A 168,730-nucleotide genomic window follows, 5' to 3' on the forward strand; every position below is an offset into this window, starting at 1 on the left:
CTCATGCCCTGCTTGTGGAGAACGTACTGTTACTTATCTTGGCGATGCTTCTGAGAGTAAAGTGATAGAACGGCTTCACGTCATGCTGCCATGGGACAATGGCAGTTAGCATTAGCGCTCAGTGAGGTCAGGGTATAAAAATAGATCAGATCATAAAGTCTGAGGGAAGCGCTTGCCTCTCTGGTCAAATCACGCTACAAAAGGGTACATTATGAACCAACATAGCGGCGATCAAAGACGATCTGAAGCGGCATAGTCCAAACAGACTCTGATGTTTAGCGAATTATTTAACAGGGACGTCCCACCATGAAAAAAGCAAATCCCCTATATAGACAACGCAGCCGTTCAACAGTGGGTTATAGCCGCAGCTACGCTGCCGTATAACCCTTAATTGTTAGATTTATTTTTCATATTAAAAAGGAGAATTTTATTATGTTTGAAATTGGGAAAAGATATGCCATTAGAATACTAGAGAATGGTACTGAAGAGGCAATTACTTATTTAATAATTGATGCTGTTGATGGCCCTCTTATCAAGTCTGGTAAAACAATCATAAATACTCACTCTAATGCTTTTATTAGTGCAACACTTCAGGGCTAAAAAATCTAACAATGAACTTAACCCGACCGCGCTAACGCGCGGCTGGTTAGCTTAAACGTTATATGCTGATATCACCTTCAACCGGTTGAACCTTCGAAACCACTCTATTAATTTTTTCTTATCGGGGAAAAAATGAAAAACAACACACATGAATTTATAAAAATTGTTAAGCAAGCAATGAAAAATAATGAGCAGTATTTCTCATGTTTGGAAAAAATTAAGATAGAAAACGAGAAGGAGTTGGAACAAAAAATCTTGAATGATTTAAATATTCATCAAGAAGGTCTAAATTTTAATTTAAATGAGATTTTAAAAAGCCACGTAAAGGATTTTGTTCTTAGTGGAGAAGATCATTTACCTATGAGTACAAATGTATTGAAGGATATTTCCACTCAGTTAGAGGTTGATTATTTATTAAAAAATATTTCAAAGGAAGTTGCGTACAGTTACTATTCAATTTCACATGCTCTAATATATTATGGAATTTATAGAGGTAACTCTATTTCATCTTTTGAGAATACTGAATTCTGGCTAAAGTTAGTTAAAATGCTTTATCTTTTAAATATGATAAACACTAAACAATATCACATTTTCTTAGACGGTAATTGCCCTAGTCACCCGGATTTCAATCAACTGAAGAAGTTAATTGAAGCAAAAAAAACATTGAGAAAAAATTGGGGGAAGTAATAGAAGTTGTTGATGGATCAGTTTTATTCCAGAAGGGGCAGGAAGAAAGAATAGTAAAAAAAATCGAAAATAAACTATCAAAATTGCATTTGTTTAACTTCATAAGGTTCATATTTGATTTTTATCAGGATAATAAGAAAAAGCATAATGTTGAGCATACCATTCCTTACAAATATATTATTAACCTTCTAATTAAGAATATAAGTACCTCTAAACATAAGAACAACGACAGCAAAAAAATAATAAGTTCTACAGAGTTATTGAACTCATTTATATCTTTATACCAGCTAAAAGAAGACAAATTTGAGAGTATGAATGTTTCCGAGCATTCATTGGTTGACCATTTAAAAAAACAGGTTCTTTATTCAAACTTCTACCCGCTATATTCTGTGAAAACCAATACATTAATTGAGTATATAAAGAATATTATAAAACCAAGTGTTGATGAAACTAAGTTTTTAAAAGTTTTTGGTTTTACTGCAAATGAATTAATAGATTTTTTTGAGTTATTAGATATACAAACTGACGACATAGTAAGCTTCGAAAAGGAGAACGTTTATAAATCTGACCAAAAAATATTAGAGCTGTTTGCTATTGATGCCGAAAACATCAATAAAAATTATTCATCACTATCAAATCTACAAAATAGCACCAACCTATTCTCTATGAATCCAGTTGTTAAATATAAGAGCAAATTTTGGATCATAGGGTTCAAATACTTTAAGATGAATTTTTACAATGCGCTTGTGGATAAGATCAGAAAAGGGTTACATAAAGATATAAATCGAGAGATAGGCTCCAATGTCGATGTGTTTGTTGAAGATGTTTTTGAAAGAATAAAAAATAAGCATGGTTATGAGATCTTTTCCGGCAATTATAAGCCGCCAAAAAAAGAAAACCCAGAAAGTGATTTGATTTTAAGTACAAAAGATGAAATTATTCTCATAGAAAATAAAAACAAATATCTAACCAATCTTTCTTTTTCTGGTTCAGATTCTAATATTTTGAAAGATTTCGTTCTTTCTTTTGCTCTCTCTCAGAAGCAGCTTTTTAAACATCAGAGAAATTTAACAAGATACAAAACAATAAAATTCACACAAGATCAGCGCGAACTTAGATATGAAAATCAGAATATTGTAAAGCTATCTGTTTCAACAAATAATTGGCTTAACATAATGAATAATAATACTAAACAAGTAATTTTATCCTTGATTAAATTACGGTTTAATATTGAAGAAAGTGAGACCTATGATAATAAAGCTGACTTTGTCAAAGCTAATAAATGCCTCGATGAGCTTTGTGGCATCATTAATGAGTTAAATGAAAGTGGCAATGTTAATATGAATATTGCTTTAAATCAAACTTTATTTCTGCCTTTGGAGCTCATTGTCGACAAATATACAGATGATAATTTTATTAATTGCTTGAAGTCTTTGGTTGGTATGAAAATGAATACAGATAACATTATGAATATTTATGATTATTCTATGTTTATAACCTCTCGGAAATCACCTTCATCTACAAGCACATAACAAGGCAATTAAACGGAACTAAAACAGTGGTTTACGTTTCGCTTCGCTCCACATTATAACCCACTATTTTAGTCCGCTTATTACGGCGTTATATTGTCTAAGAGAGCTGCATAGGATGAAAGAAAAGAATTCCGATTTCACTGAAATTGCCAAAATGTTAACTTGGATCAATCCAGAGATTAATGTTTTGGATAATGAATACAGGTCTGAGCATAATGCGCTTGTGCAAGTTATTGAACAGGTTCTTCATAACGAAAATGTTAGAAAATCGCTCCTATTGCCAGAATTAAGAAAAAATACAGATACCTTGGGTGTTTTTTCAGATTATGGCGGTGAGTCAGCAGAGAGTAAGTACCTTACATACTCTTTTCTCGTATGTGATATACATGCAGCCAAGCATTTCACCGAAATAGGAATGAATGAGATAAGAAAAAAAATTCGCTCGGTACAAAAGAGATTGCATTTAAAGATCTCAGACATGGCCCTACAAAACGCAACCTTAAAGGATATTTAGATCTGTTAGACAAGTCAGTTCCAAGTTTCTTATATAGTGTCGTAATTGAAAAAAATAAGTACCGTTTTTGACCGCCCAGATAAGAAGATACCAAAGCATATTATTAAAACAATAGAAAGTTATGGATTTGGAAAGTGGAAACCCGCTATTGCTGAGAAAATGCTGAGAGTGGTTCATATATTGGGTTATCTCATAGGCCTATTTAGTAAAAATGGCCAAAATTTTTTTGGATGACAGATTTGGATGACAGATAATGATGCTATAGCGCCCAATCAAGAAGGCATATGAATATGCTTAGCTTGCTATCTAATAGTCTTGAGTTGTATACAAAGAATAAATTTAAGGTTTTTGGTGGGGCTGTCCCTTTTGAAGAAAAGGATACCAGTATGCTTGATTTACTTAGTTCAACTGACTTAGTAGCAGGGGCAATTGAGCACTATCTAACGCGAAAAGATAAATTAGAGGACTTCACCATTAAGGAAGAGGCCGATGTAATTCTTCAATGGTTGGCACATGATGGAATAGCTTTAAAGAAACGAACAACCATAATTAGACCTGATGGAGAAGGAATCATTGGAGCAAACTTGGCCTTTGAGTTAAAAGATCAACCTAAAGACGTGACAATTATTCCAATACCAATGTAAAAATATAACAAGCACAGGCAAGTCGACGGCTTTTTAGTTCGGCTTTGCCTTCACTACAAAAAAGCCTCGCGTGCTGCGGGCGTTATGACAATAGAACTCGAATTCAGCTCAAGTGATTTAGGAACAGTCGATATGGAAGAAAATCAAGAAGCGTTAATAATTGCGGAAAAGTATCTCACTGAGATGCTAAACGCAGATCAAAACGGAGATTATGCTTCTTTCATGAAACGTTATGAAGCTGTTGATCCAGGTTTTAGCGAAGATGTCTTTATCAAAGACGTAGAGGCGATGAAAGATGAGTTAGGGGCCTATAAAGAAAGGGTATATCTTGGCTCGTTGAATTGTTCGGGTAAAGGTCGCCCACAGAGATCTCTAAGGTTTGTATGGCGTGGAATTTATGAAAAGAATGAGGCTCTTATCGTCTTGGGTATACACCAAAATGCCGGTGTCTGGTACGTTAATGAGAATCATATTTCTTAGTCGTGTGGTTGTGCAGCGGCCATAACAAACAGTTCCAGCGGACATGTAGGCTTCCGTGGTTTTTGTGTCCATTCCGCACCGCTGCATTCTACACAAAAACCACTCCAGCCCATATGCTCGCCGAGTCGGGCGTTAGCTTGAAAAGGAGGTCAAAAGAAATGAGTATTATCACTGCAAGCATCAATGACTCGGAAGAGATAGCAAAAATCGTAGCAATCTCAAACAGAGATGTTGCTGAAAAGTTTAATCTAAATCGACAAAATAACCCCAAACATCCATCGTTCTACGATAAAGAATGGGTTTTGTCAGATTTTGAAAGAGGAGAAGAGTATTTTCTATACAAGGAGAATGGATTAGCTTTAGGCTGCGTTGCTTTCGAGCAACCCAATTCTCATATTGGGTATTTAAATAGGCTCTCAGTATTGCCAAACAATCGTAAGAAAGGCATTGGTGAAAAATTGGTATCTCATACCCTTGATTACGCAAAATATAAAGGTATTGAAGAAGTTAGTATTGGTATTATTGCTAAACACGAAGTTTTGAAAAACTGCTATATTCGTCTTGGTTTCATTGAAAATGGGTTGAAGGAATTTCCGCATTTACCATTCGATGTTTTATTTATGAAAGACAATCTAGCTTAACATATGCAAAGTAAAGAAATTAATTTGATTGTTTTAATTGAGGTGTAACCCGGGAAGGCTGAAGAGCAAATCAATTTATTCAAAAAACTTCAGCCATTAGTCTTAAATGAAAAAGGCTGCATGGAGTATAATCTTAGCACACTTGCCGGTAGCGACGTTGAGTTCGTAATAACAGAGTGCTGGACGTCCTCTGGAGATTTAGCAGCACATGACTTATCGCCACACATGCAAGAAGCAGATTCAATAACCCCCACATTTAGGGCAAAACCTGAAACCGCTCTTCAATTAGATGAAGTTTGAAAATTTACAAGCTAACAAAGGGCTCCACGGAATCCGCTCGCTGCGCTTGCTCTCCTGTGAGCCCGAGCGTTAACTGGATTGAAGACGAGGTAGGTACGATGAAAAAAATTGCAGTCATTGGTTCCGGCGGTTCTGGCAAATCCACATTCTCGGCTTTATTAGGTAAAGAATTGAACTTGCCTGTTCATCACCTCGATCAGCTATATTGGAAACCAAATTGGGTTAAAACTCCAAAAAAAGACTGGATAAAAATTCAAGAGAGCATCTGTGATAGCGAGTGTTGGATTATCGATGGTAATTATCAGAGTACACTTGATATAAGAATTGAAGCTTGTGATACAGTAATATTCTTGGATGTAAACCGCTATACCTGTATCTATCGAGCGCTAAAGAGAATATTTTTAAGTACTAAGCCTCAATATCTAGCCGACGGTTGTGATGAGAGGTTTAATATCGACTTTATCAAGTTTCTATGGGAATATCCGGGAAGTTCAAAACCTGTAATCATGGATAAACTCAATGCGCTTAAAAGTAAAAAGCGTGTAATTATCGCAAAATCGGGAAAGCAAGCGCTCCGCCTTTGCAAATCCAGTTAACACGATGCTCAAGTTCGTTCGCTACGCTCACTGGGACCCTCGCAGCTGTGCTACTACCAAGCTCAACATGACACTCATCTTAGAAAGTGACTCCCCGCTCACTTTTGGCTGAACCACAAAAATAAGCCTGTTCCGATTAGAGCGGGCTTATTTACACTCTTTTAGACTCTAGATTTATATGCTTTATGCGGTTTATTGAATACGAGAAATGAGTAGTTCTGACCAGTTTAGATCATATGTGTTGAGAGGTGAGTTTGGTTTACTAGGCGAGCAGCTGTTTCGTTTTGCTTATCTTTGGCCATCGCTTATAGCCTGCATTCTGGTAGTAGCTTGATAGGATCAGTTCTGTACCAATGGCTGCGTGGGTGTGTTGTTCAAATTCGATGGCGATGATAATCCAGTTTCGGATGGGATATTAAGGCGCTGTAAAATGGGTGCAAACGAGAGATCTATGCTGTCTCATCGAGTAAGGCTTGGGACTTAAAACGACCTTCCCAACAATTTGTCAGAAACTAATTGGAACCGCGGAGCGGGCCCAAAAGGTAAAAGATAGGACGCTTTTTACTGAACGACCAGTGCAATCATCTTCTTGGTTTGTCTGGTGAGCGGTATTTTCATTTCAGCTGCCCCAAAAGTCCTACCTCATTCTGTTGTAAGAGTGTCTATTTTTGAATGGGCGGTTACTCGGTTGCGCCCTTGGTGCTTCGAGAAGTAGAGAGCTTTGTCCGCTTGAGCGAGTAATTGATCTAAGGTTGCGCTTCCTTGTGAGTTTACAGTTATCCCCATGCTAGCCGTAAAACGAACAATTGACTGTTCGTGGGTCAGCTCGATGTGGCTGATTTCTTGTCTGAGATGTTCGGCTATCTTCATTGCGTCATCTTCTTCTGTATTCGGTAAAATCACGGCAAACTCTTCTCCACCTAAACGCCCCATAATGTCGATTGAGGGACGGTTGCTTTTCAGAACCTCTGCAAAGGTGATCAAAGCCTGATCACCTAAAGCATGACCATAGGTGTCATTGAGTGCCTTAAAATTATCGAGATCAATCATAATCAAGCTAATGGGATAGTGCTGTGTTTCGGCTTGATTGAGCAGCTGCCTTCCTGTGTTAAAAAATGCGCGACGATTCCGCAGCTTGGTAAGTGGATCGCTATAGGCTAGTCGCTCTGCACTTTCCTTAGCTCGCTCAAGATCGCGAGTTCTAACTTTAACCTTTTCATCGAGCTCTTGGTTTAGTTTTAGCAATTCGATTTGGTTCATATTGACCCGCTGAATCAGTTGGTTATAACTGTCTTTCAAGATGAGTAATTCATTTTCATCTGTCCAGCTAATATCTAAATCTATCGGGTTTGGTGATTGCGGATCTTGCTGATGAATTTTAAAAGTAAATTCTTTTAGTGGTTTACCAAGGTACTTATTAATGAAGAAATAAATAATTACCCAAAGCATACAAGTCTTGATAATGGAGTTAACCAAAATAAGTATGAAGCCATACTTCAATCGCTCAAAAACCAGTCGGTCACTTGAATAAAGTGTTACTGTGCCGAGTGGAATTTTTTGATCAAATGCTGGCCCTTGATAATAAATAGGAAACTCGTGATCGAAGAGTGACTGAGAGCCTAGCCCTGTATGTGTTTGCTTGGTCGATAGACCGTCAGAGTTGTAGTACTCAACTTGACGTTGTTCGTTTAACACGGCACCGATTTGAAAATCCATTTTTTGGTCAAGCGAACTAACTTTGACGCCAACCACGATGGGTAGGTTGTACATCCCCTGTATAATTGATTGCATTAACTCTTGGTTATAGGTCCAAACGGAGTCGGAGATCCCTTTGCCAAAGGTAGATGGTAGGGTTTGGATTTCATTATAAAATTCTGTTCTAGTGTTTTCGTACTCTTTGTAAAGCTGTATGACAGTAACTAGGACAGCTACCAAAAAATAAACGCCGAAGATCATCAACAGTAGGTGCAGGGCAATAGAGCGATGGTAATGCTTAAGCAACGGTTGCATGCAACAAGCCTTAGTTGTCAAAGAACAGGTTACTCGGCTTTCCAATCTTTAATGCCATACTGCTCTAGTAATTTCTGAAGACGTCCATCTTCTCGCATTTTCAGGGTTTCCTCGGACACTATTTTGGCGTATTCAGAGGAGTTAGGGTTTTTGGGTGAGAAGCTGGTGAAGACATCAATCGTCACATCAGTTGTTCCAGAAACCTTTATTTGATCGGCCAAGGCCATTTGTTGCGCTTTATATTGTAAGACGATTTTGTCTTCAATCACTGCGGTTAGACGACCATTGATAAGCATTTCAAGCAATCGTTCTAAAGGCTTTTCACCCGTGATAGCCAGAACATTTTTAGGGTTTTGGTTTAAATATTCCATTACAGTTGGGTCAACGTAGTCATATCCTTTAATGACGCCAATGAGCTGTGCCTGCTTAAGTGACTCTTTGCCGTTGTAGTACCAGTTCGAATCTTGAAGGCTGAAGAACGTGCTGTTGCTCTTACCTAAAGCAAAGTCAGGGTAGATAAAGTCAGGGGCTTCTTCTCGGTAGCAGGCCATCGTTCCGTCAAGTTTACCCTCTCGAACCAATTGCAGCCCGCGCGAGTAGGATACCTCCACAAACTCGATCGTGTGTCCTTTTGCGCCCAAAGTTTCAACGAGTAAGTCTCCAAGGTAGCCTACTTTACCTTGGTTTTGGCTAGCGATGCAGTCGTAAGGACACCATTCGTCGGTGGCGATTCTTAGCGTGTCTGAAACGGCGGGTGTAGAAAACATAGCAGAAAAACCGACTAATAGAGTACTCATAGTAAGAGATTTGCTTGCTTGATTTAAGCGTTTATTTTTCGAAGGCATGATTATCTTCCTATGCGATTGCCCCTTAACTTTACATTAGTTTTACTGCAATATCTGCAAAGAATATTCTTCACTAATCTGCATACAGAAAATACTTACACAAATGCGTCTGCTATGGACGTCATGCCATAGGGCAAGATTTTTCAAAGGGAGCAAGATGGGTGATAAAGTAAAGACGGCCTTGAAATGGATCAAAGGACTTTTGGATAGCGAGGGAGTTGAGTATCAAATTGTTGGTGGATTAGCGGCAACGATTCATGGGGGCAGTCGTGAAGTCGCAGACATCGACCTCTATATCCACAATTCAGATGCAAGCAAGGTCTTGGCTCGCGTATCGCAGTTCGTATCTAAGCCGTTGAGTCATTATGCTGAGTATGGTTGGGATCTAGAGTATTTCCAATTAGTTTACCAAGATCAAAAAATCGAAATCGGTTTATCTCAAAATACGAAGATACAATCGGCTCTAGATGGCTTGTGGTATGAGCTTAGAATCGATTTTTCGGAGTCAGTTGTAAAGCTATATCAATGTATTGAGGTACCAGTTATTCCTGTACATCGTCTAGTCGAGTATAAGCGAATATTGGGTAGGGAAGTCGACCTAATTGACATACAAGAACTAACGTCGAGTTCAGTGCTCTAGCAATGTAGTGATACGTTGGATATCACATATAGTGCGTGACTTTGCTCGCGCAGCCCATTCAAACCACTGTAGCGGTGCTTTTCGACCATCGCATCGAGCTCGGTTGAGCGCTCAATGTGTTTGTGGTCTAGCCACTCAGAAAGATGCTGTGGGAAGTTTTTTACGTCTTGATACTGGTTTTCAACCTGTTGAATCTGCTCTTGGTGTGTCTGCCATAATTGAGTGATTTGTTCGGCCAATGCCACGCTAGCCCCATCCGCATTGACTGTAGGTGCTCGACCCGCGGCAGCGTTGTCGAGTAGCTGGTCCAGATCTGCGTTGTTGTCACGTCCTACATGCTCATCTAATGCATCGGATAAATTTTTAAAATTCGCTAAATAGTCCGCGCCAGTCTGGCGTTTTTCTAAGGTCATTTATGCCAAGTAGTTTGCCGCTTGTTGCCCGACAGCGCCATCCTCCATCATGGCCTACAATCTGTGTTGACTCGACATCGATCAGGGCTGCGAACAGCGACCCTTAGAGAGGGCTTTAGGATGGGCTAGGGGCGGCAGGAGGCGATGAAAGCTCACTATCAAGTGGTGAGCTTTCATCGTGATGGGTAAGTGCCTATTTGGTATGTAAACAGGCTTTGTTGATGTGCTGTGATTCTCTGGGTTTTACGTAATGAACCAGTAGGTACACAGCGCTGATACCAATCGCACTGAGCCAGACGTAGCTACCCGTTGCTGAGATCATGGCAAAGAAGCCGCAGCTCATCATCAAGATTCGACCAAACACAGAGACTTTGTGTTTGGCAAAGCCTGACACCCCAATCGCCCAAACCGCCGTTGAGAAGATAAGTCCAAGCCCTGCAATGGCGATGCTGCTATAGCTGCCTACGAACAACAGTGCATCATCCGAAATAAAGGCAAACGGAATTAAAAAGGCGACCGCACAAATTTTGAAGGCTTCAAAACTGGTTTTCATCGAGTCAGTACCAGCGACACCTGCCGCGGCAAAGGAGGCGAGTGAAACCGGTGGGGTGACCATGGACAAGACACAGAAATACATGACAAAAAAGTGTGCTTGCAGTTCAGTGATGCCCAATTCTTTCAAAGCGGGCACGTATAACACCGCACCGATGATATACGCCGCCACAGTGGGGAGTCCCATGCCCATGATAATGCACCCAATTACGATCAGTATCAGCGAAAAGACCATCGAACCGTCTCCCACATTGATCAATCCTGACGCGAATTTAAGCGCTAGATTCGACTGGATAGCAATGGACACGATGATACCAATGGCCATGATGGGAGCCGCAATTTTAGCCGCTTGAACCCCTGAATCTAGCACCATCAAGGGAATGTTCTTTAAGTCGTAACGTGTGTTTGGATGCAGGAAAGGCGCTACGAAACAGGTTACCGTTGACCAAAAAACCGCAATCTGTGCTGAGAATCCCATTACCAATCCGCACACTAATACGATTGGGGGTAACAGCATATGCAGGCGCGGCAGAATAGGGTCGATCTGCTGGATATCCTCATCATTGAGGGTGCCGCAGTGATTTTTTTTGGCGTCCAAACCCGCGAAAAAGAACAACGAAAGATAAAATGCCAGTGCCGGAAAAATACCAGCCAATGCAATGTTCGTGTACGACGTAGCCAGCATCTCTGCCATTACAAAGGCCGCAATACCCATAATAGGGGGCATCAGTTGCCCACCAGTGGAGGCAATGGCTTCATACGCCGCTGCGCGCTCAGGTTGAATGCCGGTGCGTTTCATGAGTGGAATCGTGAACACGCCAGTTGAGGTCACGTTGGCGACCGCACTGCCTGAAATGGTTCCCATAAGGCTTGAGCCAATAATCGCGACTTTGGCTCCGCCGCCTGTGGATTTGCCGACAAGTTTAACGGCCAAATCGATGAATAACTGACCACCTCCTACAGCACTGTAGACCACGCCAAAGACAATGAAGTAGAAGATGAAGTTGGTGGAAGTCGCGGTGGTAACGCCCAATATGCCACTGGTGGTCATGCCTAAGATTTCGGACCACTCATCCCAGCCGATTTGACTGAACCCCATGTCACCACTGAGTTGGTAGCCGAAAATACCGTAGACCAGAAAAGCCGCAATCACGAACAATAAAATATAACCCACGGTGCGGCGTACTGCTTCGAGCAAGACAAAAACGAGTATGGAACATACCACTACGTCATATAGCTCGATCGGGGAGACGTTTTCAATACGATTTGATAAACGATCCGCTTCTAAGAAGTAATAGGCACCAACGATTGCGACCATCGCAAAGAGTGCCATCGAGATAATGGCATTGAGTGTGGGGGAAGCCTGTTTTTTTGAGAAGGGCGTGGCGAAGCAAATAATGGCTAAGCTGAGCACCAAATGCGTGGCACGCTCAACCAATGGCAGCTCCGGATTAAACAAAATCCAGTACTGGAATGCCACTAAGGCCAGTGACAACCAAGCACAGGGATTCAGACACAATCTGTACAGATTATTCTTCATAAAATGGCACCAAATATTTATATTTATTGTTTGGTAATAAGAACGTTACTGGCGATCAACTCATGGCAGTAAACCTATTTCCTTGTAGTAACGAATAGCCCCTGGATGAAGCGCAATACCATTGTTTTCAGGTAACGCCGCACCTTCTCGTTTGAAGGCTTTCCAAGCCTTAAAGTCCTCGCTTAGGCGATCCATGTTTTCGACCACCAGTTTGGTGATTTCATAGGCGTCTTCATCGCTCAGGCTAGCGTTGGCAATTAAGTGTGTACCAAAATCGCCGCCAATATTCTCACCTGTTTGCGAGTCGAACCATTTGCCATAGGTGCCTTTTGTTAGACCTATTGAAGTAAATGCGGCAATGGCTTTATCTGACATGTCTAAAAATTCCACATCCCCCGTCAGGCTGATTTCGGTGATGGTAGGGTGACCTCGCAACACGGTGTCAAAATACAAGTCGACACGCTTGTCGCGTAACAGCCCTGACATCTGAGAAGAATCCACTTGAATAATGCTACCGCCTTGGGCTTCGATGGTTTGTTTGTCTAGGTTGTACAGGGCAAGAATCGTTTCTACGACAGGTGGGATGTTGGAGCCGGCAGGTTTCATCATGATATTGATCGGCTTGCCTGAGCTTAAGATGTCATCCAATGTCTCAAAGCCGTTTTCGTCCATGTATTCTTTACGGGCGATGGCGCCAATATAAACAGGGTTTAAGCCGCCCACAAGAGAGCGTATGTTGGTGGCTTTATGGCCGTTGTACAGCAGCATGCCTTCGACCGCCCACTGGGATGTCGCCACGTTAGATATGCCGATTTGAGCCTTGTTGGCGTTTACCACCATCGGGTTGGCGACGCCGCCCCCGCGAGCAAGAATTTCAATGTCTAACTCAGAGTCACTCTCTTTAACCATTTTCTGGATGGCGGCCGCGCCGACGTACCATCCAGAGCCTACAGGCATGGAGCCTAAACGCAACGTCTCGGCCATGGCCGAGAAAGAAAGACTGCTTAAAAGCATGGCAGACAGAAATAGAGAAAACGTATTATTTATTTTTATCATTGGGTTCTCCTAATCTTCTAGGGCAGAGAGTCCGCCCTAGAAGTTTTACAAATTGTTGAACACTCTAGCGATTGATACGTAGCTCCGCCATTAAATGATACCTGCCGCCCGTAAGGCTTCTTGGATCTCAACCTCGGCACCTTCGGCCAAAGGCAATAGCGGTGAGCGTACCGTTGCATGCTCTAGAATGCCTCGTGCGACGAGGGCGTGTTTCAACGCAACCGTGCCTTCCATGTGCGAACCACGGTGATAAACGTTTTTAGTGACTGGCAACAGCTTATCATGAATGGCTCTGGCACTTGGATAGTCTTGTGCTTTACCTGCTTTGATTAACTCGACTAAAAGTTCAGGGGCCACGTTGCCGTAACCCACCAACAAGCCATCGACATCAAACATCGTGTGAAGTAGGTATTCGTCGTGACAGCTTAAGATTTGCAAATCAGGGTGTTCAGCGCGAATAACAGGGATTTCAGTGTCCCAGCGCTTCATATTACGTACGCCATTTTTCATCGCAAACACGCCCGGTTGACCGGCGATTTCCAGTTGCGTTTCTAGGTCGTAGGTACATTTGGTGACATCAGGATATTGAAATAGGATCAATGGCAATCCACTTTCTTCGTAACAGGTGCGATATTTATCTTGTGGTGCGCCTTTTTGGTAACCGAAGCGTAGCCAGCCATGAGAGGGGTACATTAAGCCTGCTTTAGCACCGGCTTCGATGGCATTGCGACACTCGGCAGCCGCGACTTCAGTGCCTTCTCGAGTGATGCCTGCGATGATGGGAATGTCATCGTTTACCGATTCAACAAACGCTTCGATGACTTTCATCTGCTCTTTTTCAGATAGGAAAGTGCCTTCACCTGCGTGGCCAAGAACGGTCAAACTTTTAACGCCGTCAATACTTTTGAGCCAAGCGCCTAAACGCTGGATGGCGTTGTAATCGACGGAGCCGTCACGGTTGAAAGGGGTAACAGGTGCTGGGTTAAGTCCGCGAAGATCAATATCAATTTTGCTCATTCTGAATACCTATCATTATTTTGGATTTATTTTTTTGGGGTTGTTCAAAGAACACACAGAAAGAGTAGGACTTGTTTTGATATGTTAATACTGTAAATATAGTATTTCTGATATGCATTTATTGTATGGGTGGCGATGTGAATTATCTAACGTGGAAAACATTTATAGATGTCTGCGAATTGGGCAGCCTAAGTAAAGTGGCAGCGATGTGGGGAACCAGCCAACCTCAAATCAGCCGTCAAATAAAAGCCATCGAGGAAGAATTTAACTGCCAACTCTTTGTTCGCACAGGAAGGGGAGTTGAGTTAACCGACATGGGGCGACGCTTAGAACCTGAGATTCGGCGCTGGCTACAGCATACAGAGCAACTTGAAAACAATATTCGAAACAGTAGCGGTCTTCCTATTGGTAAGGTGAAGTTGGCGGTTCTGCCTTCTACTGCAGCCCCGTGGTTAAGCGAAGTGTATCGGTTGTCCAAAGAGCGCTATCCAGACATCCAATTGGAAGTTAGGGAAGCGCAAGGCAATCAGTTAGAAAGCTGGTTAGAGGAGGGGCGTGTCGATTTAGCCTTACTTTTTAGACATTCAGAGGACAATAGAAGCGGCGATCTGTACTTAAGAGACACAGCGACCTTTCTTGTCGGCCCGCCAAACAGCCTGATTACAGCGAATCCCACGATTGAGTTCAGTCAATTAGATGGGCTGCCATTAACCATGTTCTGTCGCCCAAGCAGTTGGCGTGACCGGCTTGATGTGTTGGCACGGCGTTATGATGTGACATTAAACGTAGTGTTAGAGGCTGACTCGCTGTCGTTACAAACACACGCCGTGAAATCGAATGATTGCTATGCCTTGCTAGGGGCGTATGCCAGCGAAGCGGCTAAGAAATCCCTAGGATTGTCTATGTCCCGTATTATCGCGCCAGGTATAAAACGCTATTTAGCCTTGGCGATGTCCCCCCATGGCCAAATGACGCTGGCGATTAAAAAGATACGAGAATTGGTGAAAGAAGTGGCTGACCAATGTCCGCCGGGGTTCGAGTAACCCAGCCGTAGGCCTGCTTAGACGGTAAAATGATCAAAACTCTGTAACATCCTATTCAGTTCAGATCATTTAATCACAGAGACGAGTGTAGTGATTAAGTAAAACTGGTCACGATTTTATAGTTTTCCAGTGTTGTTCGTCCTCCAGATTTATAGGCCTCTAGCGACAGGCTTGTCGAAGTCGGCCATCCAGTTCCAATGGCAGTAATAGCGTGCTGAATTGATGCTGGCTGGCGTATTGGCAGAGGTTTGAGCGTGATTGATACTCTGCATGAAATACGGCTTTGTTTTGCTGGATAAAGGGCCGCAGTGCGTCGCACTCTTGGTATTCGAGGCATTGTTCGTTGACGGCAAAGTCGAAGTCGTTGGCTAGCTGGGGAATTAAGCCGAGGCTGTTTTTCAAACCGATAGAGAGGTTTAAAATGTGAGCGCTCTGAGCCAAGAAGCGGTTAAACTTGATCTGATCTTGCGAGTTGAGATTAAAGCCCGAAGTATTTTGATACGCATCGACATTATCCGGCTCGACACCATCACAGCCTTTTTCCGCGGCCAGTTTGAGTCGATTTTGCATCACACGCCAGACTGATTTATCACGAATGTCCAGCCAACGTTCCCCCGGCCAATCATCTAATGGATTGCCCACAGCCGTTTTGCTGATTTTGCTAATGTCATCGCGCCAGTCTTCGACAGAACCTGCTGAAAAGTAGCAGATAACTTTACGACCTTGTTGCTGCAAGGTATGGATTTGATCGGTAGAGATATCAAAAAGGTCGATATCGTAAACCTCCACCTCATAGGCGGTGTTTAGCGTGCCTTGTAATTGCCATTGCCATGTCGTACCTGCAGAAGGCTGATACCAAGTTTCAGCCCAAGCGTTGCCGGTACCGATGGCTAGCATCCAGCCAAATGAATATTTAAGGCTGTGAAACCGGCTCAACATACGCCTATGTCCTCCAAAGTGTTACCGTTGATAAGCTGTGCATGAAACCCAAAAAGTCACTAATACTCTAACGCCATATTGGCCATTTTCAGGGTGTTCTCAAACGACTTACAACCTGCGATAAATAAGCCGTTGTGACAGAACATGGCGTCGTCAAGTCCGGTGACGTCTTGCAGTTCTTTGCCTGATAGCCCAGCCCACGGAGCAGGAAGCTTTTTACGGTCTTCAAACGAGCCGAGTTCGACGGGTACGGTTTGGATGCGCCACTCTCCGGTTTGCGCAGGGTAGAGCATAAATAGCGCATCTTGGGATAATTTCAGTACCGTGGTTTTCCAAGGAGTGAATTGCTCTAGCACGATAACTCTTGGGTCATCAGCTTTTTCTATGGCCTCGGCAACAATGCTTTTGGCGTTGACGCCACCTTGGGCTGCGGCGATAAATCGTGTTAAAACGCGCGATGCAAAGGTAACGGCTTCTTCAAAACAGTCATCAAAATTGTTGTCTTCTTCCCAGGTTGGGTTAAACATGGAGATGGTTTGACTCAGGCTGACGCCAGTGAGTGGGCCATCGACGTGCCCGCAGTCGATAGCGTCGATAGCAGAGACCAAGTTCTTATCCACTGAGTCTGCAACTTCTTGATCGCCAGAGCACAGTTTTAGGCCGTATTTTTGCCACATCAAGCCAAAGGATGAAAAGGGAATGCCGTTTTCTCGTGCACCTGCGCCGCCTCGTTGGTGATGATCGAAGCGGCCTGTGTCTGCATCGTATACACCGCCAACATCTAATACGAGATCGGCTTGGGCGATCACGTCTAGGTCTCGTGTCCTTATGATCTTTGCCGAAGTGAAAAGTTGTTTAAGGGCTGCTACAGCAAATACGTCGTCGGCGTGAAAGTTTCCGTTGTGTGTCGCTATCACTTGAATTTTGTCGGTCATTTTATCATCTCTTTTATTGATCTCATTTCACTTCACAGCACGGTTGTACTAAACATCCGAATTTTACGGGGTTTTGTGGGGAGGTGACACCGTTCATTTTGTTGAATCAAAGCGTAGCTTAGGTAAAACCCAGTGAAAGTGCTGATTTGAACTATTGGCGTAGGAGTCTTGTTAGGGTACGATGCGCCGAATGTTATGCACTTAGCTAAAAAGATATAGCTAAAGTTGCCTGCAAGTTGTGTTTTGCTATTGATTCGCGGCAAAACGCAAAATCAGTCGCTGTTTAGGGACGTTATGTTCTATACACTTGCTGAGCTAAAATACCGACCCTATTTGAACTTTACGACATGAGATTTATAAATGACCGCATTTGATACAAGAGTGGAAGAACTGATTGCTAAGCATCCGCATTTAACCAAAGATGAAGCCATCAAAATCGTAACCGAGAAAAATAAGCGCAAAAAACAGAAGAGAAACGAAAGATCAAATAAAGGCAATGTTAACAAGGACTAAAAACGAGCAATATGCTCTGGTCTTTGATAAAGGTGTCTGCCCCATTAGCGAAGTAAGTGTTTTACTTTGTCCCTCAGTATTGGCAACACCTCCTCTTCAAACCATGGGTTTTGTTTTAGCCAACGGTTATTCCTTGGGCTTGGGTGAGGTAGAGCGATCTTGCCTTGCTCCAGCCAGTAGGCCCAGCGCTTCACTTGTTCGGTGACCTTATCTGATTGAGTCAGATAGTATGCTTGGGCATGACTCCCAAGAACAATCGTCAACTCTATTTTATTCAATTCACCTAGCAGTATTTCGTGCCATGTGGCAGCGCATTCTGGTCTGGGGGGTAAGTCACCCGATTTGCGACCTTTGGACGGGCCACTTTTAAAAAAGGTGTTGCCGGGGAAGCAAAACCCCATCGGGACGATGGCGAGTTGTGTAGGATCATAAAAATCGCTTTTGTTCAGCCCTAGCCATTGGCGTAGACGATCGCCGCTGGCATCATCGAACGGGCGACCCGCATCGTGGGCTTTTTGCCCAGGTGCTTGTCCGGCAATTAACACTTTGGCGTCGGGGTGTATCTGAAGAATAGGCTTGGGTTCCAAGGGGAGCACATTGGCACATTGCCGACAATTCAGAATGTTTTGATGTAATTGAGAAAAAGATTCCTTATCCATAGCCTTACTCCACAAACAGCTTGGTTAAAACAGTGCATTAAGAGGTAATTGTACCGATAAGGCAGGCGCCACTCTATCTTTGTATCTGGAATGACTTCCTAAGGTTTTCATTTTAGTCTGTGAGGTCGGCATCAGTTTTGGGGGCACAAGCGCGAGTGGTTCGCCATAATGTGCGTGAACCCAAATTTCATCGGACGCTCAGAATCAACAAGCCTTAATCATCAAACAGGCCACTCATGGTTTATTAAATTCACAATGGTTTAATTATCAATTCCAACCCAATGGCCGTTATGGAAGCAAGGTTTGTTTGTTTTAATGGGACAGCAAGCCTACGCACCAGGCGCACTAGAAACAGTTAATACTTGGATAAGAGAATACGGGGCTAGGTGAAAAATTAGACAAATAGTTTCTTGCTTGAATTGTCTTTTTTGCATTTACGTGCTTGTTCGATTTGCTTAGGTAAATGAGCCGCTGTTACCACGTTTTGCCCTAACTTTTACAAGTCGGATGCAGCTTTCTTCCAGAGGTACTGGCAGGCACATGTACTAGGACCTGAAACTATCTACTTTGCTGCAGCATTTGTGTTCTTGATAAGTGCCAATTTTGTTTACATAAAAACACTCACTAAGTCGCTGCTCCATTGATCTACATCTTAACTTTCGATTGCTTTTTAGTTAATACGTTTAAGGGAATCATGTGATTTATCCAATCGTAACCAATCCTTACTCAATGTTACTAATCTGTATTGAAAATACAGGGTTCGAAATATCAAATTAGGTATATATTAGAGATATCTTTTTAAGTGCTTTTAAATTAGCAATCTAAGGAAATATCATGAAGAAATATTATCATTTAGCACTAGGTATCAACGTTTTATCTATAGTTGTAGCCTTACTGCTAGGGTTAGAAAGCACAAATGGACTTTTTTTAGCTGTAGCGATGGCTGGTTTGCTGGTTTGTTTGGTAAAGATAGAGCGCTCTACGAAAGAGCAATTCTATTACTATGAGCAAATTCTTGATTCGATCCCTAATCCACTCTCTGTTACAGATCTAGATATGAAGTGGACGTTTGTCAACCGAGCGGCTACCGATCCCTTAGGAGTAAAGCGTCAGGACGTTTTGGGCAAGCACTGTTCAAATTGGGGAGCGAACATTTGTAATACTGATGGTTGTGGTGTCAACTGTTTAAGGAAAGGTAAGCAAACGACGTTCTTTCATCAGTGGGATAAGGATTTTCGTGTCGACACGTATTACATCAAAGACTTAAGTGGTAAAGAGATTGGTCATGTTGAATACGTTCAGGAGGTCTCAGAAAAAGTAGCTTTGAAATCTGTGTACAACGATGTCGATGCTATAAGTTATAGTCTAACTACGGGTGCAAATGAGCTGAATGTAGCTAGTCATGCATTGACCGTAGGATCAAATCAGCAAGCAGCTTCCATTACTCAGATTAGTAGTGCTCTCAATGATATTCTGACTCAGGCCAATGACAACGCCAAGCGAGCATCTGGGGCGAGTACTGTCTCTTCTGAGGCGCAGCAAGCGGCTACTATTGCCTCTGATGAGATCAAAGAGCTTGAGCAAGCAATGCTGGAAATTAATCGATCAAGTGAAGCGATAAGTGACATTATTAATGTCATAGACGATATTGCATCTCAAACCAATTTGCTTGCACTCAATGCCTCTATTGAAGCCGCACGAGCGGGGGAAATGGGGCGAGGTTTTGCCGTGGTTGCTGATGAAGTAAGATCTCTTGCTGAGCGAAGCACAAAAGCAGCGAGCGAATCGGCGCAGTATATTCAGTCTTCCGTAGAGAATGTTGAAAAGGGAAATGCAATATCACAAAGGTGTGTGATGGCATTAGGTGAGATCGTTAAACGTGTATCCACAATCTCTAGTACCATCAATGAAATAGACTGCGCGTCGCAAAGTCAGGCTGCAGGATTGAGTCAAGTTAATCAGGGCATGCTAGACATTGATGAGGTGATTCACTCGACGGCCGCGTCAGCAGAAGAGACGTCGCTGTCTGCCACTGAGTTAAGTGAGCTATCTGTGAAGCTTCAAGAGCAGCTCGAAAATATGAGAAAAATTGATGGGCTCATTGAAGATACTAACAAGAAAGACCTTCAACTAATTGAAGTTAAAAATGTGTCGTAACAAAAAATAAAATTTAACGCTCAGAGGTCTTGGTCCTCAATCTATTGTGATAGAGAACAGCTGATATCAAAGATAGAGTAAGATGAAAAATTAAACAGACCTTTCATCTTACTCAAAGAATTAGTTATCTTTATTTATTGGCAACGTTTTAGCGACTTTGCCAATGCTTAAACCTTGCACCAAAATAGAGAACACCACCACGGCATAGGTAAGCGTAAGCAAAATATCCCTCTCAGTTCCTGCTGGTAGTTGAAGTACTAACGCAACGGAGATGCCGCCACGTAGGCCTCCCCAAGTTAAGACTTTCCAAGCACCACTGGGCAGATTGAGCTGTTTTTTAAACGTTGTTGTCGTAAGGCCCACGACGGTTAATCGAGCGGCCAATGCTACGCAGATGGTTAAACCCGCAGCGAGAGATAAGTTACCTGAGTACGTTATCATGACGATTTCTAAGCCAATGAGTACAAACAGCGCTGCGTTTAAAATTTCGTCGACCAGCTCCCAAAATAAATCGACGTAATGACGAGTGGTATCGCTCATTGCCCATGTGCGTCCATGGTTACCGACCATCAATCCTACCATTACCATTGCTAATGGACCTGAAAGATGCCAATGACTTGCAAGTGTGTAACCACCTATGACGCCAGCGAGTGTCAGCAATACTTCCTCTTGATAGCTGTCGATGCTCTTCAGTAGGAAGTTTAAAATAGCGCCTAAGGTCAGTCCGAATAGAATGCCCCCGCCTGCTTCCACGCTTAAAGTGTGAAGAACATACTCAGCGTTAGGGATATCACCACTCGTTAAGATCCCTAAAAGCAGAACAAACACCACAACGCCAATGCCATCATTAAAAAGTGATTCGCCAGCGATGACGGTTTCAATGCTTTTAGGTGCACCAGCAGATTCTAATATTCCCATAACGGCAATCGGGTCTGTTGGAGATATCAGTGCGCCAAATAACAAGCACCAAATAAAAGGTAGCTTAAGGTCTAAAACAGGTAGCAAGTAATACAGAGCCGCGGCGATCATCGCGGTTGACAATAAAGTACCGATAAAAGCCAGAATGCCAATCGGAAGTTTATAGCGTCTCAAGTCTTTTACGTTAACATGAAGGGCGCCAGCAAACAGAAGCATCGAAAGCATGCCGTCGAGTAGTATTTCTGTAAAGTCAAGTTGATCAAGGAAGCTGACTTCATAATTTATAAGCTGATCAAAGCCTAAAACTCCCATGAGTATTGCGACAATAGAAATGACAATAGAGATAACCATGACGCCTATCGTTGTTGGCAAGCCAATAAAGCGATGGTTTACGTAGGCCAGTAACGCCGTAATTGATAAAAATATAGCGCTTACTTCCAGTACGCTTAGGCTAGACGCTGATTCCATGTCTGATTTCTCGTTGTGTAGGTTTAAGGAGTGACTGTACACGTCGTCAAACCCATATGATGCGCTTAGAGTTTGATTGTTACGTAGAGTACCCACATGTTACCTATTTAATGATTATTTAGCATCGTGAATTGATGAACATCGTTACCACAAAAAATCCATGATCTAGCACAGTGAACACGCGAAGTAAGTGGGCAATTAATGCTAGACTGCGCGGCATATTGACGCTGGGGCCCCATCATGGAAATCAAAGTAAATTTTTTAGACAATCTTCGTCTAGAAGCCAAGTTCGACGACTTTACTGTCGTGGCCGATCAACCTATTCGCTACAAAGGGGATGGCTCCGCGCCTAGCCCATTTGATTACTTCTTGGCATCTTCTGCGCTGTGCGCTGCGTATTTCGTTAAGGTTTACTGTAAGGCACGTGATATTCCAACGGAAGATATTCGCTTATCGCAAAATAATATTGTCGATCCTGAAGACCGATACAACCAGATTTTCCAGATTCAGGTTGAGTTGCCGGAACACATTAGTGATAAAGATCGCCAAGGTATTCTGCGCTCGATTGACCGTTGTACGGTAAAGAAAGTCGTTCAAACTGGCCCTGAGTTTAAGATTGAAACCGTTGAAGACCTTGATGCCGGGGCTTCTCTGATGTCGATGGCGCAACCGGAAGTGGGACATAAAACGGCGATCTTAGGGAAAGACTTGCCGCTAGAAGATACCATCGCGAATATGTCCAACGTATTGTCTCAGCTGGGGATGAAGATTGAGGTCGCCTCTTGGCGTAATATCGTACCAGGCGTTTGGTCATTACATTTGCGCGAAGCGGCGTCGCATATGTGTTTTACCAATGGTAAAGGGGCCAGCAAAGAAAGCGCGTTATGCTCTGCATTGGGTGAGTTCATTGAGCGTGCCAGCTGTAACTTTTTTTATAACGATCAATATTTCGGCGAAGACATTGCTAATGCTGAGTTTGTGCATTATCCCTCGGAAAAATGGTTCCCATTGACAGAAGACGATTCATTACCACAAGGGCTGATGGATGACTACTGTCTGGACATATTTGACCCTGAACAAGAGTTGCAAGGCTCCCATTTGATTGATACCAACTCTGGTAATATCGAGCGCGGTATTTGTGCGATTCCGTATGTGCGTCAATCTGACCAAGAGACAGTTTACTTCCCATCAAATCTAATTGAGAACTTGTTCTTAAGTAACGGAATGAGTGCAGGCAACACCTTGCCTGAGGCAATGGTGCAATGTTTGTCTGAGATCTTCGAACGCGCGGTGAAGAAAGACATCATCGAGCAGGAGATTGTGTTACCGGATGTGCCCATGTCAGTGTTGGAGCACTATCCGAACATCTTGGCTGGCATTCAGAGCCTTGAAGAAAATGGTTTCCCAATCGTGGTGAAAGACGCATCGCTTGGTGGAAAGTTTCCTGTTGCTTGTGTCACATTGATGAACCCGCGCACGGGTGGCGTGTTTGCCTCGTTTGGTGCGCATCCAAGCTTCGAAGTGGCGCTTGAGCGCAGCTTAACAGAGTTACTGCAAGGCCGAAGTTTTGAAGGATTGAATGATGTGCCTGCGCCGACGTTCAATTCCTTTGCAGTCTCTGAACCGAATAATTTTGTTGAGCATTTTATCGATTCGACGGGTGTTATCTCGTGGAAATTCTTCAGCGCCAAAGCTGATTATGAATTCTGTGAATGGGATTTCTCAGGAACCACTGAACAAGAATGCGACCGTTTGATGGCCATTTTGAAAGATCTTGGCAAAGAAGTGTACATGGCCGTGTTCGATGATTTAGGGGCCAACGTTGTGCGTATTTTGGTGCCCGATTACTCGGAAGTGTACCCAGCCGATGATCTGATTTGGGATAATACGAATAAGGCACTGTTGTTCCGTGAGGACATTCTTAATATCCACTCACTTGATGATGAGGCTCTGGGTGAGTTGCTGGAGCGCCTTGAAGAAAGCGAGATAGATCATTACACCGACATTCGTACCTTGATTGGTGTTGAGTTTGATGAAAACACACCGTGGGGGCAATTGGATGTTGGTGAGCTTAAGCTGTTGCTGTTTTTGTCGCTACAAATGCATGAGCAAGCCAAAGATCAAGTGCAGGAGTTCTTAAGTTACAACACGAATACTGTGGAGCGGGGCTTATTTTACCAGGCCATCAACACTGTGCTTGAGATCATCCTTGATGACGAGCTTGAGCTTGACGATTACCTACTGAATTTATCTCGTATGTTTGGCAAAGAGGTCATGGAGAGCGTGGTCGGCTCGGTCGAGGGTACGGTGAAATTCTACGGTCTTACACCCACCAATATGAAGCTTGAAGGCCTTGATCGTCATTTGAAGTTGATCGACAACTATAAAAAACTACATGCTTATCGTGCTCGAGGGGTATAGGAAGGTCTTAGTCTTAGGAAATATGGTGCGTTATTATTTTTGTTTTTCCTAACTGAGAATCTTTTTCAATAAAAATGATTAATGTTGATGTACCGCATAGATACGTGATTTTAGCGTCAGTGGCTCTTCGTTAAGGTAGTCATTGACGTTTTAAAGTCGTATTTTTCTACGCAACTCAATGCTGTACTTTCAGAAGGTAGTACTTTCAGAGGGTAGTTAACTGACAAGACATGCGCTACTGCGTGTCTTGTTGCTGACAATAATTAGTGACAAGACAAGGAAGAAAAATGGAAGCGGGTCAATTTAAAATCGCGGTAATTGGTGCGGGTAATGCTGGTTTAGAGCTGCTAGACCGACTGTTTACAGCGGAATTTGTCGAGATTTTAGGTGTGGCGGATACTAACATGCAGGCACCGGGAATGTTGTTGGCGAAGGAACATAATATTCCAGTGACAACGGACATGTATGATCTACTCGTAGACAGTGCGCAGATCGATATTCTTATTGATGTAACAGGCATAAAATCCGTTCGTGATGCCTTACGCACGCACATGCAGGAAAGCGGTAATCATCATACTGTGATCATGCATGAGCGAATTTCGGCATTATTAATATCACTTTTCAATGGGCACCCTGTTGAAACGAAAGCCAGCGATGATTTTTATTAAGTTATCATGCTTTTCAATGGTGTTGGGGGATTAGATTCCCCCGTAACCCCTCCGCTTTGAGCTTCTTACAACAACGCTTAATGTGATGACAAAAATTTGCCTTTTTCTTTGCTAAATGGTGAAATTTTGAGTCATTAAAAATAGGCGTTATGGTGTAAGGAGGGTCCATGAACCATTCGCAATGGCTGGAACAAGAGTTTCCCGCGTTACTTTCTGAGTCCAATGCAGTTATCCAAGAGCTGATCGATCAAGCGAAGGAAAGAACGCGAAGACCTCGATACTTTCTGAACGGTATTATTATTCTGGTTTTAATCAATGCTTTGTTTGTGTGGATATTGCCCACCGTTGTGGTAGCTCCTTATGAGTCTTGGGGGGAGTGGGCTTTGGTGATTGTGATTGTCTTGGCGGCTAATATCATCAATCAAAAATTAGAAAATCGTCTGATTAGGTCTAAATTGAAAACGCTAGTGAATGAGCGTGGGCTGAAGACATCGTAATCTTTACAGCGAGTATGGTTTGTTGTTCTGCCAATCGTCTGCAATACTGAAGGTACACTCACCAACCAATTGGTTTAGAACATAGGGTTCTGACCTAGGAGGGGTTGAAATGTACACTAAAATAATGGTGCCTGTAGATTTAGGGCATGTCGATCGATTAGAAAAAGCACTCAAAACGGCGGCTGATATGGCAAATCTTTATGATGTGCCAGTATGTTATGTAGGAGTCTCCAGTTCTGTGCCAAGTAACATAGCGCATGGCTCTGCTGAGTTTACATCTATGATGACATCGTTTGGTCAAGAACAAGCTCAAAAATACAGTTTATCCAATGTGACAGCAGCAGCCTATATTTGCCCTGATCCAACAGTAGATTTAGATGATGTGTTGATAAAAGCTGCTGTTGAAAATAATGCGGATTTGATTGTTATGGCATCTCATGTGCCGGGCCTTGCGGATCATATATTTGCTTCTAATGCAGGTTATGTTGCATCTTATTCAAAAATTTCAGTACTAGTGGTGCGTTAATATTTAATTTATCAGTCCTGCTTTTAAAAAGATCAAATGCTTTAGAGGAGTTGGGCGTTGTTAGCTGGGGCTAAGTGTTCAGCAGCGCAAAAGTGATATGTAATTTTAGTAGTTAAAGTTACTTCGATTCTGAGTTCACTTTTATTCTAAGCTTCGTCCCAGCTTTGGTTGCCATCATTACGAATCAGATAGTACTCCGATGATGGCGCCATCCTCGATTTTCTTTGCTGGGTCCTTGATCAGCTCTAACAGCATACTTACTGCTGATGCCCCCAATTCGTATGTGTCGTGGTGAACGCATGGGATCGGTCTTCCAAAAGCATTAGAATAAGGAATATCATCAATGCTCATGATATGTGCTTGATCAATACCTAGTTTTGCCTCCTGTAAAGCTTCCATTGCACCTATAGTAATCAAGATATTTAAACCAAAAATAGCTTCTGGTCGTTGCCCGCTTTTGATGCATTCTAGCATTGCGTTTTTTGATTTTTCTTTCTGGTAGTCGCCGTATTTAATTGTTAAGGAAATCGGTAGGGTGCAATCTTCTAGTGCTTTTTGAATGCCGTTAATACGATCAATTGTGATACAAGATTCTTTGGGGCCTGCTAATACAAGGATATTCTGGAACCCTTTTGAAAGTAATGACTTCATGGCTTTATAGCCACTGTTAAAATTGTCCAGATAGACACCTGGAAAGCTTGAACATGAGATTTTCCGGTCAATTTGTACAACTGGAATTTGCGTGAGTTCGAGTTTATGTAAGTAAGCTGGCGTGTAGTCATCTGCATCGGATACAGCGGATAAAATAATGCCAGAAGCTTGATACCCCATCAGTGTTTCAATAGCTTTTCGCTCTAGCTCTTCGGAGCCATCTGTATCAAATAACATCAGAGAATAATTGTGAGATTTCGCGATACGATTGATGGCTTTAAATGTATGAGCGTAAAAAGGGTTGTCAATACTGGCAGTGACCAGTCCTATGATACGACTCTCTTGGCTTTTTAGGTTACGCGCAATGGCATTAGGGACGTAGTGGAGCTCATGTGCAGCTGCCAATATTTTCTTAAGCGTTTCTTGCTTCACTTTTTCCGGAGTGTTCAGTGCGCGAGAGACGGTTATGGTAGTCATGCCAACTTTCCGGGCTACATCTGTAATGGTGGCTTTTTTTTTGTGTGTCGACATAATTAATATTCTATATTGTTGAGGCGAAAAAACTGTGTTAAGTTTTAAAAAGTTAACGATAACATTGCGGTAAAAGTTGAGCAATTGAATCATTCGTCTTACTTATGAAGTATGTCCATAATAAGATTTTGAGGATTTTGTCCTTTTTTTTGAAGTGCAATGTTAACGATAACATTGAAAAACCCTTACTCTAAAAATAATTAAAGGTGACCTATCAATGTCTACTTCAAAAAAAACTATGTGTTCTATCGCTGCAGGTGTCGGTTTGGCCGTTGCGTCCATGTCTAGCGCCTATGCGGCAGATACACTTAAGATCGGTATGTCTTTTCAAGAATTAAATAACGAATATTTCGTCGTGATGAAAGAAGCCTTGGAAGAAGCCGCTGATTCGATTGGGGCTGAAGTTATCATTACCGACGCCCACCATGATGTCTCGAAGCAAATCAACGATGTTGAAGATATGATTCAACGTGGTGTAGATATTATTTTGTTGAACCCTACGGATTCGGTCAGTATTGAATCAGCCGTGCTTACCGCTCACGAAGCTGGTGTTGTGACGGTCGCCGTTGATGCACAAGCACAAGGTCCATTGGACTCCTTTGTTGGCTCTAAAAACTATGATGCCGGTTATATGGCGTGCCAATATTTGGGTAAGAATCTTAATGGTAAAGGTGATGTCGCGATTCTGGATGGTATTCCTGTGGTACCGATCTTGGAACGTGTGCGTGGTTGTAAAGATGCCATTGCGGAATTTCCAGGTATGAAAATTGTCGCTGTACAAAATGGTAAACAAGAGCGCAGCCTGTCTATGACCGTGACCGAAAACATGTTGCAAGCAAACCCTAACTTAGCAGGACTGTTCAGTGTTAACGATACTGGTGCTCTAGGCGCACTTACCGCAATTGAATCAAATGGTTCCGATGTCAAGCTGGTGAGTGTTGATGGTAATCCAGAAGCTGTTAAAACAATCGCTGATGGCAACGAACATTTTATTGCAACCTCCGCACAATACCCACGTGACCAAGTTCGCCTCGGCTTAGGCATAGCTTTGGCTAAGCTGTGGGGTTCAAATGTACCTAAAACGGTACCTGTAGACGTCGATTTGATCGACCGCGAAAACGCAGCAGATTTCCACTGGTAATCTCTCTTAGCCCTCTTCAGTGAAGCATACTGAGGAGGGCGCTTTCGTAATTTGTTTATAGGTACAGTGTTATGAATAGTAGCCTTCTTAAGCTTGAGCAAATATCTAAGAACTTTCCTGGCGTTAAAGCCTTATCAGATATGAGTTTGTCATTAGATTCTGGCGAGATTTTAGCCTTGCTAGGCGAAAATGGTGCAGGCAAATCAACACTGATGAAAGTTCTGTGTGGTATTTACCAGCCGGATTCGGGGCATATCTACATTGATGGTAAGCCGATGGTCTTTGCTAACTATCACAATGCCATTGAGGCAGGGATCGGCATCATTTTTCAAGAATTTAGCCTAATTCCTTATCTTAACTCTGTGGAAAATATCTTTCTAGGTCGTGAAGTCACTAATAGGTTGGGGCTCATGCGGACGGCAGAGATGAGAAAAGAAGCAGAAGCGCTGTTTGAGCGTTTAGGTGTTTCTATCGACTTAGACAAACCTGTGGCACATTTGAGTGTGGCAGAGCAGCAGTTTGTCGAAATCGCGAAGGCATTGGCGTTGGATGCTCGTATCTTAGTATTGGACGAGCCGACTGCCACACTTACGCCCAGTGAAGCAGAGCATTTATTTAAGATCATGCGAGAGCTGAAATCACAAGGTGTTGGCATGATCTTTATTTCCCACCACATGGAAGAGATCTTCGCCATTTGTGATCGCATTGTCGTGCTGCGGGATGGACAACCTATTGGTGAAGCAGATACACAAAAAACCAGTGTAGACGAATTAGTCGAGATGATGGTTGGCCGAAAAGTTGAGAGCAGTTTTCCCGCAAAAAATGATCATAAAGAGGATCATGAAATTGTCATTCATGCGAAAGCTATTCAACTTGAAAAAGACACACCCATCAATCAGTTCGAGTTACGTAAAGGTGAAATTCTTGGTTTTGCCGGCCTTGTAGGGTCCGGACGAACTGAGCTTGCAATGGGATTAATTGGCGCTACGCCAGTACATCATAAAGAGATAGAAATGCACGGCGTCGCCGTGAAACTGGACAGTCCGGCTGCTTCACTCTTAGCGGGGATTGGTATTTTACCCGAAAGCCGCAAAACGGAGGGATTGATCTTACCTTTCTCTATCCGCGAGAACATTAGTATCAACAACTTGGCTAAACACACCTCTAAAATTGGTTGGATTGATCAAAGAGATGAAGCAGACAACATCACTGCATTGATCGAAAAAGTTCGTGTAAAAGCCCCAGGGGCAGAGTCAATCGTTGGCAACCTCAGTGGGGGTAATCAACAAAAAGTGGTGATTGCTCGCTGGTTAAATCATGACTGTCGAGTGTTGATCTTTGATGAGCCGACACGGGGGATAGATGTTGGTGCTAAAGCGGAAATCTATCGTTTGATGCGCGGTCTGACGGAAATGGGTGTTTCGATCATTATGATTTCGTCCGAACTGCCTGAAGTTGTGGGTATCAGCGATCGTGTTGCTGTTTTTAAACAGGGCGAGATCGTGCAAACCTTATCCGGTGCTGACGTTAATTCGAATGAGATTATGCGTTATGCAACAGGAGGCGCCAGCCATGAATAATACCTTGCAAAATACTAACAAGACTCAAGGAAAACATTCCATGAATACGCAGCTAGCTCGGTGGCGACAGTCGCCTATCTTTTACCCCTTGTTGGGTTTCATTGTCATTTTTATTGCTATGGCATTTGTGAATGATAATTTTTTAACCACGAACAACCTCAGTAACGTGGCTCGACAAGTATCAATTAACGCCATCATCGCTGTAGGCATGACCTGTGCCATTTTGACTGGCGGCATCGATCTATCAGTCGGTGCGGTCATGGCATTGTCAGGCACCGTCGCGGCGGGCTTAATGATGATGGGCTTGCCGCCTGAGTTGGCCATTCTAGGTTGCTTAATTGTTGGCGGTCTATTTGGTGCTGGCAATGGTGCGTTTGTAGCGTATGCCAAAATGCCTCCCATCATTGTCACATTAGCCACTATGGGGATTGCGCGAGGCTTAGCGCTAATTTATACCGGTGGTTATCCTATTTCGGGGTTACCCAAAGACTTTTCTTTTCTTGGTCGTGGCGAATTTATGGGCATTCAATCGCCCATTATTGTCATGATAATTGTCTATATCATTGCCTTTGTGATTCTAAATAAGACACCTATTGGGCGTTATATCTATGCCATTGGTGGTAATGAAGAGGCAACCCGTTTAAGCGGTGTTCGTGTTAAGCGCTACAAAATGCTGGTGTATACCCTATCTGGTGTGACGGCCGCCATTGCCGGCATTGTACTGACGTCACGTTTAATGAGCGGTCAACCCAACATGGGTGTTGGCTTTGAACTGGATGCGATTGCTGCAGTAGTCTTGGGCGGCACCGCTATTGCCGGCGGACGTGGAGCGATTATTGGCACTTTAATCGGTGCCATGATGCTAGGCGTTCTGAATAATGGCCTCAATTTAATGGGTGTTTCACCGTACGTGCAAAACGTGATTAAGGGCGGCATCATTCTGTTGGCCATCTACATTAGCAGATCGCGCGACAGCAAATAACCCCCATAAGACACAAGGTATTGTGCAGCGTCACAACCCCCCTTGTGCAGATGTTAATTAATTACGAGGTGTAGCGAATGGAGCACGTTATTGGCGTTGATATTGGTACCCAGAGTACCAAAGCGCTGTTGGTGTCCAAAGATGGCCGTATTGTTGCGCAGGCGTCGCACAGCTATCAGGTTGACCAACCAAAACAAATGTGGGCTGAGCAGTGGCCCGATGTTTGGATGGACGCAGTTAAGCATACGATCAAAGGCGTATTAGCGAAAGCCAATGTGCAAGCAAGCGACATAAAAGCACTTTGTGTAAGCAGCTTATACGGTGGCTCAGGAATTCCTGTGGATCAGCATATAAAACCGCTCTATCCATGCTTGATTTGGATGGACCGCCGTGCAGATAAAGAGGTGCAGTTTGTGCGTGAATCGCTTGATTTAGAGCAGTTGCAGACAATCACTGGTAATGGCGTTGATAGTTATCACGGCTTTACAAAAATGCTCTGGCTTAAACACAATTGCCCAGATGTCTGGAATAAAACGCATCTTTTCCTGCCACCAAACAGTTACATTCAATATTTGCTGACTGGAGAGATCGCCGTTGACCATAGCTCTGCCGGTAACATTGGTGGCGTCTATGACATGCAGCAGCGCACTTGGTCAGCGACGCTATTAGAGCAATTAGGCATACCTGAACGTATGATGCCGCCGCGGTTAGTGGCGTCAAATGAAGTTGTGGGTGGCATGCTCGAGTCGATGGCGTTGGAACTTGGCCTAGTACCGGGTACACCGGTGGTAGCTGGTGGCGTTGATGCGGCGGTGGCAACGTTGGCCGCGGGGGTTACTGAACCTGGTAATCATGTAGCGATGATCGGCACCAGTATGTGTTGGGGCTTTATCAATACGGATGTAGACGCCAAAAATGGTCTCGTCAGTATGCCTTATGTGACCAATGCAGAATCGTATAACTATATGTTTGGCGGCGCCATAACGGCGGGCGCCTCGATCAGTTGGTTTCGTGAGCAGTTTTGCCAGGAAGAAAAACAAGCCGCGGATCTTTTGGATGGCGTGGATGTTCATGAATTGCTTGAACTACAAGCCGCAAAAACGGCCGCCGGTGCGAATGGGGTTTTGTTCTTGCCGTATTTAATGGGCGAACGCAGTCCTATTTGGGACAGCAATGCTACAGGTACATTCGTCGGCTTATCTTTGTATCACAAAAAGGCGCATCTATATCGTGCCGTATTAGAAGGCGTCACATTTGCTTTGCGCCACAATATTGAGTGTGGGCAGCGTGCAGCAAAACATTTAGACGATCGTTTAATCGTCGTGGGCGGCGCAGCGCATTCTAGTCTTTGGATGCAAATCATTGCAGATATTACCAACTTTGAGATCTACACCATCGAGCAAGAAGTCGAAGCCCCATTAGGCGCGGCATTTCTTGCGGCGGACGCGATCGGTTTGATTGATGACGCCGGTAAGATTAAAGACTGGTGCCAATTAAGACATCGTGCTACTCCGAATCACGACAATCGTGAGCGCTACGATGAAACCTTCGCAGTCTATAAACAACTGTATCTTGACATGAAAGACAGCATGCATCGCTTAAAGCATATCGCTAATCGCGAATAATGCTTGACGTTTTAAGGTGTGGGACATGATTAAGCAAGATAGTTTTATGAGGTAACAACATGATGTATCTAGGTGTGGATTGCGGTACGCAAAGTACCAAGGTCGTCGTATTTGATACGCAAAAAGCAGCCGTGATTGCGCAAGGAGAATCGCCTCATGAGTTAATTGGAGGAGGTAATGGCCGTCAAGAGCAGCACCCAAAATGGTGGATTCAGGCGTTTCGCGAGGCCTTTCAAAACGCCTTATCTGGAGGCGAATTTCAGGCAACGGATATCGATGCTGTCGGCGTCTCGGGCCAACAGCATGGCTTGGTGGTGCTAGATGATGCAGGGGACGTGATTCGTCCAGCGAAGCTTTGGTGTGATACCGAAACGGCTGAACAAAATGCTGAAATCGTTGCTACATTGGGTGGCACAAAGGGTTGCATCGACACATTGGGGTTGGCGGTAGCGACCGGCTATACCGCCTCTAAGTTGCTCTGGCTCAAGCAAAATGAACCGGATAACTTTGCTCAGGTTGCGCATATTTTGTTGCCCCATGATTACCTGAATTATTGGTTAACCGGTGAATACGTTATGGAGTACGGTGATGCATCGGGAACTGGTTTGCTGAACATTCGGCAACGTTGCTGGTCCGATGCCGCACTTGCCACGATTGATGATCCTGATCGACTTCGAGTCATGCTGCCAACTCTGATTGAAGCACAGCAAGCGGTGGGGACAGTGCGCTCAGAAGTTAGTCTGGAATTGGGCTTGCGTGACGATGTATTGGTGTCCAGTGGTGGCGGTGACAATATGATGGGGGCCATTGGTACGGGGAATATTGAGCAAGGAGTGGTAACCGCCAGTTTAGGAACGTCCGGTACGCTTTATGCCTATAGCGATCAAGCGCCTGATATCAAGCATCCTTTAATTGCGCCATTTTGCTCGTCGTCTAATGGTTGGCTGCTACTAATCTGCACCATGAATCTGACAGGCGCGGTGAATCACTATCGTGATTTATTCGGCTGGAATCTGACGCAGATGCAGCAAGCGGTTGAGCGTTCGCCCATTGGTGCGCAAGGGTTAACTTTGTTGCCATTTTTGAATGGTGAACGCGTCCCAGCGTTACCCAATAGTAGTGCCAGTTTACTGGGGATGAACGCTGATAATTTAACCCCTGACAATATTATGCGCTCAGCTTTGGAAGGCGTCACCTTTGGTTTGCGTTTAGGGATGGATCTGTTGCGCGGGTCAGGCATTGATAGTCAGCAGTTACGCTTAATTGGCGGTGGTGCAAACAGTTCGCTCTGGCGCCAGATGATGGCCGATGTGATGAACTGTCCAGTGGTCTGTCCGACGTCAACGGAATCTGCTGCGTTAGGCGCGGCGATCCAAGCACATTGGTGTCACTTGAATCAACAAGGGCAATTTACCTCACTTAAAGCATTGTGCGAGCGCTTTTCAACACTGAATACTGATCAAGCCGTGTCGCCGAATCCTGACAATGTGGCGCGTTATGAACAAGCCTATCAGCGTTACCGTCAACAGTTGCTGGCGCTGTATCCAGAAAGTATCTGAGGAGAGTTTAAATGTTTGAAGACTTAAAAGGAAAAGCCATTGTGGTGACTGGAGCCAGTAGCGGCATTGGTTGGTTTACGGTTGAACAATTATGTTTGGTCGGAGCGGAGGTAACCGCAGTGGCGCGCAACGCGCAAAAACTGAGTGAGCTCCGTGACTTAACTGGTTGCCATGTGATTGCCGCAGACTTAGCTGACATGGCAGGTATTGAAAAAGTCGATGCTGAACTTGATCGAGTGGATGGGTTGGTTAACTGTGCAGGGTTAGCCATATTAGAGTCGTGTGTGGATGTCACGGACAGCGCATTTGATCAGCAAATGGCAATCAATGCGCGTGCAACGGCCATGATGAGTAAATTAGTCGCCCGTCGTATGATCGCGCAACAACAAGGGGGGGCGATCGTTAACGTTTCCAGTCAAGCTTCATTGGCGTCCTTAACAGACCACTTGAGTTACAGTGCTTCTAAAGGGGCAATGGATGCAATGACACGCGTGATGTGTGCCGAATGGGGCCCTCATAACATTCGCGTTAACAGCGTCAATCCGACTGTTACATTAACGCCGATGGCAAAAGTTGGATGGAGCGATCCACAAAAAGCAGCAGCGATGACAAGTCGCATCCCGTTAGGCCGCTTTGCTGAACCTTTAGAAGTAGTGCAGCCAATTATGTTTTTGCTAGGCAGTGCTGCAAGCATGATTTCCGGTGTCGCACTGCCAATTGATGGTGGTTTCGTTGCGGGGTAGCGCGTTCTAGAGTCCCTTGAATCTATTTTTTTATGACAATATGTTAACGATAACACATTGTCATGCTTGACAGCTGCTGCGTTAAAAGCAGCGTATTAATAAGAAAATCTCAGCGAATGAGAGTCAAAATTAGGAGTTTAGTATGTCTTTAAAATTGGAAGGTAAAGTCGCCGCTGTTACTGGTGGCGCATCAGGTATCGGTTTAGCGTCGGCAAAAGAGATGATTGCCGCGGGTGCTCGCGTTGTCTTAGTGGATCGCGATCAAGCAGCGTTGGACAAGGTGTGCGCTGAATTGGGCGAACAGGCTATCCCATTGGTCCTTGATCTTCTGAATCCTGAGAGTTGTAACCAGCTATTGTCCGGCATTCTAGATAAAGCAGGTCAATTGGATATTTTGTATGCCAATGCTGGCAGCTACATTGGCGGCGACTTGATTGACACAACGCCAGACGCCATCGACCGTATGTTGAATTTGAATGTAAATTCGGTGATGAAAAATGTCCACAATGTTCTACCGTATATGATCGAGCGCGGTTGTGGTGATATTGTTGTAACAGGTTCTGTTGCGGGCCATTATCCTGTGCCGTGGGAACCGATTTATGCGTCCTCTAAATGGGCGATCAACTGCTTTGTACAGACCACTCGTCGCCAAGTAAAAGACCATGGTATTCGTATGGCATCGGTTTCTCCTGGCCCAGTGGCGAGTGCTTTACTAGCAGATTGGCCCGAAGAGAACCTGAAAAAAGCGAAAGAGAGTGGCAGCATTATTGAGCCCGAAGAAGTGGCTGATGCGGTTATGTTTATCCTAACACGACCACGTAACGTCACTATTCGAGATATGATTATCTTACCGTCTGCGTTTGATATGTAAGGTTGATTTAAGGGGGGACTACTGAGTAGCTCACCCCCTTTTAAGAAATTAATATCTCCCTCCGCACTTTAACTTTGCGCCAAAAGCGAGTAAAAACATTCGTTTAATTAATATAATGGATGCCATAAATTACGGCATTCCCCTCTAGATCTGCAAAAGACTATAGAAAGGCGACTAAAGAATGAGTCAGACATGCAAGGAAGTAGAGCGTAGCCTGGTGGGTAAAGGTGTGCTGTTGTGTTTGGCTGCTATGCTGGTTTTCGCTTCTCAAGACGCCGTCACAAAGATGTTGGTTCAGGAAATGTCTGTCGCGCAAGTTGTGCTCGTTCGCTACTGGGTATTTGCTCTGTTTGCGATTATATGGGTGACACGTAGCAGCACGATTCGTCATGCATTACGCTCTGTACGTCCTAAGTTGCAAGTGTTCCGTTCGTTATTGTCGATTGCCGAGATTGCGATTTTTAATTTAGCGCTACGCTATCTTGGTTTGGCGGAGTCCCATGCTCTGATGGCAGTGTTCCCATTGATGGCAATTGCCTTGGCGGCTCCGATTTTAGGTGAGCGCGTTAGCCGTAATTGTTGGTTGGCAGTTATGGCGGGGTTTGTCGGCACACTGATTATCCTACGACCAGGATTAGAAGTGTTTAAAATCGAATCACTGATACCTTTGTCGGCAGCGCTGTGTTTTGCTGGCTATCATGTTGTTACTCGACAGGTCAGTTCGGCGGGCGATGGTTTCAATACCAATGTATTGTATATGGCGCTGGTCGGCTGTGTTTGTGCCACGCTTTTTGGTATCACAGCTTGGCGTGAGCCAAGCATGCAAGAGTGGTTCTTATTGGGCGTGATTTCAGTGATGAGTGTTGCGGCACAATTATTATTAGTGAAGGCACTTGAGTATGCACCTGCTTCCATTCTGCAACCCTTCAATTACAGTCTGTTGGTGTTCGCTACAATTATTGGCTATTTAGTGTTTAATGAATTTCCGGACAGCTTGACCCTTGTGGGTGCCAGTATTGTTATTGTTAGTGGTCTGTATGTGATCTATTCACAACGAGCGAGTTGATTCTTTCGCTTAATCAAACTTGTGCATTTTTGATCCATTCAACGGTTCATATTTGCACAGTTTAAACTTTTTATTAAAATGTGTGCGTAAGCGTGCATATGTGCAAAGACACGAGGTGATGCTTTACATCACCCTTTCGTTGTTACAGCGTACTCTGTACTGACTTTTCCGTAGAATATTTCCTATCGTTTACATCATACATAGGGAAAGTACATGACACATCTATTTGGACAGGCGCTGAAGTTTGGCTCGATTGGCTTAATGTTGTTGGTGTCAGGCATATTGGGAGCCTCTTCAACCCATTAAGTCTCTATGACGTCAGACAATAATGATCACCATTGATTCTGATGGTCTGATTGTACTACTCGCTACTTGAACATTTTAAAGGAGGGAGCATGCAAAAATTAATCGCCGCTGCTGCATCAGCCGTTATTTTATCTGGTTGTAGTCCGACAGAAGACGTGAGCAAAGAAACGTTTAAATACGCAATCAATAACCAGATGTCACAAGACTGCCTAATGTTGAATACTCGGGACTTTGATTTCCCTGTGAGCGTTGATGTTCCTCAAACGGAGCGTGAAAAGTTAATTTCAATAAACAGTGATAGAATCGCTCAATATGATGCATTGGTAGAAGCAGGTCTACTGAGTGTCGAAAGTAACACGAAGACCATCCAATCTGCTTTTGAAGATGAATCGAGCACAATTACCTTGAATGTATATTCCCTTACAGATTTGGGGCAGAAGTCTTTTAAAGAAATACCGTCAAATAGCAATATGGCCGGTGACATTAAAGGGTTATGTGCGGCATCTTACCATGTGGGTAAAGTATTAGAGTTCTCTGAGCCAACGCAGTCTATGGGCGAAACCATTTCCCATGTACGTTACACCTTGTTGCCGACGGGTATTCAAGACTGGGCTCGAAATGACAGTGTTCAAAATGCTTTTCCAACGATGGCAAGTCTTCTTAATACTGAGCGTCGCCAAAGCGCAACCTTAGTTTCAAAAGAGGATGGCTGGGTTTTTCAAGACGACATTAAGTAATCAGGTCAATTCATTTAATGACTGTTTATTAGGGCCTTTCTATGAGTTGGGAGGTCCTAATGAAGCACACTGAGCATTGCTGTTAACGTCTTTTAAATGGTTCATCATTTTCATTTTTTCAGGACAGGTGATCGCGGGAAAATCTTTCTCAGTCTCCGGTATTAAAGAATACTTACGAAGCGCATTGCAAGGTCAAATTCCCCTGCTTGAAACAGCTTATCAGCCAAGTCTGGCATTTCATTTCGCATCTGGATCAAGATTTTTACTAACTCAGCTAATGAACTTGTTGCCGATGTATTCACTGGTTTAGTTGGCAAACCATTGCCTGTTGTTGAGCTAATTACAGATGTTATTGGCTAGTAAGTCCTTCTATTTGCATAAATCACCTGTTGTTTTTGATATTGATTCGAGGAAAGGGCGTGCCTACTCATGTTTAGTAAAGAGTGTTGTTGTCCTGGTGTCATACTTAAGCCTTTATTTCATGTGTGCTTGCGAATTAACAGCCAATTACTGCACAGTCGTATTAAGAGAACATATTTCTTGGTTAATCAATAACTTGTGCATTGCCTACTGCATTCACTTTACATAGCCTTTGCTTTCCTTTAATACAAATTGACGCTGTGATCGTCATAATAGAAGTCACTTAAAGCACATTCAAAGAGGTACGAAACATGACTATTTCAGCGAAGAAAGCAGGTAAGTTAGGTGTGGTTGGATTAGCCGTTGCGATGGCAGCCTCCGTGGCGACAACGTCCTTTGCCGGAGATACAATGCACAATGACAAGCAGGCAGCACCGCATGCCGTTCAGCCTTACTCTGAGCAAATGGTGCAGCGTATGTCTGCTCAGCTTAAATTTGACGAAGAGACCAAAGCAGACGTGTCAGAATTGTTCGCAGAAGCGCGCGAAGAGCACCAAGAGTTGTTAGATGATATGCGCGCTTTCAGCAGCCCCGTTAAAATGTTGAGCCCTAAAGACGATGGCTATGTTGACCAAATTGAAGAGCTTGCAGAGAAACGCAGTGAATTGATGGTACGCATGGACGTACAGCAAGCCGAGATCCGTCATGAGTTCTACGAACTGTTGACTGATGAGCAAATTGCGTTGCTAGAAGCTAAGAAGCAAGCAGGTAGCTAGTCGGTTTGTAATGCGGAGTGTTCTGCTAGACAAAAAATAGCCGCATTTTGTAATGCGGCTATTTTAGTTGTCATTAGCGTTTCTTACCGCCTTTATTGTTTCCACCTTTGCCTTTCGCTTTGCTTTGAGGCTTTGGCTTATAGGCTTTTTTCTCAGGCTCGGTACGTAGCGCCAAAAATAGGTCTGTCACCAATTGCGGGATTTGATCGATGCAAGACTGAGTCAGTTTTTCGCTTTCACGAATTTGCTGAACTTCTTCGTCTTCAAATAATCCGGATGCCACCATAAAGGGTAATAAAAGCTCGGCAATCTCTTCTTCTTTATCGGTTTCAAACCAATGACGTTCAGTGAAAAATACACCTTCCATGAAGCCTGATGCCCACTCTTCCAGCTCACTTAACTCATCTGGGTTGGAGCTAACTTCGATTTCACAAGGCACTAGGAAGTCATCTTCTGACTCTAATTCTTTTTGAATGTCCCCAAAAAGACGAGTAAATAAATTCTCAATGTGCTTTTGTTCTTTATCAGAGGTAAAATTAGGCGTTTCCTCGAATACAATAGGTAACCATTGGGACGCAGCAGGTGCTTCAGTACTGATCGAAAGTGCTGTTAAAAAGCCATGTGCCATAACAAAGTTTTGGCAATCTTCGTGAACAGAGTCTGAGTCCAAAAAGTTTTCTAGTTCTTCAAGTTCTAGATCATCAAGAGGTTGGTGTTGCATTTAGGTTTTCCTATTATTCAATCGCAACACAGTTTAAACACATCAGTTGTAAAAAACCATGAGCAAGCCAGTCAAAATCGATACAGTTGTTGCCATTAACCCTGTGCAGACAGCATTAAAGCGCTTAGGGTTCGATGATTTCATTGGGTCGCAGCAAATCTGTGTCGAATCCCTGATGCGTGGGCAAGATGTTTTAGCCTTGTTGCCAACAGGGGCGGGTAAATCCGCCATTTATCAAGTCGCGTCATTGGCTCGGACTGGGGTCGGTTTGGTTATCAGCCCATTGATTGCCATTATGCAGCAACAAGTGGTCAGTCTTCAGACGCTTGGAGTTAGGGCGGAATTTTTAAACTCTACTCAAAATGGTGCTGAACAAAACGACTTGTACTGGCGCTTGCGACATAATGATGTGGAGATTTTGTATATGTCTCCTGAAAAATTGTTACAGGCCAGCGTCCTTGGATTGTTGGAAGATATTGATGTGTCATGCATCGCTATTGATGAAGCGCATTGTGTGATGCGCTGGGGCAGCCAGTTCCGCCCAGAATATGCTCAGTTAGGTTGCCTAAAAGAAAAGTTTCCTGAAGTACCTGTCATTGCGTTAACGGGGACGCTATTGCCAGAAAATCAGCAACAAGTTCAAGTAGCGCTTGGTCTTTTTGAGCCTAATGTGGTTCGAGAAAGTGTGAATCGCCCCAATATACGGTTACAGGTATCGCAAAAACGTCGTGCAAAACAGCAGCTCTTATCCTTTTTAATGAAAGATGGCATGGCCCAGCCAGGAATTGTTTATTGTCGATCGCGCTCGAAAACTGAGGAGCTGTCAAAATGGCTTACATCCCATGGTATTCAAGCGACTTGCTACCACGCCAACTTATCATCGTGTGAGCGTGACTTTGCTCATCAGCGTTTCGCCCAAGGTAAAGTGCAAGTTCTGGTGGCGACAACGGCTTATGGAATGGGGATCGATTTAGATCACGTAAGATTTGTTGTGCATATGGATTTACCTCTGTCAATTGAGAACTATGCCCAAGAAATTGGTCGAGCGGGACGCGATGGCAAGCCCGCGCAAGCACTTCTTTTTTATGGTCTGCAAGACATTATGCAGACATGGGAATTTGTTCAGCAAGAAGGGTTAGAGCCTGAATTCTGGCGTTTGATGAGCTGTCTGGAACACCCTCAGTGTCGAAGAGCCTCGCTGCTGTCCGCGTTTGACGAAATGGCAGAAAGCGAGTGTGGCAATTGTGATCGATGTACGAACAAAGGTAAGCAACACAACGTCACGGTCGCTGCGCAGAAGTTTTTGAGTTTAGTGCATTTTACTCGCGGCGGAGTACCCTTTGCCTCACTTGTAAATACCCTATTAGGTAAAAGTATTAAGAGTGTGACCAATTTTGGTCTTGAAAAGCATGGATTATTTGGAGCAGGGAAATCACTGGATGAATTACAGTGGAAGGCGGTGGTGCGTCAGCTGTTAGCAAAAGGCTTCTTGACTCAGCGAAGTGTGAGGCCATTTTCTGTGATGTTGACAGAAAAAAGTCGTTTGGTATTGCGTTCGGAAGAACAAATTATTGTTTCATCTGATTGGTTTTATCCTGCATTAAAAGATACGGATTTGGAAATGCTTAGCCAAGGAGCTTGGAGCGAGCTAATGCAATGGAGTGTGGCAAACCGAGTATCGGAATATTTGTCAGAAACTCAATTGCATAAAGTGTTTGAATCGCAGCCGAGCTCTTTAGCGTCTATGAGTCGAATCACGGGATTAAGTAAAAATCGCCTAACCGAGTTAAATGCCCATACTTTGTTCGTAGAGGGGCAGTATGAGTAGTGTTGTCAGTCACAAAAATGTTGAGAGAATCGAGAACAAAATCAGTGACTGTCTTAATAGAGCAGAACGCTATTTCAAAATTGGCCTTCAGCGTCCCAGTTTTAATTTTAAGCAGCGAGGTCGAACCGCTGGCACGGCATATTTACAACGCAATGAGATGCGCTTTAATACCTATATGCTGCAACAGGACCCAGATAAATTCATTGACCACGTAGTGCCACATGAGTTGGCGCACATTGTGGTCTATCAGGTGTTTGGTTCAAAAGTTCGTCCTCACGGGAAAGAATGGATTGCTGTGATGGAGCATTTGTTTGATGTTGAAGCCAGCCGCACCCATGACTTTGATGTACCCAAGCCACGTAATCTATTCCTCTATCAATGTGCCTGCCAAGTGCATGAGTTTACCGCTCATCGTCATGGTCGTGCAGTGAAAGGCACGCAGTATGTCTGTCGTTATTGTCGAAAAAATTTGAATTTTCTAAAAAAGAAGTAAACCTATTTATCCATTCGACGATAGGGTGCTTCAACAAAGTGGTTGTAGTAAGATACCGCCATCTGTTTTATGGTAATTAAGAATGAACGCTGAGATCGATCGAAAAGAAAAGCTTGAGCTAAATAAACTGCAAAAACGACTTCGTCGAATGACTGGACAAGCCATTGCGGACTTCAACATGATTGAAGATGGCGATAAAGTAATGGTGTGTTTGTCAGGCGGCAAAGACTCTTACACAATGTTAGATATCCTTTGCAACCTGAAAAAGAGTGCGCCAATCCATTTTGACATTGTAGCCGTCAACTTGGATCAGAAACAGCCGGGATTTCCAGAGCATATTCTGCCTGCTTACCTTGCCGATTTGGGTGTGGACTATCATATTCTTGAAAAAGATACTTACAGTATCGTTAAGGAATTGGTGCCTGAAGGTAAAACGACTTGTGGCTTATGTTCTCGTTTGCGCCGCGGCTCTTTGTATGGTTTTGCTGAAGAAATTGGCGCAACGAAAATTGCGTTAGGCCATCACCGTGACGATATTCTTGAAACCCTGTTTTTGAATATGTTTTTTGGTGGCAAGCTTAAGGCAATGCCGCCAAAACTGTTGAGTGATGATGGCAAGCATGTGGTGATTCGTCCACTTGCTTACTGCAAAGAGTCCGATATTGAACAGTATTCTTTACGCAAGGCTTTCCCGATCATTCCTTGCAATCTGTGCGGGTCTCAGGAAAATCTACAACGTCAAGTTGTGAAAGAAATGCTTCAAGGATGGGAGAAACAATACCCTGGTCGTCTTGATACTATGTTCTCAGCTGTTCAGAATGTTGTACCGTCGCATTTGGCCGATACTGAACTGTTTGACTTCAAAAGTTTGACGCAATCCGAAGATGCATTGAAACGCTTAAATATTATTGAGCTTTAAAAAAGGAAGCAGTATGTCGATGAAGAAACTTTTACCAATCGTATTAGGGGCCGCTATTTCAATGACAGCCCATGCGAGTGATACAGTAGAAGGCAGCCTTTCTAATGATGCTGTTAAAGTAGATATGAGCCTAGACCAAGGTAAATACTTCTTTGATGCAGGTGGTATGTATCACACTGATGATGGCAAATATGGCTACATTGGTGCGCACATCGAAGATATCGATACTGCAAAAGATTACCCAGTTCAAATCGGCTTAGGTATGCGCTTAATGGCGATTGATACTGAGTACGACGTTGATAATGCGGGTATGGCGATTGCGCTAGGTGGTTTCTACCGTTACACCTTTCCTAAAGCAAACCGCTTTAGCGTATTAGGCTCGTTATATTACTCACCGAAAGTATTATCGTTCCAAAATATTGACAGCATGTACCAAGCTGAAATCCGTGGGGAATATCGTACGTTGCGTAATGCTCGTGTATTTCTACGTTACGGCTTAACTAGCGTAGATCTAGAGAGCTATCGTGATGATGTGGACATGAATAAAGGTGTTGCGATCGGTGTTTCTGCTACGTTTTAGTAGTAACTGCTATACCGAATATAAAGCAATGATAAAAAGGTGGCTGATGCCACCTTTTTTATTAATCAAAAGAAGAGTTATTCACCTTCAAAAGCACACAATGCAAACACTGGAATGTCCATTTCTTGGATTTTCGCGCTGCCTCCAAGGTCTGGTAAGTCAATGATCGCAGCCACTTCTTTAATGTTAGCGCCTTGCTGTTTTAACAAGCTCATAGCGGCAACAAGCGTGCCGCCTGTCGCGATCAAGTCGTCGAACAATAGAACTTGTGCACCCGCTTCAACAGCACCTTCTTGAATTTCTAATTCTGCGCTGCCGTATTCCAAATCGTAGCTTTGCGAGATTGTTTTGCCTGGTAACTTACCCTTTTTACGAACAAGTACTAGAGGTTTACGTAATTCGTAAGCTAATACGGATGCGATCAAGAAGCCACGAGCATCGATACAGGCTATGTGAGTAATATCACTATCAATGTAGCGGTGTACATAAGCATCAACCACCATACGCATTCCTTTTGGATTGCTGAAAATTGGTGTGATATCACGAAAGCTGATGCCCGGCTTTGGCCAGTCTTCAATAGTACGAATTAGAGACTTAAAGTAAAAGTCGTCAAAGAGCATAGATAAACCTTAACTAACTGGTTAAATTAAACGTGCTCAATGGTAGCACATTCTCCCGCGGCCCCGACAAGTTTCTCCATTTCAGGAAGATTGACGATGGAAATTTCTTTGCCATCAACATCAATCAAACCGTTCTTTTGGAAACGTGTCATAACGCGACTAACTGTCTCAACCGCTAAGCCTAAGTAGTTACCAATTTCACCACGAGACATCGATAAACGGAAGGAAGTTGCTGAGTATCCACGCTTTTTAAAACGGTGTGACAGGTTTAACAGGAACGAGGCTACTTTTTCATCTGCATTTTTCTTGCCTAACAGCACCATCATCTGCTGATCGTCACAAATTTTACGGCTCATTAAGCGGAAAAGTTGATGTTTTAAAGATGGGATCTGTGAAGACAGCTGTTCAAGGTGCGAAAAAGGAATTTCACAGACTGTCGTTGTTTCAAGCGCTTTGGCTGAAATAGGGTAGTGATTATCATCGATACCACTAAGGCCAACAAGTTCACTTGGACAGTAGAACCCCGTGATCTGTTCTTCGCCAGAGTTAGTGATATTAAATGTTTTTAGTGTGCCTGTACGAACTGCAAATACGGAGTTGAATTCTTCACCTTGATGAAACAGCAACTCGCCTTTCTTCAATGGTCGTTTTCGCTCGATGATTTGGTCTAGACGATTCACGTCTTCGTCCGCTAATGCAATTGGCAAACATAATGCGCTTAAGCTGCAATTCTGACATTGTGATGTCAGTTTACTGCTAAAACGATTGTTTGAGTTAGAAATTGCCATGTTAACTCTCCCTGAGCTCGATCGGGTAATTTATATAACTTTAGAAAAATTTGACTGGGTTGTGAGGTATTTATCGAACGCCATGCACACGCAGCGTACGAGTAATCGACCTACTTCCGTTATTTTTATATGTACTTGATTATTTTCATGATAGACGGTTATGACACCATCTTCCTCTAGATTCTTTAGGGAATCCAGTTCTGCTTCAAAATATTCGAGAAATCTAATACTAAAGGCTAATTCAATGTCTTGGCTATTTAATTCGTTATGACATAGCAGTTGCATGATAGCAGCGTGACGAATGCGATCATCTAAACTGCTGATATAGCCTTTCATAATCGCTAATTGGCCGTTTTCGATGCTATTTTGGTAGAGCGAAAGGTCGGTATGATTTTGGAAATAGGCTTCCCCAACCTGACTGATAGCAGAGACTCCAAAAGCCAATAAGTCTGTTTCAGCATGGGTGGTGTACCCTTGAAAATTGCGTTGTAGATGACCTTCTTGTTGTGCTTTTGTTAATGTGTCATCGGGCTTGGCAAAATGATCCATACCAATATAAACATAGCCAGCGCGCGTGAGTTTATCAATGCTTAACTTTAGCAGTGCCAGCTTTTGGTCGGGTGAAGGTAAGTCTTCATCCAATATTCGTCGCTGCGGTGCGAAGCGCTGCGGTAAATGGGCATAGTTAAACACAGAAATTCGATCTGGAGACAGTTCAATGACCTTATCTAAGGTATCTTTAAAACCTTCTAAGGTCTGTTTGGGTAAGCCGTAAATTAAATCGAAGTTTACTGAGCGGTAGCCTAGCTCACGCACATCTGCTAATACATCGTTCACAAGCTCTAACGGTTGAATTCGATGAATGGCTTTTTGAACGTCATGATTAAAATCTTGAATGCCTAAGCTCACTCGGTTGAAACCTAGGGTCTTAAGTAGTTCAAGTTTGGATCGATCTACTTCACGTGGGTCTATTTCAATGCTGAAATCTTGTGTGCCATCCGTGACTAAATTGAAGTAATCTCCAATCATAGAGAATAAGTGCTTAAGGTTCTCTTCACTTAAGAAAGTTGGCGTACCGCCACCGAAATGCAGTTGTGTCACGGGGCGTGACTGATTGAGCATGAGCGCTCGTAAGCGCATTTCTTCGCCTAATAATTCAACATATTCAGTGCCTTTGTCGTATTGCTTGGTAACGATTTTATTACAGGCGCAGTAATAGCAAAGATGAGCGCAAAAAGGAACGTGAAAATATAAACTCAGTGGCGCACTCGAGGGCTCAAGCATCTTACCAATCAATTCCATCTTGCTGATATCAGTGCTGAACTGAGGTGCAGTAGGGTATGACGTGTATCGCGGCCCTGCAAGGTTGTATTTTTGGATAAGTCTGGAGTCCCAAAGCATAAGGTTTTTCCTATTAAAATTGCTAATAGGAAGTTTACCTGCATCTTTATTTTGCTTGATGACTTAGATCAATTATTGAGTTCATACAATATTAGAAAGTAGGTTTTTTATGGAGGGAATTGTATATAGACCATAGCCAATCAAACTGACGCCAAATATCCAAGCAAGATGGTAATGGCTCCATACTTTTTTTAATTGTTGACTGAACATCGCAGCAAGCAGCATCGCAGGTAATGTACCCATTGAAAAACCGAGCATAGCCATCAGAGATAGCTCGATTGAACCTAATGATGATGCCCATAAAACTGTTGAGTACACAAGCCCACAAGGTAACCATCCCCATACCATGCCAGCCCCAACAGCTTGCCCAAGGGTTTGGATGGGTAAAAATGATTTGGCAAACGGTTGGACGTATTTCCAAATGTAACGTCCCAATGACTCAATCCGAAGAATAAATTTCGACAGACCGCAGATGTACAGCCCCATTAGAACCAACAAAATGCCCGCGAATGTTCGTAGCGGTGTCATCAATTCTGAGTAGATCGATGCAAAGCCAAGATTGATAGCCGACGCGAGTATTAATGTTAAAATGCAGTAAGATAAAATGCGGCCAAAGTTATAGGCAACAATGGTTTGAAAAGCGGTTTTATTGCCAATCGATAGCATAGAGGCTAAGCCACCACACATCCCTAAACAGTGACCCGCTCCAGCTAACCCGATGAGCAATGCGCTAATAAAAATCGACATCACGCTTTTTTGTCCGTGTCATCGTCTTCAAATAAAATACGCTCACCTTCTCGATTTAAGTCGTCAAATTGGTCCCCTTTAACGGCCCAAATAAATATGATGATGGCAATGACAACAAATATGCCCGCTATTGGGATAAGTAAAAATAGACTTTCCATGAATACATCCTATGCATTTGTGAGTCGAGTGGCGTTCACCACAACCAGTAGCGAGCTTAACGCCATACCAATGGCCGCAACCCAAGGGGGTATTAATCCAGCAATGGCTAAAGGTAGCAGTGTTGCATTATATGATGCCGCCCAAAGTAAGTTTTGTTTGATTACTTTTCGACAACGCTTGGCTGAGTTAATGGCTGTAATAATGGTTGATAAATGCTCATTCAACAAAATAGCATCGGAGTGGATCTTGGCTAAATCCGTACTTGCACCCATTGCTAGGGATGTTGTGGCACCAGCAAGTGCAGGTACATCGTTTAAACCATCGCCTACCATCAAAATATTATGATTGGATTGCTCTTTAATCCATTGCCATTTTTCATCTGGTAAACAGTTGGTTTTAAAGTCATCAAACCATTCAGGGTTGAGAACCCCTTTTGCTGATTCCAGTGTGTCACCCGTTAATAGGCTAATTCTAATACCTTGTTGTCTGAGTGCTTTGATCGTAGATTCAGCTTCAGGGCGTAACACGTCACAAAGCGTTATTTCTGCTATGACGTGTTGAGTATTAGCAAGGTAAAGGCTAAGTTCTGCAGCATTCGACTCGACTTTTTTAGGAATGGCTAAACCAATGCTGTGCATAAGGGATGAGTTACCAAAGTAAAAGGTGTCTTGTTCCAATACGCCTTGAACCCCTAAGCTGGAAAGGTTTTTAATCTGGACTACGTTAGCGGGTATAAAGTTACTAAAAGCATTCGCCAGTGGGTGTTTAGAGTGTTGCTCCAGTCCACTGATAATACTTAACACATAGTCCTTGGTCAGAGACAAATCAAAGCATTTAACCCGGGTGATTGAAAAATCACCCTGAGTTAACGTTCCTGTTTTATCGAACACAATGTGGTTCGTCTTGGCTAACGCTTCAATTACATGTCCACGTGTGATTAAAAAGCCATTGCGTTTTAATGTATTGGTGATCGTCGTTAATGCTACGGGGGTCGCTAAAGATAAAGCGCATGGGCAAGTCACTACTAAGACGCTGACCATAATCCAATAGGCTTCACTTTCACCCATATAACTCCAGAAAGCGTAGGTTAGTGAAGCCGTGATCAGTACTGCGATAACAAAATAATGGGCGACTTTATCAGCTACGATTGCAACTTTTGGTTTTTCACCCAGAGCGCGTTCCGTAATTCTAGAAATCGCTGCTGCGTGCGTGTTTTGGCCAATATTTTCGACGCGCACTTCTATTAGTTGTTCAACGTTGACGGTTTGAGCTTTGAGGCAATCGCCTTGTTTTTTTATAATAGGGGTGTATTCACCGGTTAGGCTTGATTCATCAATACTGGTCATATCGCTCAGTAGGACTCCATCGACAGGGAGGATCTGCCCAGGCTCAATAATAACCGTATCGCCAGTTTTCAACTGTTGCTGAGGAATGGTCTTTAGTTCGTTGTCTAATCTTATCTTGACTGCCGTAAGGGGCTCTTGTTGGTGTGCACCGCTATGATAGGATCGGGCTACGGTTTCTAGAAAACGTCCTAAAAGTAAGAAAAAGATAAACATGGTAACCGAATCAAAATAGACATGCCCAGATTGTGTATAAAGTGCTAACACACTGGATCCATAAGCGAGGAGAACACCTAAAGATACGGGCAAGTCCATTGTGAAGTGACGGTTTTTCAAATCACGCGCAGCGCCCCTATAAAACGGCCAGCCAGCATAAATCACAACAGGGGTAGCGAAGAGGAAGCTTATCCAACGTAGCATTTGGCGATAGATGTCCTCCATTCCTTGTAAGTCACCTGCGTACATAGCGATGGCACTCATCATGACTTGCATCATGCCAACACCAGCGATTCCCAGACGAATGATCGCTTGCTTTTTATCTCTATGAAGTTGTTGGTGTTGCTCGCCGGGTAAGTAAGGTGTCGCGGCGTAACCGATGAACTGCAGTTCTTTTGCGATGGTTTTAACAGACGTCAGCGATGGGTCCCATGTTATGGTAGCGATTGAACTACTGAGATTTACATGAACATTTTTAATGCCGATTTGATGGCCTAAATGTTTTTCTATTAACCAAGCGCAAGCAGAACAAGTGATGCCCGTTAACGCGACTTGAATGAGGTGTTCGTTGGCCGTCTGGTGAACATATTGGTTGTAGAGCTGTTTATCATCTAGCAACTCAAAGATCGGCGTATTATCTTCTGTAAGTCGACTACCTGCAGTATTTTCTCTACGTTCGTAGTAAAGAGACAGGTCGGCACCACAAATATGCTCTGCAATGGCTTGGCAACCATAGCAACAAAACTCGTGGCGGTTATTTTGAAGATGGCTGGCGATATCGACACCAGCAGGTATCGGATCGCCACAATGGAAACAACGGTTAGTCATAGATTAAAGTTCAAACTGCTGTGAACATCGCTGTTAATGCGTCCGTTTAATTGCCAGCCATTGGCTGACTCCAAATAAACATTCCAAATACCACTAAGAGGCTTTTCGAGCTGAGCTCGGTACTCGTTTTCACCCACTTGGTTTAGCTCTAGATTAAAGTCTTTTTTTGACACGGCTGCATGAGCAAATAGCACAGACAAGTTGTGTGCGGTAGCATTTTTAGTCGTCAGGAACACTTCACCGGTTAGGTTGTCCAAACGTAAATTCGCTTCGATGCCTAAATCTCTCGCCGCTTCACGCTTTGTAATAACCTGATTAATCGCAAGCCCATCTTTATAATAATCATCTTTTACAAGATCACTTGAGGAGTGCAGCGCGGCATATACTTGTACTACTGCAACTAAAACCGAAGAAAGCGGCACGCTGATTATAAACCATGGCCAAAATTGCTTATACCAGACCGGAGCTTCTGATGTTGACATAAAGGTACTCCAATAATGAAATGTTATAAGCGGTGATATTATCACCGCTTATAGTTAATTATTTTGATACAGGACCAATAAACCGACTTTCAGTCACTTTTTCTATTGGATAATCTGGATCTTGTGATATCACTTTAAAGTAAATGGTATTACGCTGTTGCGAAATCGCAGTCGGAGGCACTTGAATGGAAAAAGGTACGGATCGAACCTCACCCGCATTGACCGTTACTTTTTGACGACCGATCATATCCATATTTTCAAGCCCACTGACAGACAGTAAAAATACGTGAGCTGTTTGATCCATGTTGATGACTTTGACCGTGTAGATGTTCTCTATCATGCCGCTTGGTGTTTCATTGAAAAGACGATTTCGATCGCGGATCACGTCAAGTCCTAATGCTTCACGGTCGCTGGCAAAATAAAAGAATGCAGTGAAAACAACCAACATGCTCATCGCGTAGCCAATGACTTTAGGGCGCAACATATGCGTGGTTTTTCCTTCCAAACGTCGCTCTGTGGTATAACTTACCAAGCCCCGTTCGTAGCCCATTTTATCCATGATGGAGTCGCACGCATCGACGCATAGGGCACAACCAATGCACTGATATTGCAAACCATCACGAATATCAATGCCCGCAGGACACACATGAACACATAGGCTACAGTCAATACAATCACCTAGGCCTTGAGCCTTATGGTCTGCTGAGCGTTTGCGTGCACCGCGTTGCTCTCCGCGATTATAATCGTATGAAATTACCATGGTATCTGGATCAAACATTACGGCTTGGAAGCGAGCGTAAGGGCACATGTAAGTACAAACCTGCTCACGTAGCCAACCAGCAAATAAGTAGGTTGCGCCCGTGAAAAATGCCACCCAGAAGTAGGCCCATGGGTGCGCTTGGTAGGTAAATAAGTCAATAAGTAACTCGCGGATGGGGGTGAAGTACCCGACAAAAGTCAGTCCGGTTAACCAGCCAAATATGAACCATAAGCTGTGCTTGTTAAATTTCTTGAGAAACTTGCGTTTGGACATCGGTTCTTTATCAAGCTTCATTCGCGCGTTGCGAGAGCCTTCAGTCTTTTCTTCAATCCACATAAACACCATGGTCCAAACTGTCTGTGGGCAGGTATAGCCGCACCATACTCGACCAAATAGGGTGGTTACAAAAAATAAACCAAAGGCACAAATAATTAATATCCAAGCCAATAGAAAAAAATCTTGAGGAAAAAAGGTAATGCCAAAGATGTGAAACTGTCGTGCTGGCAAATCAAATAAAACACCTTGTCGATCATTCCAGTTAATCCAAGGTGTTAGAAAGTAACCAAGCATTAAGATCCACAGGGCACGGGTACGAATCTTTTGAAAAAAACCTGAAATCGCACGTGTATAAATTTTTTTGCGTTTCTCATACAAGTCGAATTCAACAGTTTCAGGCTCGACATTTTGAACAGGTATTTTCTCACTCATGCTGCTTTCCTTAACGATCAACAGGCTGTTTAAGTACTGACTAATATTACAATTTTTAATGAAAAAAGGGTGTGCCTTTCGGTCACACCCTTTTGATACACATCAGAGGTTTAATGATTTACTGATTTGATAAGCTGTAAACGTAACCTGCAACAACGTGTGCTTTGTCTTTACCTAGAATTCCTTCCCAAGCCGGCATTTGACCATTACGTCCATTGCGGATGGTTTGCATGACTTGTTGTGGGCTGCCGCCGTAAAGCCAGATGTTATCGGTAAGGTTAGGGGCACCAAATAAGTGATTGCCTTTACCTTCCGCACCGTGACACGCTAAACAGTTAGTCGTGTAGAGTTGCTGACCTTTTTGTGCCGCTTTTACGTCAGTCTCATTACCACTTAGGCTTAGAACGTATTGAGATACGTTATGTACGCCTTCTTCCCCTAACATGGGACCCCAGGCAGGCATAGCAGCTATTCGACCATTCAAGATGGTTTGTGAAATTGCTGCTGCGTCACCGCCATATAGCCAATCATCATCCGTTAGGTTAGGGAAACCGTAGCTACCCGTAGCTGCAGATCCGTGACATTGCGCACAGTTATTGGCAAACAAGCGCTGGCCAATGCGCATGGCTTGATCATTCTGCGCCAACTCTTCAATCGGCGTTTGCGAGAATTGAGCGAACATTGGACCAAATTCTGCTTCTGCTTTAGCGACTTCGCGCTCGTAGGAGGATTCCTGTGTCCAGCCCAATAAGCCTTTGTAGTTGCCTAGACCTGGATACAGAGCTAAGTAAGCTAAAGCAAAGACTACTGTCATGACGAACATCCAGTACCACCAGCGTGGCAAAGGATTATCGTACTCTTCAATGCCATCGAATTCATGGCCCATTGTTTGTTCAGTCTCAGAGTTGAATCGTTGACCTTTACGTACAACACTCAATAAGATGAAACTGCCGAATATGGAACCTAGCGAGATCACAATGATCCAGCCGCTCCAAAAAGAAGTTAATTCATTCATTTTGTATTCTTCTCCACGGATGGCTCGCGTTGAACGTTGCTTGCCTCATCTTCTTCATCAGCAAAGGGAAGGTTAGCGGCTTCATCAAAGCCTTTCTTGCGCCCCCGACTGAATGTCCAAAAAAAGATACCTATGAACGCAATGAATGCGATCGGTGTTGCAAGTGCTCTTAGCGTATTAATGTCCATGATTAGCCCTATCGTTCGATCACTGTGCCAAGCTGTTGCAAGTATGCAACCAAGGCATCGATTTCACGTTTGCCACGTACCTCAGTTTTAGCTGATGCGATTTGATCATCAGTATAAGGTACGCCAACCATGCGCAATGCTGACATTTTGTTGGCGGTGTCATTGCCATCAATTTTGTTTTCAAATAACCAAGGGAAGCCAGGCATATTTGACTCAGGCACTACGTCGCGAGGGTTGTACAAGTGAGCACGGTGCCACTCATCGCTGTAACGCTGCCCAACACGAGCAAGGTCAGGTCCGGTACGTTTAGAGCCCCATAGGAATGGATGATCGTAAACTGACTCGCCCGCAACACTGTAAGGGCCGTAGCGTTCTGTTTCAGCACGAAATGGACGAATCATTTGAGAGTGACAGCTTAAGCATCCTTCTCGTTGATAAATGTCGCGTCCTTCTAACTCAAGCGCAGAAAGAGGCTTTAAGTTCTCTACTGGTTGAGTGGTTTGTTTCATAAAGAATAGAGGGATGATTTCAACCAAGGCGCCGAAGCTGATTGCTACGACAATTAGGATGATCATGAGCCCCATATTTTTTTCAATAACTTCATGGCGCATGTGTAAACCCCTATGCTGTTTGAGTATCGGCTTCGAAGCTTTCAGCTTCTTTACCGTTCGCTTGACGGACTGTCATGTAAGTGTTGTAAGACATGATCAACATACCCAACAAGAACACCACACCACCTATAACACGAACAAACCAGCCAGGATAACTCGCATCAACAGCTTCTACGAACGTGTATGTCAATGAACCATCGTCATTGAATGCACGCCACATTAAGCCTTGCATAATCCCGTTTACCCACATAGAAGCGATATAAAGTACAGTGCCAATAGTCGCTAACCAGAAGTGAACATTGATTAGACGCGTTGAGTACATTGCGCCAGCTTTCAGCCCTAGAACAACCGGTAGCATGTGGTAAACCGCACCAATACTTACCATTGCTACCCAGCCTAGTGCGCCTGCGTGTACGTGGCCAATAGTCCAGTCTGTATAGTGAGATAAGGCGTTTACCGTCTTAATTGACATCATTGGCCCTTCAAAGGTAGACATACCGTAGAAAGACAGTGATACAACCAAGAAGCGTAGAATGGGATCATGACGAAGTTTGTGCCATGCGCCAGATAGCGTCATAACGCCATTAATCATGCCGCCCCAAGATGGTGCTAATAGAATCAGCGACATAACCATACCTAAACTTTGCGTCCAGTTTGGTAGAGCCGTGTAATGTAAATGGTGAGGTCCGGCCCAAATGTATAGAGAGATCAGTGCCCAAAAGTGGACAATAGATAAACGATACGAGAATACCGGACGTCCAGCCTGTTTAGGAACAAAGTAGTACATCATGCCTAGGAATCCAGCCGTTAGGAAGAAGCCCACCGCGTTGTGACCGTACCACCATTGAACCATTGCATCGGCTGCACCAGAGTAAACTGAGTAAGATTTAAATGCACTGACAGGGATAACGGCACTGTTTCCAAGATGTAATACTGCAACGGTAATGATGAAAGCACCAAAGAACCAGTTTGCAACATAAATGTGTTTCATTTTGCGTTTAGCAATCGTACCGAAGAAGTTGATAGCAAAGGCTACCCAAACTAAGGTAATTAAAATGTCGATTGGCCATTCTAGCTCTGCGTACTCTTTAGTTTGAGTGTAGCCAAGCGGTAATGTAATGGCAGCGGCAACGATGATGATTTGCCAGCCCCAGAAGGTAAATCCTGACAAAACGTCAGAGAAGAGTCTGGCTTGTGTGGTACGCTGTACAACATAGTACGCCGTAGCAAACAAGGCAGAACCACCAAATCCAAAGATGACTGCGTTAGTGTGAAGTGGGCGTAAACGTCCAAAATGTAGGTAAGGTATGTTAGCAAGTAAATCTGGCCAGACTAATTGTGACGCAATTAATACGCCGACGGCCATGCCTACTACGCCCCATACCACCGTCATGATGGTGAATGCGCGCACCACTCGATAGTTGTATGTTGGGTGATCAAAAGCTGTGCTCATAGTTTCTTCCACAAACCACGTTGAGTGATAGACCTTGTTAAAGATAATACTGTTATTATTAAAGAGATGGACTGAAGTGCTTCGAACGAATTGTGCGTAGCAGTCGGACCTTCCTTCTAATTCCAACAGCGGTAAACTAGCAGAATTGATTCTAAGTCCTTTCACATTTTAAATAACAGGAGCACCGAATGCTTTGTGGGTATTCCTTGTCACAGAGCAACGTTTTTAACCAATATGATAAAAGTTTACCTCTTACACGGCGCGGGTGCTGGGCATCAGAGTGATTTTCTACAAAACTTTAAACAACGTTTTGAGGATGAAGTTGGCTTGCAGGTGAATCCAGTAACACTTGATTATATGGTGCAAATTGAGACAACAGGGAAAATGCGTCCACCGCCGCGTATTCCTAAGTTGGTTGAAGAAGTGCAGCAGAAAATTGACCCGGAAACACCAATTGTTTTGATTGGTAAGTCAATGGGATGTCGGATCATTGCTGAGCTTTGTGCCAGCCATAATGTTCAAGCATGTATTGCATTGGGGTTTCCTTTTTACCCAGCTAAGAAAACAGATAAACATCGATTAGGGCATTTTGAGCAAACTGGCGGCGTGCCTTATTACATTTTGCAAGGGACAAGGGATAGTTTAGGCAACCATGAATGGGTAACGGAGCAAAATTTGCCAGAAAATGTTCATGTTAATTGGATAGAGGGAGCAGATCACGATTTTCGCGTTTTAAAACGCTATAATCTGTCCGAGCAAGAGGTTATGCAAAATCTGATCGCTCATTGCGCGGTCATTTTACATGACTATGATATCCGTCGTTAGTATAGAGGTCATTCGTGGACACCGTAGATCACAATCAAGTATTAGATACCCAAGGGTTATATTGCCCAGAACCTGTCATGATGTTACATGGTGTGGTGCGTAAGATGGCGGCCGGAGAGGTGGTTAAGATTATTGCAACGGATCCTTCCACTGAGCGCGATATACCTAAGTTTTGCACCTTCCTTGGACACCCACTATTAAAGCAAGCACAAGATGGTGAGCTTTATTATTATTGGGTGCAAAAGAAAAAGGCCAGCGATTAGGCTGGCCTTTTAAAACTTACAATCTAAGCAACTCGTATTCTTTTGCTGTCAGCATACTCGTGCTCAAGGATCTCATTTAGTTTAGCAAAGCTAGTAGATGTCGATACATCGATGCTCAACTTTAATTGACGAACAATGTCGTTTGCTGAAACCAGTCCGCGTATGCTCATAGTTTCTTCATCTACAACCAACAAGTGCTGATGAGCGTTGTTTTTTTGGCTTAGAATGAGTGATTCAATATCACTTCCAGCTAGTGACTTTAATGAGACAGCAAGCAAATCTTCTTTAGCGCGCATTAGGTCAATTGCCAGTAGCTCATCACGCACATAACCTTCTGCAATGCGCTTAATAAAAGCTTCTTCTGATAGATCTTCTAAGCTCACCACGCCCAAAAAGTTATTTTGAGAATCCACTACGATTTTCATTCGTACGTGCTCTTTCTTCATGATCTCAACAAGTACGTCGGCACGTACATTTGGTTCGATCAAACGAGGGCTAGAGGTTTTAAAGTCCGTTAGGACGCGAAGAGCGGGCGTGTAAAGACCGATGTTCTCTTCAACTACAGGCCAAGTTAAATCGCGGATGTCAGCAGTCGTTACGTATGTAAGTGTTTTCATGATAGTCACCATTAAGCTTAATTAATTATTCAGTTTGTATTTTAAATAGTAAATAAATTAAGCAGCGTAGGGTGGGCCACGACATGATAGCGCGTAGGCAACATTGGTTACGTTCGTTTGCGCAAAAAAGCAGAATGACTGTGTTTGAGCGTCGCTTATTTTGATTCGTGCTGCAGGCAGCAGCGTGTGATCTAAATCTGGTGAAACCTCTGTGGGGGGCAATTCGAAGGGCGCTTCCAAAAGGCCATTTTTAACAAAGCCACGATCTTCATTATTATCAAGCGCCTTAGCACTGATGCTAAAAAGCACAAGCAGCGGTATGAGTAATAAAATGCGTGTCATGGGAACGCTCCGTAGAAGTAATAAATTCAGCATAGCCTGAAAGACAGAACTTTGACAACGATCAATTTTAAGTTTGCGTTTTTAGTCAAATTTATTTCACTATCCGTATTAATCTCTGCTAATAAGAAACATAACGTCATGAATGTTGTGAAAATGTCTGAAACAAACGATTGTTTTTGCTGAAAGTTCGATATAATTCAGTTTTATTACTGCTTCAACTAGAAGGTTGCCGTTAGCGTTATGGACATAGATCCGTTTGCTCAATTATTGATTCCAGTTAATGTAATGACACTTGTCGTATTTCTCGGATGTTGGTGGGGATATGCATGCTATGCACTGTATCATTCTAAACGTCGAACATGTCTAGTGAGTGTGTTGCACCAATTCCGCCTCGCTTGGATGTCTCGCCTCCTACGTCGCGATAACCGGATTGCGGATGCGTCGGTTATGGCGAACTTGGAGCGTAGTAGCTTATTTTTTGCATCCAGCAGTTTATTGATTATTGCCGGCTTGTTTACGGCGTTTAATTACTCTGAGCAAGCATTGAGCATCATCAACGATTTCCATTTCCTAACACCAACAACTCAAACTGAGTGGGAATTGAAGATCATTGTGTTGGTCGTTATTTTCGTTTATGCGTTTTTTACATTCACTTGGTCCGTACGGCAATACAATTTTTGCTCAGTATTAGTGGGCAGTGCGCCTCTTGCAACGGAACGAGGTATCGAAGAAAGTGAACGAGAGCTTTACGCAATGCATATGGCAAGAGTCTGTAGCCTGGCTGCAAATCAATTTAACTATGGATTGCGCGCTTACTACTTTGCTATGGCATTTTCTGCTTGGTTTTTGGGCCCATATTTTTGCATGGCTTCAAGCGTTATGGTTGTTGCTGTGTTATATCGTCGCGAATTTCGTTCAAAAACGTTTAAAACACTAAGTCGTGGACTGGTTATTAAATCCCATGCTTCCTAATTTTCCAAAACAAGTCACTGAAAGTAATTCACCTGTTAATCGAACAGTGAAGGTGGATGACCAACTTTATAACTACATTATTAATCATTCTGTTAATGAGCCGGCTGTGCTTAAGGACCTGCGTCGTGAAACTGCCCAATACCATATGGCACGTATGGCGTTATCTCCAGAAGTGGGTCAGTTCTTAGGTTTGTTGATTACGATGCAGGCACCTAAACGAGTCTTAGAGATAGGTGTATTCACTGGATACAGTACCATCTCCATGGGTCTTAAGTTATCTAAAGATGCGCAGCTCTTAGCGTTAGATAAAAAGCAAATGTGGTTGGACATCGCCAATAAATATATCGATCAAGCAGGACTATCTTCGCAAGTTGAAACTCGATGTTGTGATGCAAAAACCACAATGCTTCAATTGCAGGAAGAGCAACCAGGGACGTTTGACTTTATTTTTATTGATGCAGATAAAGCCAATTTACTCTCCTATTACAACATGGGTAAAGCGCTTTTGCGTCAAGGTGGTTGTATGGTCATCGATAATACCTTGTGGTGGGGAAATGTTGCCGATGAATCTTTCGATGACAAAGACACACGTATCGTTAGGGCTCTCAATGATCGTGTTCACCAAGACCCTGAAGTGACAGCCAGCTTGCTTCCAATAGGCGATGGATTGACGATCATTCATAAGTCTTAACTTTTTACGCTTGAATTTTTTTTCTGTGCCTCCATATCCTTTAACATCATAAAGTTATGCGCTAATGCGCGTTGTTGTAACAAAGGAGCATGGAGAAACATGACAACTGAAACTCAAAAAGAAACCTTAGGATTCCAGACTGAAGTAAAACAATTGCTTCATTTAATGATCCACTCTTTGTACTCAAACAAAGAAATCTTTCTACGTGAGTTGATCTCAAACGCGTCGGATGCAGTGGACAAATTGCGTTTTGAATCGGTATCTAACGCAGATCTATTGTCTGACGATCCTAACCTACGTGTTCGTATTGGTTTCGATAAAGATGCGGGTACGATCACGATCGATGATAACGGTATTGGCATGAGCCGTGATGAAGCGATCTCAAACCTTGGTACCATCGCGAAGTCAGGCACAGCTCAATTCCTAGATCAACTTAGCGGTGATCAGAAGAAAGATAGCCAATTAATTGGTCAATTCGGTGTGGGTTTCTACTCAGCGTTTATTGTTGCAGATAAAGTAACTGTAGAAACACGTCGTGCAGGTCATGAAGAAGCGATTCGTTGGGAGTCAGAAGGCACTGGCGAGTTCACCATTGAGGCAATCGATAAAGCAACTCGCGGAACAAGCATCACGCTTCATTTAAAAGACGATGCGCAAGAATTTGCTGATAACTGGCGTCTACGATCCTTAGTGTCTAAGTATTCGGATCATATTTCTATTCCGGTTGAAATGCTAAAAGTGGCGACACCAGAATACGACGAAGAGGGCAATGTTAAGCCTGCAGATGAGAATGCTGAGCCTACTTGGGAGGCGGTTAATTCTGCTAAAGCCCTTTGGACTCGTCCACGTAACGAAGTGTCGGACGAAGAGTACCAAGAATTCTACAAGCATGTTTCTCATGATTACCAAGACGCTTTGAAATGGTCTCATAACAAAGTTGAAGGCAAATTAGAGTACACAAGCTTATTGTACATCCCTGCTAAAGCGCCACAGGATTTGTGGAACCGCGACATGCTGCGTGGTCTTAAGCTTTACGTTCAGCGTGTGTTCATTATGGACGACGCGGAAGCCTTCTTGCCTCCTTACATGCGTTTTGTTAAGGGTGTTGTGGATTCAAACGATCTGTCTCTTAATGTTTCTCGTGAGATTCTACAAAACGACAATGCGGTCGACTCAATGCGTTCTGCGTTGACGAAACGTGTGCTGGATATGTTGTCTAAAATGGCGAAGAACGATCCAGATACTTACCAGTCTTTCTGGGATGAATTTGGTAATGTGCTGAAAGAAGGTCCAGCTGACGACTTTGGAAACAAAGATAAAATTGCTGAACTGCTTCGCTTTAGTTCGACGCATACTGACAATGCTGCGCAAACAGAGTCGCTGAAAGGCTATGTAGAGCGCATGGCGGAAGATCAAGACAAGATTTACTACATTTACGCTGAAAACCATAATACAGCTAAAAATAGCCCTCATTTAGAAGTGCTTCGTAAGAAAGGTTACGAAGTGCTGTTATTGAGTGATCGCATTGATGAGTGGATGATGTCGTCTCTACGTGAGTTTGACGGTAAGACATTCCAAGATGTGACCAAAGGCAAGTTAGACATTGAAGTAGAAGAGTCTGAAGAACAGAAAAAAGAGAAAGAGCAAAAAGCTGAGCAAATGAAGCCGCTGCTTGATCGTATGAAATCTGTTTTGGAAGGCAAAGTAACGTCTGTTAACAGTACTGACCGTTTGACGAACTCTCCAGCGTGTTTGGTGGTAGGTGAGTTTGACATGGGTCTACAAATGCGTCGTTTACTTGAACAGGCGGGTCAACAACTGCCTGAATCTAAGCCATCATTGGAAATCAACCCTGATCATCCAATTGTTCAGAAAATGGATGCGGAATCAGATGAAGAGCGCTTTGCGGATATGGCTTGGTTATTGTACGAACAAGCAACCCTTGCAGAGGGTGGTCAACTAGACGACCCTGCAACGTTTGTAACACGTATGAATAAGTTGATTGTTCAAATGTCGAACTAATCAAAATTAGAGCCCAAGCATTGCTTGGGCTTTTTTGTATCTGTCGCATGACAAGGAGGTCTTATGCGTCTATGTTTATCGGCTGCGCTATGCTGCCTAATCGGTAATTCTATTGCTCAACCTGTCCAGCTGGCGACGGTTTATGATGGTGAGCATGTTGAATCTTATCTTGTCAGTGAAAAGCTTGATGGTATACGTGCTATCTGGGATGGTCATCAATTGACGACACGACAAGGCAATCTAATAATGGCTCCTCATTGGTTTATTAATGGCTGGCCTGAGCTATGGATGGATGGTGAATTGTGGTCAGGTCGTCAAGGCTTCAATGCAGTTCAAAAGACCGTATTAGATCAGGTGCCAAACGAATCACAATGGAGACAGATTCGTTATATGGTTTTTGATGCGCCAAATGTCGAACATACCTTTGCCGAACGCTATAAAATCTATTTAGATGCTATCGAGTCTACTCAGAATGAATATTTGCAGCCTGTGACGCAGCATTCCATTACGACTTCTGATGAATTGTATCGTCTGTTGGATGAAGTTGTGTATCAAGGAGGAGAGGGTTTAATGCTCCACCGTAAAGATGCTTCTTTTAAAGATGGTCGAAGTGATGCCTTACTTAAGTTGAAGCCTTATAAAGATGCTGAGGCGAGGGTGGTTGCTCATGTTCCTGGAAAGGGAAAATATTCAGGCAAAATGGGGGCCATAGTAGTTGAGTTAGCCAATGGCCGGCAATTTAGAGTTGGTTCGGGCTTTAATGATCAAGAGCGTTCTGAGCCGCCCGCAATTGGCGATTACATTACCTTTCGCTACCAAGGCTTAACTTCAACCGGACTGCCTAGGTTTGCTAGTTTTATTAGAGTTCGTAGAGGGCCATTTGAATTTAGAGATCCTGATTGATGACCTTTTTAGGGGCTTCCCAGAGCCTTACGTGTCGATTATAGGGGATGAGTTCATCACATGAGCTTGGTGTGGCGTGGTGGCTCAAAGCGGATTTATGTGATCGCTTGAGCCACCTGAATGGGCCGTTAGACAAATAACTCGCTCATCTAGCTAAACGCAGAATAAATCATGTAATTTCTGAATTAACTCTTTCACCCTAGAATCAGCAATAGAGTAGAAAATAGTTTGCGAGTCCCTGCGTGTGCTTACCAGTCCGTCTTTCCTGAGTACGGCTAAGTGCTGTGATAAAGCCGATTGGCTGAGCAAGACTTTTTCATTTAGAGAGCCTACCGAAAGCTCTCCCTGTAAAAGGTTGCAAAGGATAATAAGTCTGTTCTCGTTGCTCAATGCTTTTAGAAAGCCAGAGGCTTCACTAGCGCGTTCGAGCATTTCTGTGATGGTGAGTTCTGATTTAGGCATAGGTGTTATATATCGTTATTAGTATAATTAAGAATGAATATCAGTGTTATAACAAAGATTGCTGGGAAAACAAGTAATCCACAACTCTTGTGGATAAGGCTGGGGGTATGAGGCGTAAAAGCAACCACGACAAATGCATACCCTCTGTCTAGCCTGGTTGGTTAAAAAACCATCATCTAGAGTTCAAACTCAGCCCAGATCGGGGCGTGGTCAGACGGTTTATCTAACGCTCGAATCTCGTAATCAATCCCTGTTGATATTAGACGCTCCATAAGTGGCCCTGTGGCAAGCACGCCATCAATTCTTAGGCCTCGTTTAGGGGTGTCATCAAAGCCTTTTGAGCGATAGTCAAACCAGCTAAAGCGTTCGTTAGAGGTTGGATGTTGGAAGCGATAGGTGTCAGTTAGTCCCCATGCTAACAAGCGATCAAACCACTCTCTTTCTTCTGGAAGGAAACTACACTTGCCCGTTCTTAACCAGCGTTTTGCATTTTGGTCACCAATGCCTATGTCTAAATCCAAATGGGAGATATTGAAGTCACCCATAATGACAATTTGAGCTTCTTTAGGTTGGTCAGAAAGGTAGTCCATAAGGTCTTGATAGAATTTACGTTTCGCAGGAAACTTTGTCTCATGATCACGATTTTCACCCTGCGGAAAATAGCCGTTTATAACCTTCAAAGGGCCATTTTCGGTATCGAACGTAGCAATAATCATGCGACGTTGGGCGTCTTCGTCGTCACCAGGAAATCCGTACTCTACTTCGAGAGCTGGGTTTTTGCTGAAGATGGCTACGCCATAATGTGACTTTTGACCGAAATAGTAGGCATGATAGCCCACTGATTCTGGAATCTCATGAGGGAAGGCGTCATCATGCACCTTAATCTCTTGCAGGCCGATGATATCTGGTTGCCGTGCTTCAACAAGCGCTGAGATCTGATGTGGACGCGCTCTTAAACCGTTGATGTTGAAGGATACTACTTTCATAGAGCTAATGATTCCTGACCTAATTCTCAATATTACAAATACTTACAGATTAAAGTCTTATTGACAATAATAACTAGCCAGAATTTAAAAAATAATCATTTACATTAGTAGAGTTGAAATAACCAAGTCACAACCCAATTGATTGTAGATATTTACATTTAAAAGGACTCTCGTTATGAGCTATCAATATGATTTATTCGTGATCGGAGCAGGTTCTGGTGGCGTGCGTGCCAGCCGTGTTGCTGCTTCAAAAGGATTTAAAGTGGGTGTTGCAGAGTCTCAAGCGCTAGGGGGAACCTGTGTCAACATTGGCTGCGTACCGAAGAAGCTGTTTGTTTACGGTTCCGAATACAGTCATATTGCAAGTCAGGCAAAGGGGTATGGTTGGACGTTTTCTGAGCCAAGTTTTGATTGGGCAACGTTAAGGGACAATAAATCTAAAGAGATTGAGCGTTTGAATGGCATCTATAAAAATCTGCTTGAAAACCCAGGCGTTACCATTCATCAAGGCTATGGTGAGCTAGTAGATGCTCATACTGTTAAAGTAGGTGATGAGATCATTACAGCCGAACGTATTCTAATCGCCGTTGGTGCTCAGCCATTTGTTCCAGAATTCCCCGGCAATGAGCATGTACTGGTCTCCGACGATATGTTCTTTCTAGAAGAACTGCCGAAATCGATTCTAGTCGTAGGTGGTGGTTATATCGCCGTTGAGTTTGCTGGTATTTGTAACGGTTTGGGCGTCGAAACGACGTTGATGTACCGCGGTGATAAGTTATTGCGCGGTTTTGATGAAGACGTACGCGATTTTGCAAGTAACGAATACGGTCGTTCCGGTGTCAATGTTCAACTAAACAGCGATGTTGCGAAAATTGAATTACAAGGTAAGCAAAAACGTGTGATGCTAAAAGATGGCCGTGAGTTGGTGTTCGATGAAGTGCTTTATGCGACAGGCCGTGTACCTAACACTGATAAGTTGAATGTGGCGTCAGCAGGCATTGAAACGACTAAAAATGGTGCGATTGTGGTGAATGATCGTTATCAAAGTACAGCAGATTCTGTTTATGCCATCGGTGACGTAACAGATCGTGTTCAATTAACTCCTGTGGCAATTAAAGAAGCGATGGCGTTGATTGGCTATTGGTTCGATGAAATTGAACCAAACTTTGATTACGATAATATTCCGACCGCTGTTTTCTCGCAGCCACCAATCGGTACCGTAGGACTGAGTGAACAAGAAGCGGATCGACGTGGTTTAGATATAGATGTTTATCAAACAGATTTTCGCGCCATGAAGCATACGTTATCGGGTGCACAAGAGCGCAGTTTTATGAAGTTGATTGTTGATAGATCAACTGACAAGGTTATCGGTGCTCATATGATTGGTGACTATGCCGGTGAGATTATTCAAGGCCTTGGTATTGCGATTAAAGCAGGCGCGACAAAAGCACATTTTGATTCGACGGTGGGTGTTCATCCAACCAGTGCTGAAGAATTTGTTACGTTTTCAGCAGGCTCGCTTAAAAAGCGATGAAAAAATGTTTTAAGCCGTTTAGCGCTTAGTTAAACGGCTTATTTTATTGGAGTGTATAAATGAACGAATGGTTAGAGTCGCTTCAGCCACAAGCTGTATGGCGACAGTTTCGTCTGATGTGTGATACCCCGCGCCCGTCTTTTCACGAAGAAACGCTACGTAGCTATTTATTTGAATGGTCTCAGAGTTTAGGGTTGAGAGCCAGTATTGATGCGGCCGGCAATTTATTAATTTGTAAGCCTGCCACGACAGGTATGGAAGCTTGTGAGACCGTTGTGCTACAGGGGCATCTAGATATGGTGGCTCAAAAAGAAGCGACCTCTAATCATTGCTTTGAAAATGACCCAATTGAAACGTATGAGCAAGACGGTTGGGTGCATGCAAAAGGTACGACTCTTGGGGCGGACAATGGCATCGGCGTCGCGGCTATTTTGGCCGTTTTAGAAAGTAACGATATTCCCCATGGCCCCATTGAGGCACTGTTCACGATTGAAGAAGAAACCAGTCTACGTGGTGCATCTCAACTTCCTGAAGGCATTCTTAAGGGTACCCGACTGCTAAACCTTGACTCAGAAGATCGTGGTGATGTTTACATCGGTTGCGCCGGTGGTGTTGATATCAATGTGTCCAAACGTTTCCTGTTAGAGCATGAACCGGAATTTGATAGGGCCTTCTTGATTACTATCACAGGGCTAAAAGGTGGGCATTCAGGCCTAGACATCAATAAAGGTCTAGCCAATGCAAATGTGCTGATGGCGCGATTACTGAATGACTTAAATGATGCAATGGATTTTCGTTTGTCTTCAATAGTGGGTGGTACACTGCGAAATGCCATTGCACGAGATGCCAATGCTACTGTGTTAATGAACGCCTCTGAAATCGGTAAATTTGAAGAATGGCTTACTGAGCAAGCCAAACTCTATCAGCAAGAATATGTAGATACAGATCCAAACTTATCCATTTCAGTTTCTACTTCTGATGTAACTGAACACCTTTCTAAAAGTAATCAGACGAGTGTGATACAAGCTTTATTATCGGCACCGCATGGTGTTCGTCGCATGTCACCTTCTATTGCTAATGTGGTGGAAACCTCCTGCAACTTGGGCGTTATTAGAATCTTGGTCAATCAGGCTGATATTGAATTGTCTGTTTGTCTATTAGTACGTTCTTCAGTGGACAGTCAAACTGAATACTTAGCGAAGATAGCTAAAGCGCCATTTCAATTAATTGGCTGTGAGGTGTTGTTAGAGAATGGCTATCCTGGCTGGAAGCCTGAGCCACACTCTAATTTACTGACACATTTCCATCGTGTACATGAACAGGTAATGGGCTTTGAGCCTAATGTGAAAGTGATTCACGCAGGGCTTGAATGCGGTATCATCGGCGCAAAATACCCAGCAATGGAGATGGTATCGTTTGGGCCGAATATACGCGGTGCGCATTCACCCTCTGAACGCCTCCAAATCGATTCCGTAGCAGAGTTTTGGAACATCCTTAAAACACTGCTTAAAGACACGCCGAAAGCCGTTTGATTATGTCAAAAGTTTGTGCTGTTACCCTTGATGGGACAACGTATGAAATTGAGTCTGGCGAGAATTTACTGGCTGGCTTGACCTCTAACGGGGTCATTGTTCCGCACAGTTGTTTAGCTGGAGCGTGCCGAAGTTGTTGTTTATATGAGGCGACAACCACTACTCCTTTGTTAGCGTGTCAGCAGAGAGTTACGGAGGATCTATCCCTAATGACACAAGCACATCATGTATATGATGTTGTCCTAGAACACGTAACCGTGAGCGAGTTGACACAGCGGTGGGCTGTGGTGACGGGTCACACAAAAATGGCGCTACCGTTAGGCGCAGACATTCGTTGGCAATGTGGCGGACAAGAGGGGCGCAGTACCTGCTGTTCACCCGATGGCACGACACTTGATTTCTACTTCCCTACTCATCTTTGTAATCAAATAGACACCTTGAAGCTAGTGAATAAGCCTCAGCGAGCATTGTTGGACCCAAATGCCACGTTTCTCTTACTGTACGGCGCTAAGAATGAACCCATGGCGAGGCATTTTGCAGAAGCGCTTACGGCTAGTAATTTGGGCACCAAAATCGAGTTGGCGTTAATAGATTTGTCGAAGTCTGATGCCAGCTTATCCTTCAAACGGTTTGACATGGCGGTCGTAATGGCCGATGAGTCCATATCCCTGCATGCCTTAGAGACTTGGCTAACGAACAGTCGTTGTCGAGTGAATGAATTTACCTATCTAATAAACCACTCCTAATGAAAATACTGCACACATCCGATTGGCACCTTGGTCAGAGTTTTATGGGCAAAAGCCGTCTCGAAGAGCATCGTTTATTTGTTTCTTGGCTTGCGAATATTGTTGAACAACATCACATCAAAGCCGTGATTTTGGCGGGAGACGTATTTGACACATCAACTCCGCCCAGTTATGCCCGAGAGCTCTATCATGAATGTGTTCTAAAACTGAATGCCTTAAATTGCCAGTTTATTGTGGTTGCAGGCAACCACGATTCGGTCAGTGTATTAAACGAAAGTAAAAGTCTTTTGAGAACGCTCGATACCTATGTCGTGACGCAACCAGAGTGGGCAGCACTGGATAATGCTGTCATTCCATTGCGGGATGAGCAAAACACACTACAGGCGATGGTATGTGCCGTTCCATTTCTTCGCGCAAGAGACATGGTGCGTTACGAAGCAGGGCAGGCAGGGGATGAGAAACAACAGCTACTTTCCCATCAAATACAGCACTATTACCGAACTTTATTTTCAGAGGCGAAGCGATTATCTGGCGATGTGCCCATCATTGGTACGGGGCATTTCACCGTGTTAGGCGGACAGAAAACAGAGTCAGTGCGCGATATTTATGTGGGTACGTTAGAGGCTTTCCCGCCAAGCATGTTGCCTGAGTTTGATTATTTGGCGCTGGGTCATATTCATAAGCCAATGTCAGTGGGAGGCAATCACTGCTGGCGCTATTCTGGTTCGCCGATGCCAATGAGTTTTGATGAAGCCAGCAGTCAAAAATCCGTTTGTGTGTTTGATACTGAGACCCGTGATGTTGAACGTATTGATGTGCCGGCGTTTCGTGAACTCAGAAGCATGAAAGGAAGTCGTGATCAACTGATCTATGAAATTGAGCAACTACCATGTAGCGAGCATTTGACCGTATGGCTTGAGATTACTGTTACAGAAGATATTAATCTAGGTCCTTTTCAGGAACAGCTAAGACAGATAACCGAGCATAAGAAGATTGATGTCGTCAAAGTGCGCCGAGAAAAGAGGCTCGTCGATTTGGTCGATGGCTTGGCTGAAACCGCTACGTTAGAGGATGTAACCCCGGTGGAAGTATTTGACAAGTTATTGCTTGAGAAGGACGTATCAGAAGAGCGAAGTGTGGAGCTTAGAGGCTTATTCCAGCAAATCATTATGGACGATGAGGAGCCTAACTCATGAAAATCTGCTCACTACGTTTTGAAAATTTGAATTCTTTGAAGGGTAAGTGGTTTATAGATTTTGAATCTGCACCCTTAGCAGATGCTGGCATTTTTGCTATCACTGGCCCTACGGGGGCAGGGAAGTCCACGTTATTAGATGCGATTTGTTTGGCGCTCTATCATCAGACGCCCCGTATTAATGTATCCCAATCTGCTAATGATGTAATGACTCGACACACTGCCCATTGCGCTTCTGAAGTAGTGTTTGAAGTGAAAGGTAAGCGATACACCGCGTCATGGGAGCAAAAACGTGCTCGTAATAAAGCCGATGGCAAGCTGCAACCGATTAAATGCAGTTTGTCGCAAGCTGACGGTAAAATCATTGCCGATAAAATTGCCTTAAAACTTGACGGCGTCGCTGAATTAACTGGACTGGATTTTCCACGTTTTACTCGCTCGATGATGCTTGCTCAAGGCGGATTCGCGGCGTTTTTGAATGCCAAAACGGACGATCGAGCTGAGTTATTAGAAGAACTGACTGGAACGGAAGTATACGCGGACATTTCACGACGAATATTTGAAGCCCATCGTGAGAAAAAAGCTCATATCCAGCAACTTGAGGCCGTTCAAGCGAGCCACAAGTTACTGTCTATTGAAGAGTGGCAAGTGTTGCAAGACGAGCATGACGTTGCTAAGAAAAACGTTGATCAAACGAAACAGTCGCTAAATGCGCTGCATCGAGTGCTCGCATGGCACCAATCAGCTCAAGAGCTGACAGAGAAAAAATCAAAACTCAATGATGAGCTTGTTCAGGCTCAAACAAATTGGACTGAGCTTGCGCCGTCTTTTAATTTGCTTGAGCAAGCGTATCTGGCACAACAAATAGAGCCCAAACACGCACATCTACAGCAGCTTAAAGTTGAGCTAGAGCAAAGTAAAAGTCTAGAAAGAAACTTAAAAACAGAGTTATTAGAAAGCCAGCAGTCTTATGATGACACTCAAGCCCGTTTTAATGATGCTTCTCACACACTTTCTGAACATCAGGCCGCATTTGCAAAATTTGAACTGGCCGCTGAGAAGACTTGGTCGCCAAAAGAACACGAATGTAATCGACAGGCTCAAGCGTTGCAAACGCATCAAGATAATCAACGAGCGCTGTTACAACAGTTGGATGCTTTAGAACAGGATATTTCGAATCAGAACTCTACGGTAACCCAACTTCAGAATGAAAAACTGAGCTTAATGGAGTCGCTAAATGTTTGGAAAGATGGCGCGAAAGCCTCAGAACTAATAGAAAAGTGGCGTCTGCAAGATGATCAGATAAGCCAAAATAAACAGCAGTTTATAAATAAACAAACACAACTGACTTCACTGCAGTCTGTCAAAACAGATATTGAGCAGAAATTAGCGTCTGCTGAGCAACAGCTAAGTCTAACTCAAAAGCATCAGTCAGGGCTGAATCATCATTTACAGACGGTCGAGTCCGATCTTGCGTCTTTGTTGAATACTTATGACGCAGCAAGTTTGGCGCACAAAATTGACAGTCTTGAAGTATATGTAGAGCAAAAGCGAACGCTTCAAACCACTTTGAGTCGATTGGCTGAATCAAGACAAGAACTGGAGCGGTTAAACTGTGCTCAGCAAACGTTAAGTGACGAGTTGACCCAAAACACCGAGCAAGTTAAGCAAGCGCTGTCCAATATCAAACGAATCGAAGCGCAAATAGCCGACCTTGAGCAGCGGATTTTTTTGCAACAACGTGTTGCTGTATTGGAGCGTGAGCGTCAATTGCTTATCGAGGGGGAGGCCTGCCCTCTTTGTGGAAGTGACAGTCATGATTTGGTGGCGGTAGAAGCTTTTACTATCGATGACACGCTCACCAAGCGGTTATCTGAATACCAAGCTGAGCGTTTGCAAAGCGTTAATGACATAAAGCCTATTGAGCAAGAGGGTGCGAAGTTATTAGGTAAACTTGAATCAATAGAGGCGCAGCGTTCGATCATTAGAGATCAAATTATTGGCTATGAAATAGCGGCAGCAGAAGATGCGTCAGTTTCCTTGCAAGCGCTAGAAACGAACATTGAAAAGGCCAGTGAAGAGCTAAAGATCCTAAAGCAAACCCAGAGGCGATCTCAGGCATTAGAGCAAGAGCGTCATAACCTATTGAAGCAAAAGCAGGATGTTGATCAACAGCTCGCTAATCAGTCAATGCTTCAGAAGCAATGGTTGCATGAACGAGACAGTAAAAAAATCGCTATTGATCAACTAAATCATGCGCTTGCTACCTTAGAAATAGACACAAAAGAACAGTTGCAAAACTTATCAGAAAGTGTCGTTGAATTGGCGAATGATGCTTCTTGGTGTGAGCAATATTCGACTAATTTAGTGGCCATTACCGAGGCGGTTCAGCAATGGCAGAGCGCTTCTCAAAAAATAGCTCAGCTTGATAAGTCCTTAGAGGCTTGCTTATGGCAAAAAGATCAAACCCAAAAAACAATTAGCCAAGTTAGCCATCAGAAAGAAGTACTAACAGATGACATTGCGGCATTGGTGCAAACCGTTGAGCGACTTGGAAATGAGCTGGCAGAAGGGTTACAAGGAAAGTCTGTTCAAGCCTTACGTACTGAGTATCTAAGCCAGCTGGATGCCTTACAATCGACAAAAGACCTGTACGCAAGCCAGTTGTCTACACAGTCTATTCAGCATACACAGCTCACCACAAAGTTAACCAATGTATCGGAAATGCTCGATCAGCTTAATCAGAAGACAAAAGCGGCGGAGCAAGATTGGTTAGAGTGCCTTGAAAGCGTTGGCTTTATATCATCAGACGCTTGGAAGAGTGCGTCTATCGACGCGACTGAGGTCAAACGAATAGAGCAAATGCGTGATGATGCGCAAAATACAATTCAACGACTTAATGCACTGGTTGAGCAAGTTAATCATGATTTAGCAGAACACGAAGCCGTGTTTGCAACGTTACCGGTATTGTCTGAACAGCAGGACTTGCATGCATTAGAGCAAAGGTTTGAAACGCTTAAAGATGAGTACGATGAGCAAATGGTTCAGTTAGGGCAAATTGCTGAGCGTGTTCATTCAGAAAGTGTTAAACGTAAAAATAACCAGTCCATGTTGAAAGATATTGCAGATCAAAAACATGAATTTATTTTGTTGGACGATTTGAATGCTTTAATTGGGTCTTCTGACGGGGCTAAATTTCGACGTTATGCGCAAAGTGTGACGTTAGATCATCTCGTGTGGTTAGCGAATCGACACCTGAATACCTTGCATGGCCGCTATCAATTACAGCGTCAGCGTAATGAGGGGTTGCAGCTTGAAGTCATTGATCAGTGGCAGGGTGATATTACGCGAGACACAAAAACATTATCTGGTGGAGAGTCTTTCTTGGTGAGTCTGGCGTTGGCGGTGTCTCTGTCTGAACTTGTGTCTCACAAAACCTCGATTGATTCATTATTTTTAGATGAAGGGTTCGGCACGTTAGACAGCGAAACCTTAGATATCGCTCTAGATGCGCTAGATCGCTTAAACAGTTCCGGTAAGACAATTGGTGTGATTAGTCATGTTGAAGCTCTCAAAGAACGCATTTCGGTACAAATTCAAGTGAACAAGCAAGCAGGACTGGGTGTGTCAGGTCTTGAACCGCTCTATAAAGGGTAAAGTTGCTATTAATATTCATTAGTGAGTTGTCCCCAGAAATGATGGCAAAACCTTGTAAATAAGTTGTAAAAGTTTAATAAATACAATGGGTTACTAGTTTGGTTTAATTTGCGCACAAGTGTTATATTAGGGCACAATATGTAAACTTAAGTTATTTGTTTGCACGGAATTGCTTCATTTCTACTTGTATATTGTTAAAATAGAATATTGCAAAATTCGCTTATTTTATAAGCGTTACCGCACTGATTTAATTAAGGAAATTCTTTAGATGTCAGATAATGACTTTCGCCTCAAAGGGAGTGTTGTGACCACTGTTGTATTAGAGGTCAAAACACCCAATCTAGAGCAGATCAAATTGGGGCTGAAGGAAAAGATTGCTCAAGTTCCTCAGTTTTTTAATCAAGCACCTCTTATTATCGACATCAATCAATGCTCTGAGCCTGTTTCATTGGATCTTTTTCAAACACTTGTCGCGGGCTGTCGTGAATTGGGACTGGCTGTAATTGGCTGGAGGACGTCAGAAGGTGAGATTCCAAGCTGGCGCTTCGATTGCGAGTTGCCGTTATTGCCTAATGCAAACAGTCGACAGATTAATATTAAGAGTGAAACGCCTGCGCCTGCGAAAGATCCGCATGTGGTCATTAAAACGGTGGTTGAAGAGCGTGAGGTATCGCAGCCTACCAAGCTTATTACGAAGCCTGTTCGCTCGGGGCAGCAAGTGTATGCGCCAGGCGATTTAGTGGTCGTGTCTCAAGTGAGTGCTGGTGCGGAAGTGTTAGCAGAAGGCAATATTCATATTTATGGCGCCTTAAGAGGTCGCGCTTTGGCTGGAGTGAAAGGTGATACTTCGGCTCGTATTTTTTGTAAAAACATGGAAGCAGAGCTGGTCGCGATTGCAGGCAACTTTATGTTGAGCGACGCTCTGCAAAAAATCATTTGGAAAGACGCCGCGCAAGTGCTATTAGTGGATGAAGCATTAGAAATCGCCTCACTATAGGTTATGGCAAAGGCTATCAGAATTTGTTTCTCGGGGGATATATAGTTGGCTAAAATTATCGTCGTAACCTCAGGTAAAGGTGGGGTTGGTAAAACTACATCTAGCGCTGCAATCGGTACTGGATTGGCGCTGAAAGGACATAAAACGGTTATTATCGACTTCGATGTGGGTCTACGTAATTTAGACCTTATTATGGGTTGTGAACGTCGAGTTGTGTACGATTTTGTGAATGTTATTAATAAAGAAGCAACACTTTCACAAGCTTTGATTAAAGATAAGCGCACTAAGGATTTGTTTCTTCTTCCGGCATCACAAACACGTGATAAAGATGCATTGACAACTGAAGGTGTAGAGGCGGTTTTAAATGAGCTGTCTAAGGATTTTGAATACATTGTTTGTGATTCGCCTGCCGGTATAGAGAAAGGCGCACAAATGGCGTTGTATTTTGCAGATGTCGCAATAGTGACAACCAACCCTGAAGTCTCTTCAGTGCGCGACTCTGATCGCATTTTAGGTATTCTGCAGAGCAAGAGTCGCCGTGCCGAGCAAGGTTTGCCGCCCATTGAAGAGCATCTTCTAGTGACGCGCTATAACCCTGATCGCGTTTCAGAAGGTGAAATGTTAAGTGTTGCCGACGTTGAAGAGATTTTGGCAATTCCATTGTTGGGTGTTATTCCTGAGTCGGAAGCGGTGCTTAAGGCATCTAACCAAGGCACACCAGTTATTTTAGATGGTCAAGCTGAAGCGGGTCAGGCTTATTCTGATGCGGTTGACCGTTTGCTGGGTGAAGAGCGTCCGTTGCGTTTTACGGATGTTCAAAAGAAAGGATTCTTTAAGCGTTTACTAGGAGGCTAGCGTGGGGATTTTTGATTACTTTAAAAGTAAAAGCGAACCAAGCTCTGCGTCAGTAGCTAAGGATCGTTTGCAAATTATTGTGGCACATGAGCGTAGTCGTCGCACTCAGCCAGACTACTTGGAGCAGATGCAGCAAGAGATTATTGCTGTTATCCGTAAGTATGTGCAGGTTGATAATGAGCATGTCCAGATTCAGTTAGAAGATACGGACGATTGTTCAGTGTTGGAATTAAACGTTACTTTACCTGAAAAGAACGATTAATCTTTCTTTTATTAAGTGACTGATGTCTCTGTGACATCAGTCACTTAGAATACTGTTAGTTTTCATTCTCATTCATTTACCTCTTATCTAATCAAGTTGTATCATGTGACCATCCGAAAAAATGGTAGTGATATGAAACATACGATCTCGTCTATTTTGTTGCTAGGTGCCTTGTCGGTATCTGGTTGCAGTCAAAAGTCTGAAGAGTTGGCGATTGAAACATCTTCTGCTGATTTGATCTCTGATTTGCCTGTGGCGCTGAATCACCCGAAGGCGCAGCTAGGCAGTCAATTATTTTTTGATGTGAATCTATCTAAGTACCGAAATCAGTCTTGCGCTAGTTGTCATGATATTGGTCGTGCTTTTGCTGACAGTCGCCAAACAGTGGATTTGGGGGCGGTTTCTTTAGGGAGTGATGACGTTTCTCATGGGGAGCGTAATGCACCTACAGCGAGCTACGCAGCGCTGACACCTGCGTTTCATCGAATGAAAGACGGGGAGTTTCGTGGTGGTATGTTTATGGATGGCCGTGCTAACTCGCTTGCGCATCAGGCAGCAGGGCCTTTTGTGAACCCCATGGAAATGCAGATGGAAAATGAAGGTGCCGTCGTTGATAGGGTGCTTGAAAATCCTACGTATAAGTCATTATTTAAAAAGCTGTATGGCAATGATCTTTTTGAGCAAAAAGAACGGGCCTTTAGTGCGATCACGGATGCTATTGCTCATTTTGAGCAAACTGAGCTTTTTATGCCATTTGATTCAAAATATGATCGCGTCTTGCGGGGTGAGGCAGCATTCACCCAGGAAGAGGAGTTGGGGCGTACTTTATTCTTTTCTCAACAGTTTACTAATTGTAATTCATGCCATCAGTTAAATGGCTCTCCTTTCAATAAGCGTGAAACCTTTACCAACTATGAATATCGAAATATTGGTGTACCAGCTAATTCAGCGTTGAATCTTCAGTCACTTGATGAAGGGTTATTTGATAATCCGCAGGTAAGTGACCCTAAGGAGCGTGGTAAGTTTAAAGTGCCTACTTTACGTAATGTGGCGATTACTGGTCCCTATATGCACAATGGTGTATTCAAGGATCTTAAGACAGTCATTTTGTTTTACGACCACTATAACAACCCAATGAGAAAGGTGAATCCTGAAACTGGAGTGCCTTGGGCTGAGCCAGAGGTGTTTGAAAATATTGACCATAATACGTTGCAGATAGGGCCGCCGCTTGATGAGCGTCGTGTCGATGCGTTGGTGGCCTTTTTAAAGACGCTGACTGATAAACGATACGAGTACTTATTGGAAAGTAAATAATCCATTGTTTTGATGTTTTTAGCAGCCAGCCTCCACATTGTTTCCAAGTGGAATGCTGGCTTTGTTGTCTTTGATTTATTACATTCTTAAAGTTGATGTAAAACTTTTAAAGGAATGTATATACATGAAATACAGTAAGTTAGGTCGTACTGATATCGATGTGTCCCATGTTTGCCTTGGTACAATGACTTGGGGTAAACAAAATACTCAGCAAGATGCCGACCAGCAAATTGAGTTTGCCTTGGATCAAGGTATTAACTTTTGGGATACAGCGGAAATGTATGCCGTTCCCCCTACGCCTGATACCTATGGTAAGACCGAGTCTATTATTGGTGATTGGTTTTCACGTCATGAATCGCGTCGTGATGAAGTTGTACTGGCGACTAAGATTGCTGGTAACGGTTTATCATGGGTGCGTGATGGTGGCGATGTAACTGGTGAAGCGATTGTGCAATCTGTTGATAATTCACTTGCTCGATTAAAAACAGATTATATCGATCTTTACCAAATTCACTGGCCAAATCGTACCTCCCCGCATTTTGCAAAACATTGGCCTGGGCGCTTAAATTTTTCTGATGTTGATACTCAGCAGCAGTCTGCTGAGATGTTAGAGATACTGCAAGCGTTAGATGAGTGCGTTAAAGCGGGTAAGATTCGTCATTTTGGTCTTTCTAACGAAACCCCATGGGGGGTCAGCGAATACCTACGTTTAAGTGAAAAGCATAGTTTGCCTCGCGTGGCATCGATCCAAAATGAGTTCAGTTTGTTGCACGCGAAAGATTGGCCGTATCTGATTGAAGGCTGTGTTCGCGAAGATGTGGCGTATTTGCCATGGTCGCCATTAGCTGCAGGAGCGTTGTCTGGTAAATACATTGATGGTGCGCGTCCGCAAGGTAGTCGTTGGAGTTATGCGCAGCGAAATGGCTTATTCAGGGATACAGAGGCGTCTAACCTGGCAATTAAAGCTTACAAAGATATTGCTGAGCGTAATGGTCTGACTGCCTCTCAGTTAGCGTTAGCGTGGGTAGATCAAGTGGATGGAGTAACCTCTACCATTATTGGTGCAACGACCATGGATCAGTTGAAAGAGGACATAAAGGCTTTTGAGGTTGCTTTGAGTGAGCAGGTGATATCGGAAGTGGCTGAGGTCTTTAAGCAGTATCCTGCTCCTTACTAGTAGGTATGAGTTACTGGATATATGATGTGAAATTTGAGCATAAAAAAACCCGGCATATGCCGGGTTTTTTGTGTCTTAAAAAAAGGAATTACTTCTCTTCTTTTTTAGCTTTCGCTTTTTCGATCACAGTTTCAGCAACGTTCGCAGGACATGGAGCGTAATGAGCGAATTCCATAGAGAATTGGCCACGACCAGATGTCATTGTACGAAGAGAACCGATGTAGCCAAACATTTCAGACAGAGGTACGTCTGCTTTAATGCGTACGCCAGTTAGACCTGCTTCTTGGTCTTTGATCATGCCGCGGCGACGGTTAAGGTCACCGATTACATCACCAACGTGATCTTCTGGAGTGAACACGTCAACTTTCATGATTGGCTCAAGAAGTTGCGCGCCTGCTTTCGGGATAGATTGGCGGAATGCGCCTTTCGCTGCGATCTCGAATGCTACAGCAGATGAGTCTACTGCGTGGTAGCCACCGTCGAAAAGTTCAACTTCTACGTCAAGAACAGGGAAGCCCGCAAGGACACCTTGATCCATCATAGATTTGAAGCCTTTCTCAACTGCAGGCCAGAATTCTTTCGGTACGTTACCACCCACAACAGATGATGTGAATGTGAAGCCAGAGTTTGGCTCACCTGGTTTGATGCGGTAATCGATCTTACCGAACTGACCAGAACCACCAGACTGTTTCTTGTGCGTGTAGCTGTCTTCAACTTCACGAGTGATCGTTTCACGGTAGGCAACTTGAGGTTGACCAACGATTAGATCTACACCGTATGTACGCTTAAGAATGTCTACCTTAATGTCTAGGTGAAGCTCACCCATACCTTTAAGGATTGTTTCACCAGAGTCTTCGTCTGTTTCAACTTGGAAAGATGGATCTTCTGCAACCATTTTACCGATTGCGATACCCATTTTCTCGTTGCCGCCTTTATCTTTAGGCTGAACAGCGATAGAGATTACTGGTTCAGGGAAAATCATCGCTTCAAGTGTACATTCATGTTTAGGATCACAAAGAGTGTGACCTGTTTGAACGTTCTTCATACCGATGATGGCAATGATATCACCAGCTTGCGCTGAAGTGATCTCGTTACGATCGTCCGCTTGCATCTCAACCATGCGGCCAACGCGCTCAGTTTTACCTGTTGCAGAGTTAAGGATCGTGTCGCCTTTGTTTAGTTTACCTGAGTAAAGACGAACGAAGGTAAGAGCGCCGAAACGGTCGTCCATGATCTTAAACGCAAGTGCGCGTAAAGGTTCATCAACAGAAACAATAGCGTATTTGCCAGTTGATTCGCCAGTTTCTTTGTCAGTTAATTCTTGTGGGTCAACTTCCGTTGGTGAAGGAAGGTAATCTACTACTGCATCAAGAACGTTTTGCATGCCTTTGTTTTTAAACGCAGAACCACAGTACGTTGGGAAGAACGCAAGGTCGCGAGTACCTTTACGGATACAGCGCTTGATTTCATCGATCGATGGAACGTCACCGTCTTCTAGGTAAGCCATCATTAGATCTTCGTCTTGCTCTAGAGCTGTCTCGATCAATGCTTCATGATATTCTTCAACTTTGTCTACCATATCAGCTGGAACATCAGTGATTTCGTAGTTCTCTGGAAGACCACTGTCGTCCCAGATGTAAGCTTTCTTAGTTAGAACGTCTACAACACCTGCGAATTCATCTTCTTCACCGATAGGAAGTGTCATAACAAGAGGGTTAGCAGCTAGAACGTTTTTAACTTGATCTACAACGCGGTAGAAGTTAGCGCCTAGACGGTCTAGTTTGTTAACAAAGATTACACGAGCAACTTCAGACTCGTTAGCGTAGCGCCAGTTTGTTTCTGATTGTGGCTCAACACCACCAGAACCACAGAATACACCAATACCACCATCAAGTACTTTCAAAGAACGGTATACTTCAACTGTGAAGTCTACGTGTCCAGGAGTATCGATAACGTTTAGGCGGTGGTTTTTCCACTCACAAGTAACAGCAGCAGACTGGATAGTAATACCGCGCTCTGCTTCTTGTTCCATGAAGTCTGTAGTTGATTCGCCGTCGTGAACTTCACCAGTCTTGTGGATTTTACCAGTAAGCTTAAGGATACGTTCTGTGGTGGTAGTTTTACCCGCGTCTACGTGGGCAAAGATACCGATGTTTCTGTAAAGTGATAAGTCAGCCATTACATTACTCTAAAAAGTGTCGGATGAATTTTTCGCATAGTTAGTATACAAGACCTTTCAGCGAAGTAGTCAGGTATTCGCGCGTATTCTATTATACTTTGATAGCGCAATAAAAGAGGCATGCTGACTACCACCGATATTTATTTGATTATTTTGGTCTAATCACGCCTTAATCGATCAGATATAGCGATAGGATTAGGGTAGCTCAAGATTACTACATAGGTTGATAGGGCAAAGGTCAAAATCGCTGTAGCTTGAATGACATGACTGGCTTCTACACCTATTAAGCCTAGTGATGCGGCTAAATAAGCAATGAGTAGTGAGAATTCACTTACCTGTCCTAGGCGAAAGCCGACCTCCCAGCTAGTAGATTTGTCTTCTTTTAAGCCTTTTAATAAAAAGCGAAAAACAACGGGCTTGATAATCATTGACAGCATCGCTAGAGCGAGCGCTGGCCAAATGACAAGTCCGAGTAGATCTAGGTTGAAACTCGCACCAATGGAAAAGAAGAAAAGGATAAGGAAGAAGTCTCTTAGTGGTTTTAAATTGGTGGCGATGTATTGGGAAATAGGCGAGGTGGCCAACGCAACACCGGCAACAAAAGCGCCCATTTCGGCGGATAAGCCAAGTAATTCGGCTGCGGTGGCCATTGATAAGCACCAGCCGATTGAGAGTAAAAAGATGTACTCATGAAAGCGGTCGAATCGTGTAATAAGGGGCAGTAATACGTATTTGACTAGTAAAAAAGCACCGCCAATTAAAGTAGGTAGGCCTATTATAGGTTTAAGGTATTGCATGTAGCTATTCGATGCATCTGAAGAGCTGCCTATGGCAACTAAAGCAAGCAAGGCTGCGATGGCGATAATGTCTTGCAGCAAAAGTAAGCCTACAACTAATTCACCGGTGTGTTTATGGTGCAATACCGTAGTAGGAAGTAATTTGATACAAACGATGGTGCTGGAAAACATCATTGCAAGCCCGATGATGAGCGATTCCATTTGAGTGTATTGAAATACGATGGCTGTGAAATACCCAAAGGCGGCAAAAGTGATGGATGAAATGATAGCGACCCAAGATGCTTTCTTAAGCATGTTAAAAAGGTGGCTCGGTTTCATATCAAGACCAAGTAAAAATAGTAGGAAGATGATGCCGATGTGAGACATACCTTCAAGCAATTTGGGGTGGTCCACTAGTTGAAGGGCGGAAGGGCCAAATAATGCACCGAGTGCAATGTAGGCCAGAATAAGAGGTTGCTTAGTATAAAGGGCAATGGAGGCGACCACCGCGGCGCCCCCAAAGATGAGAAAGAAAGAGTGTACAATGTTCACATCCATGTTTTTCCCTCATGCAGTTGTCTACCAAGAGCTAGATGATACCTTCTTTTTACGCGTCATTGGAAATAGTAAGCCTAAAATGCCACCGGCAATCAATGTCCCCGCACCGATTAGGAACCAGCGTTGTTCAATCGAATTGCTAAGCTCTTCGTTTTGCATCGTAAGCGTGTCGACTTGTTGCTGCAGCGATTTGATCTTGTAATCAGACTCCTGATTGGCTGACACGATCTCTTTAGCTTGTTGCGCTAAGACGGACACATCCATCAGTTGCTGTTCAAGTGCTTGCTTTTGAGAGGTGAGTGATTCTACCGAGGAAATCAATTCGCTGTTTGTATCTTTGGTCTCTTGTAACACGTCCTGAGCGTCTACCTTTGCTTCTTTCGCTTGGGTGAGCTGATTTTGAAGATAAACAAGTTGGTCTCGGCTTACACGGTCTTCGCTGATGAAGTAATTTGGAAGCCAGCCTTCATTGCCATCAGGTGTGCGAACTTTTACGTAGTCATTACGACGTTGTAAGACGGTAAGAGGGGTGCCGCTCTTTATACCGCGTTCTGTGGCGCGAGTGTCATTGCTTAGTCCTTCGCGGATGGCAACGAATTGAATATCAGAAACATAAACCGTTTCTGCTTGCGCTGAAAGTATAACGCTAAAGGAAGCCGTTAATCCGAACAGTATTTGTTTTAGCACGTGAAGACCCTTTTACAATCAATTACTTGTAACGAGACAATAACGCTACTAGCACTTAAGCGCAATATCTTGCGGGTCGACATAGCAAAGGTATTGCGTCAACAATGTGTAAAACAAAAAAAGCGCAACCGAAGTTGCGCTTTTTTAGACTGGTCATACTGTGGGTTTATGCTGCAAAGTTAGCTGCTGCGAATTCCCAGTTTGCAAGTGCCCAGAAGCCTTTAAGGTAATCAGGGCGAACGTTGCGGTAGTCAATGTAGTAAGCGTGTTCCCAAAGGTCAACTGTAATCAAAGCAGTTTGACCAGCAGTCATTGGCGTACCAGCATTGCTAGTGTTAACGATTTCTAGTGAACCGTCAGCGTTTTTCACCAACCAAGTCCAGCTAGAGCCGAAGTTATTTACGGCTTTGTCGTTGAATGCTTCTTGGAACGCTGCGAAAGAGCCCCATTTAGCATTGATTGCATCAGCTAGAGCGCCCGTAGGCTCGCCGCCGCCGTTTGGCGTTAGGCTATTCCAGAAGAAAGTATGGTTCCAGATTTGTGCCGCATTGTTAAATACTGGGCCAGCTGGAGCTGAAGAGATGATCTCTTCTAGAGATTTGCCTTCGTACTCAGAACCAGGAACAAGACCATTTAGCTTAGTTACGTAAGTGTTGTGGTGTTTGCCATGGTGAAACTCAAGTGTCTCTTGGGACATATGTGGTTCAAGAGCATCTTTAGCGTAAGGTAGAGCTGGTAGTTCAAAAGCCATTTCTTTTCTCCTTGCTTTATTGTAATGAAAAGTGCTTGTGATCAAGCAGTTAATGGTGCTTATATAGTAGCATCGAACATTTGAATATTATATTCATTCTGTTTGTATGGTTATTTATTCCCAAAGTTTTCATAGTTGTACAAAGATTGACGGCTGACCATAGTTATGCGCAAAGATGATGATGTAGAAATCCCAAGTCTAACACTCGATCAAGATGAAATTAGTGATCGGGGCACAAGTAGTTCGCAAGTGCCTAGAACAGGCAAGCAACGCCTAAACCCTCCACCAGCAAGGCCTACAGGATCTCCTGGTGCCGCTGGATATGCGCCAGCTAAGAAAACCAGTCTAGCGTTTGTGTATTTTCTTCTTCTGTTGATTGTAGGTGGTGCAGGAGCAGGTGGCTACTGGTTATGGATGGAAAATCAGGCGTTGCGTGACGAGTTACTTGGCGCTCGTAGTCAAATTCAAGACTTAGACAGTCAATTGGTGGCGGCCGATGTATCGACAAATGCCCTAGGTCAAACAGTTGAAGAAACATTGAAGACTCACGATAGTGAAATTCGAAAGCTTTGGGCTGTTGCGTATGATCGAAACCGGACTGGTATTGCGAATAATGATCAGCAAATTGAAGTGTTACAAGAAAAGCTGTCAGAATTGAGAGAGGTTGTTTCAACTCAGGGTAAGCGTTTCGCTGTTCAAGCGGATGCGTTTAATGATATTGAAAACGGCTACAATACGATGGTTAATACAGTCGCTAAGATTGAAGAGGCTCAGAAGCATCAGATAGAAGAGGCGAGTACTCTTGCTGGCGATCTCAATGCTAAAGTGGAGCAACAAGGGTCAACGATTGGTTCGCAACGAGACCGTATTGCAGATTTAGACCGTCAACTGTCTGAATTAAAACGGTCGTTGAGTGGCTTGGATTCTAAGGTGTCTCAGCAGTCAGAAGGTATTGATGCGTTATCAAGTGCTGCCAGTCAGCCATCTGTGCCAAGTAATCTGTCTTCTAGGCTCCAAAGCACGGAAGAAGCTATTCGCTCAATAGATCAGTTTCGCCCTCAGGTGTTACGTGAGATCAATAACTTAAAGTCACAAGTGCGTCAAATGTCGCTGGAGTTGAGCTTGAAGAATGGTTGATTCGTTTCATAGTTTTTTTGCAGATTGATTTACATCAAAGAATGGCCGACTTGTTCGGTCATTTTTGTTTTTACGCTTCGGGATAGAGGGCTGTTTTCGCTAGAATTCGCGCCATCTTAATTTCTGTATAAAGTTTTATTATGACTGAATTGCTTTCCCCTGCTGGTACTCTTAAGAATATGCGGTATGCCTATGCCTATGGTGCTGACGCAGTCTATGCTGGCCAGCCTCGTTACAGTCTGCGTGTCCGAAATAATGATTTTACAATGGCAAATCTTGCACAAGGCATAGAGGAAGCTCATGGCCAAGGTAAGAAATTGTATGTTGCGACAAATATTGCCCCGCATAACGCTAAGATTAAGACTTTTATAAAAGATATGGAGCCTGTGGTTGAAATGGGTCCAGATGCTTTGATCATGTCTGATCCTGGTTTGATGATGTTGATTAAAGAGAAATGGCCGGATATGCCAATTCACTTATCAGTGCAGGCTAATGCAGTAAACTGGGCAACGGTTAAATTTTGGCATAATTTCGGGTTGGAGCGCGTCATTCTATCTCGTGAGCTTTCTTTAGATGAAGTGGGTGAAATTCGTCAAAGGGTGCCAGAGATGGAGATCGAGACATTTGTTCACGGTTCTTTATGTATCGCGTATTCTGGGCGTTGTTTGTTGTCTGGTTACTTTAATCGTCGCGATCCAAACCAAGGGACTTGTACGAATTCTTGTCGCTGGCAATATGATATGAAATCGGCGGTGCAAGATGAAAATGGTGATATTGTGCCAGCGGATGGTAGTCACCTTAAAGGTGTGCAAAGTTTTGATCCAAATGGCTTCGTAGCGCCAACGCTTGGGGAGGGGAAGCCGTTCGATGACGTGGTATTGCTTCGTGAGCAGGGGCGTGAGGGTGAGTTCATGCCAGCTTTTGAAGATGAGCATGGCACCTACATTATGAACAGTCGTGATTTACGTGCCATTCAGCATGTGGAAAAGCTAATTGAGTTGGGGGTTCATTCTTTAAAAATTGAAGGGCGCACCAAATCTCACTTTTATGCAGCACGAACCGCACAGCTTTATCGTAAAGCCATTGACGATGCGACGCATGGTCAACCTTTCGATATGTCATTGATGGACAAACTTGAAGGATTGGCTAACCGTGGATATACCGAAGGATTTTATCGCCGTCATGTGCATGATCAGTACCAGAATTATCAACATGGTAATTCCAGTTCAGATCGCCAGCAGTTTGTGGGTGAAATGCTTGACTGGAATGATGGGTGGTTGACGATTGAGGTCAAAAATCGCTTTAAAATAGGCGATTCTATTGAGCTGATTACGCCTAAAGGAAGTATGCTTTACAATATTGAGGTGATGGAAAACCTCAAGGGTGAAGCAGTGGTTGTTGCGCCGGGCTCAGGGCATAAAGTGCGTATACCGCTGCCATATCAGCCAGAACAATTGGAGCTTGGTTTGATTATGAGAAACTTACCAAACGGACAGTGAAAATTGTTGCCTGGATAAGGTATCAATTAAAAGGCTCATTATGAGCCTTTTTTAATATCTATATGCCATGAAAATCTATTTGGGTTGGTTTTTATAACTTTCTGGCATGTTATAGTTAACTAAATGCCGAAGACTTTACAAATTTGAGACGAGATACTATGACAGTGACAGAGGCAAGACTGACACACCTTAAACAGCTTGAAGCTGAGAGTATTCACATTATTCGAGAAGTGGCCGCAGAGTTTGATAACCCGGTCATGTTGTACTCTGTAGGTAAAGATTCAGCGGTTATGCTGCATCTTGCAATGAAAGCGTTTTACCCAGGAAAACCACCATTTCCACTGCTACATGTAGATACAGGTTGGAAATTCAAGGAAATGATCTCGTTCCGTGACGAAATGGTCGCGAAGCTTGGTTTGGATCTGTTGGTCCATCAAAACCCTGACGGTATCGCTCAGGGTATTGGACCATTTTCCCATGGCAGCGCAGTACATACTGATGTGATGAAGACGCAAGGTTTAAAGCAAGCGCTTGATCAATATGGTTTCGATGCGGCTTTCGGTGGCGCGCGTCGTGACGAAGAAAAATCTCGTGCGAAAGAGCGTGTTTATTCTTTCCGAGATAAACAGCACCGCTGGGATCCTAAAAATCAGCGTCCAGAATTGTGGAATATCTACAATGGTAAAGTAAATAAAGGTGAAAGCATCCGTGTATTCCCTTTGTCTAACTGGACGGAACTGGATATCTGGCAGTATATCTACCTAGAGAGCATTCCAATTGTTCCTCTTTACTTCTCTGCGAAGCGTCCTGTCGTTGAGCGTGATGGCGTGCAAATCATGGTTGATGATGAGCGTATGCCGCTTAAAGAAGGCGAAGTGCCAGAAATGAAATCAGTGCGTTTCCGTACGCTAGGTTGTTATCCGCTTACAGGTGCGGTGGAATCTGAGGCGGATACGTTGCCAGAGATCATTCAAGAGATGCTATTGACGACGAGTTCTGAGCGTCAAGGCCGTGTCATCGACCACGATTCAACGGGTTCGATGGAAGAGAAGAAGAAGCAAGGTTATTTCTAAGGGTAGGAGTTGTAAATGTCTCATCAATCAGAATTGATCAGTCAAGATATCCTTGGCTACTTAAAGCAGCATGAAGAGAAAGACCTGCTTCGCTTGCTTACCTGCGGTAACGTAGATGATGGTAAAAGTACATTAATTGGTCGTTTGTTGCATGATTCTAAGCTGATCTATGAAGATCACTTGGATGCGGTGAAGCGCGACAGCAAAAAATCTGGCACGCAAGGCGAGGAAGTTGACTTGGCGTTGCTAGTCGACGGTCTACAAGCAGAACGTGAACAAGGTATTACCATTGATGTGGCATACCGTTACTTCTCAACGGAGAAGCGTAAGTTCATCATCGCAGATACCCCAGGGCATGAACAGTACACGCGTAACATGGCAACGGGCGCATCATCTTGTGACCTTGCTATTATTTTGATCGACGCGCGCTACGGTGTACAAACGCAAACACGTCGCCATAGTTTTATTGCTTCTTTATTGGGTATTAAGCATGTTGTGGTTGCTGTAAATAAAATGGACTTGGTGGATTTTTCTGAAGAAAAATACAACGAAATACGCGCGGATTACTTACAATTCATTGAGCAATTAGGTAACCGCAAACCTGAAGATGTGTACTTCGTGCCAATGTCTGCTTTGCAAGGCGATAACGTTGTTAACGCATCGGAGAAAACACCTTGGTATCAGGGTGGTCCTTTGATGCAGATTCTTGAGTCGGTTCAGATTAATCGTGATGTTAAAAGCGATGCTTTCCGCTTCCCTGTGCAATATGTTAACCGTCCGAATCTAGATTTTCGTGGCTTTGCTGGAACGATTGCTGCGGGCCTTGTTAAGCCTGGCGATGAAATTGTGGCTTTGCCATCAGGTAAGAAGTCAAAAGTTGCAGAGATTGTAACGTATGACGGTAATCTTGATGTGGCTAAGAAAGGTCAAGCGGTTACATTAACGCTTGAAGATGAGATCGATGTCAGCCGTGGCGATATGATTGTTCATCCTGGTCATGAGCCAGAAATTAGCTCTAACCTTCGAGCATCTGTTGTTTGGATGGCTGAGCAACCGCTAGTGCCAGGCAAGCTGTATAACTTCAAGCTGGGAACTCAAACGGTTCCAGGTAAAGTGCATCATATAAATCACCGTGTTGATGTGAATACTCTTGAGCACATTGAAGTTGATCAAGTTGAACTAAATGTTATTGCTGATTGTGTGATTAGCTTTGACGCGCCAGTTGCTTTTGATGATTATCAGAATAGCCCGCTGACGGGGGCTTTGATCATTATTGATCGTCTATCAAACGTGACCGTTGGTGCGGGCATGGTTGAAGAAACCATTGGTGATCTGGATCAAGATACCTTGGTAACTGCTGAAGAGCGTGCAGCTCGCCTTGGTCAGAAGCCAGCGGTTGTTGCTTTAGCGGAAGGAGCAAGTGTTGATGTCCAGCTGTTAGAGCGGGGATTGCTTCGTCGCGGTGTGGTATCCATTGCAAAGCTAAATGCTAGTCATGCAGAAGTGGAACTGTTGAAGCAGACGGGTGTTGTTGTGATTGTTGCGGACGCGTCAGTTGCTGATATCCAGTTGTCAGCGGGGTCAGTCGATGATCTTGTTGAGCAAGTTTTATCGGTTGTAAGCCTGTAAAAGTTTACTAAATCGTGTATAAAAGCCACTGTTTTTACAGTGGCTTTTTTGTGCGTGGTTGTTATGTCTTTAGATCGTCTTTTTGAACAGTTGCTTCTTTATATTGTTGGACGAGTGGCGATTGCCGCCGAAGCGGTTAATCAGGCAAAGGAAGCGGCCACTAGTGTAGAAAGTGTTGCAGAAACTAAGTGGGATACATTTGGTCTGGAGAACTCCTATTTAGCACATGGACAAGCGGTGCGCTTGGCAGAGTGTGAAGCGGATTTGGCGTATTTTCGTAAGTTTAGTTTTTCTAATTCAGAAGTGATCGAGTTGGGCTCTGTATTGTTGCTTTCGCGCTCGGATGGCTGGCAACGGATTGTGATCATTGCTGAACATTCTGGCGGTGGTGAGTTTGAATTGGATGACGAAAAAGCTTTAATTGTTACGCCCTCTACGCCGCTTGGTAAGTCATTGTTGTTAAAAGAAGAGGGCGATGAAATTCTTATGAAAAGTCGAGGTGTCGAAATTGATGCTGAGATTGCGCAAATTTTTATGGGTCAAGTTTAGAAATTTGAGTCATCCCCTAGAGTGTGTTGGGCGCTTGGCATATAATGCTGGGCCTTAAATGATTAATATCTCCCTGTTGCCAGCATTTGACTGCATTTGAATTGAACTGCGGCGGGGTGAAATAACGGTATGTTCTCGTAATGTCGAGACAGTAATAGGATAGAAATTATGCGCAGCCATTATTGCGGCGAATTAACAGCAAAAAACATTTCAGAAGTCGTGACTCTTTGTGGATGGGTTCACCGTCGCCGAGATCACGGTGGTGTTATTTTCTTGGACCTACGTGACCGTGAAGGCGTGACTCAGGTTGTATTTGATCCAGATCGCGCGGAAAGCTTTGCGCTAGCAGACAGCTGCCGTAGTGAATTCGTGGTTCAAGTTAAGGGTCTGGTTCGTGCTCGTCCTGAAGGTACTGTTAACCCAAACATGAACACGGGCGAAATTGAAATCCTTGGTCATGAAATCGAAATTTTGAACCGCGCCGCGACGCCTCCTTTCCAATTGGATGAGCATCAGGCTGTAGGTGAAGATATTCGTCTGAAAAACCGTTTCTTGGATTTGCGTCGTCCTGAAATTCAACAAAAGCTTCGTCTTCGTTCAAAAGTAACATCGATTTTGCGTAGCTACTTGGATGACAATGGCTTCCTAGACATTGAAACACCGATTCTTACACGTGCAACGCCAGAAGGTGCGCGTGATTACTTGGTCCCAAGCCGTACTCATCAAGGTAGCTTCTTTGCATTGCCTCAGTCACCACAGCTATTTAAGCAGTTATTAATGGTGTCTGGTTTTGATCGTTATTATCAAATTGCTAAATGTTTTCGTGATGAAGATTTGCGTGCTGACCGTCAACCAGAATTTACTCAGATTGACTTAGAAACCTCTTTCCTAGGTCAAGAAGAGATTATGTCTCTGACGGAAGGTATGATCTCAAATCTGTTTAAAGAAGTGAAAGATGTTGATTTGGGGGCATTCCCACGTATGCCTTTCTCTGAGGCTATGGAGAAATACGGTTCTGATAAACCAGATCTGCGTATTCCGCTTACGATTGAAACTGTATCTGACTTGATGACAGAAGTAGACTTTAAGGTTTTCTCTGGTCCAGCGAAAGATGCAAATGGCCGCGTTGCTGCACTTAAAGTACCAGGTGGTAATTCTCTGACGCGTAAGCAAATCGATGAGTACACTAAGTTCGTAGGTATCTACGGCGCGAAAGGTCTTGCTTACATCAAGGTTAATAACAAAGCGGATCTTGAAGAGGGTCTGCAGTCTCCAATCGTTAAGTTTTTGCCAGTTGAAGTACGTCAAGCGTTGCTTGATCGTGTTGAGGCACAAGATGGCGATTTGATTTTCTTTGGTGCTGATCAAACAAGTGTTGTCAATGAAGCGCTGGGTGCGCTTCGCTGTAAACTTGGTGCGGATCTTGATCTTTACACGTGTGAGTGGGCGCCTCTTTGGGTAGTTGACTTCCCAATGTTTGAGCAAACATCAGATGGTGGTATTACTGCCATTCACCATCCGTTTACAGCGCCTTCTTGCTCTCCAGAAGATCTGAAAGCGAATCCATTGACGGCATTGTCTCAAGCCTACGATATGGTACTTAATGGTACTGAGTTGGGTGGTGGTTCGATTCGTATTCACCAGTCTGAGATGCAAGAAACGGTATTTGGGCTATTGAATATCTCAGCTGAAGAGCAAGAAGAAAAATTCGGCTTCTTGTTGGATGCACTGAAATTCGGTGCGCCACCGCACGGTGGTCTTGCGTTCGGTCTTGACCGTCTAGTGATGTTGATGACGGGTTCTGCGTCGATTCGTGATGTTATTGCTTTCCCTAAAACTCAAAGTGCTACGTGTCTATTGACTCAAGCACCGGGTGAAGTGAGCGAGAAGCAGCTTAAAGAATTGAGTATTCGTGTGCGTAAGCCTGTTACCGAGTAATAGGTTAAGCGTTAATGAATACATGAAAAGGGCCATTTGTATGGCCCTTTTTTATTGCCTTGCATTGTTTGCTTTATGCTGTTGAAATATACAGTATTTTACGTGGATGATCATCCAAGGGAATCAGTTTGGCGCGTATATTAGCAATTGACCCAGGCTCACGAATCACAGGCTTTGGGGTGGTAGATATTATCAATGGTAAAGTGAATTATGTCAGCAGTGGCTGCATTAAGTTGCCAGATGAAAACCTAGCCGTTCGACTAAAGAGAATATTTGAATGTGTTAGTGAAGTGATTGAAGAGTTTAAGCCTAATGAATTTGCGATTGAAGAGGTGTTTTTAGCAAAAAATGCCAACTCTGCATTAAAGCTTGGGCAAGCTCGTGGTGCTGCCATTGTGGCTGCTGGTATGGCTAATTTGCCAGTCTATGAATATGCTGCGAGGCGTGTGAAGCAGTCTGTTGTAGGGAATGGTAATGCTGATAAAGCGCAGGTTCAATCAATGGTACAGTTGTTGCTAAAATTAGAGGCAACGCCTCAGGCTGATGCGGCGGATGCCTTAGCCATCGGGTTGTGCCATGCCAATACGCGTACCTCGGATGGACTGGAGTATGGTGTTGGTAAGCGCGCAGGGCGCTCTTCTAAGCGCTGGCAAATATCTGATTTGAAGGTGAAGTGATGATAGGTCGTATTGTAGGAACTTTAATTGAAAAAACACCGCCAGAGTTGCTGGTGGATGTAGGTGGTGTGGGCTATGAAATTATGGCGTCAATGAGTACCATTTATGAATTACCTCAGGTTGGGCAGAGCGTGATACTGCACACGCATTTTCAAGTCAAAGAAGATGCACAGTCTTTGTACGGTTTCGCTACAAAAGATGAGAGGGCTCTATTTAGAATATTGATCAAGGTAAATGGTATTGGCCCTAAAATGGCATTGTCAGTCTTATCGAGTATGAATCCACCCGAACTAATTACAGCAGTACAAGAGTCGCAGATTGACTCGTTAACAAAAGTTCCTGGTGTTGGTAAGCGCACTGCGGAACGTTTGGTGGTTGAGTTACGAGATAAACTTGGAACGGCTGCTAAGCAAGATTTGTTTACTGAGCGTTCTGTGGTGACGCAGGTGCAAGCCGATCCGCGCCAAGAAGCAGAAGCAGCCTTGATATCATTGGGATATAAGCCTCAAGAAGCCGCACGTATGATTGCTAAATTGCCAAAAGACGAGTCAAACAGTGAGTTACTGATTAAGGCTGCCTTAAAGAGTATGTTGAAATAACTATGATAGAACACGACCGTATTATTTCGCCGCAGCTAAAAGGCAATGATGGACAAGTGGATCGTGCAATTCGTCCACAAAGTCTTGCTGAGTATATTGGCCAGCCTGTGGTTAAAGAGCAAATGGATATCTTTATGCAGGCAGCTCGTCAGCGCGGTGAGCCTTTGGATCATTCTTTGATTTTTGGTCCGCCGGGATTAGGAAAGACGACATTGGCTAATATCATTGCTAATGAAATGGGGGCGGAAATTAAAACCACCTCGGGTCCGGTGCTTGAGCGCGCAGGGGATTTGGCGGCTTTATTGACCAACTTAGAAGAGGGGGATGTGCTCTTCATTGATGAGATTCACCGTTTGAGTCCTGCGATTGAAGAGGTGCTTTATCCTGCAATGGAGGACTACCAAATTGATATCATGATTGGAGAAGGTCCTGCTGCACGCTCCATCAAAATTGACATCCCTCCCTTTACTTTGGTTGGTGCAACGACCCGTGCGGGCTTGTTGACATCACCTTTACGCGATCGTTTCGGAATCGTGCAACGATTGGAGTTTTATGATGTCGAATCTCTGACTACAATCGTTAAACGTTCTGCATCTAAGCTTGGTGTAGACTTGGATGGCCCAGGGTGTTTCGAGGTGGCGCGAAGATCTCGGGGTACACCGCGTATTGCAAACCGCTTACTGCGTCGTGTGCGCGATGTGGCTCAAGTGGGAGGCGATCTAATTGTCGGTCAAAAAGTTGCCCAACGTGCTCTGGATATGTTAAGTGTAGACAGTCAAGGTTTTGATCATTTGGATCGACGTATGTTGTTGACCATGATAGAAAAGTTTGATGGTCGTCCAGTTGGCTTAGACAGCATCGCTGCCGCGGTTGGGGAAGACAAAGATACGATTGAAGATGTGATTGAGCCATTTTTAATTCAGCAAGGTTTTGTGATTCGTACGCCAAGGGGGCGACAAGTGACAAAGCGTGCTTATGAGCATTTTGATTATCAATTACCTCAAGACTTTGAATAGAGGAAAACAGACAGATGTCCATTTGGGGCTTAATTTTAAACGCTAGTTTTGTAGTTCAATTAGTAATGCTGACGTTATTGCTGGCATCCGTGTTTTCATGGATTGTCATTTTTCAGCGTAAAAGAATCCTTGGTCGTGCTACAAAAGTGCGCCGGAATTTTGAAGATCAATTTTGGTCTGGAATCGACCTAAGTAATTTATATCGCCAGTTAACCGTTGAAGGTCGCAAGGTTGAAGGAATGGAGAACATTTTCGCGGCTGGCATCAAAGAGTTTACTCGATTGCGTCAAAATGGAACAGTCGAAGCGGATGCTATTATAGAGGGAGTCGATCGTGCTATGCGTGTTGCGCTCTATCGTGAGGAAGAGAAACTAGATCAACATTTATCATTCTTGGCGACGGTTGGGTCAATTAGCCCTTATGTTGGTTTGTTTGGGACGGTATGGGGCATCATGCATGCTTTTATTGGTTTGTCTGAGGTACAGCAAGCGACCATAGCGACCGTTGCGCCTGGTATTGCTGAGGCACTGATTGCGACAGCTATAGGTTTGGCGGCCGCGATACCAGCGGTTGTGGCTTACAATAAATTTTCTTCCACAGCTGACTCGTTGGCATCTAGCTACGAGAATTTTGCGAATGAGTTTAGCAGTGTGCTTTACCGTAAAGTACATGTCCGTGAAGGGAGCTAATCATGCTATCAAGACGCCGTACAAAGCGACGCAAGCCGGTAGCTGAAATTAATGTTGTGCCCTATATTGATGTAATGTTGGTGCTGTTAGTTATTTTTATGATTACTGCACCAATGTTGACTCAAGGGGTGGATGTTGAGCTACCCAATGCAAATGCTGCTCCGATTGAGAACGATGAATCCGATGTGCTTGTGGCATCGGTAGATAAAGACGGAAATTACTTTATTGATATCGGTGGTGAGCAAAGTGCCATTTCTTTGGCTGACCTGAAAGATCGTGTGAGTAAAGTGCTGGCACAAAATCCCCGCTTACCTATTCTGGTGCGTGGTGATAGAAATGTGCCTTATGGTGAAGTGGTTGGTCTGATGGTTGCATTGCAAGGCGCAGGTGCTCCAAATGTTGGCCTGGTTACGGAGCCTGAGTAAGCGATGAAGTTTACTGATAAGGAAAGCTATTCATTACCTGTTGTTTTTGCTGTTAGCTTGCATGTTGCCGTTATTGCGGGTGGGATACTGGTTGCGGGATTGACTGAAAATACGCCAGAGCCACCCAAGCGTCCCCCTATTGTTAATGCGACCATCGTTGATGTCTCAGATACGATTATTGGTAAGCGCGAAGCAGACAAGCGGCGCGCGGCCCAAGCAGCAGAGCAGGCCGAACGAGATGCTCAAAAAAAGGCGCAAGAACAAGCACAAAAAAAAGCTGAACGACAAGCGTTAGAGCAGCAGCGTCGTGAAGCAGAAGCTACTCGCAAAAAGCAAGAGGCGGTGCGTAAAAAAGCCGAAGCTGAGCGCCAAGCTTTGATTGAAAAGCAGAAAGCGGCAGATGAAAAAGCGCGTCAGAAAAAGTTAGCTGAGCAGAAAAAAGCGGCAGACGAAAAAGCACGTAAAGAGCAAGCGGAACGTAAGAAGCGTGAAGCAGAGGAAAAGGCACGTAAAGAGGCTGAACGTAAGCGACAGCAAGAACGCGAAAAAGAAAAAGCAGCGGAAGCAGAGCGTAAACGTAAGGCACAAGAGCAAGCCGAGCGCCGTAAGCGTGCCGAAGAGGCTGTTCAGAGGGCGGTCGCAGAGGAAGAGAGTCGTCGACAAGCCGCAGAAGCGGGTAAGATGGTTCAGTCTATCAGTGGTTTGATAAACAAACGCGTGACGGATGCTTGGATCCGTCCGCCAAGTGCACGCAATGGTATGAAGACAACATTGCGCATTAACTTTTTACCGAATGGTGAAGTGTCTAATGTGCAGGTGTTAAAGGGGAGTGGTGATGCTATTTTTGATAAACGTGCCATGGATGCAGTTTACAAAGTAGGTCGTATCGAGGAGTTGTCAGAGATTGAGTCTTATATCTTTGAACGTAATTTTAGACAAGTCGATTTGTTGTTTAACCCACAAGATTTGAGAAACTGATGAGAAAAAATATTCTATTTGCCCTTTTTGTGGCATGTATAACGATGGCGTTACCCGTTAGGGCTCAGTTGGTCATTGAAATTACCAGTGGTGCGGATCAATTGTTGCCAATTGCGGTTGTTCCATTTGGCTATTCTGGAACCTCACCATTACCAGAAGATGTGGCTGGAATTGTTGAGTCTGATCTACAGCGTAGTGGCGTGTTTGAAGCTATTCCGCGTGAAAATATGCTGAGCTTGCCTAATTCGTCAAAAAATGTATTTTATCGCGATTGGCGTTTACTGAAAGCAGACTATGTATTGGTTGGCGGTGTTGAGAATAACGGTAATGGTACCTACCGTATTTCATATGAGCTTTTGAATGTGTTGACACAAAGTCGCGTTGGTAAGCGTGAAGCGTTGGATGTCAAGCCGAGTAACTTTAGGGATGCAGCGCATTTTATTAGTGACAAGATTTACGAACAACTAACAGGGATTCGTGGTGCCTTCAGTACACGTATTCTTTATGTTACCTCAGAAGGTGATCGTGCGGCCCCTACTTATAAACTACAAGTAGCGGATGCGGATGGGCATCGACCACAAGTGATTGTGAGCTCTAAAGAGCCTATCTTGTCGCCTTCTTGGAGTCGTGATGGTCGTAATATTGCCTATGTTATGTTTCGTAACCGTAGACCTAGTATATTCATTCAAGAACTTGCTAGTGGTAAACAACAGCAATTGACTCAATTCCGCGGACTAAATGGTGCGCCAGCTTGGTCACCAGACGGTAAGAAATTAGCGTTAGTGTTGTCTAAAGATAATAACCCAGAAATTTATACATTGGATATTGCAACGCGTCGACTTGAGCGCATGACAAATCATTATTCAATTGATACTGAACCGACTTGGGAGCCGGATGGGCAAGGTATTATCTTTACTTCTGACCGTGGTGGTAACCCGCAAATCTATCGCTTAGATGTTCGCACAAAAAATGTCGAGCGGGTGACGTTTGAAGGTAATTCAAATACACGTGCTCGTATGACACCAGATGGACGTTACTTAGTGACAGTTCAGAAGAACGATGGTAATTATCATGTTGCCTTGCAGGATATGAATACGGGGCGAGTACAGATACTGACAGAAACCTATTTGGATGAGTCGCCAAGTATAGCGCCAAACGGCAGTATGGTGATGTATGCCACCTCTGATCGTGGAAAGGGCATCTTGTCGGTAGTTTCAGTTGATGGTCTTGTTAAATATAGGCTACCATCAGCTCAAGGAGATGTGCGCGAACCTGCTTGGTCTCCCTACTTTAAATAATAAAGCACTTTTAAGGAGCTAATAATGAGTGTAACAAAACTAGGTAAGTTTGCAGTGATTGGTTTGTCTGCAGCTTGGTTGGCCGGTTGTAGTACTACCGCGTCTGATTCAGACACTTCTTCTATGGCGAGTGAAGGTTCTGAAGCAAGCACTTCTGACTCAACCTATGCGGCTGGCGAAGATGGCTCGCTATCAAGTGTTATTATGGATGATCAGGCTGATGCGCAACAAAATGCTGATCTTCTTGCTGGCGTAGCAACTGTTTTCTACTTCGATTTCGATAAATCTATCGTTCGTCCAGAAGCTCGTGAAGCGCTTGCTAAACACGCTCAGTTTTTAATGGATAACCCTGATGCGCGTATCGTTCTTGAAGGTCATGCTGATGAGCGTGGTACTCGTGAATACAATATGGCACTTGGTGAACGTCGTGCTAAAGCGATCATGCGTTACTTAACTATCCAAGGTGTTGCGGCTGCACAAATCGAAACGGTTAGTTTTGGTGAAGAAGTGCCTGTTGCATTTGGTCACGATGCTTCTTCTTGGCAGCTTAATCGTCGTGTAGAGGTTCGCTACGAGTAATGAAAACTCGCTTTAAAATGAGCTCCCTTGCATTGGTGCTGACATTGTCAGCACCAATTGCTATGGCCAACTCTGCAAATGGTATTTCTGCGAATGTTGCGGCAGATCTTCTTTATCAATTAGAAATGTTACAGCAAGAAGTTTCCCAATTACGTGGTCAAGTTGAGCAACAAAACTACGAATTAAGTAAGCTTAAGTCCTTATCAAAAGAGCGTTATATTGACCTTGATAAGCGTTTATCAACGTTGTCTACTCAAGCTGCCCCAGCTGTGCTCAATAACTCTGCACAAACCGCTGTTGCTTCAAATAATCCTGTATCGAGTCAGCAAACAGATGGTAATAGTAATTCCTCTGCCAAGAGTTTGGCTGCGGCGCCTGTAAAGCTTGAAGAACCAAGTGCTGACGCTAAGGCTGCCTATAATTCTGCGTATGCATTAGTCCGAGAGCGTAATTTTGAGGGTGCTCAAACGTCGTTACGTGCGTTTGCTGAGAAGTACCCCAACAATACGCTGACGGGTAACGCTCATTATTGGTTAGGTGAGCTCGCGCTAGTGTTGGGTAATCAGGGTGAGGCATTGGTCCAATTTAAAATCGTTCAAGATTCCTTTTCGGGTCATTCAAAAGTACCAGATGCTATTTATAAACTTGGTATAGTAAATGATCAGCTTGGTAACAAGACGCTGGCCAAAGACAGTTTGAATCGTGTTATCACGAATTTCCCAGATTCGAATGCAGCAGCATTAGCAGCTAATTATTTGAATGATATGAAATAATTTCTTGCAATCCCCAGTGATCACTGTAGTATACGCGGCCGTTGGGTCGTTAGCTCAGTTGGTAGAGCAGTTGACTTTTAATCAATTGGTCACTGGTTCGAATCCAGTACGACCCACCATCACACTCCAACAATGCCCATTTCCAAGGGGTTAATCAATGTCTGAATTAATCGATAAAGCCGCGTTACGCGATACAGTTCAGAAATATCTGTCTGAAGCTGAAGAATCGCTTAAAAAGCCCGTCATTGATAATCAAGCTTTGCGTGATGAAATCAAAACGCTCTTGAAAGAAAAAGATGCTGCTTTAGTTGCGCACTATTATACCGAAGATGCTATTCAAGAACTTGCCGAAGAAACGGGTGGTGTCATTGCGGATTCATTAGAAATGGCTCGTTTTGGCGCAGAACATCCAGCTAAAACACTGGTAGTTGCTGGTGTTAAGTTTATGGGTGAAACGGCGAAAATCTTAAGTCCAGAAAAAACTATTTTGATGCCTACTTTAGAGGCAACATGTTCTCTGGATATAGGTTGCCCAGAAGATGAATTTAACAAGTTCTGTGATCAACATCCTGATCGTACCGTTGTTGTTTATGCTAACACTTCTGCTGCAGTAAAAGCGCGTGCGGATTGGGTGGTTACTTCTGCTATTGCCTTAGATGTTGTGCAGTATTTGAGTGATAATGGCGAAAAGATCATTTGGGCGCCAGATCAGCATTTAGGTCATTATGTTCAGTCTCAAACGGGCGCCGATGTGTTGTTATGGGACGGTGCGTGTATTGTTCATGAAGAGTTTAAAGCGAAAGGTATTCTTGACCTTAAAGCTATTTATCCTGATGCAGCGATCTTGGTTCATCCTGAATCGCCTTCGTCAGTGGTGGAGATTGCCGATGTTGTTGGTTCAACGTCGCAGCTACTAAAAGCAACTAAAGAAATGTCTAACGACACCTTTATCGTGGCAACTGACCGTGGCATCTTCTACAAGATGAAGCAGGCATCACCTGATAAGCGTTTCGTTGAAGCGCCTACGGCAGGCTCTGGAGCGACATGTCGCAGTTGTGCACATTGTCCGTGGATGGCTTTAAATTCATTAGAGTTACTGCGTAATGCGCTTCGCGACGGTACTGATGAAATCTTTGTGGATGAGGCTGTTCGAGTGAAGGCATTAAAGCCGCTACAGCGTATGCTTGATTTCAAAAAGGGCTGAGTGCAGTCGCTAATTATACTTAAAAGCAGCCAATCGGCTGCTTTTTTATGCCTTCTAATCAAGTCCTTCGCGCTTCTGTGCTTCTAGTATTCGTTCAAGATGTAATTTCACCGTTTCCATTTGTTGCTTTTTTGTACCAGAAGATTGTCTTATAGAGCGGTTTATGAGATTCATGGCGGGAAGCTCTTTGCCATATTGGAATTCGAGTAATGCGTGGTTAAAAAGTGCGTAGGGTGAATTATTATGTTGCTGGGCGACGGCGATATTGTGTCGGTATACCATACGGTTCTGATAATTCAGTTGTGAATCACTCGCTTGCAGGTAATCAGGGTCTCTATCTAACTGCCCAGCTAAATATTGAAACGTAAGGTCTTCTGGAGCAAATGAGAGTCGATTGTGAACAATTGATTGTGCCTCTTCTGTTTTGTCGACGGTAAGATAAGTGATGGCTTTTAGGTAGTCAGTAAATTCATTTCGAGTTTTAATACGGCGTAAGTTTTCTAAAGCTGAATCGTTATAGTGTAACAAAACTTGAGAGAGTGTTAAGGCATAATAATATTCATCGTCAGCGTTTATGTTTCTGCGTAAAAAGCTCTGATATCCTGTGCTTTCTAAGGCTGCTCGATAAGCCAGTAGGGTGGCTCTAAAAAATTGAAACGATGGCGATGATGGTTGAAACAATATTGATTGTTGGCCTTGTCCAGTCAAGCTATCACTTAGGCGGCTTTGAGGTAATGGGTGGGTCGAAAGGAATTCAATTCGATTTGAGCCCATAGACTCTTTCATTAAACCAGCTAATAGTTCATTCATACCACTTGTTGGTAAGCCGCTTTGCTGTAAAAGCTCGCGACCTCGTCGATCCGCTTCCTGTTCGTGAGAACGCGAATATTTCAGCATATTTTCTTGTTGGTTAGCTAGGCCGCCAAGCCAAAGAGCAGAGGTTGTTTCGCTGTCACCGGTAGTCGCTGCCGCGGCACCTGCAAGCAACAGTAGCAATGACTTCGCTTGTTCATTACGTTGATTTTCAAGTGAGCGCTGGTAGTGATGTAGCTCTAGATGAGATATTTCGTGGGCGAGCAGTCCCATGAACATGTTTTCGTTGTTGATTAACCTTAGAATGTCGGAGTAAATGAAAAGGTGACTGCCTGGTATAACAAAGGCATTCATTTGGCGGCTATTGAGTAGTGCGAGCTCAATTGTTTTATCGTTTAAGCCGGTGTTTGGAACCAAGTCAGCGATGGCTTGACGAAGGTAATTGTAAGCAGGAGGGAATTCTATGAGCCCTCTGCTGCCATTGATTTTTCGAAACCAATACTGCCCTAGTACATAGCTTGGATTGGATAGGCTTCTCTCATTGTCGTAGCGGGCTAGATCGGGTAGATCAGCAGAGCTGGCCAAAGCATGATGTGCAGATATCGCAATACTAATTGATATAAGTAGCTTGCTGATTTGTAAAAAAAAATGTCTCATAGTGACCTGAGTTTAAAAGCGAGAAGAAAGATGCTTGATACACAGCAGTATGACGTAATCGTAGATGCAAAAGAAGATCGTTGTCCAATGCCTTTACTAAAACTTAAAATGGCCTTGGCGAAAATGTTGGTCAATCAAACAGTATGTGTTTTTGCAAGTGATAAAGGCTCTCTCAAAGATATTCCGCATTTTCTTTCTCTCGTAGGGCTGCCCTTAGTCGAACAAGGTGAGAGTGGTGGTACCTATTACTTTGTAACCTGTAAGCAAGAGTCGCAACTATGATTCGGATCCTTGATAACCTTATGACCCGCTATCTCAGTAATGAGGAAGTGGTGATTTTTATTCTTTTGCTGATCTCAACATTGCTGGTTGTGGCATTTTGGGGTGGGATCTTAGCGCCTGTTTTTATTGCTGTTGTGTTCGCCTTTCTTTTACAGGGGCTTATTGGTCGCTGTAAGCGCATGGGGTTGGGCCATAATATTTCTGTGACGCTAGTTTTTTTAGGTTTTCTTGCGGTGTGCGGCACATTCATTGGTGTTATGGTGCCTATTATTTGGCGACAGGCGGTTCGTTTTATTAACGACCTACCTCGCATGTTTGGAGACTTGCAAGACTTTGTGCAGAGCTTAGCTCAGGAGCACTCGAGCTATGTCAGTCAAGCTTCAGTGGATGAGGCAGTGAGTCTTGTCGCGGCTGAAGCGGCTACACTTGGTCAATGGTTGTTGTCATATTCTTTGACTAGCATTCCGTCGTTGTTTTCACTGATGTTGTACTTAGTGTTGGTACCACTGGTTATGTTTTTTGTGTTGAAAGATCAATCCAAAATAGTGGCTTATATGACGTCATGGTTACCAAAAGAACGGCAAATGATGCAGAGTATTTGTCATGAAATGAATGACCAGATTGCCAACTACATTCGTGGCAAAGTGATTGAAATGCTCGTGGTAGGTGTGGTGACCTTTGTTGTGTTTTGGTTCTTTGATTTACGCTACTCAGCGTTGTTGGCTTTGCTGGTTGGCTTATCGGTACTGATTCCCTACATTGGCGCTGCTGCTGTCACTGTGCCAGTAGTTTTGGTGGCCTTTTATCAATTCGGTGCATCTAATGAATTCTGGTATGTGTTTGCTGCTTACTTTGTTGTTCAAGCTTTAGATGGCAACGTTTTAGTGCCTTTGCTGTTTTCAGAGGCGGTTAACTTGCATCCATTGGCGATTATTATCGCTGTGTTATTTTTTGGTGGTATCTGGGGGTTTTGGGGCGTGTTCTTTGCTATTCCGCTGGCCACACTTGTCAAAGCGATTATTAATGCTTGGCCAAGAGTTCATGGTGACAAATTGATTGCACCATCAGGGCAATCTTAGAGGTTTGTTAAGTATAAAAAAACCGAGCCTGTGAATAGCTGGCTCGGTTTTTTTGCTTTGTGGAAGGCTAAATAATTTGAGCTGCGTGCTCTTTTGTTTTTACTTTTTCGATGATGTTTTCAAGGTTACCGTTTTCATCAATGATGAACGTTGTGCGGACGGTTCCCATAAACTCTTTGCCCATGAATTTTTTTAGTTTCCATGTATCGTATAACGCATGAACAGATTTATCTTCATCAGAGATAAGCGTAAAGGGTAGCTCATTTTTAGCGATAAAGTTTTGATGGCGTTTTTCAGTGTCTGGACTAATGCCTAATACGACGTAGCCGGCATCGGTTAATTCTTTATGATTGTCACGTAGATTACAGGCTTGTGCTGTACAGCCTGGTGTGGAGTCTTTTGGATAGAAATAAAGCACTACTTTTTTGCCGCGGTAGTCACTCAGTTTAACTGGGTTGCCGTCTTGATCTTTTGACGTAAAGTCTGGTGCTGGTTGACCTAGTGTTAAGCTCATTTTCTGCTCCATAAGTGCGTGTTGGTTGTCATTGAATACGTATAGAAATGACAAATTGGATGTCAAGTGTACTCGATATCCTTGTTAGGCTAAATATTGCCTTTAAGTTGTGTTGTATAGGGGATACGTGAGCGGTAGACTATGCACGCTTAATTCAATGTGGAGATGTATGAATGATTACTGGAAGCTTAGTTGCGCTTATCACACCAATGACACTGGATGGTAATATCGATAAGCAAAAGCTAGATGAGCTCGTAGAGTACCATATCGCCGCGGGTACACACGGCATTGTTGCGGTTGGTACAACCGGTGAATCTGCCACATTAACCTACGATGAACACGCTAATGTTATCCGCCAAGTGGTTGAAAAGGTTAACGGTCGTGTGCCTGTTATTGCTGGTACGGGGGCCAACTCAACTCATGAAGCGATTGATCTTACCCAACGAGCAAAAGAAGCGGGTGCTGATGCATGTTTGCTAGTTGTGCCTTATTATAACCGACCAACGCAAGAAGGCATGTTCCAGCATTTTAAAGCCATTGCAGAAGCGGTTGATATTCCTCAGATTTTGTACAATGTGCCGGGCCGGACCGTTGCTGATATGTCCAATGAGACTGCTTTACGCCTTGCTAATATCTCGAATATTGTAGGCATAAAGGATGCAACAGGCGATCTAGAGCGTGGTAAGCAGTTAATTGAAAGTGCGCCAGAAGGCTTTGCTGTTTACTCTGGTGACGACCCAACCGCAGTTGGGTTAATGTTGTTAGGTGGTAAAGGTAATATTTCGGTCACTGCAAACGTTGCGCCTACGCAAGTTGCTAAGGCCGCTGAACTGGCCATTGCCGGTGATGCTGAGCAGGCTCATAAAGTTGATAGTGGGATCAGTGCCTTGCACAGCGCTTTGTTTGTTGAACCTAACCCGATTCCGGTTAAATGGGCCGCAGCACAGCTTGGTTTCTGCGAGTTGAGTATTCGACTACCATTGACAGAGCTGTCTTCTCAATACCATGATGCTGTTAATGAAGCGCTTATCGCTTCGGGTATTAAGGATAATTAATAATGAGCAAACAGATCAAAAAGCTGACAATGGCGGGAAGCTTAGCTTCCGTTGTGCTGTTGTCTGGTTGTTCTAGTATTGTTACTGATCACGGTTTGGATTACCAAGATGCGCGCAGCAGTGAGGTAGAGTTGCAATTACCTCCGGGTCGTCATGACGTGACTGATAAGCTGATTATTCCAAATGAAGATCGTATTGCAAATTTAGAAGCGACGGGTGAATTCGAAGCGCCAAGAGCACCTAAGCCCTATTTGCCAATGGCTTATGTGCCGATGGTCTTAGGTCAGTATGATGTTACGTTTGAAATCCCAACGAACCTTGCGCAATCTAAACAGTTACTCAGTAATTACTTCACCTCCTTTAGTGGCGAAGCCGTTGTGTTTGATCAAGTGAGTGATACTGAGTTAGTTAGTGCGCCTATTCAATTTAAACAGCCAGGTACCTGGGCCAAGTTGTGGAACAGTATTACGCGTCTTGAGCCTAATAAATATCGTTTAACGATTGATTTTGTACCAGGTCAAAATACAACTACGGCCAAAATTAGCTTGATTGAAATTTCCAATGAAGGTGAGTCCTTGGTGGATCTTACTTTAGATGAAGTTAGTGCAGGTCAAATGGTTGATGCTTGGTCGCATATCTCGAAAGACTTAACTAGAGAAACGGCATTACTATCTAAGCAAGGCCAAAAGCCTGTTCTGAAGTCGCGAATCTGGACGAATCAAGATGGTAAGTTGGCGCTTTATTTAGGTAAAGAAGCGGACTTAGCTTCCCTCAATAATTATATTCGCAACACATCAGGGGTTCACATTACTCGTGAAACACCGCCTGAATTATCGCTTGTTCCTCAAGATAAACTTGCGCAAGTAGGTGATATTGTAGATTTCAAGGTGCCACTAGGGCCAATTGCTAAGAGTGAAGAAGTCGTTCTATTTAAAGTGCGTCGCCGTAATTTGGATGATGTAAATTGGACTGAGCGAAGCTACCCTTACGATTTAAAGCGCCAACAGGAAGGCTACTTTTTAACGATAGATGCAGCGGCGACGGAAAACCCAACGCTAACGTCTTATCGAATCCTTTCGCTGTTAGCGAAGTAACTAATCCCCTCACAGTATTTATTGGAGATTCTCCACATGGAAAAACGACAAGAGCTATATGCAGGTAAAGCAAAATCGGTATTTCGCACCGATGATCCTGATAAAATGGTTCTAGTATTCCGTAACGATACATCTGCGTTCGACGGTAAAAAAGTAGAGCAGCTTGATCGTAAAGGCATGGTAAATAATAAATTTAATGCCTTTATTATGAGTAAACTAGAAGAAGCGGGTATCCCAACGCATTTTGAAGCGCTATTGAGCGACACAGAGTGCTTAGTGAAATGCCTAGATATGATGCCTATCGAGTGCGTTGTGCGAAATGTTGCCGCTGGCAGCTTGTGCCGACGTTTAGGTGTTGCAGAGGGACAAGAGCTAACGCCACCGACATTTGAATTGTTCTTAAAGAACGATGAGCTTGGTGACCCAATGATCAATGAATCTCATGTTGAATCGTTTGGTTGGGCGAAACCTGAACACCTAACAAAGGCAAAAGAGCTGACATACAAAGTAAATGACGTGCTTAAAGCACTTTTTGCTGAAGGCGGTATGATCCTAGTTGATTACAAGCTTGAGTTCGGTTTGTTTAACGGTGAAGTTGTGTTGGGTGATGAGTTCTCGCCAGACGGTTGTCGTTTGTGGGATGCTGAAACGAAAGAAAAGCTAGACAAAGATCGCTTTCGTCAAGGTCTTGGCGGCGTGATTGAAGCCTATGAAGATGTTGGGCGTCGTATTGGCATCGACTTTGATGCGTAATACTCGCTGATTACAAGAAGGGGCTTTATGCCCCTTCTTTGTTATGGACTATCATTAAATGAATTTATTGCCTATCAAAATTGGTTTGCGCTATGCGCGAGCAAAGCGTGCCAATCATTTTATCTCTTTTATCAGTTTTTCTTCCATTGCTGGAATTGCCTTGGGTGTTGCCGTGTTGATAACGGTACTGTCGGTCATGAATGGTTTTGATCGAGAGTTAAGGCAAAGAATTCTAGGGATGGTGCCTCATGCTACGGTGTGGGGAAATCCTACCTTAGTTGATTGGCAAACAATGGCAGATGAAGTCTCAATGATGCCAGGTGTTAAAGCGGTCGCGCCGCACATTCAAGCTCAAGTGATGTTTCAGTCTAATCGTGGTGTACACGGTGCTTTGTTGAATGGCATTGATCCTGCACAAGAGGCGAATGTTTCCATATTGCCTAATCATATGACGGCAGGCAACTTAAGCGACCTTAAGTCAGGTGAATTCGGTATTGTGCTTGGCGAGCAGCTTGCACGTATATTGGGTGTTCGTCTAGGTGACAAAGTGACCGCTTTAATGCCAAAGGCTAATGTATCGATTGCGGGTATTACGCCTACGTTGAAACGCTTTACGTTAGTTGGCACATTTAAAGTAGGCGCTGAACTTGATTCAAGTTTGGCCTATATTAATATCCAAGATGCAGCGCGTTTAAAGCGCTACGACTCTGAAGCTGTTGAAGCTTTGCGTATTTCATTTGACGATTTATTCGAGGCCCCTAGTAAAATTTGGGACATCGCTGCATTGATTCCAGGGCAGAACAAAGTTAGTGACTGGACTCGTACGCATGGTAATTTGTTTCAAGCGATTAAAATGGAAAAGACTATGATCGGCTTGTTGCTTCTTCTCATCGTAGCGGTCGCCGCTTTCAATATTGTTTCTACTTTGGTAATGGTGGTGACAGATAAACGTACAGATATTGCCATTCTTAGAACCATGGGGTTGACCTCAGGTCAGGTTATGTGGGTATTTGTGGTTCAGGGTATATTTATTGGCTTTTTGGGCACCTTAATCGGATTGGCATTAGGTGTCACAGCCGCTTTGAATGTTAGTGATGTCATTGCATGGTTAGAAAGGGCTTTGGGTACACAGTTCTTAAGTGGCGATGTGTATTTTATTAATTATTTGCCTTCGCAGCTTGAGTGGACGGATGTTCAGTACATCGTCACCTCGGCCTTTAGTATGACAGTTCTAGCGACGCTTTACCCAGCATGGCGAGCATCAAAAGTGGATCCTGCGGAGGCGTTGCGTTATGAGTAATGTAGTATTAAGTAGTCAGTCTTTAGGTAAGCAGTACCGTGATGGGAAGCGTGATGTCCAAGTGTTCGAAGACATTAACTTTGAGCTTAAAAAAGGTGAAGCGGTTGCTATTGTTGGCAGTTCAGGTTCTGGTAAAACGACATTGTTGAACCTTTTAGCTGGGTTAGACAAGGCCACAACTGGTGCTGTGGAAATTGAAGGGCAGGCGTGGGATGCGCTAAAGGATGCAAAACGTTCAAAGCTTAGAAATGAAAAACTGGGATTTGTCTATCAGTTTCATCACCTGTTACCTGAGTTTAGTGCGGTTGAAAACGTTATGATGCCGTTGCTGATCGCTGGGGAGAAGAGTGCAAAGGCGAAATCTATTGCCGCCCAGCTATTGTCCGATGTTGGTTTGTCTGAGCGTCTTGATCATCGACCGGCCCAGCTCTCTGGTGGTGAACGTCAGCGTGTGGCCATCGCTCGTGCGCTTGCTCATGATCCTACCTGTGTGCTGATGGATGAGCCGACAGGTAACTTAGATGAAACAACCTCTAAAGAAATTCAGGAGTTGATTGTTCGCTTGAAGCAAGAGAAGAACATGGCTTTTTTGATCGTTACTCATGATGAGAAAATGCTTTCTTGGATGGATCGTGCCTATCGGTTGAGTAGTAAAACGCTACAATTGATTTGATGGCTTAGTTAGAAGAAAGGCATTGAGAGATCAATGCCTTTCTTCTTTGGGTTTACGGCGTCGATTTTTCCAGCGTTTAATAACATGTAGGCGCCATAGTAGTAAGATTGAGACATAGGCAACGCCACCTGCAACAAACCCCGCCACAGCAGACCCTACATATAAGGGTATCCAAATGTGCTCAATTTGGCTCCATATCCACTCGACTGACATTTGAAATTCAGAGTCGATGCCATTACCAACTATCCATGTACCAATTAAATAGTTCACATAGAATACAACAGGCATTGTGATAGGGTTTGTAACCCAAACCAAGGCTATCGATAGTGGGATGTTGGCACGCAATGGGATGGCAAATAGCGCCGATACAACCATTTGAAATGGCATAGGGATAGCAGCCCAAAATATTCCATTCCAGAATGCTTTGGCGACAGAGCGGCGTGATAGATGCCAAAGATCGGCTTCATAAATTTGTGCCCCTAAAATCCCTAATGCTTTACTTTGTTTTAGCTTTTCAGGATGCGGGACAAGTTTCTTAAGGTAACGCTTTGGCATAATGACTACTTAGGCTAGACATGGACAAGGAGGTCCTATGCTGCTTTTAAATATTTGCGTGCTGGTGGGCGCAGTGCTCACGCCTCCATCGCTCCGGTGGATGTATTCTACTCATATCGTCATCTTATGTCTCTATCAAATCCATCGTAAAGACTGGTGGGGGTTGATATTTGTCTCTATTTCCATAGTTTGCCTGATTAGCAGTAATCCATGGAAAGATTGGGGAGTTCCGGAAAAAGCGGATCAATATTATTGGGATGTCACGAAACAGTGTTTATCAGCACCTTCATCTTCTACAAAATATTGGGTATACGTCAAATCTAAGTCGGGCGCGTACATGTCTCGCAGCTGCGAGGTGAGTGATGCTGCCCAAGTATTGCTCCCTGTAAAGCCTTACTTTGCCGAATTATTTGGAAGTTACCCTGCACATAGAGCGTTCATAAAGGGTGCCGATCTGATGATTTACCTCGATCACGATATAAATCAGCCGGATGCATCAAGTGCGCTGGATCAATATCCGAGTTGGCGTTTTGCCTACTCGATTATCCGAGGCGACAGAAGTACATGGGATGAGCGGGACCGCTGGCTGATCAACTATCTCGGTTTAACGCACCTTTTTGTCGTGTCTGGTTTACACATAGGTTTCGTGTGTATGTTGGTGGTATGGGGATGCCGAGTTATTTGGTGTCGTCTTAGCGCTGCTCGAATAATGTTTTATCAACGGGCTCGTTTAGAGTTTGTGGCGGTTGTCCCTTTGTGTGTATGTTACGCATTGTGGAGTGGTGCTGGAGAGCCAGCTATTCGCGCTTGTTTAATGGCGGTAATATTTTTTGCATTACGAGCAAAGGCACAACACGTTTCTTTATTTCCAGTGCTGCTGTTTAGTGCTTGGCTAATGCTATTGTTTTGGCCTGGGCGCGCTTTGGACCCTTCATTTTGGCTTTCTTTCTCTTTTGTGGCGCTTATCTCTCTTTTGATAAAGCGCTTAGAGCGATGCGGCCGATTATTATTAATGCAGTGTTTTCTATCCCTCTTTGCTCTGCTGTTGACATTGGGTTGGCAGCAAAGTCTGAGTGGACTAACGGTTTTAGCGAACATTGTTATGGTGCCGTTTGTCGCTGTGATTTGGTTTCCTGTCTCGTTGTTATCTTATGCTTTGAATGAATGGCTATCATGGACGTGGTTATATGGGGCGTTAGATAGTGGTCTAGTTTGGTTTTTTGACGCGACGGAGCCCTATCTTTATGGCGATATATTTGTATTACCAAGAGACGATACTTCAACTTGGGTAAAGTTAAGTCTCCTTACTGTCGCCGCTTTCGCCGTATACTGGTTCCCACTGCGGCGGGGTATTCTTGTGCTCGGTTTATTAAGTATTACAGCTATATCAATCCCGCAGAAAGTCCAGTGGCGTTATTTATGGCAAAAGGATCACTATGGTGTCAGTCAGTATCGTAATCAGGGTCATGGCGTGGTGTCATATGATAGTCAAGTTTTGGTTAGATTAGGTGGGGTTGGCATGGCGATTAATTTACCAAAAGCTCATATCGCGCATCAGGCGCTTAAAGAAAATTGGCAGTTAGCGATTACCAATAAAGGATCGGTTGTGTCGGATGTGCTGCATAAAATGAACGTTTCAACCATTGATATGAAAGAAGACGAGACATTACGTTTCTATTTAGATCATGGTGCATGGAGAGTAGAATCCTCTACTTGCTATCATTTATTAAATGTTGTGAAAACAGTTGCTTGCGAGCATGCAGAATTGCTAGAGAGTGTGTTAAATTATTCGCAAATTGATACAGGAGGTCTCGGTGTTAGAGCTTTTTAAATCCGGCGGCGCATTTATGTGGCCGTTATTGTTATGTTCTATTCTTACGCTTGCCATTGTTCTAGAGCGATTTTGGACGCTGCGTAATAACCGAGTTGCCCCACGCTCGCTATTATCGGATGTTTTAGCTCGCTTACGTGAAGATCGAATGACGCTAGACTACATTCGCTCTATGCAGGCTAAATCTGGCTTAAGCTTTATTTTTGCTTCTGGATTGCTTAACTCGAAGCATGGTCGTCGAGCTATGAAAGAGAGCATTCAGGAAGCGGCTAATCATGTAATTCATGAACTTGAGCGCTTTATGAGTACATTAGGCACGATCGCGGTGATTTCTCCCCTGATTGGCTTATTGGGTACCGTAGTAGGTATGATCAAAGTCTTTAATGTATTAATGGAGCAGGGTGCAGGTAATACTCAGCTTTTGGCTGGTGGAATTTCCGAGGCGCTTTTAACTACCGCGGCGGGTTTGGCGGTCGCGATACCTGCATTGGTCTTCCATCGCTACTTTGCACGTCGCATCGATGAATTGGTTGTCAACATGGAGCAGCAGTCGACTAAGCTTATTGATGTTCTTAACGCTGATGGCAAAGAGTAGCAGGGGAACACTTTGAAATTTCGCCGACAAAAGATTGAAGATGTCCACATCAATTTAACGCCTCTAATTGACGTTGTATTTCTGTTACTTATCTTTTTTATGGTCAGTACGACCTTTAAACAAACGACTGATTTAACCATTGATTTACCAACCGCGTCGAATGGCGCACCTTCTGTTATTTCACAAAATCCAGTAGAAGTTACCATTACGCGAGATGGTCAATTTGTCATCAATGGCCAGACGTTGATTAATGAGCGAACGGATACCTTAGTGCAAGGGTTGAAAGAGTCGTTCCAAGATAATTTTGAGCGTCCTTTGATTATTACCGCAGATGCCAATGCTTCTTATGAGATGGTCATGCGAGTGTATGATGCCGCGGCTCAGCTTGGCATTACAAAGCTTGCTCATACTGCGCAAAAAGAGACGGGGTTGTGAGTCTAGAGCAGTCCCTATCGCGCTCTTGGTATGGTTCATATGGCTGGACATGGGCGTTAGCGCCTTTGCTGTTGCTGACGGTGCCCGTGGTTAAGTGCAAGCGTCAAAATTATCTTTCTCATCGATTATCAAGCAGTTACCAGTCCGCTTTGCCTGTTATTATTGTCGGCAATATTACGGTCGGGGGAACGGGGAAGTCGCCTATGGTGATTGCCTTGGCTGACTGGCTCAAGCGACAAGGATACTCACCAGGTATCGTAACGCGAGGGCATAAACGATCGTCAGATGAGGTAATGCTTGTCAGTCACTCTTCAAGAGCTGCAGACGTTGGTGATGAACCGCTAATGTTGTTTCGTCGAGCGGGTTGCCCTGTGGCGGTTTCTGCTAAGCGAGTTCAAGCCATTCAAGCGTTAGAGCAGCTTGAGTATGTGGATGTTATCATCAGTGATGATGGCTTACAGCATTATGCTATGGATCGAGATATCGAAATAGTGATGGTGGATGCCAAAAGAGGGTTGGGTAATAATATGTTACTTCCCGTTGGTCCCCTAAGAGAGCCGGCCTCTCGTTTGAATCACGCCGATTATATTTTTACGATTGGCGATCAACCAAAGCTGGATATTCTGCCGCACTATTATTATGGCAAACTGGCTTTAAATAGACTCGTACATGTCAAAGATAAAGATCGCACAAGAGCCTTGACTGACTTAGAAAGTCGCTCTTGGACGGTTGTTGCAGGGATTGGTAACCCCGCACGTTTTTTGGATAGCTTAGTGAGTTACGGCTTACCACATAATTCGCCAAGTCACTTTTTTTCAGATCATCATCATTTTCTCCATAGCGATTTGGCGGCTTTTAAAACTATCATCATGACTGAGAAAGATGCGGTAAAAGTTGAAGGCTTTGCCAGCTCAGAGGATGATTGGTGGTATGTCGCTGCAGAGCTTGAATTACCGCTCGAATTGACGCGTCAATTAGATGAGCAAATCAAACAAGTCATTAAACAGAAGAAATAGCATTATGAACAAAGCACTTTTAGAGATTTTAGTTTGTCCAGTAACTAAGGCACCATTAACACTGAATGAAGAAGGCACTGAGCTGATTAGTAAAGTGGGCGGTATGGCTTATCCAGTTCGTGATGGGATTCCAGTGTTGCTTGAAAGTGAAGCGCGTACTTTGAGCGCAGATGAGCGTTTAGACGAAAAATAATTGCAATGATGAAAGTACTTACGGTTTGTTTAGGCAATATTTGCCGCTCGCCTGCTGCACAGGGCATTTTGGAGTATCTAGCTAAGGAAAGAGGGCTTGATCTTCATGTTGAGTCTGCTGGCACAGCGGCTTTTCACATCGGTAAGCTGCCGGATGCTCGTTCAATTAAAACACTGAAATCTGTTGGTGTAGATATAACCCAGCAACGCGCACGACAAGTTTGTGTCGAGGATTTTCATGAGTTTGATTGGATTGTTGCGATGGATAGTGAAAACTTAGCCAATCTAAAACATATTCGCCCCTTAAGCAGTAAGGCGAGTGTGGTTATGTTTGGTTGCTATCGTGATGGCGTTGATTTCGGTGAAGTGGCTGATCCTTATTATGGTGGTGATGCGGGTTTTGAGGCGATGAAAGTCCAGCTATTTTCTATTGCGGATGATTTTTTGGCACATGCTTATGAATGAGCACAAGCTCCCGGTTTGGCCAGAATGGATCTCTCACAAGACTTCTCTGCAATCTTTCAATACCTTCGGCTTCGACTATCAAGCTGAGTTCTTGGCGGTTGTAGAAAGCATAGAACAGCTTATTGCATCGGTAAAGTGGGCTAAGTGCCATGATTTGCCCGTTACGGTAATAGGGGGAGGCAGTAATTTACTCATTAAAGGTGATGTCGCTGGTCTAGTGATCGTTAATCAACTTAGTGGTATCGCCGTTCATTATTCCGACGATGATTGCTCTGAGGTAACTTTTTCAGCGGGTGAAAATTGGCATAATTGTGTTGCTTGGTCGGTTGATCAAGGTCTTGGTGGTATTGAGAATTTGGCGCTTATTCCGGGTACTGCAGGCGCTGCACCTGTTCAGAACATCGGTGCTTATGGTGTTGAAGTGAAAGATACTCTCCAGCGTGTTACTGCTCTAGATTTAGAGACATTAGAGTTGGTTGAAATTGAAGCGAATCAATGCGGTTTTGCATATCGTGAATCTAAATTTAAGCATGAGTGGAAGTCTAAGTACATCATTACGTCTATGACGGTTAGACTGAGTGCGACGCCAACGTTAGTGCTTGAGTATGGTGGCTTATTGCAAGCTATGCCTTCGTCTCCGACCATTAGGGATGTGTTTGAGACAGTTTGCCATGTGCGTAGAGAGAAGCTCCCTGATCCTGCTGAGGTAGCGAATTCAGGTAGTTTTTTCAAAAATCCCGTGGTCAGTGATGTTGTTTATCAGTCTATTCGAACTCAGTATCCTGAGGTCGTTGCGTTTGTGCAAGGTAAACAATGGAAGCTTGCTGCAGGGTGGCTTAATGATCGGGCAGGATGGAAGGGATACCAAGAAAATGGTGTGGGTGTGTACCCAAAGCAAGCGTTAGTGTTGGTTAATTACACTTGTCAAAAAGCAGATGCCTTGTTGGCTTTAGAAGCAAAGATCAAAGCATCAGTGTACAAGACGTTTGGCGTTGAGTTGGAACGTGAGCCTGTTCTCTTAGGAGGATCGGTGTGACCATCAAAATTGGTGTGATGGATTCTGGAGCGGGCGGACTAACCATTCTTCAGTCCATCCATGCCGCCATTCCTCAAGCGAATCTTATTTATTTTGCAGACCAAGCGAATGCGCCTTACGGTCAGCAAACACCGCTCTTCATTACGCGGCGACTCATAGAGATAGCAGATTATTTTATTGCTCAAGGGTGTCAAATGATGGTGATCGCTTGTAACACGGCCACAGTGGCCGGCATTACAGAGCTTAGGCAGTCTATTTCTATTCCAGTTGTAGGTGTGGAGCCTGCTGTAAAGCCAGCATGCAGTTCCAGTGTATGCAAGCGCATCACAGTGCTTGCCACGCAAGGGACGAGTATCAGTAAGCGGTTAAATGATTTAATTGATACTTGGCGCTTTGATACAGATGTTGAGGTATTGGCTAGCGCCAGCTTGGCCACCTTAATAGATAGTATGCCTACTAGTTTGAGTGAATTAAAAGAAGAGGTTGCTCGTATTGCGGAGCAGGTCCTTAGTAATAAGTCTGATACCTTAGTTTTGGCTTGTACTCACTACCCATTAGTGAAAAATCTGTTTGATGAAGTGTTGCCATTAGTGTCGATTGTGGAGCCGAGTCGAGGTGTGACGGCTCAAGTGCAAAGGCTCATTGCCATTCATGATGTGCCCATTGGTGCAGAGTGTAGGAGTGAAGTAAGTGTTTTGACCAATGGCTCAGCACAACTTAAAGCGTCTTTGTCTTATTGGGTTGATCCTTTAATGGCCCAAGTTACTTATATTCATATCTGACGTTGGCAATGTGCCATTGCTTTTTAAAGGCCAAGCTTGTTAGTTAATGATCGTGATAAACAAAAAAACGCCAGCTAATTATCATTAGCTGGCGTTTTTTTAGGTTGCTAAAAAGTGCTTACTCAGAAGCGCTTTCTGTTTCACCTTGACTAGCGTTTGTCGATTCTTCACGAGCTAATCGAGGGTCATTTTTCACTCGACCACTACGACGTTGACGACGCTGTTGTGCAGCTTGGTCACGCTTATCTTGAAGCTCTTGCTTAGCTTTTTCTTGTTGTTCAAGAAGTGCTTTAGGTAATTGAACGTCAGTCTTCTTCTCTTCGGTCGCAGGTTTGGCCGCTTTACGACCTCGAATTGCGCGAGGTTGGCGCATTTTTCGGCCAGTATCTGTCGGGTTAGAAGAGTCGGTCTTGACTGTTTCATCAGCTAGTGTTGAATCATTAGCATCAGGGTGATTTTCTTCTGATTTAATAGGCTCAATTGATTCAGTTGGTTCTTCAGTTGCGGCAGGCGTCACTGGAGCGGATTCAGGGACGACTGTTTTAGCTTCTGATTTGCTATCTTGCTCTGTTTTTTCAGCTATTACTGATGCTTGTTCTGATGTTGTGTCTTCTTTCGACACAGTTTCAGCAGACACATTGTCGGCTTCAGAAATGTCGGCTTCAGAAACTTCATTAGCTGTATCGGCTTGGGCAACCTCTGCAGTCTGTTCAGACGCTGTTTTGGCGCTTTCGACCCTATTCATGTCAGCTTTTACTGTCATTTTAGGTTTAGGCGCTTCTTCCTGTTTCTCTGCGTCTTTCTCAATAGGTGTTGTTACAGTGCTCTCAGACTCGGCTGTTTCAGGCTCAATTTTAGATTCAGCTGTAACTGATTCAGACTCAACTGTAACTGATTCAGGCTCAACTTTAGGTTGCGTATCTTTAGGCTGCGCATCTTCTGTTGCGGCTGTCGCTTGTGATGCATCTTGTTGAGAGGCTTCCAGTGTATTCTGCTTTGGCTGTTCAGTCGCTGTAGAGGACTCAATAGCGTTAGTAGGTGACTCGGAGTTCTCAGTTTTTGCCGCAGCGGCGATAGCTTGGGTATCAGTTGCTTGTTCGCTGTTGCTCTGATTGTCATCCTGCTTGTTGTTGCGGCGCGAGCGACGAGAGCGACGAGGTTTGCGTTCAGCTTTAGCGTCAGAACCTTCGGCATTATCAGCAGCAGCTTGATCGGCAACCGCTTGGGCTTCTTTGGCATCCGATTCTACTTGAGCTTGCTGTTCTTGAGCCAACTCAATTTCATCTTTAAGCTTACCGTTACGGCGCTTATTGTCATTCGGCTCGCGTTTACGTTCCTGGATCTCAGGCTCTGGGCGACGAGGTTTTAACTTGCTAGGAGCGTCTTTTTGCTCTTGCTTGTTATTAGGCTTGTCCTGTTTGCTTTGAGCTTGATCGCGTTTAGGGCGGTTAGGCGTTTCTTTGCTTGAATCCTTATTGGACTCTTTATTTGTATTGTTGCTATTTGATTCTTTATTGATAGGTTGCTGTGACTTTGCTTCAGCTTGAGCGCGACGCGATTGTCGTGTCGACTTAGGCTTCTGTTGATCATCAGTTTGCTGATCGGTTGTTTCCTTTTCGTGCTTACGAGCAGGACGACGATTGCGTTGACGATCACGCGGTGGTTTGCGTTCTTCAGATGAAGGTTTAGCGGTTGCGGTAGGTTTAACAGCTTCTTTCTTAGGCTCTTCTTTTGCTACGCTTTCTTCGGTGCTGCCAAATAGGGCGTTTAAGATGCGTTTGAACAACCCCGGTTTTTTTGTTTCTGCTTTCACTGTTGGAGTGGCTTCAACAGGTGTTGGCGCTGGCGCTGGCGAAGCTGGCGCGATGCTGGTTACCGCAGCCTGAGGTCGAGCCTGCTCATTGGCTTGACGTGGTTCGTATGGCGGTTGTTCCGGCGTATCAACTAGGTCATAGCTACTATCATCCTGCTCCATAACGGCGTTGTCGTCACGAATACGCTCAACGTGGAAATGAGGTGTTTCCATATGAGGGTTGGGAACAAGAATAATATGTACTTGGTTACGTTTTTCGATCTTAGCAATATTGGTACGTTTCTCATTTAAAAGGAACGTTGCGACAGATACAGGAAGGATGGCGCGAATTTGAGCGGTGCGCTCTTTGGCACATTCTTCTTCGATTAAGCGAAGTACGGACAATGCTAGAGACTCTACGTCACGAATAAAGCCTTGGCCATTACAGCGGGGACAAACGATACCACTGGTTTCACCAAGTGACGGGCGTAAGCGCTGGCGTGACATTTCCAATAGGCCAAAGCGTGAAATACGGCCAATTTGTACGCGTGCACGATCGGCTTCTAGAGCCGCTTTCATGCGGTTTTCTACTTCTTTTTGGTTGCGAACCGGTGTCATGTCAATGAAATCGATAACGACAAGTCCACCAATGTCTCGAAGGCGCAATTGACGAGCAATTTCGTCTGCCGCTTCAAGGTTGGTTTGAAGGGCTGTTTCTTCAATGTCGCCGCCTTTTGTTGCGCGGGCGGAGTTGATGTCGATTGAAACCAGTGCTTCGGTTGGGTCAATAACAATCGAGCCACCAGAAGGAAGGCGTACTTCACGTTGGAATGCCGTCTCGATCTGAGTTTCAATTTGGAAGCGATTAAACAGAGGCGTTGGCTCGTTGTATAGCTTTATACGACTCTTGAAGTGCGGCATAACCTGCATAACAAAATTCATCGCGTCTTGGTAGACGTTCTTTTCGTCGATCAAAACTTCGCCAATGTCATCACGTAGGTAATCACGAATAGCGCGTATGACGATGTTACTTTCTTGATAAATCAAGAAAGGCGCAGGTCGATCTGCAGCCGCTTTAGTGATCGAGTCCCAAAGCGTTTGTAGATAGTCTAAATCCCATTGAAGTTCTTCCGTGGAGCGGCCAACACCTGCAGTGCGAACAATTAATCCGCCATTGTCAGGTACATTAAGACCAGACATCGCTTCTTTAAGCTGTGTACGGTCATCACCGTCAATACGACGAGAAATACCACCCGCACGAGGGTTATTTGGCATAAGTACCAAATAACGACCGGCCAAGCTGACAAAAGTCGTCAGTGCGGCACCTTTGTTGCCACGCTCCTCTTTATCAACTTGAACAATCACTTCTTGGCCTTCAGTCAAAACATCTTTGATGTTAATGCGGCCATCTGAGTTCGATTTTTTAGAAAAGTAGGTTTTAGAAATTTCTTTTAGAGGAAGGAAGCCGTGTCGCTCGGCACCGTAATCAACAAAAGCAGCTTCAAGGCTAGGCTCTATTCGAGTAATTTTGCCCTTATAAATGTTTGCTTTTTTCTGCTCGCGAGATCCTGATTCAATATCTAGATCGTACAGGCGTTGCCCATCTACTAACGCAACGCGCAACTCTTCTTGTTGAGTTGCGTTTATTAACATTCTAATCATTAACTGTGACTCTTTTTAATGATCAGAGAATTCTAAGTTCATGAAATGTAACGATTTTATGAATTCGTTTTAACGGCTCAGTCACAATTTATAGGCGCGCCACAATGCCTTCATGTAAGGATGGCGTCGCTCTTTTCTGTGTTGCTGTAATGCGTGTTTCAACTATCGGTCAACATGAAAGGTGCTGATCTAAAAAACGGATTCAATGGTAAACTGTTACACCTATGAACCGATTCACTGATTCATGAGGTTTATTATATAAAAATTAACTTTTTGCCCAGAGGTAAGAAATGACCAAAGTGTCGCTTTGGTTATGGCTTCTCATTCGTTACAATTGATTCTTCGAGGCTTTCTGTTGCCTCTTACCCTCTGCGGATTTGAATATAACAGTAAAATCTAAGTGCTTCAATTACATAGGAAACCATTCTTTTGTCAGCAAGTGAAAATAATGGCGCTTCAGAGCGTCCACAGGTGCGTTTTGTTACTATTGACGAGAATAATCATGGTCAACGTATCGATAACTTCTTAGTAACTTTTCTGAAAGGGGTGCCTAAGGGGAAGATATATAATTTACTGCGCAAAGGTGAGATCCGTGTCAATAAGAAGCGCATCAAGCCTGATTTCAAACTTAGCAGTGAAGACATCATCCGCATTGCGCCAATTTTTGTGGCAGAACCTAGTGATAAACCTGTTGTTGCAGAAGGTCTTAAAAAAGAGATTGAAAGCCGTATCGTTTATGAGGATAAAGGGCTAATTGTTGTGAACAAGCCTTCCGGATTGGCGGTTCATGGCGGCAGTGGGCTGAGCTTTGGTCTGGTTGAAGTTATTCGTCAAATGCGACCACAGGAAAAGTTTATTGAGCTTGTTCATCGACTGGATCGTGATACGTCCGGCTTAATTATGATTGCGAAAAAGCGCAGCGTGTTAAAAACATTACATTCGGCCCTCCGAGAAAAGGAGGGGGTTCAAAAAACTTACCATGCGTTAGTTTTTGGTGCTTGGCCTAAACGAAAGCTACAGGTAAACGCCCCCCTTCTTAAAAATGAGCTTAAATCGGGCGAGCGTGTCGTGAAAGTGCATACGGATGGCAAAGAATCGCTAACTCGCTTTAAGGTATTGCGTAACTTTGAAGGATATACCTTTATAGAGTGTGAGCCTGTGACAGGTCGTACACATCAGATTCGTGTTCATGCGCAATTTGCTGGGTATTCGATTGTGGGCGATGATAAGTACTCGCCAAATGAAGCTAATATACTGGCTAAATCGTTAGGTTTTAAACGATTATGTTTGCATGCAGCCCGTCTTGATATTGATTATGAGGGCATTAAGTTAACGCTTGAGGCGCCTATTGAAGATGCTTGGAAGGATGCGATGGCGGGTTTGCCAACTAAGTATTAAAGTTGTGTTGCTTTTGAGTGTACAAGAAAGGGTTTAAAGGGGCATGTGCCCCTTTTTTATGGAATCATAATGGAGGCTTCGCCAGTCACCACTTTTTTCCCGTCGACAAAACAAATGGTTTCAATGATGGCGCGGCGGCGACGTTCATTGAGTTCTTTCACGGTAACCGTTGTTGTGACCGTGGCTCCAATAAATACTGGGGCACGAAATTTTAATGATTGCTCAAGGTAAATGCAGCCAGGTCCAGGTAGTTTTGTGCCAATAGCGGCTGAGATAAAGCCAGCTGTTAGCATGCCGTGTGCGATCGGTTTTTCAAAACTGGTTGTGGCGGCATAGTCTGCATCCAAATGGACTGGGTTCGTATCACCAGTAACTTGAGCAAATGCTTGAACGTCTTGTTCTGTCACTATTTTTTCAATGGTTTCGCTTAGACCAACAGTTAGATCTTCAAATGAGTAGCTCACTTTTAAGTCCTTATTACTATAAATGTCGCTATGGTACACTTGAAAGAATCTTTACTTAAGCTTTCTACCTTATAAATTCAATTTTCTAAATAAAAAAACGATAAATATGGTGGGGCAGTGGTGGTTATACTGTGTATTTATATGGAGCGTTAAATGGCGTGGAATGAAGAAGACGATGTAAATAAAAAGCCGCAAGAGTCGATCGTTGATCAGGCTCAAGGCAAGCAGTCAACTGAGACAAAACTGGTTGATGCTCTTAAAGAGGTCTTGGGCGCGCAGGTTGTTGAGCGTCGTAGACAGCGACGCTGGAAAATATTTTTCCGCTTTGTGTATCTATTTGTTTTTATTGGTGTTGTTGTCAGTATTTGGGTGACTTCTGATATGGAGGACGTAAATGCTGGAGATAGTGTGGCCATCTTGCGTATGCAAGGTACGATAGGCGCACAAAGTGAAGTGGACGCAAACGAGTATGTTCCATTGCTTGATGAGATTTACGCCAACAGTTCAACTAAAGCTGTGCTTATTGAAATGAACAGTCCTGGTGGCAGTCCAGTGCATTCTGGCATCTTATATGATGCTATTATGCACTATCGAACCTTGTATCCAGCTATACCTGTTGTCGTTGCAGTTGAAGATTTGGCTGCGTCAGGCGGTTATTATATTGCTTCAGCAGCCGATGAGATTGTTGTCGATAAAGCCAGTCTGGTTGGCTCAATAGGTGTTGTTTCAGGGGGCTTTGAGGCCAGTGAGCTGATTGAGAAGCTTGGAGTGAAGCGTCGCTTGTTTACCGCTGGAGAGAATAAAGCCTTTATGGATCCGTTTTCTCCTATGAGTGATGCGGCAGTCCAAAGTTGGCAAAGTGTGTTAGATGAAACGCATAAACAGTTTATAAACGCTGTGAAAGAAGGGCGTGGTGATCGTCTTGCTGATGAGCCAAATTTATTTACTGGGATGGTGTTCACCGGTACTCAGGCGGTTGAGCTTGGCTTAGCCGATCGTTTTGGATACGCACAGCAATTATTGAATACGCAATTTTCAGACTTAACGCCAACCTATTACACACCTTATAAAGAACCATGGGAAAAAGTGGCTAAGCAATTAGGGGTTGAGTTTTCTACTGGCGTTACAAGCTGGCTTTACGGTCTGCGCTAAATTGAATCGTTAATTTAGTATGTTTTTAGAAGCAGGTTCATCCTAGATGTACCTGCTTTTTTTGTTCACGCTAATGGGTTTAATCCGACGGCTCGTAAACTGTTGCATGTTTCGATTAGAGGTAGGCCTTCAAGCGATGTGGGATCGTATCCTTCCATTTGTTTAAATAAGGCCACACCTAATGATTCGCATTTGAAACTACCTGCACAGTCTAATGGAGAGTCTATCTCTATGTAGCGCTGTATTTCACGTTCAGTCAGCTCTCGAAAAGTCACAGAGTAGGTTGAAAGGCTATAACGGTCGAGCTGGTTGTGGGTGTTGACGACATACAGTCCAGTGAGGAATTCGATCTTTTGTCCACTAAAACGCTTCAGTTGTTTGATGGCATTATCACGAGTATGGGGCTTGCCAATAATCTCGCCATTAAAAGTGGCGCATTGATCTGATGTGATAAGAATACAGTTGTTGTCTAAGGTGTTTTTTAAAGCAAGCGCTTTTGCTTTGGTGATTCGCTCAATGTATTGTTCGGGTGTTTCGTTCTCTAATTGGCCTTCATCAATGTTAGGTGAGCGAGTGGTAAAGGTTAATCCTAATCGATTGAGTAGGTTTTGACGGTATTTGGATGACGAGCCAAGGATCAATTTTTGTATCATAAAGGTCATCTAGTCTCTTGATTTGTCGAAAAAATAGGTAAATCACTTATTGAGGCGAAATAATACGTAAAAAATGTCATTTATGCCTCAGTATTCTTTGACAAGGGTGGGACTTGGCAATATTATTCCCGCCATGTTGAATGACACATTACCCAAATACTTTGACCCTCGTAAATACGCTTTTAATGAAGTGAGTATTGAAGGGCGTTTATCACTCAGTCAATTTCCGGAGTTGAGCGCTGAACTAGCGTCAAATGAAGGGGATGCGTTTATTCATCTAGACTTTAGAGTGGATGAAGATAGGCGCTACATAGCGACTGGTTCAATTAAAGCAACCGTTCAAGTTGAGTGTCAACGATGCTTGGAAGGTGCTCCAGTTGAGCTGGAGGTTAATCTTAGTTTGGCCTTTGTTTATGATGAAGACCATGCAAAGAATATACCTAGTGACTATGATCCCGTTGTCATGACCGATGGTGAGGTCGTTATCGCTGAAATGGTGGAGCAAGAGTTACTTCTTGCCTTGCCAATTGTTGCCTATCACCAAGAAAGTGGTTGCAACCCAGTAGCTCTAAAGTATGCATCGTCTACCGATGACGCACCGGATGACGAAATTAAACCGAATCCATTTAGTATATTGGCTGAATTAAAAGCTAAGAAAAATTAGGAGCTCCAAAAATGGCAGTACAAAAAAGTAAAGTGACTCGTTCACGTCGCGGCCAGCGCCGTTCACACGATGCACTATCTAACCCAACTCTATCTGTTGAACAGACAACTGGTGAACTACACCGTCGTCACCACGTTTCTGCAGACGGTTTTTACCGTGGTCGTCAAGTAATCACCCCTAAAGGTGAGTAATTAGATACCCAATGATTAGGGTAGCTATTGACGCTATGGGCGGGGACTTAGGTCCCCGCATTGCATTTCAAGCAACAGAAAATATTGTTGCCGCCTTTGCTGATGTCGAGGCGCATTTCTACTATGATCGTCGGGAATTTGCTTTTCCTGAAGATTCGCCTTCATCTCGAATTATTCCTGTTGCTTGCCATGATTCCGTATCTTGTATGGAAACTGTAGATCGTTCTTTATTTAAGCGAAAAGAGTCGACTATTTATCGCTCTTTAGTAGATATGTCAGAAGCGAAAACAGATGTGGTCGTAACATTTGGTAATACAGCGGCGATGGTCGCATTAGCACGTCACATTGTCGGATTGTTAATGCCAAAGTTATACCCAGCTTTAATTCGAGAAATGCGACCTAACCCATTACGTTGTTTAGTAGACTTAGGTGCAAATGTTCATTGTCCTGCAGAGATGTTGAATGGGTTTGCTTTGCTTGGTGCATCTTATGTTGAGGCGCGAAGTGACAGTGTGGCGAATGTTGCATTACTAAATGTCGGAGTAGAAACCAGTAAGGGTAGTTCGGTCATTAAAGAATGCTATAAGCGACTTAGTGAGCAGAGTTGGCCTAAGTTTTCAGGATTCGCTGAAGGTTTCGAACTGTTTTCAGGTGAAAAAAATGTCATCGTATGTGATGGCATGGTTGGTAATGCAGTGCTTAAGGCCTCTGAAGGCTTGTTTGTATTTTTGCTATCGCAACTGCCAAAGCATTCAGTCGATACGTCAGCCATTGAACGTTTGATTCAAGCAGAAAGTCGCCATGGTGCCTGTCTTGTTGGTATCAAAGGTAATTTAGTTAAAGGTCATGGTCGTTCTGATTTGGGGGCCATGGTTGGTGCGATTGAGTATGGTATTGATATAGCTCGCACGAATTTATATAAAAAAATTGAAGCAAAGTTAACTCAACAGGGGGTGTTATGAATCCTTCATTAGCATTTGTGTTTCCTGGTCAAGGTTCACAGCAGCAAGGTATGCTGTCTGACTTGGCGGAGAAATACGACATTATAAAGGCTACTTTTGACGAAGCATCGGATGTGCTTGGTTACGACTTGTGGGATTTGGTTCAGAATGATGCTGAATCTTTGGGTCAAACAGATAAAACTCAGCCTGCTCTTTTGACGAGTAGTGTTGCATTGTGGCGACTTTGGCAGCAGCAAGGTGGTGAACAACCTGCTTACGTTGCTGGCCACAGTTTAGGTGAGTACTCGGCGCTTGTCTGTGCTGGCGTTATCGCATTCAAAGATGCGGTGGAGCTCGTTAAATTGCGTGGTGAGTACATGCAACAAGCTGTACCTGCTGGAACAGGCGCAATGGCTGCAATCATTGGTTTGTCTGATGATCAGGTTGTCGCAGCGTGTGAGTCTGTTTCAGAGGGTGTGGTGAGTGCTGTCAATTTCAACTCGCCAGGTCAAGTAGTGATTGCAGGTGAAAAAGCCGCGGTTGAGATCGCGATGGCGAATGCTAAAGAAGCAGGCGCTAAGCGGGCGTTACCTCTTCCTGTGAGTGTCCCATCACATTGTCAGTTAATGGTGCCAGCTGGTGAGAAGCTTGCTGAGCGTCTAAATGCCATCGAATTTAAAGAGCCAGCCATCAAGCTGGTTCAGAATGTGTCTGCCGAAGCAGTGTCAGATGCGGCACAGATCAAAGCAAATCTTGTATCGCAGCTTAGTGAACCCGTTTTATGGACACAATCTATTGCCTTGTTAAACGAGCTTGGTGTAGAAAAGACTATTGAATGCGGACCGGGAAAAGTTTTGACGGGTCTAAACAAACGAATTGTTAAAGGTTTAGATGCATTAGCAATTGGAGACGTGGCAAGCTTTGATGCTGCGACAGGAAATTAAAAAAAACTGGAGATATTTTGATGAGCAAAATTGCGCTAGTAACTGGTGCGACGCGAGGTATTGGTAAAGCCATCGCTCAAGCGCTAGTCGCTAATGGTGTCACTGTAGTAGGTACCGCAACAAGTGAAGCGGGTGCTAACAGCATTAGTGAATACTTAGGCGATAATGGTAAGGGTCTCGTGTTGGATGTTTCCAGCGATGAATCAGTTGAGACTGTTATCAAGCAAATCAATGAAGAATTTGGTGCGCCGACGGTTTTGGTTAATAACGCAGGCATAACACGTGATAACCTTATGATGCGTATGAAGATGGATGAGTGGGATCAAGTGATCAACACGAACCTAACGTCTGTATTTCGCGTAACTAAGGCCTGCCTTCGCGGCATGACGAAAGCAAAATTTGGTCGCATCGTGACAATTAGTTCTGTTGTTGGCTCAATGGGTAATGCTGGACAAGCAAACTATTCTGCAGCAAAAGCGGGGCTTGAAGGCTTTAGTCGCTCTTTAGCGGCAGAGATCGGCTCCCGTGGCATTACTGTAAACTGTGTTGCGCCAGGCTTTATTGCTACAGATATGACAAAGGATTTGCCTGAAGATCATAAGGCAACTTTGGTCTCCAAAGTGCCAGCGGCACGACTAGGCGAGCCAGAAGAAATTGCAGCAGCTGTCGCTTTTTTAGCGTCTGATTCTGCGGGTTACATTACCGGTGAAACCCTACATGTCAATGGCGGCATGTACATGGCGTAATTTGAGTTGAATTTTGTAATGAATTCAACGAAAATACGTCTCCGGTTCATGATGAGAATCACGCCCAGTATGGGTGTCACAAATTTATAAATATGCTCAAAGTGAGCTATTGACCAGTAGAGTAGGAACTTCTAATGAGTAGCATTGAAGAACGCGTAAAAAAAATCGTTTGCGAACAACTAGGTGTTAAAGAGGAAGAAGTGGTTGCATCTGCATCTTTCGTAGACGACTTGGGTGCTGATTCCCTAGACACAGTTGAGCTTGTTATGGCTCTAGAAGAGGAATTCGATACTGAGATTCCTGACGAAGAAGCTGAAAAAATCACCACTGTACAAGCAGCAATTGACTACATCAACGCTAACTTGTAATTCTCTGGTGTACTGAGTTTCCGAAAAGCCGCTTGTATTGTATGTACAGCGGCTTTTCTTATTCTTACCCCTGTATTAAAGGGAGTTTTTCGGAGGAATCATATGTCTCGTCGTCGGGTCGTAATCACCGGTATGGGAATGGTGAGTCCCCTTGGCAATAACGTAAAAGATACTTGGGACAATATTATTGAAGGCAAAAGCGGTGTATCAGATATTGAACACTTTGATGCCTCTCAGTTCTCAACGCGTTTTGCTGCTCAAGTAAAAGACTTCGATGCATCGCAATATATGAGCGTTAAAGAAGCTCGTAAAATGGACGTTTTTATTCAATATGGCATTGCTGCCTCCGTCCAAGCGATAGAAGATGCTGGTTTATCTCCTGATTGCGTTGATTACAAACGCATTGGGTGTGCTATTGGTTCAGGCATTGGTGGCCTACCAATGATCGAAAAAAATGTAGAATTATTGAATGCATCGGGTCCTAAGCGTATTTCACCATTTTTTGTTCCTGGTGCGATTATCAACATGATCTCTGGTCATGTGGCGATTAGGTTTGGCTTTAAAGGGCCGAACATCTCCATTGTAACTGCCTGCACTACCGGTACTCATAATATTGGTATGGCGGGTCGCATGATTACTTATGGCGATGCGGATGTCATGATTGCAGGTGGTGCCGAAATGGCAATAACGCCACTTGGTATCGGTGGGTTTGGCGCAGCACGTGCATTATCAACACGAAATGATGATCCAAAAACCGCTAGCCGTCCTTGGGACAAAGATCGTGATGGCTTTGTAATGGGTGATGGGGCAGGTATTCTTGTATTAGAAGAATATGAGCATGCCGTTGCTCGTGGTGCTAAGATATACGCTGAGCTTGCTGGCTTTGGTATGAGTGATGACGCATTCCATATGACGGCTCCTCCTGAACAAGGAGAAGGGGCGTTGTCTGCAATGGTCGCTGCTCTTAATGATGCAGGTGCGCAAGCACATGAAATTGATTACATCAATGCTCACGGAACATCGACGCCGATCGGTGATTTGGCTGAAACGGAAGCGGTAAAATCGCTTATGGGGGCAGATGCTTCCGATGTGGCGATTAGTTCCACAAAGTCAATGACAGGGCATTTGTTGGGTGCAGCGGGTGCAGTAGAGTCAATTTTTTCTGTGCTGGCAATCCGTGATCAGTTGGCACCGCCAACGATTAACTTGTCAGAGCCTAGTGAGGGTTGCGACTTGAACTATGTTTCAATGACGGCTCAAAAGCGAAAAGTAGACCTTGTACTTAACAACTCTTTTGGGTTTGGTGGTACAAATGGAACCTTAGTGTTTCGAAAAGTATAAAAAAAGCGGCATTAGCCGCTTTTTTTATAAACTTAACCGTTTATTGCAAGGTTGCCCCTTGAGGCGCAGGCTGGTTAGCCTCTATCATTTCAGCTATATCCACGCTGTTTCCTGCTTGCTCTGCCTCGTAGAGTTGTTCGTCAATATCTTGGTACAAGGCAAGTTCTTCATCTCCAAGAAAGTGTAAGCATTCACCGCCAATAAAATAGAGAAGTTCTCTATGCATTAGTGGTACTAAATTAGGGTAGCAACGTATGAAGCGGCTGATCAAATCTTGCGCTTCAAATAAAAAGTTTGCGTTTTTCTGTTCTCCTTCACGGATAAGATTGTCCCACTTATGCATGAAGTCCAGCTCTTCCTCGGCCAATTCAGAGCGGTCGAAGGGATCATGCTCTTGGATACGTTGATGTAGAGTTTGAAGGCGGCTAATAATAAATTGAATTCTAGAACTCACGTATGCGAAACCTGTTTTGGTGGGTTTGAAGGTGTATTAATTTAAGAAGGTTATTATGGCATATGCTATTGAAATAAAGGACCTCAAAAAGCGTTACGGTAACGGGTTTGAGGCGCTGAAAGGGGTTGATCTGACCGTAGAGCAAGGCGATTTCTTTGCATTGTTAGGCCCAAATGGCGCCGGTAAGTCGACAACGATCGGTATATTGTGCTCTTTGGTTAATAAATCATCGGGACAAGTCAGTATTTTTGGTGTTGATGTCGATAAAGATTTTGCTGGAGCAAAGCGCTATTTAGGTGTTGTCCCGCAAGAGTTTAATTTCAATGTTTTTGAAACTGTTTTCAACGTTGTTGTTACCCAAGCAGGATTTTACGGTATTCCTGTAGAGCTTGCCAAAGAGCGAGCGGAAAAATATCTGAAAAAGCTCGATTTATGGGATAAAAAAGACACGCAGTCGCGCATGTTGTCGGGTGGTATGAAGCGACGTCTAATGATTGCTCGAGCGTTGATCCATGAACCAAAGATATTGATTTTAGATGAGCCAACAGCGGGCGTGGATATTGAGTTGCGCCGTTCCATGTGGGAGTTCATCAAAGAATTAAACGAACAGGGTACGACTATTATTCTAACGACTCACTACTTGGAAGAAGCTGAGCAGTTATGTCGCAATATTGCCATTATTAACAGTGGTGAGATTGTTGAAAATACCAGTGTTAAGGCGTTATTAAAAACGATTAGTAGCGAAACTTTTATTCTAGATTTAGCTGAAAGTATTGATTCAGTTGAGCTACCTGATTATGACATTAGGCTGGTAGGAGATGGCTCAACTATCGAAGTCGCGGTGGATAAGGGGCAAAACTTAAATGATGTGTTTGAATACCTTAGCGCTAAACAGATAAACGTTTTAAGCATGCGCAATAAGTCAAATCGACTCGAAGAACTATTTGTCAAACTGATCAAAGGAAGTAACTAGCATGTCTTCAGGTGAGATCTGGATTGCATTTTACACAATCTTGCGTCGAGAAATTCGTCGCTTTATGCGAATTTGGCCACAAACGCTTCTGCCTCCAGCGATTACCATGACGCTCTATTTTGCTATCTTTGGTAACTTGATTGGTAGCAGAATTGGTGAGATGGGTGGTTTTAGTTATATGCAGTTTATTGTTCCTGGCTTAATTATGATGTCGGTGATTACAAACTCGTACTCTAATGTTGCCTCGTCTTTTTTCTCCGCAAAATTTCAACATAGTGTTCAAGAGCTACTGGTCTCTCCGACGCCTAATTGGGTCATTTTATTAGGGTATGTTTTGGGGGGCGTGGCGCGCGGGTTATTCGTCGGGGCTGTTGTAACCGTACTGTCGTTGTTTTTTACTCACATGCAGTTACATAATTTATTGCTAACCATACTGATCGTATTCTTAACGTCGGTTATGTTTGCTTTAGGCGGGTTTGTAAACGCATTATTTGCTCGTAATTTTGATGATGTCTCAATTGTGCCTACTTTTATTTTAACGCCGCTTACGTATTTGGGTGGTGTGTTTTACTCAATCAGCCTGTTGCCTGATTTTTGGCAGGGGGTTTCGATGCTTAACCCAGTGCTATACATGGTTAATGCTTTCCGCTATGGCATTTTGGGTGTATCAGATATTGACGTGACGTGGGCGTTGGTTATCATCGCTGCCTTTATTATCGGCCTATTTTATATTGGACTCTCTCTGCTGAATCGCGGCAGAGGCATTAGAAATTGAGGTGTTGTACATGGGTTTTTTGCCCCTAGGACAGAAAACGGATTATGTTTCTGAATACGATCCAGGATTATTGTTTCCAATTGCTCGCGTAGATAAATGGCGTGACATGGGGATCGAATCCGAGCGTTTACCCTTCCATGGAGAGGATATTTGGAACGCATATGAGTTATCTTGGCTAAATAAAAAGGGGAAGCCAATTGTGGCGATGGCGGAATTTCGTTTGCCTTGTTCATCGCCAAATATTATTGAATCTAAGTCTTTCAAGTTATACCTGAACTCGTTGAATCAAATGCGTTATGACGATGCCTTTGAGGTTCAGCAGATACTCGAAGATGATTTGTCTAAAGTGGCGGGTGCACCCGTAGGCGTGATTATCCGAGACGTTGATGCTATGGAGTCTTTGGTAGTGTTAACGCCTGATTACTGCATTGATGATCTTGATGTTGAGGTGACGGAATACCACCCCAATGCCTCGTTACTGGTCAATAAGTTGGGTGGCGAGAAAGTTGAAGAACGTTTAGTAAGTCACTTGCTTAAATCTAACTGTCCTGTAACGAATCAGCCTGATTGGGGTTCTGTTTTCATTGATTATCGTGGCAAACAAATTGATCATGCAGCGTTGCTTAAGTATGTTGCCTCATTTCGTGAGCACACGGATTTTCACGAGCAATGTGTTGAGCGAATCTTCATTGATATCATGACTCAATGTAAGCCTGATAGCCTTGTGGTATACGCGCGTTACGTACGCCGAGGAGGTTTAGATATCAATCCATACCGTTCAACTGAATCGATAGTGCTCGGAAACGACAGATTATCTCGTCAGTGATATGAATGGCATATTGCGCTGTAAAAAATCAGCGCAATGTGCCTAAATATTTCTTCTCTAGGTCGGAGTAGGCTAACTGCAAGCGATCCATCTCTAAGCTCTTCTTGTTGTACTCCTTTCGTAAAGTTTTTTCATTTGAACTTGAGATTTCATTCATTAGGTTGTCTTTCATTTGTTGAATTTGACTAATTAAATCTCGATTCTCTTCCCTTAGAGCACCGAGTTCCGCTAGTTGATTTGGTATGTTGTTTGATCCTAGATGGCTTTGTGCTTCCTGCACGCGTTGTTCAACGTCTATTCTTAATGAAGCATTTTCCGCCTCCGCACGCTCAAGTTCTTGAGCGAGGAGTTGAACGCAGGTCTCTGACTCTTTGAGTACTTGCTCAAGTTTACGTGCTTCTAGTTCTTGAGCTTCAAAGGTATTAGTGTCGTTATCCTCTTTGAATAACACAAAATCACCGAGTAGAGATTCTAGGGCATCACGTTTGTTTGAGTTAATGCTCTGAAACTCTGTGTAGGCAGAGCCTTCTATCTCACTTAATTTTCTATCAATTTCTTGCAGTAATCGGTCTTTCTCAGAAATATTTTCTTTAAGAGTCGTAATAGATAAGTTAGCACTGTCTAGCTCGGATTGAAGTTGACCGATCAAGGAGTTTGACTCTGATGAAATACGCTCCATTCTTTCGAGCGCCATTTTCTGTACTTGTTCTTTTTTATCTTCTTGATCGTCAGAGGTATCATTTAATTGCGCCTGCAGATTTTCAATGATGGCTTGCTGACGCTTGGATAAGCGCTCTAGTTTGTGTAGATGCTTTGTAGACTGATGCTGAGGGGCGTCACTTTGGATGTTATCTGTATTCCCTGTGTAATATTGATCATCGTAGTCGAAGTGTTGTTCGAGCTTTGAGACTTGATCATGTTGTTTCTTTAGCTCTAGTTGCAAACGCTGCAGTTCAGTGTGCTTCACGCCCAGTTTTTTTAACTTTTGCTCAGATCTCTCGATACTTTTATGAAGCTCTTGATGCAGCTCTTTTTGGTTAGCGAGTAGAATTTCCTTTGAGATTAAAAGCTCACTTGCTTGATTAAATTCTTCATCAATGTCTTTTAAGGATTGAGTTAACGAATTTTTGTTTATCTTTTTGTGTTTGATTTGTTCAAGGCTACTGATGATGCTGGCCATGAAGCGAATCAGTATCGGCTTAGGTTCGTTGCTTTGATCATTTAATAAAATAGCGCGTTCAGCCTTGAGGAGTGTTCCCCAGACTTTAAAGCGTGTTACCGTGTCGAGATCATCGGACGAACGTAAATCTTTAAGAGTGTCGGCGGCGATATTGGCCTGTCGCTCGAGCTCTTGAGCAAAGGCCTTAAAAGGAAGCTCTTGCTCAAGGTTTTGAGCCTTACTTCCACTAAGATTTTGAGACGAGCTGGCATCGAGCTCTGGGGATTCGTTGTCCCGCTCTTGGTCTAGTTTTTTACGTAATGCGATCGATCGCCAGATGAACCATAGCGATGCAACTGTCATAATGGTGGCTGCTTCTAATAGAAGCCAGAGAATCCATTTTTCCATAATGCCTGCCTCATAAATGAGAGTCGTTTAGATTTACATATCAAAACACATTCGTTATGTTTAGGTATATTTATGATCTTAACGGAAATTTTATAGTTATGAGTAAAGATTTTTTGCATTTCATGCGTGATCGTGTATCCAACAATCAGCTTACTGAGCCTGCACCTAGTCATGACGAGTGGTGGGATATTTTGGATGCTGCCAGTCGTGCTGCCGACCACGGAAATTTGAAACCTTGGCGTTTTAAAATATATGAAGGCGACGCTCGTCGTAAAGTAGGGGAAGTGTACTGGCGCCATGCTAAGTCTGAGGTAGAGCAATTATCAGACGACAAGGCTGATGTGTTTATCAAAAAGGCCTTCCGTGCTCCCGCTATTTTGCTTGTCTATGCGGATATTGTTGATCATCCAAAGGTTCCTGAGTTTGAGCAACTAATGGCCGTAGCGGCTTCATCTCAGCAAGTGTTGTTAGGAGTTGAGGCTTTGGGTTACGCAGGTATATGGCGAACGGGTCCGGCTGTTTTTACCGATGATGCAAAAGAACAACTTGGTTTGGAAGCAAATCAACAAGTAGTAGGCCTGATTTATGTGGGCACACCGAGTGTCCAAGCGAAGCGTGTTGAAGATACAGGCGTCTCTGAAAGAATTGTCTTTGTAAGTGAATAAAAGCTTGCAATTCAATAACTTCAAACTTATCATACGCGCCATAAATCACAACAAGTGAATTGAAAAGTTTAGGTGAGCTGTCCGAGTGGCCGAAGGAGCACGCCTGGAAAGCGTGTATGTCGAAAGGCATCAAGAGTTCGAATCTCTTGCTCACCGCCATCATCTCAGAAAAGACGTCCAAGGACGTCTTTTTTTGTGCCTAAAATTCCATAAAATCAATGAATTATGTTCAATAGCGTCCATATTGAACGATTACGTCCAAGAAAAAAGTGTAGTGCAAAAAAGTATGGCTAATCTTTCATCTAATTAGAGTCATACACTTTTCGATTAAACGTAATATGCCTATCTCAAATCTCAAATCTCAAATCTCAAATCTCAAATCTCAAAATCAGTATTTTCAACATTAATAGCTTTTAAGTTATTGTAATTAAAGAGAAAATTTGGTTTGTGTATGACAGCATTTTTCGTGATTTTCCTCGTTAAATCAGTCATAGACTAAGGAACATGCGATTAAGTCGGTAACATGAGATAATTTCGTCGACTTAAGACAACTACGACGCCTAACGATCCTGAACCAGCTTTCCTTCGCCGACACCGAATTTACCAGCAAACGCCGCAAAACTCGCAAAGAACTCTTCCTTGCTCGAATGGATGAATTGATTCCTTGGTAGCAGCTTGAAGCCCAAATTGAGCCCTTCTATCCAAAAGTAGGCAACGGACGTCGCCCTTATCCTTTGTCTACCATGCTACGCATTCACTTTATGCAGAACTGGTACAACATGCCATGGAGGACGCTCTTTATGAGATGGCCTCTATGCGGCTGTTTGCTCGGTTATTCTGATACCTGATCACACAACTATTATGAATTTTAGGCACTTACTGGAGAAGCATAAACTTGGACAAAAACTATTTAAAGAAGTCCATAAATGGCTATCAGACTCAGGTATTTACTTCAAAGAAGGCACCATCGTTGATGCGACTATTATTGAGGCGGTTAGCTCGACCAAAAATAAAGCCAAGTCACGTGACCCAGAAATGCATCAAACCAAGAATGGAAATCAATGGTTCTTTGGGTTGAAGGCACATATTGGAGTCGATGCTAAACGTGGCTTGGTGCACAGTTTTACCACCACTTCTGCTAATGAGCACGACCTAAACCAAATCCATGAACTGATGCATGGCGATGAGACGTTTGTCTCTGCCGACTCAGGCTACCGTGGCGTGGAAAAACGTGAGGAAACCAAAGATAAGAAGTTGGACTGGTTGATTGCGGAGATGCCAAGCAAGGTTCGAGAATGGAAGAAGCATCCCCGCATTAATAAAAAGCCTATCAATACTGAGTGTATAAAAGCCAGTATCAGAGCAAAAGTAGAGCACCCGTTTCGAATACTCAAGTGTCAGTTTGGTTTCCGTAAAGCGGTCTATAAAGGGTTATCAAAAAATGATAATAAGCTCGCGGTGTTGTTTGCACTGGGAAACATACTGCGAGTGGATCAGATGATAAGGTCTGCACGGGGTTAAACCGTCTTGATAACGGTAGTTGGAGCTTTAAAGCCTCCAACTAGGGAACAAGACACGCTAAAAAATGAGATTTTGAGCAAATTCAAAGGCAAATCAAGTCAGCAAGCGACTTAGTACTAATTAGCTAACTTATTCGCATATTCCCTAGATAACAAGCATTGCACCATAATAGGGCTATTTATATTATTCAGTTAGTTATGCTGAATTTTCGTTCAACATGAACGCAAAAACTTGAGTCTCTAGTGCAAATCCATTTGATCCTCTTACAATAATCTAGCGTACCATATTAGCATGTTTATAAACTCGTTAGTTCGGTGATGAAGAAGATGATGATGAAGACGTTGAAAGCACAACATCGCGTCGCTCGGCGGTGCTTCTCTACAGGCCCCGTTTCAGCGGCTTATGAACTCAAGTTGGACGCGGGGGAGGTGCGACGAGATGACGCGCAAGTCGCTCTAGCGGCAAAATTCGATGCCCTGCACGAGTCTCTTGCATGGCTCCCACCAGTACGTGTGTGCACCGAAGATCCGACAGAGAGCAGTTGTACAAGCAGCGGTCCAGTGTTACTGGCGCGGCCCCTGGCATTGACCCAGTCCTTTCTTCGAAAGAAGTTTCATTTGTGGTTTTTTGGTCCACCACCGCGAGGCATGTACATTTATGGAATAACCGGGGTCGGCAAGAGCTTTCTAATGGATCTCTTTTACGCGTCGGTTACTGATGATGATTCTTGCTATAATAATGACAGCCACAAACACACAAAGATTACCAAACGCCGCGTCCACTTTCATGAATTCATGCTAGACGTCCATCATCGAATCTTTGAATACAAACAGCAGCACCCACGAGGTGATGCGATTCCCATTATTGCGCAACAATTGGCACAAGAAGCTCAACTCCTCTGTTTAGATGAATTTCAAGTGACAGACATTGCCGATGCCATGATTTTGAAGCGACTATTTTCACTATTACTTGATTGCAATGTCGTGGTGGTGGCGACCTCGAATAGATCACCCGATGCTTTGTATGAGGGAGGCATTAACCGATCCCTTTTTTTGCCATTCATCGATATGTTAAAACACACGTCCGACATTATTTCCATGGAGGATTCCCGCAAGGATTATCGACTCGAAAATCGAGCGGATGGTCAATCCTATTTTTGGTCAAACAAGGATGTTCATGGCGATAATAATAGTAATAACATGTATGCGCAGTTGGAGGAAATATTTGGTGGCACTGCATCCGGAACTGAGGCCGAGATCATTCCCGTCCTCTTTGGTCGCACCGTCCAGGTAGCTCGATTGAATGACCGGTGCGCTTGGTTTGACTTTTCCGAGTTGTGCTGCCAACCGCTCGGGGCGGCCGATTATAATTCCCTCTGCGACCGATTTCCGGTCCTCATCATTGACCGCGTCCCCCAACTGGACGCCAAACACCTCAACGAAGCGCGACGATTCGTGACACTCATTGACGCGTGTTATGAATCTCGCACCCGCTTGGTGCTGGCGGCACAAGTCCCACTTGACGAATTGTTTGTCGATTTTGAAGCGCAAGTCGAAAGCAGTGATGGAGATGAAGAATTGTTTGTCAATGAGAAGGGGGGAAACTCGAGTTCTTTTGCGACGACCATGATTCGCACCAAAGAGGGGAAATATGTCGAGTGGTCAGCGACGGGTCGAGTTGGTGTGTCACTAGCACAATTTTCGGCTGCAAGTGATCTCGCCTTTTCCTTTCGACGAGCCGCATCTCGGTTGGAAGAAATGGGTGGAAAGGAATGGGGGCGGCAATGACGAAGTGTCTTTACCGTGCAAAAAACTAAAATGAGTGACACCTTTGGTGCGCTGTGAGCTCATAATCGCAGCTTCCCTATCCAAAGTGGATTTGCTATTTTTCGTTTAAAGGGCATTCAGATACCAATTTTCCATCAGCAGTCTTCTTTCTTGATCTAGTCAAAAGAGAGCACGAGCTTAACCAAGCAAAAAACAGCTTCTAGAGAGGAGATGAGTTGTTCATAAATGGGTTGGCTGTGAATTTTGCAAGATGTTCCCTTATTACCAACTTATCACTCCTTAATTGAGAGTGAGGTGTGCTTCGGAGTTGAAGTCGCAGCTATACTGCTCCGTATGATTTTGTGGCTGAAAAAATTATTTTTCTGATTACAAATTTGTAACGTCTTTTTATATTGAATTTCTTTAATATAGGTAAGTACACTTGAGTGGATAAAAGATATCATGGTAAAGCAAACAAGCTACTGTATTGCGTTGCAGTCAATCTGTGACGAAAATCTAAGGCATGTTGCCGATGAGCTTTTGTATCGTTCTTCAGGATCCGCTCAGAGTGCGGAAATTGAAGATGATTTAGTCGCGACATCAAGAGCCTGTAATGTAGCTTTTTACGAAACTGGTATTGAAAGCTTGTGCGGTGAAAGAAAACTTTTTTTTAATGCTCCGCGCGAATGGCTACTTAATCCTGATTTATTGCCACCCAATCCGGATAGGGTGGTCATAGAAGTCTTAGAGAATGTTAAAGTAGACTCCGGTTTGCTGATTTCGCTAAAAAAAATTAAAGAGCTTGGTTATACCATCGCGCTAGACGACTTTGTCCTGACACCTAAAACCCGTCCGATGCTACCCTTTGTAGATATCATTAAACTAGATGTGTTAGAAAGCCCGCCAAGTCAGTCTGAAATTGATCTGTATCTTTTGAACGGGATAACCCTATTGGCTGAAAAAGTAGAAACAATGGAGTTGTTTGAGCGGTACAAACACCTTGGATGCACGTTGTTTCAAGGTTATTTTTTTTCGAGGCCTGAAGTAAAAAGTGCGTTATCTGTACATCGAAGCAGTAATCTAAATGCCCGAATGAATATCCTCAAAGAGCTTTACAGAGATGATGTAGATTTGGGGAAAGTAGAGCAACAACTTCTGTATGAGCCACAAATTGTTGTGCGTTTGTTAAAAATGATCAACTCAGCTCATTATAAAAGAGTGAATACGATCACGAGTATACAGCATGCGATGGCGGTAGTTGGACTGGAAAAACTCAGAACATTGGTGACAACATTAGTAATAGCCAATGATGACCCCTGTAAAATGTTACTTTTGCCTAAGGTTTTGACGCGAGCCGCCATGTGTCAAAAGCTTGCGCAATATAAGTTCAATACCAATCCAGATGAGGCATTTATTATGGGGCTACTTTCCATGGCTGATCTGATGCTTAATCAAGACATCGATGTTCTCTGTGAGCAACTCCCTATTAGCGACACTATCAAAGAGGCATTATTAAGTCATAGTGGAAAGCAGGGCACTCTTTTGTTGTTAGCAATGAAGTTTGAAAAAGCTGAGTTGTTGGGAGCTAGTGATTCTACTATTGATGCTCTTAATAAGTTTTATTTGGAGAGCCGAAGCTGGGCAACCGATGCATTACATGGGCTTGATTGTGTTTCTTAGCGTAATTATAGAAAAACCGCTATTTTTATTATAAGTAGCGGTTTTTTTGGTTTGTGAAAATTGCTTTATAAGCTAAAAAGTTTGTTTATGTCTTTGTAAACAGCAGGGCGTCCATTGTCGCTTATTGAGGCGATGATGAAGATAGCATGAGCACTCAGCTGGGTTGTTTCACCAATATAAATAGACTGAGTAAATTTGGTTTTAAATTTACTGATGGGTTCACAGTGGCTTTCTACTCTAGCGATCATGCCGCTTTTTAACGGTCGCTTGTAGTCGACTTCGGCACGCATGACGACTAAATGGATACCATCTTTAGTTATGTCGGCAAAGTTTAGGCCTTTGTCTTTGATAAAGGTGTGACGAGCGTGTTCTAGATAGTTTTGATAGACCGCGTTATTGACGATGCCTTGCATGTCACATTCGTAATCGCGCACTTCGATAAGAGTGGTGTGTGGCAAGTTGTCCGTGTTCATATATCTTCCCAAATTAACGACTGGCGGTTCGGTTTCGACCTTGACGCTTTGCATTATCCAGATACCCACTTGCTCGAGCAATAAGATTGGCGGGGGTTTCTTGTCCGATAACGGTTGCAACGCCAACAGATACACAAATTTTATCAATAATGCCCTCGCCAGAACGGCTCTTTAATCGTTGCTTGTTAAGGTGCGTGCGGAGTATTTCAGCGTACTCAATAGCATAGTCAAGCGTGGCCTCATGAAGAACGATGGCAAATGTACCGCCATTCAGTCGAGCGATTGTCGCATTTTCAAGTTTCTTACTGTGTAATATTCGACTGATGTGACAGATAAGCGCTGTACCGGCGCGTCGACCGTTTTTGTGATTAATTTGTTTTAGGTAATCAATGTCGAGTATTAAAAGTGAGAGGTCATCTTCAGATGAGGGGATCAATGAATACAGCTGACGCTCCAATCCCTTTTGGTTAAGCAACTGTGTTAAAGGATCTAGATCAACATTGTTTTTCATCTCATCTAATTCTGCTTTTAGCTGCAACACTTCTTCATTTACTTTGTGTAAAGATGTTGAGAAGTACTCGGCTTCTTCTAGTGCTTTCTTGGTGCCTTGGTCGAGGTAGCGAACGACTTTCTCAAGATGTTGCTGTCGGTCGGCGCGAGACAATACGCGGCGGCTCTTTTCGATGACTGAACCAAGCTCTTGGAGGCTTTCTGTCATTGTGTAAGTGCTGGTTGATACCGAGTTGACCAGCTCTTCAAGTCGATCTTTATGATCGCTGTTATAGCGCGCCTCTTCTGCAACAAGAAATTGATGAAACAGTTCTTTTGAGATAAAGCTGGGTAGACTGCCTAAGCGACCAATAGTGGAGTCCATCAGTTGGTTGAGCTTGGGCGAGGTTTGCCGCACGTATTCATACCAAATACCATAGTTATATGGTGTTGGTGCGATGTCCATTTTTCGCATCAGCGGGACTGCTTTATACAATAGAGCATTGGCCTGACGTGGACTGTCGGGGTGCATTCAAACCTCTTTTAGTGAATTACTATTCAGATAAATTTAACAATATAACATTCAAAATCAAAACAAAAATCCTTGATTTTCAGGGCTTTTTTCAAAATATTCGTAAGAGATGTTTACATTAAAGCGTTTTTGTAACGGAATGTAAATTAGCTGCCAGCGATTTTTGCTTTGATGTTTTGGCTGTCTAAATAGGCTTTAATCTTCTCTCGTTGGTCACCTTGAATCTCGATAACACCTTCTTTGACAGAGCCACCTACGCCACAGTGGTTTTTGAGTTTTTTGCCCAGCGCTTTCAGCTCTTCGGCATTCAGCGCCAGCTCTTTAATCAATGTTACGCCTTTGCCTTTACGACCTTTGGTTTCGAGCTGAATTTTAACGTTGCCAGAGCCAAGAACTTTTGAGCTGTCATGACACTGGCAGTCGTCTAAATTGTGTTCACATTCAGGGCATATTCGACCTTGGTCAGTTGAGTAAACAAGTTTATTTTTCATAGTGTGACTCTAATTGCAGGTTTGTTGTCTGAGTGATTCAATCAATTGTTGCATATCATCTGGAACAGGAGCCTCAATTGACATGCGCATTTGAGTGGTTGGGTGCGTAAAGCTTAATTGCTTGGCGTGTAGCATCAATCGTAAGTCTTCAAACCAATGGCCGCGCATGGCTTGATTGTGGTGACGGCAGCCATAGCGAGTGTCTCCCAGTAGTGGGTGAAACACATGTTTAAAATGACGACGAATTTGATGGGTGCGACCATGTTCTGGTTGAACGCTGACTAGACTTAAGCGCATTTGATTGTAGCGGCTTACTGGCACTGGAATTTCAAAGGTTTCTAACGTCTGAAAGTGACTGACGGCTTCTTTTTCAGTGCCTTCGATTTTAAAGCGAGAGCGGCCTTTTTCTTCGTTAAGCTTTGCAAGAGGATAATCGATCGTGCCTTGATCTGCTGTGTGGCCACGGACAATGGCAAGGTAATGTTTCCCTGTTGTACGCGCCATAAACTGCTCACCGAGTTTACGTGCAACGGTTTCATTTAATGCCATCACCAAAACACCGGAAGTAGCGCGATCAAGGCGATGTACTGGGAAGACCCAACGACCTAATTGTTCGTTGAGTCGTTGAACAACGGCATCTTGCTCATGTTTTGCTAAGTCCGTGCGGTGGACAAGTAATCCACTGGGTTTGTTTACGACGACTAAGTCGTCATCAATATGAAGGATCTCTAAGGTCATGAAGTCTGTTGCTTGATAAAAGTATCCATATTATCACAAGCGATCTGTAGTAAGCGTGAAATTGCAGATTCACTCGCCCAAGCAACATGTGGCGTGAGTATGAAGTTAGGTAAATCGGTAATGGTCTGTAAAACATGATCTTGCGGCATGGGTTCAGTTGTAGCGACATCAAATCCAGCACCCGCAATTTTGCCTTGCTTCAATGCATTAACCAACGCATGCTCATCGACTAGTCCGCCTCGACCATTATTAATTAACAGAACGCTTGGCTTCATAAGCTTGAAAGCATCTTCATCAATCATATGATGTGTTTGCTCTGTAAGAGGGCAATGTAAGCTGATGATATCAGCGGCTTCCATAGCCTCATCAAATGCTATATAGCCGTCGCGAATGGTGACCGCATGCTTATGTTCTGCAAATATAACCTGCATGCCAAATGCGGTAGCAATTGCTTCAACCTGCTTTCCCAGTGTGCCTTTACCAATGATGCATAAAGTACTGTTGGCCAAGTCGGTGATTGGGTAATCCATAAAACAGAAGAACTCAGACTGGCCCCAACGCCCTTGCTTAATCGCCTCACGGTAGCGAGTAAGGTTGCGTCTTAGCTCCAGAATCATAGCAAAAGTATGCTCTGGTACACTGACAGTGGAATACCCCGTCACGTTTTGGACGGCAATACCAAGCTCTTTGCAAGCGTCTAGATCGACGTTGTTCATTCCCGTAGCCATAACTTGTACAAGTTTCAGATTTGAGGCTTGCTCTAAGAAAGAGCGGGTTAGAACGGCCTTGTTAGTCATAACAATATCGGCCGATTGAATGCGTTCAAGCGTATTCGTATTGTTTGAATTGTGAAAAAATTGTGTTTCTTTTACACCCTCTGGCACTGGAATAAATACCTCTTCTGGGAAAGATCCGCGATCCAAAAATACAGCTTTCATCGTAACTCCTTTTAATCGTTCAACATGGGCAGTAAAGCAGGCGCAACATTATCAAGTACAACGGGCTGTCCGGCGGCGTTAGGGTGCAATCCATCATTCTGCATCAGCGCTTTATCAAGTGCCACATTTTCAAGCATAAAAGGCACGTACTGGGTGTTGTATTGATCTGATAAGTCTTTGTATATATTAAAAAATTGATCGGTGTAAGTACGTCCGTAATTGCTCGGTAAACGATTGCCTAACAGCAGGATTTCAGCATTAGCTTGTTGTGCTTGCTCAATCATTTTTGCGAGATTTTGTTGCACTTGGTTTAGCGGGTATCCGCGCAAACCATCGTTGGCACCTAGTTCAATAACGACCCAGCTTGGATTGTGGGTATCCAGCAGCTTTGAGAATCGTGCTAAACCACCTTGAGTGGTTTCTCCGCTGACAGAGGCATTGACCACTTGGATATCTGGGTGACTACTTTTTAATTGTTGACTGAGTAAACTAACCCAACCCTGCTGTTGTCTGAGGTTATAGGCAGCACTTAAGCTGTCACCAAACACTAACAGCGTTTTAGCTTGCACCGTTGTGGTAAGCAGTGAACAAACACACAGTAACGCAACACATAATTTTGAAAACATAGGCAACCTATTTATGCAAGACACGGAAACATTGTCGGCTTTGACAATAGAAAAGCTTAACCATTCCGTCACAACAAGCAATGGTGAATTGGACATACTCAAAGGAATTAATCTTGATATCAAGGACGGTGAGTCAGTTGCAATCGTTGGTGCATCGGGTTCAGGTAAGTCTACCTTGCTGGGATTAATGGCCGGTTTGGATCAACACACGCAAGGTACTATTAAGTTATATGGCGAAGCGCTAGAAACTTTGGATGAAGAAGGTAGGGCTATTTTACGAGGCAAATACGTGGGCTTTATTTTTCAGTCATTCCATTTATTACCAAGCTTAACGGCGTTGGAGAATGTGATGTTACCTAATGAACTGAAAGGCAACGGTAAAGCGGATGACCGCGCTCGTGAGCTGTTAGAAAAAGTCGGCTTATCTCATCGAATCACTCATTATCCAAGACAGTTATCCGGTGGTGAGCAACAGCGTGTTGCCATTGCTCGTGCGTTTGCTTCGGCTCCTAAAATATTATTTGCCGATGAGCCGACGGGGAACTTAGACAGTAAAAATGGCACGTTAGTAGAGGATCTATTGTTTGAGTTAAATCGTCAACAAGGCACTACATTGGTTGTGGTAACACATGATCCAGAATTAGCGCAACGCTGTGATCGTCGTATCGAAATTCATGACGGCGAGCTTAAGGAGTCCTAATGTTTGCTTGGCGGTTACTGCTTAGGGAATTTAAAACCGGCGATATTCTGACACTATTGATCGCTTTAGTTTTATCTGTTGCGACGGTGACAGGTATTGGTTTATTCGTGGATCGATTACAGCAATCTTTCGAAGTGCAATCTGCCAATTTGCTGGGGGCTGATCGAAGTGTCCGTAGAGATGAGCCGATACCACAGAAGTGGATAGAAGAAGCGAAACTGGCAGGACTAGAAACAGCTCAAACGGCTTCCTTCTCCTCCATGGTGTTTGGTGGAGATGGGCTGCAGTTGGCTCAAGTGACCGCGGTAGCCGAGAATTACCCACTACGTGGTGAGTTTTTAGTTGATGATGCATTGTTTGGTGTGGGAAAAGCGGTAAAAGAAGCCCCCAAGGCCGGAAAAATTTGGTTGTCATCACGCTTAGCCAGTTTGCTGGATGTTAAATTAGGGGATTCCGTTCGAGTAGGAGAGGCGCCATTAACGGTAACTCGTTTTCTAGTAAGAGATCCTGGCAGCGCTACGTCAGCGTTCTCGATTGCTCCCAGAGCCATTATTAACCGATCGGATTTAGCCTCAACACAAGTGATTATTCCAGGCGCGCGTGTCCGTTATGCTTTTCTTTACGCTGGGGATGCTGAAGCATTGGAGCAATTTGATGCGGCACTTTCATCTACGTTAGGCGAGGGCGAGCGCATTCGCACACCAATTGAGCGTGGTGAACGAATTGGTAATACGGTCACCCGAGCTGAGTCTTTTCTACTGCTAGCGGGAACGTTGGCGGTTGTAATGTCAGGTGTGGCTATGGCGCTGGCATCTGCACGTTATGTGAAACGTCACTTAACGCAATTTGCAGTTATGAAAACCATGGGGGCTACGCCGAAGCGACTTGTTCGTATCATGGTGTTTCAAGTGTCAATGATTACGCTGCTTGGGATTATGTTGGGTTCTGGGTTAGGGCTTCTGATACAGGGGTTGATCGCGGATTTGTTGTCATCGTTGATGAACAGCTCACTGCCATCGCCCAGCTTGAATAAACTGTGGCTTGGCGCTGCGACTGCGATCATTTCGGTTTTGGCGTTTTGCGCACCTTTGTTGGCGCGCCTAGTCAATGTGCCGCCATTACGCGTATTGCAGCCCAATGCTGGGTTACAGGTGAGCTCGACGTCGTTGTTTGTCTTTGGTCTAGTGGGCATGTACGGCTTAATGGTGATTTATGCCGGTGGTTGGCGGTTGCCAAGTATCGTGATGATCGGTTTAGCTGTGGTGACGGGATTAGTGTTTTTAGTCGGCTGGGGGTTGTTTGCAATCAGCCGAAAATTATCCAAACAATCGACTACTGGCTGGCAACTAGGGTTGGCCGCATTACATCGACGTCTTGTGTCAAACTTGTTTCAGCTCCTCGTTTTTACGTTAATCATCATGCTCAGCCTTGTGTTGGTGGGTGTACAAAGTAATTTGATTCAAGATTGGCAGGCACAAGTCCCTGAAAATACCCCAAACCATTATCTATTTAATGTTCAAGAAGCACAGTTGAAGGGGATCAAGAGTTATACCCAAGACAATAATATTACCGCGTCAGATTGGTTTCCCATGGTTCGAGGTCGAGTGATTGAGATAAATGGTGAGGCCGTAGACGTGTTATTCCCAGATCGCCGCAACGAACCTGAGATTGTGGAGCGGGAGCTAAACTTAACGTGGGCTGATCAAATCGGTGAAGGCTCAACATTGGTCGATGGGGACTTCAGCGCTGCAGGCGTGTCTATTGAACAAGAGGCGGCTATCGAAGCGAATGTGGGGTTGGGGGATGAGCTGACCATTAATGTTGGGGGGATAGATTATACTTTGCCCATTACCTCGATACGAACGGTCGACTGGCAAAGTATGCAACCCAATTTTTATTTGATCTTACCTCAGTCGGTGCTCTCGGATTATCAAGCCAATTATGTCAGCAGTGTCTTTTTAGACGACACCAGCGCCGCAGGGTTTTATCGCTTTATGGCAAATTACCCAACCGTTTCTATGTTGAATATTGGTGAGTTATTAAAGCAGGTGCAGGACATTATTGCGCAATTGGCAAATGCATTAAAAATCGTACTGACCTTTATTTTAGGGGCTGGCGCGTTAGTGTTGATTGCAAGCGTTCGTTCAACGCTTGATGAGCGGCTGGAAGAAGGGGCGTTGTTGCGAACGTTAGGTGCTACTAAAAAGATCGTTCGACAGGCTTTATTGATCGAATTTGGCGCCTTAGGCTTGTTTGCTGGATTAATTGGCGCGGCGGGTGCAGAGCTTGCTTTAGTGGGGTTACAGCACTTTGTGTTTGAAATGGAAGTGACCTTTCATCCGTTATTGTGGGTAGTTGGCCCACTAGCTGGCTGGGGGATTGTCACAATTATTGGTGTATTTGCGAGTCGAGCTGTGCTAAAAGTGCCGCCCATTCGTTTATTGAGATCCATCTAAGTACCCATAACCATGTTTGAATCACAGCAAGGATACATCGTCAGTCGTCACAGTCAGGATGAAAAAGGTCGTTTAGACATTCATTACTATGTGAAGACTGACGAAGGCACGGTCAAAGTGGCCATCGCCAACCCTGAAACATTGTTTTTCACCAATGCACCTTTGGAGGCTCTGGCTACCGATGTGCCTGGTATTCAATCTGAAGAGACGCAGCTGAAATCTTTTTCCCATGATACGGTCAATGTTGTTCGCTGTCAGAGCTTGTTGCTGCAGCAGCAAATGGTTGCGTTGGTAAAAAAACAGGGCTATTTGGTCTACGAAGAAGACATTAAGCCAGAAGATCGCTACTTAATGGAGCGACATATTCGGGGCCAAGTTGCTTTTGTTGGTGTGCCCGATGCTTCTGGAGCCACTTATACTCAAGCAAAATTGAAAGCCGGAGACTACCAACCTGATTGGCGGGTATGGTCTTTAGACATCGAGACGTCTGTGTCGCGCAATGAATTATTATCTATAGGTGTCACCAGTGGTGATCGTAAGGTCGTACTCGTTGTCACCACTGAACTGGCTCAAATAGAAAACGTTTATACGTTTACAGATGAACGTAAGTTATTGATGGCGTTTATTAAGTTTGTACGTAAGCATGCACCAGATATTATTATTGGCTGGAATGTCATTGGCTTTGATTTAATGTTTCTGGATCAGCGTTTTCGAGCGCTTGGCGTTAAGCCAACATTGGGCGTACAAGGTGAGCCTTGGCGCGTACGTGAAGCAAAAGAAAGCGGCAAAGTGTTTGCGTCCATTGCTGGTCGCGTAGTGTTAGATGGTATTACCATGCTCAAGGTGGGTGGGTACCACTTTAATTCGTACAGCCTGAACAACGTCAGTAATGAACTACTGGATGAAAGTAAGCTAATTACGGGTGGTGATCGCTGGCAAGAGATCGAACGATTACATCGCGAAGAGTTGGCCAACTTTGCTGCGTATAACCTACAAGATTGTGTATTGGTTGAGCGTATCTTTGCAAAATTAAAGTTGATCGAATTACAGCAGACACGAGTGGATTTGACGGGGATTCCAATGTCACAACCCGGTGGCTCTGTTGCATCATTTGAGAATTTGTATTTACCACGACTGCATCGTTCTGGGTGGGTTGGACCTGCTTGGAGTGAGGACAAGTTTGTCCCAAGCCCTGGCGGCTTTGTGATGAATTCTGTGCCTGGTTTATACAAAAACGTGTTGGTATTCGACTTTAAGAGTCTATACCCGAGTATAATTCGTACATTCTTTGTTGATCCATTAGCCCGAGTTGTAGCGCAAGCTTTGGCGCAAGATGAAGGTCTTGTCCCTGGCTATCGTGGGGCATCGTTTCAGCGACAATTTGCTATCTTGCCGGAGTTAGTGGCTGAGCTTGCTCAATCACGTGAAACCGCAAAACGGGATGGCAATGATATTTTAAGTTACGCGATCAAAATCATCATGAACTCATTTTATGGTGTGCTTGGCTCGTCAGTGTGTCGCTTTTACCATGCCGAGTTAGCCAGTTCAATTACGATGCGCGGCCATGAATTACTGGGTCGTAGCAAGCAATGGATGGAAGAGCGTGGTGCGAAAGTGATTTACGGTGATACTGATTCGCTGTTCATTACGTTGTCTGATGCTTTATCTGAAGAGCAGGCATGGCAAGCAGGGAAAGATTTGTGTGGCGTTGTCAACCAATGCTTAAGCGAATGGTGTGGCGAGTATGCCGATATTGACTCACATCTAGAGCTAGAGTTTGAAACGCTTTATACCCGTTTTTATATGCCAACTATTCGTGGTCAAGAAGAAGGGTCAAAAAAACGCTACGCAGGCCTCACCAATGGCGAGCTGGTATTCAAAGGTCTGGAAGCCGCCCGAAGTGATTGGACCCCGTTAGCAAAACGTTTTCAAGTCGAGCTCTTTGAGCATGTATTCTTTGATAAAGATATGGATCGCTATGTGGCGGATTTTGTCAGTGATCTACTGGCGGGTAAGTTCGATCATGAGTTGATCTATTCCAAACAATTGACACGTCCATTGGCAAAGTACACCAAAACCCAGCCGCCTCACGTACGTGCAGCAAAAATGGCGGATGAAATTCGACATAAGCAAGGGTTGCCACCGGAATACGAGCGCGGACGTAAAAGGGTGCAATATATTTACAGTTTGGCTGGTGTTGTTCCGTATTTAAGTGATGAAGACTTAAGCAGCTTAGATTATCAACATTATATTGATAAACAAATTTTGCCTATTGCAGAAGGCGTTTTTCATATGCTTAATTTGAATGTTGTTGATATACTGACACCGCAGTTTAATTTGCTATAAGCGGATGGCCTTATAATAGAGTACATCTGTTGCTGAATTCTTTAATTCAGCAACAGATGTTGCTTTTGTGATGCGACACAACTTTTATGGATTGATAGTTGAGATAAACATGGCGTTAGCACCCAAAAGAGTTTTAACCCAAGATCGTTTACGCAGTGCCGTTCAGGAGCTGTTATTGGAAACCGATTGGAGTGAGATTACGGTACAGCATGTCGCCGCTTCAGCGGGCGTTAGTATTGGTACGTTTTATAATTATTATGATAGTAAAGACGACGCCTTAGCCGATGTACGAGCTTGTTTGTCTCTTATGATTATTAAAGATATAAACAGTCTGATATTCACACAAACTAGCATCGAATGCCGCATATCCTTATTGATCAAATATTTTGTCAATATTCTTAATGCTAAGCCTGAATGGGCGAGTTATTTCTTTAAAGCGGATGGTTTTTCTGAACGCTTAGAAGGGGGGCTGGTATCGCTATTAGAGCCTATGGTTTTAGAAGGCTCAATGTCTCATAGGCGCCACAATAATCCTAAGCTGACAGCATCGTTTATTGAAAATGGTGTATTTCCTCTGCTTAAAGAATATCATGCGTCGCACAAAATGTTGCCGGAGCAAGAAGCAACGCAGATTGTGGTGCTGGCATTGTCCTCCATGGGTATTTCCGGTGATGAATTATTGCATGCGGGCAATCTTGTTTGTCCTGTCACTCCCTTGGCATCTTTACCGCAATCCATTTTAGAATTAGAGAAAACACAAGCGGGTTATGTCTAACATTGTATTATACGGCACTTTAGGGTGTCATTTATGTGAAGAAGCAGAGATATGGCTACGTCATTTCTTTGGTGATGTTGGTCTAACGCATATTGATATTGCTGACGACGAACAGTTAGTTAATCAATACGGCTTGCGTATTCCTGTGCTTTCAAATGGAGTAATCGAAGCAGATTGGCCGTTTAACGAGGCTAAAGTTGATAAAGTGCTGTCGACACACTCAACGAGTCCGGTCATTCCTGCAAACGATCCCAAATCTGCGGACATTTCAGTCCGCAAACCTCGGCGTATCTTCTTGGTGGGCTCTTCGAAGTAATCAAATTAACGGGTGTTGGAAAAACAACGCGTGAGTATTACGGTTGGCAGCGTTGATCACATCTACCAGTGAAACATGTTTAACATCAGCCACCCCTTGAGCGATGTATTGCAAAAATTTCGGGTGATTTCGTTTCGGCCGAGGCCGAATATTACGTGGTAATAAATACGGCGCATCGGTCTCAAGCATGACTCTGTCTAATGGAAGATATTTGACAGCTTCGACAAGCGCTTGGTTGCGACGCTCGTCTAACAGCCAGCCTGTAATACCCACATACAATCCAAGATCAAGATATGTTCTTAGTTGATCCTTATCTCCAGTAAAACAATGGATCACCCCTTGTCTGGGTAAGTGAGCTTGAGCAAGCCGTTGGGTTAGCTCCGCAAATGCGTCCCGCTCATGTAAATAGACAGGTTTATTGGCTTGGCTGGCAATAGTAAGCTGCGCCTCGAACGCATAGATTTGTTCGTTGGGGGTCGAGTAGTTACGATTAAAATCGAGTCCCATTTCACCTACAGCGATGGCTTTTGAATCAGTTTTGAAGGTTTCTAATAAAACTTTAGTGTGGCTATCTTGCCAAGTCGAGGCGTGGTGTGGGTGGCAGCCAAATGTATAGTGCATGTCAGGATAAGGCGAACAGGTTGTGACTAACTTTTGAGCTTCTTCTAAGTTCGAAGCGATACAAATAATACCCTCGACCTCAGCTTGTTGGTATTGCTCTCGAAAAGCGTTTAGGTCTTTAAGGTAAGATGAGTGATCTAAGTTAACGCCAATGTCTAGCATACTATCTCCAAGTTGATCTTTGGTAACATTTTACCAGCCTATGGTGAGCGAACAGAATCCTTTGTCGTAGTTGTGTATCAAAATTGTATGAATTTCTTTGTAGATCATGACTTAACAGTTTTATACTGCAAAAAATTACTGTTATGTTAGGCATAATTAACTATCATTATTAAAGTTGTACCTTGAGTATAAAACTTACGTTTCGGAGTATGTTATGGCGGGAATGTTAGATGCAGTAGACCAGAGAACACAGCTGGTTGGTGAAAACCGACTGGAGTTGTTGATGTTTCGTCTGGGGGGCATGCAGCTATTTGCTATCAACGTATTTAAAGTGCAGGAAGTGGTTCAGCTGCCTCGTCTGAATTTAATGCCGCACCGTCATCCATCTGTAGCAGGCGTGACCCATTTTCGTGGCCGTACTGTACCTGTCATCGATTTGTCTGAATCGATTGGGCTTCGTCCGATTGATAAAGATAAACCCTGTAATCTCATCGTGACAGAGTATAACAACACAGTTCAAGGATTCATGGTTGGTGAAGTGGATCGTATTATTAACATGAACTGGAGTGAAATTCTCCCACCACCCGATGGCACGGGCCGTACGCATTATCTAACTGCGATTACACGTGTGAATGACCGCCTAGTAGAAATCATAGACGTAGAGAAAGTGCTTGCGGAAATATCGCCATACGACACTCGTGTGTCGGATGAAGTCATTGACAAAGATTTATTGAACTTAGCCGATGGTCTCGAAGTTTTGGTGGTAGACGACTCATCTGTTGGTTTAGCTCAGTGTCGTTCAACCCTAGATCATTTAGGGATCGCAGTGCATACAGCCACAGATGGTAAACGAGGTTTGGATCTGCTTAAAAAATGGGCCGCTGAGGGGGAAGATGTTCCCAACAAGCTGCTCATGATGATTACCGATGCAGAGATGCCGGAGATGGATGGCTATCGTCTGACTCGAGAAATTCGTGAAGATCCTCGCTTGAAGGATCTATACATTGTGTTGCATACCTCTTTGAGTGGTAGCTTTAACAAAGCTATGGTTCAAAAAGTAGGGTGTGATGATTTTTTATCTAAATTCCAGCCAGATAAATTAGCGACCGTGATTCAAGATCGAATCCGTAGCGTTATGGAAGCGGAATAATTTGCCCCATTAAAACACCCTGATTGATCAGGGTGTTTCTCCTTATGCTGTTATCTATATATATTGTTCTATCTTCGCTGTGTGCTGTAATCGTAAATAAACGATTACGCTTAGACCCATTTATTATTATCATCCCGTGCAGTTTGCTCGCTTTAGACGACGTCACAACCTTACTTTCGCTGTTTGTGAGTTTGATGCCTTTCGCTCTTACTTACGCAGGATATTGTGTCTTTAAAGAGCGGCAAAGTCTAAATATAGAGTCCGTTACCCGTTTAGGGGCAGGATTGTCACTTGGGAGCTTTGTCGGGGTTCAGCTAGTCTTTTTATTGCCATGGGGTTTTGTCGGACTGCTGAGTTTATTAGGCTTAACAACACTGGTAAATTTTATAGGGTGGCGCTGGCCAAAGCTGGATTTGCAGAGAATTCCTCAACGACTGTCAATCATTGTTGGGCTGCTTATCGGTCTCCCTCAATGGCTCGGATTAAGCTCAGGAATGTCAATTTTATCGGGGTTAAATCAATATACTAACTCTGCGAATCGTTGTGCATTATGGTGTTTTTCTCTCATTGGCGCATTGGTAGGAATACTGGCTCTACCGGCTGGAATGATGTTTGATTACCTGTCGCCACTTATCGCTTTAGCTGGGTTGGTAGGTCTTTTATTAGGACTGCTACTGTCACAACGTATTCATGTTAGTCAATTTGAATCCAAAGTACTGGATTGGATCGTATTGGCGATGTGTCTAAGTGTCTGGGCACACTTGATTTTTAAGCACATTATCTTTTCTACGTAACGGAATGACTATGAATCAGAAAAAAAGTTTAATCGGTGTGTTACTTATTAATTTAGGAACACCGGAAGCACCCACTCCTAAAGCTGTGCGAAAATACTTGAAGGAGTTTCTCTCTGATCCACGAGTTGTTGATGTGAATCCTTTGATTTGGAAGCCTATTTTAAACGGTGTTATTTTGAATATTCGTCCTAGAAAGGTAGCCAAAGTGTACCAAGAAGTATGGATGGATGAAGGCTCACCGTTACTGGTGTTAGGCCAGAGATTAACCAAGAAACTGGATGAAAAATTAAATGCCGATGGACAGCGTTTTGTAACCACCATGGCTATGACGTATGGTGAACCCAGCGTCGAGGCAGCAGCTAAAGTGTTTCGGCAACATCATGTCGAACGCATTGTGGTATTGCCAATGTATCCTCAGTTCTCGCGTTCAACCACTGCGGCGGCTTATGATAGGTTGATGTCATCCCTAAAGCGTTGTCCGCATTGGCCAGCACTCAATCTGTTGCAAGATTATGCGGATCATCCGCAATATATCGACGCGCTTGCCGCAAGTATTGAAAAACAATGGGCCGTTCAAGGCAGCAAGCGACATTTGATGTTTTCGTATCATGGCATACCAAAACGTTATGTGACAGAAGGCGATCCTTACCAATCTCGTTGTGAAGCAACTACACAAGCTGTGGTGGCAAAACTTGGCTTAAATGAGTCAGAGTATACACATGCCTATCAATCACGATTTGGTCGAGAAGAGTGGTTAAAGCCTTATGCTGATGAAACCATTCGTGCGATGCCTAAGAAGGGGATTAAGTCTTTGAATATGATCAGTCCAGCATTTGCTATTGATTGTATTGAAACGCTTGAAGAAATAGACATGCAATTACGAGACGAGTTTATGGACGCTGGTGGAGAGGCGTTTGACTACATTGCTGCACTTAATGACAGCAAAGATCATGTTAGTCTTTATGAAACGCTTGTACTTGAGAACACTCAACACTGGATGAATTGATTTGCAAAAACCTATTATTACCACCATAGCCTTTGATGCCGACGATACGCTTTGGCGCAATGAAGATGTATTTCTGAGCACCCAGCAGACCTTTGTTCAAATGCTTGAGCCGTATCACTCTCGAGAGTACATACTTGAGCGTCTTAATGAAGTTCAGATTGAGAATTTATCGAACTTTGGCTATGGCATTAAGGGTTTTACACTTTCTATGATTGAAACCGCGATCGTGCTGACAGAAGGCCGTATCACTGGTTACGAAATCCATGAGATTATTCAGTTGGCGAAGCAAATGCTGGCAGCGCCGATTGAGCTGCTGCCAGGCGTAGAGGCATTATTGAAATCACTAAAAGGTAAATGCCAGCTTATGGTGATTACCAAAGGCGATTTGCTTGATCAAGAAGGTAAGCTGGCTCGGTCTGAATTAAGTGATTACTTTGATTGGTATGAAGTCGTTAGTAATAAAAATACACCGACGTATCAAAAATTGTTTGAAAGTCTGCAAGTCGAGCCAAGTGAACTGTTAATGATCGGAAATTCAATGCGGTCGGATATCCTGCCTGTGATGGAGGCAGGGGCACATGCATTGCATGTACCTTATCATACTACATGGAGTCATGAGCAGGTTAGCGAAGCGGAATTAGCGCAGTACCCTGATATATCAGCAGTGTCTTCCGCAGAGCAAGTAGAGGACTGGATTCGTAAGCATTTTACGTTGATTGGTGAGGTGGATTCATGAAGGTTTTTAAATGTATGCCGGCTATAGCCGTCATCTTTGCAGTTTTTGTCTTGCCAGTGCAGGCGAATGAGACTGTTGATAGTATTCGCGACACGGCCAGTAAAGTGGTCGAGAAAACACGTGAAGTAGCAGGTAATGTGGCAGATCGTACTCGCGAAGTGGCAGGCGATGCGGCAACTCGCTCTAAAGAAGTAGGCAAAGACGTTGGTGAACAAAGCGCTAAAGTATGGGATAAAGTAAAAGAGGCGGGTAGTGCGACGGCAGAAGCTGCCCGCGATGGCGCAAATAAGGCGAAAGACTATATCAATTCAAATGCTTGTGATAGCAAAGATAAATTGAACTGCGTTGAGGAATAACTCAATTTGAGTCGGGATACACCAAAACCTACACATCATTCTCCTAAGCCCATAACAGATGCTTGGGAACAAGAGTTCTTGTCACAAGATGGCTCTGGCTACATTGGTGCGCCAAGTAAGCGTTATCGATGTCCAAAGTGCCAAGGTGTATTGTTGCTTAAAAGTGGTAAAAATGGTGCGTTTTGGGGGTGTGAGAATTTTCCCAGTTGCGATTACACCGCTAATAACGATGAAGGGCGTCCTGTACGTGCCAAAAAATTCTTTTGTCCATTATGCAACGGACAACTGCGTAAGAAGTCGCATGGTGAAAACGTATTTTGGGGGTGCAGTAATTACCCAGAGTGCAAGTTGACGTTAGATGATTTAAATGGTGAACCTTCATCGTCCAAAAAATATCCGTGTCGTGCTTGTGGCCACTACCTTGTCCGTAAAAAGGGTGCAAAAGGGTATTTTTGGGGGTGCATTAAATACCCAGAGTGCAAGCACACACTTCAAGATGACAAAGGTCTTCCCGTACCCAGAAAGCTTCGTCCAAATAGTACCGATTAAAGCCTCATTTAATTGAGGCTTTTTAATGCATCATCAAGCTGCGCGTACTCAAACTCGAAATGTTGATCCAACAGGGCTTTTGGCACAACATGTTGACCTTGTGTTAACAAAGAGCTCATATCTCCAAAGATAGTTTCAAGAACAAAAGCAGGGGTTGTAAACGGCGTAGGTCTCTTTAGAGCGTTACCGTAACTTTTAGCAAACTCTGCTTGAGTGACACTGTGTGGCGCGACTAAGTTATATTTACCCTCGTAGCGGTCGTCCTCCATGGCAGATAAAATAAAGCGGCATACATCATGAATATGAACCCATGGGAAATATTGCTTACCGGAAGCGATTTTACCGCCCATTCCAAATTTGTAAGCCCATTTCATTTTCGCTAAAGCACCACCATCACCTAATACAACGCCCAAACGGAAAATGGCTGTTCGTACACCCGCTTCCGCAAATCGTTCTGCTTCTTTTTCCCAAGCGGCACATAAATTATGCGTAAAACCAGAGTTGGGAGCAGTGTCTTCCGTAAATGTCTTATATTGATCGAAGCCATAATAGCCGACAGCCGAAGCATTCAATAGGACGTTAGGCTTATGTTTCAGTTTATCAAACAGTTTATGGGTAAGTTGTACACGGCTATCAAATAGCTCCTTTTGGCGTGCTGGTGTCCAGCGTTTATCGGCAATGCCAGCTCCAGCTAAATTAACGACGACATCGAAAAAATGTTCGCCTAAGTCATCTAAATGTAAAGTTTGAACGTAACTGGGTATGGCGTTTTGATGCTTATGGACCAGTGCGAAGGTTTGATGGCCTGCAGCGGTGAGCATTGGGTACAAATTGCTCGCAACAAAGCCGTTAGCGCCCGTGACTAAAACTTTCATATCTGGCTCCTAAAAGTGAAGGTTTTTTAAGTTTACGCCATATTTTGAAAAATAGATCAATTAGATACGTGTTTTAATTCCTTTAAGGTTGGGTAATCCCTTCTTTTTAAAGGGGTAAATCGCTAAAATGTCCTCATGTAAAGAAAGGTAAAACCATGCAACTAGAGCAATATGACCATATTATTTTATTGGCCCACGGCAGTAGCGATCCGCGTTGGAAAATACCTTTTGAGCAGTTATTGGCAAGGGTCACTGGTGTCGTATCAGAAGATAAGGTAACTTTGGCTTATATGGAATTGTGCAAACCATCGATCGAGGATGTGTTGGCTATACTTCCACCAGAAACGGCAAACATCGCTGTATTCCCTTTGTTTTTTGCTCAGGGTCGTCATCTACGTGTTGATGTGCCAAAACAACTAGAAGAATTGAATACCGAGCAACGTACTTTGACGCTCCTTAATCCTATTGGTGATGATCCCGAAGTGGTGAGTGCCATGGAAAAAGCGATAACTTCCAAGCTGACCGATGACTAAATTTAGGGTGGGTCAGCTTTAATATAATGAATGGATTGGTTCTGAATGCTATTCACCCATTTGCCCGATGAGATATTCCAAGCTTTATCGGGCTCCAACAAAACGCTAATAGAAGCCGTTTTATTTGATCTATCCGATGTCTTTTATGACCACGCGGAAGATCCGATAAAAGACAAATCAGCCATAATTGAAGCGATAGAAGACTCGCTTCACAAGATCGATACACTCGCTTGGCATGATGATCACAAGGATGGCTTCGATTCCCCCAAAACAATACACGAATACGCTTTACGCATTTATCATCGTTTAGTACACACAGGTTGGTTGATCGAAGAGCAAGAGCTGTATCGCGTAAGTGTATTGATGTCTCCGCAAGTTTCCATGCTGTTGCGCTCGTTGGTTGAAATCAGTCGACACGGTAAACGTAACTATGGTGCGACCGTACTGAGTATCTTAAGCAACCTTGAGTCCGTGGCCAATCATCCGCAGGAACGAGGGGTCACGCTCAGTCAAACCGCTGAGGCATCGCGTGATTTCTCTGCGCATTTGAACCAAATTCTATTAGGTATTCGCAGTTTACAACGCGACTTGTTTGCTAAGCGTGACCCAAAAGAAATCGTGGCAGGCTTTTTTGACCTGTTTGTCGAAGGTATCTTGATCGCCGATTATAAAACGATCAAAACCAGCAATAACCCATTTCGTTTTCGTCGCCAGATTTTGGAGCTCACACAAGGCTTTTTAGCCGAGCCAACATTAATGGGCAATATTGCGCAATGTTACGCTGACCAACAGTTAATTTCAGTAGATCAAGCGCTCGCCGCCGTTGAGAAAGATTGTCGCGATATCATCCAAACATTTACGACGATTGAACAGCGCTTAGAACGCATCGACGAATACCGGTATCGCCTTGAAAAACGTGCTGCAGATACCGCGCGATACATGGATTCTTCTCGTCCAGGCTTAGCAAACAAAGTCGCTGGTATCATTACGGATGTAGCAAAATTCGAAACCTTACCTGTTTTGAAAAATGTAGTGGGTGTCAAAGTGGTTGGCGTCGAGTCAAGTGCGCAACCAGCCAAGCGCCGAGAAGCGCCACCACCACGTGTCATTACGCAAGCGGAAGTGTCGCAATCGGCGATTGCCTTTCGCGATCGTCAGCGTCGCTTCCATGAGGCTCGCCAAGTCAGTGTCGCCAAATTACAAAGCTATTTAGACCGTCAGTTATCTGAACAGCCCACCATGCATATTTTGGACTTTACCATCGATTCTGTTGAAGATTTTGTCTGCTTTGACCATTTACGTTACATCGGCTCATTAGGTGTGAATGCTAAGCGTATTGAAAAAACCTTTGATGTCATTTTTACAGACCAATATATCAATGTTCACGAGTTCGTAGAATGTCGAGAATTTAATGTAGTACGCAGGAGCAAATCGAATGCTTAGAGAATTAAAACGGGTCGTAGAAGAGTCCGGTAAAGACCCACAAGAGTTTCAGCAGACTGCGAACTATTTACTTGCTAACCAATTTGTCAGTGCTTTCAAACATGGTCAACGTCGCCATTTTTTATTAGTCGAGATGTACCAGCAATACTTTAGTAACCTGTTTGATGCCTTAGGTATGAAGCTATACGTGAACGAAAATGAACGTTTAGCTGGCTTATTGCCGATAGAGCGTGAAGCGTTTGTTCGTTTGAAAACGGACGAAACACTTTTCTTATTGGTTCTACGTCAAATCTACGAAGAAAAAGTAGAAAATTTTGAAATTGATAACGGTTTTGTAGCCACTAACAGCGTGGCCATTCTTGAACGCTATGTGCAATTGGTGAAACGTGAAATTCCCACGGAAACACGCTTTAAAGACATTTTAACGTTGTTTAGTAAGCATGGTTTGATTATCCGAGGCAAAGCGTTCGAAGAGGATGCAAAAAACATCATGGTTAACATCACGCCAGTGGTGCGCTTGGTGGTAACGGAAGCTTACTTACGTCAACTTGAATCCTTCAATGGTACCGATCCAGAAGAAGATGAAGTCGTTGACGAGCAAGTTGAACAGAGCCCAGAAGCACAATAGGAAATGGCATGAAAAAGTTAAATCGAATTGTTCTTATAAACTGGTACCTATTGGGCGCGGAAGAAATCAATATTCGGGGTAATACGGCGATTATTGGTCCTACGGGTTCTGGTAAATCGTCATTACTCGACGCCATTCAGACAGTGTTAACAGGAGCCAGTAAACGTCATCTGAACTACAACGCCAGTGCCAACGACGGTAAAGCATCAGGACGAAGTATTCGCTCCTACATTTTAGGTATGATCGATTCTGGTCAGGCGAGCGACAAAGTCAATGGCGCACAAACACGTCAAGATGCGATTTCTTACCTAGCATTGGTATTCGAGGATTCGAATACAGGCAAAGAGTCGACCGTTGGCCTGTGTTTAACGGCTTCTTTAGCGAGCCCAGAGGAAGACGTATTAGGACGTTTTGTCTTGTCCAACTACGGTGTTCGTCGTGAAGATTTCATCGATGTGATGGGAGAAAAACAATACAAATCTAAGTCTTGGCCTGAAGTGCGCGAAGCAATGAAGAAAGTGTGTTTAGACCCCTACATTAAGTCTGGTAGCGCTTCTGCGACACAATACATGAATCGCTATTTAGAAGAGCTAAGCCCAAGCGCTGAGCAACTGATCACGCTGGACTCTTTTCTTAAAAACTTTAAAAATGCCCTTAAATTTGTACCGATTGCATCTCCTACGCGGTTTGTTCAAGACTTCGTACTTGCAGAGCAGCCTCTACAAGTGGGCGCGTATCAGAAGTCTTTGCTGGAATATCGCCAACTAGAAGCAAAAACTCAAGAAGTAGCGAAACGAATTGATGATCTGCAAGCCATTCAAGTTGAGTGTGACAAGAAGCATCAACAAGAACAAACTGTCGTTAATTATCAGTGGATCGCCACAGAAGCCCGTTTCGATCAGCTCGGTAGCAAGCAAGATGAGATCCAAGATCAATACGAAAACTTCAAAGAACGTGAAGAGGAAATTGACGAAGAGATTGTCGCGCAAGCGAACCTTGTTAAACAGTTGCAAGGGCAGTTAGTTCGTCTAGAGCAGCAATACGAACACTCTGATGTTGGCCTGAAACTGCAGCAGCTTGAGCAGAGCAAAAAGCTGCTGACTCTTGAGGGTCAACAAGACCGTAAAACAGTGATTCAGGCGCATCAAGTGTTACAGCTGCTTGGCGCGTTGCAAGTGTTTGAAGATGTCTTGCCGAAAGACATTTGCGCAATGATTAGCGAAGCGCAATCGTTAGCTAATAGCATTGATGCAGACGGTAACATTGTTGGTAATATCAAAGCCGTTAGTAAATTATTGGGGCGAATCAATGATGCGTTTGATGAAGGTAAAAGTGCTGTTTTCCAGCAGCGTACCCAGTTAAACCGCAACATCTTAAATCTAAAAGATGAATGTCGCCAGCTGGAAGCGGATGTTAAGTCTTTGAAAGGCGGATCGAGTCCACTATCTCCCAACGTCAAACGCTTAATTGATTTACTTGACCAAGCTAATATTAAAGCGACGCCACTGAGTCACTTAGCAGAGGTTACAGATCACAAATGGCAAGATGCCATTGAAGGTTATTTAGGTGGGCAGCGCGAAGCGTTGATCGTTGAACCGGATGATGCTGAAGAAGCGATTCGTATTTTCCGAGCGCACCGTCGTCAATTGATGGGTTGTCGTGTGATCGACACGACACAAACCCGTCTGTGGTTGAACCGTGGTGATAACAATTCGGTTCTACGCTATATTCGTTGTAATAATGATCATGCTCAAGCGTATTTAAATCGTCGTCTTGGTGGTATCAAGCCTGTCAATACAGAGCGTGAACTGTTACGTGAAGACAGCGCTATGACAGCCGATGGTATGTTGAAGTTGTCAGGCACGATCTCGACCATTCGATTCCAACCACATATGATGGTGGGGATTAATACCGATGGCATGCGTCAATCGCGTGAAGCTCAGCTGCAACAGCTCAGCGGCGAGTTGATGGACTACATGAAAACTGACCAGCGTTTAGAAAAAGCGGATTCTATGCTGGGGCGCGTAATGGCCTCCAATCAGTTTGATGCGGAATCACTGCAAGACGCGGGGGCCTCCAATACGCGTGTTGCGCAAGACCTGGCAGACGTTGAAGCGCAAATTGCCGCTTTACAGCAACGTGATGACACGGATTTACAAGAGCGTATCGATGCCTTGAAAGCACGTATTGCCTCAATCGAATTAGAGCGTAAAAAACTGGACCGTGAGCGTCAGCAAATCGCTGAGCAGTACGGCTCATTGAATACTCAGAAAACACAGCTTGCCGAAGCTTTGTCGGCATTAGATGAAGAGCGTACAAGAATTACCTCAAACGCTTTATTCAATGCCGAGTTCGCCAGCGAGCGTTATGAGTTGCTAGAATCGAGTATGGTAAACGGTGCTGCGATTTATAAAGAAGCGCTGAGTCGTGCCGAGAAAGCCACTGAAAAAGTCAAAATATTCGATCAAAAAGTCCGTAAAGAAGTGGCCGATCATTACGCGAAATACCACAACAGCAGTATGGACGATGATATTCAATTGGATTACTTAGAGTCCAAATTTGAAGAGTTTGAACATTACGTCACACATCAGATTACGGTGCTGAGTGAAACTGAGCTTGCGAAGTATGCGAAGCGTGCTGAACTTGCCCGTCGTGAAGCAGAAGAAACGTTCCGCAGTGATTATGTGTCTAAACTAAAAGATTCATTGGACCAAGTGGCGCTGATTATCAAAGAGCTTAACAGCAGCTTGAAACGCCGCCCGTTTAACCAAGAAGTATATCAATTCCGCTTTTACCCAAACGGCGATATGAAAGATATCTTAGATTTGGTGGCCAAGTTCAGTTCAATGGATCAAGCTAATGTAGGCGGGCTATTTGACCCGGAACAAACAGGGGACCCAGAGCACGCTAGAGCGATTGCTGTGATTCAAGAGCTGATCACCGATGAGGAAAAGCAAAAAGACCTTGCTGATTACCGTAAGTTTTATAACTTTGAAGTCGATATTTTGGACACAGAAGGCAATAAGAAAACGACTTTATCTCAACGAATCCAAACCGGTTCGGGTGGTGAGCACCAAATTCCGTTCTATTTGGCAATTGCGGCCGCTTTATCGACCACTTACCGTCTCCATGAAACCATGGATGGCGACATAGTTGGTGGATTCTCGCTGGCCATGTTTGATGAAGCCTTCAACAAGATTGATATGGCGAAAACATCGACCTGTATGGGCTTCATGCGTGACATCGGCCTACAGGTGATTGCAGCCGCACCGGATGATAAGCGCGCGGTGATGGCGGCCAATATGGACACTATTATCAGCGTTTGGCGTGAAGGTGGCGCGGTATCGATTGATGTCGCTTACCCTCAACAACGTGGTCAGGCCTTGCTAAGTGGTGACCATGAGTTAGATAATGCAAACAAAGACGAATTAACGGAAGCTGAATAAGCGACTCGTGGAGGAAGTATGAGTAGTATTGAGAATGAAATTCGAGAAACCATCCAGCGAGCGTTTAATGTTGATCACATTGAGCTGGAAAACGAAAGCTACAAACATAATGTGCCGCAAGGCAGCGAATCTCATTTTAAGATGACACTTGTGAGCAATGCGTTTACTGATAAACGAGCGGTACAGCGTCACCAGCTTGTGTACGGCGCATTAACTGATCAAATGCAGAAAATACACGCATTAGCGCTACACTTATATACAGATGAAGAATGGGAAGCTCGCCGCTTTGAATCCCCACAGTCACCAGATTGTATGGGAGGCGGCCATTAAGCGGGATCGCGAAGGTCAGAATATATGAGTATTACTGTTACCGAATATAAGAACAAAGGAATGGTCGAAATATCTGTTGTAGGTAGCTTTGACTTCTCTTTATTCAACGATTTTAAAGAGGCTTACGAACAGTTTGTGGACAGTCGCTATAAACACTTCACGATCGATATTGAGAGTGTTGAGTATTTAGACAGTGCCGCATTGGGGATGTTGCTTAGTATGAAGGCTTCGTTAGGCGAAAACGTCGATATTAAAATCGCAGGGGCAAACGGCTTTATTCGCAATATCCTGATGATCTCTCGTTTCGATAAGCGGTTCACGATTGTGTGATATCCAGTAAGCTCCGGCAGGTAGTTGTTGGAGCTTACTCCCATGTAACACCTATCAAGCTGTTTCAATAAATTTACGCATGTAAATTTATTGAAAATCTCAAACTTACCTCTTTTGCAATTTACTTAGCCTTTTGTATAGTAGCGCCCCTCTAAGGAGCGTTTAGAAAAGGATTTCATACATTGTTTTCGTAGAGCCGTAGTTTACGGTGTCTCGAGGTATTCCCGCCCCAAACCTTGCCTTTTGCTCCTTGAGATTCTTTTAACGTCTATAGAATCAATGAAGGATTGTCATGCTTGAGCACACTCTGTTAAGTATTTTACGTTTTTGCTTATATTTCGGCTCAGCGCTGGTAGCGCTTGTCATTTTTAAGTCAGTCTATACTCTGATTACACCCCAAGATGAGTGGAAGCTTATTAAAGAGCAACGCAACGTAGCCGCCGCTATTGGGCTGGGTGGTAGTGTTGTTGGCTTTTCATTGGCCTTAGCCAGTGCCATTAGTAATTCAGTTTCATTGTGGGATTGCATCACTTGGGCATTTGTTGCGCTGTTGGCACAAACATTCGCTTTTGCCATCGTGCGTTTTATTTACATGCCGAAAATAGTCCAGCGTTTAGAGGAAGGTGAAGTCAGCGCAGGAGTGGTACTAGCGTCGGTGAGCATTGCGGTAGGAGTCCTTAACGCCGCCTGCATGACGTACTAAGGAAGGTAATATGAAACGCACCAAAAAAATTAATACGTCACGTTTTCTGAAACGCTCTAATTTACGTCGTGCACCGCTCGTGCTGTTTGCAGGCGCTTTTATCTACAGCACCTTTTTTAACGAAGAAGAGGTGACGTACGTAGAAAACGTTGATGACTGTATGGCAGATACGTCTCTAAGTCAGCAAGACTGTGAGATGGCGTATAAGAATGCCCTTGCCGAGTCGGAAAAAACAGCTCCGAAATTTGATACTCAAGCTCGCTGTGAACAAGATTTTCGTGAAGATGGTTGTTATGAAAGTGACAACGGTACTTTTATTCCTATGATGAGTGGCTTTATGATTGGCTCGGCTTTAAATCGCTACGATCGAAATCGCTATTATCATCCAGCATATTCATACTTATCATCCTATGGAACTCAAAAAGTGATGTCTGATGGTACACCATTGAATAGAGCAGGAGGTTCTCGTTATACAGTGCCTAGGGGAACAACTGAAACGTCGAAGCCGCGCTCTACCTCAACCATCTCGCGCGGAGGGTTTGGGCAAATCGCTTCACGAAATGCGTCCTATAGCTCAAGTCGTTCGAGCTGGGGAGGGTAAGATGTTTCGTATTCCTATCAAAGAACGAGACGATTGGAAAATGTTAGCCGAAGAGTACGGTTTTCATTTTCATACCATGCATGGTGAACGCTATTGGGATGAGTCTGCTTATTATCAATTTACCTTAGCGCAAATTGAACATGATTTAGAAGCGCCCAGTGAAGATATTCATCAGATGTGCTTACATGTAGTGGATAAAGTAATAAAAGACGAAAATTTGATGCAGCGCTTTGGTCTGCCTGCTAAACATTGGGATTTCATTGCCCAGTCATGGCAGGCAAAAGCCCCAAGTCTTTATTCGCGACTAGATTTTGCCTACGATGGAAAAAGTCCTGCGAAGCTTTATGAAAACAACGCAGATACCCCCACGAGTCTTTACGAAACGGGCTTCTGGCAATGGCTATGGTTAGAGCAAAATGTAAACCAAGGCCGTTTAAGCATTGATTGCGATCAATTCAACAGTCTTCAAGAAAAGTTAATCGCTAGACTGAGGCAAATTCTTCAAATTGAACAAACTAAGCGAGCAGGGCAGACACTGCATTTCGCCTGCTGTAAAGGCTCTATTGAAGATCGCGGCACTGTTCAATACTTAGAAGACTGTGCCGCCGAAGCTGGCATCGCCACAGAGTTTGTCTATGTTGAAGACATTGGCCGCGACCTTGCAGGTCAACTAACCGATAGTAAGAACCAAGTTATCACTTGGATATTTAAACTGTATCCATGGGAGTTTATGCTCAACGAGAGCTTTGGTGACTTGCTCGGACGTCACCCGGTGAGCTTTATTGAGCCGCCTTGGAAAAGTCTGCTCTCTAACAAAGCCTTGTTGCCCATGCTATGGCGCGAATTCCCAGATCACCCCAATTTACTGCCAGCTTACTTCGGAGATGAAATACACAATGTTACCAGCGAAAGTACTTGGGTGAAGAAGCCCCTTTTTTCTCGAGAAGGTGCTAATGTTTCGATTATACAGTCTGGAAATACCGTGGTAGAAACCGATGGTCCATACGGCCAAGAAGGCCATATATACCAGCAAGCTCACATGCTACCGAAATTCGATAACAGCTACACCCTGATTGGAAGCTGGCTTGTTAACGACCAAGCCGCGGGGATATCGGTCCGCGAAGACAGCAGTCCGATCACTCAAGATATGAGTCGCTATTTGCCGCATGTCATCCGTGGTTGAAAGTTGCTTTGTTGTTTAAGTCATAATTTTGAACTGAAAAGGTTCAATTTTTGCGTGTGATGCTTTATGGTGCACGCTTCAAAAAATGATGGTGTATCTTCATGGCTTCAAGTACGACTCCGACGCTGTTCCAGCGTTATATGAATAGTAGCTTAGTATTGCTGATTATTTTGGGTATTGTATGCGGTGTGGCCTTGGCGTCCGTTTCGCCAAGTGCAGGTCAGACAGCTGGTATCTTAGGGGCTTTTTTTGTTAAAGCGCTAAAAGGTATCGCACCCATTCTTGTTTTTCTCTTGGTGGTAGCATCGATTGCAAATCACAAAAAGAACCAACAAACCTTTATTAAACCGGTGTTGGTGCTTTACGCAGCAGGTACCTTAATTGCAGCCTTAACAGCGGTCGTTTTCAGTTTTGCATTCCCAACACAACTAAGTTTGGTGTCTGCGGAGCTCGGTCGAGCTGCGCCACAAGGCATTGGTGAAGTGCTTGGCGCTTTGGCGTTTAATATGGTTGATAACCCCGTCAATGCTTTGGCGACGGGTAACTTTATTGGCATTTTGGCGTGGGCCATTGTAATTGGTATTGGCTTACGTCAGTCGTCTGATACAACCAAAGTGCTGCTACAGAATATTGCTGACAGTATCACGACGGTGGTTGGCTTTGTTATTCGCTTAGCCCCGTTTGGTATTTTCGGCTTAGTGGCGAATACCGTCGCGACTACAGGCTTTGATGCCTTGCTTGGTTATTCACACCTATTGATGGTATTGATTGGTGCGATGTTATTCATCGCCTTAGTGACAAACCCATTATTGGTATTTCTTGCGACGCGAAAAAATCCCTACCCATTGGTGTTTAAATGTCTAAAAGAGAGCGGCATAACGGCGTTCTTTACACGTAGCTCCGCGGCGAACATTCCAGTGAATATGTCTTTATGTGAGCGCTTAGAATTAGACGAAGACACGTATTCGGTATCCATTCCCTTGGGCGCAACTATTAATATGGCGGGTGCAGCGATCACGATCACTGTTCTAACATTAGCTGCGGTGAATACCTTAGGTATCCCTGTTGATTTCGGCACGGCTTTGTTACTAAGCATCATTGCCGCTGTGTCGGCTGGCGGTAGCTCTGGTGTAGCGGGTGGTTCGCTATTACTGATTCCGTTGGCTTGTAGCTTGTTTAGCATACCGAATGATGTCGCCATGCAAGTGGTTGCGGTTGGTTTTATCATTGGTGTACTACAAGATTCTGCTGAGACAGCGCTAAACAGCTCTACCGATGTATTGTTTACGGCAGCGGCGTGTCATAAAGCTTAATCACAACAGAAATATCTGGTGTTTCCAAAAAGCGAGCTTCGGCTCGCTTTTTTTGATCTGATTAGGCAGGTTTAAATCACGCGCTGGAAAAAAGCGCAATTTTGTCCAATCGAAGGAAGGTAGCAGTCGCTATAATCACTGTATTGAATAAGAACAGAGGCTGTGATTGAAGATGTCTGAAGACAACCGATTCAAATTCATTAACAGTGATGGTGTCGATCATCTGATGTTACTGCACGCATCAATGACAGACTTTGCGTACAGTACCCACGCCCATGAAGAGTATTCCATCGGGGTGACTTTATCGGGCCGCCAAGATTTTTACGCTCATGGAGCGTTTCATCACAGTCACCCAGGACAAATAATGGTGTTTAATCCTGGTGATGCCCATGATGGAGAATCGGGGGCTGATGCGGTACTGACCTATACTATGTTGTATGTTCATCCTGATCAGTTGATGCCTTCCCTTGAGGCACTTAATGTAACATCACCGGAGCTGTTTCGTATTCAAGATGCTGTCTTTAATGATCCTTTGGTAAAGCAGCAAATTATGCGTCTAGCGCAATTAATTGAATTGAATCATGCCACCGTTAGTGAATATGAGTCACTGCTATTCGAGCTGACAGAACAGTTGGTACGCTACCAATCAAAGCAGTCTTTGCTGCCGGAGACACGCCGCCAACGGCTGCTAGATCAAGCGAAAGATTACTTGCAAGAGCATTACAAAAAAGAAGTCTCACTTGATGACCTTTGCCAAGTTGCTTGTATGTCAAAGTACCACTTTCTTCGCAGCTTTAAAGCCTACACCGGCATGACGCCACACCAGTATTGGCTGAATGTACGCATTCATCGCGGCAAGCAGGCGTTACGCGCTGGCGTATCTGTTATGAACGTTGTAGATCAACTGGGATTCAATGACTTAAGCCATTTTAACCGCCGCTTTAAACCGGTGTTTGGTATGACGCCGCGACAATATCAGCGCTTACTGCTAGCGCGCTAAATTTCAATCAAACCTAGCGTTTTTTTATCCATTGAGTGACCGTTGGAGGCTGCTTTATGCTCGAAATATTCCTGTTTGCACTGGCGATGATGTACAGTCCAGGCCCGGTTAATATGCTTTCTCTGTTTGCTGGTATTACAAACAGTAATTGGCGTGTACTGAGGTTTTGTGCGGGAGTTGGTGTGGCCATGACAATGTTATTTGTCATTACTGGTTATTTAGGCAGCTCGATTATGACGCCCACCTTACAAGGCGTCGCTGCATTAGGTGGTAGCGCTTACATTGCTTACTTAGCAATTAAAATCTTTATGGCGAGCTTTAATAAGCACCAGGCGATTCAAGAAGGCCAGCGTAATTTCTCTTTTATCTCTGGCTTTGTAATGCAATTAACCAACCCAAAAGCCATGATTGCGGTGTTACCCATTGTCACCATTCAGTTTCCAAATGCGCACATTGAAGGCATTTCCATCTTGATGATGTCGATAATATTGGGGGCAATGGCCGGCGGTGCACCGACCAGCTACTTTATTGCAGGTAATAAGTTAAAGCATGCCGTGCTTAACCCCAAAATTCTAAGCACTGTAAAGCGATCAATGGCGGCCTTATTGTTGTTAGTCTCTGGTCAGTTTGTTTATGAAGCGACTCAACTCCTTGGGTAGTTGTAGCAAAGAAGAGGCTTAGTTTATGTCCTATTGCCATATCCGATATCTTGTATCGGATATGGCAAATCGATATGGTCTAGACTTAATTTTTAGCTTTGTAATAAAAGTCAAAGCTGATGCTTTGTAAGTCAAGATTGTCGCTATGCTTTTCACCGCTCAGGTGGCTGAACTCTATACGATAACGCATGTCTTTGTTCTCACCTTGAATGCCCATGTCATTGCGCTCTGTGTCTTCGGTACTTGCCGTAAACAATTGGTAAGCAAATGCTTTTAAATCCAAGCTAACAGGCTCCATATCGGCTACAGTAACAATTAGGTTTGGTGCATTGAATTCAACGTTAAAAGTCTCTTCATTATCAAATGTTAACTCATATTTATCAAAAGCTTGCTTATCCGAAAACTTGTGCAGGTAATTGTTTTCAATTAAGCGATCATAGCCAGCGATATCCTTATAGTTATAACTTTTCGAGTTGAATCTAAATTGATTTTCATCGACGAATTCTTCGAATGAGTAGACAAATTCAAATCCCATTTCTTCGGTTAAATCGTATTGGTCACACTGAAACTCAGTATCTTCTTTTGATGGTGTAAACCAGATTTCAATCAGCTCATCTCGTTTCGTTTGGCACATATAGGCAAGGATAGAGCTGATATTTTTTCGCGCTTCAAAGCTTGGCTCACTCTTTGGAATGACTACTTTATCATTAATTAAAATGTTGTTTTCTACTAGTAGTGTTTCCAACCTTGCCTTTTGGCTCTGTCCTGAAACAGACACAGCACTCCATGGGCCAACCGTTGCAACTAACATTAATATTGCCAGCGACATAGGTACAGCTCGTAAAGGTAGACGCTTGAGTGTTCCTGCAAGGGCCAAATACGCAAACCATATGGCAGAAATTGCCAGCATATAACGGGACTCGGTGACACCGTATGCACCGACTCGCTCCCAAATCGCATAGAAATGAAACGCGACAGGCACAATCATGGCGGGAAATAGGATTCGATAAAATAAGCGTAATTGGGGTGAGCTTTCGTCACGTAAAGGATGCGCCAATAGATAAGTAATGATTCCCGCGCCAATAAAGCCGCTAATCATATAAGCCAAATGCCCATTCGGCACTTCGCCTGTCACAAGGATCTTAATAAAGTACGCGTACAGAACACCAAGGTAGAGAAATACCATCGGCGCGGAAATCCAGTTGACAATAAACTTCAATCCAGCAGGGGCGTTGCAATCTTCCTTGTTAAAAGTAAAACGCTCTGGCACCCAACTTAGAGCGTACAAAGGTCCCAAAATTAAACACGCAAACGCCCAAATGTCGCTATATACTTCCTCCACTATGTTTACATCAAACAGTACATACACTGCCCATAAAGCGGTACAGAGACCACCGGCGAAGAGCAGTAAAGCCACATAAGACACCACCACCCCAAACCACATGCTGCCGTTAAAAAACCAAACCGAAAGATCATCTCCAGCTTTTATATAAGGGGCAAACATCAGCACAAGCAAAAGTGCTGGCACCAAATAGTAAAAATGCATCCACCATAGAGTCGGTAACCAGGTTAATGCAATAACCCCAACCGCACACAGTATGGATATACTGTATTCTTTGGTGCGGCTTAAGCCTTGGCTTTGCGCCGTTAAACGAGTGATCCCGAACATAAGGTAGCAGCTACCAAGAAAAACGAATAATCGCTGAATAAATTCGTCTTCAATGTCCACCACGTTATGGATCAATAGAATGCACATCACAAACAGCGACAATGCAGATAGCACAGATAAGGGAAAACGCTTCACAGTCCCCATCAAATCATCGAGTGGGAATAGTTTGTTTATTAATTTCAAAGTGGTAAATCCTTTTAATTACTGAGGCCCTTAAAACAGGCTTTGTTAGCCTGTCATAAAGAAAGAAGTGAAGGGGAGAGTTGGGTGTGATGTTTTGTCACACTATCAACGTCTAACTAATTTTAAGTGGTTTTAGCGTTTGTAAACGTAATGCTTCTGTAAGCTGATTGAAAAGTCTAAGTGATGGTCATCGAATTCATTGGTTTGACGGTGCCTCAGTAGCGCGGAATATTGTTACACAAAAAAAGCCTGATTTTCGTTATCATTAGGTCATGTCTGAACTGAATCTTGTACAAAAGACATTTGAACATCTATTAATGACAAATTAGGACGATCATGTATACACCTGCCAGTATGGAGTTGACTGAGTCAGTTGCCATCGCCAAGTTTATAAAACAATTTGGCTTTGGATTGATTGTGTCGCCGACGCTAGAAGTTACACATTTACCTTTGATTTTCAAACCAGAAGAGGGCGAATTAGGTTGTTTATACGGGCACTTTGCAAAAGCCAATGGACATTGGCAACAAGTGGACGGTCAGCGTGTATTAGTCGTCTTTAGTGGCCCGCACTCGTATATTTCACCTTCTTGGTATCAAACCAACCCCGCTGTACCGACATGGAACTATGCTGCAGTCCATTGTTACGGTGTGGTCGAGCTTCTCAGTGAACAAGAAACTTCTGATTCAATGGATGAACTTGTTTCAAAATACGAACCAGAGCTTCTCAGCAATGACCAACTTATGCCAAGAGAATATAAAGCACGTCTTACAAAAGCTGTTGTGGGATTTCGAATTGTGCTCGACGACATACAAGCTAAAGAAAAACTCGGCCAGCATAGAAAACCGGCTGATCAGATAGGCGTTTATCAAGCATTGCTAGAAACTGATTCATTGGAAGCTCAACAGCTCGCGAACTACATGCAAAGTCGACAGTTGGGAATAGGGGAATGACTACAGCAGTAGTCGCGATTCGTTTTTATGCATACAATGTGATCAAACTATAAAAAGGACTTTCTATGAAATATTTCGTAAAAACGCTGCTTATTGTAGGTTTATTCTCGATGCCATTAGCCTACGCACAAATGCTCGTCACTCCAGCGCCTGATCAACAAGTGCTACTACAAAGTGATAATCCAAAGCTCGAAGCCAATAAAAAACTCGTCTACGGCTTCTGGCATGAAGTTTTCGAAGGTGGCCATCTTGATAAAGCCGACCAATATCTTAGTGAGGACTACATCCAACACAACCCTAACGTCCCAACGGGGCGTGATGGCTTTGTGAACTTCTTTGCCCAATATAGCCAACCTAAACCGATTCGAGATGAGATTTCTGGCCCATTGGTCTCTATTGTCGCGGAACGCGATATGGTAATCCTAAGCTTTGCCCGCGACTTGGATTGATATGTTTCGGATTGAGAATGGGGAAATTGCAGAGCATTGGGATCCGGCTTTTAAAAAATAACGTAATTATTAGGTAGAATTAATGCCAAACGTAAACTTAGATGCTCTTATTGCAAGAGAAGATTTTGAAGTTATCGATAGTGTTAGTAGAGCTTCATCATTTAACCAGAATGTTAGTGTAAAAGATCTTGAGAAAGGTGAGTTTTTTTATGCTGGTCTACGAAAGCCTGACTTTCAGCGTGAAACGTCTGATTGGACAGATGATCAGCTATGTGAGTTCATTCAAAGTTTTATTGATGGTGATTTAATACCTGCTGTTATTTTATGGAATTCGGGGCCATATAATTTTGTTATAGATGGTGCGCACAGATTGGGAGCCTTAGTTGCTTGGATTAATGATGATTATGGTGATGGCGAGATATCTAAGAAGTTTTTTAATGATGAAATTGATGATGAACAAAAAGATATTGCTAATCTGACGCGTGAGAAAATTAAGTCGACAGTTAAGCCATATAGTGACTACAAAAAAGCTATAGCTGATAGTGATAGTACAAATAGAGAAATACTTGAAAGGGCTCTTAGCTTAGGTAGGACTTCAATTCAGTTACAATGGGTAACTGGTGGTGCTGATAAGGCAGAGCATTCTTTTTTTAAGATTAACCAGAAAGCATCCAAAATTAATGAAACAGAAATTGAGCTTCTTAAATCTAGAAGAAAATCATTTGCGATTGCTTCACGGGCAATAATACGAGCTGGAACAGGACACAAGCACTGGTCTCAATTTTCAACTGAGATCATTAAGCAAATTGAGGAAATATCTAAAGAAGTTCATGCACTAATATTTCAACCTAAAGTATCAGGCCCTATCCACACGTTAGACGTCCCTCTGATTAAGAAACATAATTCACCACAAACAAATAGTTTTATCTTTGATTTAGTCAAGAAATGTAATGATTTAAATGTGAAAGCAAGTAATATGCCAGATGATGAAGATGGAGTTCTCACCGTCAATTATCTTAAGAATGTGCGTTTATTTCTTCGAAGGTTGAACTCGCCTCATGCGTCATCATTAGGCCTTCACCCATTAGTTTATTTCTATAATAAAAGAGGAAATCATATTTACTCATCTATTTTGGCTTGGGTTGATATTGATAAAGAAATTGAAAGGTCTGCTCAGTCGAAAGGCGATTTTATAAAAATTAGAGCAGATCTAGAATCCTTTCTTCTAAAATATAAGCATTTTGTTTCTACAATAAATGCAAAATATGGTAGTGGAATGAAGAGCTATAAGCACCTTTACAGGTTGTATTCGCTGGTTATTGATCAATTAAAAAACGAATCAGAGATTGAGGGTGTAGTGCAAAGCGTCCTAAAATCATTCGATTACCTTAAAGAAACCGATGAAGATAATGTAACGTCTCCTAGATTTTCTAAAGATGTTAAATCTCAGGTGTACATACAACATACCATGTAGTGGTCAACTAATTCCGGACAGTAAATTAGGTTGATTCTCTGCTTTGGCAGGTGGCACTCCATCGTTAAATT

At 43.7% G+C, this 168,730-nt stretch carries 168 protein-coding genes, 2 tRNA genes and 3 pseudogenes; 123 read left to right on the forward strand and 50 right to left on the reverse strand.

Translation table 11 applies throughout. The features are described 5' to 3' along the window. Window positions 1-432: 432 nt before the first annotated feature. The 9 genes and pseudogenes from AYW76_RS19105 to AYW76_RS09960 all read left to right on the forward strand — a co-directional run bounded on the left by AYW76_RS19105 (window position 433) and on the right by AYW76_RS09960 (window position 5,994). The gene (locus tag AYW76_RS19105; RefSeq protein WP_156489058.1) at window positions 433-600 is read left to right on the forward strand and encodes a hypothetical protein; all 168 of its coding nucleotides are present in this window, start codon (window positions 433-435) and stop codon (window positions 598-600) included. 132 nt (window positions 601-732) lie between these two features. Next, entirely contained in the window at window positions 733-1,287 is a 555-nt protein-coding gene (locus AYW76_RS09920) for a hypothetical protein (RefSeq protein WP_067219269.1), read from the forward strand. Continuing rightward, the gene (locus AYW76_RS09925; RefSeq protein WP_067219272.1) at window positions 1,275-2,819 is read left to right on the forward strand and encodes a hypothetical protein; all 1,545 of its coding nucleotides are present in this window, start codon (window positions 1,275-1,277) and stop codon (window positions 2,817-2,819) included. The genes AYW76_RS09920 and AYW76_RS09925 overlap by 13 nt, the downstream gene beginning before the upstream one ends. A 115-nt stretch (window positions 2,820-2,934) precedes the next feature. Beyond that, window positions 2,935-3,333 (forward strand): hypothetical protein, encoded by a 399-nt coding sequence (locus AYW76_RS09930; protein ID WP_067219274.1) that lies wholly within the window; start codon window positions 2,935-2,937, stop codon window positions 3,331-3,333. 284 nt (window positions 3,334-3,617) lie between these two features. Beyond that, window positions 3,618-3,977, forward strand: coding sequence for a hypothetical protein (locus AYW76_RS09940; RefSeq protein ID WP_156489059.1), 360 nt, complete (start codon window positions 3,618-3,620; stop codon window positions 3,975-3,977). 132 nt (window positions 3,978-4,109) lie between these two features. Next, window positions 4,110-4,457, forward strand: coding sequence for a hypothetical protein (locus AYW76_RS09945; RefSeq protein ID WP_067219281.1), 348 nt, complete (start codon window positions 4,110-4,112; stop codon window positions 4,455-4,457). Window positions 4,458-4,615: 158 nt separating this feature from the next. Beyond that, entirely contained in the window at window positions 4,616-5,098 is a 483-nt protein-coding gene (locus AYW76_RS09950; protein ID WP_067219282.1) for a GNAT family N-acetyltransferase, read from the forward strand. Between the two features lie 60 nt (window positions 5,099-5,158). Continuing rightward, a pseudogene (locus AYW76_RS19660) lies at window positions 5,159-5,398 on the forward strand (putative quinol monooxygenase); the annotation flags it as partial. 98 nt (window positions 5,399-5,496) lie between these two features. Next, window positions 5,497-5,994 carry a P-loop NTPase family protein gene (locus AYW76_RS09960; protein WP_067219283.1) on the forward strand — a complete coding sequence of 166 codons (498 nt, stop codon included), beginning with the start codon at window positions 5,497-5,499 and terminating at the stop codon, window positions 5,992-5,994. Window positions 5,995-6,636: 642 nt separating this feature from the next. Here the strand turns inward: AYW76_RS09960 and AYW76_RS09965 are convergent. Then, the gene (locus AYW76_RS09965; RefSeq protein ID WP_067219289.1) at window positions 6,637-8,004 is read right to left on the reverse strand and encodes a diguanylate cyclase; all 1,368 of its coding nucleotides are present in this window, start codon (window positions 8,002-8,004) and stop codon (window positions 6,637-6,639) included. A gap of 29 nt (window positions 8,005-8,033) precedes the next feature. Beyond that, the gene (locus AYW76_RS09970) at window positions 8,034-8,849 is read right to left on the reverse strand and encodes a substrate-binding periplasmic protein (RefSeq protein ID WP_067219293.1); all 816 of its coding nucleotides are present in this window, start codon (window positions 8,847-8,849) and stop codon (window positions 8,034-8,036) included. 202 nt (window positions 8,850-9,051) lie between these two features. Between AYW76_RS09970 and AYW76_RS09975 the strand changes: the two genes are divergently transcribed. Further along, window positions 9,052-9,489 carry a MazG-related protein gene (locus tag AYW76_RS09975; RefSeq protein ID WP_231872588.1) on the forward strand — a complete coding sequence of 146 codons (438 nt, stop codon included), beginning with the start codon at window positions 9,052-9,054 and terminating at the stop codon, window positions 9,487-9,489. On the opposite strand, the gene AYW76_RS09980 is transcribed toward AYW76_RS09975, so the two are convergent. The 4 genes from AYW76_RS09980 to AYW76_RS09995 all read right to left on the reverse strand — a co-directional run bounded on the left by AYW76_RS09980 (window position 9,486) and on the right by AYW76_RS09995 (window position 14,067). Continuing rightward, window positions 9,486-9,902, reverse strand: a complete 417-nt coding sequence (locus AYW76_RS09980; protein WP_067219298.1) for a hypothetical protein — start codon at window positions 9,900-9,902, stop codon at window positions 9,486-9,488. The genes AYW76_RS09975 and AYW76_RS09980 overlap by 4 nt on opposite strands. A 193-nt stretch (window positions 9,903-10,095) precedes the next feature. Further along, on the reverse strand, window positions 10,096-11,994 hold the full coding sequence (locus AYW76_RS09985) for a TRAP transporter permease (protein WP_067219300.1): 1,899 nt from the start codon (window positions 11,992-11,994) through the stop codon (window positions 10,096-10,098). A gap of 60 nt (window positions 11,995-12,054) precedes the next feature. Next, window positions 12,055-13,050: a TAXI family TRAP transporter solute-binding subunit gene (locus AYW76_RS09990; protein WP_067219305.1), complete on the reverse strand. Its 996-nt coding sequence runs from the start codon at window positions 13,048-13,050 to the stop codon at window positions 12,055-12,057. A gap of 90 nt (window positions 13,051-13,140) precedes the next feature. Continuing rightward, complete coding sequence (locus AYW76_RS09995) at window positions 13,141-14,067, reverse strand: dihydrodipicolinate synthase family protein (RefSeq protein WP_197467803.1); 927 nt, start codon at window positions 14,065-14,067, stop codon at window positions 13,141-13,143. 137 nt (window positions 14,068-14,204) lie between these two features. Here AYW76_RS09995 and AYW76_RS10000 point away from each other — a divergent pair, with 137 nt between their 5' ends. Next, complete coding sequence (locus AYW76_RS10000) at window positions 14,205-15,110, forward strand: LysR family transcriptional regulator (protein WP_067219653.1); 906 nt, start codon at window positions 14,205-14,207, stop codon at window positions 15,108-15,110. Window positions 15,111-15,269: 159 nt separating this feature from the next. Here AYW76_RS10000 and AYW76_RS10005 read toward each other — a convergent pair whose 3' ends face one another. Together AYW76_RS10005 and AYW76_RS10010 are read right to left on the reverse strand one after the other, a co-directional pair. Next, a complete protein-coding gene (locus tag AYW76_RS10005; protein ID WP_156489060.1) occupies window positions 15,270-16,049 on the reverse strand; it encodes an endo alpha-1,4 polygalactosaminidase in 780 nt (259 codons plus the stop codon). Window positions 16,050-16,108: 59 nt separating this feature from the next. Beyond that, a complete protein-coding gene (locus tag AYW76_RS10010) occupies window positions 16,109-16,984 on the reverse strand; it encodes an MYG1 family protein (protein ID WP_067219309.1) in 876 nt (291 codons plus the stop codon). A gap of 360 nt (window positions 16,985-17,344) precedes the next feature. Between AYW76_RS10010 and AYW76_RS19220 the strand changes: the two genes are divergently transcribed. Further along, the gene (locus AYW76_RS19220) at window positions 17,345-17,497 is read left to right on the forward strand and encodes a hypothetical protein (RefSeq protein ID WP_170756318.1); all 153 of its coding nucleotides are present in this window, start codon (window positions 17,345-17,347) and stop codon (window positions 17,495-17,497) included. 44 nt (window positions 17,498-17,541) lie between these two features. On the opposite strand, the gene AYW76_RS10015 is transcribed toward AYW76_RS19220, so the two are convergent. Continuing rightward, window positions 17,542-18,156, reverse strand: coding sequence for a uracil-DNA glycosylase family protein (locus tag AYW76_RS10015; protein WP_067219311.1), 615 nt, complete (start codon window positions 18,154-18,156; stop codon window positions 17,542-17,544). A gap of 834 nt (window positions 18,157-18,990) precedes the next feature. On the opposite strand from AYW76_RS10015, the gene AYW76_RS19520 reads away from it, so the two are divergent. Beyond that, the gene (locus AYW76_RS19520; protein ID WP_067219312.1) at window positions 18,991-20,313 is read left to right on the forward strand and encodes a methyl-accepting chemotaxis protein; all 1,323 of its coding nucleotides are present in this window, start codon (window positions 18,991-18,993) and stop codon (window positions 20,311-20,313) included. A 120-nt stretch (window positions 20,314-20,433) separates the two neighbouring features. On the opposite strand, the gene AYW76_RS10025 is transcribed toward AYW76_RS19520, so the two are convergent. Next, on the reverse strand, window positions 20,434-21,699 hold the full coding sequence (locus AYW76_RS10025; protein WP_067219313.1) for a cation:proton antiporter: 1,266 nt from the start codon (window positions 21,697-21,699) through the stop codon (window positions 20,434-20,436). Between the two features lie 240 nt (window positions 21,700-21,939). Between AYW76_RS10025 and AYW76_RS10030 the strand changes: the two genes are divergently transcribed. The 4 genes from AYW76_RS10030 (at window position 21,940) to AYW76_RS10045 (ending at window position 25,811) form a co-directional block, all read left to right on the forward strand. After that, entirely contained in the window at window positions 21,940-24,120 is a 2,181-nt protein-coding gene (locus AYW76_RS10030) for an OsmC domain/YcaO domain-containing protein (RefSeq protein ID WP_067219316.1), read from the forward strand. Between the two features lie 287 nt (window positions 24,121-24,407). Beyond that, window positions 24,408-24,788, forward strand: a complete 381-nt coding sequence (locus AYW76_RS10035; RefSeq protein WP_067219321.1) for a Gfo/Idh/MocA family oxidoreductase — start codon at window positions 24,408-24,410, stop codon at window positions 24,786-24,788. A gap of 167 nt (window positions 24,789-24,955) precedes the next feature. After that, window positions 24,956-25,285, forward strand: a complete 330-nt coding sequence (locus AYW76_RS10040; protein ID WP_067037617.1) for a hypothetical protein — start codon at window positions 24,956-24,958, stop codon at window positions 25,283-25,285. Window positions 25,286-25,394: 109 nt separating this feature from the next. Beyond that, complete coding sequence (locus tag AYW76_RS10045) at window positions 25,395-25,811, forward strand: universal stress protein (protein WP_067219322.1); 417 nt, start codon at window positions 25,395-25,397, stop codon at window positions 25,809-25,811. A 177-nt stretch (window positions 25,812-25,988) separates the two neighbouring features. On the opposite strand, the gene AYW76_RS10050 is transcribed toward AYW76_RS10045, so the two are convergent. Next, a complete protein-coding gene (locus AYW76_RS10050; RefSeq protein ID WP_231872589.1) occupies window positions 25,989-27,086 on the reverse strand; it encodes a LacI family DNA-binding transcriptional regulator in 1,098 nt (365 codons plus the stop codon). Window positions 27,087-27,210: 124 nt separating this feature from the next. Between AYW76_RS10050 and AYW76_RS10055 the strand changes: the two genes are divergently transcribed. The 9 genes from AYW76_RS10055 to AYW76_RS10095 all read left to right on the forward strand — a co-directional run bounded on the left by AYW76_RS10055 (window position 27,211) and on the right by AYW76_RS10095 (window position 37,603). Next, entirely contained in the window at window positions 27,211-28,134 is a 924-nt protein-coding gene (locus AYW76_RS10055; protein ID WP_067037622.1) for an ABC transporter substrate-binding protein, read from the forward strand. 71 nt (window positions 28,135-28,205) lie between these two features. Further along, window positions 28,206-29,714, forward strand: a complete 1,509-nt coding sequence (locus AYW76_RS10060) for a sugar ABC transporter ATP-binding protein (RefSeq protein ID WP_067219331.1) — start codon at window positions 28,206-28,208, stop codon at window positions 29,712-29,714. 40 nt (window positions 29,715-29,754) lie between these two features. Next, on the forward strand, window positions 29,755-30,696 hold the full coding sequence (locus AYW76_RS10065; protein WP_139084544.1) for an ABC transporter permease: 942 nt from the start codon (window positions 29,755-29,757) through the stop codon (window positions 30,694-30,696). Window positions 30,697-30,773: 77 nt separating this feature from the next. Further along, window positions 30,774-32,321, forward strand: a complete 1,548-nt coding sequence (locus tag AYW76_RS10070; RefSeq protein WP_067219338.1) for an FGGY-family carbohydrate kinase — start codon at window positions 30,774-30,776, stop codon at window positions 32,319-32,321. A gap of 59 nt (window positions 32,322-32,380) precedes the next feature. Further along, complete coding sequence (gene xylB / locus AYW76_RS10075; protein ID WP_331709447.1) at window positions 32,381-33,880, forward strand: xylulokinase; 1,500 nt, start codon at window positions 32,381-32,383, stop codon at window positions 33,878-33,880. An 11-nt stretch (window positions 33,881-33,891) separates the two neighbouring features. Next, window positions 33,892-34,623: an SDR family oxidoreductase gene (locus AYW76_RS10080; RefSeq protein ID WP_067219340.1), complete on the forward strand. Its 732-nt coding sequence runs from the start codon at window positions 33,892-33,894 to the stop codon at window positions 34,621-34,623. A 142-nt stretch (window positions 34,624-34,765) separates the two neighbouring features. Further along, the gene (locus tag AYW76_RS10085; RefSeq protein WP_067219342.1) at window positions 34,766-35,494 is read left to right on the forward strand and encodes an SDR family oxidoreductase; all 729 of its coding nucleotides are present in this window, start codon (window positions 34,766-34,768) and stop codon (window positions 35,492-35,494) included. 181 nt (window positions 35,495-35,675) lie between these two features. After that, entirely contained in the window at window positions 35,676-36,560 is an 885-nt protein-coding gene (locus tag AYW76_RS10090; protein ID WP_067219348.1) for a DMT family transporter, read from the forward strand. Window positions 36,561-36,955: 395 nt separating this feature from the next. Next, window positions 36,956-37,603 carry a hypothetical protein gene (locus tag AYW76_RS10095; RefSeq protein WP_067219352.1) on the forward strand — a complete coding sequence of 216 codons (648 nt, stop codon included), beginning with the start codon at window positions 36,956-36,958 and terminating at the stop codon, window positions 37,601-37,603. A 161-nt stretch (window positions 37,604-37,764) separates the two neighbouring features. Here AYW76_RS10095 and AYW76_RS19110 read toward each other — a convergent pair whose 3' ends face one another. Continuing rightward, entirely contained in the window at window positions 37,765-37,920 is a 156-nt protein-coding gene (locus AYW76_RS19110) for a hypothetical protein (protein WP_156489062.1), read from the reverse strand. A 354-nt stretch (window positions 37,921-38,274) separates the two neighbouring features. Between AYW76_RS19110 and AYW76_RS10100 the strand changes: the two genes are divergently transcribed. Next, window positions 38,275-38,739, forward strand: a complete 465-nt coding sequence (locus AYW76_RS10100) for a Spy/CpxP family protein refolding chaperone (protein ID WP_067219358.1) — start codon at window positions 38,275-38,277, stop codon at window positions 38,737-38,739. A 73-nt stretch (window positions 38,740-38,812) separates the two neighbouring features. On the opposite strand, the gene AYW76_RS10105 is transcribed toward AYW76_RS10100, so the two are convergent. Beyond that, a complete protein-coding gene (locus AYW76_RS10105) occupies window positions 38,813-39,460 on the reverse strand; it encodes a YecA/YgfB family protein (RefSeq protein WP_067037648.1) in 648 nt (215 codons plus the stop codon). Between the two features lie 58 nt (window positions 39,461-39,518). On the opposite strand from AYW76_RS10105, the gene AYW76_RS10110 reads away from it, so the two are divergent. The 4 genes from AYW76_RS10110 (at window position 39,519) to AYW76_RS10125 (ending at window position 43,280) form a co-directional block, all read left to right on the forward strand. Further along, window positions 39,519-41,288 carry a RecQ family ATP-dependent DNA helicase gene (locus AYW76_RS10110; protein WP_067219363.1) on the forward strand — a complete coding sequence of 590 codons (1,770 nt, stop codon included), beginning with the start codon at window positions 39,519-39,521 and terminating at the stop codon, window positions 41,286-41,288. Next, complete coding sequence (locus tag AYW76_RS10115) at window positions 41,281-41,781, forward strand: SprT family zinc-dependent metalloprotease (RefSeq protein ID WP_067219365.1); 501 nt, start codon at window positions 41,281-41,283, stop codon at window positions 41,779-41,781. The genes AYW76_RS10110 and AYW76_RS10115 overlap by 8 nt, the downstream gene beginning before the upstream one ends. An 82-nt stretch (window positions 41,782-41,863) precedes the next feature. Then, the gene (gene ttcA / locus AYW76_RS10120; protein ID WP_067219368.1) at window positions 41,864-42,700 is read left to right on the forward strand and encodes a tRNA 2-thiocytidine(32) synthetase TtcA; all 837 of its coding nucleotides are present in this window, start codon (window positions 41,864-41,866) and stop codon (window positions 42,698-42,700) included. A gap of 13 nt (window positions 42,701-42,713) precedes the next feature. After that, window positions 42,714-43,280 (forward strand): YfaZ family outer membrane protein, encoded by a 567-nt coding sequence (locus AYW76_RS10125; RefSeq protein ID WP_067037655.1) that lies wholly within the window; start codon window positions 42,714-42,716, stop codon window positions 43,278-43,280. A gap of 77 nt (window positions 43,281-43,357) precedes the next feature. Here AYW76_RS10125 and AYW76_RS10130 read toward each other — a convergent pair whose 3' ends face one another. The 12 genes from AYW76_RS10130 to ccoN form a co-directional block, all read right to left on the reverse strand. Further along, window positions 43,358-43,900 carry an adenine phosphoribosyltransferase gene (locus AYW76_RS10130; RefSeq protein WP_067037657.1) on the reverse strand — a complete coding sequence of 181 codons (543 nt, stop codon included), beginning with the start codon at window positions 43,898-43,900 and terminating at the stop codon, window positions 43,358-43,360. Window positions 43,901-43,926: 26 nt separating this feature from the next. Continuing rightward, window positions 43,927-44,688, reverse strand: coding sequence for a fumarate/nitrate reduction transcriptional regulator Fnr (gene fnr, locus AYW76_RS10135; RefSeq protein WP_067037659.1), 762 nt, complete (start codon window positions 44,686-44,688; stop codon window positions 43,927-43,929). Between the two features lie 30 nt (window positions 44,689-44,718). Beyond that, window positions 44,719-46,089 (reverse strand): oxygen-independent coproporphyrinogen III oxidase, encoded by a 1,371-nt coding sequence (hemN, locus tag AYW76_RS10140; RefSeq protein WP_067037661.1) that lies wholly within the window; start codon window positions 46,087-46,089, stop codon window positions 44,719-44,721. Between the two features lie 81 nt (window positions 46,090-46,170). Continuing rightward, window positions 46,171-46,836, reverse strand: coding sequence for a sulfite exporter TauE/SafE family protein (locus tag AYW76_RS10145; RefSeq protein ID WP_067219370.1), 666 nt, complete (start codon window positions 46,834-46,836; stop codon window positions 46,171-46,173). Beyond that, a complete protein-coding gene (ccoS, locus tag AYW76_RS10150; RefSeq protein WP_067219374.1) occupies window positions 46,836-46,994 on the reverse strand; it encodes a cbb3-type cytochrome oxidase assembly protein CcoS in 159 nt (52 codons plus the stop codon). Before ccoS ends, AYW76_RS10145 begins: the two co-directional genes overlap by 1 nt. Before the next feature lie 9 nt (window positions 46,995-47,003). After that, on the reverse strand, window positions 47,004-49,382 hold the full coding sequence (locus AYW76_RS10155; protein ID WP_067219377.1) for a heavy metal translocating P-type ATPase: 2,379 nt from the start codon (window positions 49,380-49,382) through the stop codon (window positions 47,004-47,006). Continuing rightward, window positions 49,379-49,864: a FixH family protein gene (locus tag AYW76_RS10160; RefSeq protein ID WP_067037665.1), complete on the reverse strand. Its 486-nt coding sequence runs from the start codon at window positions 49,862-49,864 to the stop codon at window positions 49,379-49,381. The genes AYW76_RS10155 and AYW76_RS10160 overlap by 4 nt, the downstream gene beginning before the upstream one ends. 58 nt (window positions 49,865-49,922) lie before the next feature. Next, complete coding sequence (gene ccoG / locus AYW76_RS10165; RefSeq protein ID WP_067219379.1) at window positions 49,923-51,332, reverse strand: cytochrome c oxidase accessory protein CcoG; 1,410 nt, start codon at window positions 51,330-51,332, stop codon at window positions 49,923-49,925. Window positions 51,333-51,450: 118 nt separating this feature from the next. Continuing rightward, the gene (gene ccoP / locus AYW76_RS10170) at window positions 51,451-52,347 is read right to left on the reverse strand and encodes a cytochrome-c oxidase, cbb3-type subunit III (RefSeq protein WP_067219382.1); all 897 of its coding nucleotides are present in this window, start codon (window positions 52,345-52,347) and stop codon (window positions 51,451-51,453) included. Next, window positions 52,344-52,535 (reverse strand): CcoQ/FixQ family Cbb3-type cytochrome c oxidase assembly chaperone, encoded by a 192-nt coding sequence (locus AYW76_RS10175; RefSeq protein WP_067037672.1) that lies wholly within the window; start codon window positions 52,533-52,535, stop codon window positions 52,344-52,346. The genes ccoP and AYW76_RS10175 overlap by 4 nt, the downstream gene beginning before the upstream one ends. Before the next feature lie 8 nt (window positions 52,536-52,543). Then, window positions 52,544-53,146, reverse strand: a complete 603-nt coding sequence (gene ccoO / locus AYW76_RS10180) for a cytochrome-c oxidase, cbb3-type subunit II (RefSeq protein ID WP_067219390.1) — start codon at window positions 53,144-53,146, stop codon at window positions 52,544-52,546. A gap of 10 nt (window positions 53,147-53,156) precedes the next feature. Then, the gene (ccoN, locus tag AYW76_RS10185; RefSeq protein ID WP_067037676.1) at window positions 53,157-54,599 is read right to left on the reverse strand and encodes a cytochrome-c oxidase, cbb3-type subunit I; all 1,443 of its coding nucleotides are present in this window, start codon (window positions 54,597-54,599) and stop codon (window positions 53,157-53,159) included. Window positions 54,600-54,794: 195 nt separating this feature from the next. On the opposite strand from ccoN, the gene AYW76_RS10190 reads away from it, so the two are divergent. Beyond that, window positions 54,795-55,424: an alpha/beta family hydrolase gene (locus AYW76_RS10190; protein WP_231872590.1), complete on the forward strand. Its 630-nt coding sequence runs from the start codon at window positions 54,795-54,797 to the stop codon at window positions 55,422-55,424. Between the two features lie 14 nt (window positions 55,425-55,438). Further along, window positions 55,439-55,687, forward strand: coding sequence for a sulfurtransferase TusA (gene tusA, locus AYW76_RS10195; protein WP_067219395.1), 249 nt, complete (start codon window positions 55,439-55,441; stop codon window positions 55,685-55,687). Window positions 55,688-55,710: 23 nt separating this feature from the next. On the opposite strand, the gene AYW76_RS10200 is transcribed toward tusA, so the two are convergent. Together AYW76_RS10200 and AYW76_RS10205 are read right to left on the reverse strand one after the other, a co-directional pair. Beyond that, window positions 55,711-56,304 (reverse strand): CBS domain-containing protein, encoded by a 594-nt coding sequence (locus tag AYW76_RS10200; protein ID WP_067037680.1) that lies wholly within the window; start codon window positions 56,302-56,304, stop codon window positions 55,711-55,713. A 57-nt stretch (window positions 56,305-56,361) separates the two neighbouring features. Next, complete coding sequence (locus AYW76_RS10205; RefSeq protein WP_067219399.1) at window positions 56,362-56,646, reverse strand: hypothetical protein; 285 nt, start codon at window positions 56,644-56,646, stop codon at window positions 56,362-56,364. A gap of 240 nt (window positions 56,647-56,886) precedes the next feature. On the opposite strand from AYW76_RS10205, the gene AYW76_RS10210 reads away from it, so the two are divergent. From AYW76_RS10210 to AYW76_RS10225, 4 genes are all read left to right on the forward strand, one after another. Further along, window positions 56,887-57,618, forward strand: coding sequence for a DUF599 domain-containing protein (locus AYW76_RS10210; protein WP_067037684.1), 732 nt, complete (start codon window positions 56,887-56,889; stop codon window positions 57,616-57,618). Continuing rightward, entirely contained in the window at window positions 57,608-58,309 is a 702-nt protein-coding gene (locus tag AYW76_RS10215) for an O-methyltransferase (RefSeq protein ID WP_067219402.1), read from the forward strand. Before AYW76_RS10210 ends, AYW76_RS10215 begins: the two co-directional genes overlap by 11 nt. A 99-nt stretch (window positions 58,310-58,408) precedes the next feature. Continuing rightward, entirely contained in the window at window positions 58,409-60,331 is a 1,923-nt protein-coding gene (htpG, locus tag AYW76_RS10220) for a molecular chaperone HtpG (protein WP_067219405.1), read from the forward strand. A 63-nt stretch (window positions 60,332-60,394) separates the two neighbouring features. After that, window positions 60,395-61,234: a DNA ligase gene (locus AYW76_RS10225; protein WP_067219408.1), complete on the forward strand. Its 840-nt coding sequence runs from the start codon at window positions 60,395-60,397 to the stop codon at window positions 61,232-61,234. A 153-nt stretch (window positions 61,235-61,387) separates the two neighbouring features. Here AYW76_RS10225 and AYW76_RS10230 read toward each other — a convergent pair whose 3' ends face one another. Beyond that, window positions 61,388-61,696, reverse strand: coding sequence for an ArsR/SmtB family transcription factor (locus AYW76_RS10230; protein WP_067037692.1), 309 nt, complete (start codon window positions 61,694-61,696; stop codon window positions 61,388-61,390). A gap of 176 nt (window positions 61,697-61,872) precedes the next feature. Next, window positions 61,873-62,682 carry an exodeoxyribonuclease III gene (xthA, locus tag AYW76_RS10235; RefSeq protein ID WP_067219411.1) on the reverse strand — a complete coding sequence of 270 codons (810 nt, stop codon included), beginning with the start codon at window positions 62,680-62,682 and terminating at the stop codon, window positions 61,873-61,875. 175 nt (window positions 62,683-62,857) lie between these two features. Between xthA and gorA the strand changes: the two genes are divergently transcribed. The 11 genes and pseudogenes from gorA to AYW76_RS10285 all read left to right on the forward strand — a co-directional run bounded on the left by gorA (window position 62,858) and on the right by AYW76_RS10285 (window position 75,951). Then, window positions 62,858-64,216, forward strand: coding sequence for a glutathione-disulfide reductase (gene gorA / locus AYW76_RS10240; protein ID WP_067219413.1), 1,359 nt, complete (start codon window positions 62,858-62,860; stop codon window positions 64,214-64,216). A 59-nt stretch (window positions 64,217-64,275) separates the two neighbouring features. Continuing rightward, window positions 64,276-65,748 carry an aminoacyl-histidine dipeptidase gene (locus tag AYW76_RS10245; RefSeq protein ID WP_067219415.1) on the forward strand — a complete coding sequence of 491 codons (1,473 nt, stop codon included), beginning with the start codon at window positions 64,276-64,278 and terminating at the stop codon, window positions 65,746-65,748. Window positions 65,749-65,750: 2 nt separating this feature from the next. Continuing rightward, window positions 65,751-65,957 (forward strand): annotated as a pseudogene (locus AYW76_RS19665) (2Fe-2S iron-sulfur cluster-binding protein); the annotation flags it as partial. Continuing rightward, a complete protein-coding gene (locus AYW76_RS10250) occupies window positions 65,958-66,494 on the forward strand; it encodes a hypothetical protein (RefSeq protein WP_067219418.1) in 537 nt (178 codons plus the stop codon). It begins immediately after the preceding pseudogene. Continuing rightward, on the forward strand, window positions 66,494-67,690 hold the full coding sequence (locus AYW76_RS10255; RefSeq protein WP_067219422.1) for an exonuclease SbcCD subunit D C-terminal domain-containing protein: 1,197 nt from the start codon (window positions 66,494-66,496) through the stop codon (window positions 67,688-67,690). Before AYW76_RS10250 ends, AYW76_RS10255 begins: the two co-directional genes overlap by 1 nt. After that, window positions 67,687-71,346, forward strand: a complete 3,660-nt coding sequence (locus AYW76_RS10260) for an AAA family ATPase (RefSeq protein WP_067219426.1) — start codon at window positions 67,687-67,689, stop codon at window positions 71,344-71,346. Before AYW76_RS10255 ends, AYW76_RS10260 begins: the two co-directional genes overlap by 4 nt. A 268-nt stretch (window positions 71,347-71,614) precedes the next feature. Further along, window positions 71,615-72,343 (forward strand): septum site-determining protein MinC, encoded by a 729-nt coding sequence (minC, locus tag AYW76_RS10265; RefSeq protein ID WP_067219429.1) that lies wholly within the window; start codon window positions 71,615-71,617, stop codon window positions 72,341-72,343. A 45-nt stretch (window positions 72,344-72,388) separates the two neighbouring features. Beyond that, on the forward strand, window positions 72,389-73,198 hold the full coding sequence (gene minD / locus AYW76_RS10270) for a septum site-determining protein MinD (RefSeq protein ID WP_067037709.1): 810 nt from the start codon (window positions 72,389-72,391) through the stop codon (window positions 73,196-73,198). Window position 73,199: 1 nt separating this feature from the next. Beyond that, window positions 73,200-73,460, forward strand: a complete 261-nt coding sequence (gene minE / locus AYW76_RS10275) for a cell division topological specificity factor MinE (RefSeq protein ID WP_067037710.1) — start codon at window positions 73,200-73,202, stop codon at window positions 73,458-73,460. 132 nt (window positions 73,461-73,592) lie between these two features. Next, window positions 73,593-74,774 (forward strand): cytochrome-c peroxidase, encoded by a 1,182-nt coding sequence (locus AYW76_RS10280; protein ID WP_067219431.1) that lies wholly within the window; start codon window positions 73,593-73,595, stop codon window positions 74,772-74,774. A gap of 124 nt (window positions 74,775-74,898) precedes the next feature. Next, window positions 74,899-75,951, forward strand: coding sequence for an aldo/keto reductase (locus AYW76_RS10285; protein WP_067219434.1), 1,053 nt, complete (start codon window positions 74,899-74,901; stop codon window positions 75,949-75,951). An 88-nt stretch (window positions 75,952-76,039) separates the two neighbouring features. Here AYW76_RS10285 and fusA read toward each other — a convergent pair whose 3' ends face one another. The 4 genes from fusA to AYW76_RS10305 all read right to left on the reverse strand — a co-directional run bounded on the left by fusA (window position 76,040) and on the right by AYW76_RS10305 (window position 80,902). Further along, window positions 76,040-78,130, reverse strand: coding sequence for an elongation factor G (gene fusA, locus AYW76_RS10290; protein ID WP_067219438.1), 2,091 nt, complete (start codon window positions 78,128-78,130; stop codon window positions 76,040-76,042). Between the two features lie 158 nt (window positions 78,131-78,288). After that, entirely contained in the window at window positions 78,289-79,464 is a 1,176-nt protein-coding gene (locus tag AYW76_RS10295) for a cation:proton antiporter domain-containing protein (RefSeq protein WP_067219441.1), read from the reverse strand. Between the two features lie 21 nt (window positions 79,465-79,485). Continuing rightward, entirely contained in the window at window positions 79,486-80,151 is a 666-nt protein-coding gene (locus AYW76_RS10300) for a TIGR04211 family SH3 domain-containing protein (RefSeq protein WP_067037720.1), read from the reverse strand. Between the two features lie 166 nt (window positions 80,152-80,317). Then, window positions 80,318-80,902: a superoxide dismutase gene (locus AYW76_RS10305; protein ID WP_067219443.1), complete on the reverse strand. Its 585-nt coding sequence runs from the start codon at window positions 80,900-80,902 to the stop codon at window positions 80,318-80,320. A 165-nt stretch (window positions 80,903-81,067) separates the two neighbouring features. On the opposite strand from AYW76_RS10305, the gene AYW76_RS10310 reads away from it, so the two are divergent. From AYW76_RS10310 to nadA, 17 genes are all read left to right on the forward strand, one after another. After that, on the forward strand, window positions 81,068-82,039 hold the full coding sequence (locus tag AYW76_RS10310; protein WP_067219445.1) for a coiled-coil domain-containing protein: 972 nt from the start codon (window positions 81,068-81,070) through the stop codon (window positions 82,037-82,039). A 140-nt stretch (window positions 82,040-82,179) separates the two neighbouring features. Beyond that, a complete protein-coding gene (gene trhP, locus AYW76_RS10315; protein ID WP_067219449.1) occupies window positions 82,180-83,538 on the forward strand; it encodes a prephenate-dependent tRNA uridine(34) hydroxylase TrhP in 1,359 nt (452 codons plus the stop codon). 164 nt (window positions 83,539-83,702) lie between these two features. Then, entirely contained in the window at window positions 83,703-84,611 is a 909-nt protein-coding gene (cysD, locus tag AYW76_RS10320; protein WP_170756327.1) for a sulfate adenylyltransferase subunit CysD, read from the forward strand. A gap of 15 nt (window positions 84,612-84,626) precedes the next feature. Continuing rightward, complete coding sequence (gene cysN / locus AYW76_RS10325) at window positions 84,627-86,240, forward strand: sulfate adenylyltransferase subunit CysN (RefSeq protein ID WP_067037731.1); 1,614 nt, start codon at window positions 84,627-84,629, stop codon at window positions 86,238-86,240. 63 nt (window positions 86,241-86,303) lie between these two features. Further along, complete coding sequence (locus tag AYW76_RS10330; RefSeq protein ID WP_067219453.1) at window positions 86,304-86,789, forward strand: hypothetical protein; 486 nt, start codon at window positions 86,304-86,306, stop codon at window positions 86,787-86,789. 168 nt (window positions 86,790-86,957) lie between these two features. Beyond that, window positions 86,958-88,727, forward strand: coding sequence for an aspartate--tRNA ligase (gene aspS, locus AYW76_RS10335; protein ID WP_067219456.1), 1,770 nt, complete (start codon window positions 86,958-86,960; stop codon window positions 88,725-88,727). 128 nt (window positions 88,728-88,855) lie between these two features. After that, window positions 88,856-89,404, forward strand: a complete 549-nt coding sequence (ruvC, locus tag AYW76_RS10340; protein ID WP_067219459.1) for a crossover junction endodeoxyribonuclease RuvC — start codon at window positions 88,856-88,858, stop codon at window positions 89,402-89,404. Further along, window positions 89,404-90,003 (forward strand): Holliday junction branch migration protein RuvA, encoded by a 600-nt coding sequence (gene ruvA, locus AYW76_RS10345; RefSeq protein ID WP_067037739.1) that lies wholly within the window; start codon window positions 89,404-89,406, stop codon window positions 90,001-90,003. Before ruvC ends, ruvA begins: the two co-directional genes overlap by 1 nt. A 2-nt stretch (window positions 90,004-90,005) precedes the next feature. Next, complete coding sequence (gene ruvB / locus AYW76_RS10350; protein ID WP_067037741.1) at window positions 90,006-91,019, forward strand: Holliday junction branch migration DNA helicase RuvB; 1,014 nt, start codon at window positions 90,006-90,008, stop codon at window positions 91,017-91,019. A gap of 14 nt (window positions 91,020-91,033) precedes the next feature. Then, window positions 91,034-91,708, forward strand: coding sequence for a protein TolQ (gene tolQ / locus AYW76_RS10355; protein WP_067219461.1), 675 nt, complete (start codon window positions 91,034-91,036; stop codon window positions 91,706-91,708). A gap of 2 nt (window positions 91,709-91,710) precedes the next feature. Then, window positions 91,711-92,133, forward strand: coding sequence for a protein TolR (tolR, locus tag AYW76_RS10360; protein WP_067219464.1), 423 nt, complete (start codon window positions 91,711-91,713; stop codon window positions 92,131-92,133). 3 nt (window positions 92,134-92,136) lie between these two features. Then, window positions 92,137-93,111 (forward strand): cell envelope integrity protein TolA, encoded by a 975-nt coding sequence (tolA, locus tag AYW76_RS10365; protein WP_067219468.1) that lies wholly within the window; start codon window positions 92,137-92,139, stop codon window positions 93,109-93,111. Beyond that, window positions 93,111-94,409, forward strand: coding sequence for a Tol-Pal system beta propeller repeat protein TolB (tolB, locus tag AYW76_RS10370; RefSeq protein WP_067219472.1), 1,299 nt, complete (start codon window positions 93,111-93,113; stop codon window positions 94,407-94,409). The genes tolA and tolB overlap by 1 nt, the downstream gene beginning before the upstream one ends. A 24-nt stretch (window positions 94,410-94,433) precedes the next feature. Beyond that, complete coding sequence (gene pal, locus AYW76_RS10375; protein ID WP_067219475.1) at window positions 94,434-94,988, forward strand: peptidoglycan-associated lipoprotein Pal; 555 nt, start codon at window positions 94,434-94,436, stop codon at window positions 94,986-94,988. Next, window positions 94,988-95,761, forward strand: coding sequence for a tol-pal system protein YbgF (ybgF, locus tag AYW76_RS10380; RefSeq protein ID WP_067219479.1), 774 nt, complete (start codon window positions 94,988-94,990; stop codon window positions 95,759-95,761). Before pal ends, ybgF begins: the two co-directional genes overlap by 1 nt. 43 nt (window positions 95,762-95,804) lie before the next feature. Then, a tRNA-Lys gene (locus AYW76_RS10385) sits at window positions 95,805-95,880 on the forward strand. Between the two features lie 38 nt (window positions 95,881-95,918). Next, window positions 95,919-96,965, forward strand: coding sequence for a quinolinate synthase NadA (gene nadA / locus AYW76_RS10390; protein ID WP_082866190.1), 1,047 nt, complete (start codon window positions 95,919-95,921; stop codon window positions 96,963-96,965). A 54-nt stretch (window positions 96,966-97,019) separates the two neighbouring features. Here nadA and AYW76_RS10395 read toward each other — a convergent pair whose 3' ends face one another. Further along, window positions 97,020-98,435: a M48 family metallopeptidase gene (locus AYW76_RS10395; RefSeq protein ID WP_067219482.1), complete on the reverse strand. Its 1,416-nt coding sequence runs from the start codon at window positions 98,433-98,435 to the stop codon at window positions 97,020-97,022. Between the two features lie 30 nt (window positions 98,436-98,465). Between AYW76_RS10395 and AYW76_RS10400 the strand changes: the two genes are divergently transcribed. Next, window positions 98,466-98,717: a sulfurtransferase TusA family protein gene (locus tag AYW76_RS10400; protein ID WP_067219485.1), complete on the forward strand. Its 252-nt coding sequence runs from the start codon at window positions 98,466-98,468 to the stop codon at window positions 98,715-98,717. Then, a complete protein-coding gene (locus AYW76_RS10405) occupies window positions 98,714-99,796 on the forward strand; it encodes an AI-2E family transporter (protein WP_067219489.1) in 1,083 nt (360 codons plus the stop codon). The genes AYW76_RS10400 and AYW76_RS10405 overlap by 4 nt, the downstream gene beginning before the upstream one ends. 67 nt (window positions 99,797-99,863) lie before the next feature. On the opposite strand, the gene bcp is transcribed toward AYW76_RS10405, so the two are convergent. Further along, window positions 99,864-100,310 carry a thioredoxin-dependent thiol peroxidase gene (gene bcp, locus AYW76_RS10410; protein ID WP_067219492.1) on the reverse strand — a complete coding sequence of 149 codons (447 nt, stop codon included), beginning with the start codon at window positions 100,308-100,310 and terminating at the stop codon, window positions 99,864-99,866. Between the two features lie 173 nt (window positions 100,311-100,483). Between bcp and dapA the strand changes: the two genes are divergently transcribed. From dapA to AYW76_RS10435, 5 genes are read left to right on the forward strand one after another with little or no spacing between them, the layout of a single operon-like run. Then, on the forward strand, window positions 100,484-101,365 hold the full coding sequence (gene dapA, locus AYW76_RS10415; RefSeq protein WP_067219495.1) for a 4-hydroxy-tetrahydrodipicolinate synthase: 882 nt from the start codon (window positions 100,484-100,486) through the stop codon (window positions 101,363-101,365). 2 nt (window positions 101,366-101,367) lie between these two features. After that, a complete protein-coding gene (locus AYW76_RS10420; protein WP_067219499.1) occupies window positions 101,368-102,459 on the forward strand; it encodes a hypothetical protein in 1,092 nt (363 codons plus the stop codon). Between the two features lie 36 nt (window positions 102,460-102,495). Then, entirely contained in the window at window positions 102,496-103,212 is a 717-nt protein-coding gene (purC, locus tag AYW76_RS10425) for a phosphoribosylaminoimidazolesuccinocarboxamide synthase (RefSeq protein WP_067219502.1), read from the forward strand. 58 nt (window positions 103,213-103,270) lie between these two features. Further along, the gene (locus AYW76_RS10430; RefSeq protein WP_067219505.1) at window positions 103,271-104,512 is read left to right on the forward strand and encodes a lipoprotein-releasing ABC transporter permease subunit; all 1,242 of its coding nucleotides are present in this window, start codon (window positions 103,271-103,273) and stop codon (window positions 104,510-104,512) included. Continuing rightward, window positions 104,505-105,185, forward strand: a complete 681-nt coding sequence (locus AYW76_RS10435; protein WP_067219508.1) for an ABC transporter ATP-binding protein — start codon at window positions 104,505-104,507, stop codon at window positions 105,183-105,185. Before AYW76_RS10430 ends, AYW76_RS10435 begins: the two co-directional genes overlap by 8 nt. Before the next feature lie 30 nt (window positions 105,186-105,215). Here AYW76_RS10435 and AYW76_RS10440 read toward each other — a convergent pair whose 3' ends face one another. Next, complete coding sequence (locus AYW76_RS10440) at window positions 105,216-105,740, reverse strand: DUF2062 domain-containing protein (protein WP_067037773.1); 525 nt, start codon at window positions 105,738-105,740, stop codon at window positions 105,216-105,218. Between the two features lie 37 nt (window positions 105,741-105,777). On the opposite strand from AYW76_RS10440, the gene AYW76_RS10445 reads away from it, so the two are divergent. Genes AYW76_RS10445 through murI form a run of 8 tightly spaced genes read left to right on the forward strand, consistent with a single transcriptional unit; the run spans window position 105,778 to window position 112,092 of the window. After that, complete coding sequence (locus tag AYW76_RS10445; protein ID WP_067219512.1) at window positions 105,778-107,571, forward strand: ComEC/Rec2 family competence protein; 1,794 nt, start codon at window positions 105,778-105,780, stop codon at window positions 107,569-107,571. Continuing rightward, window positions 107,555-108,166, forward strand: coding sequence for a MotA/TolQ/ExbB proton channel family protein (locus AYW76_RS10450; protein ID WP_067219516.1), 612 nt, complete (start codon window positions 107,555-107,557; stop codon window positions 108,164-108,166). The genes AYW76_RS10445 and AYW76_RS10450 overlap by 17 nt, the downstream gene beginning before the upstream one ends. A 12-nt stretch (window positions 108,167-108,178) precedes the next feature. Continuing rightward, a complete protein-coding gene (locus AYW76_RS10455) occupies window positions 108,179-108,601 on the forward strand; it encodes an ExbD/TolR family protein (RefSeq protein ID WP_067037779.1) in 423 nt (140 codons plus the stop codon). Next, the gene (gene lpxK, locus AYW76_RS10460; RefSeq protein ID WP_067219519.1) at window positions 108,598-109,617 is read left to right on the forward strand and encodes a tetraacyldisaccharide 4'-kinase; all 1,020 of its coding nucleotides are present in this window, start codon (window positions 108,598-108,600) and stop codon (window positions 109,615-109,617) included. The genes AYW76_RS10455 and lpxK overlap by 4 nt, the downstream gene beginning before the upstream one ends. Before the next feature lie 4 nt (window positions 109,618-109,621). Continuing rightward, window positions 109,622-109,810, forward strand: coding sequence for a Trm112 family protein (locus AYW76_RS10465; protein WP_067037783.1), 189 nt, complete (start codon window positions 109,622-109,624; stop codon window positions 109,808-109,810). 5 nt (window positions 109,811-109,815) lie between these two features. Then, a complete protein-coding gene (locus tag AYW76_RS10470; protein ID WP_231872592.1) occupies window positions 109,816-110,274 on the forward strand; it encodes a low molecular weight protein-tyrosine-phosphatase in 459 nt (152 codons plus the stop codon). Further along, window positions 110,267-111,310, forward strand: a complete 1,044-nt coding sequence (murB, locus tag AYW76_RS10475; RefSeq protein WP_067219522.1) for a UDP-N-acetylmuramate dehydrogenase — start codon at window positions 110,267-110,269, stop codon at window positions 111,308-111,310. The genes AYW76_RS10470 and murB overlap by 8 nt, the downstream gene beginning before the upstream one ends. Further along, the gene (gene murI, locus AYW76_RS10480; RefSeq protein WP_082866191.1) at window positions 111,307-112,092 is read left to right on the forward strand and encodes a glutamate racemase; all 786 of its coding nucleotides are present in this window, start codon (window positions 111,307-111,309) and stop codon (window positions 112,090-112,092) included. Before murB ends, murI begins: the two co-directional genes overlap by 4 nt. Before the next feature lie 118 nt (window positions 112,093-112,210). Here murI and rne read toward each other — a convergent pair whose 3' ends face one another. Further along, complete coding sequence (gene rne, locus AYW76_RS10485) at window positions 112,211-115,546, reverse strand: ribonuclease E (protein ID WP_067219525.1); 3,336 nt, start codon at window positions 115,544-115,546, stop codon at window positions 112,211-112,213. Between the two features lie 429 nt (window positions 115,547-115,975). On the opposite strand from rne, the gene rluC reads away from it, so the two are divergent. After that, complete coding sequence (gene rluC / locus AYW76_RS10490; RefSeq protein WP_067219529.1) at window positions 115,976-116,944, forward strand: 23S rRNA pseudouridine(955/2504/2580) synthase RluC; 969 nt, start codon at window positions 115,976-115,978, stop codon at window positions 116,942-116,944. A 56-nt stretch (window positions 116,945-117,000) separates the two neighbouring features. On the opposite strand, the gene AYW76_RS10495 is transcribed toward rluC, so the two are convergent. Beyond that, on the reverse strand, window positions 117,001-117,408 hold the full coding sequence (locus AYW76_RS10495; RefSeq protein WP_067219533.1) for a MaoC family dehydratase: 408 nt from the start codon (window positions 117,406-117,408) through the stop codon (window positions 117,001-117,003). A 153-nt stretch (window positions 117,409-117,561) separates the two neighbouring features. Between AYW76_RS10495 and AYW76_RS10500 the strand changes: the two genes are divergently transcribed. Further along, on the forward strand, window positions 117,562-118,560 hold the full coding sequence (locus AYW76_RS10500; RefSeq protein ID WP_067219536.1) for a S49 family peptidase: 999 nt from the start codon (window positions 117,562-117,564) through the stop codon (window positions 118,558-118,560). Window positions 118,561-118,625: 65 nt separating this feature from the next. Here AYW76_RS10500 and AYW76_RS10505 read toward each other — a convergent pair whose 3' ends face one another. Further along, window positions 118,626-119,222, reverse strand: coding sequence for a Maf family protein (locus tag AYW76_RS10505; RefSeq protein ID WP_231872593.1), 597 nt, complete (start codon window positions 119,220-119,222; stop codon window positions 118,626-118,628). 73 nt (window positions 119,223-119,295) lie between these two features. Here AYW76_RS10505 and AYW76_RS10510 point away from each other — a divergent pair, with 73 nt between their 5' ends. From AYW76_RS10510 to fabF, 7 genes are all read left to right on the forward strand, one after another. Beyond that, window positions 119,296-119,877: a YceD family protein gene (locus AYW76_RS10510; RefSeq protein ID WP_231872594.1), complete on the forward strand. Its 582-nt coding sequence runs from the start codon at window positions 119,296-119,298 to the stop codon at window positions 119,875-119,877. 11 nt (window positions 119,878-119,888) lie between these two features. Beyond that, entirely contained in the window at window positions 119,889-120,068 is a 180-nt protein-coding gene (gene rpmF / locus AYW76_RS10515) for a 50S ribosomal protein L32 (protein WP_067037795.1), read from the forward strand. Between the two features lie 11 nt (window positions 120,069-120,079). Next, window positions 120,080-121,030 carry a fatty acid synthesis protein gene (locus AYW76_RS10520; RefSeq protein WP_067219540.1) on the forward strand — a complete coding sequence of 317 codons (951 nt, stop codon included), beginning with the start codon at window positions 120,080-120,082 and terminating at the stop codon, window positions 121,028-121,030. After that, window positions 121,027-121,953 carry an ACP S-malonyltransferase gene (gene fabD / locus AYW76_RS10525; RefSeq protein WP_067037799.1) on the forward strand — a complete coding sequence of 309 codons (927 nt, stop codon included), beginning with the start codon at window positions 121,027-121,029 and terminating at the stop codon, window positions 121,951-121,953. The genes AYW76_RS10520 and fabD overlap by 4 nt, the downstream gene beginning before the upstream one ends. Window positions 121,954-121,973: 20 nt before the next feature. Continuing rightward, on the forward strand, window positions 121,974-122,699 hold the full coding sequence (gene fabG / locus AYW76_RS10530) for a 3-oxoacyl-ACP reductase FabG (RefSeq protein ID WP_067037801.1): 726 nt from the start codon (window positions 121,974-121,976) through the stop codon (window positions 122,697-122,699). Window positions 122,700-122,833: 134 nt separating this feature from the next. Beyond that, the gene (acpP, locus tag AYW76_RS10535) at window positions 122,834-123,067 is read left to right on the forward strand and encodes an acyl carrier protein (RefSeq protein ID WP_067037804.1); all 234 of its coding nucleotides are present in this window, start codon (window positions 122,834-122,836) and stop codon (window positions 123,065-123,067) included. Window positions 123,068-123,169: 102 nt separating this feature from the next. Further along, on the forward strand, window positions 123,170-124,408 hold the full coding sequence (gene fabF, locus AYW76_RS10540) for a beta-ketoacyl-ACP synthase II (protein WP_067219544.1): 1,239 nt from the start codon (window positions 123,170-123,172) through the stop codon (window positions 124,406-124,408). Between the two features lie 40 nt (window positions 124,409-124,448). On the opposite strand, the gene AYW76_RS10545 is transcribed toward fabF, so the two are convergent. Next, entirely contained in the window at window positions 124,449-124,862 is a 414-nt protein-coding gene (locus AYW76_RS10545; RefSeq protein WP_067219547.1) for a PA2817 family protein, read from the reverse strand. Between the two features lie 55 nt (window positions 124,863-124,917). On the opposite strand from AYW76_RS10545, the gene AYW76_RS10550 reads away from it, so the two are divergent. From AYW76_RS10550 to queF, 3 genes are read left to right on the forward strand one after another with little or no spacing between them, the layout of a single operon-like run. Continuing rightward, window positions 124,918-125,835, forward strand: a complete 918-nt coding sequence (locus AYW76_RS10550) for an ABC transporter ATP-binding protein (protein WP_067219550.1) — start codon at window positions 124,918-124,920, stop codon at window positions 125,833-125,835. Window position 125,836: 1 nt separating this feature from the next. Next, complete coding sequence (locus AYW76_RS10555; protein WP_067037812.1) at window positions 125,837-126,610, forward strand: ABC transporter permease; 774 nt, start codon at window positions 125,837-125,839, stop codon at window positions 126,608-126,610. 10 nt (window positions 126,611-126,620) lie between these two features. Then, the gene (gene queF, locus AYW76_RS10560) at window positions 126,621-127,436 is read left to right on the forward strand and encodes an NADPH-dependent 7-cyano-7-deazaguanine reductase QueF (RefSeq protein WP_067037814.1); all 816 of its coding nucleotides are present in this window, start codon (window positions 126,621-126,623) and stop codon (window positions 127,434-127,436) included. A gap of 28 nt (window positions 127,437-127,464) precedes the next feature. Here the strand turns inward: queF and AYW76_RS10565 are convergent, their stop codons facing one another. Beyond that, window positions 127,465-129,003, reverse strand: coding sequence for a coiled-coil domain-containing protein (locus tag AYW76_RS10565; RefSeq protein ID WP_067219553.1), 1,539 nt, complete (start codon window positions 129,001-129,003; stop codon window positions 127,465-127,467). Window positions 129,004-129,101: 98 nt separating this feature from the next. Here AYW76_RS10565 and AYW76_RS10570 point away from each other — a divergent pair, with 98 nt between their 5' ends. The 5 genes and pseudogenes from AYW76_RS10570 to AYW76_RS10590 all read left to right on the forward strand — a co-directional run bounded on the left by AYW76_RS10570 (window position 129,102) and on the right by AYW76_RS10590 (window position 134,635). Next, complete coding sequence (locus AYW76_RS10570; protein ID WP_067037818.1) at window positions 129,102-129,668, forward strand: nitroreductase family protein; 567 nt, start codon at window positions 129,102-129,104, stop codon at window positions 129,666-129,668. Between the two features lie 71 nt (window positions 129,669-129,739). Continuing rightward, window positions 129,740-129,827 (forward strand) — tRNA-Ser (locus AYW76_RS10575). Window positions 129,828-130,234: 407 nt separating this feature from the next. Then, a pseudogene (locus tag AYW76_RS10580) lies at window positions 130,235-131,189 on the forward strand (IS5 family transposase). Between the two features lie 326 nt (window positions 131,190-131,515). Next, a complete protein-coding gene (gene zapE, locus AYW76_RS10585) occupies window positions 131,516-132,976 on the forward strand; it encodes a cell division protein ZapE (RefSeq protein ID WP_197467804.1) in 1,461 nt (486 codons plus the stop codon). 441 nt (window positions 132,977-133,417) lie between these two features. Continuing rightward, window positions 133,418-134,635, forward strand: a complete 1,218-nt coding sequence (locus tag AYW76_RS10590; protein ID WP_067219560.1) for an EAL and HDOD domain-containing protein — start codon at window positions 133,418-133,420, stop codon at window positions 134,633-134,635. Between the two features lie 65 nt (window positions 134,636-134,700). Here AYW76_RS10590 and AYW76_RS10595 read toward each other — a convergent pair whose 3' ends face one another. From AYW76_RS10595 to AYW76_RS10620, 6 genes are all read right to left on the reverse strand, one after another. Next, on the reverse strand, window positions 134,701-135,108 hold the full coding sequence (locus tag AYW76_RS10595) for an acyl-CoA thioesterase (protein WP_067219563.1): 408 nt from the start codon (window positions 135,106-135,108) through the stop codon (window positions 134,701-134,703). A 13-nt stretch (window positions 135,109-135,121) separates the two neighbouring features. After that, window positions 135,122-136,129: a GGDEF domain-containing protein gene (locus tag AYW76_RS10600; protein ID WP_067219567.1), complete on the reverse strand. Its 1,008-nt coding sequence runs from the start codon at window positions 136,127-136,129 to the stop codon at window positions 135,122-135,124. Window positions 136,130-136,275: 146 nt separating this feature from the next. Beyond that, window positions 136,276-136,620, reverse strand: coding sequence for a translation initiation factor (locus AYW76_RS10605; RefSeq protein WP_067219571.1), 345 nt, complete (start codon window positions 136,618-136,620; stop codon window positions 136,276-136,278). Window positions 136,621-136,629: 9 nt separating this feature from the next. Continuing rightward, on the reverse strand, window positions 136,630-137,358 hold the full coding sequence (locus AYW76_RS10610; protein WP_067219573.1) for an RluA family pseudouridine synthase: 729 nt from the start codon (window positions 137,356-137,358) through the stop codon (window positions 136,630-136,632). Further along, window positions 137,355-138,296 (reverse strand): D-2-hydroxyacid dehydrogenase, encoded by a 942-nt coding sequence (locus AYW76_RS10615; RefSeq protein ID WP_067219577.1) that lies wholly within the window; start codon window positions 138,294-138,296, stop codon window positions 137,355-137,357. Before AYW76_RS10615 ends, AYW76_RS10610 begins: the two co-directional genes overlap by 4 nt. A gap of 11 nt (window positions 138,297-138,307) precedes the next feature. After that, window positions 138,308-138,922: an arylesterase gene (locus AYW76_RS10620; RefSeq protein WP_067219580.1), complete on the reverse strand. Its 615-nt coding sequence runs from the start codon at window positions 138,920-138,922 to the stop codon at window positions 138,308-138,310. Window positions 138,923-138,935: 13 nt separating this feature from the next. Between AYW76_RS10620 and AYW76_RS10625 the strand changes: the two genes are divergently transcribed. The 5 genes from AYW76_RS10625 (at window position 138,936) to AYW76_RS10645 (ending at window position 145,515) form a co-directional block, all read left to right on the forward strand. Next, the gene (locus AYW76_RS10625) at window positions 138,936-139,622 is read left to right on the forward strand and encodes an ABC transporter ATP-binding protein (RefSeq protein ID WP_067219583.1); all 687 of its coding nucleotides are present in this window, start codon (window positions 138,936-138,938) and stop codon (window positions 139,620-139,622) included. Next, window positions 139,622-142,078 carry an ABC transporter permease gene (locus tag AYW76_RS10630; protein ID WP_067219587.1) on the forward strand — a complete coding sequence of 819 codons (2,457 nt, stop codon included), beginning with the start codon at window positions 139,622-139,624 and terminating at the stop codon, window positions 142,076-142,078. Before AYW76_RS10625 ends, AYW76_RS10630 begins: the two co-directional genes overlap by 1 nt. A 12-nt stretch (window positions 142,079-142,090) precedes the next feature. Then, window positions 142,091-144,424, forward strand: coding sequence for a DNA polymerase II (locus AYW76_RS10635; RefSeq protein WP_067219592.1), 2,334 nt, complete (start codon window positions 142,091-142,093; stop codon window positions 144,422-144,424). A 109-nt stretch (window positions 144,425-144,533) separates the two neighbouring features. Then, entirely contained in the window at window positions 144,534-145,199 is a 666-nt protein-coding gene (locus AYW76_RS10640; protein ID WP_067219594.1) for a TetR/AcrR family transcriptional regulator, read from the forward strand. Then, window positions 145,192-145,515, forward strand: a complete 324-nt coding sequence (locus AYW76_RS10645; RefSeq protein ID WP_067219597.1) for a glutaredoxin family protein — start codon at window positions 145,192-145,194, stop codon at window positions 145,513-145,515. Before AYW76_RS10640 ends, AYW76_RS10645 begins: the two co-directional genes overlap by 8 nt. On the opposite strand, the gene AYW76_RS10650 is transcribed toward AYW76_RS10645, so the two are convergent. Further along, a complete protein-coding gene (locus AYW76_RS10650) occupies window positions 145,516-146,298 on the reverse strand; it encodes a TatD family hydrolase (RefSeq protein WP_067219600.1) in 783 nt (260 codons plus the stop codon). It abuts the gene before it with no gap. Between the two features lie 214 nt (window positions 146,299-146,512). On the opposite strand from AYW76_RS10650, the gene AYW76_RS10655 reads away from it, so the two are divergent. From AYW76_RS10655 to AYW76_RS10680, 6 genes are read left to right on the forward strand one after another with little or no spacing between them, the layout of a single operon-like run. Next, on the forward strand, window positions 146,513-147,448 hold the full coding sequence (locus tag AYW76_RS10655) for a chemotaxis protein CheV (protein WP_067219604.1): 936 nt from the start codon (window positions 146,513-146,515) through the stop codon (window positions 147,446-147,448). Between the two features lie 44 nt (window positions 147,449-147,492). Then, window positions 147,493-148,242 carry a hypothetical protein gene (locus AYW76_RS10660; RefSeq protein ID WP_067219607.1) on the forward strand — a complete coding sequence of 250 codons (750 nt, stop codon included), beginning with the start codon at window positions 147,493-147,495 and terminating at the stop codon, window positions 148,240-148,242. A 10-nt stretch (window positions 148,243-148,252) separates the two neighbouring features. Continuing rightward, window positions 148,253-149,248 (forward strand): ferrochelatase, encoded by a 996-nt coding sequence (gene hemH, locus AYW76_RS10665; protein ID WP_331709448.1) that lies wholly within the window; start codon window positions 148,253-148,255, stop codon window positions 149,246-149,248. A gap of 1 nt (window position 149,249) precedes the next feature. Beyond that, window positions 149,250-149,984: an HAD family hydrolase gene (locus AYW76_RS10670; protein WP_231872595.1), complete on the forward strand. Its 735-nt coding sequence runs from the start codon at window positions 149,250-149,252 to the stop codon at window positions 149,982-149,984. Next, window positions 149,981-150,340 carry a hypothetical protein gene (locus tag AYW76_RS10675; RefSeq protein WP_067219614.1) on the forward strand — a complete coding sequence of 120 codons (360 nt, stop codon included), beginning with the start codon at window positions 149,981-149,983 and terminating at the stop codon, window positions 150,338-150,340. Before AYW76_RS10670 ends, AYW76_RS10675 begins: the two co-directional genes overlap by 4 nt. Window positions 150,341-150,346: 6 nt before the next feature. Next, window positions 150,347-150,889 (forward strand): DNA topoisomerase family protein, encoded by a 543-nt coding sequence (locus AYW76_RS10680; protein WP_067219618.1) that lies wholly within the window; start codon window positions 150,347-150,349, stop codon window positions 150,887-150,889. Window positions 150,890-150,897: 8 nt separating this feature from the next. On the opposite strand, the gene AYW76_RS10685 is transcribed toward AYW76_RS10680, so the two are convergent. Beyond that, entirely contained in the window at window positions 150,898-151,764 is an 867-nt protein-coding gene (locus tag AYW76_RS10685) for a TIGR01777 family oxidoreductase (protein WP_067037871.1), read from the reverse strand. Window positions 151,765-151,919: 155 nt separating this feature from the next. On the opposite strand from AYW76_RS10685, the gene AYW76_RS10690 reads away from it, so the two are divergent. The 12 genes from AYW76_RS10690 to AYW76_RS10745 all read left to right on the forward strand — a co-directional run bounded on the left by AYW76_RS10690 (window position 151,920) and on the right by AYW76_RS10745 (window position 163,933). Further along, window positions 151,920-152,297, forward strand: coding sequence for a sirohydrochlorin chelatase (locus AYW76_RS10690; RefSeq protein ID WP_067037873.1), 378 nt, complete (start codon window positions 151,920-151,922; stop codon window positions 152,295-152,297). 45 nt (window positions 152,298-152,342) lie between these two features. Beyond that, window positions 152,343-153,740: a Wadjet anti-phage system protein JetA family protein gene (locus tag AYW76_RS10695; protein ID WP_067037875.1), complete on the forward strand. Its 1,398-nt coding sequence runs from the start codon at window positions 152,343-152,345 to the stop codon at window positions 153,738-153,740. Further along, on the forward strand, window positions 153,733-154,368 hold the full coding sequence (locus AYW76_RS10700) for a DUF4194 domain-containing protein (RefSeq protein ID WP_067219621.1): 636 nt from the start codon (window positions 153,733-153,735) through the stop codon (window positions 154,366-154,368). Before AYW76_RS10695 ends, AYW76_RS10700 begins: the two co-directional genes overlap by 8 nt. Window positions 154,369-154,376: 8 nt before the next feature. Continuing rightward, window positions 154,377-157,814, forward strand: coding sequence for an SbcC/MukB-like Walker B domain-containing protein (locus AYW76_RS10705; RefSeq protein ID WP_067219625.1), 3,438 nt, complete (start codon window positions 154,377-154,379; stop codon window positions 157,812-157,814). Between the two features lie 18 nt (window positions 157,815-157,832). Continuing rightward, window positions 157,833-158,144, forward strand: a complete 312-nt coding sequence (locus tag AYW76_RS10710) for a BolA/IbaG family iron-sulfur metabolism protein (protein WP_067037881.1) — start codon at window positions 157,833-157,835, stop codon at window positions 158,142-158,144. A gap of 24 nt (window positions 158,145-158,168) precedes the next feature. Further along, the gene (locus AYW76_RS10715; protein ID WP_067037883.1) at window positions 158,169-158,474 is read left to right on the forward strand and encodes an STAS domain-containing protein; all 306 of its coding nucleotides are present in this window, start codon (window positions 158,169-158,171) and stop codon (window positions 158,472-158,474) included. Window positions 158,475-158,766: 292 nt separating this feature from the next. Then, window positions 158,767-159,177 (forward strand): DUF350 domain-containing protein, encoded by a 411-nt coding sequence (locus AYW76_RS10720; protein ID WP_067037885.1) that lies wholly within the window; start codon window positions 158,767-158,769, stop codon window positions 159,175-159,177. A 10-nt stretch (window positions 159,178-159,187) separates the two neighbouring features. Then, window positions 159,188-159,778 carry a DUF1190 domain-containing protein gene (locus AYW76_RS10725; protein WP_067219627.1) on the forward strand — a complete coding sequence of 197 codons (591 nt, stop codon included), beginning with the start codon at window positions 159,188-159,190 and terminating at the stop codon, window positions 159,776-159,778. Window position 159,779: 1 nt separating this feature from the next. Further along, window positions 159,780-160,961 carry a glutathionylspermidine synthase family protein gene (locus tag AYW76_RS10730; RefSeq protein ID WP_067219630.1) on the forward strand — a complete coding sequence of 394 codons (1,182 nt, stop codon included), beginning with the start codon at window positions 159,780-159,782 and terminating at the stop codon, window positions 160,959-160,961. A gap of 101 nt (window positions 160,962-161,062) precedes the next feature. Next, window positions 161,063-162,274: a serine/threonine transporter SstT gene (sstT, locus tag AYW76_RS10735; RefSeq protein WP_067219633.1), complete on the forward strand. Its 1,212-nt coding sequence runs from the start codon at window positions 161,063-161,065 to the stop codon at window positions 162,272-162,274. Window positions 162,275-162,446: 172 nt separating this feature from the next. Beyond that, on the forward strand, window positions 162,447-163,274 hold the full coding sequence (locus AYW76_RS10740) for an AraC family transcriptional regulator (RefSeq protein ID WP_067219636.1): 828 nt from the start codon (window positions 162,447-162,449) through the stop codon (window positions 163,272-163,274). A 56-nt stretch (window positions 163,275-163,330) separates the two neighbouring features. Next, window positions 163,331-163,933, forward strand: a complete 603-nt coding sequence (locus AYW76_RS10745) for a LysE family translocator (RefSeq protein ID WP_067219639.1) — start codon at window positions 163,331-163,333, stop codon at window positions 163,931-163,933. 85 nt (window positions 163,934-164,018) lie between these two features. Here AYW76_RS10745 and AYW76_RS10750 read toward each other — a convergent pair whose 3' ends face one another. Further along, the gene (locus AYW76_RS10750) at window positions 164,019-165,785 is read right to left on the reverse strand and encodes a DUF4153 domain-containing protein (RefSeq protein ID WP_067219643.1); all 1,767 of its coding nucleotides are present in this window, start codon (window positions 165,783-165,785) and stop codon (window positions 164,019-164,021) included. A 336-nt stretch (window positions 165,786-166,121) separates the two neighbouring features. Here AYW76_RS10750 and AYW76_RS10755 point away from each other — a divergent pair, with 336 nt between their 5' ends. From AYW76_RS10755 to AYW76_RS10765, 3 genes are all read left to right on the forward strand, one after another. Further along, window positions 166,122-166,736: an FMN-binding negative transcriptional regulator gene (locus AYW76_RS10755; RefSeq protein WP_067219647.1), complete on the forward strand. Its 615-nt coding sequence runs from the start codon at window positions 166,122-166,124 to the stop codon at window positions 166,734-166,736. Window positions 166,737-166,801: 65 nt separating this feature from the next. Continuing rightward, the gene (locus tag AYW76_RS10760; protein WP_197467805.1) at window positions 166,802-167,185 is read left to right on the forward strand and encodes a nuclear transport factor 2 family protein; all 384 of its coding nucleotides are present in this window, start codon (window positions 166,802-166,804) and stop codon (window positions 167,183-167,185) included. A gap of 82 nt (window positions 167,186-167,267) precedes the next feature. Next, window positions 167,268-168,659, forward strand: coding sequence for a GmrSD restriction endonuclease domain-containing protein (locus AYW76_RS10765; RefSeq protein WP_082866194.1), 1,392 nt, complete (start codon window positions 167,268-167,270; stop codon window positions 168,657-168,659). The last annotated feature ends 71 nt before the right edge of the window (window positions 168,660-168,730 follow it).

Source organism: Marinomonas gallaica (genome assembly GCF_001639745.1).
In the GTDB taxonomy this organism is placed as follows: domain Bacteria; phylum Pseudomonadota; class Gammaproteobacteria; order Pseudomonadales; family Marinomonadaceae; genus Marinomonas; species Marinomonas gallaica.

Coding starts and splice junctions, on each gene's coding strand:
- AYW76_RS19105 (WP_156489058.1), top strand. CDS start 433: ATGTTTGAAATTGGGAAAAGATATGCCATTAGAATACTAGAGAATGGT.
- AYW76_RS09920 (WP_067219269.1), top strand. CDS start 733: ATGAAAAACAACACACATGAATTTATAAAAATTGTTAAGCAAGCAATG.
- AYW76_RS09930 (WP_067219274.1), top strand. CDS start 2,935: ATGAAAGAAAAGAATTCCGATTTCACTGAAATTGCCAAAATGTTAACT.
- AYW76_RS09940 (WP_156489059.1), top strand. CDS start 3,618: ATGAATATGCTTAGCTTGCTATCTAATAGTCTTGAGTTGTATACAAAG.
- AYW76_RS09945 (WP_067219281.1), top strand. CDS start 4,110: ATGGAAGAAAATCAAGAAGCGTTAATAATTGCGGAAAAGTATCTCACT.
- AYW76_RS09950 (WP_067219282.1), top strand. CDS start 4,616: ATGAGTATTATCACTGCAAGCATCAATGACTCGGAAGAGATAGCAAAA.
- AYW76_RS09960 (WP_067219283.1), top strand. CDS start 5,497: ATGAAAAAAATTGCAGTCATTGGTTCCGGCGGTTCTGGCAAATCCACA.
- AYW76_RS09965 (WP_067219289.1), bottom strand. CDS start 8,004: ATGCAACCGTTGCTTAAGCATTACCATCGCTCTATTGCCCTGCACCTA.
- AYW76_RS09970 (WP_067219293.1), bottom strand. CDS start 8,849: ATGCCTTCGAAAAATAAACGCTTAAATCAAGCAAGCAAATCTCTTACT.
- AYW76_RS09980 (WP_067219298.1), bottom strand. CDS start 9,902: ATGACCTTAGAAAAACGCCAGACTGGCGCGGACTATTTAGCGAATTTT.
- AYW76_RS09985 (WP_067219300.1), bottom strand. CDS start 11,994: ATGAAGAATAATCTGTACAGATTGTGTCTGAATCCCTGTGCTTGGTTG.
- AYW76_RS09990 (WP_067219305.1), bottom strand. CDS start 13,050: ATGATAAAAATAAATAATACGTTTTCTCTATTTCTGTCTGCCATGCTT.
- AYW76_RS09995 (WP_197467803.1), bottom strand. CDS start 14,067: ATGAGCAAAATTGATATTGATCTTCGCGGACTTAACCCAGCACCTGTT.
- AYW76_RS10005 (WP_156489060.1), bottom strand. CDS start 16,049: ATGTTGAGCCGGTTTCACAGCCTTAAATATTCATTTGGCTGGATGCTA.
- AYW76_RS10010 (WP_067219309.1), bottom strand. CDS start 16,984: ATGACCGACAAAATTCAAGTGATAGCGACACACAACGGAAACTTTCAC.
- AYW76_RS19220 (WP_170756318.1), top strand. CDS start 17,345: ATGACCGCATTTGATACAAGAGTGGAAGAACTGATTGCTAAGCATCCG.
- AYW76_RS10015 (WP_067219311.1), bottom strand. CDS start 18,156: ATGGATAAGGAATCTTTTTCTCAATTACATCAAAACATTCTGAATTGT.
- AYW76_RS19520 (WP_067219312.1), top strand. CDS start 18,991: ATGAAGAAATATTATCATTTAGCACTAGGTATCAACGTTTTATCTATA.
- AYW76_RS10025 (WP_067219313.1), bottom strand. CDS start 21,699: ATGGAATCAGCGTCTAGCCTAAGCGTACTGGAAGTAAGCGCTATATTT.
- AYW76_RS10030 (WP_067219316.1), top strand. CDS start 21,940: ATGGAAATCAAAGTAAATTTTTTAGACAATCTTCGTCTAGAAGCCAAG.
- AYW76_RS10035 (WP_067219321.1), top strand. CDS start 24,408: ATGGAAGCGGGTCAATTTAAAATCGCGGTAATTGGTGCGGGTAATGCT.
- AYW76_RS10040 (WP_067037617.1), top strand. CDS start 24,956: ATGAACCATTCGCAATGGCTGGAACAAGAGTTTCCCGCGTTACTTTCT.
- AYW76_RS10045 (WP_067219322.1), top strand. CDS start 25,395: ATGTACACTAAAATAATGGTGCCTGTAGATTTAGGGCATGTCGATCGA.
- AYW76_RS10050 (WP_231872589.1), bottom strand. CDS start 27,086: ATGATTCAATTGCTCAACTTTTACCGCAATGTTATCGTTAACTTTTTA.
- AYW76_RS10055 (WP_067037622.1), top strand. CDS start 27,211: ATGTCTACTTCAAAAAAAACTATGTGTTCTATCGCTGCAGGTGTCGGT.
- AYW76_RS10060 (WP_067219331.1), top strand. CDS start 28,206: ATGAATAGTAGCCTTCTTAAGCTTGAGCAAATATCTAAGAACTTTCCT.
- AYW76_RS10065 (WP_139084544.1), top strand. CDS start 29,755: ATGAATACGCAGCTAGCTCGGTGGCGACAGTCGCCTATCTTTTACCCC.
- AYW76_RS10070 (WP_067219338.1), top strand. CDS start 30,774: ATGGAGCACGTTATTGGCGTTGATATTGGTACCCAGAGTACCAAAGCG.
- xylB (WP_331709447.1), top strand. CDS start 32,381: ATGATGTATCTAGGTGTGGATTGCGGTACGCAAAGTACCAAGGTCGTC.
- AYW76_RS10080 (WP_067219340.1), top strand. CDS start 33,892: ATGTTTGAAGACTTAAAAGGAAAAGCCATTGTGGTGACTGGAGCCAGT.
- AYW76_RS10085 (WP_067219342.1), top strand. CDS start 34,766: ATGTCTTTAAAATTGGAAGGTAAAGTCGCCGCTGTTACTGGTGGCGCA.
- AYW76_RS10090 (WP_067219348.1), top strand. CDS start 35,676: ATGAGTCAGACATGCAAGGAAGTAGAGCGTAGCCTGGTGGGTAAAGGT.
- AYW76_RS10095 (WP_067219352.1), top strand. CDS start 36,956: ATGCAAAAATTAATCGCCGCTGCTGCATCAGCCGTTATTTTATCTGGT.
- AYW76_RS10100 (WP_067219358.1), top strand. CDS start 38,275: ATGACTATTTCAGCGAAGAAAGCAGGTAAGTTAGGTGTGGTTGGATTA.
- AYW76_RS10105 (WP_067037648.1), bottom strand. CDS start 39,460: ATGCAACACCAACCTCTTGATGATCTAGAACTTGAAGAACTAGAAAAC.
- AYW76_RS10110 (WP_067219363.1), top strand. CDS start 39,519: ATGAGCAAGCCAGTCAAAATCGATACAGTTGTTGCCATTAACCCTGTG.
- AYW76_RS10115 (WP_067219365.1), top strand. CDS start 41,281: ATGAGTAGTGTTGTCAGTCACAAAAATGTTGAGAGAATCGAGAACAAA.
- ttcA (WP_067219368.1), top strand. CDS start 41,864: ATGAACGCTGAGATCGATCGAAAAGAAAAGCTTGAGCTAAATAAACTG.
- AYW76_RS10125 (WP_067037655.1), top strand. CDS start 42,714: ATGTCGATGAAGAAACTTTTACCAATCGTATTAGGGGCCGCTATTTCA.
- AYW76_RS10130 (WP_067037657.1), bottom strand. CDS start 43,900: ATGCTCTTTGACGACTTTTACTTTAAGTCTCTAATTCGTACTATTGAA.
- fnr (WP_067037659.1), bottom strand. CDS start 44,688: ATGGCAATTTCTAACTCAAACAATCGTTTTAGCAGTAAACTGACATCA.
- hemN (WP_067037661.1), bottom strand. CDS start 46,089: ATGCTTTGGGACTCCAGACTTATCCAAAAATACAACCTTGCAGGGCCG.
- AYW76_RS10145 (WP_067219370.1), bottom strand. CDS start 46,836: ATGTCGATTTTTATTAGCGCATTGCTCATCGGGTTAGCTGGAGCGGGT.
- ccoS (WP_067219374.1), bottom strand. CDS start 46,994: ATGGAAAGTCTATTTTTACTTATCCCAATAGCGGGCATATTTGTTGTC.
- AYW76_RS10155 (WP_067219377.1), bottom strand. CDS start 49,382: ATGACTAACCGTTGTTTCCATTGTGGCGATCCGATACCTGCTGGTGTC.
- AYW76_RS10160 (WP_067037665.1), bottom strand. CDS start 49,864: ATGTCAACATCAGAAGCTCCGGTCTGGTATAAGCAATTTTGGCCATGG.
- ccoG (WP_067219379.1), bottom strand. CDS start 51,332: ATGAGTGAGAAAATACCTGTTCAAAATGTCGAGCCTGAAACTGTTGAA.
- ccoP (WP_067219382.1), bottom strand. CDS start 52,347: ATGAATGAATTAACTTCTTTTTGGAGCGGCTGGATCATTGTGATCTCG.
- AYW76_RS10175 (WP_067037672.1), bottom strand. CDS start 52,535: ATGGACATTAATACGCTAAGAGCACTTGCAACACCGATCGCATTCATT.
- ccoO (WP_067219390.1), bottom strand. CDS start 53,146: ATGCGCCATGAAGTTATTGAAAAAAATATGGGGCTCATGATCATCCTA.
- ccoN (WP_067037676.1), bottom strand. CDS start 54,599: ATGAGCACAGCTTTTGATCACCCAACATACAACTATCGAGTGGTGCGC.
- AYW76_RS10200 (WP_067037680.1), bottom strand. CDS start 56,304: ATGAAAACACTTACATACGTAACGACTGCTGACATCCGCGATTTAACT.
- AYW76_RS10205 (WP_067219399.1), bottom strand. CDS start 56,646: ATGACACGCATTTTATTACTCATACCGCTGCTTGTGCTTTTTAGCATC.
- AYW76_RS10210 (WP_067037684.1), top strand. CDS start 56,887: ATGGACATAGATCCGTTTGCTCAATTATTGATTCCAGTTAATGTAATG.
- AYW76_RS10215 (WP_067219402.1), top strand. CDS start 57,608: ATGCTTCCTAATTTTCCAAAACAAGTCACTGAAAGTAATTCACCTGTT.
- htpG (WP_067219405.1), top strand. CDS start 58,409: ATGACAACTGAAACTCAAAAAGAAACCTTAGGATTCCAGACTGAAGTA.
- AYW76_RS10225 (WP_067219408.1), top strand. CDS start 60,395: ATGCGTCTATGTTTATCGGCTGCGCTATGCTGCCTAATCGGTAATTCT.
- AYW76_RS10230 (WP_067037692.1), bottom strand. CDS start 61,696: ATGCCTAAATCAGAACTCACCATCACAGAAATGCTCGAACGCGCTAGT.
- xthA (WP_067219411.1), bottom strand. CDS start 62,682: ATGAAAGTAGTATCCTTCAACATCAACGGTTTAAGAGCGCGTCCACAT.
- gorA (WP_067219413.1), top strand. CDS start 62,858: ATGAGCTATCAATATGATTTATTCGTGATCGGAGCAGGTTCTGGTGGC.
- AYW76_RS10245 (WP_067219415.1), top strand. CDS start 64,276: ATGAACGAATGGTTAGAGTCGCTTCAGCCACAAGCTGTATGGCGACAG.
- AYW76_RS10250 (WP_067219418.1), top strand. CDS start 65,958: ATGACACAAGCACATCATGTATATGATGTTGTCCTAGAACACGTAACC.
- AYW76_RS10255 (WP_067219422.1), top strand. CDS start 66,494: ATGAAAATACTGCACACATCCGATTGGCACCTTGGTCAGAGTTTTATG.
- AYW76_RS10260 (WP_067219426.1), top strand. CDS start 67,687: ATGAAAATCTGCTCACTACGTTTTGAAAATTTGAATTCTTTGAAGGGT.
- minC (WP_067219429.1), top strand. CDS start 71,615: ATGTCAGATAATGACTTTCGCCTCAAAGGGAGTGTTGTGACCACTGTT.
- AYW76_RS10280 (WP_067219431.1), top strand. CDS start 73,593: ATGAAACATACGATCTCGTCTATTTTGTTGCTAGGTGCCTTGTCGGTA.
- AYW76_RS10285 (WP_067219434.1), top strand. CDS start 74,899: ATGAAATACAGTAAGTTAGGTCGTACTGATATCGATGTGTCCCATGTT.
- fusA (WP_067219438.1), bottom strand. CDS start 78,130: ATGGCTGACTTATCACTTTACAGAAACATCGGTATCTTTGCCCACGTA.
- AYW76_RS10295 (WP_067219441.1), bottom strand. CDS start 79,464: ATGGATGTGAACATTGTACACTCTTTCTTTCTCATCTTTGGGGGCGCC.
- AYW76_RS10305 (WP_067219443.1), bottom strand. CDS start 80,902: ATGGCTTTTGAACTACCAGCTCTACCTTACGCTAAAGATGCTCTTGAA.
- AYW76_RS10310 (WP_067219445.1), top strand. CDS start 81,068: ATGCGCAAAGATGATGATGTAGAAATCCCAAGTCTAACACTCGATCAA.
- trhP (WP_067219449.1), top strand. CDS start 82,180: ATGACTGAATTGCTTTCCCCTGCTGGTACTCTTAAGAATATGCGGTAT.
- cysN (WP_067037731.1), top strand. CDS start 84,627: ATGTCTCATCAATCAGAATTGATCAGTCAAGATATCCTTGGCTACTTA.
- AYW76_RS10330 (WP_067219453.1), top strand. CDS start 86,304: ATGTCTTTAGATCGTCTTTTTGAACAGTTGCTTCTTTATATTGTTGGA.
- aspS (WP_067219456.1), top strand. CDS start 86,958: ATGCGCAGCCATTATTGCGGCGAATTAACAGCAAAAAACATTTCAGAA.
- ruvA (WP_067037739.1), top strand. CDS start 89,404: ATGATAGGTCGTATTGTAGGAACTTTAATTGAAAAAACACCGCCAGAG.
- ruvB (WP_067037741.1), top strand. CDS start 90,006: ATGATAGAACACGACCGTATTATTTCGCCGCAGCTAAAAGGCAATGAT.
- tolQ (WP_067219461.1), top strand. CDS start 91,034: ATGTCCATTTGGGGCTTAATTTTAAACGCTAGTTTTGTAGTTCAATTA.
- tolR (WP_067219464.1), top strand. CDS start 91,711: ATGCTATCAAGACGCCGTACAAAGCGACGCAAGCCGGTAGCTGAAATT.
- tolA (WP_067219468.1), top strand. CDS start 92,137: ATGAAGTTTACTGATAAGGAAAGCTATTCATTACCTGTTGTTTTTGCT.
- tolB (WP_067219472.1), top strand. CDS start 93,111: ATGAGAAAAAATATTCTATTTGCCCTTTTTGTGGCATGTATAACGATG.
- pal (WP_067219475.1), top strand. CDS start 94,434: ATGAGTGTAACAAAACTAGGTAAGTTTGCAGTGATTGGTTTGTCTGCA.
- ybgF (WP_067219479.1), top strand. CDS start 94,988: ATGAAAACTCGCTTTAAAATGAGCTCCCTTGCATTGGTGCTGACATTG.
- nadA (WP_082866190.1), top strand. CDS start 95,919: ATGTCTGAATTAATCGATAAAGCCGCGTTACGCGATACAGTTCAGAAA.
- AYW76_RS10395 (WP_067219482.1), bottom strand. CDS start 98,435: ATGAGACATTTTTTTTTACAAATCAGCAAGCTACTTATATCAATTAGT.
- AYW76_RS10400 (WP_067219485.1), top strand. CDS start 98,466: ATGCTTGATACACAGCAGTATGACGTAATCGTAGATGCAAAAGAAGAT.
- AYW76_RS10405 (WP_067219489.1), top strand. CDS start 98,714: ATGATTCGGATCCTTGATAACCTTATGACCCGCTATCTCAGTAATGAG.
- bcp (WP_067219492.1), bottom strand. CDS start 100,310: ATGAGCTTAACACTAGGTCAACCAGCACCAGACTTTACGTCAAAAGAT.
- dapA (WP_067219495.1), top strand. CDS start 100,484: ATGATTACTGGAAGCTTAGTTGCGCTTATCACACCAATGACACTGGAT.
- AYW76_RS10420 (WP_067219499.1), top strand. CDS start 101,368: ATGAGCAAACAGATCAAAAAGCTGACAATGGCGGGAAGCTTAGCTTCC.
- purC (WP_067219502.1), top strand. CDS start 102,496: ATGGAAAAACGACAAGAGCTATATGCAGGTAAAGCAAAATCGGTATTT.
- AYW76_RS10430 (WP_067219505.1), top strand. CDS start 103,271: ATGAATTTATTGCCTATCAAAATTGGTTTGCGCTATGCGCGAGCAAAG.
- AYW76_RS10435 (WP_067219508.1), top strand. CDS start 104,505: ATGAGTAATGTAGTATTAAGTAGTCAGTCTTTAGGTAAGCAGTACCGT.
- AYW76_RS10440 (WP_067037773.1), bottom strand. CDS start 105,740: ATGCCAAAGCGTTACCTTAAGAAACTTGTCCCGCATCCTGAAAAGCTA.
- AYW76_RS10445 (WP_067219512.1), top strand. CDS start 105,778: ATGCTGCTTTTAAATATTTGCGTGCTGGTGGGCGCAGTGCTCACGCCT.
- AYW76_RS10465 (WP_067037783.1), top strand. CDS start 109,622: ATGAACAAAGCACTTTTAGAGATTTTAGTTTGTCCAGTAACTAAGGCA.
- AYW76_RS10470 (WP_231872592.1), top strand. CDS start 109,816: ATGATGAAAGTACTTACGGTTTGTTTAGGCAATATTTGCCGCTCGCCT.
- murB (WP_067219522.1), top strand. CDS start 110,267: ATGAATGAGCACAAGCTCCCGGTTTGGCCAGAATGGATCTCTCACAAG.
- rne (WP_067219525.1), bottom strand. CDS start 115,546: ATGATTAGAATGTTAATAAACGCAACTCAACAAGAAGAGTTGCGCGTT.
- AYW76_RS10500 (WP_067219536.1), top strand. CDS start 117,562: ATGGCGTGGAATGAAGAAGACGATGTAAATAAAAAGCCGCAAGAGTCG.
- AYW76_RS10505 (WP_231872593.1), bottom strand. CDS start 119,222: ATGACCTTTATGATACAAAAATTGATCCTTGGCTCGTCATCCAAATAC.
- AYW76_RS10510 (WP_231872594.1), top strand. CDS start 119,296: ATGCCTCAGTATTCTTTGACAAGGGTGGGACTTGGCAATATTATTCCC.
- rpmF (WP_067037795.1), top strand. CDS start 119,889: ATGGCAGTACAAAAAAGTAAAGTGACTCGTTCACGTCGCGGCCAGCGC.
- AYW76_RS10520 (WP_067219540.1), top strand. CDS start 120,080: ATGATTAGGGTAGCTATTGACGCTATGGGCGGGGACTTAGGTCCCCGC.
- fabD (WP_067037799.1), top strand. CDS start 121,027: ATGAATCCTTCATTAGCATTTGTGTTTCCTGGTCAAGGTTCACAGCAG.
- fabG (WP_067037801.1), top strand. CDS start 121,974: ATGAGCAAAATTGCGCTAGTAACTGGTGCGACGCGAGGTATTGGTAAA.
- acpP (WP_067037804.1), top strand. CDS start 122,834: ATGAGTAGCATTGAAGAACGCGTAAAAAAAATCGTTTGCGAACAACTA.
- fabF (WP_067219544.1), top strand. CDS start 123,170: ATGTCTCGTCGTCGGGTCGTAATCACCGGTATGGGAATGGTGAGTCCC.
- AYW76_RS10550 (WP_067219550.1), top strand. CDS start 124,918: ATGGCATATGCTATTGAAATAAAGGACCTCAAAAAGCGTTACGGTAAC.
- AYW76_RS10555 (WP_067037812.1), top strand. CDS start 125,837: ATGTCTTCAGGTGAGATCTGGATTGCATTTTACACAATCTTGCGTCGA.
- queF (WP_067037814.1), top strand. CDS start 126,621: ATGGGTTTTTTGCCCCTAGGACAGAAAACGGATTATGTTTCTGAATAC.
- AYW76_RS10565 (WP_067219553.1), bottom strand. CDS start 129,003: ATGGAAAAATGGATTCTCTGGCTTCTATTAGAAGCAGCCACCATTATG.
- AYW76_RS10570 (WP_067037818.1), top strand. CDS start 129,102: ATGAGTAAAGATTTTTTGCATTTCATGCGTGATCGTGTATCCAACAAT.
- zapE (WP_197467804.1), top strand. CDS start 131,516: ATGATGATGAAGACGTTGAAAGCACAACATCGCGTCGCTCGGCGGTGC.
- AYW76_RS10590 (WP_067219560.1), top strand. CDS start 133,418: ATGGTAAAGCAAACAAGCTACTGTATTGCGTTGCAGTCAATCTGTGAC.
- AYW76_RS10595 (WP_067219563.1), bottom strand. CDS start 135,108: ATGAACACGGACAACTTGCCACACACCACTCTTATCGAAGTGCGCGAT.
- AYW76_RS10600 (WP_067219567.1), bottom strand. CDS start 136,129: ATGCACCCCGACAGTCCACGTCAGGCCAATGCTCTATTGTATAAAGCA.
- AYW76_RS10605 (WP_067219571.1), bottom strand. CDS start 136,620: ATGAAAAATAAACTTGTTTACTCAACTGACCAAGGTCGAATATGCCCT.
- AYW76_RS10610 (WP_067219573.1), bottom strand. CDS start 137,358: ATGACCTTAGAGATCCTTCATATTGATGACGACTTAGTCGTCGTAAAC.
- AYW76_RS10615 (WP_067219577.1), bottom strand. CDS start 138,296: ATGAAAGCTGTATTTTTGGATCGCGGATCTTTCCCAGAAGAGGTATTT.
- AYW76_RS10620 (WP_067219580.1), bottom strand. CDS start 138,922: ATGTTTTCAAAATTATGTGTTGCGTTACTGTGTGTTTGTTCACTGCTT.
- AYW76_RS10625 (WP_067219583.1), top strand. CDS start 138,936: ATGCAAGACACGGAAACATTGTCGGCTTTGACAATAGAAAAGCTTAAC.
- AYW76_RS10630 (WP_067219587.1), top strand. CDS start 139,622: ATGTTTGCTTGGCGGTTACTGCTTAGGGAATTTAAAACCGGCGATATT.
- AYW76_RS10635 (WP_067219592.1), top strand. CDS start 142,091: ATGTTTGAATCACAGCAAGGATACATCGTCAGTCGTCACAGTCAGGAT.
- AYW76_RS10640 (WP_067219594.1), top strand. CDS start 144,534: ATGGCGTTAGCACCCAAAAGAGTTTTAACCCAAGATCGTTTACGCAGT.
- AYW76_RS10645 (WP_067219597.1), top strand. CDS start 145,192: ATGTCTAACATTGTATTATACGGCACTTTAGGGTGTCATTTATGTGAA.
- AYW76_RS10650 (WP_067219600.1), bottom strand. CDS start 146,298: ATGCTAGACATTGGCGTTAACTTAGATCACTCATCTTACCTTAAAGAC.
- AYW76_RS10655 (WP_067219604.1), top strand. CDS start 146,513: ATGGCGGGAATGTTAGATGCAGTAGACCAGAGAACACAGCTGGTTGGT.
- AYW76_RS10660 (WP_067219607.1), top strand. CDS start 147,493: ATGCTGTTATCTATATATATTGTTCTATCTTCGCTGTGTGCTGTAATC.
- hemH (WP_331709448.1), top strand. CDS start 148,253: ATGAATCAGAAAAAAAGTTTAATCGGTGTGTTACTTATTAATTTAGGA.
- AYW76_RS10675 (WP_067219614.1), top strand. CDS start 149,981: ATGAAGGTTTTTAAATGTATGCCGGCTATAGCCGTCATCTTTGCAGTT.
- AYW76_RS10685 (WP_067037871.1), bottom strand. CDS start 151,764: ATGAAAGTTTTAGTCACGGGCGCTAACGGCTTTGTTGCGAGCAATTTG.
- AYW76_RS10690 (WP_067037873.1), top strand. CDS start 151,920: ATGCAACTAGAGCAATATGACCATATTATTTTATTGGCCCACGGCAGT.
- AYW76_RS10695 (WP_067037875.1), top strand. CDS start 152,343: ATGCTATTCACCCATTTGCCCGATGAGATATTCCAAGCTTTATCGGGC.
- AYW76_RS10700 (WP_067219621.1), top strand. CDS start 153,733: ATGCTTAGAGAATTAAAACGGGTCGTAGAAGAGTCCGGTAAAGACCCA.
- AYW76_RS10705 (WP_067219625.1), top strand. CDS start 154,377: ATGAAAAAGTTAAATCGAATTGTTCTTATAAACTGGTACCTATTGGGC.
- AYW76_RS10710 (WP_067037881.1), top strand. CDS start 157,833: ATGAGTAGTATTGAGAATGAAATTCGAGAAACCATCCAGCGAGCGTTT.
- AYW76_RS10715 (WP_067037883.1), top strand. CDS start 158,169: ATGAGTATTACTGTTACCGAATATAAGAACAAAGGAATGGTCGAAATA.
- AYW76_RS10720 (WP_067037885.1), top strand. CDS start 158,767: ATGCTTGAGCACACTCTGTTAAGTATTTTACGTTTTTGCTTATATTTC.
- AYW76_RS10725 (WP_067219627.1), top strand. CDS start 159,188: ATGAAACGCACCAAAAAAATTAATACGTCACGTTTTCTGAAACGCTCT.
- AYW76_RS10730 (WP_067219630.1), top strand. CDS start 159,780: ATGTTTCGTATTCCTATCAAAGAACGAGACGATTGGAAAATGTTAGCC.
- sstT (WP_067219633.1), top strand. CDS start 161,063: ATGGCTTCAAGTACGACTCCGACGCTGTTCCAGCGTTATATGAATAGT.
- AYW76_RS10740 (WP_067219636.1), top strand. CDS start 162,447: ATGTCTGAAGACAACCGATTCAAATTCATTAACAGTGATGGTGTCGAT.
- AYW76_RS10745 (WP_067219639.1), top strand. CDS start 163,331: ATGCTCGAAATATTCCTGTTTGCACTGGCGATGATGTACAGTCCAGGC.
- AYW76_RS10755 (WP_067219647.1), top strand. CDS start 166,122: ATGTATACACCTGCCAGTATGGAGTTGACTGAGTCAGTTGCCATCGCC.
- AYW76_RS10760 (WP_197467805.1), top strand. CDS start 166,802: ATGAAATATTTCGTAAAAACGCTGCTTATTGTAGGTTTATTCTCGATG.
- AYW76_RS10765 (WP_082866194.1), top strand. CDS start 167,268: ATGCCAAACGTAAACTTAGATGCTCTTATTGCAAGAGAAGATTTTGAA.